This is a genomic window from Chitinophaga sp. CF418 (assembly GCF_900142925.1).
Lineage (GTDB): Bacteria > Bacteroidota > Bacteroidia > Chitinophagales > Chitinophagaceae > Chitinophaga.
In genome coordinates this window covers 57,672-280,026 of sequence record NZ_FRCN01000012.1, presented here as the reverse complement: position 1 = coordinate 280,026, position 222,355 = coordinate 57,672, and the positions used below count along the sequence as shown (strand labels likewise).

The window sequence follows — 222,355 nt, the reverse complement described above, 5'->3', positions numbered from 1 at the left end:
CCGGGGTTGCACCCCGGGCTACAAACACATGGCTCCTGCCGGAGCCTATTGTCGCGAATGATCCCGTTGCGTGGGGTTCCCGGGGTTTCACCCCGGGCTACAAACACATGGCTCCTGCCGTAGCCTATTGTCGCGAATGATCCCGTTGCGCGGGGTCCCGGGGTTGCACCCCGGGCTACAAATATACAACCCGCCGCGGCGGGTTGTATATTTGTAGTCAATATGCTTTTGTTATCTCAGTTTGCAGGAAATGAAATGCCTGTCATCTCTTCGCTCAGCGTCCACAATCTTTGTGCATTGGCGGCATCGACAGCATATGGTTTCACTCCCCGCAAAGAGGAAGGATCGTCATAGTTATGTACAATGTTCCCTTCATCCAATTGCGCTACATCGGCATCTTCGCAGTACACACCGCCAATACCATTTAATTGTGGGCTGGTGGCACACCATACCGAAGTAGCAGCTCCCTGCGCCACATTTTTAAGTCTGGCCGCCACTTCAGGATAGATATCCCCGTTCTCATCATGCGTGCCCATTTGCTGGAATAAGGCCATCGGTGCAACACGTCCGAGATCGGTACCCAGCACTGATCCCGGATGTAAGGAGAAGGCCCGTACACCGGCACTTTTGCCACGATGGTCCAGTTCTACCGAGAAAAGGTTATTAGCTGTTTTAGATTGTCCGTAGCCTTGTAATGTTTCGTACTCCCTGTTGATAAAATTAGGGTCCTCAAAGTTGAAGGGAGCCATCTGGTGTCCAAAGGAAGATACATTCACCACACGGGCGCCGTTTGCTTTCTTTAAGGCTGGCCAGAGCTTTGCTGTTAGTTGAAAGTGTCCCAGGTGATTGGTAGCCAGCTGTGATTCATATCCGCGTTTATCACGTTGTAATGGCACCCACATGATGCCGGCATTGTTGATGAGGATATCGAGCTGCTTATGAGTAGAAAGGAAGTTTTCTGCAAAGGCATTGATAGATGCCGGGTCCATAAGATCCATTGCCGCTACTGTTATATTGCTTACCCCTTTTAAGTTGTTGGTAGCCTTCTGTACATCGCGTGCTGGTACAACCACACTGGCGCCTGCAGCGACCAGTGTGCTAACAGTTTTTAGTCCTATACCTGCATAACCGCCGGTAACGATCACCGTTTTACCAGTAAGATCAATTCCTTTTATAACATCATGCGTGGTTGATGTAGCGTTAAATCCGGAGTGAAGCGCTTGCTGTAATGCTCCGTTGTAGTTGTCTTTCATTTTTTAAATTTTTATAAGACAAAACTAAAGACAAGTACCCGAAGCTGCTTTGTTTAAAACGTCAAACTACTTTGTTTAATGCGTCAATTTATGAAGAAGAAAAAGCGTTGTGAGAGTGAATGATCCCGGGGTTAATAATAAAAGGCCAGGTAAGCACTATTTTTTATCGGCTGATCTGAATAAAAGGCTTCTGAAGATTGTATAACCGATCCTGTTAACGAGATTAGTCTGTTAATGATATATTATTATATAGTGTCCGAATGACACCATAGGATAAAATACTATTCGAAAAAGTTAAAATATGGAGATCCCTGTATCGGGGACTATACTATTTTTACAACGTGCAAAAGTATAGTGTACTGAGCATCAAAAACCATATTATTAAAACTCAAAAGAACCATTCGCGGTATAGAAAAAATGATACGACCCAGCTATGGCGTTCTATTCGGCCATAGTTTATTTTCAATCAGATGACTAATGCGAGAACCTATGAAGCAGTGACCTGAAGCGCGCTTTAGGGACAATTATGACTTTGAAAAACCCGTCGATGGTGGAGTGAACAACTATCCAGGCTATCCTTTTTTTATCACCATTTTAAAAGAACACACGATGCTAAAATTTACATGGACATCGCTCCTGTTGTTATTTGGCAGCTTCGTCGCGCACGCACAAACGAATATTGCGCCACAGGCCACTTCAACAACTTCCTACGTTTCTCCCTGGGAAACAATTACGGCGTTAAATGATAACTACACGCCGGCCAATTCAAACGACAAAAGTCATGGCGCCTATGGTAACTGGGATAACCCGAATTCCATCCAATGGGTACAGTATGACTGGTCACAGACTTACGCTGTTACCTCCGTACAGGTGTACTGGTTTGATGATGCCGGTGGTGTACTGACGCCTACCACGGCTTATCTTGAATACTGGAACGGCTCTGCATGGACACAGCTGGCAAATGTACCGCTACAGAAAAATGCATTCAACACCGTATCTTTCACATCAGTAAATGTAACCAGGCTGCGCCTGTCTATGCGTAATACTTCGCAGTCAACAGGTATCCTGGAATGGCAGGTATATGGTACTGCTGTAACAACACCTCCACCTACTGGCGGCGACAGCAGCAATTATACCTGGCCAAATTACTCGCCTACTATCAGTTATGACTTCAGGAGTGAATATCCTAATCTGGCTGAACCTGCACAGGTCCTGAATGACTGTCCGCAGGTGGTGGGTACACAGTCTTCCGGCTGGTGGACATTCCGCTGGGGACCAAAGAAACGTGCTATGATCACTTCCGCTGCTATCACACCGATGCTGGCCCGCTTAAACAGCGAGTTCAAATACTTCCGTGATACGATGGGCTGGCCTGCCGATCTGAGAGCCAGAAGCGGCTATAAGAGCGCTGTATACCTGTACGGTTCCGGTCTTTGCACCGACCAGGCAGATAGCACAGAGCAGGGTGGATGGCAGAGCGGGATCTACTACAATGGCAAGAACTGGCCAATGATACTGGCTTCTTATTACCCTGTATATGCATTTGATCCGGCATATAAAGGCAGCGATGCCGAATACCAGAGAAGCGCGATGGTGCATGAAGGTATTCATGCTACGTTGGCCGACCTGCCAGGTGTAAAGAACTCTGCATGGTTCCATGAAGGAGGTAACGTGTGGTTCCAGCAAACAGCTGACGCCCGCAGATCCAATAATTACAGCTCAATGGGCTTCCTGAACGGTACCGATTTCATTGCGCCGTTTATGCCGATTGAATGTTATTCAGGCTGGCTGCAGGATGGTAGCTTCGGCGGACCATCAGCAGAAGGTGTGAACATGTACAACAGTGCAGGTCAGCAGCTCTGTACATGGCGCAGATTCCTGGGCGGACACCAGTACAGTTCTTCATTCCCTACTTTCCTGGGCAATACACTGGGCGACAATGCTGTTCCATGGATATGGAGATATGCATCTTCAAGAGTACTGGAAGGTATCGCAAGCGGAATCGGCGCTGCCCAGATGCGCAGACTGATTACAGAATACAGGGCTAAACAGGCGATGGTTGATTTTGGTAAATGGAAGAGAGCCGTTGTTCAATTGCTCAATGATAACTTCGGTAGCTCTATCGGCGCTGAGTGGCAGCCTTCCTGGTTGAATCCTGCTCCGTGGACCGCAACGCCTTATGCGAAAACAACCAATACCAATGGTGTGCTGAGACCTGATACTACTACACTGCCAGGTTGGTCAGGCGCTAACCAGATTCCTTTAACAGTGACCGGCAATACCGTTACTGTCAACTTCCAGCCTATCGGTGCAAACATGACCTGTCAGCTGGCTTACTGGACTGCCAATGGTACACCTGTATACAGCCAGTATGTTTCCAGCGGTAACGTTACGCTGAAACTTGCTGCTGCTCCGGCTAACAATGTAGTGATCGCTATCATTACAAACACTGACTATATCTATTCAGGAGAAGCTACCCGGAAAGCAAAATACGACTACCGTCTGCAGCTGGTTACCGGTGTAACAGGTGCTGCAAGCGTGAACACAAAATGGTACGCTGCTGCCCTGCTTTCAAGCGCAAGGACCAGCGAAGCTGTTGCTGAGGCAAAATCAGGTATCGATTGGTCTTTATATTGTAACCAGCCATTCAACGGCCAGGCAAGACCGGAAGAATACAAAGTAGCTTTCAGCAATCCGGAGTTCCAGGTATATCCTAACCCGGCTGTTGCCAACAACGGCGTACAGGTTCGTTTCTCCAATGCTAAAGCAGAAAGAAGCATTATCACTGTCTATAGCCTGACAGGTGAACTGATAATGCAGAAAGTGACTACAGGAGCTAATTATACAATAGAACCTAAAGCGCTTAAACCAGGCGTATACCTGGTGAAGATCGCGAATACTTCTCTCAATTCCACACAGAAGGTCGTTGTACTTTAAGTGAATTGAGGTGCTGTGGTAAATGATAAGGGCCGCCTTGTGCGGCCTTTGTCTTTTATATACGGGATAACTTACACGCCTAATTCCAACTGATTCTTCACCAGCTCAAAATACTTGCCCCGGTTCTTTGTCAGCCCCGCATGAGATCCTACTTCCACTATCTCGCCTTTTTCCAGTACCACTATCTGTGCAGCATTCTTGACGGTACTGAGCCGGTGTGCAATAACCACTACCGTCTTCCCTTCAAAGAAACGTTCCAGGTTGTCCATGATAGCCCTTTCATTGTTGGAATCAAGCGCATTGGTGGCTTCGTCAAAAAAGATGATCCGGGGATTGTTATATACTGCCCGCGCAATGAATAAGCGTTGCTTTTGCCCGCCGCTCAGTTCTACGCCAATACTGCCAAGTAATGTATTATACTTTTGCGGCAGGGAGTCTACAAATTCATCAAGACAGGCAATCTGCAGTGCCCTTCTTACCTGCGCCACATCAATATCCCTGTCTGTCATCGCGATATTCTGTGCAATGGAAGCGCTGTAAATATATCCGTCCTGCATTACCACTCCACATTGTCTTCTGAGGTCGTCTGTGTTTATCTTTTGCAGGTTGATATCATCGACCAGTATATCCCCATGCTGAGGAGCATAAAAGCCCAACAGGAGCTTCATTAGAGTAGTCTTCCCACTGCCGCTGGTGCCCACTATAGCAGTGATCTTGCCTTTGGGTATAGAGAGATTGATATTGCGGAGCACATAGTTGTTATGGACGCCTGCATATTTAAATGAAAGATCAGCAATCTCAAACCCTTCACTGAAACCGCTGGGGAAAGCAAGCTTCTCTCCATCGTTTTCATTTGCCTTTAACTGTATCTCATTCAGTCTTTCAAAGGAGGTCCTGGCATCCTGGTAGTCGTGGAAGAAGTTCATTGCTTCCTGCAGGGGAACGGTTAACTGGCCGATGATGTAACTGATACTCAGCATCACGCCGAAAGATATTTTATCGTTAATCACCCAATAGGCACATAGGAAGGTAATGAAGATGTTCTTTAGCTGATTGATAGTGTTGATCCCATTCTGCTGCAGGTGTGACAACTTAAGATTGCCGAGTTTGAAGTCATACAGTTTCTGTTGTAATTCCTGCCATTGCGTTACCCTGACAGCCTGCGCATTATTCAGTTTGATTTCTGTCATTCCTGAAATAAGATCGTTGAGATAATGCCGCTCTTCAATGGCAAGCCCGAAGCGGCGATAGTCCAGTTCCTTCCGCTTCCCCAGGAACAGGAAGAACCAGATAAAGGAAAGGACAGTGAACGCGACAAAACTGAACACAATGTATTTATCGAAGAATAACATCTGTACTACGTACGACACCAGTAGCGCCGCGGAGAAAATAAACGTTACGAGCTTTGTTGACAGGAAAGTGTCCACCCGCTCGTGATCATCTATACGTTGATAAATATCCGCATGGTTCTTTGTGTCAAAAAAGGAGACAGGCAGTTGTAACAGTTTGACAAGAAATTCTGAGATAATGCTGATACTCAGTTTCGTGCTGAGCCTTGCCTGGATCAGGTTCCTGATATAGTTGGTAAATGTGAGGCTGCCGAATAACATAAACTGGAATAACAGCATCTTCCAGATGATATGGATGTTCTTCTCCTGTACGCCATGATCTGTCATATACTGGATCGTTCTGGGGATCAGTAACGATATCAGGCTGGCCACCAGGATGATCAGGAATAGTATACCCGTTTTACCCGCATGGGGCTTCATGAATTGCAGGAACTGCCGGGATATGTTCCTTGCGTGAGCCGGGGTATTGACCGTATTGTTCTTCCTTTCAGGATCCGGTTCCACAAATAGTGCAATGCCTTTTTCTCCTCTGCCCAGCCATGACTGCATAAACTCTTCCCGGGAGAGTGTAGTAACGCCATATCCGGGATCGGCCACAGTATACTTCCCGTCTTTGATGTTATAAAGCACCACATAGTGGTTCTCTCTCCAGTGCAGTATGCAGGGGAAGGGTTGATGGGCAGTGAGATACTCGTCTGTGGTTTTCAGCACCAGCGCTTTCAAACCGGTTTGTTCTGCAGCATAAACAATATCGCCGATATTGGTCCCGAGCCTGGAAGTGTTGCACCATTCTCTCAGGACGAATATATTCGTCTCAATACGATAGTATTCAGCGATCATTTTTAAACAGGCCGGTCCGCAATCCATCGAGTCCAGCTGTTTCTGAAAGGGGTAATGTTTAAAGTTCAGCATCTGAAAGTTCCAAAGTAAACCATGTTGATGTCTAAGGCCGTATTTCCTAAAGTAGATCCGTCATGAAAACAGTTGTCAGTCGGCGCAATGTAAAACTGGTAAGGCTGTTGAATGAATTTAATGACAGGATAGTCCGGGAAATGTTTAAAGAAGTGAGCAGACACGTTATAGATATTTACTTCCTGCTCTTTTACGTCGATCTTCTTTGCCAGCATATTCAACGCCTGGATCATGGTCAGGTTCACAAAGTAGAATATCCTCGATTGTTTGCCCAGGTTGATGGTGATGCGGTTGCCTGCTTTATGGGTAGTGTGCAGGGTCATAAACTGCGTACCATCATTATGTAATCCTATGTACCTTTTCTCGGGAACGGTAAAGTTCTCCCGCAGCCGCGTAATATCACAAGCCACCATTTCCAGGTTGGGCAGATTGGCTGCTATGCAATGGAAATGGAATGGCTTATTATCTGCAACGGTTGTCAGGAACTGCTGCATTTTTGAATTGAGCTGTTGAATAGTATCCGGATTATCCCTGAACTTATGCATCACCTCCTCCCTGCTTCCTGAATGCTCCAGCCCAAGCTGGTCAATGATATCCTGTAGTTCTGCCGGGATATAACCGGTGAATATTGTATTATGATCCTTACGATCGGTTTTAGAGCGAATGATAGCTTCCTCCTGCACATTCATCTTTCGCCAGTCTTTCTTTGGCAGATAGGCATCGTCTTCAAAGAGAGGCGTAAAATGCCAGTCCTGGAAGTCTATCTTCGCCAGGTCCTGTTCTTTATACGGTGAGGTACCTGAGTTGATGAAAACAGCATCATATCCTTCGGGTAAGAGGCTGTGTAATCTTATACCTTGTTTCAGATGCATACATTAATATTGAAAGTTGCCAAAATAAACCATGGTGACGTCCAGGGTAGTGCTACCCAGTGTCGATCCGTCGTGGAAGCAGTTATCTGTTGGAGCGATATAGTACTGGTAGGGCTGCTGACAGATCTTTATAACCGGATAATCCGGGTAATGCTGAAAGAAGAAGCGTCCGATATTGGCGATGTTGACATTGTGCTCCACGATATCTATTTTCTTCTTCAGCATATTGATGGCCTGTACCATAGAGAGATTCACAAAGAGGAAGGATCTGCTTTCCTCACCGATATTGATGGAGATCCTGTTGCCGGCTTTATTGGCAGTATAAATGGTCATATCCTTTGTGCCATCATTATGCATGCCCATATACCTTATATCCTGTGGTTTGTAGCCCGCTGGCAGTTTGGTCGTGTTACAGGCCACCAGCTCAATATTAGGGAAGTTAATGCCGATACAATGGAATTTGAATGGCTGTTTATTGGCCAGTGGTTGTAGGAATGCATTGAGTTGTTCACTGAGCGCTTTCGTCTTATCCGCGCTTGCGGCCAGTTTTCCCATTACTTCATCCCTGTTCGCCGCGCCGGTTAAAGAGAGCGAATGGAACTGGTCTTTCAGCTTTTCAGGAATATCTCCCAGGTAAATGGTATTATAATCATTACGGTGCCCGTTGGCCTGCAGGCATCTGATCTCCGCGTTATTCAATGCCCTCCAGTCTCTTTTTATGACATAGGCGTCATCATTATATTGCGGGACATAGTTAAATCCCTGGAAGCTGACAGGCGGCGCTACCTGTTCTGCATGGTGAACAGTACCTGAGTTGATGCTGATCGCATCATAGCTTTCAGGGAGCTGATTATGAATGGTGATCCCTTTTTTTAATTGCGTCATACATAAAAGGTTTGAATTTTGTATTACATCCGGCAGCTGAACATGCCGAAATATACCAGGATGATGTCCAGCGACTTCATGCCCAGTGTTGATCCGTCATGGAAGCAATTATCTGTCGGGGCGATGTAGTACTGGTATGGATGTTGTGTGATCTTTACTACAGGATAATCAGGAAAGTATTTAAAGAAGTATTCTGAAATATTGATGATGTCTATCTTATGCTTGTCTACATCCATTACCTGCTTCAGTTTATTAAGCGCCTGTACCATGGTGAGGTTGAGGAACAGGAAGGAGCGGGGTTCTGCACCAAGATTGATCGTCAGTCTGTTCCCGAGTTTATGCAACTGATAAGGAGATACATACTCGGTACCGTCATTGTGAATTCCCATATACTTTTTGTCCTGCTCTTTGTAACCAGTGGGCATTACAGTAGTGTCGCAGGCTGTTACTTCGAGATCAGGGAGATTGGTGCCGAGATAATGGAACTTGTAGGGGTACCCGTTGGATTTGCTTTGGAGGAATTGATCTGTCAATGTATTGATGGCTGTAGTCAGTTCCGGGTTGTCCCTGAACTTTGCAAAGACGTCCTCCCTGCTCCTGCATTGGTCCAGGTGCAGCTGTTCGAACAAGGATCTCAGATCATCAGGAATATCTCCCAAACAGATCGTTTTGCCAATAGTATGTTTACCCACGGGCTTTAGTATATTTAATTCTGTACTGTCCAGCGGCCGCCAGTTCCTCTTCGGCAGGAATGCTCCTTCTTCGAAGTCAGGTACAAAGGAAAGTCCTTCGTAGTTAACGGCCTGTTTCTCCTGACCGGCATGATGCAATACGCCTGTGTTAATGGAAACAGCATTATATCCATCAGCAGTCTGGTTGTGTAGCCGGATGCCTTTGATCATTTTCATACACTAGTTATTTAAACTGACCTTGTCAAAAACGCCTGTGTAAACGATCGTTACATCTATCTCCTTATTGCCCAGCGTGGTGGCATCATGGAAGAAATTGTCTGTAGGAGCGATGTAGTATTGATAAGGTTTGATCTCAATTTTAATCGTTGGATAATCGGGGTAGTGCTTAAAGAAATAATAAGCGATATTGTCGGGGTTCACCTCAGACACGTCCATCTTTTCTCTCAGCATATTTACTACCTGCCGCATGGAAAGATTAATGAATGCCAGCCAGCGATTCTCTTTGCTCAGGTTGATGGAAATGCGGTTGCCGGACTTGTAGGCGGTTTGTGCTGTAAAACGTTTGCTCTGATCGATATGTAAACCGATATAGACAAACTGCTCCTCTATATAATGACAGGTAATCGTTTCACGGTTAGGCATTGCCCTTGTGATGCGGTGAAACTTATAATTCCTGCTGCCGGACATTGGACGCAGAAACGTTTCCAGTTCTTCTGTTATCTGCTTTACGATGCTTTCATTCTCTTTCAGCGTCGGGTAAACTTTATCCAGTTCTTTCACCTGGTCCAGACCCAGTGTTGCGAAAGATGTCTTTAGATTTTCCGGGATCTCTCCCACGTAGATGCTTTTGCTAAAATCTGTTTCAGTAGCGGTATCGCTTACTAATAGCTTTGATTCGGCAGGCTGTAAATGTCTCCATTCATGCCGGGGGATATATGAACCGGGATGGTAATAAAGCCCGGTATCTGCCGTGGCAGGGATCGTTCCCTCATTAATGTACAACTGTTCATTAATACAGGGCAGCTTGCTATATAAGCCGATTCCTTTTTTTAGTTCCATCATGATACTTGTTTAAATGAGATTAATTTTTGCTTTACGCTCTTATCTATTCTGGTGTTAGCAGGTCTTTTCAGTTCTTCCATCACTTCTTCGTAAGACATCTTCTCAACGCCGATCTGTTCAACAGTAGCAGCAGGAAGGCTTTCCAGGATATCGTTCTGCAGGAAACTGACCAGGCGGATAATATCTTTACAGTAGATAGTAGGATTATCAAACCCATTGGCTTCAGAGAACCGGTTGCCAAGGAAACCACCGCCGCAGATGTCGTAAACGGGACAGTTCAGGCATTGCTCACATACCATTTCGTGGGAGTTGTAGAATAGTTCAAAAACATCATCCCCAAAAAGATCTTCTATTTTCCCGGTATGTACATTGAAATTGTTTCTCGTGATGCCCTCATAACAAGCTCTTAATGAGTCAACCACCTCTATTCCGCCATTCGTTTCTATGACAGCAACGCCATTGGTTTTCCTTCCTATAGCCTGGTTGCCGATATGCTCATTGCCCATCAGCAGGGCAATCAGGTTCTCAAAAAGCCGGATGGTGGGCCTGCTCTTATCCTGTTTCCATAGTACGAACAATGCGATCAGCCAATCCGCATAAGGAGTATATCCTTCTTCAGAAAGTCTTTCAATATCAAATCCGCCAGGTAGTTTACTATGATGGCCATCGGGGAATAGGAGGTTCAGATTTCTGACGCCCAGCTGTTTGATCTCCTGGTAAAACGCTGCTGGTGGTATATCAACATTAAGTACCATCAGTATGCCGGTGAGACCATTATCTTTTCCCAGCCTCACTGCCTTGGCTACATCCTCATAAGAGCCTTTCCCGTTATGGAATACCCTGTAGCGATCATGTTGTTCCCGCGGACCATCAAAGCTGATTCCTATCTTCACCTGGTATTCATTAAAGAAATGATACCAGTCGCTGTCCAGTTGTACACCATTGGTCTGAATAGTATAAGAGAATTCAATATCGGGACAGGTGCTTGTAAAGATCTCAATGCTTTCCCGGAAAAATTCTTTACTGAGCAGCAGGGGTTCTCCTCCATGGAAGACGATCTGGACAAAGCGTATATCTGCCGCGCTGCAGTACGAGCGTAGCCTTTCTGCTAATGCACTGATCGTATCGATAGACATGAACTTGGGCTGGTTCATGTAGGTCTTGTCGCCCAGGTTGTACATGTAACAGTACGAACAGTTGAGGTTACACCGGCTGGCAATTTTGAGCACGAATGAGCTTATCTTTTTCATAGTAGAAACGGGGTTGAGTATAGATAGCCAATCTATCAACAGATAGATTGGCTATACATCTGGTTAATTAACCAATTGCCTGCAGGAAAGTATCGTGCTTGTCGTAAGCAGATGCTCTTGAACGCAGGTTGCTAACGGCAACAACAGGACAGTCAGCGCCCACGCCACCGAAAATAGCTTTGTAGAGGTCAAGCTGCTCGTTTTGTGAAGACTTCAGTGCTTCATCAATGATGCTTTTCTGTTCGGGTTGTGATGCGATCTTGGTTTTTTTCTTCATAAAATCTGAGGTTTAAAGAATAAAAAAATGTGCCATCAGTAAGGACATGGCGATTGCCCTTTCATTTATTGGGATTGAAATGAAACTAAAGAAGCACCAGTAAAGCAGATGGATTCGGGGGCTTGGTTAACTACATAATTCTTCCTTTTACGTCATCGTTTCCGGTGTCCCGGTCTCTTTTACTCTTTACAGTAGATTTGCCAAAATTATAGCTTACCGAAAGCGCTACACTGCGCGTATCGTGATAATTTTTGTCGATGATCCGCAGGCCGTCCAGCATAATATTATATCTGTCCATATTACTTTTGAACAGGTCCTGTGCAGATAGAACAATGTTGAAATGCTGTATGGATTTTCTCAGCCTGATCTCTGTTTCAAGTCTATTGGAGATTCTTGTATTGACGATGGTAACCGGGAAAGTGTTCTTCGCGATCACCGTACAGGAAAGCCCTTTCTTCTTTGAAATAGTAAAGGTCTGATTGGCGGAGAGACTCAATACGAAAGATTCATTGTTAATATCGACGCTGTCTGCATATTTTCCTCTGGAGATGACATAGCCTGTCAGTACAGAGCCTGATAAGGTCCACCAGGGACGCAGTTTATTGTAATACACCATCGCGCCGGAATAGCTGTATTTATTACCATAGTTTGTTTTTTTGTTGGCAATAATATTTCCTGAGGGATTGTATGGTAGTGCATAGAACTCGTCCAATAGCTGGCTGGCAGCTACCTGGAAGGTGTAGGTACCTGTTTTACCTTCCAGTGTATGGCTCAGTTCCTGCCTGTAATATTTTGATGGCATCAGAAAGGGATTGCCTTCAAAGTAGGTCTGGTCGGTAGTATAGGTCCGGAAGGGGTTTACGTCCCAGAAGCCTGGCCTGGTGATCCTGCTGGATACTGCCAGCACATATGTTCTTTCTTTGGCGGTCGTGTATTTAAGAAATGCTGTCGGAAATACATTTGTGTAATTCCTGTCTACCACTCTTAATCCGTTCAACCATCCCTTCGCGATGGTATTCTCTACTCTCATGCCCAGCTGGTAGCTCCAGTGCGTGTTTATTTCACTATTCCATATCGCATACAGAGCGCTGATGTTCTCATCATATTTGAACAGGTTACTTCTTGTCAGGTCTGGCTCCCATTTATAGTCCGGTGTCCAGTTTTCGAACACGAGGTTATTGTGGATGGAAGATAATGACACCTTCGCGCCAAGGTCGAGAGATGAATTTTTGCCGATAGGCCATTCCAGATCTGCTTTGACAGATTTGTTGCTGATGTCTTGCGGAGAAGAGCTCCTGAACCAGTCTTTAGTGACCAGGGGTTTATCGGTATTTATATCAAGCGTTTGTGTTTTACTAAGTGATTTATTGTCTGATCTGTATTCCAGTACATCCACATCCACACTGAGTGTTGTGCCTGTAGAATCGAGTTTGCCCTGGTAGTTGATGTTCAGCGAATATGTTTGCGAATTCAGATCGTCGTTGTTGTTGGTGAACCGCAGAGAGTCTGTATGCAGGAAATGGTCGCGGGTGTAGGCCTCGCGTGTTTCCTTATGCCAGTCGCCGGAATAGTCGAACAATACGCCTATAACGTGGTTGCGATTGAGTTGATAATCCACGCCCAGATTGGCGCCGGGATATAATACACGGAACTCATTGGAAGAGTGAATGTTTCGTTGTATCAGGTCATCACTGCCACCGGGAGGATAGTATATATTTTTATTGAAGTCGGGCTTCCTTTTCCTGTTGCCCGCATAGAGATCTGTATAAATATTCCAATTCCCTTTGCGGTGATTGAGATATACGCTGGCCGCCTGGGAATTGACAGCACTTTGCCTTGCGCTCAGCACGGCATTCCCGTTCAGGCCTTCTTCTTTATTCTTTTTGATGATGATGTTGATGATACCTGCACCACCTTCCGCATCATATTTGCTGGGAGGAGTGGTCATCACTTCGATCGCTTCAAGATTGTCGGAAGGAATACTGCTCAGGTAATTTTTGAGCGCATTTCCTGTAAGTATTTTCTTTTTATTGTTGATGTATACAATTGCCCCCGAGGTTCCGCTGATCTCCAATGTGCCATCAGCAGAAGCGTTGACCAGTGGCGTTTTTTCTACGACATCCCATACGTTGTTACCGAACACCAGATCTGTACCTGCCACGTTAAACCGCAGCCGGTCGATGGTGCGTTCGAAGACTGGTCTTTTAGACCGCACTACTACTTCTGATAATGTTTGTATTTTATCGTAAAGTATATGCAGCGTTGTATCTGTATGGATGGCGAATGGTATAATCGTATCCCTGAAGGTTCCCGGGCGGATCAGGAGTTTATATTCCCCTGGTTTTATATTGGAGAGTAAATAATGCCCTGTACTATCTGTAAGTGTATTGTAAACAACAATCTTTCCCTGTTGCATGCTTACGGTAGCAAATGCCAGCGGGCTTCGGTTATTGTCAGTCACTTTGCCCTGAACTGAAACCTGTGCATAAGTGGAATAAAGTATAAGGGAGAAAAATATTGTTGCAGCGATTTTTAACATATTACAATAGTTATTTCAAAGGGAATCAGCGCATTCCTGCTATCGGGGTAAAACCAAACTTAAATACCAAATTTCGAATGATTATTTAATTCGGGTATATAGAGCTAATCACAAACAAAGCGGGTTAAAAAAAATGCGTTATTTGTAGCAGTAAGTTAATAGAAAATTAATAATAAAAAAAATTTTTAGGAGAATCCCGGAAGAAAAATAAAAACTTAAACCCTACGACATGAGAAAAGTGATCTTAAATCTTGCGGTTACACTGGACGGCTTTATAGAGGGCCCGAACGGGGAAATAGACTGGTGCATCACCGATGACGGACCAGCGTCTGAAGAGGGCATTACATCGCATTTTGAAGAGTTTCTGGCACGGATCGACACTATCTTTTACGGCAGGGTGAGTTATGATCTCTGGGGGCAATATCAGCCTGCTGCTGATGCCTCTTTACCTGAAAGGAAACTTTGGGATAGTGTACACAGTAAAAGCAAGTACGTTTTTTCAACGCAATCGAAAGAAAGTAACGACGCTGTATATATCACAGCCGATATTGCTGAGCGGGTGAATGAGATGAAGGCCCAACCCGGCAAAGACATCTGGCTTTATGGTGGAGCGAGGCTGATCACCACGTTTGTTAACCTGGGGCTTGTCGACAATTATCTGCTGGCCGTGCATCCGGTAATCCTGGGAGGAGGGAAGCCACTCTTTTCGGATCTGAAAGACCGGACCAACCTGCAACTCAACCGGGCTGTTACGTCGAAATCGGGTGTGATCCTGCTGGATTATGAAAAATTGTAAAGTAAAGGTTGTTAAGAAGAGGTTTTGATCAGGGGATGTGACCAGGATGTAGCCAGGGAATCCTAATTCCGTTCCCCGGGGGCATCCCGGGCTACAAACATAAGGCGGAGCCTATTGCCGCAGATGACCTTCATACAACCTGGATATGACTTGCATTATCCTTTGTTAATCCTTCGTTCCGAACGAAGGATTAACAAAGGATAATGCAAGTCATATCCAGGTCATTTCCTGGATTGAACCAGTATTAAACTAGCATACAACTAGCATACAACTAGCATACAACTAGCATATTCCTCCGTCTTTCCTCCGTTATTCCTCCGTTTTTATCGGAAGAAAGACGGAAGAAGATCCTGGTCATATGCTAGTTTAATGCAGGTCAAATGGAGAGGCGGACGCTGCCATAGCATCCACGAAGGGCTCTTATAACGGGATTAATGGGTCTTATATCGGGATAAAGGGCTTTCGTATACATAGTTTGAAACTGCATTGGAGTCTTTCCTAACATTGCATTAACGACTACGGGAAAGTGCCACCTTCAAGGCCGCACTTTCCCGCAGTGAAAGGAAAGCTCTTTGACATATTGGATCAAAAAACTAAACTGAAATAAAGGGATCTCAGTAGGACATCAGGATTTGGTTTCTTCCCGTACCCAGTAACGGACCTTGCTGATATGTCCGGACATGAGGTCCCATACATAACAGCAGGCATCTAATGCCCCGACGTTCCATACTTCCCACTCGTTATCGTTGAGACGGCGCGCATAACTGTTTAACCCGAATATGGCGTTATGTTGTACCCGTCTTGCATAATCTTTCGTATTCAGCTGAAAATAGGAGAGTGCCGCCATTTGTATGGCAGCGGCCCACTGACGCGGATAAAGGAAAGTAGCAGCGTTGTAAACGCTGTCCCTGTAAGGGGTGATATCGTCCTCTGCTGTAGTCAGTTCCTTAAAGCCGCTAAGTGTAGCAGGTGCAGGTGGCTGTGCCAGTGAGTGCAGTTCGTGTTCTCTTGCTGCTCTGTAACGACTACGATTGTCGTTGAGAAAGGCTGCCAGTTTTACAGTCTGTAATTGTCTGTAATGAAAGTAGCTATCCTCATTCTCGTATCCGGTGGCTGGATAGCTGTCCCAAATCGATTGCGCAAGATCGTCCGTCAGGCGGACAGTTTCATCGGCCGGTTTGGCGATGGAGTGAGGCCATTGGAGCTTCGTATATGCCGGGTCTTCGAGTTTTGTCCGGCTGGGAGCTGTGATAATCCCCAGTCGCACATCATACCGGAACGATACTGCCAGTATATGGTCAGCGGCCCATACCTGCCATAGGTCGCCGGAGAGGTGCCGGGTGTACACCAGCGTACCATACAGCCCTTTCGTACGATAGTAACGAAGTGCATTATGTTGTAATGTGGAGTCGGAAAATATGGCCATGGTAAACATGGATCCTGCGATCTGTGCAGTCATCGTCGGATCAAATGTCCGGAGGAGGACCAACGAGAACAGGTCAATATTGGCAGTCAGACTGCCGGGTGTACGGAGACTGGTGGTGTCCCAATCGAGGGCCAGTAATGCAGGAGGAGGAGGAGCATATTGTGCAAATTTCGCCGAACGCACCGCTGCATATTTGTCGCCGTTTGTCTGACTGAATATGTTGAAAGCTTTGATGAAAGCAGCATTGCGGAATTTTTCCGTGCGCTGTACAATTTCGCTGTCCGGAAGACTGTTCATCAGTTTCTCAAGATCATACCAGTGTTGATGGTTAGCATTAGTGAAGACGTCAATAGCTTTCAGCAGTTCTTTTTCTTCTGTTGCATCTTGGGCAGTCTGGGAATATACCACGCCTGTGATGATACACCATATGAATGTCAGATAGACGATTTTTTTCATAGTGCAGCAAAGGGTTTCAGTTAATAATATTTGCCGTGTAAAGGCTGCACAAGATAGTAAACAGTCGCTAAATTCATTGATGAGTTCCAGTTACTGAATATATTTTTGTATAGTACGGAACATATTTTCGCTTCTCATTTTGGATAATAATAATTATTTTGCGTTCGCATTAAGGGGGCAAATTGTCATTTTACTTTTATCATCATGGAATGTTCGGCATCGGTTAACGTGAACGATGCATGCCAATGAAGACCAACAGGGGAGCTGAAGACCCATTGGAAGACACAATGGAATAGAAGGGAATACACTGCAACGAGTCATTTAATTTATACATCTACTTAAATCTGATTAATCACAACATTAATGGGGCGGTTTCGAGTCACCGTGCCTAAAATTTTAACTGTATCCTACTGCAACATGAAAAATCGCAATTACATTGTCCAATCAATGATTGGAGCAGCTATGCTTTTTCTGGCTGCCAGCTGCAAAAAAGAAGATGTTTTACAAGAAAAACTAAATTCAGACAACGGTCTGTCTGTCACCACAACAACTACAGGAAGACAATTTACACTGGTTCCTGACGCTTATGGCCGTCTGCTTATTGACAATTCTGCCAAGACCTACTTACCCGGAGACATCATCAATCTGAAAGGCACATTTAAGGCAGTCCAGGTTGTGAATCTGAGTGGAAGCGCTTCAGCGCCCATTACAATTCGCAACCTGGCCGGTACTACGGTAACAATGGGGAATCCTGCCTGGAATGGTGGCGCCTACGGGGTGGCATGTGTTTTCTGGAATTGTCATTACATACGTTTCGGCGGACAATCAGGACAGTCCCAGATTGTTATCAGTGGTTCTACCCAGGCGGCAAAAGCGTCCTACTACGACCTGCAACTGGGTAACAAGACTGATAACATCGAAGTCTCCAATCTGACCATTCAGTACGGTGGTAACGGTATCGTAGCGAAAACCGATCCTGTGAGCGGAGACGCCACTACGGTATATCCGAACACCACTATGATGAATCTGAAGATCCATGATGTGCTGATCAGATACACCACAAATGAGGCGATGTATATCGGCCATACTGCTACCTACTGGGATCTGACGGCTAACGCTCCTTATTACGGCGCTACATCTGCAATGACTACAGGTCATCAGTATGTACAGCCCATCATCTGGCGGAACGTGAAAATTTATAACAATAAGGCAGTAGATATCGGACTGGATGGTATTCAGACCGCTGCCATTGATCAGCTGGAGATCTACAACAATGAAGTGAGCAACTGGGCGATGCAGAAGAATTCCTCACATAACGGTGGTATCCTGATCGGGGGACGTACCACAAATACGAATACGCATGACAACTATGTACACGACGGCTGGGGTGAACTGTGTCAGTTCTATGGTTCCGGTGGAAGCGGGGTTACCCATATCATCCACAATAACCTGTTCAGGAATGGAGCGCTCGATGGGGTGAGCATGAGAGGTTATTCAAACGCGATTGTGCAGTTCACCAACAATACCATCGCTTATACAATGGGGAACAGCCTGCGCATCAACGGCAGCACTGGCCAGACAGGAGTGCAGATCATCAATGCGAATGCCTTTATCAGGCCGCACAACGCAGTAACTCCTATCTATGATAAGTATTACATTTACCTGGAACAAGGCGCTCAGGCGAAAGAAGGTACCGGTACACTGGTGAATGCGAAATTCCCGACCTGGTTATCTGCAAAGGTAGACGCCTCCAATTACTATCTTCCACTTCCAGGCTCACCAATGGGAAGTGCAGGTTACAGGAAGCTGTATTAATAGCGCTATTAAATTATTGATTCGTTGCAATGAGGCCCGGACAATTTGTCCGGGCTTTGTTATACCTTTATATGCCCGGTCCCCTGTAATCAATAAAAAGTAAAAATCATGAAACATAAAGCTGTATCTATCCGGCCATTCATCGGAGCTAAAGACTTTGAGCTGTCCCGTAGTTTTTACAGGGACCTCGGCTTTGGGGAGCGTGTTTTGTCTCCCGATATGTCCGTTTTCAAAACCGGAGAATTGGCATTTTACCTTCAGCGGGCGTATGTGCCGGACTGGATAGACAATTCTATGATCTTCCTCGAAGTGGAAGATGTAGAACGCTTCTGGGATGAACTGGAGACCCTCGACTTACCCGGAAAATATGAGGGTGTAAGGCTGACACCCATACGAACATATGATTGGGGGAAGGAGTGTTTTGTACATGATCCATCAGGGATACTTTGGCACTTTGGAGAGTTTTCCAGTTAAGAACATACGGAATCATTCGCGGCATTTAGCCCACCTACGGCGCGGCGCTGTGTTTGGAGCCCGGGGTGCAACCCCGGGTGGCAATAATCCAGTGAATAAAACACAACGGGAACATTTTAACGCTCAGCGTGAAGCCCGATCCTGTTTCCCTCAGTATCTTCAATAACCGCAATCAAACCCGCCCCGATCCGCATTTTGGGAACGACAATTTTTCCGCCGGCATTTTCAACCCTGTTCAATACCAGATCGATCTTGGGGTACGCGTTGATATAAACTTTTGTACCCTCAGCCGATGGCTTTGCATTTTTTGATTTTGTTAAAGCACCGCTAACCCGTCCTGAGGTTGCCTGAACAACAGCAGGATCAGATGGAAAGAAGGTTAAATCTTCATTTGTTTCATCCAGTTGCAGCGTCTGCATTTTGATATCCAGGATAGTTTCGTAAAATGTTTTTGCCCTGGCCGTATCCAGTACGGGAATTTCAAACCAGGTAATGACATTCGTTTCAGCGTCGATTTTTCTAAGTTTAGACATATGTTTTACTTTTTTGCGATGAGCACAAAGTTCTATACATCTCCACTTTCAGCGCTGTGACGATCGTCACAAAATATCAGGATACAGCGCGGCGTTTCCTGATCCTGCTTAAAGTTTCCCTGGCTACACCCAGGAACGAAGAGAGTTGGGTCAACGAAACCCTTTGCAGCATGTGGGGATGATGTTTTTCAACATATTCCAGCCGTTCGCTGGCAGAGTAAAGCTTGAATAGGGTCGAGAACTCTTCCTGTTTTGATGCAAATAAGCGGATGCATAAACGTCCCAGCGTTTCTATTTCGGGGGCCTGAGCGGCGGCCCGGAATAATTGGTCCCTATCGATAATAACGGCCGTTAAAGGCTCACAGGCAATGATATTTAATTCAGATCTTTTCCCGCTGCCAAAACTGTTGATATTGGTAGCGATATCATTCTCAAAAAAGAAGCCGGTATTTTTTTCGATGCCATCAATAACATGATAACTTCTGCAATAGCCATTATCGATATAAAACAGGGAATGACACACCTGGCCTTCCTGCAGCAGGTATTCATTTTTTCTGAATGCCTGCCTGGTCAGCGCCGGCATTAGTGCTGCCACACTTTCGTCTGACAGTGGCATGAGTGTATTGAGATATCTCAGAAGATTTTCCATTCGTACATTTATTTCTCTACAGCTGGAACGATATAATCCATCATGATGGCCGTGCTGTTTTTCCTGATGTTCCATTTATTGTAATTGCCCGCAGTAATAACCACCACGAGGTCATGCTCCTTGTTAAAAATGATCCGCTGATCGCCATTACCGACACAGTTCACTAAGCTTACGGGCTTGTTATTCACGGTATCATTCCATATCCAGAACTGGTAGCCATAGGCACCTTCAGCGCGTTTTACATGCGGCTGAAAGGACTCTTTTGTCCATTGGGAAGGAACGATCTGTTTGCCCTGCCAGGTACCGTTGTTGCTGTACAGCAGCCCGAACTTCAGGAGGTCCCTGGAACGCAGGCGTAGTCCTGAAGCGGCCGCCGGAATAGTGGTGCCCGGATATTTTAACCATTCGAAGGTGGTGATGCCTAATGGCTTAAACAGATATTCGCGGGCAAACTGGTCTATAGGCTTGCCGGTAGTACGTTCGATGATCGCTGCCAGCAGCTGGGTGGTACCGCCATTGTATTTCCAGACCTGTCCGGGAGGCGCTTCCATCGGCTGACGGAGCACATATCCCACCGGATCGGGGCTCATGATCATCCTTATTTCGCTGTTCTCCGGGTTGTCATAGGGAACATCTTCATTCCATACCAGGCCGGAGCTCATAGTGAGCAGATGTTTGATGGTGAGCGCAGATTTCAGGCCGGTATCCTGTGCTGCGTAGGCAGGAAAGAAACTGAAGACCTTCTGATCAACGCTTTTGATCTTTCCCTGTTGGATAGCGATCCCAATACAGGCGGACACAATACTTTTGGAGATGCTTCTGATATCGTGCAGGCTATCCCTATCGTGTGGTACTACGCCCATGGAATTGCCCCAGTGTTGATCTTCGCCCTGCCAATACTGCTCATATACCAGCTTGTTATGACGGCTGATCAGCAGACTGTGAATATTGGGGTAGGTGTTTTGGGCGATCTCTTCAGCCAGCATATTTATCTTGCCGGCGTTTATATCTACATCTTTTGGCGCCGCAATAGAGATACCGTCCGCCATTTTTTCAGGACTACCGTTGTTTGCTCGCTGCTGGGCAAAAGCCGGGTAAATGATCCATATCAGGAATAAGGTTGTGATGAGATTTTTCATTGGATTAACAGATTGATGTTAAAGTGGAATATATGGCTTTTTACCGGATTATGGTACGCGCTAATAAACAGATGCGTGAGGCACCTCATCCGCTGTTGCAAAGGCTTGTTTGAATGCCGCCTGGTATTTGCCTGCTTCTTTTAACTTACGCTGCATGAGGAGGCTTTGATGTAGGCCGAGTAGAGCCCATCCGTTGCCGGGATTATGAATGAGGTCCTGACGGTATACCTGTTCTGCTCTGGCAGCCTTTTTAAGAAGTAATAAGCGCGCGCCGAGGAAATGACGTGCAGGTATAGGCCATTCCTTTGGTTCACGATAGATCAGGTTATCTTCATTGGTAACGGCCGCTTCGAGTGAGCGTATTGCCGCATCACGTTTTCCTTCTGCAAAGAGCAGTTCGCCTTTAAGTATAGCTTCCGCAATGGTTGCCGGTTGTATGGCGCTATTGAAAGGCATGTTCCTGATACGCAGGGCGCTGTCTTTCATTAGCGCCTGCAATTGTTGTAGCTTTTGACGGGCGGCTGCCGTATCAGCCTGTCTCACTAATGCCAACCCTTTTCCAAAATTGTCCAGTAGCCTTGCGTAGTGAAGCTCCGCAGCTGGTTCCGGCATAGCGATGATCTCATTCCACTTGCCGGCTCTTATTGCATTAAACATCGGCATCATGGACAGGTATTGAAAGAAAGTACTGGATAGATTTTTCTGATAGTTGGTGGTTAAAATATGATGAAGATGACCGGACATTTCTTTACCCTTTTCATACATATTCGCATTCATGGCGCAATAGGTTCCAACGGCATCGTAATGCGTCAGGGCAAATACGCCTAGTTTGAGATTGGAGGCGAGTGTATCATACTGCACAATGAGTGAAGAGGCGGTCTTGTTCACATCAACACCTTTCGTATAAAGGCCATTCCGCTGATACATATGGCTGGACATGTGTACCATATGAGGTACGCCGGGCAGGACATCTTTCAGTAAATCTGCACTGTGTAATGCTTTTTCCGGGTGCAGGGAAGCCTCCACCAGATGTATCTGGTAATGCAAAGCCGCAGGGTGACGCGGATGTGTTTTCAGTATCTCATCGCAATAAGCCACCAGTTGAGGCGTCCACGCTTTTGGAGTACCATCGGTTTTCCAGAAGTCCCAGACATGTTCAAGCATCACAGCATCAATGTAAAGTGCTTTTATATCAGCATCGGCGGGATATTTTTTTATCAGTGCAGCCAGCGCTATTGCATATGCACGGTTCAATTCACTACGTTTAGCATCGGAGATATCATCGGAATATCTTTTGTTCATCGTGTTGGCAAGGTCCTTCTCCTTTTGCGTTCCATTTGCTGCTGCCTCGTTCATTTGTTGCAGCACGGGTAGTACACCGGGCGACATCTTGTAAAAGTAACCGTTATAATACGGGCCCATTGCCAATGCCTGTCCCCAGTAAGCCATCGTACTGGAAGAATCATGCCGGGTAGCTTCCTTAAAGGAGGCGAGGGCTTCTGTAAGGTGATAGCTATAGTACATATTCAGTCCCTGGTCAAAGAAGAATTGTGCACTGTCGTTGCTGGTCGGAATAGGGTAGTGATAATGGCCCCAGCCAGGAAATACCGGCGCATATCTTCCACTGGCATCCGGCAGAATGTCGCTGTGGGGAGGTGGTGCACAGGCGATGGATACCCGTTCCTCCAATATGTCGTTGCTGGAACCTGTTTTGTTTTTATCGGTGATGAACCGGAATGAGAAAAGTGTTAAAAGAGTACAGGCTGGTATCACCAGTAAAAGATGCTTTCTCATGGTGACCAAATTTTAGATACTGAAGTTACGAAATCCTGGGGACAAGTGCCTGGATGTTGCCTGTCAGATAGGGCGCATGTAGACGGATGTTAGATGATCTTCAAAGCCGGGATATTCGTGATAGCGTAAATCAAAGCTAATCTACATCGCAGATCAGCAGTGGCTAAATGATATAAGGGAGCGCCTGTTACTGGCGCTCCCTCTTTACTGCAGCCCGCGAAAGTGAGCAGGGGAGTCATAGTAATTTATTCTAAAAAAAATCCGCTGCATTACAGCGGATTTTCTATTACTGATCTGTATTTATCATATAACCTGCGTGCGGTCTGAATGCTGTTACCCTGTGCAGTAACAGGGAATGCCTTCTGTCGGTTGACCCACTGCCATTCCCAGGCGCGTATCTGTTTGTCGAAGGCCGGCAGGTCAGGTGCTGTACCTGTTTGCAATGCCTGTTGCAGCATATCGAAGAACTGTCCCCAGCGAGGTTTATAGAAGTCGTTCAGCAGGCCGCTCCACTGGCGGTTGGCATATTCGTGCAGAGGGCTATCGGCGTCACCCCATAAAGTGATCAGGTCACGGGCATTGCGTTCATATAAAGCCTTTTCAGCACTGTTATTGCCCCAGCTGCGGGCGCTAGCCAGCCATGGGCCGAGCATGAAGTCTTTGCGGGTAGCCAGGAGTGCATCCATATCGCTGATCAGTGTCAGGTACCGGCTGCTGTACAAGCGGAAGGCTGCACTGTCCTTTTCCCTGAAGGCGCGTACCCATCGCTGTTGCAGTGGCAAGGCATAGTTTGCCAATACCTGCCTGCTAATATCTACGAGGTCATAACGGAAACCGTCAGTATTGACTCCCGCTGTAGCTGCCTTGATGAAAAGGTCCCACGCCGGCAGTAGTTCGTGCGGCGGATAATTGAGACGGGTACGTGTCCATTCGGCAGCGGAATCAAAGGTTGGACGGCCGGTAATGATGGATTCGGCGCCATCCCTGATAGCCTGTCCGTTATAGACTGTGTGTTTGAGGATATCCCAGGCTTTGAACAGGTCTGTATGTTCACTGCGATAGCGGTTACGGATGTATTTATGCAGCCATTCATCCAGCTGTATGGGCTGGGATTGCCAGGTATGTTCCATCATCAGTTCATATAACACGGGATTCTGTTCAATCGCTTCCATGGTAAGGCCAATGCCGGCCATGTTGCCAGCGCTGGTATCATTCAACGCCAGTGCAGGGCCTGAAGCGGCACCCTCCATTCTTCCGAACAGGTTGACATTTCCGCCGAAGTTGTTCAACATATTCCATATCCAGGGTTTGCCATAGAAGGCATCCGTTCTTTTCCATACCGGTTCAATTTCGGCAGCGAGGTCCAGCAGGATCATTTTATCGTTTGGTACGGCTTTCAGTAATGCTTCCACCTGCGGTGCTTTCCAGAACTTGCGGTCACTATAGAACAGCCATCCCTGCATCACCCATACAGCGGCAGTATCTGCCTGTTTCATGCCTTCATAGATCCGGGCGCTCAATCCGGAGAGGAAGGCAGGATCATCGGAGGGCGGTTCGTTTTCGTTGAAAGTATCCGCAGAGTACAAATGATCCGTGCCAAACAACTGTGTTTGTTTTTCCAGGAATTTCTTACCCAGTATAGCAAACAGCGGATCAGAAGCATCGAGGATCTGGGTATCGGCGAAGCCATTCTTCCAGTTGGTAGTGACCAGTTTTGCAGCGGGAAATTTCTTTTTGAATGCCGAAGGCACATGACCGGTAAAGGCGGGCAATACGGGCTTCATACCCAGCGCCCTTTCCCTTTGTATGATCTTTACCTGCAAGTCATGGTGACTCTTCATCCAGCTGAGCGGCAGAGGACCGCCCCAGCCATCCAGGTTACCCATCCAAAACCAGGCGAAATAGGCAGGGCCGCTGAAGAAGTCCTGTAATTCCGCATCGCTGAATCCCATGTCTTTATAGACCAGGTACCAGGTATATTCTTCACCGGTGATGGCCAGCGGCATATTAATGCCATGCACTGCCATCCAGTCTATTTCCTTTTCCCAACGTTCCCAGTTCCACCAGCTCATGGAATAGTTGAACGTACAGTAGTTGAGGTAGTAGCGATACTGATAGGGCGATTTCCGCTGCACTTTCTCCGGCACAGCAGGCAAACGGTCAGGAATATGCAGGTTAGTGCCATTCCAGGTGATCTGGCAATGGGCATATTCAGCCAGGTAATGGTACAAGGCTGCCGCTATTGCCACGCCGTTATTTCCTCTTAAAATGATCTTTCCCCTGCTGCTCTCTATTTCAAAAGCATCTTTGTCCGCTTGTGCCGGCAGTCCTTCCACAGTAAATGCGGCTGCCTTTTCCGGCAGTATCCTGCTGATCAGCGCAATAGCTTCCGCTTTGTTAAGCTGCGCAGCAGCGTGGGTATAAAGGCAAACGGAAAAGAACAGGGTGAAAAAATACCGGTATTGGCGCGCTTGGGCTGGGAAAAAGAGCTTCATTATCTGATGTGAAATGATATTGAAAAATTGGTTGCAGAAGCACGGGACAGTAATATGTCCTGTGAATCCTGTCGTGAAATTAAAAACTTGCGATAAATTTTACACCCGGCTTTATTGTGCCGGGTGTAAAATTTATGTTGTACAATGATATTATTGCGGATACCCCGGATTCTGGGTAAGCGCAGGGTTAAGCTGAAAGGCCGTAGTTGGAATTGGGAATATGCGGTGATTCGGATCTGCATCGGTTTTGAATCCCCATTTTCCTTCATACTTGCCAAAGCGGATCATATCGTTCCTGTGCCAGGATTCCCAGGCAAATTCACGGGCTCTTTCTGCATAGATATCTTCGAGCGTTACAGCCGCCCATGCCGGTGAACTGCTACGCTCTGCTCTCAGCTGGTTGACCAGCGACAGCGCTGTATGGCCCAGCGTAGAAGTTCCTCCGCGTATTATGGCTTCCGCTTTCATCAGGATGACGTCTGAGTAGCGGAAGAAGGGAATATCATTTTTCTGGTTCCTGTTCAGTGAAGTGGCGTCCGGGTAGATCTTGGTGTTGCGGTAACCCATATTCCAGGCAATCTCGTCGTTGCCAACATCAAAGGAAGCTACATCCTGGCGCAGGGTCACTTCCGGTTTCAGATCGATCTGGTAGGTAAAAGGAGCAGAGCCATCCGCACCGGTATAGAACTGATCATACCCCTTCTTGGTAGTGGTAACAGTAGCGGGTGTTACGCCATCGTCCAGGTACTGCAGACCAGTGAGCCATTGTTTGTTCCTGATGTCGCCGGGATCATTGAAATTGGCATAGTATTCAGGCAGGGTACAGATAGCACCATCCGGTGTAAAGGGAAGATGATACTTCTGTTGCGCCAGTCCTCTCGGAATATCATAGCGGGCATGCAGGTTCTGGCATCTGAAAGGAAACGAGCTCGCCCATGAAGGGTCGAAAGGTATGGCGAAGATAAACTCCTTCATTTGAGGCCCGTTATTGGGATAGAACATCTGCAGGTAGGTGTTCTTTGGTTCCAGCGCATATTGGTTGGATTGTATAACATTATCGCATGCTGCGATGCAGTCATTGTTCCTTTCAGTACCTGTGTAAATTTCAGCATTCAGGTACATTTTTGCCAGTAAGGTATAAGCCATCCATTTATTGGCCCTGCCATACGTGGCTACAGGATCAGTGCCGAGGTAGGGAATGCAGGCTTTTATTTCCTGCTCTACGAAGTTGAACACCTGGGCGCGGGGGACATTAGGTTTTGGTGTAAAGTCGCCGTTCACCGTATCAAGCGGTACATTGCCATAGTTGTCCATCATCATGAAATAAGCCAGGGCCCGGAGCATCCTCAGTTCTGCAAGATTAGTCTGTTTAAAAGTTCCTTCCGGTACATTTTTAGACAGGATCGACATTGTCTGGTTCACCGTTCCGATGATAGTAGAAAGCCAGGTCCAGTTTCCGTTTACTTGCCCATTGTCTTTTGTCCAGGTGTGATAATGTAGTTGCTGGAATTCCGCGCCGTTATACCAGTTGCCTCCTTTGGCAGGGAAGATGGCTTCATCGGTGGACAATGTCTGCAGGAAGAAATATTCCACCGAAGTATTACCTCTTAAAGCCACATAGGCTGGCCCTGATGCTGCAACAAACTGTGCACTGTCCCGTGGGAATACATCCGGCGTCAATTCAGTTGTAATTGGCACATCCAGTTTATAACAGGCTCCCAATACGCTCATCAGCAAAGGAATGCTTATATATTGAAGTAGTTTTTTCATAATGAAGATTTTAACTTGTTCACTTACAGGGATATGTTTGCACCAAATAAGAAGGTGCGTGTCTTGGGGTAGAAGTTATTGTAATCTACTCCCGGTGCTATACCACCCTGGTTCACTTCAGGGTCTACGCCTTTAAATCCTGTAATGATAAAAAGATTATTAGCAGTTACATATAATCTGAGCCCTTTGATGTATGGCCCCAGGTTTTTGAAATTGTAAGCAAGACTGGCATTGTCAAATCTCAGGTAGCTGCCGCTTTCCACAAAACGGTCAGAATAGAGATACGCGTTGAAGTCTGCCGCGCTTTCATTGGCGGCATCTTTCAGGATATTGGTATATTGAGCGGTAGCAGGTCTGAACAGATCAGCTCTGGTCGCATTGAATATTTTGTTGCCGAATACCCCTCTTAAGAAGATGCTCAGGTCCCATTGACGGTAATGGAAATTGTTGGCCCATCCCATCAGTAATTTAGGTTGTGCATTGCCGATGTAGTGATAGTCTGTTCCGATCACAGGTGTGGTAGTCAGTTTACCATCGCCACCTACGAACTGGGAAACGCCATTAGCGTCTTTGCCCGCATAGACCAGAGAAAAGAATTGTCCCAGCGGTTTACCTTCTTTCAGTATCTGCAGCGAGTGACTGGACTGGCCGGCGCCTTCAGGGAATGCCAGCAGTACGGAGTCGCCACCTGCAAAAAGCGGATTAGTCAGACTGGTGATCCTGTTCTGGTTATGTGCAAGATTCAGGCTGCTGGTCCAGCTGAAGTTTTTGTTCCGTACCGGTGTGGCGTTGAAGCTTACTTCGATCCCTTTGTTGCGCATACTACCGCCATTGGCAACGATAGTGCCTGTAGGAACAAGTATGGGGTCTACCCTGTAGGAATAGATCATACCGGTTGTCTTCTTGTCATAAACATCTACTGAAACATTAAGCTTATTCTTCAGTATGGCAAAGTCTACTCCGACATTGGTAGTAGCGGTCTTTTCCCATTTCAGGTCCGGATTGGCTGCCTGTACGGGACCACTGGCAGCTATGGCCATTCCGTTATAGTAATACATACCCAGGTTGCCGGAGATGAAGCGGGAAGTATAAGCGTTAAAACCGGAAGCATTACCCGTTACACCATAGCTGGCTCTCAGTTTTACATCGCTGAGGGCGGTGATACCCTTCATGAAGTTTTCTTCGCTCATGCGCCAGGCAAGACCTACAGATGGGAAATAACCCCATTGATTGTTGGCGCCGAACACGGAGCTGCCATCTCTTCTTACAGATCCCTGCAGGAGGTATTTGTCGCCGTAGTTATAGTTCAAACGGGCAAAATTGGAGATCAGCCTGTTCTCCTGGTATACGCCATCAGGGCCAAATCCTACCTGGAAGCCGGATACGGAATACGGATTACTCAGGGCCAGGTTATTATAACCGATATTATCTACCGGGAAATTGCTGGTGGTGACCTGGAAGCCGTCTCCTATTTTATTGTTCTGCCAGGAATATCCCAGTACCATGTTGATGATATGGCGTCCGAAGGTTTTATCCCATGTCAGGAAGGTTTCCAGCACCTTTGTGGTGTTCTGGTAAGAGTTCCTGGTAGCCTGTCCGTTCTGGCCGAAGGTCTGCGGTGTATGATAGCCCAATCCGGGATTGGGGTTGTCATACATGCTGTTATAATTGGACGTGAAATATTTGTTATAGTATTCACCGTGTGAAGAAGTGAAGCCGATATAGGAAAGATTGAGATCGTACGTAAGTCCGAATGGCAGTTTCACCTGTGTGGTAAAGCTTCCTACCAGATTGTTGTATTTGGTGTTCATCTGGCTATTATTCATCATGGCAACAGGATTATAATAGCCCTGTGTAGCGAAGTTCTCAAACCAGGAACCGTCTGCATTTTTAATGGGTGAAACAGGCAGGTGCAAGGCAGATTGCAGCAGCACTACGTTGCGGTAAGGGATATCATCGGCACTACTGTTGGAGTTCATCACGTTCACACCGAATTTGACCCTGTCATTCAGCGCATACTGTTCCAGTTGCAGGCGGGCAATGACACGTTCCAGATCGCTATTCAGCAGGATACCTTCTTTCTTGGTATAGTTCAGACTTGCAGCATAGGAGCTATGGTCGGTGCCACCGCTCAGGGAGAGGTTGTGGTTGTGCGATACAGCGGTGCTTCTCTGTATAGCGTCCTGCCAGTCGGTGTTGGCGCTTTTATCATCTGCAGGGGCGAAGGACTGGCCGTTCTTCGCAAGGAAACTGCGTAATTCTTCCGCATTCATCATCTTCAGGTTGTTGGATACTTTTTCCATACCTGCGTATCCGCTGTAGGACACCTGTAATTGTCCTTTTTTACCTCTTTTGGTGGTCACCATGATCACCCCGTTGGCAGCACGGTTGCCATAGATAGCAGTAGCGGCAGCATCTTTCAGTACGTCTATAGAGGCAATATCATCGGGCGCAATAACGGAGATATCAGCACCCGGAATACCATCAATAACATAGAATGGCCCCTGGGAAGCGTTCAATGTAGAAGCACCACGCAATACCACGGCTGCAACAGCATTCGGGTCGCCGCTGGCGGAAACGTTCAATCCTGGTACTTTACCCTGCAACAGTTGTCCCACATCTGTAATGGCGCCTTTGTTCAAATCGTCGGCTTTCACGGTATTGACAGCGCTGATCAGATTTTTGCGGGATTGTTTACCGTAACCCACTACCACCACATCTCCCAGGCCAAGCGCGCCTGAGGAGAGGGTTACGGCAATGCTGTTACGTCCGTTTACGGGTATTTCCTGAGGCTGGAAGCCGATATAACGGAATACCAGCACGGCATTGTCCGCCAGTCCTGATAACTGGTATTCCCCATTAGCATTGGTCTGCGTGCCTTTGGAGGTACCTTTTACCTGTACAGACACGCCGGGCAGAGGATTCCCCTTTTCGTCTGTCACCCGGCCGGAAATGTTACCGGCGGGCGCTTCTTCGGGCACTACCATCAGAAGGTCTATCTGCCGTGGTTTTACCACCACTGTTTTATTCACGATCTCGTAGGTGAAGGGCTGTTTTTTGAAGATCAGATCAAGCACATACTTCAGGTCACTGTTTTCTACCTGTATATTGACCTTTTGGGCATCTTTCAGCATACCTATTTTGTAAAAGAACAGGTAGCCGGTTTTCTCTTTAATTTCCCGGAACACTTCCTCCAGCGGACGATCTTTTGCGGATAAGCTCAGCTTTTGTGCATAGCCGGCGGCGCTTACCTGCAAACAGGCGATTGTCATTAAAACGATGAGCATCTTCATAACAAGGAGCATTTTGCGCATAGGGAATAGCCTCAGTTTTTCTGCTATGCTGCGATGTTCAATTTTGGTTGGTGAAAGCCGGGACATACCTATGGCTTTCACATAATCATACAATTGCATAGATTTGCAGTGTTTGGGTGTGAGTGATAATTGATCTTCAGCGGATTATTTTATTGCCTGCATAGCTCAAACGTTGCAGGGGCGGGCTCAATCGCCCCTGTTTTATTACAGGTATACAGGCAGGCGGATTCATGGTGCATTATCCATACCTGCAATTCAATTTTGGTTGATAAAAACGTTGTCTTTACGGTGTCAGGATCTTACCAGTATTTTATGTCCCTGTACGGTGAATTTTACCCCGCTAGCTTCCAATATTTTCAGTACGGCCGTTATATCTGAGTTTCTGTCTATTTCTCCCTGGAAGCGATCCTGTGGGATGCCATCCGGGTATACTATTTCTGCGTCGAACCAGCGTGCTACCTGTCGCATCACTTCTTCTATAGATGCATTGTTGAAGCTGAACAGGCCGTTCTTCCAGGCAATGACAGCGTCGATGTCAGCATGTACGACCTTTACGCTGCCTGTGTGGTCCATTTTAGCCTGTTGTCCTGGTTTCAGCAGCGCTTCACCTGCAGCACCCTGTACTTTCACTGCTCCCTGTAATAGTGTGGTGTTGACAGACTGTTCATCATTGTAGGCCATGATATTAAAATGCGTCCCCAATACCCTTACCTGCATGTCGCCCACTTTTACAGTAAATGGACGTGCGGCATCAGTGGCTACTTCGAAATATGCTTCACCATTTAAAGTGACCTGGCGTTCTTTGCCTGTAAAGGCAGCAGGGAAAGTGATGCTGCTGGCTGCATTTAACCATACCACCGTACCATCGGCAAGTGTAATATTGTATTTGCCGCCACGGGGCACGGAAAGGGTATTGAGGATGGCAGGAGCATTGCCTGCTTTTCCCTGTTCGCTGTTATAGACGAGTTGACCGTTACTGAGCTTAATGATTTTGGTATTGTTTTGTTGTCCGAGCTTGCCGTTCTGTTCATCTTCAAGCGCTATGACGTCGCCATTGGCCAGTGTGAGGGTGGCTTTATTGCCACCCGGCTTCAGCTGATTGGTGCCTATATTATTGCCGACAGCAAGTTGTGTTGGTTCCTGCTTTTTGACGGTATACCGGTAAATGCCCGCCGCCATAAGCAGGAGGGCCACCGCTGCTGCTGCCCGCAAATACCTGGCAGGCACCCGGCGGTATAAAGAAAGAGGCCTTTTCTCTTCCATGCGGTCCCTGATCTGTTGTAGCAGATGGTCACGGAGCTCCAGCGTGGAATGCGCCGTTTCATCATCCCATTCAACAGCATTTTCAGGTACATTATTATACCATGCTTCAAACAAAGCCTTTTCTTCCTGGCTGATAGTTCCTTTCAGCCATTTATCGGCAAGCCGGGATATCTGTTCTGATGTCAGATCACTCATTGTAGGGCCTCTTTTATATATAGTCTTGGGATAAAAGCGGTTTCCCTTAGTGCCTTAAAAAAAATATTTTACCAGAGGAAAAAGGTGTGAAGATGCTGGAGGGAGGTACGTAGCGTTTTCAATGCCTTGGAGATATGAGCTTCCACGGTTTTAATAGAGATATTGAGGGTCTTGGCTATCTGTTTTTCACTCATGCCTTTTTCCCGGCTCAGGCGGAATACCAGGCGGCATTTTTCAGGAAGAGCCTGTACGGTTTGTTCCAATTCATGGCGTAACTGCTGGTAGCTAAGCCATTGTTCTGTGCTGGCATCGGCTTCATCCCGGACAAGGAGGGTGCTTCTGGCCTGTTCCGTTTTACGTTTGGCTAAGAGCGTCAGTATTTTATATTTGAGTGCGGCGGATATATATGTATGAAAAGAATGTTCCAGGGAGATATTACCGGCTCTTTTCCAGATGTCGAGGAAAACTTCCTGTACTACTTCCTGGGCATCTGCAGATGATTGAAGGCGGAGATAGGCAATTGTAAGCAGCTTTTCCCAGTAGCGCTCATATAGCGTCGTAAAAGCGGCAGCATCCCTGTGTAGTTGGATCTGTTCCAGTAGTTCTTCATCATTGTGGGAATTCTTACGCATGACAATCTAAGATACGTAGTGGGTATAAATATACAAAAAGCTGGGATATTTGTCATATGTACAATAAAGAGGGATTAGGAGAGAAATATATATATGGGATGGGAGGATGGGTTTGTAGCGATATTGAAATAGAAAAGCCATCTGAAGTGAACCAGATGGCTAAATAATTTTTAGTACGAAAATTTTATCGTGGCAGTTTTGCGCCTTTTAAAGCTTCATTAGCTCTTGCTAATTTTTCAGGAGCGACCTTTTTGAGGTCGATTCCTGAGCTTTTCTCATTGAGAATGAGTCTAACCTCCTGGTTAAAAAGACTGCTTTTATATTTTACGATTTTCTTACTCATAATGCAATTTATAATTTTCTTTTTATTAAAAACCCGTTCGTAGATATATTTTTCTTGAATGGAATAAAGCCATCATCAGTTTGACAGTATATTATCCATTTGGTGGAAAGATGCTCCACATTTAGCCCAATTACTATTCTATATAGCCTGGTTCTTTCCCTAGTACTACCTGTAAAATAAATATACCTGTCAGGATATTCATTTAGATAAATGTCGATAGCATAGGCTACGGTTGCCAGCACCTTATTTCTATCCCCATTGTTACTAATAATAGAATAATCATCTATTTCCCCATTAATATTTATATCTCCAAAGGAAAGACTATAAACATCAGGGTACTCAGTCGGAGAAAATATTATCCTTTTAAGGATCGTTCCCCTATTGCCAATACTAAAAAATTCGAATACATTATACCGATCCCTAATATAGAGATCGCTGTAAACATCATATTGCATATGATCGATTAAATGGTTAACAAAAGAATGTGACGTGAATTGATATGCTGTTCTAGTTACGCCCATACCGACTTTAGAGAATTATACTGCAAGAACCAGTTTGGTTGTTGGGTTAACATTGCATTTTAAATCTCCGTTACAGAATGGAATATATTCACTGATTGAGTTGGAAATGTATCGATGCAAGAACTTTTATTGGCTCCTATGAAAAGAGCATCTAATTACTGAGATTAATACTGCATCCTCTGCACTGGAGAATATTTCACGCTTATAAGTATTCTCCGCGTACAATAGTATTCTGTATATTACCCAATCAAAGCAATGGAATATTGGCTTCAAAATTAGAGACATGTATTGATACAACTTACTTCTGCTGATAAAATGAACAAAATGGTTTTTCTAAAGATTGTATTTCAAAAATGAACTCCGAGTTTTGTATCCCTTTTGGGATATTTTGAGATATTATGAAATATAAAAAGCAGATCTGGCCGGATCTGCTTATAATGATATAGGAGCAGGTTAGCAAGCCCCGTATCCGGGTGATAGGGACTGTGGCAAGAGAGGGTACTGATCATGGTGTTAATGGTGTTCTACTTAATAGATCGCAGATGTCGGCACCACCTCCACAACTGAAGGGCAATAGGGTAAGACGATCAAAACTAGAAGATATCGATAAAGTAAAAACTTCTGTATATGAGACGCATTAGTGTATTTGGATCTGTTATAATTGTTTTTTTTATAAATTTTCTATCTTGTTCTAGGGTGCGGAGCCAATCCGTGAGAAGAATCGATTCTGCATATGTCATAAGTAATGATTCAGCTAGACTGGCATTCGTTTACAAAAGAAATGAAGAATTCTTTTTGAATGGTTTCAAAATGCTGAGAATTCCTGGCAATAGGGAAGTGTTTTTATTTACTCAGCATTATTATTTGAAAACTGGCTATGTTATATGGAGGAAAAGAAGTCATTATCGGGCTGCGTTTTATTCAATAAATCACAAATTGATTACGGAGCTTAAGAATCATAATGAACGGGAGATAATTGTTGAAAATTACTTTAAAATCTATAATAATATGGACGCGATCAATAGCGAATTATCCGTACCTGAAGTTACAAGTATTCCCAAATTGACGATAGATCTAGTTCGACTTAGCGTAAACGCAAATACTATATATTCGATTAATCTAGATGAAGTATCGCGAAATGGCATTAATAGTCAACCATTGTTAAGGTTAGACTCGTTGGCGCGTAATAGTTCAATGTCGCTTCCTGAAGTTTGGAGTCATTGATTATATCCTAGATACTCCGCGGGGAAGCGCCAAAACAAAGCTTAATGCAAGTTATCCGGGGATGACCGATTTCATATTTGACAATAAATAAACGGAAAGAATAAAAGATGATAAATATTTCGGTTATCCGCTTCCTAAGAAGAATCCTTAATAATAAGATTTATCTTACTTGCCTGAGTTGCCTATTCTTTTTATTTCACAAGGCCGCAGCGCTGGAAAATGGACCTTTTTATGATTTGGAATTATTAGATACATATGTAGTACGAATGGACCTGGGAGAAGTTGTGTTAACGGGATATGCAGGCTAACAAGATCCCAATTTTTAAGAGTCCTAATGATTTATTAGAGTATATTAAACCCAGCTTAACAACGATGCCGAAGCCATCTTTACAGCCTAAAAAATGAGACTGGTAATAAGAATATGTAGGATATATGAAAGCTAATGATGATTTTGAAATAGTTGATGGAAATTTGAATATAATCATTACGAAAATATGAGAGACGCGATTTTGATAACAGATAGTACGGTTGAATTATTAAATCTGAAATTTTATGCAAAGGGAGTTTTGCAATTCGACGAGATAAGTGAAACCGAGATAATGCACCAGATCATCAACGATGGTGATACCTACATTTCGGTCTCAAAGAATAATGGACTTTGGGTTTAAATCTTTTACTGCATTATTCATCCCTAAAGTTCTCGACAACGAAAAGATCTACTTCAGGAAAGTCAGCCGCAGCTGTATCAATCACTGCTTTGACATCATCCCAGTTCAAACCACCCAAACCAGCTCCTATTTTGGGCAATGCGATTTTATCTATTTTGAGTGTTGATGCAATAGACAGCATCTTTTCAATTGCCTGCCCGACAGCCTCTATATTGGCTCTTGTCGTCCAGCTAACCTGTGTACCAAGGTTAAAGACATATCCGTCTCCGTAATTATATTCATAAACGCTGCCGAGCGTGAATTTACCAGTCCTGCATAGCATCTTATACTCCTGATACATTTTAGGATACCTTTCCTTGAATGCGACAGCAATTCCTTTTCCCATGGCGCCAGCACAATTACATCCATGCGCATAGTTCTGAACCCCTTCTATTTTAAATATGTTGCCAAATTCGATATATGTGACCATTTGAGGCGTTTTTTGTTCTGGAGCGCAAAGATACTGTTAGTCGGGAGTATTACAAACCATTTACCTCTGTCAAAAACTTTTTGTTTGAAGAATTCTGCGTTGGGCAAGTTGCCCTTTATTTGTCGTTCTGGCAATACACGAAGGAGGAGTAACAAGCCCTGTACCCGGAATTTCTAATATTATATCATTTAAATTGATTAGTCGCCGACAGGATAGTATTTTTATGGACCAAATACTATCATGAAGAAAAAGACATTCGCCGATCACATCATTGAGTTCAATACTAACCTTCATTACACCGGCTCCTTACCTCCGGGCATCCGGATCATGAATCCATTCCGCGAACAGCCGCAGGTAATGGATATCATGCAGCAGTTTTACCGCAAGTACTATAATGATCATCATCAGCGCCGTATGATCATGGGTATTAACCCCGGCCGGCTGGGATCCGGTGCAACCGGTATTCCTTTTACTGATACTAAAAGGCTGGCAGAAGTGGTGGGGATCAGTATTGAAGGATTGAAGACGCATGAGCCTTCGTCGGTGTTCGTTTATGATGTGATCAGCGCATATGGAGGCGCTACCGCTTTTTACCGCGATTTCTATTTCGCCTCAGTTTCTCCGCTGGGATTTACATCCTTGAAGCCGGATGGATCAGAGATCAATTATAACTACTACGATAGCAAAGCGCTGACCAATGCTGTTTATGACTTTATGGTAAAAAGCATCCGCCAGCAGCTGGAATTTGGTATAGATACCCGTGTCTGTTATTGTTTTGGTACCGGGAAGAATGCCGCTTTCCTGAAACAGCTGAATGAGAAGGAACGCTTCTTTGAAACGATCGTTCCCCTGGAACATCCCCGCTTTATTATGCAATATCGTTTGAAGCGAAAAGAAGAATATATCAGCAAGTATTTGGAAGCTTTTGCTGCTTATAGCGAGTAAGAGCATTAGTTTCCCAAACTAATGCTCTGCCAACTGAGCTATTCCACCCTTGTGTAATTACTCTGATGCCCAATTTTGAACCATGTATCATGGAAATTGTAAGCGGATAACCTTAATCTTTTCAGGCTAAGCCAATACTTTGGTTTGATAATGGTTCAGATATGGAGAAATTTCTTTTGAAAATTGGAAGTGAAGATTGCAATTCTGTCGCTTTGCCACTTGCGCTCCATTCAAATACCGGATTCGCTATTCTCAGTATCGAATCAGAAGATATGAAGGTAATATCTTCTTTTTCAAATAACCGCTTAAAATCCAGGGAAATTGGAATCCAGAACTTGTCCAGCGCATCGTTATTGTAATATTCCGTTTCTGGAGTTAGCTCAACGATATGGGTATTAATTGCATAATTATATGCATACTTTATTGTAATTGTTTTGAAAGCATTTGCTAAAAGTTCCAGTTTTTCTTTAATAAATTCAATGGAAGCGTTATTTGATTTGTTGAACATAAAATTAAATTTTATTAACCAGTGAAATAATACTATTAGCTTTGTTTAAGGCGTCATGCACCTCTTCCTGTATGATAAATTCATCCGAATAATCTGCCTTTTCTCTTAGGTGCTTTAGTTCCGGATACTGTTTTTGAAACCATTTGTAATCCTTAAAATCACTATTGGCTATTTCGTTGCCAATTAATTTGAATGCCTGAATATGTGAGCTAATGCCACTCTGCTTGCCCTTTGCAATAAACTCATTTATGGCAATCTTTTTCTTAATAAACAAAAAGTGAAACATTGTTTGCAAACAGGAATAAAATGAACAATGTACACTACTGCAATAGATCCTTTTTTTAATCAGATATCTCGCAGAAAGGAGATTTTGATTGGATTTTTCTTTAAAGGAAAGTGTATTACTCATAGATATATTATATTTCAATAGATAAGAGATATGGTGGAATTGTTTTGGATCCAAATGGCATCAAAAAGAAACAAAAATGAATCTGGCCACAATACTACAGCTTGTTATTCGTACAAATAGCATTTCCCCATGGAATGAACAAAATGACTTTTGAAACTTTGTACTATTGAAAATGAACAGTGAAGATTTCCGGCTTACGACAAGAAATAAGGAGAATGATTGACGGGAGCAAAACTATACACACAGCTTCCGGAGGGCAATAAACAAGTACGTTAAGTGGACCGATTCTGCCGCGAACAGGTCATATGTTACCTCGAATAAGCAAACGTCATATAGCATATATTAACGCCCTACTTACATAAGCAGTGAACAGGGTAAGGAGAATAGCTGTATAAATTTATTAGTACATTAATTTGGTGGACTAATAATTACTTTCTATTTTTGAGTTGAAAAAATAGCGTACTTCCCTGTAATATATTGCCAAATGACACAGAAGGGATCAACCAAATATCAAACAATAGACATCTGCGACAGTAAGACTGATTGCTGCTGTTGTTGTTGCTGAAGTACAACAAAACGCTAATCCTGGCCATATTTTCGCCCGAACTTCCACCCAAATTCACATCAGTGGTCTATTCCCTGCATAAGGGGAGTGATGTATTTATAAACTAAAAAATATGCTGTTGAACAATGTTATGTATGGTAAATAATCGGGGTGCACCTTGTTGTATGCCTGTAATCGTATAAAAAAGTTGGCCGGAACTGCGGGAACAGTGCCGGCCTGACTAAACAAATCTCTGGATGTACTACTCTGCGAATGATCGCGGGGCGGTATCGTATTGTCTAATCACTAATCGCAAATTTAATGAAAAAAGTTCTCTTGCTTATTTCCTGGTTAACAGGGATAGCACCTGTAACGTTATATGCTCAATCTGCTTCCGATCCTGTAATTAATTCTACACTCACCGGTACTGTACTTGACAGTAAAACATCCAGCCCCGTTATTGGTGCTTTGGTCAGAATTAAAGGCACCACCAACCAGGTTTTGACTGATGCAAAAGGAAACTTCCAGTTCAGGACAGGTCAGAAACTACCATACATTATTGAAGCCGTTTTCATAGGGTACAAAAAACAAGAAATACAGGCTGACGGTTCTCCATTAAAAATCCTGCTACAGGAGAATGAAAGTCAGTTGAACGAAGTCGTTGTAGTAGGTTATGGTACACAACGTAAAAGTGATATCACCGGTTCTGTAGCCAGTGTCTCCAAGGTATTACTGGCGCAGCCTGCCGCCGCATTTGATAATCTCCTGCAGGGAAGTGTGCCGGGCGTTGCTGTGACGCAGAGCTCCGGGCAGCCGGGAAGTACTGCCACCATCCGGGTACGCGGTGGGAACTCTATCAGCTTCGGGAATGCTCCCTTATATGTGATAGACGGGTTTATCATCTACAATAACAATGATTATGCTAATACAGGCGCGTCCAACGGCACAGGCGTGAATGCACTGTCAACCATCAATCCCAGTGATATCGCTTCCATAGAAGTGCTGAAAGACGCTTCTGCGACCGCTATCTATGGCTCCCGTGGGGCAAATGGCGTGATCATTATCACCACTAAAAGAGGTCGCCGGGGGCATGACGAAGTGAGCTACAACACATACGTCGGTACCCAGCAGGTAAGGAAAAAGCTGGACCTGCTGAATGCCAGGCAATGGGGTGAACTGGTAAATGATATCAACGTGAGCACAGGAAGCGCTAAAACATACAATGAGGCTGACCTTGCCGCACTGGGTGAAGGCTCCGACTGGCAGAGTGCGGCTCTTCGTAAAAAGGCGCTGCAGAACCATGAGCTGTCCTTTTCGGGGGGAGATGAGAAATCCAGGTACCTTATTTCCGCTAACTACTTCGACCAGGGAGGTATTATCATTAATACGGGGTTTAAACGTTACTCCGGCCGGATAAACTACGAACGTACGGTGAGTGATAGGTTGAAGATCGCTACCAACATCTTCGGCAGTCAGTCTATAGAAGATAAATTATTCGGCAACAACTACAACAGCCTTAATTTCCAGAGCACAGCCTTTGCTAATCTGCTACAGGTATCGCCCGTAGCGAAGATCTGGAACGAAGACGGAAGCTACAATACGAGCAGTCCCTATTCCGCTAACCCTACCAACCCGATCCAGGATCTTCAGTCTACAATCAATAAAACATACCTGAGAAGGATATTGGCAAACACTTCACTGGAATATAAACTGCTGAAAGAACTGACCTTGAAAGTGACAGGTGGCGCAGACCTTATCAATACTAAACAGAACTATTATTCTCCCGGTTATGCGGGTTCACCGGGAGGTAGCGCTACCGGTTATGCCGCCGGAGGATACGCTTCCGTAGGTGATCTGAGTGCTACCACATGGATCAATGAGAACACGCTGACCTACGACCATGCTTTCGGGGAAGCGCATTTTCTGAATGTGCTGGCAGGTTATACCATGCAGCATCAGAAGGATGAATCTGCCGTAGCCAGTGCGCAGAAGTTCCCTAACGATCTTACTTCCTTTAACAACCTGAACTACGCCAGTACACCGGTATTATCTGTTTCCGACGGACATGAATCTTCTCTTAATTCCTACCTGGCCAGGGTGAATTATTCCTATCAGCATAAATACAATTTTACGCTGTCATTGCGCGCTGATGGCTCTTCCAGACTGGGAAAAAATAACCGCTGGGGATATTTCCCGTCTATCGGTTTTTCCTGGAATGCAGGAAAGGAGGTTTTTGCTGAACAATGGGGAAGTACTGTCAGCGATCTGAAGCTTAGGTTGTCTGCTGGTAGAACAGGTAATTCTGAAGTACCCCCGTATAGCTCACTGGCTGCATTGTCGCCAACAAACTATTATTTCAACGGGACATTGGTAACAGGTATTGCACCTGTGCAGGTCGCCAACCCGGATCTCAAGTGGGAAACCACTACACAGTATAATGCCGGTGTTGATTTCGGTCTGGTTAATAAACGTATTAATGTGTCATTTGACGCCTATTACAAGAAGACAACAGACCTGCTGCTGAATGTGCCATTCCCATTATATACTGGCTATTCCAGTGTTTTGCAGAATGTGGGAAGTGTTGAGAACAAAGGGCTGGAACTGAGCATCACTTCAGACAATATCAAGGGAAGGGACTTTAGCTGGAAATCTACATTAGTATTGGCCGCCAATAGGAATAAGATCCTCAACCTGGGTGACGGTACAAACTATTATTTCCCGCTGGCGCCTACAGGATACGTCTCTCCGGTGATCGTAAAAGTGGGATCGCCGGTGGGTACTTTCTGGGGGTATAATACCAACGGTCTGATCACGAAAGAGGATGTTCAGAAAGGCATTCCAGTATTGGCCGGAGTATCGCAACAGGTAGGAGATACGAAGTATGTGGATACCAATGGGGATGGGGTGATTTCAACTGCCGACAAGCATAGCCTGGGCAGCGCACAGCCTAAGCTGACCTTTGGTTTCACCAATACCCTCAATTATAAAGCATTTGATCTGTCGTTCGTTTTCCAGGGTAGTTATGGCAATAAGATATTCAACTTCCTCCAGCAGAAACTGGAAATACCTACGCTGTCGCTGAATGCTTCTGCCGTATTACTCGACAGGTATAGCGACAGTAATCCCGATGGTAAGGTGGCCAGGGCAACAAATGCGCCGGTGGCACAGGTGACGGACCGTTACGTGGAAAATGGATCTTTTGTAAAGCTGAAGAATCTCTCATTGGGCTATAGCCTTCCCGGGGGAGTATTGGAGAGAATTCACGCGAAACAACTACGGATCTATGTGACTGCACAGAATATCCTGACATGGACAAACTATTCCGGTCTGGATCCTGAAGTGAACTTCTACGATAATGATAATACGAAGCAGGGGATTGATTATGGTGCTTATCCAAGCTCAAAAAGTTTCCTCGCCGGCTTAAGTGTTACATTCTGATAAATGCGCCAGTATATCGCAGTCCTTTCTTTTAATATTTAATACAATGACAAGATTATATACGATACTATTAATTGCCGGCGTGCTTGTCGCATCCTGCAATAAACTAGACGAATCACCATCCTCGCTTATCACAGCTTCACAATTTTACAAAACGCAGGCGGATGCAGTTGCTGCAGTATCAGCAGTGTATAGTGCATTGAATACGGATGCCGCGGGAGACTTTCCCATGTACGGCAGGAACCTGAACCTGTTAACAGGGAATGCCAGCGACGACCAGGTGTTTAGTCCTTCGAATACCAACACAGACGTACGCGCATTAGGTACTGCTACCTATGTGGCGGCCAATGACAGGGTAAAGAAGAACTGGCAGCAGCATTATTTCGCAATCAGCCGCGCAAACATAGCGATTGACAATATCCCGTCAATTGATTTTGATACTACAGCGAGGGCGCGCCTGGTAAGAGAAGCAAAATTCCTGCGCGGATTGCTGTATTTCAATATCGTGCGTTTCTGGGGCGATGCGCCACTGATCCTGCATGATCCTTCTTCTATTGATGTAAGCGCGCAAAAGGTAAAACGGGTGCCGAAAGACAGTGTGTACGCGCAGGTCATTGCAGATCTGACAGCCGCTACACTATTGCCCAAAACATATACAGGCGGGAATATAGGGCGTGCTACCAGTGGCGCTGCTCATGCACTGCTGGCGAAGGTGTATGTGACCCGCAGGGAATGGAGTAAGGCCCTGACCGAGATCAATGAAGTGATCAACGGCGGATACGGATATGCCTTATTTGAAAATTACCTGGATGCCTTTCAGCAGAAAACGAAGAATGGGAAAGAACATATTTTCTCCGTACAGTTCGGAACTAATCTCGGTGCTAAGAACAGTACACAGTCATTAAGCAGTGGCAATTTCTCTTCTTTTAATGCCGCTGTTTATCCGGGTGATCTTCCTGCCGACAGTACCCTGTTCCAATTGTTTGCAGCCACTGATACCCGCAGGGATGTGACATTCCTGACCCGCATTTACAACGCGGCCACAGGCAACTACGTCACTTTCAGTCCTGCCCGTTTTGCCAAGTTTATAGATTATTCGCTGACGCCCCTGACCAATCAGGCACAGAGCGGTATCAACTTCCCCGTGATCAGGTATGCGGATATACTGTTACTGAAAGCGGAAGTGCTCAATGAGCTCAATAGTGGTCCTACCGCAGATGCTTACGCTGCCATCAATCAGGTGAGAAGCCGTGCCAATGTAGCAGAACTGACCACTGGATTGAGCCAGGCTGATTTCCGTGATGCTGTTTTCCTGGAAAGAAGAAAGGAGTTCATACAGGAAGGTATGCGCTGGTTTGACCTCTCAAGAAGAGGAGGCAGTTATCTCTACGATGCGCTGAAGAAAATACCTGCAAAAACAGGAGCGGCATTAAAAGATACCCTTTTCCCTATTCCACAGTCGGAGATCGACATCAACGGGGAGCTGACGAATAATCCGGGCTGGTAATCACATCACCATAAAAATTAATTACGCAACATGAAATTTCTCGTTTTAAGTGCATTTACATTAATGACTGGCCTTGCGTTAAAGGCACAGCAACCTTACCAGGGCACAGTGGGCCGTACGCTGGCAGAATCAAAAGAGTGGTGGCCTGCACAGGTAAAACCTCCCGCGGGTTCTCCCAACGTTATATGGATATTGCTGGATGATGTGGGCTTCGGCGCCACCAGTACTTTCGGAGGTGTGATCAGTACTCCGACCTTTGACAGCCTGGCTAACAATGGCCTGCGTTACACCAATTTTCATACTGCTGCTATCTGTGCGCCGACACGGGCAGCATTGATGACGGGAAGGAATCACCATGCAGTGCATATGGGCGGATTTGCGCATTACTTTTCTTCTGCCGGTTTCCCGGGATATGATGGGCGTATACCTTCCAGCTCAGGAACGATCGCAGAGATCCTGAAGGAGAATGGATACAATACCTTTGCTGTAGGTAAATACGGCCTCACGCCAGATGAAGATACTTCTGATGCCGGCCCATTTGACCGCTGGCCTTCGGGTAAAGGCTTTGAACATTTCTTCGGCTTCCTCGGCTCTGCAACAGACCAGTATAAACCGGCATTAGTAGAAGATAATGTGAACATCAAACCGGATGGCAGGCACCTCAGTGAGCAGATCACAGATAAGGCGATCAGTTACATTGCGAGGCAGAAGGCTGCTGCGCCTGATAAGCCTTTCTTCCTGTACTACGCGCCTGCTGCTACGCATTCTCCCCACCAGGTGGCTACAGAGTGGAGCGACCGGTATAAGGGGCAGTTTGATGATGGCTGGGATGCGTTTAGGGAAAAGGTTTTCGCTAATCAGAAGAAGCTGGGCATCATTCCTGCCAATGCAAAGCTACCCGAAAGGAACTCGTATATACAGGCATGGAATGAGCTGAAACCCGACCAGAAAAAGCTGTACGCACGCTTTATGGAAGTTTATGCCGGTTACCTGACTTATACAGATTACCAGGTAAGCCGGGTGATTAATTACCTGAGATCCATTCAGCAGCTGGATAATACACTGATCTTCGTTGTAGTTGGCGACAATGGCGCGAGTAAGGAAGGTACTCTGGAAGGAGTGGTGACAAATGGTCATTCTCCGAGAAGGAACAAAACACTGCCACGCGACTCCGCCAGGTTATTCAATGAGCAGCACATCGCCCAGATAGGTACGCCGGAATCTGACGCCAACTATCCTTTAGGTTGGGCGCAGGCGGCCAACACACCGTTTAAATACTGGAAACAGGATGCCAATTCAGAAGGAGGGACCCGTAATCCGCTGATCGTATTTTATCCGAAAGGAATCAAAGCCAAAGGAGAAATACGCACACAGTACGGATATGTAACAGACCTCCTGCCTACGACAATTGAATTTTTGGGCATTCCTTTCCCTCAACAGATCAGGGGCATTAAACAGGACAGCCTGCACGGTACTTCTCTCGTGTATTCTTTTGCGAATGCCAATGCACCTTCCCGTCATACGGAACAGTACTATTATATTTTCGGTTCCAGGGCTATCTATAAAGATGGATGGAAAGCCGGGGCTGCACATCATCCCAACTATGAAGACCTCAATGGTTTCTCAGATGCAGGCCAGGCAGTTACAAAAGACTTTGACAAGGATGTATGGGAACTATACAACCTGAATGAAGATTTTAATGAGCGGGTGAACCTGGCGGATAAATATCCGGAGAAACTGGCAGAATTGAAACGCCTCTTCGAACAGGATGCGAAGAAGTACAATATTTATCCATATATCGACTGGGATGATGTGTTCAAGGCAAGGCTGATCAACTCAAGGAAATTACTCACCGCTGCTCCTAAATGATTACCCGTATGATAGTACAGGATATTTTACTACTGATCAGAAAGATCATTGTAGGCATTATCATTTTTTTGATACCCTTGTTTATTATCGCTGGCGCCCTGTGGCTGATCCAGCATTGGCTCTTAACATGAAAATATGATCATCATGAAAACGGATAAGATCACACAGCAGAGGATTATAAGGGACGCCCTGATAAGCATCGTGCTGTATGCATTGCCTGTATTGCTGATGTTGTTGTCGTTCAGGATAAGCGGTGAAAGACCGTGGAAGCAGCATCCACAGGCAACTGTAAAAGCGTCGAGATAACATTTTAATACCCGTACCGGCGTTAGCCGGTACTTAAAACTTTATCTAATGGTACATTATATAGAACTGATCTTCACCAACCTGAATGGGTGGGGACTACCGGTGATCATGCTGATCATCGGTATCATAGAATTCTCCTTCGGGTTGTATGAGAACCACTGGACCAATAATGAACGGATATTGGACATTGTGTGTTTCGTGGTGCCCAGAATTGTAGTGCGGCCACTTATTGCCTACCTGGGGGTATTGTTACTGCCCACACTGCTGCCCAATGCAAAAAATATATTTGCCTGGGTGCCGTTCTGGTGGGGATTTGCAATTATTGCCGTAGGCGATGATCTGACCCAATACTGGTACCACCGCCTGCATCATCAGTTGCCTTGGCTATGGCGCTTCCATCGTACGCATCATTCCGCGCCTTATATGGGCATGGCGATGGCCAGCAGGCAGAATATCATTTATACCATCTTTTTTTCACAGATCTACCTTACCACAACCCTGGTGTATCTTGGACTGGGATACCCGGTGTTGTTTGTGACAGGTATTAAAGCATTGATCACAACGGGAGCGCATTCCAGCATCAAATGGGATAAGCCTTTTTATACTATCCGCTGGTTGCAACCTATCGGTTGGGTGATGGAAAGGCTGATCTCTACACCTGCTACCCATCATGCGCATCATGCTGATAGTAGTGATGATGGTGTAGGAAATTATAAAGGGAATTTTGGAAATATGTTCTTTATCTGGGATATCATATTCGGGACAGGGATCATCACCAGGCAGTATCCCAGCGGATACGGTATTAAACACTACAAACAGGAAGAATGGTATGCTCAGTTCCTCTGGCCCTTGTTTAAATCCAGACGGAAGGGTAGTGAGCTATCAGCTGGCGGACCAATGGTAGGAGATAGCGTACCGGCTGTCCCTGCTGTTGTTGCGGAAGCATAAAATATAAGGCCGAATAAAATGAAAGCTCCCGGGGGTAATATCCACCGGGAGTTTTTTATTAAAATAAAATCGCTATTTTGACCGCAAATTAGCGCTTACAGAATGCGGTGGACAATGTTGATATGGATGACCATTTCCATAAATGGTCTCTTTGCTGCTGAGCAACCTTTACGGTATCTAAGTATAGAAAATGGGCTTTCCAATAATGCAGTCGTAAATGTTTACCAGGATTATAAAGGGTTCATGTGGTTCGGGACTTACGATGGACTGAACCGGTATGATGGTTACAAATTCAGAATTTACAGGAATAGGATAGGCGACAGTACATCTCTCATAGATAATGGTATTTATACAATAGACGGTGATACCGATCACCGGTTATGGATAGGAGGGCGGAAGGGCGTCAGTATTTTTGATCCGGTGAATGAACACTTCTCCGTAGCCAGGAACGCAGCAACCGGCAAACCCATAGAAGGGAATATTCACGTCATCAAGGCGGGAAATGGGGGCATGGTGCTCGTAGGTTCCGAGAGCAGAGGGTTATTACTGTTCAACAGGCATGCAGCCGCGGGACGGCAGATCCCGGTGGACAATAACCTGAATTATGAAGTAACTGCTATTGACTTTAATGCAGATAAAACTACAGCTTATATTTTCGTCCAGGACGTCGGACTATGTAAATATGATTGCAGCAAAGCTGTTGTCACAGTTATCAACCGGGAGTTAAAACAGGCCAACTGCCTGAAGGTGGATAAAAACGGAGACCTCTGGATAGGGACAGATAAAGGGCTTTTCAGATATAATGGTACCTACTCTGACAATTACCTGAAAGAAAAAAGCAAGATCGTTAACCTTTGTGCGGATAAACAGGGAGTACTGTGGGCCGCCTCCGATGGTCATGGGATATTTGTGGTCAGGGATGGAGAGGCCAGGCACAGTGATTATGCATTGAGCAGTAATGCTGTTTATTCGATCTGCGAGGACAGGGAAGGCCGTAAGTGGATCGGCACCCTGCGCGGAGGCGTTAATATTATAGACAACCGCCGGAATTTGTTTGAACAGCATTCCTTCAAGGGAAGTACGGTTGACAATTTCATTCTTTCCTTTTGTGAGGCAGATGGAAAAAATATATGGATAGGTACGGATGGAGGCGGACTGAAATACTGGAACCGCGAGAACAATACCGTTAAAAACTATAATTACGACCCGGGCAACAAGCAGGCTGTCAGCAGCAATTTTATTACAGGTATGTTGCAGGACTCCCACAGCGATCTGTGGATTGCTACCTGGTTTGGAGGCCTCAACAGGTATGATAAGAGACGGGACGCATTTGATCATTATGTTTGTTTTAATCCCTTTACCAAAGCTGCGGAGAATAACGTCTGGGCAATCTATGAAGATGCGCAGAAACGGCTATGGGCCAGTACAACTAATAATGGTACATTATACATTTTCAACCGTCAGACAGACACTTTTGAGCTTTTTGACAGGTCGCTGGTGAATATCCAGTGCCTGGCAGAAGATCATAAGGGAAACATGTGGGGCGGGAACTATTCCTCACTGATAAAGATCGACCGCGATCATAAACAGCACCATACGTATCCGGTTGGTTATACCGTCCGGACCATCCATGAAGACCGTCGGGGGAATATGTGGATAGGCACGGAGGGGGGCGGATTGCTGCTCTTCAATACAGTGACCGGTAAGTTCAGGCGTTTCTCAGAGGCCGAGGGCCTGCCTGGTAATACAGTGCTCCGGTTATTGGAAGACGACAAGGGCGATCTCTGGATAAGCACCTTCAACGGCTTGGCAAAGTTTGACCCTGTACAGTATACCTGCCGTAACTTCTCACAAACGGATGGGCTGCAGAGTAACCAGTTTTCTTATAACGCTGCTTTAAAACTGAGATCGGGGGAATTTCTTTTCGGGGGTATTAAGGGGTTCAATATTTTCCATCCTGACAGTATTTATGAACGAAGCAACTTTTCGCCCGTTTTCCTGACGGCCATCCGCCTGAACAATGTCCCCGCCGCGCAGAATAGTGATTACATCTCGAAGAGATCCCTGGAGAATATAGAAGAGATAACCGTTCCTTACGACAAGGCGGCCGTTTCGCTTGACTTTGTGGCCCTGGAATATACTTCCCCCGATAAGATCGGGTATAGTTACCAGATGGAAGGCTGGGATAAAGGTTGGAATGATGCCAGGGAATCCCGCACCGCCAATTATACCCACCTTCCCGAGGGGAATTACAGCTTCCTTGTCAAAGTGACGAATGCCGACGGGAAATGGGGGGAAGAGAAGCAGTTATTAAGGATCATCGTGTTGCCACCCTGGTATCGCACTCCCTGGGCCTATTCCATTTATCTGGCGCTTATCCTTGGGGTCATTTACCTCTTTATACAATATAAGTCCCGTCAGGAAAGGCTGAGATACGAGATCCGGCTGGCGCACCTGGAAAGTGAAAAGGAGAAAGAGATCAATGAGAAGAAATTGTCCTTCTTCACGAATATTTCCCATGAATTCCGTACCCCGCTCACATTGATCATCAACCCGCTGAAGGAGCTGAAAGACAATGAGAAACTGGGGGTGGTATACAGGAACGCCAGGCGTTTACTAAGTCTGGTGGACCAGTTATTATTATTCCGGAGGGCTGATAATGAGGAACTTAAGGTTACTAAGTTTGATATTACTTTATTATGCGAGGAGGTATTCCTCTGTTTTACCCAGCAGGCCGAAACGAGGAATATCAGGTACCAGTTCCTGGCAGATAATAATGGTCCCCTGGAGATATATGCCAATTACGAACAGATAGAGATAGCGCTCTTCAATCTGCTGTCAAACGCATTTAAGTTTACCCCGGATGGGGGAGAGATCTCTTTCCATATCCAGCTCACAGAAGGTGGAGTTGATATTATCCTGAAGGATTCGGGAGCCGGTATCCCGGAGAATATGGGCGACAAGATATTTGATAAATTCCAGCACGGGGATAGTCACAGCTCAGGATTCGGGATTGGGCTTTACCTGGTGAAGAAATTCATTGAAAATCATAAGGGTAAAGTCTCCTATACGAGTAAGGTGAAAGAGGGGACGACCTTCTGCGTCCACCTGAGGACTGGAACGGAGCATTTCGACGCGAAGGCGCTAAAGGAGGAACCGGTGAAGAAATCGGCGATCCTGGATGAACTGATAGACGATGTATACCGGAAACCGGAACCGGAGAAACTGGTATCCCCGGAGGACATGATCACGGAAAAGAGGACGGTACTGCTGATCGACGACAATGCCGAGATCAGGGAATACCTGCACCGGCTTTTCGCGGATAAATATATTGTCTATCAGGCGGAAAATGGTATTGAAGGATTTGCCGCGGTGGAAAAATACATGCCCGACCTGGTGATCAGTGATGTCCATATGGAGGGAATGAATGGTATTGAATTGTGCAGGAAGATTAAGGAAACGGATATTACCAGCCATATCCCGGTCATTCTGCTGACATCTTCGTCCGAGGCGAGAATGGAAGGGATCGAAGGCGGCGCAGATGATTATATCACAAAACCGTTTGACAGTGCCCTGCTGCTGGTAAAGGTCCAGACCATTATAAAGAACCGTAACCTGTTGCAGCAATATTTCCAGGAAAACATTACACTAAGAACCAGTTATGTGAAAGTTCCTGCTGAATACCAGGACTTTTTAAAAAGATGTATAGAAATAGTCGAAGCCAACCTGGGGAATGAGGATTTTACTATTAAGACCTTCACGCAGGCCATCGGTATGAGCCATTCCAGCCTCTATAAGAAAGTAAAATCGATCTCGGGACAGACCATCAATGCCTTTATCCGTTCCATCCGGCTCAGAAAAGCAGCCGTTTTAATGCTAAAAGAGAATTATACCGTCAATCAGGCCGCCTTTCAGGCGGGAATCTCGGACATTAAATATTTCAGGGAGCAGTTTCACAAATTATTTGGGATGAATCCATCGGCTTACGTAAAAAAGTACCGGCATTCTTTCAACCAGGATCTGAATGTGGTAAAATCGGACAATTCGGCATCTGAAAGATGAAAATGCCCCCTTTTTTAAGCGATTTACCCCCTCTGCGGGTCCTTTTTATCCACCTAATTTAGTCATGTAATTACCACGTAATCATAGTGCAACCAACTATCAATCAATTTTAAAGGAATGTACGTTATGAAAAAAAGTCTATCGACGGTAGTGAATTTAGTGTCACTACGACAGTTGCTGCTAGTCCTTCTCCTCTCCCTGTCCCTGATACCAGAATTAAGGGCGCAAAAACAAAATATTACGGGGAAAGTGTCTGAGGCGGGTGGCGCCGTTCCCGGTGTAAGTGTCCGGATAAAAGGAACTAACCAGGGAACACTGACAAATGAACAGGGGAAATTTACCCTGTCGGCCAATGTAGGGGATACCTTAATCTTTAATCACGTTTCATACGTCGCCCAGGAAATTGCGGTAAAGAGTACCGCACCGGTAAATGTAACACTTACCACCGTGAGCCAGAATGTAAATGAAGTGGTGGTGGTAGGTTATGGTACCCAGAAAAAAGCTACCCTTACCGGGTCCATTTCTGTGGTAAAGGGAGCTGACATCGTAAAAAGCCCGCAGCCCAACGTGTCTAACGCGCTGGCTGGCCGTTTCTCCGGTGTTATTGCCAACAACAGATCAGGTGAGCCTGGTTATGATGGTTCAACTGTGAGCATCCGCGGACAGGCTACTACCGGTAATAATGATGTACTCGTTGTAGTAGATGGGGTGCCTGGACAGATCGGCGGTCTGGAAAGGCTGGATCCCAATGACATAGAAAGCATCAGTGTACTGAAAGATGCATCTGCAGCGGTATATGGTAGCCGTGCGGCAAATGGGGTGATCCTGGTAACCACCAAAAGAGGTAAAACAGGCAAACCTGTGATCTCCTACAGCTTTAACCAGGGATTTTCTTCTCCAACCCGTCTGCCAAAAATGGCTGATGCGGCAACCTATGCCACCATCAGGAACGAGATCCAGTATTATGCGCTGCCGGCAAATGGCATGAACCAGGTGTATAGCGCTGATCAGATACAGAAGTTCAGAGATGGTTCTGATCCCCTGCACTATCCAAATACTGACTGGCAGAAAGAAACGCTGAAGAATACAGCGCTGCAGAGCCAGCATAGCCTGTCAGTGAACGGAGGAAGTGACAATGTAAGATATTATGTGTCTCTGGGTATGATCAAACAGGACGGTATCTATAAACATGGTGTAACAGACTACAATCAGTATAACTTCAGGTCAAACATTGATGCAGATGTAACCAAAAGATTGAAAGTAAGCCTCTATCTATCAGGCCGCGAAGAAGACCGTATGTACCCGGTAACCGGTGCGGGAGATATCTTCCGTTCTATCTACCGTGCTTATCCTACAGTAGCAGCCCGTTATCCAAATGGCCTGCCAACTTCCGGTATTGAGAACAATAACCCGATACTGCAGGCGACCGATATAGGCGGTACCAACAGGAACCCTACTCAGGTGTTCAATGGTATCCTGAAAGGTAGCTACGCAATTCCGGGTGTAGATGGTCTTTCCCTGGACGGATTCGTCTCTCTCGACAAATCATGGAGCTTCTCCAAAGCGTTTGCCAAACCTTACGCAGTGTATGACTTTGTGGAAGCAACCAATACTTATAAGAAAACTGTAATAGGTGGGTCCAACCAGATGGCTACGCTGTCTGAAGGACAACTGAACAAAGCGCTGATTACCTCCAATATCAAACTGAACTATGCACGCAGGTTTGGTAAACATGATGTAAGCGCCTTTATCGCATACGAACAGAGTAAAACAACCCTGGATAGCCTCGGCGCCTACAGGATGAATTTCCCGACTACGCTGACACCTGAATTGTCCCAGGGCGGAGCTGCTGCAACAGATAAAGACAATTCCGGTAAGAGCTACAATTTTACCAGGAAGAGTTATTTCGGCCGGCTGGCTTATAACTACGAGGAAAAATACCTCCTGGAAGCACAGGCCCGTATTGACGGTTCTTCTACGTTCCCTAAAGGCCAACGCTATGGTTTCTTCCCTTCAGTATCTGCCGGATGGCGCGTATCACAGGAAGAATGGTTTAAGTCCTCAGTGGGCTTTATCAACGACCTGAAACTGCGTGGTTCTTATGGTACACTGGGTAATGATAATGTGGGACTGTTCCAGTACTTCGACAACTATTCCCTGAATAACCAGTATGTGATCGGTTCTGCTATTCACTCTGGTATCGATCTTACCAAGCTCGGTAATCCAAACATTACCTGGGAAGTAGCAAAGAAAATGGACATTGGTTTCGATGCACGGTTCCTGAAGCATCTGTCACTGGAATTCATCTATTTCCAGCAGAAACGTAGTGACATTCTCACGCCAAGAAATGCCTCTATTCCACAGATATCAGGTATCGTAAATCCATACAATGCTGATGCGCTGGTGCCTTCTGAGAATATCGGAAAGGTGAACAGCAGTGGTATTGAAGCTACAGTGGGATATGACAACCGCACCACCAGTGGTATCGGTTATCATATCAACGCAAACCTTACCTATGCAAAAAACAAAGTGATCTTCATCGATGAAGCTGCGGGAACACTGGATTATCAGCGGAAAACCGGCAGACCACTGTCTACAGAGCTGCTGTATAATGCGATAGGTATTTTCAGATCACAGGCAGACCTGGATAAATATCCGCACGTGAAAGGTGCGCAGCTCGGAGACCTGATCTATGAAGATTACAACAAGGATGGTCAGATCACTGCAGACGACCAGACAAGAATGCCGTACAGCAATATTCCTCAGATCACTTACGGTGCTGTATTGGGTGCCGATTACAAAGGCTTTGATGTATCCGTGGTATTTGCAGGACAGGCACGTGTAAGCCAGTATGTATTACCGGAGTCGGGTACTATCGGTAACTTCTACAGCAGTTGGGCCGATAACCGCTGGAGCCCGTCAAACCCTAACGGATCTTATCCTAAAGTAGATGAGAGGGCTTCTTCTTCTAATAATGGTGGTCTGTATAAAAACTCCTTCTGGCTGAATAATGCGTCTTTCCTCCGTCTGAAGAACGTGGAACTTGGCTACAATGTGAATGCAGGTATTCTGTCCCGTATGAACATCTCCGGCCTGAGAATATATGCCAGCGCCTTCAACCTGTTCACTTTCACCAAAGTGAAAGACTATGATCCGGAAGGCTATAGCTCTAGCGGACAGTTCTATCCGCAGCAGCGTATCGTGAATGTGGGTGCGAATGTTAAGTTTTAATCGTAAAAATTCCATCAATGAAAACTAGTAAGAATATATTATACACAATGCTTCTTGCCGGAGGAATATTCACCTCCTGTAAAAAGAATTACCTGGATATCGTCCCTTCTGATAAGATTGCTGATGTGGCTGTATTGGCCGACTCCTCTTTGTTTGAGAACTATGTCATTAACCGTTACATGGGCGTAAGACTACAAGAGAAGGAGGCAGAGGGAACTCCTCCGGGCTTTGGAAGGGGCTTTGAATATGCGATGTGGAGCTCTCTGTCAGACGAATCCATATACAATAACGATGATAATACCTGGCTGATACAAAGAGGCCTGCTGGCGCCTGAAAATACCGGTATTGCCGGTACCATCTGGGGTCGCAGCTACCGCAGCATCCGCGAATGTAACTATGGCCTGAACAATATTATGCAGGTGGGAATGAGCGAGCAGTTAAGAGCGAAACTGAGAGGTGAACTACATTTTATCAGGGCTTTCCGTTACCAGGATCTCATCAGGAACTATGGCGGCGTTATTTTAATGGGCGATAAAGTATATAATCTTGGCGACGATATGACCGACGCCTCCCTCTATACCAAGTCCTCTTTGAAACAATGTATGGACTATGCGGTGGCCGAGCTGGATTCTGCTGCACAGTACCTGCCTGTTGCGAATGACAATAGCTGGCAGGCGGGCCGCGCTACCAAAGGTGCAGCCCTGGCATTAAAAGCACGCTTGTTATTATATGCGGCTAGTCCCCTGTATAATGTAGGTAGCTGGGAAGCTGCCGCTGCTGCTGCAAAAGCGGTGATGGATATGAACCAGTACTCAATTGCATCGGATTATGCTAAATTGTTCCTGACTGCCGGCAGCAACGAGATTATCTTCGCGAGACAATATGCAATAGGTGCACGTCACGTCTGCCTGGAAATATCAAACGGTCCAAACGGTTATAACGGCTGGGGTGGAAATATACCGCTGCAAAACCTGGTGGATGCTTATGAAATGAAGAATGGTAAACCGATCACAGATGCCACTTCCGGATATGATGCGACCAATCCTTATGCAAACCGTGACGCCCGTTTTTATGCTACTGTGCTTTATAATGGTGCTATTTACAGGAAAGATACAGTGAAAGTGTTTACTCCCGGTGGAAAAGACAGTAAGGACGGACCTTCCAACTGGAATACTTCTAAAACCGGTTATTATCTGCGTAAATTCATGGATGACAACAATCCTATAGACAACCCATGGAACGTAGCCGGCTTACAGCCATGGATCTATCTCCGCTACGCAGAAGTGCTGCTGAACTATGCAGAAGCACAGAATGAAGCAGTAGGTCCCGATGGAACAGTATACGCTGCGGTGAACCAGGTAAGACAACGTGCAAGCGTTGCTCAACCTGCACTGGTAGCAGGGCTGTCCAAAGACCAGATGAGAGATGCGATCAGAAGGGAAAGACAGGTGGAACTGGCTTTTGAAGAGCACCGCTTTTATGATGTGCGCCGCTGGAAGATTGCCATGGAGACAGACAACGTTCCGGCTTATGGTATAACAGTGGAGTTGGATAGCAACAAAAAGCCTGTATATACCAGGAAAGTAGCATTGAGCAACCGCTCTTTCGCGGAAAAGAACTACTGGCTGCCTATTCCAAGAACAGAGATCCAGGCTTCAAATAATAAGCTGGAACAAACAAGTGGTTATTAGTATGAAAGAGATCATTGTATCGGCATTGCTGCTTTATACATGTATGCACACCGCGGCGGGACAGACCGCCGCGGTGCATATAAGCATCGATCCCGAAGTGACTTATCAGACGATTGACAATTTCGGCGCTTCAGATGCCTGGTCGGCACAATTCGTAGGTAACTGGCCGGCTGAAAAGAAGAACAGAATGGCAGACTGGCTGTTTAGCACGGACACGACTTCCAACGGGCAGCCTAAAGGTATCGGATTGTCCCTGTGGCGCTATAATATAGGCGCAGGCAGTGCCGAACAGGGAGACAGCAGTGGTATTAAAGATGAATGGCACAGGGCTTCCAGATGGCAGGCTCAATCCGGACAGCTTTGGTTCCTGCAGGCAGCGAAGGAAAGAAAGGTGAAACAATTCCTGGCCTTCCTGAATAGTCCGCCCGTTAATCTGACCCTTACCGGGAGAGCATTTGCCAACAAGGGAAATACTAACATCAGTCCTGATAAATACGATGCTTTTGCCACTTATATAGCAGATGCGATTGAGGGGATCCATAAAACCACCGGTACCCGTTTTGACTTCGTCAGTCCTGTGAATGAACCACAATGGGACTGGAGTGATAATAAACAGGAGGGATGCCCTTACAACAATGATCAGATCAGCGCGTTGACGAGAAGTCTGAGTAAAACGCTCACAGCACGCAAGCTGTCCACAAAAATAGTGATCGGGGAAGCCGGTCAGCTGACCTACCTGTTTGACGGAAAAGATAAACCTGCAAAAGGACAACAGATCGCCGCCTTTTTTGACAGCACTTCTCCGGATTATCTTGGGAACCTGCCAAACCTGTATCACAACATATTAGGGCACAGCTATTTTACTACCTCACCTGGTAATATTGCGGTGCTGGTAAGAGAGGAAGTAGCCAAACATGTGAAGAAAGTGAAGGGCCTCGGATTCTGGCAATCAGAATACTGCATACTCGGCGATAATGCCGGCGAGATCAATGGAGAAAAAAGAGATTATGGTATGGACGCGGCATTGTACCTGGCCCGTGTCATCCATTACGACCTGACCATTGCTAATGCAGCGGCATGGCAATACTGGCTGGCAATATCTCCTTATGATTATAAAGATGGATTGATCTATATAGATAAGAATAAACAGGACGGTCAGTTCCGCGACAGTAAAATGCTGTGGACACTGGGCAACTATAGCCGCTTTGTAAGACCCGGAGCAAAAAGGATCAGAGCCGACATAGCCGGAGACAGTACATTGCTGGTCTCTGCATATAAAAATACAGATCGTACGATCAGTGTAGTAATTGTAAATAGCGCGAACGATAACAAAACTATTTCACTGAACCGTAAGAAGGGACAGTTTCGGAGACTTCGCTCCTATGTGACCTCCGAAGCAGATAACCTACACCCTCTTGCTGTAAATAATAGTCTCACGATACCCGCCCGGGCTGTTGTTACGGTGACGGAAAGTATTAATTAATAAAAGACCAAGGATGAAAAGGACTGGCTTAATTGCTTTGCTGATAGCACTGCTCAGCATGACTGCAGGTGCACAGCAAACAGGGAAACATACGTTCGAACTGGGAGATACGGCATTCCTGCTGGATGGTAAACCCCTGTTGATGATCTCGGGTGAAATGCATTATCCCCGGGTACCACGCGAATGCTGGAGGGAGAGAATGAAAATGGCGAAAGCCATGGGCTTAAATACCATCGGCACGTATGTGTTCTGGAATGTACACGAACCGGAGAAAGGACAGTATGATTTTTCGGGCAACAATGATATTGCTGCCTTCGTTAAAATAGCACAGGAAGAAGGATTGTGGGTGGTGTTGAGGCCCAGTCCCTACGTATGTGCAGAGTGGGAGTTTGGCGGATATCCGTACTGGTTGCAGCAGATAAAAGGGCTGACTGTGCGTGGTAAAGAACCGCAATACCTGGAAGCTTACAGGAACTATATTAAGGCCGTGGGTAAGCAGCTGTCGCCATTACTGGTGAACCATGGTGGTAATATACTGATGGTGCAGATAGAGAACGAGTACGGTTCTTATTCAAACGATAAAGACTATCTCGACATTAACCGCAAGATGTTCATAGAAGCCGGCTTTGATGGTCTGCTCTATACCTGCGATCCTGAGCCGGCTATTAAAGACGGGCACCTGCCGGGCCTTTTACCGGCTATCAACGGTGTAGATGATCCTGCGAAAGTGAAAAGACTGATAAATGAGAATCATAACGGCAAAGGGCCTTATTATATAGCAGAATGGTATCCTGCCTGGTTCGACTGGTGGGGAACGAAACATCATACCGTTCCTTATGAGAAGTACCTGGGGAAACTGGACAGTGTGTTGGCTGCAGGCATATCCATCAATATGTATATGTTCCATGGGGGAACCACAAGGGATTTCATGAATGGCGCAAACGCCAATGACCACGCGCCATATGAACCACAGATCAGTAGTTATGATTATGATGCACCGCTGGACGAAGCAGGGAATGCTACGGAGAAGTTCAGGCAGTTCCGCAACGTGATTGCCAAACATTTGCCTGCCGGAACAGTGCTGCCGGAAATACCTGCTGCAAGGCCTGTGATTGCAATACCTGATATCAGTTTCACACATTCAACACCTGTATTTAACCTGTTGTCTGCGCCGGTAAGCAGTGCTACACCGCTCACTTTTGAAGATCTCGGACAAGCGTATGGATGGGTATTGTATAGCACAACGCTGGATGGGAATAAGAAGGCCTTGTTAAAGCTGAAGGAGCTGAGAGATTATTGTATCGTAATGGTGAATGGTAAGAAAGTGGGAGTGCTGGACAGAAGATCCGGACTGGATAGCATACAGTTGCAGCTGCCTGCGGGAAAAGTGAAACTGGACCTGCTGGTAGAAAACCTGGGACGCATCAACTTCGGACCGTACCTGCTGGCAAATAAAAAGGGAATAACAGAACAAGTGTTATGGGCAGGCAAAGAAGTCAGGAACTGGAAGATGTATAAACTGCCATTTAACAAGCTGCCTGCTGTGAAGGCAAAAAAGAACATTGCGGGTGTAACTGTCCCTGCACTGAAAGAGGGTACATTTGTATTGGATAAGCCGGGAGATACTTACCTGGATATGAGCAACTGGGGTAAAGGCGCTGTATGGATCAACGGACATAACCTCGGCAGATACTGGGAAGCAGGTCCTCAGCAGACAATATATGTTCCGGCTGAATGGCTCCGTAAAGGCACAAACAATATTGCCGTGATGGAATTGATCAAACCGGAAATGAAGAAGTTATCGGGGATTACGCATCCAATATTGGATGTACTGAAATAAATTGATGGGGGACAAAAAACGATATTCAATGAATAGAGGAAATTATGGAGATATAGTATAGAACAGTGAACCTATCATTTTAAGTGTGCGGATGATACTTATTGTAGTATATTTTATTTTTTAATTTATTGTACTTTTACGTCTATACGATGAGGCTTCTTTATGAAGCCTTTCGTATTTTATAGCAGAGAAAGAGCACTGGATAGATATTGCCCGGTAACCCGCATGCAGGCTATCCATAGACATTAAGAGCACGACCAATGAGCATAACCACCTGCAACATGTAACAGTGAGATAGTGGGCCTGTCCGTGAACAGCAGGCTATATGAACGACCTTGTATTTATTCAGTGAACAATAGAAAAACCGCACCAAACCTATTCTATGGAGAAAAACTTTACGCTGGTAAAGCTGTTCCTATTGCTTTTTGTAATCGGTATTACTTCTGCAACAAAAGCACAGCCATTCGTCCATCCGGGGCTTCCGTTTAACAAGGAAGACCTTGCATTACTGAAAGAAAACATCCAAAAGGAACCCTGGTTATCTGCTTATAACAGGTTTAAAAGTGACTACAGGTCGCTGCTGACCTATGGAATGCGGGGGCCTTTTGTTGAAGTAGGGCGTTCGCCCGATATCAACAGGAATGCCTGGCAGATCGACATGATGGCTATCCATCACCTGGCATTGATGTGGATCTTTACCGGAGATACAGCTTATGCGAGAAAGGCAACGGATATGCTGGATGCATGGGCAGTTACCAATACTATTTGGGGTGGTTCTGAGAATATGCTTGATATGGGCGACTATGCCCCTTATTACATTACCGGTGCGGATATTCTCAGGGGCACCTATCCGGGATGGACAGCAGAAAACACTGCACACGTGAAGAAATACTTTGCGAACGTATACTGGCCCGCTTCGTGGGTGCCCGGTCCTTTAAGAGATCATAACAAAGGCGCTTTACAGCTGGCCGTAGCACTGGGCGTAGCCGCATTCTGTGATGATACGCTGAAGTGGAACCAGGCACTGGATGTATACAGAATGGATGGCGGTGGAGGCTTGCGTAATAGCCTGGCCAACGGGGAAGTGGCAGATGCGGGGCGTGATGACCATTGGTATGTACAGGCAGGTGCATTGATGTGGGGGGCTGAGATTGCGTGGAAGCAAGGCGTTGATCTCTTTGCAGAAATGGATAACCGCTTACTGGCGGTCGGTGAATTGTATAACCACTACGCTATTAACAATACAGGCCTGGAATATATTCCGCTGGGAGGATATTCTACCTATTATACCAACTGGGGAATTCCTACAGGTGCCCGGCACCAGGACGCATTTAATAATATCATACAGGCAGCATACTCTCTCCGTAAAGGTATCCCGACGCCTTATACTGATTCTATGCGTACATTGGTGGGAGAGGGTATCACCTCCTTTCTCTATTTGAAATCAGAAGATCATTCTACAGCTACTCCCTTGCCTCCTGTGCCATATGCGGTTACGGAACCTGCAACATCACTTACGAATATTGATATCGGAAGTACAGGCATCAGCGGTAATGCGGTATATAAAGATGGTGTATGGACCATTACGGCTGCTGGTGCCGGCGGCGCAGCCAATTATACCTTTAAGCCGGTAAAAGGAAACGCTACCATGATCGTGAAACTGGACAGCAACTCCATCAAAACCGCTGTAACAGGTATCATGATGCGGGAGCAGCTGACTCCGGGGGGTAATTATGTGGCTGTGAACCTGAATGGGACAAATACTGTTACTGCGGGCGGAAGTGGATATACTGCCTCACGGATATCTACTCATGATATCAGCAGCGTCAATAAAACAGGATCATGGTGGCTGAAGCTGGAGCGGGTGGGGCAGCGTGTTTTCACCTGGCATTCACACGATGGTATCAATTGGTCAAACAATGGTTTGTACATCACCAACATGGGCGAAGATACCTATATGGGATTCTTTTGTTCGTCCGGTAGTTCATCTGAAAAGAACATTGCTGTCTGCAGTAATGTCCGGATCTCTAACGGCATCCCTGCCGGAGCACCCATCATCAATAGTCCGCTGAATGTTGATGGCCTGGCAGATACTACCTTTTCCTATACCATTACCGCCAGCAACAGCCCTGTTATGTTTCAGGCAAGCGGTCTGCCTGCAGGGCTGAAGATTGACTCACTGACTGGTATTATTTCAGGAACAGCTACTGCGGTAGGCACCAGTATAGTGACATTAAAAGCGACGAATGCAAAAGGTTCTGGAACAGCGGTACTCGTTATCAAAATGTTCAGTAAAGTGCCTCCGGGTGTGCCTACCCGTTTAGGTGCAAAGGTAACCAGTGGTGTAAATATCACGATTTCATGGAGAGGTGCAGCCAATGCCACCAGTTATAAAGTATACCGTTCCCGTTCCTACGACGGGCCATTTATAGCCCTGGATTCCGGCCTTACCAACCTTTCTTATACTGATAACGATCCTTACCCCGGCGTGAATAGTTACTATGTCGTAACGGCTACTTCAGGGCCACTGGAAAGTGCAAGATCTAATGTCGCCTGGATATCCGTTCCTCCGGATGTGCCAGCACAACCTGTTGTTACCAATAAAAACGCACAACTGATCCTTAACTGGCAACCAGCAGTTGGCGCCATAAAATATACGGTTAAACGGGCTGCAACAACAGGTGGGCCATACGTCACAATAGATACCGTTACTGCTGTCGCCTACACCGACAACAATGTCGTAAATGGCATTGCCTATTATTATGTTATTGCCGCCATGAATGAAACGCAGGAAAGCGCTAATTCCGCCGCGGTATTTGGTATGCCTGGAGGAAGTGGTGCAACCTGGAGCGGAGCGCCAGTAGCTGACAACTGGAGCAATGCTGGCGACTGGGTGGAGAATGGAGTACCGGGAAGCCCTGCTATCCTGACATTTAAAGCGAGTTCGAAATCCACCATCAACAACGATATCACTGGCCTGAAAGTGGCAAGGATCCTTTTTGATGCGGATGCCAGTCAGTATACGATCGGCGGTAACAGTATTGCCTGGAAGAAAGAACTGGTCAACAATTCGGCCTGGTTACAGACATTGAATATACCGATGGTGCTCGACAGCCAGCTGAATATCATCACCAATACACAACCCATCACAATTACGGGCGCCATCAGCGGGAGCCAGGGACTTGTAAAAGCAGGCTGGTCCGTGTTATACCTGAACGGCGATAATACCTATGCTGGTAATACCACCATCAGCGGATGGGGTAGTAACTGGCCACCGGTAAATGGTATTGGCATACAGGGTATTGGTACAGGTACACCTGGCAAACCAACTTCAGGTCCGCTTGGAACAGGGAAAATTATCATGGACGGAGGTTCATTGTTCAGTACTGCGGATGCAACACTCTGGAATGATATCGTGGTGACGGAGGGGAAAACAAGCGACTTCTTTCAGACAGGTGGTGCACTGAATCTGATGGGGAACATTACAGGGAATGGCACCCTGGAAGAAGACGGTAATAACTACGGAGGACTGAACCTCTGGGGCGACAACAGTAATTTCACCGGATCATTTATCTGTAGAAATCGTAGCGGTTATACGAGGTTCCAGTTCTGGGTACCGGAATCCGGTAGTCCTAAGGCGCATTTTACATTGTTGAATACATCTGTAGACGCAGCAAGCATCCGGTTCTCTTCAGGCACCCTGCATTTTGGTGCGCTCTGGGGGCCGGGTTCTTTCAAAAACAGGGCAGGTGGTGCTCCTATAGTAAGTATAGGCGCCCTGAACGTAAACAGTGTGTACGACGGCAGTATGCAGAACACATTGTGCGTGGAGAAAGTGGGTACCGGCATATTGGTTTTCAGAGGAAGCAGTACCTATACAGGTACTACCACCGTGCGTAGTGGAACCTTCCTGTTGAATAATAATCCGGTAACCGGTAGCTTTTACAGTGATATTACAGCCGTTGGCGGTGTATTTGGCGGTACCGGTAAAAGTACAGGCAATGTAACTATTGGTACGGGTTCAGGTACCGGCGCTTCCCTGGAGCCGGGAGATCAGGGGATTGGTACTTTCATTGCTGACTCGCTGAAGATAAATGCTGATGGAACTTATAAAGTAGAGTTAAGTGCGGTTGACAAGACGGCTGATAAAATAGTAGTTACTGCTGTGACCTTGAACAATGCTTCCCTGGCCCTTACTAACCTGAATGCGGACTCCATGTCTATAGGGAACACTTTCACTATTGTCGACAACACAGGCACAGCTGCGGTAAAAGGAACCTTTAAGGGATTGCAGGAAGGGGCACAGCTTACAGCGGGTAAGGATAACTTCAATATCACCTATAAAGGAGGTACCGGTAACGATATCGTACTAACAGTGACTAAACCCGTGGAAGTAGTCGATACAACGGTAGTGGATACTACAGTAACCGATACAGTAATTGTAGCCAGGAAAGATCAGTATGTCACCTTTGCCCATATCGGGGATAGAATAGTCGGTCAGGAGGATCTGCTGCTGGATGCAGTGGCTTCTTCGGGACTGCCGCTTGCTTTCAGTAGCAGTGATAATAATGTCGTAATCGTGGTCAACGATTCCTTACGGACCCTGAGAGCTGGCATGGTCACTATTACAGCTATCCAGGCAGGGAACGCTGACTATAAGCCGGCAATGGCGCAGCAATCTTTCAGCGTAACGGTAAAGAAAGACAGTGCAGCAATATTGGCGTCGATTCGTATATATCCTAACCCTGCCGATGATCATTTCATCATACATCTCAGCAGTGTTCTGCCCGGCGCCTTATTGCTTATACATAATAACAGGGGAGAACTGATACACACCCAGCGACTGACAGATACCAATACGTCTGTTAATATTAAAAGCTGGGCGGCGGGTATGTATTACATAAGAATAAAAAATGGCTATCTGTTTGACGACAAGTTGATCAAGCGGTAGCTGATTTGAGAGTTAGATTTATTTTGCTATGTTTGAGCAGATAAAGGCTACGTTCAGATTTGACTACTTCCCGCTATACCGACCATACACTACTTCTCCGGATGGCAGCCGGAGAGGAGGAGGCATTTAACCAGCTTTTTAATAAGTATTGGGATAAGGTATATTCTACAGCTTTAGTACTGACAAAGTCAAACCAGATAGCTGAGGACATTGCCCAGGAGGTATTTCTCCGTATGTGGCAAAACCGTCATAAAACAGATATTATTGATAACCTGGAAGGCTTCTTATTTATTACAGCCCGTAACCTGATCTATAATAAGCTGAGTCGGTTAAAGCTGGAAGTGGCTTATACGAACTATATACAGCATCACTTTACCTTGTCCGGACCAGATACGGAAACACAGGCAGAGTTCCGGCAGTTGAAGACTATCCTGGAGGAAGGGATGCGGCAGCTTCCCCCGCAACAGCAGAAAGCGTTCCGCTTAAGCCGGGAAAACGGCCTCAATCATGAAGAGATCAGCCTTCAGATGGGGGTAAGCCGCGCAACTGTCAAAGATTATATCGTAAGGGCCATCGCCTTTTTAAGGAAATACCTCCAGGACCATGCCCTGGAGGTATTTCTATTGATTCTCTCCAATTTTAAATAATTTTTTTCTTCCGGCACTTCCTTTTGCACCCTTCGGCTGTCTTTAACAGTAGAAGGGTAAACTTATTCATTGCATGACACAGGAAGAATTAAGAGGACTGATAGAGAAATATCTGACGGAAGACCTGTCACAGCAGGAATTTCAGCTGTTATGGTCGGCGTTGGAGGAGCCAGCGAATAAAGAAGTATGGATGGAAATGACCAGGAGTGTATGGGAGAATCCCATGTACCATGGCCTTTCCGACGATCATATTAAAGAAAAAGCACTGGACAGGCTGCGGCCATTATTGACACAAGAGGCACTTTCCCCAACGATTCCAGACAAAAAAGCCCTTGTTGTGAGATGGTTGGCGCGTGGAGGCGCCTGGTGGGCCGCAGCGGTCTTTGTGGTTATGTGTAGTGCAGGTGCTTATCTGCTCTTTTTTAATCAGAAACAGCAGCAACCGTCAACTAATACGGGTAGTATCGCTACTAAAAGTGATGTGGCTCCGGGTAGCAACAAAGCGCTTTTAACCTTAAGTGACGGTTCAACAGTGGCATTGGACAGCGCCGGTAATCAGCTGATCCGGCAGGGAGCAACTACCATCCGGCAGCGTAACGGCCTGTTGCAGTATAAGACGCAGGGCGCGGAATCGGGGACTACATATAATACATTGACAACACCCAGGGGAGGACAATTTAGGATCGTATTACCCGATGGTACCAAAGTCTGGCTGAATGCGGCATCTTCTATCAGATATCCCATCGCCTTTACACAAAACGAAAGGAGGGTGAAGATAACGGGAGAGGTCTATTTTGAAGTAGCCCCCAACGTTGCAAAACCATTCATGGTCGATGTGAACAGCTCAACAGAAATAGAAGTACTGGGCACTCATTTTAATGTTAACGCCTATAAAGATGAAGCAGCCATCAATACCACCCTACTGGAAGGCAAGGTAAGAGTGAATACAAACCAGCAGCCGGGCGTCATATTAAAACCAGGTCAGCAGGCCAGTTTGAGCACAAATGGGACATTACAGGTGTTTAAAGATATAGATACTGCACAGGTCATTGCCTGGAAAGAAGGCTGGTTCCAGTTCCATCTGGCCAATCTGCCGGAAGTAATGCGCCAGGTTTCACGCTGGTATGATGTAGAAGTAAATTACAAAGGGAATATTACTGATGCCGTATTTGAGGGAAGGATACAAAGGGACCTCACTTTAGCGCAGATGCTTAAGATTCTTGAAAAGTATCATGTGCGTTTCCACGTTGAAGGAAAAACAATCACCGTATTACCTGGTTGAACGATCCCTTAAACGTATTCATCGTTGCCGTTATACCCACTCATTATGAAAAAGGCAAGGAGGTTGCACCAGACTGTCATATGTCATTGTGCCCATATTGTTTAACAACACTAAAAACGTAATTATCGATAAGTAACAACTAGCCAAAATCAATGTCCGTCTGTTAAAGCCGGAACCCGATCGCCATCGGGCCCGGCAAAGGGCAAAAACTGTTCTGTAAACCAATTTTATCACCCAATTCCAAGTTATGAATTTAACAGCTCTATGCCAAAATAGTGTTGGCGTGCCGGGACTATTAACTAAATTTTTCAGAGTTATGAAAATAACCACATTCTTGCTGCTGGCAAGTTTCATGTGTGTAAGCGGGGAGGGGATTTCACAAACGATCACCATTTCAGCCAGGAATGTACCGCTCATAAAGATCTTTAAGATGATTGAGCAACAGGCAGGATATGGTGTTTTCTACGATGTACACATTTTAAAAGATGCCAAACCGGTGTCCATTGATATGAAGAACGCACCTGTTGAGAAAGTGCTGCAGGAGGCGTTGAAAAGCCAGCCTTTTGATTATTCCATAGAGGATAAAACAATTATCATCAGCCGTAAATTTCCTCCACAGCAATCCCTGCCATCATCGGCAGCTCCACCTGATACTGTTATCGCCAGTCTTACGGGAGTAGTGACCGACACTGCGGGTACTCCATTGCCTGGGGCTACAGTAATGGTAAAAGGTACCAAACAGGGGGCCGTTACCAATAACGAAGGGGAATTTAACATCAAATCTGTCAGCAGGGATGCCGTGCTTATTATCAATTTCGTTGGCTACAGGTCCCGTGAAATACCCGCGGAAGGCCGTTCCAGGCTCAGCGTACGGCTGGAAACAGACCTTCAGGCACTAAGTGATGTGGTGGTGGTGGGATATGGTTCCCAGAAGAAGGAAAACCTCACCGGGGCGATAGCTACCGTAAGTGCCAAAGAACTGGAAAGCCGTCCTCTGGTGAATCTGGCCCAGGGTCTTCAGGGTTTGATCCCCAACCTGAACATCAACCTGAACAATGGCAAGCCCGGCACCGGCGCCAATTTCAATATCAGGGGTATTACGTCCATCAATTCAGGTAACGAGAACCTGGGCGGTCCCCTGGTAATGGTAGATGGTGTGCAGATGGACCCAAACCTGATCAACCCAGGAGATGTAGAGACAGTTACCGTACTAAAAGACGCTGCCTCCGCGGCAATTTATGGTAGCCGGGGCGCTTATGGCGTGATACTGATCACAACAAAAAGCGGGAAAAAGAACGGCGCGCTTAGTCTGACCTATTCCGGAGCTTATACGCTGACCCGTCCTACCCGTTTACCAAAATATCTCAACTCAGTAGACTATATCAGCATGCACCGTGAAGCAGACAGGAATGGTCAGATCTCAGGTGGTTCCACCGCTTCTTTTCCCTTCACTGAAACGGATTCTATTATGGCGGCGAAGTATTTTGCAGATCCTGTAAACAATCCGTCCGGATATCCTGATCCGGGAAATCCTTCCAAATACCGCTACGTGGGCAATACTGACTGGGTAAATGTATTATACCCCGACTGGACGGGACAACAGCAACATAATCTGTCCGTTTCCGGCGGCTCGGAGAAAAGTTCATTCATTGGGTCAATGGGATACTTTGATCAGAAAGGGTTATTGAAAGGAAGTAATGAAGATTATCAGCGTATCAATCCAAGTTTGAGGGTTACTACGGAAGCTACTCCATGGTTGAACCTAAGCCTGAAAACAACCCTGAACCATGTTTCCAGCGATGCGCCTAATGCGCCTACTAACGGTAATTCCAATAGCTATATCCAGGGCGATTCGAGGCCTAATATGCCCGTTTTCAATCCGGGTGGTCAGGACTATGCCGGACAGGGTAGCTGGACGAATCCTGTTGCGGTAATGGCGCAGAACGGCCGGGATAAGCTGAGTGCAAATGATCTCTGGCTCACCGGAGGCGCTGTGCTCACACCTGTGAAGAATGTAACGCTGAACGCCGACTACACCTACAACAGCTATTCCGGTTTCGAACAAAAAGTTCAAAAGCAGTTCCCTGAATATGGCGTCAATCACGTCTTCCTGAATTATTATCCATGGACATATCCGGATGCCACAACAGAGATCAGCTACAATAACAACTATAATGTATTGAACCTGTTTGCCAACTATGAGAATACGTTTAACAAGTCACATTATTTTAAACTTATCGTTGGTTACAACCAGGAACACAGGCATATCAAAACCGTTAATGTCAGAGCGCAGAACCTGATAGATCCCGGTACGCCGTCTGTCGGGTTAAATGACGATCCTAAACCAGGTGTCGGCAGCGATGAATTCGAATGGGCATTGAACGGGCTATTGTACAGGATGAACTATATCTTCAAAAACAAATACCTGCTGGAAGTAGATGGCCGTTATGATGGTAGCTCCTCTTTCCCACGCGGTAAAAGATTTGTATGGTCCCCTTCTGTTTCTGTAGGCTGGCGCATTTCTGAAGAAGGGTTCTTCCTGCCGGCGAAATCAGTGATCAGTGACCTGAAACTGAGGGCTTCCTACGGACAGCTTCCTAACCAGCTGTTCAATCCTGCAAGTCCTACAGATGCCAGCGTATATCCTTATATCGCTTTGTCGCCTACCGGCAAGTCCAACTACATTTTTGGCTCTCAGCAGAGTATTTATGTAGGTACGCCAGGACTGGTGAGTGGAAGTTTCACCTGGGAAAAAGTGACTACTAAAGATATCGGCATCGATTATTCACTGCTCAATGAACGGCTGAATGGTAGTTTTGACTGGTATATCAGGGATACAAAAGATATGCTGGTAGGTGGCCAGCCATTACCGGCAGTATTGGGTGTAACCCCACCTTTAAAGAACGCAGCTAACCTGCGGACGAAAGGCTGGGAATTAAGCCTGACCTGGAGGGATAAGATCGGTAAAGAGTTTAAATACTCCGTAAGAGTAGGGGTGTCTGATTATACGTCTACAATCACCAAATATGATCTGAACCCTAATAAATTGTTCAACAATTTGTACGTAGGCCAGAAATTCGGTGAAATATGGGGTTTTGAGACAGAAGGGTTTTTTAAAACAGATGCTGAAGGGCAAGCGGCTGATCAGTCCCAGTTGAGTACAGTAACACAGCTGGCGGGCGACATAAAGTATAAAGACCTGAATAAGGATGGCAAAATAAGTTATGGCGACAATACAGTCTCCAATCCCGGCGATCAGAAAGTGATCGGTAACCGTACGCCCCGTTACCAGTATGGAGTAACCCTGACAGCACAATACAAACACTTTGACCTGACCATATTTGCACAAGGCGTGGCAAAGCGTGACATCATGCCAAATGATAATGCATTCTTTGGTTTCTATTCCGAGTGGAGCGTACCATTCGTATACATGAAAGATCACTGGACGCCTGAGAATACCAATGCTTATTTTCCTCGTCTGAGATTTGGCGGCGGCAGTAACTTTCAGACACAGACCAAATACCTGCAGAGTGCTGCTTATTGCCGGTTAAAGAATCTTTCTATCGGGTATACGATCCCTGAAGATGTCATCAGGGTAACTAAGATAAGGAACCTGCGGGTGTACGTAACCGGGCAGAACTTGTTTGAAATTACAAGCCTGTTCAAAGCTTACGATCCTGAGATAATCGGATTCGGAACCTATCCATTGAGCCGTGCGGTTTCATTTGGTATACAGGTAGGCTTATAACACAGGGATCTCTAAGTACTAAATGCATTATTATGAAAAACAAACGCTTCTCTAATTATATCATCGTCGTTACTGTGCTACTTCTGGCAGCCTGTAACAAACAGCTTGATCTTTATCCGAAGGATGCATTGAGCGAACCGACGTTCTTCAAGAATGCCAATGATCTTAAACTGTATTGCAACCAGTTTTATCAGAACTTACCCGTTCAAAACTCTTTCTGGTCAGAAAAGAACTCTGATAACCAGGTGCCGCTTGATGCAGATGATTTTCTGTATGGTTCATACGTAGTACCTGTCAGCGGTGGTGGATGGGATTGGTCGCAGATAAGGGGCTGTAACTATTTCCTGCAGCGCTATCAGCGGGCTAACGCTGATGAAGCTACAAAGAATAAATATGTTGCCGAGATCCGTTTTTTCAGGGCCTTATTCTACTGGCAGAAGGTGAAAGCTTTTGGTGATGTGCCCTGGTTGAATACCGATCTGACGGACACATCTACCGCCTCGTTATACGGATCCAGGATGCCGCATAAACAGGTGATGGATGCTGTATTGGCCGATCTGAATTTTGCGGTAACAAATCTCCCCGACCTGAATGCCGTGGATGCCGGACGATTACATAAATATGCAGCCTATTCCCTGATGTCGCGTATTTGTTTATGGGAAGGTACTTTCAGGAAGTACCACGGACTCGGTGATGAAACAGCTTATCTGAATGCAGCAGTAACAGCTTCTGAGGCGGTTATGAACTCAGGTAACTATGATATCTATTCAACCGGCAACCCGGCCACAGACTACTATAATCTATTCATTCAGGAAGATCTCAGTAAGAATAGAGAAGCTATCCTGCCGGCCATATACATCCAGAATGTGTTGACCCAAAACCTGACAAGGGAGCTTGGGGAAAGCTCCACAGGATTCAGTAAGAATTTTGTCCGCTCTTTCCTTTGTAAAGATGGTTTGCCAACTGCATTAAGTCCATTGTACAAAGGAGATGATTCGTTGGAAGCGGAGGCAACTAATAGAGATCCCCGTTTCAGGCAGCTGATTGCCACAAGAGGATTTGTATTGCTGAACAATGCAGATGGTACCAAAAACATATTTAAACTGCCACAAATAGGTACTGCAACAGCGCCAACGGGTTATATGATCATTAAAGCACTGTCGCCCGACCCTGCGCAATGGAACGCCGGACAGTCCACCCTGGATCTGTTTATTTTCCGATATGCAGAGATATTGCTGAATGAAGCAGAGGCGAAAGCCGAGCTGGGGCAGTGTACGCAAACTGTGCTGGATAATACCATCAACAAAATACGAGACAGGGTTGGCATGGCGCATATGGCTATTGCCAGCCTGGTAAAAGACCCGGCATCTGACTTCCCAGCCCTGCCGGTGCTGATAGATGAGATTCGCCGGGAAAGAAGGATAGAGCTGGCAGCGGATGGTTTCCGTTTTGATGATATCATACGCTGGAAAGCAGGTGAGCTCATTCAGAACCCTGAAACTATCCTGGGGATGAAACTGACGCCTGCTGTAAGGGCGCAATATCCGGCCAGCCAGGTAAGCGGGGTACAGGTAGATGCCAACAATTATATAAGGTTGTATACAAGTATCACTTCCCGTGTATGGAAAGATAAAATGTATTTGTATCCTATCCCTACGCAGGAGTTGACGCTGAATCAGAACTTATTGCCACAAAACCCCGGCTGGTAGTAAATTATACCAGTTCCTGCGGGCGGGGTAGGTAGGAGGTACCATTCCGCCCGCAGGTACCTTTGAGAAAAGATTTCATGCCATATAATTATTAAAAAGGTGATGCAGTAACTTATGCCAGAGAGCTGGTACAATAGGTCTCAATTATTCATGCAAATTAAAATGAACGTTATCGATGAAAAAAGTCTTTCTATTGCTGGTGCTATTAGGTGTACAGGGACATGCGTTAGGACAATCCGCTCCTAAACCCTATGGCGCGCTGCCAACAGATGCCCAGTTAAAATGGCACGAAATGGAGATGTACTGCCTGATCCATTTCGGTGTCAATACCTACCTGGATCATGAATGGGGATATGGGGATGAAGATCCCGGGCTGGTCAATCCTACACAGTTTGATGCAAAACAGATCGTAGGTGCTGCCAAAGCCGGCGGTTTTAAAGGTATTATCGTAGTGGCCAAACACCACGATGGTTTATGCCTTTGGCCTACGAAAACAACGCCCCACAACATATCCAAAAGCAAGTGGAAAAATGGCAAAGGAGACATCCTGAAAGAGTATCAGCTGGCCTGCGAACAGCTCGGACTAAAGTATGGACTCTATTGCTCACCCTGGGACAGGAATAATCCAGGATATGGCAAACCCGAATACCTGGAGATCTATCGTAACCAGTTGAGAGAATTATACAGCAATTATGGACCATTGTTCACCTCCTGGCATGACGGCGCCAATGGCGGCAGCGGCTATTATGGAGGTGCGAATGAAACGAGGAATATTGACCGTACTACCTACTACGATTGGGACGGTACCTGGGCCATTACCAGGAAAATGCAGCCGGACGCAGTATTGTTTGGCGATGTAGGACCTGACGTACGTTGGGTCGGCAACGAAGAAGGACATGCCGGTAAAACCTGCTGGGCCACTTATACACCACAGGCGCCCGACCCGGGAAGAAAGCCTGCTAATGGTTACGCCAAAACAGAACTGGCAACTGAAGGTACACGCAATGGCCTGTATTGGATGCCGGCGGAATGTGATGTGCCCTTAAGGCCGGGATGGTTCTATCACGCTTCTCAGAACCCACAGGTGAAAACCCCATCAGAGTTACTGGACCTCTATTATGAAAGTGTGGGCCGTGGCGCGGGTCTGGATCTGGGACTTTCCCCCGATCAGCGGGGCCTTTTGAATTCCACTGACGTAGTTTCCCTGAAAGGATTCGGTCAGCTGCTGCGCCAGACCTTTGCAGTAAATCTGGCAAAAGGCGCACAATTAAAAGCCAGTAATATTCGCGGGAATAATAAGGCCAGCTTTGGTCCGCAGTTCCTGTTGGACAACGATCGGTATTCATACTGGGCTACGGATGATAGCGTAACAACTCCCACACTGGAGTTCAACCTGGGCACGCTGAAAACATTCAATGTGATCCGCCTCCGTGAGAATATTAAACTGGGTCAGCGTATAGATGCAGTTGCCATAGATGTTTTTGAAAAAGGGGAATGGCAGGAAATTGCCACTGCCACCAGTATCGGGGCCAACAGGCTGATACGCCTGGAAAAAAATATCACGACAGATAAAGTAAGGTTACGTATAACAGGTGCGCCGGTATGTGTTGCATTGAGCGATTTCGGTCTTTATAGAGAACCCGTGCACATCAAAGCACCTGTTATCAGCAGAGATAAGTCCGGCATGGTGACTATTGCGTCAGATACATCCCAACTGCCTGTTTATTATACACTGGATGGAACAGAACCCTCTGCTAAGTCTCCTGTATACAAGGGGCCGTTTTTATTTGCTGATGGAGGAACCATCAAAGCAAGGATCCTGGGTAAACAAATAGCAGGAGATGTCAGCACCAGGATATTCGGCATTGGTAAAAAGGGATGGAAAGTAGTGGAAGCGCCGGAAGGCAGCCATGCAGATAATGTTATTGATGAAGATGAAAGCACGAACTGGAGTACGCTGACTCCGGAACTGTCCGGTAAACTGCCGGTTGATGTGACAATAGATATGGGTGCGCAAAGATCTATCAAAGCTTTCACCTACCTCCCCAGACAGGATAAAAAGAATGAAGGATTGATAGGCCATTATGCTTTCTACATCAGCAACAATGGTAAAGACTGGGGAAAGGCCAGGGAAGGAGATTTTCATAACATTGAAGCTAACCCCGTTCAGCAGTTAGTTTTACTACCCAAAGCGCTGCATGCACGGTATTTCAGATTTTCAGCTTTGCATATTAATACAGGAAAAGGTGTTTCTGTAGCTGAATTAGGTATCATTTCAAAATGATCTTGTCTTTCAATAAAAATAGGGACCGGATATAACGGTCCCTATTTTTATTTTATTTTAACTTTTTAAATCTATATATTTGATCGTCCTATAAACTGACTACAATTCCCCCGACAGGAAATACTGATAGAGAGAGCTAAGAAAATAAGAAAAGCTGTAATAAGGCCATTAACCCCCAAAAGCAATGCCATGACATTTAATTTGTTTTCTGACAAACATATCTATGACCCTTAAGAGGTAGATCCATAGATAGGGCTATCCATTTCCAATCTTTGCTAGTAATTCTCGCAGACGAAAATCCAGTATCCTGAAGTGACAATTTCAGGTATAGGGAAAGCTATTCTCTCTTCATAAACCTTTAAACATTATGCCAGTACAAACCAGTTATCCGGGCGTTTATGTACAGGAAGTACCCAGTGGCGTGCGTACCATCGTAGGCGTCAGTACGGCCGTTGCCGTATTTATAGGCCGTACAAAAAAAGGCCCCTTGAAGACGCCTGTGTTATGTTTAAGTTTCAGTGACTTTGAACGTACGTTTTCATCCGATTACGCGGGCAGCGAGTTGTCGCGGGCAGTACGCCTCTTCTTCCTGAACGGCGGCAGCCAATGTTATGTCATGCGTATAGCTGATGGTGCAGCCCAGTCAGATGCTGATCTTAATAACTCAGGCGGTACGCCGGTACTCCGGCTGACGGCAAAATCAGCGGGCCTGATAGGCGATACTATCCGTGCGGAAGTATCCTATAATACTCCTTTTCCTGAATCTACCTTCAACCTCACTGTTTTCCGCTGGGTGACTAACAGTGGTGGTCAAACGGTAAAAGCAGATCAGGAAGTTCTGCAGAACCTGAGCATGAACCCCAGCGATCCGCGTTATGTACAAACTTATGTGAGCCAGAATTCCGCACTTGTAGATGCTGCCATCATAGGTGGAGCGCCAACAGCAGGTTATTCGCAATCAGGCAGGCCAATAAGAGCTGCAGATGCGGATTACCGGACTGCTATGATCGGTATACTCGCTACTGGTAAAGCATTCCGTATAAATGTTAATAATACAGGTTTTGTCAATGTAAACCTGTCAGGTGTAGATCTTGGCGCCGGTGTTACTGCTGCAAATATTATCGGAGACATAGAACAGATTATCAATGACACGCTGCCATTGGGAGCATCCGTTACAGTGAGCAATGTGGATGGTCCTGGTACAGGCCTCAATAATACTTTCCTGATCCGCATCACCGGCGCCGGTAATACCGATGTACGTATTGAACCCGCCGCCAACAATGATGTGGCACGCACCCTGATGTTAGGTACTGCACAGGGCGGACTGGAAGTGTCTGCCTATGCAGCTGCCCGTCCGGCGCCCAATGGGCTTGTGTTCGATCTTGCAGACCTGGTCACCTTCTCTGAAAAAGAGCAAACAGCTTTTAATACTATTACTGTCAGCGGCACAGCTATCAGTCTGGGTACCAGCCTGAGAACAGTACTCGTTGCAGGATCACTGATGCATCAGGATAACTTCCCGGCCAGTGTTACAGGTCATCATGATGGCGTACGCGAAAAATGGGCTATCATAGCTAATGCGGTGAATGAACAACAGATCACCAACCCTGCTTTCCGCTGGACTGCCCAGGTATGGGGTAGCCGCCTGGCCCTTATAGCAGGAGATGGCAGTGATAGCAGTATTGGCACCGTTGCATCTTCCGGTGCCGACGGCTTTGACATCAGCCCTTTGTTCCAGACGCCTAATGTTCGTTATTACAATCTTAGTGGCGGTGCTGATGGTAATGCGCCTACCTTATTACAATATAGTGAGGCCTTCCTGAAACTGGATAAAGAAGTAGATCTTTTCAACCTTATGATCCTGCCCCGTGACGCTGATCACAGTGTCAGCATGGTAGAAAGCCTCTGGGGACCTGCCAGCGTATTCTGTCAGCAACGCCGCGCTTTCCTGATCATGGATGCGCCGGAACAATGGGGCACCGTACAGCAGGCTACCGATCCCGCCAACGGAGTGAATAAGCTGCGTATCGGACTGGTAAAAGATCATAGTGCGATCTTCCATCCCCGCCTGACCATCCGTGAGAATGGCCTGAATGTACAAACAGGGCCCAGTGGCGCTATTGCAGGCCTGATGGCCCGGACAGACGGAAGCCGCGGCGTATGGAAAGCGCCTGCAGGAACAGAAGCAGATATCCGTGGTATCACAGGACTGGAGCAGCGCTTCAACGATAATGAGAATGGCGTGCTCAATAAACGCGCTATCAACACGATTCGCATATTCCCCAATGGTATTGTTAACTGGGGCGCCCGTACTATGGATGGTGATGATGATTTCGGCAGCGAATGGAAATACATCCCTGTACGCCGTACTGCGCTTTTCATTGAAGAAAGCCTCTACCGTGGCCTGAAATGGGTGGTGTTTGAACCCAATGATGAGCCACTCTGGGGACAAATCCGCCTGAACGCAGGTGCTTTTATGCACGGACTGTTCCGCCAGGGGGCTTTCCAGGGACAGAAGCGCGACGACGCCTACTTTGTAAAGTGCGACCGTGAAACAACTACACAGAATGATATCAATCTGGGTATTGTCAATATATGGGTAGGATTTGCGCCGTTAAAACCCGCAGAGTTTGTAGTCCTTTATCTCCAGCAGATGGCTGGTCAAATTCAAGTTTAAAAACTATTTATCATGGCAGGTAATCAATTTGTGGTAAACTCCTATCGCTTTGATCCATATAAGAATTTCAAATTCCGCGTTCGCTGGGATGGTAAGGTTGTAGCAGGCATCAGTAAGGTAAGCGCGTTAAAGCAATCTACAGAACCAGTATCCCACCGCGAAGGGGGAGATCCCAGTACGCCCAGGGTAACCCCTGCTGTCTGGAAGTTTGAGCCGATCACACTCGAACGGGGTGTTACACACGATCCCGAATTCGAGAACTGGGCTAAACTGGTGTGGAATGTAGAAGGAGATGTAGCCATCTCACTGAAGAACTTCCGTAAAGACATTACGATAGAATTGCTGAACGAGCAGGGGCAGGTAGCCAAGGCGTATAAGATATACCGTTGCTGGGTATCTTCCTACCAGGCACTTCCTGAACTGGATGCCAACGCCAATGCGGTGGCTATTGAAAGCATGGTGCTGCAGAATGAAGGTTGGGAACGTGACATGGAAGTACCGGAACCTACACAAACCTGATGTATACGCTTAAAGCATAACGGATGTTGATGTATCCTTTTGAATTGCAGTTTACGCCGGGACACCGGCAGGTGCTACTGGTTGAACTTTGCGGCCAGGACGAACTGAAAGTAGTTGGCTACGGCACCGCTGATGCAATACACCTGCTCAATGGAATGATCGGCCGGGAGCAATCCCTACAGGCAGGTGCAATTGCCACGGCAGACAGGGACCGTTTGCTGGCCGCTGTTTACAGGCAGACCTATGGGGCCAGGATCGAGAGTACGATACATTGCCGTTACTGCAATGCGCTTTTTGATGTTGTTTTTTCGCTGGATGATCTGTTGCTGCATACACAGCCTGAAACGGATAAAAGCACATTGATACAAACAGCGGAAGGATGGTATCAGACGGCAGAAGGACATAGCTTTCGCCTGCCGACCGGCGATGATGAGCTGGCGGTGTCAGGGCTTCCGGTTGACGAAGCTGTGCAGATGTTGTTAGCCCGCTGTACAGCAACAGGCACTATCTCTGGCAATACAACAGGTGTACAGCATGCGATGGAAAAAGTCGCTCCCTTGCTCCAGAAAGAAATGTTGGCGCACTGCCCGGAATGCAGTAAGGAACAGCAGGTCTCTTTTGATATGCAGTCCTTCCTGCTGGCAAGGTTGAAGCATGATCAGCGAATGGTAACGCTGGAAGTGCATCAACTGGCGATGGCATACCATTGGTCGCACCAGGAAATACTGCGTTTACCCCGGAGTTTGCGCCGTACCTATGCTGCTTTTATTGAGGCAGCAACAGATACTCAACCCGTATTCAAATGAACAATTATTTGTCACAGATTGCCGTAAGAGCCAGTGGAGGAACACAGCCCCATTCACTTACGCCTGTACAAAGGCCGCAGGGTCTGTTCACACCCCGGCAGATGGATACAGGCAATGATATGGCTGGGCCATTAGTGCCATCGGTAGCTGCATCTCCCGTAAAGCCGGAGATGGGAGAACGGCTGCTACCTGAGCAACCATTGCCTTTACAACAGCAGATACAGAGAGATGTACCTGAACAGCAGGAGAAAACACACAACCGGATGCTTTATCTGGAGCGGTTCCTGGAAAGGTCAACAGCGAATGTGCAGACAAACAGCAACTACACTGTTATTGCCAATACTCCTTTAGTTGCTAAACCGCCGGTGATGAATAGCATGCCTGCAACGATTGGAGAAACAACAGGGAATACCGGGAGGAGGAGCGACATAATTCAACCTGTGGTAATGCCACAACAGCTGCCCGGTCCTGAGGTAATGCCAAAACAACAGCCGGGGCCTGAAAAGCCTTCGCAGATCTTTGCTGTGCGGCCGGGCACTCCGGAGAAAGAGGTGAAGCAACATATACAGCCGGCAACACAGCAAACGGATACGGCTGTGACCGTGCAACCTCCGGCTTTTGTAACGGCACTGCGGCAGCCTATTACGGCACTGGCGCCCCGTGGCAATGCGGAAACTCCCGTGCCCCAGGCAAAGAAGGCCGCACTGCCGAAAGTAACAATCGGCCGTATTACAGTAGAAGTTGTGCCACCTCCGGCCGTACCTGTGCAAACAGTACCACGTAACAGACAACGCAGTCCAGGCAGCCCCATACCGGCGCCCGGCAGCGATGAAATACATAAACTCAGTTTTGGATTTGGTCAATTATAATTATGGCTGTATTCGATTTAGGATATGTAACACAACAGGTGATAAAAGTGATCAGGGCCGCCTTTGTGCCCCCGGTATGGACTGCAGGGCTGCCGCCTGAAGTGCGGCCCGATCCTCCGGCTAAAGTGACCAGTGAAGGCCTGAGCTTTTACCTGTATCATCTACAGGAAAACACACACTACAAGAACCTGCCGGCGCCGGGCAAAGATCAGCCTGCAGTAAAGTATGTGCCTATGGCCCTGAGTCTCTTTTATCAGCTCAGTGCCAACAGTATATTGGAAGATGGTACTGCTGCCTATAATGAACAACTGATGATGAGCATTGCAATAAAAGCACTACATGATCATCCTGAAATAAATGATGGAAATGGGAATAGGTTCAGGATCACATTACAACCTGTAAAAGAAACAGAGTCAGTGCACTACTGGACCGCCGGTTCTGCTCCACTGAAACTGTCCGCCTATTATGAAGTATCTGTGATACTGCTGGAACCGGAAGAGACTACTTCTTATACCGGCAGGGTACTGACTTATGGCACCTATCTGTTTACGGAACGCACACCCCGTATTACGGCTTGTCAGAACACGATCTCGTTTACTATTCCCGGCGAGATCACGCCCCGCCAGGTAACAGTGCAACCTGCACAAGCTGCACCAGGTATGCAGATCGAATTAACAGGTACCGGCTTTAACGGGGATGGTATTGAACTTGTACTGGTGAATACCCGCTGGAAGGAACGCGTCATAGCAGATGCTCCCTGGAATGTTCTGCTGGAAGCCGGAGGCAGCCGTATCACCGCGACAGTACAGGAGACCGCCGTCTTACAACAGACTGCCGTAATAGTTCCCGTACTCCCGGGTATTTATGCTGCCGGTGTAACAGTCATCCGCAAACGTAGTGTTCCCACAGGGGGCATACGTGAGTTCAGAGATACATCTAACCAGTTCCCTTTTACAGTTTCGCCACGTATAGACACCGTTACAGGGCCTGTGGCGAATGTGGTGACGGTGACTGGTTATCTCTTTCAGCACGCAGAGCTGCCTGAGGAAGATGTGGCTGTCTACATAGGAGAGCAGCGCCTGAACAGGGATACGGGAGGTGGATTTAACGCCGGTGAATTCCGGGTAATAGCTCCGGGGACAATGGAGCTGAATCTGCCCGCTGGTCTTACAGCGGGTACCCACCCGCTGAGGATACTGGTGGCCGGCGCAGAATCGCCACCGCGATGGATCACCGTTCTTTAATTATAAACTGAATAATCAGCATATAAAGTGAAAGATCTGACAGGATATATAATGAGCCGCGAACAGCTGCCGGAAAATGGAATAACAGTCAGGGATCCCATGCCCGAACTGGTATTGCAACGGGTACGGCTGTATGCAAGAAAACGCATTGGCTGGCTCCGTAAGATCTGGCAGGAGACCGCTGATAATAGCAGCAACAACGCTGAGTTTACTTATCACACGGAAGTGGACGGATACCTGAGCAATGCTGATACGCCGGCAGCAGAATCTGCATGGCAGGCTTCAGAACCGCTGGTGCAGGTATGGGAACAGGCATTGACAGATGTGGAAGTAGCTATGGCTACCCAACCATCCTCCCGTTTAAATATGCTGGCTGATATATGCTGCCTCACAACCGCTGAAATGGATGTGTTGCAGGCCTGCCTGGCCATTGCTATTGAGCCGAATCTGGGTAGGGTATACGCCTACCTGCAGGACCATAGCGCAAGAGGCTATGTTACCATGGAGCTGGTGGCCCGCCTGTTTGGTCATGGCCGCTGTCTGCCACTCAGTGCTGCATCTCCGCTGAAGGTCTGGGGACTGATAATTGAGCGGGAAACAGGAAGGGGAGAACCGCCCTTACTGGAATGTGATGCCTTCATTAAAAACTGGCTGCTGGGACTGGATGCGCTGGATGAAACGCTGACAGGCATTGCGCGCCTGCAGCCTTATCAGGCACCGTTGTCTGCCTGGCCGGTAAAAGAAACGATCCAATTCATTGACAATATAACAGGTACCGCCCAGCCGGTACGTATCATCATCGCAGGTGCAGAAGGCAGTGGCCGGCGAAGTTTTGCTGCCTGTGTATGCCGGCAGCTGGGCCTGGAGCTTTTAACGATAGACGCCGGCAGGATCCCGGAAAGCAGCTGGCAACAGGTGTTTATGTATGCCCAAAGACAGGCGTTCCTGGACGGTTATGCATTGGCCTGGTACGGGAGTGTGATGCAGGAACGTTATTGGCCTCCGCATATACCCGTGTGCAGCATACAGTTTGTGATCGCTGAGGTAGACGAGTTTTTGCAGCCGGCAGAAAATATGGTAGATCACAGGATCGAGCTGCCGCCGGTTTTACCGGACGAATGCAAACTGCTGTGGTTACGCCTGATCCCTGCTGCGGCAACATGGCCACAACAGGAACTGACAGATATGATACACCGCAGGCGGAGCACCATCGGACAAATAGTAACAGTTGCCGCTAAAAATGTGAACAGTGTTGCCGCCGCTTCAGAAGAACTAAACGCCAGTTTCCGTGGCCGCCTGGGTAACCTGGCGCAGCATGTCAGTGGTTCCTTTGACTGGAATGACCTGGTAGTACCTCCATGGTTGCAACATAATCTGGAAGACTTCACTTTCGAGGCTGGAGAACGGGTATTGTTATGGGAACGACCCGAGGTACAGCGACTTTTTCCAAGAGGAAAAGGGTTGGTGGCCTTGTTCACCGGCTCACCGGGCACCGGCAAGACCATGGCGGCGCAGGTTGTAGCGACAGCATTACAGCTGGACCTTTTCCGTATAGACCTTTCTTCCATTGTCAGCAAATATATCGGCGAAACATCGAAGAATATAGAACGCATTCTGAACCGTGCAGAACGTATGGATGTAGTGCTGTTGTTTGACGAGGCGGATGCCCTGTTTGGCAAACGAACAGATATAAAAGATGCACATGACCGCTTTGCAAATACAGATACCAATTATCTGTTGCAGGCCATAGAACAGTATCCCGGTATAGCCATTCTGGCCACTAACAAAAAGGCGAATATAGATACCGGTTTTACCCGCCGTCTGCGTTATGTGCTGGAATTCCCAAAGCCAGATGTTCAGATGCGCTTGCAGTTATGGCGTAAGCTCATAGCCGCACTAGCAGGAACAGCACACGCTGCCCTCCTGGACAAAGACCTGGAGAATCTGGCGGAAGCACTGGAGATCACTGGTGCGCAGATCAAGTCTGCTATTCTTTCTGCGATGTTCATTGCACGGAGAGAGAATACACCCGTCACAATGCAACATTTGCTGCGTGGCATTGAAAGGGAATTGATAAAAGAAGGACGGGGATTAGGTAAACAGGTAAATGATTTTCTTAAACGTTAAAAAATGATACAGATCGATGAACTGCTCATACGTATGCCAGGCTTGAATGAAGAAGAAGGCAGGCGCCTGGCTGAAATGGTCGCCGAATACCTGGGCGCTCATCTGCCGGAAGGTATCAGTGAGCAGCACATCAGTACACTCAATGTGCAGATGCAGCTGCACAGTAAAATGGAACGTGATGCAATGTCAGTCGCCATTGCTGAACAGATCCTGCAACAACTGAAAGTAACTATACGCTAAGATATTATAAGAAGTATAATGACAACAGCCACCTTTAAAGCAGGATATAAAACACTGGTCACCCGCAGCCCTGTTATACAGCCCAAGTTGGCGGTTAACCGCCCGGGAGATCCGTATGAACAGGAAGCTGATGCTATGGCCGACCGTGTAATGAGGATGCCCGGTAAGTCTTCCTGTGGCATGCTCTCAAAAGGATTGATAGGCTCTTCTCTTCAAAGGAAATGTGAGCATTGTGAAGAGGAAGAGAAGAAGAAAAAATCATTGATGCGCAAAACAGAAGGCAGTGGCGGAGGTTTTGCCGCTTCACCGCAGCTGGCATCCCGGTTGGAAAACTCCAAAGGTGGCGGAGCTCCTTTGCCCGCTAATACCAGGAGTTTCATGGAGAATGCTTTCAGCCGTGATTTCTCACAGGTAAGGATACATGCAGGTAATGAAGCGCATGATATGAGCCATAGTATACAGGCAAGGGCATTCACACACGGGAATGATCTTTATTTCAACAGCGGGCAGTATCAGCCGAATACATCCGAGGGACAACGACTGCTGGCCCATGAATTAACGCATGTGGTACAACAGGAAGGTGACCGTACTTCACAGCTACAGCGTGAAATAGAACTGAGGCCTCCCGGGAAGGGGGAATTCTCTGCATTTGACCGTGCAGGTGAACTGATCAACAGGTTGAATACAGTACATCCTGAGGCGATCACGTATTCATTGGATGGTAATAAAATACGTTGCACGGTTGTGGAGGGCGCGGCGTTGACAACCTTTGATTCGGAAATGAAGAACTTCATTGAGAACACGGAGACGCTGATACCATTGAGACTGATCAGCAAGCATGGTCTTGCAAGACCTGGTGGTGATCCCAGTGCCGGATTTGAGCCGGTAGTTATTGATGATTATGAATCCGGCTATGTTGATCTGGATGATCTTTTGGCCTCAGAGGGAATTACGTTCCAGTTAAATCTGATACATTTTTTAAAGGAACGTTTTGTTACCAAAAATTACAAGGATAGATTGGGAAGCCAGATCCCGAAAGCTGAATTTGATAAAGCACACGCTGCCGGTCAGCAGGAGGAAGTAGATGTGCTCAGGAATATTTTCGATGATCCAAGCATACGGCTTGCCACCAAGGAGCCGGACAAGCTTAATGATACAGATTTTCAGTTCGTTTACTTCAGCAATGCGGAGAAGTATACCATATTCGTGTTTTTGAAGTCTCCGACCAAACTACTTACGAAGAGTACTATAAGAGTGCGTCCGGCCGGCAAAAAGAAGTTGGTTACAGTTGATGAATTCCTGGAGGAACGGAGTAAAGCAAAGGCTGCCGCCCCTGCGGTACAACCCAGGTTATATGTTAACAACCCGGGAGATCGTTATGAACAGGAGGCAGATGCAATGGCCGACCGGGTAATGCGTATGTCCGCTGTTCAGGCCCCTGCACAGCACACACAGGCACTAATCGGGCCTTCTGTACAAAGGAAATGCGCGCAGTGTGAAGAAGCAGAAAAGGAAGAAGGCATTATGCGGAAAGCTGAGGGTGGAGGTGGTTTGCAGGCTTCTCCTGCACTGGCGTCTAAACTCATTGCTACCAAAGGCAATGGAGCGCCTTTGCCGGATGGTACCAGGCACTTTATGGAGAATGCTTTCAGTGCTGACTTCTCCCGTGTATCCATACACAATAACAGTGAGGCTGCAGACATGAACCAGAGTATACGTGCGCACGCATTCACACATGGCAATGATATTTACTTCAATAGCGGGCGTTATAGTCCGCATACACAACAAGGGCAACACCTGCTCGCGCATGAACTGACACATACGCTGCAACAGACAGGCGGCATTCACAGGTCAACCGGTAGTGAAGCTGGTTCCGGTGGCACAGCCCCAACTTCCGGTGCTCCTGGCACTACAGGAACAGGTGCCGGCGCTACGGGAGGTATATCAGTAGATGTATTGGCGGCGGCAAATCCCGAAGATTTTCTCGTAAGGGCTGCCGCTCAGGAACTGGGTACGGATATAAGGGTCAGCTCGATGGATAATATGATCGATCAGTTGGAATCACTGGTGCCAGCGAATGGCTGTCTTGCCAGTCTGAATATCTACAATCATGGTAATCCAAGTATACAAGTTGTGGGTGGCGGTAATAAAGTAAAGAATGCAGATGGTACTACTTCCGAAACCGCTATGAGCGGTTTTTCACTTATCTGGTTGAGCACAGTGGCAAACCAGGGAGCATTGAACAGGCTGCGTCATCTTTTCTGTTGCAATGGTATGATTAACTGGTATGGTTGTAGTACGATCGGCGTGTGGGCAGAGGGTGGTACCCGGACTGAAACAGAGAGAACATCAGATTCTCATCGTTATACTGGTACGTTTGGCAACTGGTATCAATCTGTACCGGAAGCACTTGCAAGGGGCGCATTTGACAGCTTCCGGTATATAGGTGCTGTAAATGCCCAGATGTGGGCGGATAGCACCTGTACTAACTTAACAGCTGCTACTGATTTCACCAACTGGACAACACGGGATGGTAGGGTAACACGTACCACCGCTCATGGAGGAACAAGATATCGTTATCAACCACGAACGGCGGCTGCCTGTAGCTGTGAGGCTGCTACCAATAGAGTGGCCGGTGCCGCGGCCTCTGCCACGGAACTGGAAACAAGAGCTACGCAACTCAGGGAGGATTGGTTACGTCCTCATTATGAACGATACAGGTCTGTACTTGGCCGCACGCCCACGCCTCCGGCGGAAACACCTGTACAGGTACAGGAAAGGGAGCGACGGGCAACAGAAATGCAGGCACTGGGACAAACCATCCGCACGGCTGTATTGGATCGTGCAGGTATAACAGGTGGAGCATCCCCGACAACCTCCGCAGAAGCCTTGCAAGTAGCAGGCCGATGGGGATTAACAGTAACGGATATTGTTTCCCGGCTTGGACCATTGGCAGCGGCCACAGGAACCGCTGTATCAGGCACTACCTCTGGTGGCAGCCTGGATACTCAGCAGCGCACTCTCGAAGCAGCGCTGACGCCAAGAGGCCGCGATACATTTATGGCAATGATGGCCCAGGTGCAGCAGGAACGTTTCTGGGCCGATCACTTTGCGAGCAATGCGATATATGTATTTCCAGACCTTCCTCCTACAGCCCGTTACAGAGCTTACAAACAGGAAGGCACCCGAGCGTTGGCTGGTGGTGGTACCGCACCGGTATATATTATCCACATGAAAAAAGATATGATCGATGGCGGACAATCTGAACTCGCAACAGCATTACTTGTCCATGAACTAAGCCATACGCTTTTCCATGGCATGACAGGAGAGGCAATGAGCGGCTTCCTGGACGAACTGGCCAATCTGATCGTAGATGATCCACAGATCGTGGTGCTCAGACCCAGCAGCGCTACGCCGGCCGATCGTGACAGACAGGCAAGACAGATAAGGCAATTGTTATACGATGCCTCGGCATATGCGGAAGAAGAGATCTTTGTGCATCTTCAGCAGCTCACACATATGCCTAATATCGATGAAGGAGGTAGAGCGCTGAGTGGCCCGACCTATATCAGGGAAAGAGTGACAGACTTTATGCACCAGTTGTTCCAGATCGGCTTACCAGCGCCGGCACTCCGGCAGGTAATAACAAACCTGGCAGCTCAGACGCGCGGCCTCTACCAACGAAGGATAGATTCAATGCCTGAGGGCTCGGAGGACAGAAGGTTGCTGGAAATAAACAGACGCCTGGCTATGTCTACACTCCAACTGGCATACGATGAAGCAAGGCATCCAACACCGGCAACACCTTAGCAGACAGTTATTATTTCAACACATTGCCAGATACATAAAACACCCCGAATAAAACAACATACATGTCCACCGGTTACTCCCGCAGCCCCAAACTCCTCAAAGGCGCTCTCATTGAATTCTCAGAGCGCTTTATAGGCCCCATTCCCAACATCATCATTTTCCAGTACAACCCGGAAACGATGACGCGCAGCCTGGAGGTATGGAACCCCGCTCCCCGCAGCCAGTCGGGAGACGGGCAGGGACAGCCCCCCACTGCAGAGGAAACTGCGGCCACTGCTCAACCGCACGACCCGCCAGAAACATTCACACTGGGCCTCGAGCTGGACGCAGCAGATGCACTGGAGAAACCGGAGAGTCACCCGGTAGCTTTTGTCTCTGGTGTGGCCGATCGCATCGCTGCCATGGAAATGCTGTTGTACCCGCAGGGCGAAAGCCTGCTGGGAGGGCTGATGGGTGGTATCAGTGCTTCGCTGTCTGGTGGTGGTGCAAGTATAGGCGGAAGCGCAGCCGCTGCAACGCCTGTGCCCCGTGGTACGGTGCCGGTGTTACTGTTTGCCTGGGGCCCAGGCCGTATAGTGCCTGTGCGATTGACCAGCTTTTCAGTAGAAGAACAGGCCTATTCACCATTGTTGTACCCCATCCGTGCAAAGGTGAATATCGGGTTGAAGATACTGACCCCGGAAAAGGACTTTCCTGCGCCCCGCACATTCACCCAGGACCTTGCAGTGGCGGCCTTCAATTTCACCCGCAAGCAGAAAGAAGTGCTGGCTGCAGCCAATCTGGCTAATAGTGTAGAATCTATCCTGGGCATGTTGCCTTTTTAATACACCGCAGTAAACTGACACGATATGTTTGACGAAAAAAGCCGCTATTACAAAACAACGCAATACCAGGTCACAGACAGCCGTGGACGTAGTGTGCCGGTTGTTGTCATCCCGCCTGCACCGCTGCAGACGCTGCAGGGGTATCACCTGTTGAAACAGGGACAAAGGCTGGACCACCTGGCTGCCCAGTATTTAAAAGATCCTGCCGGTTTCTGGCGCATCTGTGAAGCGAATGACGTAATGCTGCCCGAGGCATTAAGTGAGCAGATGGAAATTGCTATTCCTCAAAAAAGTCGTTAAATGGGCTTAGGTATAATCATAACAGTTAATGGCGCGCCAGATGCAGAACTGGCGCAGGCTTCACGGGTGGAGGTATACGAAAAGCTGGGAGAAACCACGCATTTCAATATCTATTACCCGGAAGATATCAGTGATGGTGATCTGAACCGGTTGAAGGATAATCGCCTCGGCCCCGGCGCTGTTATTTCCATACTCGCAGACGTCAATGATACCCAGGAATGCCTGGTAAAAGGACCCATATATAGTCAGCAGATACACCTGGAACACGGAGGTGAAGGATCTTCTGTACTGGTGAAAGGGGCCGATACTTCTATTACCATGGACCGTGTATTCCAGTCCGTTGTATGGACTGATGTAACAGATAGTGATGCCGTCACCAGTATATTCGGCAATTATGGTCTTGCAGCGGACGTATTCACCACCAGCGCGAGACATCTCGAAAACAAACATAGCCTCGTGCAGCGGGAATCGGACCTCCGTTTCATCCGGCGACTGGCAAGACGGAATGGTTGTTACTGCTGGATCACCAGTGATGCGGCAGGTATGGAAACAGCGCATTTTAAACAACCGCAACTGGAAGGAGAACCTGTAGCAGAACTGTCGATCAACTTTCAAAGCCCCAATATTCAGTCATTTGATATTAACTGGAATACAGAACGGCCCACCAGTGTGGAAGGATTACAGCTTGATCTGAATACCAAGAACGACCTGGACGGACAGCTGGCGCAGACGCCACAGTCTTTGCTGGGGACCTTATCTCTGCAGGCCATTACAGGTGATGTGCGCACCATGCAGGTCTCCGCTCCCGCAGATGATGCCGGTAATCTGCAGGCACGCAGCCAGGGAGCGCTGATGGAAGCTGACTGGTTCATACAGGCATCCTGCCGTACCAGTCTTCACCAGTTTGGCAAACTGCTGCATGCGCACACTATTGTAAATGTGAAAGGGGCCGGCAGCCGTCATAGTGGCAAATACCTGGTAGCGGCAGTAAGGCATATCATCGATCCCTCAGCACATGTAATGGAAGTGAAGCTGGTGCGCAACGGCTGGGAAGAAGCTGCTGCGGGCGGTATTGGTGGAGGAATATTTTAACGTATAAAAACAACAGCATGGATGCCCAGTTACTTGAACAACTAATGGAATGGACCCGCAACCGGTACTTCGGCAAATACCGTGGTACTGTAATAGACAATACTGATCCCACTAACCGGGGAAGAGTCAAGGTAAGGGTACCTTCCGTTTTGAAAGAACTCAACGTCTGGGCCATGCCTTGTCTGCCATACGCTGGTAAGAACGTAGGGGTATTCATGGTGCCCGAACCCGGCGCAGGCGTTTGGGTGGAGTTTGAAGCAGGAGATCTTTCCTATCCCATCTGGACCGGTGGTTTCTGGGCGGATGATGAAGTGCCCAAAAATGAAAAAGGCGCTGAAGCTACCCCCTCACTACGCATTATACGCAGTGAAAAAGGACTGCTGGTAAGCTTTGACGACGAAGCCCAGGTGCTCACGCTCAGCGATGAGAATGGCAGCAATATCATGACCATCGAAGTGCAGCAGGGAAAGATAAAGATCAAAGGCAACTTAAAAGTAGTGGTAGAGGCACCCCAGATAGAACTGGTGGAGAATGCCACCCACCCGGTGGTTTTCGGCGATGAGCTGATGACTTACCTGAACCAGATCGTACAGATATATCAATCACATACACATCCGGGCGAACTGGCGCTGGGCGTGTTGCCGGTAACTCCCGCGCCACCCGTACCACCGCTTCCGCCTCCAACACCAAGCCTGCTTTCTTTAAAAGTAAAGGCAGGATAAAAATTAAAGCATATGGGATTTAAAGCAGGCATACAGGCAGATTATGTAAACAGCATGGCAGAAGCCATGGAAAAGGCTTTTATGGCAGAATGGCCAAAGGCAATGAACGATCAGCCACCACCGCAGGCCAATGACCAGATGCGGTTGCTGTTCATTGCTATTGCACAGGGCGTAGTGCGGCATCTGGTAGATCATCCGGAAGCAATAGCAGTGACAATATCCGAGAACAATCTGCATACTCACAATGCCACTGTGCAAGTGATCAGTACAGAAACTCTTTATTGATAAAAAAGCGATGTTATGAAAGAGCACATTTCCAGCATACGCTATCCGTTTGCGATAGATCAGGGGCTGGGCACGCTGATGGAAGAACAGAACTATGATCAGCACGTAAAACAGCTGATGCTGCAGGTGTTATTTACCAATCCCGGAGAACGGATCAACCGCCCCGATTTTGGATGCGGTATACGCCGTATGGTATTTGCGCCCAACAGCGAGGTAAGTGCTAACCTGACCAAAGTAGCTGTGACACAAGCCCTGGAAAAATGGATGGCAGACCTGGTCAGCGTGGTGGACGTGAAAGTGACCTCCGTCAATGAAAAACTGGAAGTAGGCATCGTATACATACTCAATGCAAGGCAGGAACGTCATTATCTAAATCTTGAAGTAACGTTATGATAACCGCTCCCGATCGTATACAGGCTTTACTTGCACAGTCCCGTGTAACAGGGATAGACTTTGTCTATATACATACCAGCCAGCTGATACTGGACGTATATTTCCTGCGGTCTCCATCTACATTGGATGTTCCTGTTACAGGTACGCTGACGCCCGATCAGATACGTATCTATAACCCTGCCGGAACTGTGCCGGATATGCCGGTAAGTACCCTGAACTGGATTACGGTGGATGCTCAGGACGTGTTGCGTCTTACAGTGCCTCATCCGGGCGATTTCACGCTGTACCGGTTGTATATTGACGACGCCAGGGTAGACCTCTTCTACAACGACATTACCTTCAGTTTTAAGGCGAACTGTCCTTCGGATCTGGACTGTAAGCCAGTGGAACATGAATGTCCGCCGGAAGCGCCGGTCGACTTTCCTGTCAATTACCTGGCCCGCGACTTCTGGAGTTTCCGGCAGTCCCTGCTGGACTTTGCCTCACAACGTTACCCCGACTGGCCGGACCGCCTGGAAGCAGATGCGGGTGTCATGCTCACAGAAGTGATGAGTGCCCTGGGAGACGAAATGGCCTATTACCAGGATAAAGTCAGCCGGGAAGCCTACCTGGAAACTGCCACACAGCGAAGGTCCCTGCGCAGGCATGCCCTGTTGGTGGATTATAACATCCATGATGGCCTGGGGGCCACGGCCTGGCTCGATGTAACGGTGGCTGAAGGCGAGAGTGGTTTGATCCCTGCCGGAACAGATGTGTGGGCCTCAGGAGAAAATGGTACCCGTATCGACTTTGAAGTGGGACGGGGACTAAAAGAAGTATTCGCCGGTAAGAAATATGCTGTGGATGCTGACCGGAATGATCTGTTGCCTCACTTGATCGATGAGGACCAGGTTTGTTTGCCCGTAGGCGCTACAGCGTTATACATACAAGGCCATCATGCCGCTCATCTCACCCCCTTTGATGACCTGCCCGAAAATCAGGCGCCCGGCAAATGGGTATTGCTGCAAACAAATCCCACCAATCCCGGGCAGCGGGCACGTGCCCACCTGGTACGGCTGATAGCTGTTACAGATACGAAAGACCTTGTACTGAACGAGGATATAACCCATCTGGTATGGGAATCGGCCCAGGCCCTGCCTTTTGAAATGGACTTAACGGTACTGCACATACGTGGCAATATACTGCCGGTCACGGCAGGTAAAACCTACACTTTATACTTCATCACTGGCGCTGAAGCAACAACGCTTTCATCCTCAGAACAGGATGCTCTGAAGGAAGCTGCTCAGCAGGCGGTGGTGCCTGAAGCAGACCGTGCGATAGAGCGTAATGGGAAAGACGGTGACGTAACCTATCTCTGCTGGCTTCCTTTATCAGCAGACGAACCGCTGGTATGGCTGGGAGATGATCCGCATGATGCCCGCCCGGAAATAAGACTGACATCAGTTGAATTTAATAGTACCTGCTGGGTGCCCGATGAAGAATGGACCTGGCGGAGGTCCCTGCTGGGAGAACATTCCTCCCAGAGTCAGGACCGGGATTATACACTGGATGATGGCACCTGGAAACGGGTGGTTGGCTATCAGCGTATAGGTGAGGAAGTGATACACCGTGACTATGCCTCAGGCGGTGGTGTCACCATCCGCTTCGGAGATGGTGAATTTGGCCTGATACCCGCCAGGGGAACGGTGTTCCGTGTTGATTACAGGCTGGGTGGAGGCCGCAGGGGAAATGTACCGGCGGCATCCCTGAAATATATAAAAGACGATCGTCAGCCCGGGGATTGTGATCCGCCATTGGCTGATCTTGGTTTTATTAAAAGTGTTGCTAATCCCTTGCAGGGTATAAATGGTATGGACCCGGAGAAACCGGATGAAGTGCGCCAATCTGCCCCCGAAGCTTTTCGTGCTGTTACCTACCGGGCAGTACGTTCGGAAGACTATGCAGAAGCGGCGGAACGTTTGCCCTGGGTACAAAGGGCTGGCGCTGTTTTCCGCTGGACAGGCAGCTGGCTCTCTGCTTTTGTAACGCCCGATCCATTGGGTACCGTAGGACTGGAACCTGCGCATCGCAATAACCTGCAGCAGCAACTGGACCGTTTCCGGCAGGCCGGCAGGGAAGCCCTGATACAGGATCCCGTATATGCCGATATGGATATTGAGATTGAGATCTGTGCTGCACCGCATGCTTATGCCGGCGAGGTAAAAGCGCTTGTGCTGGAAGCGCTATTGGGAAAAGGCGGCATCAATCCCAGCCCCGGATATTTCTCTCCTGATCATTTCACATTTGGTACGCCCCTGGAACGTTCTTCCCTGGAAGCCTGCATACAGCAGGTACCCGGTGTGCAGGCCATTGAATATATCCGTTTCAGACGGAGAGGATGGTTCGGCTGGAAGATGTTTACCGGTTTGTCCTACGATCCTGGTCAGCAGACCATCATCCGCGTGGAGAATGATACATTATTTCCCGAAAGAGGTTCTCTTAAAATTTATATACACGGTGGAGCATGAGTTGTAATTGCAATAATACCAATACTGCAGACGGCGCATTTGCCTGTCCCTGCGACCGGGTAGAACATCCGCAGGCGCTGCGTATCAATGCGGGCCTGAGCGAACTGCCCCGGCAGCTGGCCGCTTTCCCGGAATTCCGGCAGGCCATGCTTTTTGCCATTCGCAGCAAGTTGCCGCTGGCTTCCTGGCAGGCCCGGAAACAGGATGATACCGGTGTGATGCTGTTGGAAATGTGGGCCTACGTTTGTGATGTGCTAAGCTTTTATGATAAGGTAATTGCCCAGGAGACCTACCTGCGCACTGCTAGTCAGCGGGCTGCCTTACGCAGGCTGGTGGCATTGCTGGGCTATCTGCCCCGTCCTGCTGTAGGCGCTACCGTTCAACTGGCAGCCCTGGCAGATGGCAGGCAACCGGTGTTGCTGCCGGCAGGCACCGCTTTCAGGTCTGCCGCTTTTAATGGACAGCCGCCACAGGTATTTGAACTGGATCAGGATACACTGATCCATCCGCTGACCAATCGCTGGAATATCCGTGCGCCACGCCCCGGTAAAATACTGAGCGCCAACCCGCTTTCCCTGCTCGTAACACCACGTACAGAGATCCGGGAAGGTGATGTATTGCTGCTGACAGACAGTGGCAATACGGCGCAGAATCAGGCCTTGCAGGTAGCGGAGGTATCGCCCTATACCGCTGCCGACGGGGTAACCTATACGAAAATTGCTTTCAGTCAGCCGGCAAAACTAGCGGTAAACACACCGCTGTCACGGCTGAGCTTATATGCTCCCTTACATGAAGCCTCTCTTTGGACAAGTCCCGGTGATGACGTTTCACCGAACATCATTGCAAGCGCTGTTTTCATTTCAGCTCCAGGTAGTATTTCCAATATAGTGGCATCCATCTTTGATGATGAAAATGCATCTGTTACCTCGGATAGTGTTGTGCTGGACGGATTGTATCGCCAGATAAAAGCAGGCGACTATATTCTGCTGCGAAGGGGACAGGAAGTACGCTGGTTTAAAGTGAACAGTACCTCCGAAGATACCAGGCAGCCTACGCCCCCCGGCAAGATCAAGATCAACGGCAGCAGTTTCGATATGCCCGGCATATCTGTTCCCGTTACCCGGCTTACGCTGGATGCAGGTATCAACGCTGCGGGTCGTAAAGCATCCGGAGCTGCGAACTGGGGAAATGCCAGCAAGGCTACATTGGTGGTGCACTATGGTATGCAGTTCGCCGGACGTATTGGCGACGAACCTAATAGTATCTTAATGCCGGATGATGCCCTTGTTTTTACGGGTCAGACAGAAACGCCTGTGGAAGAAAGGAACCCCGCTGCATTCCTGCTGAGCGATAAAAACAATCGTGGTGTTGCCATCAACGGCAGTGTGGATTTTCCCCATGCAGCACTGATACCTGATCAGGGACAGGATTGGCAGCCGGGTCTCGTACTACCGGTAACAGCGTTTGGTAATGTGATCAGCGCCAGCAGAGGCGAACAGGTCAACGCGGAAGTGCTGGGCTGTGGCAATGCATCACAGGTAAACCAGTTTTTTAAACTGAAGAAAAAACCGCTCACCTACCTCTCTTCCCCCACAGCAGATAATGACCAGGGGGTGAAAAGTACGCTGCACATTTATGTAAACGGTGTGCGCTGGACAGAAGTTCCGGGGTTTTATGGGAGGCGTCCGGACGACTATGTATTTATCGTACGGCAGAATGACGAAGGTGACGCTATCATCACTTTTGGGGATGGCATACGTGGACAGCGCCTGCCTACGGGTGCTAATAATGTGGTGGCCTGGTACCGTTATGGCGCCGGAGAGGCAGCCCCTCCAGCTGGAGCAGTGAACCAGATCGCTAAACCATTTAAAGGGCTGCAGAGCGTGAATAATCCCTTGTCAGCCGCAGGAGGCGCCGATCCTGAACCTGCAGATGGCATGCGCACTTATGCGCCCAAATCAGCGCTTATACTAGGCAGGGCGGTGTCGATACAGGATATGGAAGCAGTGGCGCTCTCCATGCCGGGTGTAAAAGGGGTACAGGCCGCCTGGCGCTGGCATGGTACGCGTCAGTGTGCGCTGGTACATATCTGGTACCTGGGAGAAGCAGGCCTGGAAACCGCGCTCTCACAACGTTTACGCAATGTGTCAGACCCTGCTGTCATCATACAGGTGGAACAGGCCACTACCGCAAAAGCAAAGTTGTCCATTGCGGTGAAGTTCGACCCACGCTACCTCGAAGCAGATGTATTAGCGGCAGTACGCGAAAACCTCACCAATATCAAAAGCGGGTTACTGGCCCGGGAAAACATCGGCATCGGCCGTCCGCTGTTCCGTAGCCGCATTTTCGCGGCCGTACTGGCGGTACCGGGTGCTACGGCTGTCAGTGGTCTTTTCTGGAATGGAAAGCCCTTTAATGACTTTGCCAAAACACCGGGCGCAGGTAAGTATTTCAATTTCGAACAAGAGAACGCATTACAGCTAAACAATAATTCCCTGGTATGAAAACAATAGCAGAAGATCGCTTTGAGCGCTATTATGCGGAAAAACTCTGGGAAATGATCCCGGCCATTTACCGTCATGAAGACGGTATAGCCGAACGTCCCGGCGTATTGCGCGGCCTGGTGGAAGTAATAGCAGAACAGGCGGCAATTGTGCGACGCAGCGAAGACCGCCTATGGGAAGATCAGTTCATCGAATGGTGCAGTGACTGGGCCGTGCCCTATATAGCCGACCTGCTGGGCACCCGCCTTATCAGCGCATTAAACAAACGTGGCCGCCGCGTAGATGTTGCGAAAACCATCTACTACCGCCGCCGCAAAGGCACTCCCCGCATACTGGAAGAATTGATCAGCGATATTACCGGCTGGGATGGACGCCTGGTGGAAAGTTTTCAGCGCCTGGCAAGAGCAAGGCATGGACTGGATACCGTTCCTGGATTACTGTTAGGACCTTTTACAGGTACAGGCCCGGGTGGCTGGGCTGACCTCCGCCGGCAACGGGGTAGTGAGCTGAATGGAGGCCCTTTCGACGAATATTTCCATACGGCGGACTTCCGCAGGCAGCAGGGTAAAGATGGACGTTACGGTATTCCCAGGCTCAATTTCCATATTTACCGGCTGGTAGCTTATAAGGTCGCCAATGTTACTCCTTTCTCTTTAGGAGATGATATGGGCTTCTGCTTTGACCCCTCCGGCCGGGATATCCAGCTGTTTAACAGGCGCAGAAGGCCCGAAGACTGGGAGGAATGGCATGCCGCGCTGGAATGGGAACTGCCCGCGCCTATGCGTTGCCGTTTGCTGGCGCATGCCGAATACCTGATCAGCGAAGCAGTGGTACAACGCCTGGTGAACGATCATGGCCTGCTGCCGGGGGCTGCAGCAGATCTTCGCAGTCTGCGGGGCTGGCAGTTCAGGGAAGAAGGCCGTTTGCTGGCAACGCTAGCCACTTTGCCCACACAGGCAGACTTGCTGGCCCCGGGTATTTATGTTCCGCTCTTACGTTATGCTATTATAGCCGCTTGTGGAAAACAGGCGCTCTTACCCAATGCGCTGGCTGTGGAAGGAGGTGGCATCACGCCGGATACCGGTTCTCTGGCTGTTACACTTGGTGCACCACCCGCAGGTATCATCACTGCAGAATTTATCACTGCGGCTAACTTGAGCAACTGGGCTATCGGACCAGGTAATAAAAGACTGGCCATTGATCCGGAGAGAGGCCGCCTCCTCTGGCTGGATGGCGCAGTGGATACTGATGAACTGACAGTCAGTTATCATTACGGGTTTGCCGCTCCGCTGGGTGCAGGCACCTATGATCGTCCTGCAGTGGAAGAGCAGGCCCCGGACCTGGTAAAACAGGGTGGAGGTGTATTAGCCGCAACAGATATACTGAATAACGGTATTACACAGATAAGCGACAGTAAAACCTACGGGCCAGTATCCGACAAGCTGAGTGTACAGCATCTCGAATTTCGTGCTGCCAACCTCCAACGACCTTTCCTGCGACTGGAAGCTAACTGGATACTGAATACAGGCACAAATGAAGAATCTACACTCACGATAGACGGCTGGTGGATAGGGGCCAGCCAGAACAATACACTGGAAGTAATACTACGCGGTGATTATGAAACTGTCCACATCAGAAACTGCACTTTTGACCCCGGAGGAGATACGAATATTCTGGGAGGAACACTGCATCCTGTAACGCTGGTCATCGAAGGATTCGTAGAGCAGTTATGCATTGAGGACAGCATCATGGGACCTGTTATTGCCCGTAATGACGGCACGGTGGAAACCATTACCATCTGCGATTCCATTATACAATCTGTGAATGCAGGCAGTCCGGCTATTGCTGTTAATACCGGCATGGTTATTTTACAACGCACCACCGTCTTTGGAAATGTGAACGTACACCGTCTGCAGGCAACAGAGACCATCATTACCGGTCCCTCTACGGTAACGGATACACAGAATGGCTGTTTCCGCTTTAGTGCGGCGCCAGCCTTCAGCCGCTTGCCACGTCCTTATGAATCTTTTCTTTTTACCGTCGATACCAATCACTGGTTCAGTTCGCGGCGTTTCGGGCATTACAGTTATGCCCAGCTGAGTGAAACAGCGCCGGAACCCTTGCGCACAGGAGCGGAGAATGGCAGCGAAATGGGCGCCTTTAACAGTTTGCTGAACCCCGTAAAGCTGGACGGCTTACGGGCCAAAATAGACGAATACATGCCCTTCGGGCTAATTCCAGCTTTTATTCATGAAACATAACTAAAGCCATGGCTACATTTGATATCTCCAGGGTGGCATTTGATCCACGCAAACATTACGCCAGCGTTCGTATGCAACAGGGACGCGTACTGACGGACGACGACTGGAATGAGAACGAGCGTATAGAGAATGAAGAAAAACGCCGTTCACGTGTGGATATTATCGGCCCCTTCGGCAGCCCGGATAAAGGATTCCGGGTAGAAAACCTGCGTATTACCGACGGACATACTGATTTTGACATCAGGGAAGGAACCTTACACCTCGGTGGCCTCCGGTTGGAAATGGATGCTCCCGAAACCTACCGCCTGCAGAAAGACTGGCTGCAGCAACCTGCTGATATCAATCCTGCGCCCCTGCCGGCAGAACTGCCAGCTGAAGGACAGGAACGTTTTGACCTGATATACCTGGAGACCTGGCAGCAACCCGTGAGTGCCGTGGAAGACGATGCCTTGTTCGAAGCTGCGCTGGCAGGTCCGGATACCACTACCCGGGTAAGGAATACCCGTCGCGTACAGATCCAGGAAAATCTTACCGCCAGCGAATGTGCTGATGCCTGGACCCTCCTCAAAGAAAAATGGGCTACAGACCATCTGGGTACTGTGAATGCTAAGTATGAACGTATACCGGCCGTTACCCTCACCGCAGACTTTACAGAGACTGGTCCTGCCGACGACCTTTGTACGCCTGCTATAGCGGGTGCTTATCTGGGTGCGGAAAACCAGGCCATCAGAGTGGAATTGATAGATGCCGGTCACTTGACGTGGGGATTTGACAATGCCGCCCCGCTGTATCGTGTGACTGTGGCCGCCAACGGCCGCGTGAAGATGCTGACAGCTCCCAAGGACCAATACCACTGGCCATTATCTGGCCAGGTGGTGGAAATACTGCCATGGTCGGCCGTACTTTCCAACGGAGAGAAAATGGCCGGGCTGCAAGGGCATATTACCAAAGTAGCTGCTTCTTATAATCCGGATGAAGCGGAGTTTACACTGGTAGATGTACTGCCCGCCAATTTTGGCAGTGCCTGGAAAGAAAGAGAGGATGCGGACGATCTGGTCGGAGATGAGCAGTATTTCTTCCTGAGGGTATGGAACCGCGGAACCGATATCGACTCGCTGGCAGCTATTCCTTTTGCTACCGGGATGCCCGTTTCTTTGGGGAAGACCGGGCTGGAAGTGATCATTAATGGTCCCGACCGTGTAGCTACAGACTACTGGGTCATTGCTGTAAGGCCGGAAACGCCCGAAATTATCGTTCCCTGGGAATTGAAAGCAGGAATGCCTCCTTTTGGCCTTCGGCGCTTTTTTGCCCCTCTGGGCGTGATCCGTTGGGTAAATACCAGCGGGCAGGTATACGGAGAGATCATTACGGATTGCCGTAAAACTTTCCGCCCGCTCACCGACCAGGAATGCTGTTGCACATTTACGGTGGGAGATGGCATACGCAGTCACGGCGATTTTGACTCTATCGAAGAAGCACTGCAGAACCTGCCCGATGCAGGTGGAAAGATATGCGTATTGCCAGGCATTCACAATGCCAATGTTGAGATCATTGGCCGTAGCCAGGTCAGGATCAGTGGCTGTGGCGAACAAAGCATTGTACGCCCGCATCAGAACAGTGATTACCGCGGATTTCCCATTTTCAGGATCTCTGCTTCCGACAGGATACAGATCGATCACCTGACGATGGTAGCACTGGAAGGCATCGCTGTATTGGTGGAGGATAGCGCCAGGGAGAACGACTTTACCCGGCGCATCACTATCAACCATAACTCTATAGTAGCGCTTGTGCACGCCATCAGGGTACATCTGCCGGAAAGCAAACAGGGAGACAACGGCATACACATCTGCCATAACAACATCGGCATGCTGGATGATGCAAAAGGACTGGCAGCCATCTTTACCCTGGCGGATGAAGTATTAATAGAACGTAACCGCCTTGTAGTGGTGCCCGCCCCTAATCGCGATCCCAATGATCCGCGGCCGGAAGATCCCGGTGGTGGCATATTTGATCCATGCCGTAACCTGGCGAAATTCTACAACAACTATGCGTTCTTTAAAGCGCAGCTCAAAAAGATATTCCAGTATGTATTTGCCTATGTGCCTGCAGGGTCATTATTGAACTACGAGGCAATGGGCGGTATACAGATAGGCAGTACCTCCGAGAAGGTATTTGTACTGGAGAACGAGATTACTGGCGGCCGGGGTAACGGTATTACGTTGGGACATGAACAGCAGGGAGCCGGCGCCTTATATGAAATTGTGATAGAAGAGAACCGTATCCGCCAAATGGGGGCTTCCGGGATCGGGGTACTCAACGCCGCTGATGCCGCAGGCGCCCTGATGCGGGTACGGGTGGAAGATATCATGATATGCCGCAACAGCATCCGTTACTGCGCATTACAGACACCGGAAGAAGCGCCCAATAATATCGCTTTCGGAGGTATTGTACTGGCATATTGCGAACTGGGTATCATCCAGGAGAACCGCATAGAAGACAATGGTGTCAGCCACGAACGCCCCATTTGTGGTATCTTTATACTGTACGGGGAACAGATCGATATCTTCAAAAACCGGATTACGAACAACGGACCACGTACCAAAGACGATAACAGCAATGCCCTCAAAGGACTACGTGGAGGTATTGTGATCAGGATGGCATTTAAAGCGGAGAATTCCACCGCTATGTTAAAAACAAAGGTGCCTTCTTTCGACAGCACGCCGGCTATCAGGGTACATGAGAACATCGTTACACAACCACTCGGACATTCACTTTTTATCACGGCTTTCGGACCAGTATCGGTGTCTGGCAATCAGCTTACTTCTGAAGGAATAGACCGGAAAAATATTTACTCTTTACTGGCAGGTAATGTGTTCATTTTCAACCTGGGCCTGTCTAAAGATCTGCTGGCAATTGCGTTGGGCGCTGCGCTGAAGAACATGGCGAACATAGACCCCGCTACAGGGCAAAGCAATGTCAATAATGCCGCATTACGCGCTGCGCTCAAGGCTTATGAATATCTGCCTAACGGAAAGGTGATGTTCTCTGACAACGAGACCACGCTCGACCTGCGTAGCACTGCCAATGAACTGGCGGCCAGTGCGAACATGATCGTTTCCCTGGATGATGTAGGCTTTACCAGTAACCAGTCAGAATGTGCAGCATTCCTGATGACAGAACCGGTATCGTTTGATATTGTAGTGCTGAATACCTTCCTGATCGGGTTTACCATACGTTCCAATGATAATAGGTTTGCAGATGGCTTTACGCTGACGGCATATTCCTTATTATCATACGGCAATATGAACACCTGCAGCGGCAACCAGGCCACACACTGTCTGCACGTACTGGGCAACAAACGGATCTTTCAGGGCAATCTCATTTTAGTGAACACCAATTGCCAGGATACTACCAAAGCAATAGGAACCAGTCTTGCCGTTCCCCTTACCAGTTATGATGCATGATAAACCCAATTTATTAAAACGTGAATAACATGACAAGCACAAAACTCAGAGAACAGGATAACCTGAAAAAGATCAATGAAACTTTTGATGAATTGGAACGCAGGCGTGCCGAAGAGCTGAATAATGCCGCCGGGCTGCAGGAATCTCATGATCAGATCCTGGCGGAAGAACGGGACCGCTTAGCGAAAAAATATGGACAGGATCATCCCAGGGTACAGAAACTGGAAGCCAGGTTATCATACAACAGGATCATGACGGAAGGAATGCAGGCGGAAGTCAGCCGGGCAAAAAACAAAACGGAGCAATTCGCATCCACATGGTGGAGAGTGAACGGAAGAGTGTTCGACAGCAAGGGCAAACCGCTTTCCAAACTGACTATATCGCTTTCCGATGCCAGCGGCAATGGACTGGAACCATTAGGCTACAGTTGCACCGATGAAAGAGGCTACTATATCATCACAGCAAAAGATGACCTGGTAGCAAAATTCCAGAAGCAGTCTCTTTACCTCACGGTCACGGATCCCAACAAAAAAAGATTACATGTTGAAAGAGAACCGGTTATTGTAGCCGGAGGGAAGATAGATTACCGCGATATTTTCATTGGTACAGACAAGAGTACTGCCTGTACGCCACCTTTCGGGGAAACTGTAATAAGGTAATTTGTTACTTTATTCTTCCTAATTTGAGTAAAATAAACTTTATTCTATGCGGAAGCTTATTTATGGCATTAACATTAGTTTGGATGGTTGCTGCGATCATACCAAATTCAGTGGTGGAGATGATATTCTCGATTATTTCAGGGAACTGCTGGAAGACGTCGATCTGATCATTTACGGTCGGAAAACTTATGAACTGATGGTCCCCTTCTGGCCGGAGGTTGCTCAAACGCAATCAATGAATAAGGCTGCCAATGCATTTGCCAGGGTATTTGCTAATCTTAAGCGTGTCGTCGTTTCGCAATCCATAGACAGTGTAGATGACGAACAAACAATGATAATCCGCGATAACTTAAAGGAAGAGGTCCTCAAGCTAAAACAGCAACCCGGTAACGCAATATCCACTGGTGGCGTGGAGTTACCAGCCCGATTAATCGAATGGGGTTTGATAGATGAGTTCCATATGGTCGTTCACCCGGTGATCGTCGGCCAGGGACGGCGCTTGTTTACCGAAATGTCCTTACAGGAAAATCTGGGTTTAAAACTTGCGGCGTCGAAAACGCTCAGTAGCGGGTGCGTGGCACTGCGGTATGAAAGGATTTAAAAGTAAGGGATGGCCCCGACCAATAACGGGCAGGGTGTATAAATAGTAATATCTCGTTTTTTAATAATAATATAAACCCTTCCCAAAATTATATAACAGATTGTCCGGGATTACGGCTATTTTTGTCCCGGATGAAGAAGCTATTTACACTCATACTGGCCATTCTTTACATGGGGTCCTCTACCGGCGCCACCTTCCACATGCATTACTGCATGGGAAAGCTGATAGAAGTGAAACTGTGGCATAAAGAAGACCAGAAGTGCAGTAAATGCGGCGCTGAACCGAAATCAGCATGCGCTAAGAAATGCTGTAAGGATGAGCATAAAACAGTAAAGCTGGAGAAAGACCAGAAGGCTGTTGAAAATATCTTCTCTTTTATACAGGGCCCAGCTATTACTATCCCTGTTACTTATCCCGAACAGCCGGAAATACATGTCGTTTCCCTGCTGGAAGAATTCCCGGTCAGCAACGCTCCGCCTCGAAGCAGCAAAGTACATACACATATATTGAACTGCACATTCCGTATCTGATAACCCATCAGGCGTACATCTATTACTTCTCACTATTGTTACGCCATCATCTCCACTATATAATTATCTGATATCAGGCTAATGCTATGTGATTATAACGCCTTGCATTAAGGCCTGCCGGATAAACATCCTTATTACACGCTGCATATACAGGCATCCTATGTCATATGCTTGAAAAACACCTGTATGGTACATAGAATAATAGAATGGTCTTTACGCAACCGGTTCATCGTGTTGCTGATGGCAGCAGGCATATTTGCCTGGGGGATCTTCGCTGTAAAGAAGAACCCGATAGATGCCATTCCCGATCTCTCAGAAAACCAGGTGATTGTATTTACTGAATGGATGGGCCGCGGTCCGCAGCTCATAGAAGACCAGGTTACTTATCCGCTTGTAACAAATCTGCAGGGATTGCCGCGTATCAAATACGTCCGCGGTACTTCCATGTTCGGCATGAGTTTCATCTACGTGATATTCAATGACGACGTCGATATCTACTGGGCAAGGGAAAGGGTGCTGGAAAGATTAAGCACCGTTACCCGCACTTTACCCGCAGGTGTAACACCCCAGCTGGGGCCTGATGGCACCGGTGTAGGACATATACTCTGGTATACGCTCGATGCCCCTGATATGGACCTGGGAGAACAACGCGCATTACAGGACTGGTATGTGAAATTTGCCTTGCAGAATGTGGAAGGCGTCAGTGAAATAGCCTCCTTCGGTGGCTTTCAGAAACAGTACCAGATCACGGTAGATCCTAATAAACTGCTTTACTACCGCTTGTCGGTAGCGGAGGTGATCAACGCTGTGCGCACAAATAACAATGAATCCGGTGGCCGTAAGTTTGAGCTAAGCGATATCGGTTATATCATTAAAACATCCGGCTACTTAAAGTCTGTAGCTGAAATAGAGAATATTCCTGTCAAAACCCAGAACAGCATTCCCATCAGAATAGCAGATGTGGCCACTGTACAAATGACGGGCGAAACACGCCTGGGCATATTCGATCAGAATGGTCAGGGAGAACGTGTCGGGGGCATTGTCGTGATGCGCTATGGTGAGAATGCAGACGCCGTTATTGACAAGGTCAAAGAGAAGATGAAAGAAGTAGCCAAGGGCTTTCCCCAGGGCGTAAAGTTCGATATCGTATATGACAGGGGCGCGCTGATCAAAGAATCAGTAGACTCTATCAAACACACATTGATCGAAGAGATGATCGTCGTATCGGTGGTGGTGATCATCTTCCTTTTCCACTGGCGTAGCGCACTAAGCATTATCATACAGATACCCATCACACTGGCTGCCAGTTTCATCCTGCTGAATGCTTTCGGTATATCCTCTAATATCATGTCCCTGACAGGCATTGCCCTGGCCATCGGTGTGATAGTCGACAATGGGATCATTATGAGTGAGAACGCCTACAAACACCTGGCAGAAAGATATGCAGGGTGGCAGGAACAACAAAAAAGTAAATAACATGAACTGGCTCAAAAATAAATTTAAAAAATCGCCTGAATGGATCACGGAGGAAGAGCGCTTAAAGGTGATAGAACAGTCCAGCAAACAGGTATCCCGCGGGGTATTCTTTGCGACGATCATCATTATCACGTCCTTCTTACCTGTCTTTATGCTGACAGGACAGGAAGGTAAACTCTTCCATCCGCTGGCGTATACAAAGACATTTATCATGATCGTGGATGCCCTGCTGGTCATCACGCTGGCGCCGGTACTCATCTCTTTTTTCATGAAGGGGAAGTTCAGGCCGGACCATGATAATCCGGTGAACAGGGTATTGGAACGGGTATATGAACCCATCATAAATGGGGTGCTGAAATGGCGCAAAACAACGATCGCAATCAATGTAATCGCGCTCGTGATCACCATCCCTTTACTGAAAAGTCTGGGAAGCGAATTTATGCCTCCGCTGGATGAGCAGAGCATTCTCTTCATGCCGGTTACACTGCCTGACATCTCCAATGCGGAAGCAAAACGCATTCTACAGGTGCAGGATAAGATCATCAAGTCAGTACCGGAAGTAGACAAGGTACTGGGTAAAGCAGGACGCGCCAGCACCGCTACGGATAATTCTCCTATCAGTATGATAGAAACCATCATCATGCTGAAACCGAAATCACAATGGCGCGAGGGGAAGACGAAGAAAGACATTATTAATGAACTGGATGCCAAACTGCAGATACCCGGTGTTGTGAACGGCTGGACACAGCCAATCATTAACCGTATTAACATGCTGGCCACCGGCATCCGGACAGATGTAGGGGTGAAAATATACGGACAGCAGCTCGACTCTATCGCGTTGGTATCAGAGCGTGTAAAGAAAGCGCTGGAAGGAACACCGGGTGTTATGGACCTCTATGTAGAACCGGTTACCGGCGGAAAATACCTTAGTATAGACGTGCGTAGAGCTGACCTGGCCCGTTATGGCCTGAGCGTGGACGACGTAAACCAGACCGTAGAAACGGCCCTGGGAGGCGCTCCTGTTGGCAACACAATAGAAGGCCGTCAGCGGTTTTCTATCAGTGTACGACTGGCGCAGGATTACCGTAACAGCGTGGAGCGTATAAAACGTATTCCCCTGATGTCTGCTGCTATGGGCGAAGTACCCTTGTCATCTGTTGCGGATATAAAGTTTACCGATGGTCCTCCCATGATCACTTCAGAAAATGCGATGCTGCGCGGTGCGGTATTGTTTAATGTACGTGGCCGTGACCTGGGCAGCACCGTAAAGGAAGCCATTCATAAAATGAGCCAGACCAAAGGCATATTGCCTGCCGGTTATTACCTGGAATGGAGTGGGCAATATGAGAACCTGATCCGTGGTCAGCAAACACTGATGTGGATCGCACCTATTGTACTGCTCATCATTTTCTTCTCGCTCTATTTTGCTTTTAAGTCTATCAGGGAAGCTTTTCTGAGCCTGATCACCGTGCCTTTTGCACTGATCGGCGGTGCTTATATGATCTACTTCTGGGGTGTGAACCTTTCTGTGGCGGTAGCCGTGGGCTTTATCGCATTGTTTGGTATAGCGGTGGAAACGGGTATCGTCATGGTGATCTATCTCAATGATGCCATGCAGCAACTAGTGAAAGCGAAAGGCAATTCTTCACAAACCATCACGAAAGAAGATCTCCGGCAACACGTGATATATGGTGCAGCCAAACGTTTGCGCCCTAAGCTGATGACGGTATGTGTATCGCTGTTTGGCCTGGTTCCAGTGTTGTGGGCTACAGGGGTAGGTACTGATGTGATGAAACCGATAGTACTGCCGATGATCGGCGGCGTGCTTACCTCCTCCACGCATATACTGCTGGTAACACCGCTGATCTTTTTAATGTCGAAGGAATATGAATTACGCAAGTACGGAAAATTAGAGATCCATGAAGTACATCACTAAATATATCGTATGGCTACTGTTATGCTTCCCCGCCGGCTTATCTGCACAGCAGGCGCCGGTGCTGCCGCTGGACAGTATTATACAAAGGGTTGACAGGAATAATATATTGCTGCAATCTTACGGACTGAAGGCTGAAAGTTATAAGTACAGTGCAGATGCAGCCACTGCCTGGATGGCACCCATGGTAGGTGTGGGCACATTCATGACGCCTTATCCCGGTCAGAAGGTGATGGACGAAAGGGATAAAGGAAATCTCATGCTGCAACTGGAGCAGGATATTCCCAATCCGTCGAAATTAAGCGCTAAGAAACGCTACATCGCTTCACAAGGCAATATTGAACTCGCTACGAGGGACATCACCCTGAATGACTTTAAAGCCAGGGCAAAGCTGCTTTATTTCAGTTGGCTGGTAGCCAGGCAGCGCATCACAGTGTTGCAGGAAACAGAGAAGATCATGCTGACGATGAAGAAGATAGAAGAGGTCAGGTATCCATACAATCAATCTCAGCTAAGCGGCGTGTACCGGGCTAACGCGAAAATTGAAGACAACCGGAATATGATCCGCATGCAGGAAGGCACGATTGCCAAAGCCAGGTCATGGCTCAATAGTCTCATGAATGCACCGGGTAATCAGGAGTTTGAGATAGATACTGCTTACCAGCCACGCTTTATGCCGGCAGCCTCTTATGATACGAGTGCCTTATCTACCGTGAGAAAAGACATTGTAAGGATGGATGCAAGTATCCATTCCATGCAGCTGAATATTGAAAGCATGAAGCGGGAAAAGAAGCCTGACTTCAGGATACGTTTTGATCATATGTCCCCCCTGGGAGACATGATGCCGAAGGCTTACAGCGCCATGGGTATGGTGAGTATACCTATTGTTCCCTGGGCTTCAAAAATGTATAAGTCCGGCATAAAGGCCATGCAATACAATGTGCAGGCAATGGAGAAAGAAAGATCGGCTATGCTGCAGGAAACGCAAGGCATGTTGTACGGTATGCAGTACGAGATACAGACTATGCAGAAACGTATTGCCGCTATGGAAGAAAAAGTGATCCCTGCCTTGCAGCAAACGCTGGACGCCAATTTTCTGAACTACCAGGAGAATAAGCTGGCACTGAGCAATGTGATCGATTCCTGGGAAGCGCTTACTATGATGCAGTCCGGCGTACTGGACGAAAAATTAAAACTCTACGAAATGATTGTCGATTATGAGAAACAGCTATATCGTTAGTATCATACTGGGAATATCTTTCCTGGCGGGTATGATGGCCTGTAAAAGCAGGCCTGCTAAAGAGATGCATGCAGGACATGCGCAGCATCAGTTGTACACCTGCCCCATGCATCCGCAGATCGTGAAAGATCAGCCCGGACAATGCCCTATATGCGGAATGGACCTGGTACTGAAAGACGCCAACAAAGAACTGGTGGTGGACAGCAGTATTGCCGGACTGACCCAACCTGTGAATGAACGCGTGATTGCCAGTATTCCTGCCATCACAGCCGAAAGCGGGACCCGAATTTATTCGTCTGAAGTGAACGGTATCATTACTTATGATACGCGTCATCAGACAAGTATTTCCAGCAGGGTCGGCGGACGTGTGGAAAGGTTATTGATAAAGTATAATTATCAGCCGGTTAGAAAAGGGCAATTGATCATGGAGATCTATTCACCCGATCTGGCTGCAGCACAAAGGGAACTGTTGTATGTAGCCAGGAATAGTCCGGAGATGCTTCCTGCCGCGAAACAACGTTTACAGTTACTTGGTATGCAACCTGCACAGATCGCACAGGTGCTGCAATCGAGCAATGTGTTATATCGTGTGCCGGTATATAGTAACAGTGATGGATATATCCTGGAGAAATCTGCTCAGGCACAAGCACTTACTCCAGCGGCGATAACGCCCGCTGCAACCTCCGGTGATGGTATGGGTGGTATGCAGGGCGGTGGCACAACACAGACTGCTGCCAGTTCTGTGGCGGTGGCTTCGCCTGTATTGCTTCGTGAAGGGCAGTATGTAAACGCCGGTCAGTCTTTGTTCACTATCTATCAGGCTACCGGTCTGGTGGCGGAGTTTGCTTTTCCGCCTCAACTGGCTGCCCGGATAAGAAAAGGCCAGCAACTGCTGTTCTACCCGGGTAATAATAGGAAGGCAATGCAGACGGGCAATATTGGTCTGATAGAGCCTGTGTTCCGTAACGGGCAGAATTTCACGCTGGCCAGGGTCTATCTGCAGGACAATCATTTCCAGGTAGGAGCGTTGCTGACTGCGAATATTCCCCTGATATATACAAATGGCTGGTGGTTGCCAAAGAAAGCAGTATGGCGATTGGGGAACAGGTCTGTTGTCTTTAAACAGGAGCATAGTACTTATGTGCCTGTTGAAATAACACCAGGTGCAGAGACGAAAGACATGATACAGATAACTACCGACATCAGTACCTGGAAAGTGGCTGCGAATGCATCTTACCTCGTAGACAGCGAGAGTTTTATCGAAATAAAAAAGAACATGCAACAATAGCGATATATGGAAAGAAAGAGATTTATCAAAACAGTTGCGGTCTTTGCTGTAATGCCTGCATTATTAATGACGGCCTGTAAGGAAGCCGCTCAAAAGAAGACGGCTGCAATGCAGCAGCAGACCTATACCTGTCCCATGCATCCGCAGATAGTGCAGAATAAACCCGGTACTTGTCCCATCTGTGGCATGGACCTGGTGCCTTTTGATAAGAGTAACAAAGAGGCGTCTCTGACATTGGGAGAAAGCCAGATACAGCTGGCCAATATCACGACCATGACTGTTGGCAGTGCTGCTTTGTCTGACTATAAACAATTGAACGGGCGACTGGTAACAGACCCTGAACAAACAGCAGTGATCTCCAGCAGGGTACAGGGCCGTATAGAAACACTGTTCATAAAGGAGACCGGTGTGAAAGTAAACAAAGGTCAGCCCTTATACCGGATCTACTCCGAACAACTGGCTTCCCTGCAACAGGAGTACCTGCTGGCATCCGCCCAGGTAAAGCATTTCCCGGATGATGCCCGCTTTCAGCAGATCGAAAAGGCTGCCCGGCAAAAGCTGGTATTGTATGATCAGTCAGACCGCCAGATCAGTCAGTTGCTGCAATCCGGTAAAACCGATCCTTATGTAACCTACCCGGCTACTGTAAGCGGGGTGGTAGCGGAACTGTCCGTATCAGAGGGCCAGTATGTATCAGAAGGTAGTGCAGTAATGCGATTGGAAGGATATAATCAGTTGTGGGTGGAAGCCGATGTCTATCCCGCAGAAGCTGCTGCTGTTCGTGTTGGGCAATCCGTGAAAGTAGTGGTGGCTGGCTGGGAAAACGATCCTCAAACCATGACTATCGCATTTATCAACCCGGTATTGCAGAGTGGCAGTCAGCTGATGCAGATCCGTGGAACCGTGTCTAATCGGGATAATCGCTGGCAACCCGGATTACAGGCGAATATTTTTCTCCCGATGAAAACCAGTGCGGATGTATTAAGCCTGCCTGTAGATGCCGTGATCAGGGATGGTAAAGGCGCACATGTCTGGATTGAAACAGCCCGGGGGAAATTTGAGCCCCGTAAGGTGACAACAGGCATGGAGAACTTTGATGTGGTGGAAATCACTGACGGACTGGAAGATGGCGATAAGGTAGTGATCTCGGGTGCTTACCTCCTGTATTCAGAGTTTGTGCTGAAGAAAGGTGCAAATCCTCTGGCCGGCCTGTAGTATGCATGATATCAAATAGTCTATTCAATAAATCAACACTAATGAAACATTTAATCAAAGTAGCAATCCCTGTATTGGCAGTTATTTTATTCGCAGCGTGCAATAGTCAGGAAGCCGGAAAGAGCGAAACTACAACAGATACTGTGGCGCATGAGGGCCATGATCACAGCAGCATGAGTGAAAGCAGCGCACCAGCTGCCGCTGCGGTACAGCTCAAAGATGATAGGCTGAACGCTGTGTACCAGCACTATGTACATCTCACCACGGCGCTCATCAATGGCGATGAAGCCGAAGCGAAAATGGCCAGCAATGCTATTGAAGCAGGTGCTGCCGCAGTGTCAGATGGTAAGGCACTGGGAGCATCAGCAGCTAAGATCACTGCGGCTGCAGATATCGAAGCACAAAGAACTGCATACGCAGATCTCAGTAGTAATTTCATCTCACTGGTGAAGAAGTCCGGCATGAATAGTGGTGCATTGTATATCGATTTCTGTCCGATGGCTATGAACGATAAAGGCGCTTATTGGATAAGTGCAAACAAAGAAGTAAAGAACCCTTATTTCGGAGAAAAGATGATGACTTGCGGGGAAGTAAAAGAGACGATCGAGTAAGTATAGTATCTATCATTGAATTCATGTCATTTTAAAAACCCATAGTATGGAACACAAGCATGAACATCACGAACACCGGCAAGAGCCGCAGCATAACGCACCGGCTCATCAACATGATCATAGTAATGAGCATACGTCTATGTCTGCGGAAGGGCATGAACATCATAAGGAGCATGACAGCAGGGGAGGGCATGATGAGCATGCGGGACACCATACTATGGACTTCCTTAAACGTTTCTGGCTATGTATCATCTTAACTGTTCCGGTGCTGTTATTGTCCCATATGGTACAGATGTGGCTCGGTATCGAAATGTCTTTTCCCGGGGATAAATATTTACTACTGGCTTTGAGCACCTTTATTTATTTCTACGGCGGATGGCCTTTCCTGGTAGGTATGATACGGGAACTGAAATGGAAGAATCCCGGTATGATGACACTGGTGGCTGTAGCTATCAGTACTGCTTACATCTATAGTGTGGCTGTTGTGTTTGGACTCCGTGGTATGGACTTCTTCTGGGAACTGGCTACGCTGATCGATATTATGCTGCTGGGACACTGGCTGGAAATGAAATCGCAGATGGCTGCTTCCAGGGCACTGGAGTCACTGGTGGAACTGTTGCCCGCTATCGTGCATGTGGAGCGTGATGGGCAGGTATCAGATATTCCATTGAAAGACCTGCAGCCGCATGATATCATTCTCATCAAACCCGGAGAGAAAATACCTGCGGATGGATTGATCCTGGATGGGACCTCCAACGTAAACGAGAGCATGCTCACAGGAGAGAGTGTTCCTGTTAGAAAAAGCAAAGACGCCAAAGTGATCGGCGGAGCTGTAAACGGAGATGGCGCGTTAAAGGTGCAGGTAACAGGTACTGGTGGTGACAGCTACCTGAATAAGGTGATCAACCTGGTACAGTCGGCACAGGGCGCTAAATCCAATACGCAGAACCTGGCAAATAAAGTAGCGAAGTGGCTGACCATCATATCCATCAGCGTAGGTATCATCACATTCATTGTATGGCTGGCGAAAGGCAATGAATTGTCCTTTGCACTGGAACGCATGGTGACCGTGATGGTGACCTCCTGTCCGCATGCACTGGGTGTAGCCATTCCACTGGTAGTAGCTATTTCCACTTCACTGTCTGCTATGCATGGGCTGCTGATCCGTAACCGGACTGCATTTGAGAATGCACGTAAACTGACCACTATCATCTTTGATAAAACGGGTACGCTTACCAAAGGTGCGCATGAAGTACAGCAGATCATTCCCTTAAACAATCAGTTTTCTGCGGATGATATTCTGCGCTACGCCGCCGCTGTACAACAGAATTCAGAGCATCATATTGCGCATGGCGTAATGAAGGCACTGAAAGCACGTAAGCTGGAATTATGGTCATCCACAGATTTCAGGTACATGCAGGGAATAGGCGTAAACGGTAGCGTAAATGGTAAAAAGGTAATAGCGGCGGGCCCTAATTATTTCAGGCAGGAAAACAGGCAAATGCCTGCTATTCCTGCTGAAATTGATCAGTCCACCGATACGGTGAATTTTATATTGATTGACGATGCCCCTGCGGGTATCATCACCCTGGCCGACAGCATCCGAGAGACTGCGGCCGAAGCTATTACTGATCTGAAGGCAATGAACATCCGCTCATTCCTGTTGACCGGCGACAACGAGCAGGTAGCCGCCGCCGTGGCAGGAAAACTGAAAATGGATGGTTATCTCGCTAACGTGCTGCCTCATGAAAAGCAAAGCAAGGTGAAAGAATTCCAGGACAAAGGAGAGATCGTTGCCATGACCGGAGATGGTGTAAACGATGCTCCGGCGCTCGCCCAGGCCGATGTCGGCATCGCTATCGGTTCCGGGACCGATGTAGCGGCCGAAACGGCGGATATTATCCTGGTAAATTCCGATCCTAAAGACGTGGTGCAGATGATCGCCTTTGGAAGGGCTACCTACCGGAAAATGGTCCAGAACCTGGTATGGGCTGTCGGTTACAACGTTGTTGCCATTCCGCTGGCCGCGGGAATCCTCTATCCTGCGTTTATGCTTAGCCCGGCAATGGGCGCCGTGCTGATGAGCCTGAGCACAATTGTCGTTGCCATTAACGCAAAGCTGCTAAGGGTAAAATGATCCGTTCATTTCAGCTGGAATGTAAAAGCATCACCTGTAAAGTCAATCCTGAACCTCACTATAAAAACTGTAAAGTTTTTCTGTACTAAGAGATATCTCGCTTTTATCTCGCTTAGATAACGCTTAGATAACGCTAATCCTACGTTAATGCTACGTTCATGAACGTAAGATTAACGTAGGATTAGCGTTATCTAAGCGTTATCTAAGCGAAGCAGAATCGAATATTTCCAGAATATTGAATACAAGCCGTACTTTCCGCAGTAACTTCACAAAGACATATCAAAACGGATTTAAGTTTCAATAAAGGACAACGAAGTAGATCACCTCGTACCAACGTCAATAGCTAGTTCCAAAAGGTAACTGTCCAGTACTGTTATTATCCCATATGGTACAGATGATGCTCGTTATTTAAATATCATTTCCCGGGGATAAATACTTACAGAATAAGATGATCTTTGATACAGGTTTGAATCACTCATATTGTAAACTGTGGACATGAAGTATTTAACACGCACTGTTTGGATACTCTCTTTTATCAGCTTGCTGACTGATGTTGCGAGTGAAATGCTTTATCCTATCATGCCCATTTATCTAAAAAGCATTGGCTTTTCCGTATTACTGATCGGCATACTGGAAGGGATTGCGGAAGCTACTGCCGGGTTAAGCAAGGGCTATTTTGGGAAATTGTCTGACCATAAGGGCAGGCGCACGCCATTCGTTCGGCTGGGCTATACGTTAAGTGCTTTTTCGAAGCCAATGATGGCTGTAATGGTGTACCCGATATGGATATTTGTTGCCCGTGCCGTTGACCGTTTAGGCAAAGGCATCCGGACCGGGGCACGGGATGCCCTGCTTTCTGATGAAGCGACCCTTGCAACCAAGGGCCGCGTGTTTGGTTTCCACCGTTCGATGGACACAATGGGGGCCGTAGTCGGCCCGGCATTGGCATTGTTGTACTTGTATTTTTATCCCGCCAGTTACCGCTCGCTGTTCCTGCTGGCATTTATTCCGGGAATGCTGGCGATAGGCTTGTCTTTTTATCTGAAAGACGGGGAATTACAACCTCGGGAAAATAAGACAGCGGTTTCTTTCTTTTCATTCTTACATTACTGGAACAATAGCCCTGTTATCTACCGTAAACTGGTAGGAGGATTATTGGTATTTACCTTGTGCAACAGTTCTGACGTATTCCTGCTCTTAAAGGTAAAACAGGCAGGTTTAAGTGATGCCGCCACTATAGGTGTATATATTTTTTATAACATGGTGTACGCCATAGCAGCCTTTCCGCTTGGTGTGCTGGCAGATCAGATGGGGCTGAAGAAGGTATTTATTGTCGGGTTGCTGCTCTTTGCAATGGTGTATGGGGGTATGACAGTAACCGGTAGCTGGTATTGGTACGGTTTGTTGTTTTTCCTATATGGGTTGTATGCAGCGGCTACTGAAGGCATATCAAAAGCATGGATAAGCAATATTACCCGAAAAGAAGATACAGGCACTGCCATCGGAACCTATACAGGGTTTCAAAGTATCTGCACCATGCTGGCAAGCACACTTACAGGCTGGCTATGGTTCCGGTTTGGACCAGGAATTGCATTTTCGATCACAACATTAATGACGCTCGCAGTGGCTCTTTATCTTTCATGGGCCGCTCCTGAGCCAAGGAACGCTGTCCAGTGAGAACAATGGGGTATGAAATGAACAGCCAGTACATTCTCCGGTCTGGTCCCTGGATAAGTGCCTTTGATCTGAGCCAGAAATACGCCAATTTTTTAAAAATTCTTATCAGCAATGGCAAGTACCTTGTTGAACCGGAAGCGGATTATTCTTTGCTTTACTCATGCGGTTTCTGAGTTTATAGTCATTTGATTAATTTCTGCATTGCTCGAATTATATTATGACAACGATTTTCCTGCTGGCAAATGCTCAGGTTCTTTCAGGAAATTTTATTTCACAATAATATACATATTTATTATTATTGTCTAAGTTACTTCCTATCAGTCCAACACGTTATATAAACTATCTTTTCATTTAACGGTGAGCACTTACCAATGAGCATCAATTACACACAGCACAATTTGGAAGATGTACCTCCTGACAATCTATGGTTTGACAAAGCTGCCTTTAAGGAGTTATTTAAAAAAGACTATCCCGCTCTTTGTATTTACTGCAGGTTGAAGTATGGCTTCGACATTCATTTGGCCGAGGAGGTTGTTCATTCAAGCTTTATAAAACTTTGGGAAACCCGCCAAACGCTCGTCCCCGGTATATCTCCAATATCTTATTTATATAAAATTGTTGACAATCGTAGTTTAAATACTTTAAGGCATGAAAAAGTAAAGCAGCAACATGCAGCCCATCTGTTGAAAACGAGCTCCGAAGATATTTCAGAAACGACTTTTAATAGTATCGATTTAAAGGAGTTAAGTTCAGCTATTGATGTTGCTATTGCTGAATTGCCGGAACAGATGCGTATCATATTTGAACTCAGAAAATTTGAAGGATTGAAATACGCTGAAATAGCCAGGCGATTAAATATCTCAGTGAAAACTGTGGATACACAAATAAGCAGGGCTATGATAAAGCTGAAGGAGAAACTGGCCAGGTTTCTTATTCTTTTTATTATATTGATTTTCAACTTTTTATTAAAAAAGTAAAAAATATTTTTTTCAGTTGTAGGGAAAAATTCATCGTTAAGTGTATGAATAATACAGAGCACATGGAAGACAACAATCAATATGATGAGCTTTTGGTCAGGTACTTGTTTAATGAAGAAACAGGAGAGGAGAGAGCATTTGTTGAAAACTGGCTCAATACCAGTGAAGAGAACCAACGCTACTTTAATCGTTTGAAAAAGGTCTGGCAACTAACAGAGATAAAGAAAGACCTGGCATATATAACAGATGAGGCGAATCTGGAGGAGAAATGGAATAGTCTTGAACAAAGTATAACAGAAGAGGATACCAGCGTAAAACATAAACCGGTCAGAATGCTGGTTGCCATAGCTATTGCAGCTTCGGTTCTTTTAGTTATTGGTTTGGGTTGGAAGTTCTTCATCAACAATAAACGGGATGTACCTGTTGCACAGCATACAGAGAAAAAGACAGATAGCCTGGCGTTTGTTGTACGGCATGAAGTCAATACAACTGGTAGAGAGAAAAGAATTCAGTTAGCAGACGGTTCTTTGATCATTTTGGCAAACAACAGTGAAATAGCTTATCGGGAACCGTTTACAGAAAAAAGGGACATAACGCTGATCGGTAAGGCGTATTTCAAGGTAGCGCATGACAAGAGGAGACCTTTTACCGTAATCAGTGGAGATATTTCGACAACTGCAGTGGGTACGGAATTTACCGTTACTGCTTTTGGAAGCTCTAAAAAGGTTGTTGTTCGTTTATATGAGGGTAAAGTGGTAGTGAAGCCGGTAGATAAGTTGAACAAAAAAATGAAAGGGGATGTGTACCTGCTGCCAGGTCAGCTATTTGTTTATGACAGTCAGGCAGCTGGTAAAGTGAAGTCGTTTAAATTGAACAGGAACGTGGCTCCTGAGCAAATCATTAATGAAGAGTTATCACATGATGAACCATCCCTGCCCGAAAATACAGGCGGTTCGTGGTATCAGTTCAACAATCAATTGCTGGCAGAAGTGTTTGATCAGCTTTCACAAATATTCAATGTACCAATAGTCTATGATAAGAAGGATATTCAAAATATATATTTCACGGCCAAATACAATAGAACAGATTCTTTGGAGAATATTTTAAAAGAAATCGCAATCCTTCACAACCTATCGGTTACCAAAAAAGATAATGCCTTCATCATAAGCAAGTAAAATCGCAACATATATACATTTGCATCCTGTAGGGGGATGGACTTTCAGTCATACTGAAAGAGAGGCTTTTATTTTTCATTAAAAAGAATTCCACATGAAATTCGAACCGCTTAAAAGGGCTGTTCTTGTAGCTCTGCTATTGCTCACACAAATCCTTCCGCCATTTGATGCAAAGGCACAGGAATCCACTAGTTTAGTAAAAGGTATTGTGCATGGTGCTGATAACGAATCGCTTGCCGGCGTGTCGGTTATTATTCGCAACAACAAAACAAACTTTACATCGGGCACCCAAAGTGATACGGCTGGTGTTTTTACCTTTTCCGGTGTACCTGCCGGCGGTCCATACAGTTTCTCTGTCAAAATGGTGGGTTATGAGCCACAAAACTTATCGGGTTATACACTTAAGGGAGGCACCACTTTCTCCTTGGTTATTGATATGAAGTCATCTGCTACGGGCCTGGGAGAAGTTGTCGTTACCGGCGTGTTCGACAAGCGAAAAAAGATGGAAGCATCAGTAGCTATCAGTACTATTTCTGCCAACCAGGTGTCCAAATTGGCGCCGGTAAGTGCAGCCGATATCCTTAAAAATGTGCCGGGTGTTTATGTGAATTCTTCCCTCGGAGAGGTTCGTAATACCGTTTATTCCCGTGGCGTATCGGTTGGCTCCAATGATGGCGCTTCTGGTTATTATTATGTGAGTATGCAGGAAGATGGTTTGCCGGTAACCAATGTAACGTGTAGTAATTACGGCCCCGATTACTTCCTTCGTGCTGATGCCACCGTGGGACGCTTAGAAGCAGTTCGGGGCGGGACTGCATCTATTCTGGGTGCCAATGCGCCGGGTGGCATCTTCAATTATATAACAAAAGAAGGCGGTGACAAAACGCAGGGAGAGGTAGTCGCTAAATATGGCCTGGAAGGAAACGGGAAAAATAGTTTTTACCGTACCGATATTAATGTTGGCGGGCCCCTGGGTAAAGACTGGTTTTGGAATGCCGGCGGGTTTTACCGGTATGCAGAAGGTGCAAGATACCCCGGCTATCCGATGAACAATGGTGGACAATTCCGGGGCAATCTGGTGAAAAAATACAATACAGGTTCACTGAAGTTTTACGCCAAATACTTAAATGACCATAACGGATGGTTTGAATTTACGCCAACGCTTAGCTTTACAAATCCTAAGCCGGCGCCTGGGTTTTCAGGAAGTTCGAATGTGCTGATGCCTTCCATTCAGCAAAATTTCAGCATAAACCAAACAGGCGAAAGAGCCATTTACAATAACAAGGATTTAATTCATTCAATAGATAAATCAGCCGGATTTAACTGGGAACAGCGGTTTGGCGATGGCTGGTCATTTAATAACGCGATGCGTTACTCCGATAAGAGCACTACCTGGAATACCAACGGATCTGTTTATCCAATTGCATTGACTGACCTGGCTATCTATACCCGTATGAATACAGTTGGACAGCCTGGCACTTATCATTTCCGCGATTTGAAAAGCGGCCAGGATCTGGCAACTGTAGCTACTTTGAACGGTCGTGACTTTACCGTAACCAATAGTACGTTGCCAGGTGGCCAGGTAGCTCCTAACTCATTGTTCTACGAACCTCTCCTGTTTATCAGCAATAAAACAAAGGAATATCTTGACCAGTTTTCTTTAACCAAAAGACTGGATAAGATGAGCTTCACTTTCGGCGGATTTTTTGGGTCTACGAAACTGGACAGACTTAACGGGCGCATAGGCTTTGCACTCGGTACAGTAGAACCTCAGCCACAGATAGTGGCTATTACACGTACCAATCCTGACGGTACCACAGCATTGGTTACAAATTCAAATGGTGTTATGACTGTAAACAGGGTTGGCCAGACTGTTAATCATGCCACCCAAAACCAATTGGCCTTCTTCTTTGGCCATAACTGGCAAATCACTCCTGCATTAAATCTTGATTGGGGTGTGCGCTACGAAACGGCGCGGGTAAAAGGATATAACAGCCCTTCAGTTGCTAACCAGGATACGGCAGGCGGGATAGATAAAAACCCGCTCACTTTATACGACAATGCCAATGCGACTACTCCGGTAACCTTTAACTTTAATAGACGCATAAACACTTTTTCTTATTCAGCCGGACTGAATTATAAAATTAATAATCACCTCTCTGTCTATGGGCGTTTTTCGCAGGGTAACAAAGCGCCTGACTTTGATTTGTATATTAATGCTACTACTGATTTTCTTGTGAAAACATTAGACCCTCAGGCACAGAAAGTAAAGCAATTTGAATTTGGGATAAAAGCAAGAACAGAGAACCTGAATTTATTTATAACACCCTTTTACAGTTTGCTGAGCCATGTGCCTAATCTGCAAACATTTCAGAATGTTGATCAGACCAATTATAACCCATCCCCGGTTTACAATAAATACAGGACTTATGGGGTAGAAGTAGAGGCGGATTATAGCTTTGCAAAACATTTTAATATTCATGGTGTGCTTACCTTACAAAGATCAAAAGCTTTGGAGTTCAAAACATGGCTGGCAAATAATCCTGGACCGCAGGATGATTCACTCGTTACTACTTTTTCCGGTAATGAAACGGATAATATCGCAAGGAGTATTATAAATATTACTCCTTCGTACAATCTGGATAAATTCTTCGCGCAGTTCACGTGGTCATTTATGGGGAAGCGCCAGGCAAATGTGGCTAATGCATTTTTGTTGCCGTCATTCAGCCAGTTCAATTTTAGCACCGGTTATGATGTGTCTAAAAAATTCCGGCTGAGTTTTGTAATCAACAATATTTTTAATACTTACGGTGTGATGAGTTGGAGTCGGCCGGGTGCATTCAATAATGCGCTTGACAGACAAGGATTCACAAAACAGATGTACCAGGAGGCTGTTAAAAATAATCAGCCTTACTCAACCGTTGCTATTGCGCCAAGAGCATATTTCATGACTGCGACATTTAAGTTTTAATCTTTAATAATTACAAATGCACGAATGGGTTTATTGGAATGAGTTGCTGAATATTCGTGCATTTGTAACATCAGTTAAATTTTAATTTCAATTGCGTGCACAGGACAGGTGTATTTTTTGTGCTTATTTTCTTTTTTATCAGGGGAAATGCACAACAGGTAAACGACGATATCCTCTATGAAAATTTTATCAGTCCGCCCCACGAGGCAAAGCCCCGCGTGTGGTGGCACTGGATGAATGGCAACATCACCAAAGACGGTATCAGGAAAGATCTGGAATGGATGCATCGGGTTGGCATCGGCGGCTTTCATAATTTTGAGGTGGAACTTGGCCGCTCGGATAAGTCACAGATAGTTGATAGGCCGCTTGTCTATATGACACCTGAATGGGTTGACGTGTTCAAATTTGCCACTAAGTTGGCCGATTCCCTGAAATTGGAAATGGCTATTGCCGCTTCGCCGGGGTTTAGCGAAACCGGTGGTTCCTGGGTAAAGCCGGAGGATGGGATGAAAAAACTTGTGTGGACAGAAATTCGTGTAAAAGGCGGGACTTCCAATATTAAGATAGCGGCTGCACCCGGTACTACAGGTCCTTTCCAAAATATCCCCATTCAGCCTTTTGGCGAACGAAAGGTTGATATTTCTAAAAATATCTTATTTTATAGAGATGTAGCAGTACTCGCGTACAAGCTGCCGCAAGCTGATAGATCATTAAGTGACTTAGGTGTTGTGGTAACATCAAGTAGTAACAATTTTACTTTATCTCAACTTACCGATGGTGATTTAAGTACAGGTGTTCTTTTACCGAAAGACACTGTAAAAGGATATGCATGGATACAATTTGCCTTTCCGCAACCGCAAACCGTTAAAGCGGTAAGCATGGTTGGTGGCGGCAACCCCGGAATGTTCGGTATGGGCGCAGACCCGGCAGATGGTCGTGCGTTGGAAGCCAGTGACGACGGAGTGAATTACCGGTTGATCACTCACATTCCGCCAGGAGCTATTTTACAGCAAACTATTCCTGTTCCTGAAACGACGGCAAGATATTTCCGTATTACAGTTAAAAACCCACCGGACCCTTTTAACAGAGCGTCCACCATGGGACTAGCCGATAAGAGCAAAAAGAATTTAAATGGAACTGAAATCGCGGAGATCGTTTTGCATACTGCCGACCGGATAAACAGGTTTGAAGAAAAATCGGCCTTTGCACCGGCAGGTAATTTATTAGATACAAAAACAACTGCTGCAAGTAACGATGTTATAAATGTAAACGATGTTATTAATATTACGGACAAGCTGAATGCAGATGGAACAATAGATTGGATAGCCCCGGAAAGAGGGGAGTGGAAAATTATCCGTTTAGGGTACTCACTGCTTGGTACTATTAACCATCCTGCCTCTTATCCGGCAACAGGACTGGAAGTGGATAAGCTTGACCCGGTTGCAGTTAAAAATTATTTCACCAATTATTTGGAGCGATATAAAAATGCTACCGGTAGTATGATGGGTAGTAAAGGCGCTTTGCAATATCTTATAACCGACAGTTGGGAAGCCGGCGCACAAAATTGGACTACTGATCTTCCAGCGGAATTTCAAAAGCGCCGTGGCTACAGCATTATTCCCTGGTTGCCTGTATTGACGGGTGCAATAGTTAAAAGCGCTGATGCAAGCGAGGCATTCCTGTTTGATTTCAGGAAAACACTGGGTGAAATGGTGGCAGCATATCATTACGATGCACTGACCGATATTCTTGCACGATACGGGATGAAGCGCTATTCGGAATCGCATGAAGATGGCCGTGCATTTATTGGAGACGGCATGGAAGTAAAAAGGACGGCAGCCATCCCCATGTCTGCATTATGGACGCCCAGTCCTGTTATTAATCAGAACGACCAAACAAGATATACTATTGATATTCGGGAATCTGCATCGGTAGCACATCTGTATGGACAAAACTTAGTAGCTGCAGAATCGTTAACAGCCCTGGGTATGGGCGGATCTGCGTGGGCGTATTATCCCGGGAATTTAAAACCAAGCGCGGATCTGGAACTTGCAAGCGGAGTGAATCGTTTTGTTATTCATTGTTCGCCCCACCAGCCGGTAGATAATAAAATTCCCGGGCTTGGCCTTGGACCTTTTGGCCAGTGGTATACACGCCACGAAACATGGGCTGAACAGGCAAAGGTATGGAATGACTATTTAGCCCGCAGTAGCTATTTATTGCAACAGGGCAGGTTTGCAGCTGATATTGTTTATTACTATGGAGAAGACAATAATATTACCAACCTGTTTGGTAAAAGACCGCCTGCCATTCCCGATGGATATAATTATGATTTCATCAATACAGATGCACTCATCAACATATTGTCAGTAAAAGACGGTAAATTAATTACGCCGGGTGGTATGAGTTATAGCCTGCTGGTATTAGACAGCAGCGCCGTGAAGATGGCATTGCCTGCATTGCGTAAACTAAGGGAATTGGTAAGATCAGGCGCAACTGTTACCGGTATAAAGCCAATAGCTACGCCAAGCCTGACTGATGACCCAAATGAATTCAATAAATTGGTAAACGAAATATGGGCCTCATCAAATTCAAAAGTTACAGTGGCTAAACCTTTGAGTGAAGTCCTTTCTTCTTTAAATATTCTACCTGATTTTGAGTATACCAAACCACAGGATAATACGCAGTTGATGTATGTGCATCGCCGGTTATCAAACGGTGATATCTATTGGGTAAATAACCGAAACGACCGGAATGAAACAGTGGAAGCCATTTTCCGGGTTAGTGGAAAGGTGCCACAGATCTGGCATCCTGAAACAGGGAGAATAGAAGCTGCTTCTTACAAAATAGAAAACGGCCGGACAACAGTGTTGTTGAACCTGACACCGAATGATGCAGTGTTTGTAGTATTCCGGTCACATGCCACAAAAAATGTGCTTACCCTCCCTGCCAAAACAGAAAGAGAAATAATGACGGTAGAAGGTTCGTGGAAGGTGATGTTTCAACCCAACCGGGAGGCGCCGGCTAGTGCCACTTTTGATAGGTTGGTCTCTTATACAGAGAACAGCGATGCAGGTATCAGATACTTTTCTGGTACAGCTACCTATACAAAGAATATCAATCTCCGTTCAGACGCCCTCGTGGAAGGAGCGCAACTGTGGTTGGATCTGGGTGACGTAAAGAATCTGGGAGAAGTATTAGTGAATGGAAAGTTACTGGGTATTGTGTGGAAGAAGCCTTTTCGTGTAGATGTAACCAATGCCTTGAAAGCAGGAGAAAATAAGCTGGAAATAAAGGTGACTAATCTTTGGGTGAACCGCTTGATTGGTGATGCGCAACCCGGCGTTACAAACAGGATTACTTATACAACGCTGCCTTTTTACAAAGCCGATTCACCCCTGCAGCCATCAGGGTTATTGGGGCCTGTGAAAATAATTTCAATCAGAGATATCCGCTATAACAATTGGCTAATTCCGTTATAGCGGAATTAGCCATGTTCATTTTTTAAATTGATACACTGATAAATCAGGGCACGGTTCAGGAAACAGACCTCATGGGAACGCTCATTGGTATTACACATAATTGTATGTGGTCTGCTTATATGCAAAAGCACATGCAACCAATTGAAAAAAACAGCCGGCGTACCAGTTATTAATACAATATGCGATATATGATGTTTTAACTATACAGAGAAGCGAATGGACAATCACCCATTAATGGTAATAAATTTTAAATAACTCGGTCTTGGTTTTGATATCCAGCTTAAGAAAGATATTCTTCATATGATATTGGATGGTATTTAAGCTCAGATGGAGTGTCGCAGCGACCTCTTTATAAGACATGCCCTCCAGCACCATTTCTATGATCTCCTGTTCTTTTCTGGTCAGCTGATCTCTCTTGACCGGTTTGTCATTCCGGTTACGGAAAAGCATGTACCGGAAGATCTGCTGGCTCATGGCTGGTTGTCCGTACTCAAGCATATAGATCATTTTATGTTCCATGCTGTTGAAATTATCGGTCTTCATGAGGTAACCGTCTGCCCCCTGATCAAACGCCTGTTGAATGATATGTTTGTTCTCTTCTTTTGTAAGCAATACCACCTGCATTTCCGGCTTCAGCTCCTTAAACTCTTTTATTTCATCCAATCCTTCTGCGTCAACGGCCTGCGGACTGAGTAAGAGAAGATCAGGGGTAAGGGTCGGTTGATTATATAAAATCCTGAAGGCATTGGAGGTGCTGTTGGTGTTGAAGCACGCGGAAAAATGGCTGTTTTGAGAGATGTGAAAAATAAGGTCGTCACTGAACTGGGCATCTTCTTCGATGATGCCGATCTGGTACTTGCGATTCAGATGAATTGATAACATTGTTTTTTTTTGATTTTGGATCATTGGGAGTTAAGTAAAATGCATTTAATCTACTGGTGAAGAGATTAGAAACAATAGAACATTCACATAATTTGTACTTAAAAAATAGGGAGCAAGGTAAGATAGCCTGACCTTTCTCAAGAATGATGAAACTAAAATTATAGACTTTTCACTGAATGAGGTGTATTCAAATCGGAGTGGTTGTAAAATAAGTACTATCCTAATAAGATATTCATAGACTACACTTTTATGTGGTAAATAATAGCAATAATAGCACGAATTTTAGTTAAACGAATATCAGTAAAATTTAGCTAAAACAAAGAAATGAAATATCACTACTCATGTTCTAACCACAATTTACCTGTTGAGTATGATAGATCCTTATTCCCCTAAAGAACAGCCGCTTTGGCTGTATTTATTGTTTGGGAACATTAAAAGATATCTTTTGGAGCATCGCGGTGTGCGCCGTGGTGGCCTTTTGCTATGCGTGTGTATGTATGTGTCGGGAAACTAAATCATAAAGCGTATTGATAATATGATAAAACCCATTAATGATAATAAATGAAAACATCTATTTGGTCCCTTCACTTTCCGTCAGTCATTTACATGTATTTCATTGGCTAACCAGTTTAAATAGTCTTGCAGAGGGCAGGTTATGAAAAGATTTTTTACCCGAAAAGAGCGGAATGAAATTTTAAGAAGAGCGGCTATTGTAACATTGGTGCTCCTTTTTTTTATTGTGTTTTTTCATAAACGGATCTTTATAGTGATCAAATCTGGCGAAGCAGGTGTTTTATATAGCGTGACGGATGGTACCGACATAAAAAATACATATGGTGAAGGCCTGCACATTATTAGTCCGTTTAACACAATGACCATTTACGATGTCAGGACACAAAAGCTCACTTTCACTCAGTCTATTATAAGTAAGAACGGTCTTAAGATCGATTTGAACTACGCTGTGCTGTTCAAACCAGACCGCAATTTCCTTCCCCTGCTGCATCAGCAGGTGGGCGCAGATTATAAGAACACGCTGATTGCGCCGTGTATACAATCCAAGATCAGGAAGGATATAGGATCACTTAGCCCGGAGGATATCTATATGACAGAAAGAAGCGTAATGGAGAAAAATGAAATAGATAGCCTGAGAAAGATCCTGGTCAATAATAAAGTCATTTTAGAGGGATATTTTATTTCAAGCGTTGCGCTGCCGGACTCGGTGAACAAAGCTATCACGTCCGTATACATCAGGCACCAGCAGAGCGAAGAGTATAATTACAGGTTGGTCGTAGAGCGGAAAGAACGTCAGCGTAAGATCATAGAGGCCCAGGGTATAAGAGATTTTAGCACCATCCTGAATGTATCGCCTGCACAGTGGAGGGCACTCGACGTAACACAAAAACTGGCGATGTCGCCAAACTCGAAGATGATCATTATGGGTAACAATGCGAGCGGGCTTCCGATCATTATGGGAGATCAGTTTACAACGGTGCCAAGTGCCACCCAAAGTAACGCCACTCAAAATGCTAACCCGCCTCAAAGAAGGAGGTTACAACGATAAAGTAATTTTTCATCAAGTAAAATAAAATTAACATGGTAGAAAATCAACAAGTTGAAGTTGCTACTGCTGAGAAAGCGGATGCGAAGGCAATTATCAAAAAGCACGTACTTATTTCCATGGGTGTAGGCGCCGTTCCTATTCCATTAGTAGATGTGGCCGCTGTTACAGGCGTACAACTTTCTATGATCAGCAAACTGGCTAAAGCACATGGTGTACAGTTTGCAGAAGATCTGGGTAAATCCCTGCTGGCATCACTGGTAGGTGGTGTAGGTAGCAAAGCGCTGGTGACAGGCTTCATCGGAAGTGCGATCAAGGCTATTCCGGTTGTAGGATCAGCCATTGGAGCCGTTACATTCCCTGCATTTGCCGGTGCTACTACCTACGCTGTAGGAAAGGTGTTTGACAAACATTTTGCTGAAGGAGGTACCATGCTTGATTTCAAACCTGCGGCTGTAAAAGATTATTTTTCAGAAGAGCTGGACAAAGGAAAAGAAGTTGTGGGCAATATCACCAAAACAGTCAAGAAACCCTTTACAAGAGGAAAATCTGGCAAAGATGTGGAGCCGGAGACTGAAATTGATAACTAACCGAACCGATTATGTTCAGCATCTTATTTAGCCCCTTATTTATCGGCTGGATAGTTCTTTCAGTGGTCTGCGGAATTGTCGGCGCCTCTTCGCGTACCGGCTTCTGGGGATCCTTTTGTCTGGCCATCATCCTGACCCCTATTGTAGTACTCATAGTGCTTTACTTATTCCAGCCGGTAAATAAGGGTAAATAAATTTCACATACCACAAACAACATTGAAGCGATGCGTATTAGCGGCGTACAGCTTTTTATTTTCCCCCACGCGGGCGGAAGCGAGATTTCCTATGTTTCTATAGAGAAGGAACTGCTGCCTGAAACGGTGACGTCCACGATCTGCTATGCAGGTAGAGGAAGGAGGATACATGAGCCGTTTCAAAAAGATATGGACGCTATGGCAATGGATTGTATGAAAATAGTCCAGCAGAAAAGAAAAGAGGAGCTGCCGCTGGTATTCCTCGGCCATAGCCTCGGAGCGCTCATTGCTTTCGAAACAGTCAACTGTATGCGGCGTTATGGCGTAAATCTGCCGGAACTGGTGTTCTTTTCCGGCAGAAAAGGGCCTGCCGCTACAGAAAAAAGCAACAGGTCTTTATTGCCTGATGAAGAGCTGTTAGCCTGTCTTTCCCGGATGGGCGGTATTCCGGAGTCTTTCCTGCAGCATCCCGACTTCCTCTCTTTCTATCTTCCGATCATCCGGAACGATCTCCGTCTGAATGATACTTATTGTTATCAGGAGCGGAAGTCGTTCGATATACCCTTTGTTGTTATGAATGGAACAGAAGATGAGCATGTTGGCCCTGAGCCTGCGCTGTCCTGGAAAGAACATACCACCGCCGCCTGTTACCAGGAGTGGCTGGACGGTAACCATTTCTATTTTTCGGATGCCGCAGCTTTCAGCCGGACATTGTCCAAGTATTTCAGTATGCATTTCCCGCATCTGCATCTGTCCCACTCCAGGGAATGTATTTAACCCATCCATCAACCAATTTAACTATTGTGAAAACAGCAGCCCAGTCTACATCCTCAGATACGCTTAGCAGTCTCCAGAAGTCGTTTCTGATTATCCGGAACCTTGAAAGAAAACTGCAGGAAGAAAAAAGCCGTGATCCGTTATCAGAAGAAATCGCGGTGGTGGGCATGGCCTGCCATCTGCCCGGTGGTATCCGTTCTGCACAGGACTTCTGGGATGCATTGCTGACAGGGGAAGATCTGATTGCTGACAATGGACTAACGGCCCGCTGGCAGGATATGGGCCAGCCCGAAGAGTCGCTCCACCGTGCGATGCCGCACGCGGGCCTGCTGGACGACATCACATTGTTTGATAACGAATATTTTCACATTTCACCCGCTGAAGCAAGATACATTGATCCGCAGCAGCGACAGTTACTGATGACAACGGGCAATGCCCTTGCTGATGCAGGCATATCTCCTGAGTCGCTTAAAGGATCTGACACTGGTGTGTTTACTGGTATCAGTGCTTTTGATTACAGCCTGCATATCATGCAGCAGGATGATAAGTATAGAGTGGATCCCTACCTGGGCAGCGGTAATTCGCTTAGTGGCGCCAGTGGCCGTATCTCTTACTGTTACGGTTTTCATGGTCCCTGCCTGAGTATCGATACTGCCTGTTCTTCTTCACTGGTGGCTTTGCACCAGGGGGCTGAAAGCCTGAAGAGGAATGAATGCAGGGTAGCCATTGTGAGTGGCGTGAACCTTGTATTATCCCCGTACCTGCAGGCAAGCCTTACAGATGCTGGTATGTTATCGCCTGATGGCCGTTGCAAGGCCTTTGATGATAGTGCGAATGGTTATGTACGTTCTGAAGGTTGTCTGACTGTTATATTAAAGAGATTATCTGATGCGGTAAAAGACGGCGACCGCATCTATGCATGTATCAAAGGTTCTGCCGTTGCACAGGACGGCGCCAGTGGCGGACTTACCGTACCCGATCCTGTGAGCCAGGCGAAGGTGATCCGTAATGCATTACGTGCAGCAGACATGCAGCCGGAAGAGATCAGCTTTATTGAAGGTCATGGTACGGGCACCTCACTGGGCGATCCTGTAGAGGCGGAAGGACTAAAACAGGTATTTGGTAGTCGCAGGGATGGGGAAAAACTGTTGCTGGGCTCTGTGAAGAGCAATGTCGGTCACCTGGAGGCCGCCGCCGGACTGGCCGGTTTTATGAAGGCATGCCTGAGCATTTACCATAAACAATTGCCGCCTCATTTACATTTTCAACAACCTAATCATCATATAGACTGGGAGCATATGCCCTTCCATATCAATAAGGATGCATACGGATTCAAAGATAAAGATACACGTATAACTGGCGGAGTTAGTTCCTTCGGTTTTACAGGTACCATCGCTCATTGTATAGTGGCCGCGTGTGAGACAACACCTGTAAACAGCGGAAAACAATTGCCCGCTCCTCATTTTCAGCTGAAGTCGCACTGGCTTGGAAAACTGCCGGGGAAATCAGCTGCGGGTTGTTTTAATATACAATGGAAACCACTGGCTGCGCTGGAAGAAAAAGAAGCGTTACAACAATACATATATATCGGAACAGGCGCAGGAACAGCTACCGTTATGGAACAGTTCCTGCAAAATAAAGAGAGCAGCACATTAGCGCCTGCGCTTTTGTCCAGGCTGGATAACATTATACCCTCTCCCCGTCAGTACCCGCTTTGCCTGGTATACGATATCAGTGCATTGCTGGAAACGGATGTGGCAGGAATGAAGCATGTTTATCAGCAATTATTGACCTTTTTGCAAACAGTACAACAGCTTGATCATACACCGGAAACCATTCTTTTTATTACCCATCATGCATTCCATGCACCGGGTACTGATGACGTAGCTGCATTGCAATACAGCCTGACAGCTTTCATCAGATCAGCTTCCCTGGAAATGCGTGGTCCTGCCATGCTGGTCCTGGATATTGATAAGCAACTACCTGATCAGGCTTTTATTAACAACTATGTGCAGCAGTCCTATTACAGGGAAATAGCCAGCAGGCATGGACAGGTATGGTACCCTGCTATCGGGGTAACAGGGCTTTCTCCTGCAGCAGAAATTACCTGCGACCCGGATGGAACCTACCTCATTACTGGTGGTAAAGGTTCTTTGGGAGCGCACCTTGCGGAGTGGATGCTGCATAAAGGCGCTGGTACGGTGATCATCACCGGAAGAAGCGCCGGCAGCCGTACTGATAATGATCGTATCGTGTACAGGCAGCTGGATGTAACGGATGAAAATGCAGTGCGTGACCTCGCTGAGTGGTTGCGTATGGAAAAGAAAATACTGAAAGGCATTGTACATGCAGCAGGTACTAACAGCCGTTGTCTGCATAATAATATGTCTGCTGATGATATCATGTACGTTGCGGGGCCTAAGATCATGGGGCTGCAGCATATAACTGCTTATCTCCCTATGGAAGGACTGGATTTCCTGCTGACCTATTCTTCCATTGCAGCCGTGTGGGGATCGGGTATGTTGTCTCATTACGCTGCCGCGAATGCCTATATGGATGCTTTTGTGCTCCAGCTCAGGAAACGGGGTATTCCGGCTAAGACGATCAACTGGGGGCCCTGGAAAGACAGTAATATGATGCTTGAAGCAGAGAACAGCGTTGACCTGCTGAAACAGTCCGGCGTTCCACCCTTTAATGCCGGAGCGGTACGCAGGGTATATGCTTCCCTGCTGGTAGCAGATGCTCCCCAGCTGGTGTACGTCTGCCTTGATAATGCGCGCTTTGTCGCGATGATGGAAATGCAGGGGACCATGGCATTCTGGGAAAACCTGCGGCCAACAGAAGATGCAGTAGAAGCACCGGCGACAAGTAAAACAGATCTTTCATTGATTGCAGATGATGTGGAAAGAGAAGACCTGATAAAACGGGAGTTACTCAGGCTGGTGAAACAGGTGCTGGCTATCGGGGATGATGAACAGGTAGACCTTACAAGGAGTTTCAGTGACATGGGCATGGACTCTATCTTGCTGGTGAAATATGTGCAGTACATCAATTCCCAGCTGGGCCTGAATGTGACTACCAATATGCTGTTCAATTATCCAACGATCAGTGGCTTATCTGTGTATGTGAACAGTCGTTTCAAAAAGGCAGTGACAGCACCGGTAAAAACGGCGGTAAGCAGCCTCTATGATATGAGTGATGAAGAAGTATTAAAAATGGTTAGTGAAGAAATGCAAAAATATTAATCGCCTATGGAAAATATAGCGCTGGTAAAAAAGTTATACGAAAGACTGAAGATAGCGGAAGAACGTATCGTGACGCTGGAAAAAAAGGGGGACATGCCTGTTGCCATTGTTGGCATGTCCTGCCGCTTTCCCGGCGCGGACAATACAGCGGCATTCTGGGATAATCTGTGCAAGGAAAAGGATACCGTTATAGAAGTACCGGAGACTCGCTGGAATGCGGCGCGCTTTTATGATAAAAACCCTGATGCACCCGGTAAATCCTATTGTACCAAAGGCGCTTTCATTGATGATGTAAAAGGTTTTGATGCTGCTTTCTTCAGGATCAATCCTGCTGAGGCCAGGCAGATGTCGCCCCAGCAACGCATATTGTTGGAAACTACCTGGCAGGCGCTGGAAGCAGCGAATATCCCGCCGGGAAGCCTGAACGGTACGAATACTGCCGTATTCCTGAGTATATCAGACGACCAGTACAGGCATCTGGCAGCAGGAGGGAATGTGAATGGTATCTCACACTTCTCTGTAACAGGTAATGCTATTTCTACCGCCGGTGGAAGGATCGCTTATCAGCTGGGACTGACAGGTACCAATATGATAGTCGATACTGCCTGTTCTTCTTCCCTGGTAGCGGTGGATCTTGCTGTGCGCGAGCTCCGTTCCGGTAAGACCAATGTTGCTATTGCGGGAGGCGTGAATCTTTTCCTGACTCCCTTCGGACATATATCACTTTCCAAAACAAGAGCGCTGGCAGCAGATGGCCGTTGTAAAGCATTTGATGCCGCTGCAGATGGATATGGCCGTGGTGAAGGCTGTGGTATTGTTGTGCTGAAAAGATATGATGATGCAGTGAAGGATGGAGATCATATCATCGCGGTGATCAAAGGAACTGCGGTGAACCAGGATGGAGCCAGCAACGGTATGACGGCGCCTAACGGCCTTGCGCAGGAAAGACTTTTAAAGTCTGTGCTCAGTAATGCAAATGTGGACCCCAATGATGTATTGTACCTGGAAACACATGGTACAGGCACCAAACTGGGCGACCCTATCGAAGCAGAGGCATTACAACAGGCGTACATCACGGAGAATAAACGGAAACATCCGCTCTATATAGGTAGTGTGAAGACAAATATTGGTCACCTGGAATCGGCTGCCGGTATTGCGGCACTGATCAAAACGGCCTTATGCCTGTATCATAAGAAGATACCGGCCAGCCTGCATTATCACAACTCTAATCCAGTTATCAGCTGGAATGAGCAGGTAAAAGTTGCTACAGGTCTCACTGATATGCCACAACAGGAAAACCGTCTGGCGGCAGTAAGCTCTTTCGGATTCAGTGGCACGAATGTGCACATGATATTGCAATCAGTAGAACAGGAATACAACAATCCGTATCCTGATGAATGTACTGTCTTGTTGCTATCAGCCCGTTCTACAGAAGCGCTGAAGAAACTGGCTGCAGCATATATTGCCTATCTCGGGAATACGGCTGCGGCTTTACCTGATATCGCTTATACTGCGCTGCATTGCAGGGATCATTTTGAAGAACGTGTGGCAGTGATCGCTGAGGATAAAACAGCCGCTGTACGATTGTTGGAATCGCTGATAGCGGGCGCTAAAGAAAGATTACTGGTATCTCCCGGAATGATCCGCAGTCACTGTCCGCTGCTGCAGGAAGATGCGCTGCGGTTTCTGCAGAAAAAAAAAGGACATACCTGGTCGCTGCGCGGTACGCAGGTGCCGATCCCTGTTTACCAGTTCGATCATGAAGAGTTCTGGGTGGAGGATAGTCTGTACCGCTCAGCTGAAGAACCGGCAGTAGAAGCTGTACAAACTATACCTGCGGTGGTAATGGAAGATGTGTCAGTGGCTTTATATGTGGACAGGATCGTTGGAGAGATCACAGAAATGAAAACAGGCACATTCGGAGATGAGGATGATTTCTTTGGCATGGGCATGGACTCTATTATGGTTATGCACCTGCGGGAACGTATCCTCGAAGATAAGAAGGTGAATATCGAAATATCCCTGTTCTATGACAAACTAAATACCCCGGGCAAATTAAAGGAATACCTGCAGGCAGCTGCTCCCGGCGCTTTGCCGGTAAAGAAAACAGCGGAAGCCGCTTTCGTTCCCTATAAGGTGCCGGAAATAACAGTTGATCAGACGGCCGATGTTAAGGATGCAGCCTTACAGGCGTTGGTGAATGATGTGGTAAAAAACAGCAACAGTTCCAAACAGCTGACGCAGGATTACCGCCAGTATCTGGCCAATAACCGGAACATAGCAGGCTTCAAACCCCGCTGGAAAGAGATGGTATACCAGCCGGTGGCTGCGAAAGCAGGAGGTGCTTATATATGGGATATGGAAGGCAATCGCTACCTGGATTTCACCATGGGATTCGGCGTGCATCTGTTTGGTTATAACCCGGCATTTGTCAATCAACACTTACAGGAAGTACTGGAAAATAAATTATTCCTGGGGGCATTAAGTCCGCGGGCCGGTGAACTGGCCATGCGTATCTGTAACATAACAGGCAATGAGCGGGCAGCTTTTTATAATACCGGAACAGAAGCCGTGATGGTAGCAATCAGGCTGGCAAGGGCCGTGACGCAGAAGAACAGGATCGTTATTTTCTCGGGTTCCTATCATGGTACATACGACGGTATACTGGCGCGGCAGGGTAAGGATATTTATGGTGAACCACTGGCGCCGGGTGTGAGTACATCTGTAAGTCAGGATGTACTGGTATTACGTTATGGTAATGAAGAAGACCTGGAAGTGATTGCAGGCATGGCCGGAGAAATTGCAGCCGTACTGGTGGAGCCGGTACAGAGCCGCAGACCGGACTTCTTTCCTGAGCAATTCCTGCAACAGTTATCGGGGATTACCACACAGCACAATATCGCGCTGATATTTGATGAGGTCATATCCGGGTTCAGGTTTGCGATCAATGGTATCCGCGCCTTTACAACAGTAAAGCCTGATATCTCGGTATATGGTAAGATCATTGGCGGTGGAGTGCCTATTGGTGTAGTAGCCGGCAGCAGGCGTTTCCTGGATGCTGTGGATGGCGGCTTCTGGTCTTACGGCGATCAGTCACATCCCACTGTGATGAATACGTTTGTGGCGGGCACCTTCTGTCATCATCCTCTGGCAATGGAAGCAGGTATCCATGTATTGGATCACCTGGAAGCGAACCCCGGCATTTACCGGCAACTGGAACAAACGACGAGCGGTATCTGCGATGAACTGAATTCATTCTTCAAAAGCCGGCATCTTCCTCTCAGCATGGTGCATTTCGGATCACTGTTTCGCTTTGTGCTGAAAGGCAATTATGAGCTGTTGTTCTATAAGCTGCTGGCCAAAGGGATCTATATATGGGAAGGCAGGAACTGTTATGTTTCCACGGCGCATACTGCAGCTGACATCCGTCACCTGATCGATGCGGTAAAGGATAGCTGTACGGAGCTCTTGCAGGAAGAACTGATCACTGCCGCCGAAGAAGAAGCGCTGCCTGAATTCAAACTCTCTGCTGCTCAGCAGAACATCTGGTGGGCATGGCAACTGCAACCTGAATCAGCATTATTTAATCTATCGGAAACCATGCTGATTGAAGGAGGCTTCCTCCCCGATAAATTCGAAGCTGCCTGTAATCTGTTGACGCAGCGGCATGAAATATTACGCACGGTGTTCTATGAAAAAGACGGTGTGCCCTGGCAACGGACCTTACAGGACGGGAAGTTTACTTTAACCTGGATGGATCTGCCGGAAGACGACAACGCAGCGGAACGGCTGTTGCTGCAAAAGAACCAGGAGCCGTTCAGCCCCGGTGATGAATGGTTATGGCGGATAGCGGTTTGTGAAAGAAAGAACGGAGCCTACCTGGTGGCTATCACGGTGCATCATATCATTTGTGACGGATGGTCTATGGAAGTGCTCTTCAATGACCTCATTGACCTGTATAATGGACTTGTAAACGGGCAGACAATTAAAGGAACTTCAACACTGCAATACCGGCACTATGTGCAGGAAGAGCAGGAAAGTGTACAGAACGAAGCGCTACGCACGTTCTGGCATGAGCAGGTAAAAGACGTGAGCCCGCTGCATATTCCGGGAACAACCACCGGGGGGGAAACGGGAAATGGAGCGTTTTCATTACTGATCATGGGCCAGCATTATGCCGCTATCAGGCAGCTGGCCACTGATTTTAACCTGAGTGTGTTTACCGTCATTACAACAGTGACCCAGTTACTGTTGCACAGTTATACGGGTGCAACAGATATTACCACCGGAACGCCTGTTACCGGCAGGAGCAAAGCGAAGTGGCATAAAATGATAGGGCACTTCCTTAATATACTGGTACTGCGTATGCAGCTGAAAAAAGAAGAAACCTTCACTCAACTCCTGCAAAGGCTGAAGGTACATCTGATGGAGATGTTTGAGAAACAGGATTACTCTTTTGAAACATTGAAGAACGAGTGTTGGAACCGGCGCGACGGTGAACTGCACCCCTTCTTCGACATAGAGATATCGCTGCAGAATTTCAGACTAAAGCGGCACCATACTTCCCGGGAGTTTAATGGCCTGTTTGTAAGCACTTTCAAGGGATTGTCCATTGATCCCAGAAAATATCCCATGGAGTTCCGCTTTGATGAAGGGCACGACGATATTGCGCTGCAGATACATTATGATACCGGGCGCTATCCTGCATCGCTGGTGAAAGAAATGCTGGATGACTGGCAGTTATTGCTGGAGCTGGCGGCTGCAGGTAGAGATGAGTCCCTGGCTGTATTGACAGGAAAGCTGAAGGAATTGCGTCAAGGCAAGACCAAGCAGGCATTACATTCCCGCCGTAGTGAGAACTTTTTGAAATTAACCACAACAAAATAAACGCCAATGCAGTTTCAGAGACAGCAGTTTTCATTAAAAGACGTGAGGCCAAAAGCCATTGATCCTGAAGGTGATCTTATTGAGAAAACACCCGGCTTCCCGACGATCTATAGACCCGTTATGGATGGTATCTCGTTAAAGTTGTGGTTAGCTGGTCATCAGGAAGAAGTGGAGGAAGATCTGAAAGTCTATGGCGCTATCTTATTCAGAGGTTTTGATGTACCTGACAGGAACGCCTTTCAGGATGTAATGCTCGCGTTTAATGAGGAATTTCTCTCTTATAAAGACCGCTCTTCCCCACGCACAGAAGTGAAGGAGAATCTGTATACTTCTACAGAACATCCGGCAGATCAGGTTATTAACATGCACAATGAATTGTCTTACTCTCATACATGGCCGCTGAGGATCGCTTTTTATTGTTCTAAAGAACCTGCTGAAAAAGGTGAAACACCTATAGCGGATGTACGCAAAGTACTGCAACGCCTGCCTGAAAAGTTGGTAAACGTGTTCAAAGAAAAGGGGATACTATACCGCAGATTGTTGCAGAAGGGGGTGGGCTTGTCCTGGCAGGAAGTGTTCCAGACAGAAGACCAGGCAGTAGTAGAACAGCATTGTAAAACGTATGGACAGGAGTTCTCCTGGACAGGCAATGACCGCCTGGAGATCAGGTGGCACAGGCCGGCAGTCAGGACACATCCGGTAACCGGGGAAGAAGTGTGGTTCAACCATGGATACTTCTTCAATTTCTTGGCGCTGGCGCCTGAAATAAGGGCTGCCTTCTCCAGTAGTGATGAACTACCTTTTAATACATACTACGGAGACGGTTCACCTATTGAAGCGGAATACCTCGAGCTTATTCATGCCGCCTACGAGCAGGAATGTGTCTATTTCCCCTGGAAAAGAAAGGATATCCTGTTGATGGACAATATGCTGGCGGCACATGGGCGTAATTCTTTCAAAGGTACGCGGGAGATCAATGTAATCATGATGAAACCTATCAAGCAATAATGGAGAATTTATCGGGTGATGTGATCCTGCCTGTTACTGAAAAGCAGAAAGGATATTTTCAACAATACGTATCTCAACTGCCAGTTACTTTTTCCTGGCAGATCTATTGCGAGGCGGTGCAGGATGTAAAGGCGCTTAGCCGGGAGCTACTGGGCCTCTTTCATAAACAGGAAGCTCTTCTGACACGCTTTGCATACCAGCCTGATATGGTGTATCCATTACAACGCATCGCAATAGCAGGCGAACATATACATATTTTCCTGGAAGAGGAGGGGAAGAATGTCGTCTCATTTTCAGACGATTGTAAACAGCATTTACAGCAGTTAAGTGAGCTGGTTGTCTTTGCCGCCTCGCACGATAGGGAAGGTACTTGTTACCATGCATACCTTCAGCTTCCTTTCGGCATTGCGGATTTTCACAGCATAGGTAAACTGTGTAGTGCCATACAGCATATCTTTTGCAGTAAACAACTACCTGATCCGGCTATATCCTATTCCCAGTATGTTAGCTGGCAGACGGAAACACTAAAACAGCAGCCGGAGGAGATAGCTGACTGGTTCAAACAGCAACTGGTTGACCGTGTAAGAGTAACACCGTTTTTATTTGAGGCAGCAGATGCCACTGATAAGCCTTTATATGAAAGTACTGCCATCAAGCGTAGAGGAACTGCTTTACAGCTTGTCGCTGAAAGGGCAGGCGTGTCAGTAAGGGATTGTTGTTATGGCATCTTCAGTGTATTGTTAAGTTATTTCACCAGTAGAGACCATGTGATGCCGGGAGTATTGCTGAATGGACGAGTGTATGACGAACTGGATAATACGGTGGGCCAGATCGACCAGCTGATTCCTTTGCCGCTGATGTGGGAGGATAACTTTAACACATTGGTGAACAGGATCTCTGAGTTAATGGGAGAAAGACAATCCGTGGCCGAATATTTTAGTCAGGAATTTGTACAGGAAGTTTTCGGCAATGCATTGCCTTATGCGGTGCAGTACGTAAAAATGCCGGACGATGTAAGGCACTATAATGACTGGCGGGTGATGCTTCCCGGCGTTTCATTGCAGCTGGATATTCTGGATACAAAGGATGGATTAGCCACACGCTGGAGTTTCGATAACACACGGTTCAGTCGTAGTGCAGTTGAACAGATAGATCGCGTATTACAGCGGCTGTTTGACCTCGCAGAGATCAATCCCGAACAGGTAACAGATATTAATTTACTGGCAGATGATCTGGTCGCTGATATAACGTTTCCTATAACTGCACACCAGGATTTTATCGCCTTGTTTCAGGCAAACTGTCAGCAGTATCCTAATGCAACCGCTATTGTAGCCGGAGATACGGAATATACTTATAGCGCATTGGAGCACTCAGCTGATAGATTGGCAGCTGTGTTGATAAAAGAAAAGGGCATACAGCCCGGGGATATTGTGGCGATTAGTGCAGGCAGAAGCGCAGAGGTGATCTTTGCACTCATTGCCATAATGAGGGCTGGAGCGGCGTTCCTGCCGCTGGACAGGTCCCAGCCGGCTGCGAGGATACAGTCCATCCTGGATGATGCAGCCCCGGTGCTGGTACTGACTGAAAATGATGATGACAATATTGGTTGTTCGATAACTGCTTTGCTGGAGATGGCGGATAGCGCAGATGGTGAGGTAATATATCCACAGCTGCAAGGTGAGGCGCTTTCTTATGTAATCTATACCTCAGGTACAACGGGGAAGCCTAAGGGTTGTATGCTGTCGGTAAATAACCTGTCACATTATCTTCACTGGTGCGCCAACATCTACACGAAAGACAATACCTGCGGTAATTACCCCTGGTTTACGCCATTATCATTTGATCTTACCATTACGGGCATCTTCCTCCCATTAACAACGGGGAAAAAGGTGGTGGTATTTCCGGAGGAAGAACAGACAGACCTGGTACTGCAGCAATGTTTTTCCGGAAAGTATGGTATTGACAGCATTAAGCTGACTCCTTCGCATATCAGTTTGTTAAAACACCTTGAACTGGAGGATACACCCATACAGGTGGTGATCACTGGTGGAGAGCAATTGCTGGCTTCACAGGCCGCGACCCTGTTTAAGCTGAATAAAGATATTTTACTGTTCAATGAATACGGCCCTACGGAAGCCACTGTGGGATGTATTGTGAAACGTATCAACCCCGAGGATCAGTTGATCACAATAGGCCGTCCGATAGAGGGCATGGAAGCCTTTATCCTCAATAATGCGGGCCAGCTATTAATGCCCGGATTGGCCGGTGAATTGTTCCTGGCAGGAAATGGTATTGCGAAGGGGTACCTGAACAACCAGGAATTGACTGATGAGAAATTTGCGCTGTCAGGTAATAATCGGGTGCTCTATAAAACCGGCGACCTTGCCAGGCAGTTACCCGATGGAGAGTTTGTGTTCCTGGGCAGGATAGACCAGCAATTAAAGATCCGCGGATACCGTATAGAAACGGAAGAAATCATACACCAATTACAAAATATTCAGGGCATTAAGGCGGCACAGGTGCTGGCAGAACTGCACGGAGACGACCCTGAGCTGGCGCTGTTCTTTGAAGGCGATGCCGCCATTGCGGCTGTGATAGCGTCGCTTAAATTGCAGTTGCCTGCGTACATGGTGCCGCAACATTTTTATAGGGTGAAGCAAATACCACTTACCGTAAACGGGAAAGTGCATACCAAAAGGCTGTTATCCCATAGCTTAACCATTAAAGAAGACACAAAACCTTATGAAGCGCCTGTTAACGAAACGGAAAAGCAAATTGCAGCTATCTGGAAGGAATTGCTGCAGGCAGACCAGGTAGGAAGACACGACCATTTTTTTGCTTCCGGCGGACAAAGCATTAAGGCTTCTGCATTAGTAGCCCGCTTAAATAAGCATTTTAAGGCCGGATTTTCGCTGAAAGACATTTTTGACTATCCAGTATTGTCTGAGCAGGCAATACGAGCTGTAAAGGCTAAAAAATCCCTGTTTAAAGATCCTGTTGCGCTGCCCCTGGGTGAGTCGTATGAATTGTCGGGGCAGCAGCTCAGGATCTGGACAGAACACAATGGCGTCCGTCTCTCTACGGCCTATAACATGCCGGTAGCTTACCGGATACATGGGCCGTTTTCGGTACAGCGTTTTGTGGCTGCCTTTGAAACGGTGATCGGCCGCTTTGAATCCTTACGCACCACCTTCGTTTGCGGGGAGGATGGGATACCCAGGCAGATAATCCACCCGGATGCGGCCTTTGTCTATCAGTATGAAGAAGGCCCTGTTGATATTGAAGCCATGTGCAGGCAGCATGCGCAGCTGCATATTCCGCTGGATAAACTCCCCCTGTACCGGGTAGCCCTGTACAAACTGGCACAGGAGGAATGGCTATTGCTGATCAACCTGCATCATATCATTGCAGATGGATTATCGGAGGAGATACTGTTTGACCAACTGCTGAGAGAGTACGATCAGCCGAATGGGGAGGTAGCTTCTGCCGGTTTACAATATAAAGAGTATGCTGCCTGGCAGAACAGCCTGCAGCAGAATACGGCAGGCCGAGATTACTGGTTGCAACAATTCAGAGATCCTCTGCCGGTGACAGCATTAACAGCTCCTGTGAATGCCACCCGCCAGCAACATGATATAGCCGGTAGTTACAGCATGGCAATAGGAAAGGAGTTGTCAGGGAAGATATTGTCATTCTCAAAAGAACGGAAGATCACCGTCTTCCCGCCGTTATTGGCTATAACTGATATGCTGCTATACCGCTATGGCGGTGGCAATGACAGGGTCATGGCTGTACCGGTGGACAACCGCCTGCATGAAGCCTTTATGCAACAGGTAGGATTCTTCCTTAATACGCTCCTGCTGAGGAATGAACTTGATCCAAAGGCCTCTTTTCATGAACTGACTAACCGCTGGAGCCGTCGCCTGGCAGAAGGCCTGCAATATCAGCAATACCCTTATGAATTACTGGCGAAAGAACTGACAGCCCTGCATGGTGTAGCCGGCGACAGCCTGTTCCATGTACTGGTCAATTTCCAGGAAAGACAACAGGGGAATATCATTGAAACGAATGATCTGAGGTTGGAGAAACTACCCTATGATGGGCATACACAGGCTAAAGTGGTACTGGCTTTCAATTTCTCTCAACATAATGATGAACTGAGCCTGACTGTTGACTACGACCGGAACATCTACACGGAATCTTTCATCCGCCAGATGCTAAAGCATGGCCTCTTCCTGGCCGGGCAGCTGATAGATCAGCCGGGAAGCGCTGTGGGAACAGTGAGTATGCTTTCGCCCGATGAAGTGGTGCAATGGAGGAATTGTGGAACAGGACCTGTTAAATATATTGCTCCTGCAGAGACCATCATTTCCCGCTTCCGCCAGGTGGCAGAACAATATCCGGACCGTACGGCTATTGTTGATCAGGACAAGGGGGTGAGTTATCGTGCATTGCTGAAAAGGATGCTTACCATGGGCATGGGCGGGATTTTGCCCGGACAGATCGTGCCTGTACTGGCCGCCCGCAATGAACTGACTATTACGGCTATGTTGGCCATCATGCACCGTGGCGCGGTATACCTGCCTATCGATGTGAAACTGCCGGAAGAAAGGGTCCTTTCTATCGTTAGGGAATGCGGTGCGCAGGTGGTGTTGAATACCTCCGGAGAGTCCTATGAGCTGAAAGATATAGCGGTGCTTACTCCAACGTTTACAAGCCGGGAGAGTCAGCCGGTAAATATTACAGGAGAAGTACCTGCTTACATGATCTTCACTTCGGGTTCTACTGGTAAGCCCAAAGGGCTCAGCATATCACATACCGGATTGTTAAATACGATCACTGCCCAGATCGCAGGATTTGGCGTGACCCGGGAAGATCATTGTATGTGGTTCTCATCACCAGGTTTTGATGCGTCCTTGTCAGAAATGTTTCTGGCACTATTGTCCGGGGCTGCCTTATATACAGCGAATCCCGATCTGATCAATAACCAATATGTATTTCTCGACTGGGTTGCAAAGAGAGGTATCTCTGTAGCTACCATTCCGCCAGCATACCTGTCGGCGTTGCCTGCAGAGTTGCCTCATACGTTACGTGTGCTCATTTCTGCGGGAGAAGCATTACCCGAAAGAACAGGACTTGCACTGGCCGGCAGGCATATGTTGTTCAATGCGTATGGTCCTTCGGAAAATGCCATCTGCACCACCTTTACGAGGATCTATCCCACAGATCACCTGATACCGGTGGGTATGCCGATAGCAAACGTAAAGATAAAAGTGCTGGACGCTGATCAGCAACCAGTGCCTGCGGGTGTAACGGGAGAACTGCATATCACAGGCGTAGGACTTACGAAAGGATACTACAACAATGAAACAGAAACCGCATTACGTTTTTATAAAGCTGGAGAGGAGACATGGTACCGTACGGGGGACTTTGTACGTTGGCTCGATGATGGAAGGTTGGCCTTTGGGGGAAGGAAGGACGAGCAGGTAAAGATCAATGGCAACCGGGTGGAATTGGAAGATATCCGGCATTGCCTCACAGCACATCACCTGGTGAAAGATGCCCTGGTAGTATACAAGGTATTTGAAGGGACTGCAGATCCCGTACTGGTGGCGTATGTTGTACCGGAAGATGCTACCTGCGAGGAGGATATGCTGATGGCGTATGCCAGGACGGTATTACCGGTTTACATGGTGCCGTCTTTCTTTATCGCGGTGCCGCTTATACCGCTTACCAATAATGGCAAGAAGGACAGTACAAACCTGCCTTCGCCATTCTGTCGTGACCAGCAGCATGTAGTCGTGCCTGCATCTGAAAATGAGCATATGATTGCGATGCTGTACTCAGGACTGCTGAGTACAACCGCCGACCGGCTTACACATTTCTTTGCTGCCGGTGGAAACAGTCTTCGCGCTATTCAGCTTATTTCAGCTATCTATAAGATATCCGAAAAGGCTGTCACACTGGGAGAGCTTTACAGGAATCCACAGGTGAAGGACCTGGCTTTCCTGCTTGACCAGAAAGCGGCGGAAATTCCTTACGAAAAATATGTGGAAGAGAATGAATGGCACGAGGCCACACCCATGCAACAGCGAATATGGGCGGATATGGAGGTGACTGGCGGAGGGAAGTATCTGATGAAAGGATCTTTTGAATTGACCGGTCCACTGGATGAGACACGTTTCAGGCAATCGCTTCACCGTGTGCTGGAAGTACATGGTATGTTAAGATGCCGTTTCAGGATATCAGGACAGGGCCTGCAGTATAAGCTGTTCCCCGTGGATGAGCGTCAGATACAATATGGTGATGGCGCTGGTGTGGAGATGAACCCTGAGAAAGATCCTGTATGCCGGCTCTTTCTGCAGCAGCAGGAGCAGCAGCGCTACGTGTTTACATTTGTTTTACATCACCTTATTGCAGATGCCTGGAGTATCAAGGTACTCATAACGGCAATCCTGGATCACTACAGGGAACCGGATCAGTATAAAGAAATTACACCCTATAGTAAATATGCACAGCGTACCAGTCAATTGAAGCCTGTTAAAACAGACAGGGCTGCACTGGCCCGACATTGCCTCCTGAAAGAGCGACAGGAAGAGAACGCCGGAGACAAGGGCGCGGGATATTTCAGACAGATATTTCATAAGTACTCAGGCGATACTATTGCGGAATTGTCTGCGGCATATAAGGTGTCTCCTTTTGCACTGATAACCGGCTTACAGGCGCTGGCTTTTACGGATGATGCTTCACAACCGGTATTAACGGTATTTGCACCGCTTCATGGACGCTTTGATCCTGCCTGGTATAATACGGTGGGCTTATTTATGAATGTAGTTCCCTTCACTGTCTACAAGCAGTTATATACACATATATCAGACCTGATCGAGCATGTGCAGGCCCAGTGCACCGCCTATCTTGAACAGCCTGAAAGGTATGTGGCGCAATGGGTGCCTGCCGGTGGAGAGGAAGTGGCCGGACGGGGCGTACTGGAAATTCATATAGATGACTTCGAAGGGCATTACAGGGAGGCTGTTGTGACGCCTCCGGATATTACTGTCCGTCCACTCCATACTGCGATAAGCAGGAAGTTCAGTATGGAAATACATTTTACCTCAAACAGCCAGGGACTTTCTGCTGAGTGCCTGTATGATCAGGATGCTTACAGCGGAAGGTTTGTACAAAGGGGCATAGCGAGATTTGAGCAGATGCTGGCAACACTCAGTAGTAAACCTTCACAAACGATGATGGCCCTGGAACATCAATTACATAACACTGAAAAAGATATGATGCAGGCCGCACAGCAAGCCAGCATCCGTAGCTTCCTAAAAAAGAATTAAGCGTTTTAATATGAGTATCCATTGTATATCTCCTGTGCAGAAAAAGTATTTCAGTCTCAAGTGGGAGCAGGCATTGTTACACAGGGCTTTATTCAGGATCACTACACCTGTTACACATGATGTCGTAAGCCGCTGGCAACAGCTGGTAAGCAGGCATGGTATACTGAGAACGGTCAGTACTTATACCAATAATGTCAGCATACCTTTCCAGGAAGTGACGGAAGAAGACCAAACAGATTTGATAGTTATTGCAGATAAGGGTAATGACGAAGCAGCTGTTATTAGCGAATGGCTGCGTGTATCAGCGCCTGATGATGCCAGGATCAGGCTGGTCATATTTAATGACAATAAAGGAGTGCCGGCTTATCTGGGTATAATAGCTCCTACGGTATGGCTTGATAGCTGGTCCCTACGTTTTCTTGTACAACAGTTAATTACTACGAATGCAGGGGAGGAAGATCCATTGCAGTTCATTCAGTACGTAGAATGGCTGGAAAGCACAGCAGGGGAGAATACAGCACTTCCTCAGGACCAGGAGCAGGAACTTATACAGACCAACGGAACGCTTACACTACAGGAAGGGCCGGGTAAAGCGCTACATGCTTCCTATATCACCACAGACCTGAAAGCAGATAATGCACTGCTGCATCAACTGGAACAGGTAGCCATACAACAAAACATTACACCTGCTGATATCTGGTATTGGGCATGGACAAACGTGACCGCTCTTTACCTGAAGCAAGGTACAGGCGCAGCCGCTTATATATCATCCGGTCGTCTGTTTGACGAGTTTAAACAGATCCCCGGTCCTTTTGCGAAAGGAATCTACGGTAGTTTCCGTAAGGAAGAAGCTGCAGATGTTGTACGACTGAAGGAAAAGCGGGAACGTTTTGATCTGTACCGGGAACAATTTGAAACTGATACTACCCATAGTAATTGTACCTGTAGTTTTGAATACCTGGAACGGGATCATTTCGCGGCAGGAGTACTGGCAGAGATGCCGGTTTGCGTAGAGAGTCTTTCCTGTCATGAGCCGTTTATACTGTCTTTTTTTGCAGAAGATACCGCTGCTTCGACCAGGATAGTATTACAGGCAGATCAAAACGCTATCACTGCGGTTTCATTGGAATGGGTCCGGCAGACCTTACTGGATCATGTTACCTGTTTCATATCAGGAAAGACAACAGGCAGGGCGGATATACCGCCACTGTTCGGTGCACAGATCCCTTTTGAGTTTGTACCTGTTACAGACGTTTTTATGGCGACTGCCGGTCGTTATCCTGATCATATTGCACTGGAATGGGATGGAGGGAGTATGAGTTACCAGGAGCTACTCGGGCAATCAAGACAAGTGGCGGAAGTATTGATTGTGCAACACGGCATACAGCCGGGCGACAGGGTATTGATCAATATGGCCCGTACTGAGCAATTATTGCCTGTTATCTGGGGCGTGATGTTTAGCGGAGCGACTTATATACCGGCGGATAAACAGTATCCTGAGGCCAGGATTAAATATATCATGCAACAGTCTGAAGCTAAACTGGCTATCACAGATGATGCTGGTACAGACAGGAGTATCACTCCGGAAAAACTGTTCAAAGCGGCCTCCCTTATTGAAATCAACAGGCAGCTTCCCCGCTGGCAGCCGGAGATGCCGGTTTATATACTGTATACATCGGGCACAACGGGGCAGCCCAAAGGTTGTGTTATTACTATGAGTAACCTGCAGCACTATACCCGTTGGGCTGGATACTACTATTTCTCCAATCATCCCTCCGGTACAATGCCATTGTTTACGCCAATTGCATTTGACCTGACTGTTACATCTGTGTTTTGCACGCTGTTAAGAGGAGCGATACTTTATATATGTGCCGGGGACGCAGACGTAAGTACACATCTGCGGAATGCCTTCAGTACCATGACTGCCATCAAGCTGACGCCCTCGCATATTCGTATGCTGCCGCATCTCGGCATTATACATACCACTACAGATACCTGTATAGTGGGAGGAGAGGCATTGCTGGAAAGTGACATTGCCATTCTGCGTGCTTTGAACCCTGCAATGAGAATCTGCAATGAATACGGTCCTACAGAGTGCACGGTGGGATGTATTGTATGGGACGTGCCTGCATCATTTAACGATATATTGATAGGAAAGCCTATCAGCAATACAAGTGCCTGTATACTGGATGCGCAGATGGAGCCATGTACGCCTGGTATAGAAGGAGAGATATGGATTGGCGGCAGCACGGTGGGCGCAGGATATTTTCATGATGACGCAAAAACTGCCGCACGTTTTGTAAACGGCTTATACAAGACGGGTGATAAGGGGTACTGGCTGCCTGATGGCAATATATGTTGCATGGGACGTAATGACGACATGATCAAACTACGGGGCTACCGTATAGAGCGGGGTGAAATAACAGCCGTAATGCGCATTGTGGCCGGTGTAAATGATGCTTTTGTTATAATACGGAAGGAGGAACTGGTGGGCTATTATGCGGGTGCTCCGGAACTGGCTGCCACCATCAGGAAAGAGATGGAACAGCAGTTGCCGGCATATATGATACCTGTCAGCCTTATCGCGTTGGAGCGTTTCCCTGTGAATGTCAACGGCAAACTGGATATTGCTGCATTACCTTCTCCGGAGGAAATGCGCAGCAGAGAAGAGATCGTACTGCCCCGTACACCACAGGAAAAGATGCTGGCGGAGGTATGGGAGACACTATTGCAAAAGTCGCCGGTGGGTATTCATGATCACTTCCTTGGCATCGGTGGCGATTCCATAAAAGCCATTCAGGTAGTGGCGAAGATGAGAGAGAAAGGCTGGATGTTGCAGGTGGGAGATATACTCAGGTTCCCTACTATTTCACAACTCGTAAAATATCTGAAAGAAGCAGAGAATATGGCCGTGGATGAACTGGCAGAGGGTGGCGAGATACCGCTTACACCTTTACAGATCAAATTTTTCAGGGACAATACAACAGACCTGCATTATTATAACCAGTCTCTTTTACTGCAGGCGGCCGGTAAGGTAAATGTTGAAGATCTTAAAGCCGCGGTTGTCCGTTTATGGCAATGCCATGCAGCCCTGCGCACTGTTTTCCCTTTGTCGGGGGATGAGCGTATACAGCAGGTGCTACCTGCCGCTGTTTATATGGACGGGATCTTTACCGAACAGGAAGCCTTCGATCTGAGGGGACAGACACAATACTGGCAGCAACAGTTTGATCTGGAAGCCGGGCCACTGTTCCGTTGCATATTATTTCACGGAGAGGAACAGGATGAAGTGTTCCTGCTGGCGCATCACCTCATCGTTGATGGCGTATCATGGCGCATCATCCTGGAACAGTTATCCGGTAAAGGGATACAACAGGAGAACACATCAGGGTCTTATCTGAAATGGTCGCAGGCCTTGAGGAAAAGGACTGACAGTCTTACTGTACAGGAAATGTCCTATTGGATGGACATGGAAGCAAGGGCTGCAGAGGACTGGAATGGTCTGAAGCCAGTAGAGAAAACCTTCCGGCATTTTGATCACCTGCATGAGGAATTGGGCCTGGATACCACCCGGCAATTGCTGTCACTGCCTTTACATACCATGAACGTGACCATACAGGAAGTGCAGCTGGCCGCGCTGACCAGCGCCATACATGCATGGAGCGGCCGGTCAGCCGTTACCTTATACCTCGAGTCGCACGGCAGGAACAGTACGGAAGATGCTGCTTCCTTTGCTGAAACAGTGGGTTGGTTCACAATGAAATACCCGGTAGCATTGTCTTGTATTCCTGCAGAACATATGCGCAGTGGGATCCAGCAAACTATTGCTGCCCTGGAAAAGGTGCCTGGCAATGGAGAAGGGTATCTCTGTCAGCGCTACCTGGGTGAACTGCATGCAGGCAGTCAGGGCGCCGAACCTTTTATCACCTTCAACTACCTGGGACAACATGATACGGGTGAAGCGCCGGCTTTCACTATTCACCCGTTGTCGCCCCAGCAACAGAATGTAGGGCCTGACATTTACATGCCTTCAGCGCTCTACTTTACGCTGATCATTTCGGGAGGTACTCTGCAGATAAGTCTTTCTTATCACCGGTCATTATTTGCAAAAGATTCAGCTACACAGCTGCTTCGCAGGTATATCACATGTCTTGAAGAGTTCATTCCTGCATTAAGTGAATGGGGTGGCATTTTCAAAAAGAGGATAGCCGGGGCGGAAGCACTTGGACTGAATGAACAGGAATTGGAAGAGATCTTTAATTCACTTTAAATATGGGCAATTTAAAAAGTATACAGATATTGACTCCCCTGCAGGAGGGATTATTATTTCATGCCCTTGCTAATACAGACAGGCAGGCTTATTTTGAACAATACAGCTTTACGATGCCGGGCAGCATGGATGTAGAACGTTTCCGCAATAGCCTGGCAACCGTAATACAGCGTCATGATGCCCTACGGCTACGTTTTGTAGCCGACAAAGGGGTAAGGCCTGTACAGGTGATCATGGATGAAGTAAGGCCGGAACTGACATGTCAATCGCTGGAACAGGAAGAGCAGGTAAGGGCTTTCCTGCAGGCTGACAGGGAACGCGCTTTTGATATACTGGCAGATACCTTGTTCAGAGCCGCCATATTACATATAGGAGACAGCTCCCGCCTGGTGATCTCTTTCCACCATATTATACTGGATGGCTGGAGCTTTGCTATCGTGATGAACGAACTGATTGCCCTGTACCAGGGAAAGACGATAGTAAAAGACCCGGTATCATTTACAGGGGTGACAGATTATCTGTCCAGGCAACAACAGGATAAGGTAACACAATACTGGCTGGACCACCTTAATATAGAATCGGATTTTCTGCCCGGCACATTGACAGAATCCTTCATGCAGCCTTCTCTTAACATGGAGCAGGTATCGCTGCAGACAACATTCAGCGAAGCGTTGAGCGCTCAGCTGAAGCAGGCGGCAGCAACATTACAGGTGAGCATTAATTCCATCCTGTACGGCATCTGGGGCATACTCTTGTCGCGCTATTGCCGGCAGAAAAAGGTGATTGCCGGTCTTACTGTTTCAGGCAGGGAGATAGACATTAGGAATGCCAGCGATATCGTGGGCATGTGTATCAACACGGTACCATTTGCTTTCAATACAGATGATGATACGGGTATAGACGACTATTTCAGCAGCATTTCCAGCCGTTTTATCAGCAGTCTGCCATACCAGTATTGCTCTGTTCCCGACATCAGGCGTAAGGCCGGTGTGGATGTAGAATTGTTTGATCATGTGGTGGCCGTAGAAGACTATCCATATGATGAAACCGGACTGGCAGAGGGAAAGATTTTCGGATCGGAGGTATTTGACCGTACCAACTATCCTTTGTCGGTGCATATCTCTGCCGGTAAACAACTCTTGTGGCGTATCTCTTTCAACGTGGATAGATATCCGCAGGCCCTTATCCAACAAGTGCTGGATCACCTGCTTGTTATAGGTGAACAGATGGCGCAGGGTATCAATAAGGGTAAAAAGCTATCTGACATAAAAATATGGGGAGATAAAGGTACCAATGACCTGATCCATAGTTTCAATAATACTGACGGATATTTCCCGGCAGATAAGACATTGTTGTCATTCTACTATGAACTGCTGGAGAAGCATTCCCCGGTGAGGATTGAGGATGAAGAGCATCGCCTGTCCATTGATGACCTGGAGGCTTATAGTAATGCAGTACAGCATGCCCTGGCTCAGGCAGGCGTAGGAAGAGGTGATACGGTAGCGATATGCTGTAAGCGTTCTGTATGGCTGGAAGTAGCCATCATGTCTATATTGAAGCGGGCAGGTACTTATGTACCTATTGATCTGAGAATGCCGGAAGACCGTATAGGTTTTGTACTACAGGATGCCCATGTAAAGATCGTGTTGGGTTGGGGCGATCCGCTGATAACAACAACCGTTCCCTACATTGATATGGAAACGGTGATACAGGCGCCGGTGACGGACTACAGTCCGGTAATCATGCCGCTGGTAACCGATCCCGTTTATATTATCTATACCTCCGGTTCTACCGGCATGCCTAAGGGGGTGGTCGTAGAACATAGTGCTGTAGTGAACAGGATGTACTGGATGCAGCAGGACTTTCCTTTGTCGAAAGATGACTGCATCCTTCAGAAGACAAGTATTGGTTTCGATGTGTCTGTATGGGAATTGTTTCACTGGTTATTCTCTGGTTGTACCACCTTCTTTCTGGCGCCAGGTAAGGAAATCGAACCCTATGAGATCGTGCGTACTATCAAAGACCATCATGTAACGGTGACACACTTCGTGCCTTCCATGCTGGCCCTGTTTATGGAGACGGTTATCCACGAAAAGCTGGTGGACGACTGTGCTAAGCTGCGCCTCGTATTTGCCAGCGGAGAAGCGCTGTTGTACGCAGCTATGCAACAATTCAATGAGCATATCTATAAGCATACAGGCACCATCCTGGTAAACCTGTATGGGCCTACAGAAGCCACGGTTGACTGTACAGGCTTTACCTGTTCTCCCTGGAAGGAAGCATACAGGTATGTACCCATAGGGAAACCGCTGCTGAATACAAGGGCTTATATTCTTGATGAGCACCAGGCTTTATTGCCGCCATGGATAAGTGGGGAGCTGTGTATTGCCGGGACAGGGGTAGCCAGGGGATATATCGGCAGGGAACAACTAACTGCGGAAAAATTCGTGGCAGATCCATTTGTAGAAAATGCCCGCATGTATAAAACAGGCGACCTGGCCATGTGGAATGATGATGGTGAGCTCGTGTACCTCGGCAGGATAGACCAGCAGGTAAAACTGAACGGACAACGTATAGAACCCGGTGATATAGAAGCTAAACTGCTGTTGGTGGAGGGCATCAGGGAAGGCGTGGTATTGTTGATGAAAAGGGAAGATGGCGCATCCTTCCTGTATGCATTCTATACGGGAGAAGAAGTACCTGCTGCTGTTATCAGGGCAACAATGACGAAGCAGCTGCCGGTTTATATGATCCCCTCAGGTTTCAAACGCATAGACGAGATACCCCGCCTGAACAGCGGAAAGATCAATCGTAAGCAATTGACTGCTTTGCTGAAGGAACAGGAGGAACACGAACCAGTGAGCAGGAGATCAGGGTACGACGAGACAGCTACAAAACTGTTGCAGGTATGGGCGCAGGTGATTGGTCATGAGGTAGACCCTGAAAAGGACTTTTTCGCCAATGGCGCACATAGTCTGACAGCAGTCAGGATGATGTCTGCCATTAAGCGGAACTTCGGCATACAGATCTCCCTGCCGGATATTCTGCAACATGCTACGTTGGATAAGCTGTCGGCTTATATTAAAGCTGCGAGCCCTTTGAAGGCAGCCGCCATCACAAGTGCTGCGGCTCCGGACACACTGCCCCTGATGCCTTCACAGGAAAGTGTCTATGTATTGGACAGTCTGCCGGATATTGGCTTCAGCTATTATGTACCTGCCCTGATAAAACTGGGGCAGAAACCGGAAGAGCAGCGCTTACTGCTGGCAATAGCGCAGTTGCTGGCAAGGTATTCCGTGCTTCGTACCAGGTTCATTGAAAAGGACGAGCAGGTATTGCAGCAGATACTATCGGTGGAGGAAGTATATGATGCCTTTATACGCTCAGGCAGTATCAGGGCCATTGCATTGCCCCGCCTGTCTCCCGTACAGGCATTCAATGAACAAAGAGTGGTGATAGACATCAGCGAGGCGCCATTGTTCAGGTTGTACCTCTTACAGCACAATAATGCGTTTTATCTCCTGCTGGATGCGCACCATCTCATCACTGACGAGTTATCAAATACCATATTCGTAGCAGACCTGATGCGGCTGTATAGACAGGAGCCGGTGCAGGCTCCGGTGCTGCAGTATCATGATGTGGCCATGTGGTATCATAATACTTATCTGAAAGGTGAACTGTATCAGAAAGACAAAACATGGTGGAGTAAGTACCTGGAGGTTATACCTCCAATGCCATCCCTGCCTGCAGCGAAAGCCCATGATGGTTCTCCTTTTGAAGGAACGGTATTTCGCCCGGTATTGCCACCTGGCGTTGTACAGCGGATCAGGTCTTTGTCTGCAAAACTGGGGGTGACGGATTTCACGCTGATCTTCTCTGCTTTTCATATCACATTGTCTGGCTATACAGCAGATAACCGCCTGCTTTGCGGACTGCCGTTCTCCAACAGGATGACGGATGAAATGCAGGACGTGACCGGTTTTATGGTAAGCACACTGCCCTTTTATGCAAAGATGGACCCGGCAGCCTCATTCGGCGAATATGTACATGCGACAGGTATAGGCCTGGCACAGGTAATGGAACATTCCTGGTATCCGCCGGCGCATATATTGCGTGATAAACAGCTGTCAAGATATGGTAGTAAACACCCTTTAATCAATATCCTCTTTAACTATGTGGTAGCTGCAGAAGGAACATCCGCCCGGGAAGGGCTGGACCCTGCGGCTGAATCAGGCGCACGTTTTGACCTGAGCATTGAAATAACAGAGGTGGATAATACGTTCACACTTTCCTTTATTCATGCTACTCACCTGGTGGATGCGGCATTGGCTGTACACCTGTATAATGCTTTCTGTGCCTTATTGCAGTCTTCTCCTGTGTTGCAGGATTTGACTATTGCGGACCTGCAGGCCCTGACGCCTCCAATTGGCGCAGGTACAGGACCTGTGAGCCATGCAGCGCCGGCAATCGTACAGGTACCGGCAGATGTGGAGGAGAGAGTGGCGGATATATTCAAAGAGGTGCTGAAACTAAAAGCAGTATCACCGGAAGACGATTTCTTCCTGTCCGGCGGACAAAGCCTGCTGGCTATTAAGCTGGTGAGCAGGATAAGGGAGCAGTTCAATATACCCATCAGCTTATTTGATGTGTTCAGGCATCCCCGTCTGTATGATTTGGCTATGTATGTTGCTTCACAGCAGCACAGGGCTACGTACATCATTCCGCATGCAGGAGAACAGGCTTTCTATAGCGTATCGCCTTTGCAGCGTAGGTTATGGTTCCTGCAGCAGCGGGAGCCGGATAATATCTCCTACAATATGACCACCGCTTTCAAAGTATCAACGTCTTTGAAAAGAGATATACTGGAAGCTGCATTTGAAACCCTTGTACAGCGGCATGACCAGTTAAGGGCGGCTTTTGTATTACAGGAGAACGGTCCGGTAGTGAAGTTAGCAGAACTGCCTGAACCTTCAGTATACCTCACGTTCCTTAGCGGAGAGAGGTCTGTTGAAGAGATTATGGATCTGGCAAAAGTGTTCAGTAATACGCCTTTCAAAACGGATCAGGCGCCATTGTTCCGGGTGCTGATCATGGAAAAAGACAGTCAGCATTTCTATATGGTCATCAACCTGCATCACATCATCGCTGACGGCTGGTCTATAGGTGTATTGCTGTCAGACCTGTTGAACATTTATGAGGCTAAACTGGCAGGAACGGCCGCTTCGCTGGCGCCAATGCCATTACGCTATGTAGATATCGCACAATGGATGTCCGGTCAGTCGCAGGCTGCAATGGAAAGCGCGGCGGCCTACTGGCTGAAGAAGATCTCTTCAGGTATAGAACATGCTGTATTCCCTTATAAGACCTCTGATGATGAGATAGAGGGCATTACCATGCACCATATTCTGCCGGAACAGCTTGTGGAGAAAGTGTTACAGCTGGCGAGAAAATGGCAGGTTACAGATTTTCAGCTACTGTTATTTAGTTTTTCCTTGTTACAGGCAAGACTGTCGGGCAGCAATCATTTTGTAATAGGTAGCTCTGTTTCCGGAAGAACCAATATCAGCATGGAACCTGTGGTGGGATTCTTCGTGAATATGCTGCCGGTGGTGGTAAACGTCGACAGGCAGTCGGGTATCAGGAAAGCCTTGCAGGACTTCGCGACAGGTATAAGACAGGATATGCATCATATGGAGATCTCCTTCGATGAACTGTCTGCGCTGGTAAAAAAGGAAAGTGGTATACAGCTATCCGAGTACATCAATACCCGCTTTGTATATAATGACTTCGGTACAAAGGAGCGTAAGCAGAACAGTATTGAAGCAGAAGAGATAGAGGTGGTGATGGAAGGCAGCAAGTTTGACCTCAGTTTTACTGTACAGCCATACAGGAATACCTTGTCGCTCAATGTGGAATATAAAGCAGGGAAGTATACCAAAGCCGTGATTATCTCCTTTGTAAAGCAATGGGAACAGCTGCTGGAACGACTCTGTGAACAGGAAGAGGCGCAGATAGAAACGCTGCTTACCCATCACTGGGACGATACAGCGGTGAAGCTTAAATCGAAGTCGCACGAATTATTAAAAAGCATGAAAAAGTAATTATGAAGAGCCCTGATATTTTACAGTCATTGAAGCGTGCGGTAGCCCGTCCTGTTCAGCAGGAAAGGCCGGTTCGCCAGGAGATTGTACGCGGTAATGAACGCGGCACCCCGTATGTGATGCTAAACGCCGGTAATGAGGGCTTGCAACTGAAAGAATGGTTGCAGGCTAATAAGGCGCAGCTGGATAAGCTATATAAGGAATATGGCGCCATTCTTTTCCGGGGATTTACCATTGGTAATGAAGATGATTTCCAGCAGATCTGCCAGTTATACGCCACCCGTATGCTGGACTATGCGGAGCCTTCCACTCCCCGTACCAAGGTGGGAGATAAAGTGTATACATCTACGGAATATCCCAGGGAGAGATCTATTCCCTTCCATAATGAGCATTCTTATACAAGTACCTGGCCGGGGAAGATATGGTTTTACTGTAAGGAAAATGCGGCTACAGGCGGAGAGACGCCTATTGCCGATGCTGCCCTGGTGTACAAGCTGATGCCTGCGCCTGTAAGAGAAAGGTTCGAACGTTCCGGTGTGCGTTATGTACGCACTTTTCATAAAGATATAGACCTGAGCTGGCAGAAGGTATTTGGCACCGAAGACAGGGAGGAAGTAAAACAATACTGTGAAAAGAGAGGCATGAGCTTCCATTGGAAAGACAGTGATGTATTACAAACCAGTTATACCGCACAGGCAATAGCCGTACACCCGGTAACGGGAGAAAAGGTCTGGTTTAACCAGGCGCACCTGTTCAACCTGATGAACCTCGATGAGGACACACGTTCTTCCCTGGTAAGCTTATTAGGTGAAGAGAATGTGCCCAGGAACAGCTTTCTTGGAGATGGCACCGCCCTGACGGGGAATGATTTTGACAGCATTATGGCTGCATATGAACAGGCGGCCATTGTATTCCCCTGGGAAAGTGGGGATGTGCTCTTGTTGGATAATATGCGTTTTGCGCATAGCAGAAAGCCTTTTACCGGTAACCGTAAGGTGCTGGTAGCAATGTCTGATCCTATTGAAGGTACAGCGAATGTGGTGGGGAATACCCGCCGTAATACCGCTGCTTTCTTCAGTAAGAAGGAACGTCCGCAGACGATCCCATGGTTGCGTTACCGGCTGGCGGTGCTGTATCGTATACTGGCCATGGAGAAACTGGATGAAGGCATCAGCGGACACATTTCCATGAAAGTACCGGGCCGGGAAAATGCTTTCTGGGTGAACCCGTTCGGGCTTTTCTTTGAAGAGGTTACGCCCGATAACCTGATCACGGTAGATGGAAAGGGGAATGTACTGGAAGGAGATTATCCGGTGAATGTGGCTGGTTTCTGTATCCATGCAGCCCTGCACCAGGGACGGCCAGATACGCATTGTATCGTACATACGCACTCGCCGCATGCCACCTTGTATGCCTCCCTCGGCAGGCATATACACCCTGTGAACCAGACGAGCTGTATGTTCTTTGAAGACCATGCATTATACGATGAATATAACGGCCCGGTGTTGTCTCTCGAAGAAGGACGGAAACTCGTAGACGCTGCTGGCAATAATCATACGTTGTTGCTGCGCAATCATGGTACCCTTACCATGGCGGCGGAACTAGAGACAGCAGCCATCCTCATGATCGCAGCAGAACAGTCATGCGAGGCCAACCTGATGGCTATGCATGCCGGCACTGTCAAACTGGTAGATCCGGAGGTAGCCAGGCTTACCAGGCAATGGATCGCTAATCCGCTGGGGCTGCAGATAGAATTTGATGCTTATATGCGAAAGGCAGAACGTTTTTACCCCGACCTGATCCAATATAAACCGCTTTAATAAACTGAAGATACAATGAACACCACGTTTGCATACAGGTTATCCTCCCAGCAACAATCTCTGCTTCGTTCAAAGAATGATCTTTTTTATAATAAACTGGTTTTCTCATTGCCGGGGCGTTTTACGCTGAAAGATGTGGAGCTTTCTATTATTCAATTGCTGGACTGTTATGAAGCGTTCAAACTGTCTGTTTATGAAAGTGAGCAGGGAGAATGGTTACAGTCCGCAGGACAGGATGTGACCATCTCATTTTCCGGAGGAAAATCGCTGCCAGGTGAAGTGGAGCGGGTTAGTATAGGAGACCCGGTTGTGCGTGTCTTTCTCCAGCAGGGGGAGAGTGAAATAAATGTGGGAATGCTTGTAAATCCACTGGTGGCAGACATCAGCAGCTTGTATGTTGTACAGCAGCAACTCATTGAGCTGCTGGAAAAGGGCACTATACCCGAAGAAGAAATTGGCTACCTGCAATATGCGGAATGGCAACATCAGTTGCAGGATAGTGAAGACCTGACCGAAGCCTCCGCTTTTTGGAATGCACAGTATAAAGGCGCGCAGCCCATTTTGCATAACGAATTAAAAAATAGCGGTCATCAGCAGGATATTGCAACAAACACTATTGTATTACCTGCTGAACTAAGTGATCATATAGGCGATGAGGAAAGCATCTTTTTCGCCAGATTCCTCGATATGTTGCAATTGCTGACAGATAGTGAGTCCTATGTCGTCGGAGTGGAATGTCATGGAAGGGAATTTGACGAACTGGAAAGTACTGTGGGATTATTGAGTAAGGTACTGCCCTGTACTTACAGCCGGTTAGGGGTAGCCGGGGATATCCTTCACAACATGAAGGCTTTTCAGTTCTACCATGCGGCTGAGCAGGTGTTTGACTATCAGTTTAGCTACTTATCGCTGAATACTACAGCAGAAGGATTGCAATGGCTGCAGGGCAGAAAGCTGAAGTGTCAGGTTATCAACGATGATGCGGGGATAAGGGTGATATTCCTTTATCATCCGGATTATTTCAGGATAGAAGATATCCGGCAGATGCAGGAGCTATACATCGCCCTTTTAAATGACCGTGGGGCAGGAGGAAGCCAACTGGATCTCTTACGTACTTCATTTGCGGAGAAAGTATGCAGGGCTTCCGTCAAAGTAGAAAGCAGGTTCCTGCATATCGTGGAGGCATGTAAGGACATTGCCTTACAGTTTCCGGAGCATACCGCTGTACGTAGTCTTTCGGGAAGTCTTAGCTACAAAGAACTGGATGACTATTCGGATAAAGCGGCGGCAGTACTGATTGACCATTACGGGGTTTCAGCAGGCGATTTTGTCGGCGTGATGATGCCGGAAGATCACTGGTTACCGGTAGCCCTATTGGCCATCATGAAAGCCGGTGCGGCATATGTGCCGATAGATGCGGGAAATCCTCCTGCCAGAATTCAACAGATACTGTCAGATTCCTCACTGCAATGGCTGCTTATCAATGAAGAGCAAGCTGATTACCATATAAGGGCGATCCGTTTTAAGCAGTTATGGAAACAGCAGGAGCTGGTGCATGTGCCTTTTCAGTTTACCGGCGAGGAAACTGCCTGCATGATCTATACCTCCGGCACTACCGGTGTACCGAAAGGCGTGATGGTCAGCGGTAATAACCTGTTGAATTACACGGACTGGCTGCAGCAGGCATTTCATCTGACGCAGAATGATCAGAGTATCCTGCAGGCTTCTTATGCCTATGACCTGGGCTATACGAGCCTCTGGGGATGCCTGACCACTGGTGCAGCGGTGCACATCATTCCTGCAGAGAAAAGACAGGATGCTGACTGGATAATCGCATATATCAGGGAGCAAAAGATCACCTTCCTGAAACTGACACCTTCTATTTGTTATTTACTCCTGCAGGCAGAAAATGTAGCGTCATTGAGCGATTCCTCCCTGCGCCTGGTATTTTCAGGCGGTGAGAAAATAGATATAGCAGGCATACAGCGTTTTGCAGCAATAAAACCGGATATACAGTTTGTTAATCATTATGGTCCTACGGAAACCACTATTGGTACTTTATATCAGCCTGTCAGTCTGCCTGATTTTGCGGCCAGGCCAGTGATAGGGAAACCTGTTGGCGGCAATGAAGTATTTATTATGAATGATGCCGGAGAGTTCTGTGTGCCCGGTGAAAAGGGAGAGATACTGATAGCCGGTAAGGGCCTGACAAAAGGATATTACAACCGGGATGCGCTGAACAGCGAAAAGTTCGGGGAGATTGTACTGAATGGCAGAACGGTGCGGGTATATCATTCCGGCGACATGGGTTGCTGGATGGCAGACGGCACTGTTTGCCTCGAAGGACGAAAAGACAACCAGGTAAAGATCCACGGGCACAGGGTAGAGCTGGGAGAGATCAGGAAGGCATTGCAGTTCCCGGGAGTGAACGAAGTCTTCCTCCGTCTGATGCCATCGCACTCATTCGGAGAAGAACTGGTATGTTATTACCTGTCTGATACAGCGGTAGATCAACCAGCCTGGCGTAAGGAGCTGCTGAAAGTACTGCCTGAATATATGATACCCGCCTTCTTTATCAGGCTGGACAAGCTGCCACTTACGGCAAACGGCAAGGTAGATGAGAACAGGTTCCCTGATCCTTACCAGTACCTGGATAAGAAACCATTCGACGATAGTCAGCTGAATGCAACGGAAAGTATTATTGCGGGGATATGGTCTGAAGTATTGGGGCTACATATCCATGCAGACAGCGATTTCTTTGCCTCAGGCGGAGATTCTATCAAGGCCATTCAGATAGTGGCGAAATTGAACAGGAAGGGGCTGAATTGCCAGCTGCCCGATATATTCAACTATACCACCGTAAGCGCATTGGCAACCCACTTACGGCCGGGAAAGCCTGTTGCCGGCCATTACCGTCTTCTACCCATGCAGGACGCCATGTATTACCACTACAAGGTATTCCCTGAATCTGCCGCCAATTATATCATCAGGCATTTCCACATCACAGGAGAATTGCAGCCGGCATTGATGAAGAAGGCTATCGACAGTGCCATACAGCAGTTTGATATCTTACGTCTCCGTTTCTTTACAGGCGAAGACCATTATTTCTACTGCACTATCAGCGATGATGATACTTCACCTGTAGAGATCACAGCAGGTGATGATGTTGCCGGTACTAAAAAGAAATGGCTGGAAGAAGGGCTTGACCTGTCGGCAGGGCCTGTACTGAAAGTGAAAATATTCCTGCAGCCGGAGGGGGCGCAGCTGTTGCTGGCATACCATCATATCATCATGGACGGATGGTGCTTCCAGCTGATCATACTGCAGATAATGGCCTCTTATGAGGCTTTGTGTATGGGTAGGGAACACACCTGGAGAAAGTCCACTTCATTTACGAAATACCTTGACTGGATACAGGCGAAAGACCTTGGAGCTTCCCGTACATTCTGGAGCGGTTATCTGCGAGGGTATGATACGCTGGCTACCATCCCTGCAACAAGTGCACATCATGCTGCCTATGATGCAGGAGAACAGGCTATTACCCTGCCGGAGACCCTGACTGCGCAGATCGGTGCGTTGTGCACAAAATTCAAGCTCACAGCCAGCACTTTTATGCAGGTGGCCTGGGGAATTTTGTTGGGTAATTACAACAATACCAATGATGTCGTATTTGGCATAACTGTGGCGGGCAGACCATATGAAATGGAAGGCTTTGAAGACTTACTGGGGCTTTTTATCAATACACTCCCCGTACGTATCCGCTGGGATGAGCATACCATTGCTTCATTGCTGGCTGCAGCAAGGCAATACCTGTTCGACATCCAGGAACATCAATACCTTTCACTGGCAGAAATACAGGCCTGCTCTGCACTTAAAAAAGAACTGCTGGACCATGTGCTGATCTTTGAAAATTACCCGTTGAGTAACATGGAGAAATCCATAGCCAATACCAATATCTCGATTACTTCAGAATACGGGGCGGCACAGGTAGGATATCCGCTGGCTGTAGTGGTATACCCCGGTACTTCCTGTATTGTCAATTTCATGTACAACAGGAATAAATATACAGATGAAGCCATTGCGAAAATAGCGGACTGTCTTGTACAGGTATTGCAAAATATGGTGGATGATCCTGAAGGAAAGGTAACTGATCTGGATATCGTACCAGAGGAGGAAAGACTGGCATTACTGAAGGCTGGAGAACCCTATGGCAGTTATGAGCCTGCTGTGAACATTGTTACTGCTATTGAAGCAGTTACGATGGTCTGTCCTCAAAAGATTGCGCTGGAAGATCAACACCAGGCAGTTTCTTACGCCGATATACAATTGCATGTACAGCGACTGGCGGGCTGGTTGATAAGTAAGCATAATATCCGCAAGGGTGATCATGTACTGATCTGTCTTCCTCCCTCTGTAGAATTGGTTATCGCCATGCTGGCGGTACTTAAGGCAGGTGCAACATACGTGCCCGTAGACGTTGAGTATCCGGAAGACAGAAAAATGTATATCGCTGTTGATAGTGATGCCAAAGCGATGATCAGCAACCGGGCATTTTCAACTGCATTGAGTGGCGTACCACTTATTCTGATGGAAGATGTGCCGCCAGTTATACTGGCTGTAAAGATGCCGGTCATCAGCGGTGATGATATAGCCTATATTATCTATACCTCGGGTTCAACTGGCAAACCTAAAGGCTGCCAGGTAAAGCATAGCAACCTGCAACACCTGTTCCTGCAGCAGGAACCCTGGTTAGACATTTCTTCTACAGACAAATGGATCATGGCGCATTCCGCTGCATTTGACTTTTCCGTATGGGAGATGTATGGTGCATTGGTGAACGGCGGATCGCTCTATATCCCTGACCGCGACCAGGTACGGGATACAGGTCTGTTCTGCCGCCTGCTGGAAGAGAAAGGGATCACTATTTTGAACCAGACACCATCTTCATTTTACGGATTGCTGGATGTTATCAGGATCCGTGACCTACGTATGGTGATATTTGGTGGAGACGTGCTGGATTTTACGAAGTTGCGCAAATGGCTGAGCGTTCCGGAACATGAGCAGGTGGCTTTGTATAACCTTTACGGTATAACGGAAACAACAGTACATGTTACCTGGCACCGCGTGACAGATGAGGAGATATTACATGCCGATGGAAGCTCCTATATTGGTACGCCATTGCCGGGAGCAGCTGTATACATCATGAATAAGCAGCTGCAGCTTTGCCCGGAGGGTGTTTTTGGAGAGATCTGTGTAGGGGGGGACGGTGTGTCTGCCGGGTATTATAATAATCGTGAACTGACAGCTGCAAAATTTATTACCCATCCCCTGAACGATGAAGGGAAACTCTACCGGAGCGGGGATACTGGTCGCTGGTTACCTGCCGGTATACTGGAGTTTGGGGGAAGGATAGACGACCAGGTAAAAGTACGGGGTTACCGTATAGAACCGGGAGAGATAGTCTGCCGCTTACAGGAACATCCTGCCATCAGGCAGGCCTGCGTGATCCCTGTTGATGTGACGGGCACTACTTCTCTTGCTGCCTATATTATATTTAAGGGAGAGCCCCTGCCAGTAAAAGAGCTTCGCTCATTCCTGGGATTGACGCTTCCCGCTCATTTTATTCCACAATACTTCATTCCGCTTACCACATTGCCATTGACAGCAAACGGTAAAGTGGACAAGCGAAAGCTGCCGCCGCCTGGCGCCAGTGTTGCTGTTACAGAAAGCGATGATGAAATAGAACAATACCTCATCGTTTTATGGAGCAGGGAATTGGGACAGCCTGTTTCCCCGCAGGATAACTTCTTTGAATGCGGTGGTCACAGCCTGATGTCTTTCCGTATCATCAGTGCTGTACAGGCGAAATTCAATGTGAAACTGCCGGTGATACAGTTGTACCAGGACCCTGTGCTGAAAGATTTTGCAGCTTGCATCAGACAATATATGGCTGGCATGAAGCAACAGGTGGAGGCAGACTATGTAGTATTGAAAGATGGGCCTGCGAATAAAACAATATTCTTCTTCCCGCCTGCCGTCGGTTACGCAATAGGCTTCGGAAAACTGGCGGAACAGCTGGAAGGCTTCCGGGTGATCGGCATTAACTTCATCGAAGAAGATACGCTGGCAAAAATGGCGGCAATAGTGCAGGAGCTGCAGCCCCTGGGGCCGCTTGTGTTCTGTGGATTCTCTGCCGGAGGAAGCCTGGGTTATCATGTGGCACAGGTGCTGGAGAAAGCCGGAAGAAGGGTCAGCGCACTGGTATTCCTGGATTCAAGACGATTCCTGGCAGCGGAGCCGCTGGAAGAGTCCATGATCAGGCAGATCGCTACAGATTACCTGGACGATCCAAGGGCGAAAGCGGTGATCAGTTCTCCCGAAATGGCAGCCGTTATGCGTCGGCGTATTGAAGCTTCTACCAGGTTTATCCATCAGCTGGAAGATAAGGGCATGGTACATGCCGATATATTTTACATCAGCTCAGAGGAAAACAGTAATAAGCCAGAGCGTTGGTCTGCCTGGAAAGAGGTGACTAAAGGCAGGGTAATGGTGCATAAAGGAAAAGGTCCCCATATATCCATGCTTGACCGCGAACATCTGGCGCAGAACTTACAGGTATATATGGAGATCCTTCATGAAATATTCTCTTAGCTTTGTTTCTCTATCATATAATCATTCACTACCAACACATCCAGGCCTGTAGTATAGAACATCCCGATGGCGTCTTCCAGTGAATGCAGTATAGGTTTCCCCATTATATTTAAACTGGTGTTGAGTACAATGGGGATGCCTGTGATGTCATAGAACGATTTGATCAGTTTATAGTAAGAGGCATTCCATTCCTTTTTCACTGTCTGTAGTCTGCCGGTATGATTAGCGTGGACTACTGCAGGCACTTTGCTCTTCACGTCTTTCCTGAAAATGAGCGTCCGCTCCATATACGGTGTCTCTTCGTAATTCTCAAAGTAAGTATCTCCGAATTCATGTAAGATAGATGGCGCAAAGGGGCGGAATTCTTCCCTGAACTTTACCATTGAGTTGATCTTATTCTTCATATCTTCCGGTCTGGGGTCGGCCAGGATGCTGCGATTGCCAAGGGAGCGCGGACCGAATTCTGCCCTTCCCTGTACCCAGGCCACCAGTTTGCCCTCTGCCAGTTTTGCGGCGGTCTCTTTATGTATGCTGAGTGGCAGGTGACGGATATTGCTGACTTTTCCCAACTGTAACATCCGTTTGATGGCGTCTTCCTGGATGGCAGAACCCAGGTATGGCGTGAAGAAAGATTTGCTACCCAGTTTAAGGGCGGGATTATCCTCTTTCAGGGCAAGCATGGCCGCGCCTATGGAGTTGCCATCATCCGCAGGGGCGGAAGGAACGAATAGTTTGCTGAAGCCTGTGGTGCTGGTAACCGTCCCGTTAAAGGAGGAATTTAGTCCGCAGCCACCACCAATAACGAGGTTGGGCGAGAGCTTCAGTGATTCCACGTCTTTCAGCATAGCCGTGGTTAATTCCGCGAAACAAGTCTGGCCTGTAAACGCCAGGTCTGCTGCCGTCCATGGATCGCTGTCGGGCGCCCGTTTAAATGCTTCCAGCTCTCTTAATATAGTGATGATCCTTTCTACAGGAGGATAGTGTAGTCGCAGGTTTTCATACCAGCATAATTCTTTTATGAGTTGATATGCCTCCGGGATGATCTTGCCGTAAGGCGCAAGTCCCATCACTTTCCATTCCTCACCGGTGAACCAGTCAAATCCGCACAGGGTGGTGATCATTTCATACAGCCAGCCCAGACTTTGCGGCCCTTTATGCAACCTGACTTCCTTCAGTTTGTCATGTTCATAATGGTAAATGGAAATGGAACCACCTTCCCCGTAGCCGTCTATGACTGCGCAGGCTGCATTTTCATAGGGACTGGTATAACAGGCATAAGCAGCGTGCGCCAGGTGGTGGGAATAACTGCGGAAGCTCACCCTGCTTTCCGGGAAGTGCTGCTGTAAAGCCAATAGTATCCCCGTGCCCGCATTTTTCTGGTACTGATGCTGCAGCTTGAGGATGGTGTAAATGGAAGCCTTGGAAAAGATGTACCTGGAGGGCAGCTGTAGGAGGGGATTCGTCAGGCTCTTTTCAGAGAAGAATCCGAGTCCTTCCAGTCTGTCCAGAAATTGCAGGTAGTCCTGGCTCCATGAAGTGGCTACCACGAACGAGGCGCCTCGTTTACAATACTTTTTAAGGGTACGGCCAATGTCGAAATTATCGGCAGGACAACTCAGGCCCCGTTTGTATTGCAGTTTCCTTTCTGTCGCTTCTGCGAATAAGACCTCTCCCTGATTGTTCATAATAGCAATAGAGGAGTCGTGGAATGTATTTGAAAGACCGATGTAATATGTTTCCATTACACTTTATATTCATTTAGGATGTTTGCGATTTCGTCATCAGAGATCATGCTGATCTCAGCAATCAGGAGGTCTTCATGATCAGGGACGGTTTTGTTTATTGTTGAGAAAAGACAGCCTGACAATGCCGCGATGGTCGGATACTGGAAAAAATGGGATATGGGAATGCCAATACCAGTGACAGCCACCAGCTTATTTTTGAGGGTACTGAGCATGATGGAGTCAAACCCTGTTTCAAAATAAGGCCTGTCTGTAATCAGTGTTTCATCCGGCGCAAGCCCTAATACCTCTTTCGCCAGCCCCTTTACCAGTTCCAGCATACCATCCTCGTCCCGGGGCAATACAGCCTTTTTTAAGGCCATATCTTCCTCCTTTAGCGTATACCATCCGGTAGGGAGATAAGGCTGTAACCAGTCTGGAAATGCCTGTCCGGGGGTAATATTTAAAGCAGCATATACGGCGCCGTTTGTATTGATCAGTGATTCCATCAGCGTGATCCCTTCTTTGCTTTCAAAAGGCCGTACGCCCAACTGTTCAAAATGGGAGGCTAGTGATGCCGCCATGGCGGAATGTTTCCATGGCCCCCAACAGATGCTGACACAGGGCTGTTGCTGTGCTTTGCGTAGCTGCGCCAGGGTATTCAGGAGATAGTTGGCCGCGCCATAATTTGTTTGTCCGGCGTTGCCGGTCAGTGACACGGTGGATGAGAACAATACAAAGAAGTCCGGTTGCCATTGCAGGCTTAACTGATGCAGTTCCCACGCATGCTGCACTTTACCCTCAAATATGGAGGCAAAGCTTTCCGCAGTATGTGATATCAGTAGTTTATCATTGATAGCCCCCGCGGTATGAATGATGCCCTTGATGCTTGTAATACCGGCAGTCAGCAGGTGTTGTTGCAATGACTCGCCTGGCTTCATCCTGATATAGGTGATGCGGCAACCACGCTGTTCCCATTGAGAAGACAGTATCTCCTTCAAAGGCCCTCTGCCGGTGAGCACGATATGCCGGGCGCCTTTCTGTATCAGCCATTGTACAACCAGCGCGCCCAGGCTGCCAAAGCCGCCCGTGACCAGATAGGTGTTGTCTTTCTGAACAGACAGGGTCTTTGTCTTTTGAACAATAGGTTGTTCTTCCAGGGTTGGTATAAGCCACTGCCCATTCCTGATCACAAATTGTAATCCGGAAGAAGGCAACTGCCGGCTGATCAGCGCCAGAGAGGGATCATATTCGCTGGCGCTGATATCTATGATGTGCAACTGTACATGTTCAAGTTCGTGTTTCAGGGAAATGAAGAATCCCCATAGCATACTGCTTTGAAGGTTGGCCGTTGTATGATGCTGGTGTACATTGTTTGTAATAATGATAAACCTTTCACAGGAAGCCAGCCGGATCTTTTCTGTCAGGGTAACAATTTGTAAGAGCTCCTGCTGGTCAATAACGTCTATCGTTGCATCAAACAGGTTAGAGATATAACATACCGTCATGTCCCGGGTTATTTCGGGCGCGGCTGTGATATGGGCAGTGACTGCATCCATACCTTCAGCCCGCAGCTGTTGCTGCCAGCGTTCCGCTATTTCCTGCTGCTGATCGTAGAAGATCATGTGAATATTGAGACGGGAGGTCTCCTCAGGCTGGATCTTCTTATATGCCAGCTCTGGTATAGTATTTTCAGCTGTATTTGCCGGGGCGATCAGTTTCCCCTGTCCGGCCACAAACAGTGGCATCCAGTATTTCCTGCGTTGGAACGGATAGGGTGCCATAGACAGATGCTGTAGCTGGTAACCGTTCTCTCCCTGTTTCCAGTCTACCGGTATACCATTCCTTTGCAGGCAGGCCAGGCTTTCCAGGAACTGCGTAAGGGCAGACTTGCCTCTTCTTAATGAAGGAATGGCTTCCATAGATGGCAACTGCAGGTCTCTGACCATGTTGGTCAACACCGGTTGAGGGCCCAGCTCCAGGCATATTGTACATCCTGACTGCTGTAAGGAATGGATGGAGTCATTATACCTCACGGCCTGCAACATATGTTTTGACCAGTAAGCAGGATCCTGTTGCTGTGCCTCACTCAATACAAGCCCGGTAATATTGGATATGACGGGAATAGCTGCCTTTCCCCGGCGAACCTTTGCGCTTGTCTGCATCAGGGCTTCTGCTGCGGGATCCATCAAGGGAGAGTGGAAAGCATGTGATACATTCAGTAGTGAACCCGTAATATCTTTCAGGCTATTCTTCAACTGTTGCAGCTGGTCGGCCTTTCCAGATACGACCGTTTGCTGCGGTGCATTCACACAGGCAATGTAGAGGTCAAGCCGGTGCGCTGTTATCAGTTCCCTGGCCTTTGATTCTGAGACGTTGAGCGACATCATACCGGTACCTGCAGGTAATTCCTGCATTAATCTGGCCCTGTCGCTGATCAGCATGACGGCATCTTCCAATGCCAATAATCCAGCTACCACTGATGCCGCGAATTCTCCTATGCTATGCCCCATTACTATTGCAGGGCTGATGCCAAAACTCTTATACAATGCAGACAGTGCATAAGACAAACAGAAGAGCGCTGGTTGCGTAAAGCGTGTCTGATCGATCTTCTTGTCAGGGTCTTCTTTGAAGATGATATCTGAGAGGGAAATACCCTCATTATATTTCGTATACAGCTGACTGCATTCATCTATTGCCTGGCGGAAAACAGGATAGTATTCATAGAGCTCTTTCCCCATGCCCGTGTATTGTGAACCCTGTCCGGTGAACTGAAAGCCGATGGTATGTTTTACATGTTTACAGTATACCGCCTGGTCTTCGGAGAACTTTGCCAGTGATGCAGCCAGGCTTTCCTTAGTGTTCGTTATACAATGCCAGTGATAAGGCAGGAGATTATTTCTTCTGTTGATGTTGTAAGTGATATCTCCGATGGCGTCAGTTGTACCTGCCAGGTATTGCTGCAGATCCTGCACCATTTCCTTCAGGGCGGCGATGGAATGGGCAGACAAGGTACATACATAACTGCCTTTGTCGGGTGGTGTGTATCGTGTGGCGATGGGCGCCTCTATAATAGCGTGTGCGTTGGTACCGCTGAAGCCAAATGAACTGATACCGGCCAGCCTTTTTTTATCCGCGGGCCAGCTGACAGGTTTGTCAACTACCTTTATCTGTGATGTTTCCCAGGGTATCAGCGGATTGGGATTGTGAAAGTGAAGATTACCGGGGATCTGTTGGTGGCGGAATGACAAGAGTATCTTCGTCAGCCCTGCGATACCGGCGGCAGATTCCAGGTGCCCGATATTGGATTTAAGGCTGCCGGTCAGCAGCGGATGCTGCCGGTTGCCGGTACGATAAGCCTGCTGTAATGCTTCCAGTTCGAGCGGGTCGCCGAGGGAGGTGCCCGTTCCGTGTGCTTCCACATAATCCACTTCTTCCGGCGCGATGCCTGCCATCTGGATTGCCTTGCTCACCAGCCGTTGTTGTGCCAGTCCGTTAGGCGCTGTGAGCCCGTTACTTTTCCCATCCTGGTTGATGGCTGAGCTGCGGATAATGCCCAGTATGGCATCCCCGTTCTCTATGGCACTGGCCAGTGGCTTTAGTACAATGAGGGCGCAACCTTCTCCGCGGCCATAACCATCTGCGGCACTATCAAAGGTCTTACACCTGCCATCGGGGGCCAATGCCTGTATCCTGGTCAGGGCTACTGTTGGTTCGGGTGCCAGCATCAGGTTCACCCCACCGGCAATAGCCATGGAGCAGTCGCCAGATTGTAGACTCTTACAGGCATAATGGATCGCCACCAGGGAGGAAGAGCAGGCGGTATTGATCACCATGGCTGGTCCGCTCAGATCAAAGAAGTAAGACAGCCTGCCTGCTGCTGTGCTGGTAAGCGTTCCCGTTAGTGAATAAGGGTCTATAGCCTCCATATCGTCAGAACAGATATGCGCCCGCATGTAATCGCTGTGACTGAGGCCAAGAAACACACCCGTATCTGTATGCTGAATGGCAGGAAGAGGATAACCTGCATCCTGGAGCGCCAGGAAAGCGGTCTCCAATAGCAAGCGTTGTTGCGGGTCCAGCGCGGCAGCTTCTTTAGGTGAAATGCCAAAGAAACCTGCATCAAACAGCTCCGGGTGATCCACAAAACTGCCGGCAGCAAATGCCTTATTGCTGTCCGGCATCTGCCACCTCTCTACCGGTATGGCTGTCACCGGGTCGATACCTTTGATCAGCAGTTCCCATAACTTTTCCGGATCATTAGCACCGCCCGGGAACTTGCCAGCCATACCAATAATGGCTACCGGCTCAAATGCAGCCTGCCGGGTTACAATATGCCTTTCCTGTTTTACCGTAGCCAGATGTTCTGCCAGCCGGTGAATGGTCGGATATTCAAATACGACCGTAGGACTTAAACTCAGTTGTGTGATATGATTGATCCTGTTGATCAGCTCTGTGCCTTTCAGGGAGTCAAATCCCAGGTCGGTGAGCGGGACATCGGTCTGGATATCTGCAATGCCAAATAAGGCAGCAATTTCCTGTTGTATCAGTTGTATGTAGGTGCTGTATTGCGATATTTTGTTTTCAGCAGGAGCGCTCTTCGAAAGATATTCTTCCGCCAGTTTTCTCCTTTGTAGTTTGCCACTGGTTGTTTTCGGGATACGGCTTACGGGCACTACGGCCTTTACTACCAGACCGAAGTGTTTCATGATGGCCTTCCTGACTTGTTCTGCAACAGCTCCAAACTGTTGTTCCGACCCTCTGTATTGTACAAAGATGATCAGCTCTTCTCCCTTATTGTTATCCGGCACGGAGGCTGCCGCTGTCTTGGTAAGTCCGAAAAGTTTTCCGTCTTCTGCTTCCAGCACTCTTTCGAGGTCGTAAGGGTAATAGTTTAACCCATTGATGATGATCATCTCTTTCTCACGGCCCGCGATATACAAATTGCCTTCATGAATAAAACCGGTATCTCCGGTCTTCAGCCATCCATCCGCAGAGAATGTATCGGCGTCTTCCAGCTGATAATAACCGGAAGTAATGCTCATACCTTTCAGCTGTATATTACCTGTGCTGCCGTCTGCCAGGGGCCTGTCACGTTTATCTGCGATCCTGATCTGCAGATATTCCGATGCCTGCCCGCAGGATACCAGGGTGATGGCCTGGGGTGATCCTTCCGGTACAAATTCAACGGTTCCTTCATGCTGCAGGCTTAACCTGTTCACGGTGACGGTGATGACAGGCGTGCAGGAAGGATGGAAGGATGCCATCAGCGTCGCTTCCGCCATACCATACGCAGGCAGTATTACCTCACTGCTTATATTATAGGGTTTAAGCGTAGTAACGAATTGTTCAATCAATGGATAGGAGATGCTTTCGGCTCCATTGTAGATGGATCTCAGGCAGCTGAGGTCCCACTGTAGCTCCTGCTTTTTACTTTCAAAATCCTGCAGGAAGTATTTGTAACCGAAATTCGGAGAGTAGGAGATATTGCCCCTGTGTTGATCCATTTTATGCATCCATATCATGGGATGCCGGATGAACAAGGCGGTGGGAATCAGTACGAGATTGAACCCGACCAGTAAGGACTTAAGCAGGCAACCCACCAGGCCCATATCATGCGTGAGCGGCAGCCAGGATACTGCCGTTTCCCCAGCCTTCATATCCGCGCTTTTTGCAATAGCGGCTACATTGCTCAGCACATTCATATGAGAGATCATGATGCCTTTTGGTTGTCCTGTAGAGCCGGAGGAAAACTGCAGATAGGCAATGTCATGGGGCGAAGCGGCATAACTGATATGGGCAGGTTTAATATCTGCTGTCCACTGTACTATATAAGGCTGAATGTCCTGCCACCATTGCGCATCACTGGCTGCAAAGAATTGTTCCAATCTTGACAGGCTTTCTTTATCTGCAAACAGAAAAGGACGTTTCATGATACGCCAGGCATTCCGGATCTTCTGCTTATGTTCATCCTGTGTTCCGGTAGCCAGCGGTACTGCGATGATTCCTCCCAGTATACAGGCCAGGAAGGCTGTGACAAACTTCTTATTATCATCGGTCTGTATCAGTAATTCGTCTCCCTTTTTTACACCATGCCCGGTAAAATGTCCCAGTAGTCCTTTGGCGGCATGAAACAACTGCTCGTGGGTCAGTGTATCTTCTTCTGCGATTCCCTTTACGAAAATGATCTTTCTTTCTGTCAGATCGGGGCGGTGGAGGAGGGCGGTATGTATGTCCGGGAATTGAATAAAGTGCTCGTGCATAGTAAATTATTCGTTATTGAGAGATGATCTTACCATATTCCATTTCTATTACTCTGTCAAACTGCTCGGTATATTTGTCATCATGGGAAACCATGATGATAGTTTTCCCTTTCAGGCGGAATGAGGGTAATATTTCAGTATAGAAGAATTTCTTAAAACCCGGGTCCTGGTCGGCGGTCACTTCATCAAGTATCATGATCGGCTTATCTTCCAGCAGGGTGCATATCAACGCCAGCCTTTTACGCTGACCGGTAGACAATCTCACATTACTGAAATTCTGTCCGTTAAAATGTGTCTTATGGGATAATCCCATCAGTTTGATATACTCGTTCACCTTATCGGCATCGAGATGGGGAATGCCGTATATTTTAGGGAACAGGTGAAAATCGGTAAAGATGGTAGAGAACCAGAACCGGTAATCATCCTTATCGAAATTCCTGAGCTCTTTTCCGTTCACCAGGATACGCCCGGAACCGGGATGGTAAAGACTGGTCAGCACTTTCAGGAAGGTGGATTTACCACTTCCGTTACCCCCGATGATACAGTTAAGTGATCCCTTCTTCAGTGTGAAGTCTATCGGACCTAATGTGAATGAAGATTGCTTATCCTCATCCATATAGTCATATACCACATTCTCCAGTTTTATCTCTTCAAACGGTGGCAGGGGAGGATAGGCCCTGGGGGTATCGTTTTCGTTTTCAGAGAAAGCGGAGATCTTCCGTTCCAGGTGATCGATGTTTTGTGTAGCCTGGATGGCTTTGGCAAACAGGGGGATGGTAGTGACAATATTCTCAAGCGGACCTATCACAAACAGGATAGATGCTGTAAGACGGGTAAGTGTACCGGTATAGAGTGTCTGAAATTGCGGCAGCAGGAAAATGATAGAGGCAAGGAGCAGGTAAAAGACCATCTCGGAGAACATAAATCCAACGGCAAAACGGAGTCCGCTGCTGGTCTTGACCTCCTTTCCATAGTCTGCCGTTTTTGTGATGTCGGCATACAGCTGTTCATTTTTTACGTGGTTGATCTTTATTTCCTTAAAACCTTCTATGAGATTTTCTATATGGTCATAAAAAGCAGATTCATTTTGATTGGCGGCTCTCAGCTCACGGTTGATGTCAGTCTGCCGCCTGAGGAAATAAGAGATAGCAATTGCCAGGATTATAATAGTAGCGGCAAAGGCGGTGAATGAGAGGAACCCTATATAGATCAGCGCAAAAGTCACGAGTACCAGCGCCTGGAAAGCATTGATGATAACGGCGGCTGACTGTGAAATGAAATTCGTGTCGTTGGATACACGTGTGAATATCTCATCTTTCCCGATTGATTCCATGGGAGACAGTTCACAGCGTCTTAATTTCTCGAGTATCCTGAGGCGCAGGCTGTAGACGGCGTTTTCTACTATCATGACAGATTTCCTGAGGATATATCTTTTGGTAATATAAAATACGGTTAATGCGATGGCAAACAGCAGGAGATATTTTACCTGCACTTCTCCTTCGCCGGCCGAATTGGCGGCGGCATTCAGAACGGATAGTAATACTGCGTTGACAATGCCGGATAGTACTGTATAAAAGATAATGGTTCTTTTGGGTATATCTGAATGTTGAAGAACCATTTTGAGGTATAGCTTATATCCAACTGGCCGGGCTGTGTCTTTATTATTCTGATCGGGCATGTGTTTTTTGAATAAGAGCTAATTTACAATCAGCGTAAAGAAACCTTGCCACATATTCCTGTAGTCTTTAGCGGGTGACAGCCTGTCCGGTATCAGAATTTTTATTTAGCTTCGTTCCAATCAACAGGACATATCAGTTACGGTCATTCATATTAAATAAAATACTATGACTTTAGATAAACTGAACAATATATTAGGTGATGAAGCCCAGGATTTGCTGGAGCATAAATGTACTAAGGTCCCCAAAGAGCAATTGCATCTTCCGTCCCCGGCTTTCCTCGACGATCACTTTACTTTTTCCAACAGAAATGCGCAGACCCTGCGAAGCCTGGCGCAGTTATACAATAACGGACGGCTTGCCGGCACCGGCTATGTATCTATCCTGCCCATAGACCAGGGTATTGAACATAGTGCAGGTGCTTCTTTTGCACCCAATTCCATGTATTTTGATCCGGAGAATATAGTCCGGCTTGCTATTGAAGGCGGGTGTAATGCGGTAGCTACTACCTTTGGCGGACTGGCCTTAATGTCCCGCCGGTATGCCCATAAGATACCCTTCATCGTTAAGATCAATCACAATGAGCTGCTTTCTTACCCGAACAGTTATGATCAAACGATGTTTGGTTCAGTAAGAGACGCCTGGAACCTTGGCGCCGTGGCAGTAGGGGCTACTATCTACTTCGGTTCGGCAGAATCAAGAAGGCAGATCGTGGAAGTGTCAAAAGCTTTTGAGGAGGCACACGAACTGGGGATGGCGGCGATCTTGTGGTGTTACCTGCGTAATGACGCTTTTAAAGCAGGTGGAAAGGACTATCATGTAGCGGCTGATCTGACGGGGCAGGCTAACCACCTTGGAGTAACGTTGCAGGCAGATATTATCAAACAGAAGCTGCCGGAGATCAATGGTGGCTATAAGGTGTTAAATATGGGCAGCAGCTCTTATGGCAAACTGGATGAACGCATGTATACCGGGCTAACCACCGAACATCCCATTGACTGGTGCCGGTACCAGGTATTGAACTGTTATAGCGACCGTATCGGGTTGATCAATTCGGGCGGTGCATCTTCAGGCGCCAGTGACCTGAAAGAAGCAGTACGCACTGCGGTGATCAATAAACGGGCTGGTGGTATGGGGCTCATCTCCGGAAGGAAAGCCTTTCAACGACCTTTTGAGGAAGGCGTGCAGCTGTTGCAGGCTATCCAGGATGTCTATCTTTCATCGCAGATAGATATCGCATAAACGCAGCACTTCAGCATTTCAATAGCGTTTCATAGTGCAGTGCTTTAAAGGAGCATTGTGTTTGTTGCGCCCGGTGCTGACGCAGGAGACGGGGATGGACAGACGTACCGGCGTACGTGTACAAAATACCATTATAACATTGGTAACGGATATAAATCATCACCTGCAGGACAAAAGATGACCTGTAGTATGTAGGATCAATACGGATAATATCGGACAGCACCCTTTATTCCGCAGAAGTAGGATCAATGATTGCGGAAACTGCGTTCACTGAGTTGGCAGGAAAACCTCCCTTTTTCGCATGTTCACGGATCATGTCCTCATTCGGTGCAATGTAAACACAATAGATTTTGTCGTTGGTTACATAACTGTGTACCCATTGGATTTCCGGCCCCATATTACGCAGCACATCACATGAGGTTTGTGATACCCCCTTTAGTTGTTCGGCAGTTAACTTTCCTGCCCCGGGGATCTCCCGTTCGATTACATACTTTGGCATGACGCAGAGATTTAGTTGATAACAATCCAGTACGATCTTTAGTTCTTCGGTGCCCCGGATAATATCAATGAAGGGTATTGTTCTGCCTGGTATTTAACATCTGACTTACATGATGGTATATTGGCTGATTCGTACTATATTTATAACAACAGTAAAGTTCGAGATAAACTTATAAAACCGAATGGCTCCTGACTGTCTTCGCGCATATGTTTTCCCCCTGTGTCTCTTTCTTCTCCTTTTTTGCAACTGCAATAAAGCTGCGGATCCTTTCAGGAAAGTATGGGTAGCCCGGGAGAACGGTAAATTTATATTGTACCGGAATGGCGTCCCGTTTGTAGTAAGGGGAGGATCCGGTTATACATATATGGCCAGGCTGAAAGCAATAGGTGGAAATACGATACGTACATGGGATACCGTAGGGCTGGGCGCTATTCTTGACGAAGCCGCAGCCAACAACCTGGCTGTAATAGCCGGTATCTATGTTCCGGAAAGCAAATACCTGGATTATTTTTATAGCAATCAGCAGAAAGTGGACAGCCAGTACGCCGCTTTACGTCAGTTAGTGCGCCGTTACCGTTCGCATCCGGCGTTGCTGATGTGGTGTCTGGGGAATGAGGTTGATTTTCCTTTTAAAGCCAGGTATAATAAGTTCTATGATGTATATAACGGATTGCTGGATATGATACACACCGAAGATCCCGATCATCCGGTCACGACCACTATGGTCAATTACCAGTTCAGGAATGTGATGAATATCCGCCTGAAAGTACCGGGGCTGGATATACTCTCTTTTAATGTTTTTGGTGATCTGAAACATCTGCAACGTAATCTTACCTCATTCAGCTGGTTATGGAACGGTCCTTTCCTGGTAATGGAATGGGGTATATTTTCACCACAGGAATCAAAATGTACGGCATGGGGTGTACCCATAGAGCCTACCAGTACGATAAAGGCATGGCTTTACCGCGATTTTCATAAAAACTACCTTCCTGTTAACAATCCCCGTTTTATTGGTGCACTCACATTTTACTGGGGAAGCAAGGAAGAGGTAACGCCTACCTGGTATAGTATCCTGGATGAAAATGGCGCGGCAACGGAGATGGTGGGCGATATGCAGGCTTTGTGGACAGATTCAGTGCCACAGCATAAGGCACCAGCGCTGGAGGACATGCTGGTGAACGGCAAGAAGGCGGCTGATAATATTTTAATGCAGCCGGGCGCGTTACAAACTGCCGAGATCAGGTTTAAAACGCCTGTAATAAAAGGACTGCGGATCATGTGGAAAGTGCTGGATGAAGATTTTGATCCTAAAAGTATCCGGCGACCTTTGGAACGCAAGGTAAATATTATTCCGCTTGACAGTTTCAGGGTTAATTTCCGGGCACCGGAAAAAGAAGGTCCGTACAGGATCTATTCATGGATTTATGACGATTATGGAAATGTGGCGACAGCCAATACACCTTTTTACGTAGTAGGAACATAATATGGTAACACGGGCGCGCGTTTTTCCGCCTTCAAAGAAAGAATTATTTATTCTCCGGTTAATGATCACTACCGGGGTGGTCAGTATGCTGATACTCCTGTACTGTCTTTTCAGTTTTGCCAATTTAGGGAACCGCCCACTATACTGGCTGCTGATGATAGCTGTTATCTTCTCCTGTCTGAAAATACTGCATGAGTGGTACCATTACCTTTATATCACTATTCCTGACAGACCTGCGTCCACATCACAACCTACCGTGGATATTCTTACAACATTCTGCGCCGGGGAGCCTTATGAAATGGTCATTAAGACGCTTACGGCCATGCAGGCAATTACCTATCCGCATACCACTTATCTCTGTGATGAGGCGAACGATCCTTTCCTGAAAGAGGTATGCCAGCGTTTAGGGGTATGTCACGTTACAAGGAATAACCGCAAAGACGCCAAAGCCGGTAATATCAATAACGCTTTACAGTATGCCCGCGGGGAGCTTTGTGTGGTCATGGACCCCGACCATGTGCCAACGCCCGATTTTCTGGACAGGGTAATACCTTATTTTGATGATCCCCAAATAGGGTTTGTACAGATCGTGCAGGCATACAGCAATATCGGTGACAATATCATCGCCAAAGGGGCTGCACAGCAGACCTTTCAGTTCTACGGCCCGATGATGATGACCATGCAGCGATATGGTACTGTACAGGCTATTGGCGCTAACTGCACCTTCCGCAGGAGTGCCCTGGATAGTATCGGTGGTCATGCGGCCGGACTTGCAGAGGATATGCATACCGCGATGCAGCTCCATGCAAAAGGCTGGAAGTCAGTGTATGTACCCGAGGTGCTGACCCTTGGGCTAGTGCCTTCCTCACTTTCTGCCTATTATAAACAACAGCTGAAATGGTCTCGGGGAACGTTTGAACTGCTGGTCACCAGCTATCCGAAACTGTTCAGGAAATTTACGTGGCGGCAGAAACTGCATTACGGCATACTGCCGTTTCACTATTTCGCAGGTATTATCTTCCTGATCAACTTCCTGGTGCCGGTATTATCGCTGTGTCTTGGAGTAATACCTTTTCAACTGGATCTGCTTTCATTCGGTATACTCGGATTTCCTTTTGTCTGCGTGACCCTGCTTATCCGGCTTTTTGTACAGCGATGGGTCATGGCGGAGGATGAGAGTGGATTTCATATGGTGGGGGGATTGTTGCTGATAGGTACCTGGTGGATCTACATATTGGGACTGACATATACTGTGATCCGTAAAAAGGTGCCGTATATCCCTACTCCTAAAGACGATAAAGAGAACACCAACTGGAAGCTGTTCATTCCCAATGCAACCGTTTTATTGATCTCGGCAGGTGCGATCGTTTATGGGCTATGGAGAGACTGGAATCCTTTTTCAGGAGTAATGGCAGGCATCGCTTTTTTGAACTGCCTGATCATGCTGTTCAATATACTGGCGGGTATCTGGAAAGGACGTATGCCTAAAGCCTTACCTGTTACTTTTAAGGAGTTTGTATACCACTACTATTATGATGGTAAGATAAGGTTATGGAAGTTACGCCATAGTGGATATGTGATAATGAGAAAGCTGGCGCTTCCTCTGACGCTGATCGTTTGCGGAATCACTGTCTGGCTCGTTTATGAGGATTGGAAACCTCCCGCCAGTTATGCGGGCAAACCCGTAACCCGGGAGGCGGTCTTCCTGACAGGTATTTTCAGCCCGGTCAATGCTTCCGGCCTGACATCCATGCAGGACGTGTACCGCTATAACAATATGGCGAACACCCGCTTTGATATCGTGTCCTGTTACATTCCATGGGGAGATGCCCGCCGCTGCTTCCTGCAGGACTCCCTGATGAATGCAATATATAAGACAGACGCTGTTCCAATGATCACCTGGGAGCCCTGGGCAGGTTTGTTCCATGTCTCCCGTGAGGATACATCGCTGATGAAGGAACGGAAGATGATGCTTCACATCAGCCAGGGATATTTTGATGATTACCTGCAAAAATTTGCGGAGCAGGTAAGGGCCCTGGAACGGCCTGTTTTCATCAGGTTTGGCCATGAGCCCGATAATCCTGCTTATCCGTGGTCTGGTACCGGGTTGAATACAGCGGAAGAATATGTGCAGGCATGGAGATATGTGCATGATTACTTTGACCGTGCGGGCGCCCACAATGCGATATGGGTATGGAGTCCGTGGAAGCCGGAGGCGGTGGGGCGATACTTTCCGGGTAATGCCTACGTGGACTGGCTGGGTGTAACCATCCTGAATTATGGCAGTAAACAGCCGGACGGACAATGGTATACTTTCAACCAGCTTTATTCACCTTATCATCATCAGCAACTCTTTCGTGCCGGTTTGCCTGTTATGGTAGCGGAACTGGGATCCTTAAAGAAGGAAGGTAATCAGCAAGGCTGGCTGCAGGATGCTTTTGCAGACATGGGTAAGCGTTTCCCTGAGATAAAAGCCGCTGTGCTTTTTAACAGCGGTTATGATGCGAATGTCGTTGATAAAAAAGACGGTGGGGTGCTGGATTGGAGATTATCAGAGCCCGTGGCTTCATTGCAGGCCATGCATAAGTTACAGAAGAATGATAACGATATTGCTCGTCCGCTGCCGGCGCTTGCCAGTGTTCCCATCAGCCATAATAATGAGCGGTTGATGGATACCGTCAGGGGAGTTATCTACGCAAAAGCTATTCCCTGGTTCAGGAGCCTGCATACCCTCACCCGCAGGGAGGTAGAGAGAGACCTGAAAGATATGCAGCGGCTGGGTATCAACACGCTCAGGAGATATGGTCCCGGTGTGTATGATCATAATATTCTTGCCGTGGCAAAGGAGACAGGTATGAAGGTACAGTATGCTTTCTGGATGCCTGACGAGGATCGTGATATTTCACAGGAACAGCGCCGCCAGGATTTCATGGAATCGGTGATCGCTACTGTGAAGAAAAGAAAGGATGACGAGAGTATTATCGGCTGGCATCTTTCCAATAATGCCTGGCGCCGACTGCAGCAGATGTATGTAAAACCTTCATTATTACGCCACCAGGAAGAGTACCTTCACTGGGTGAAGGAACTGGTACTGCAGATCAGGGCAGTGGATCCGGAGAGACCCGTAACGTTGGATGTACCCCTGGACAGTCAGGTTACCGGTACATTACAGACGTTCGCCTCGGCCATACCGGAAATATCCTGCCTGGGGCTGGCAGCGCCGGATGATACTACAAAGATCACCCTCCCGGAAACAAGTATTCCCTGGTTTGCCAGTGAGATAGGCGTGGATCAATATATCGCTTCCGGTACCAGGAAGCCTGTATTTATCAATTCCTGGCAGGATCTTCAAACCAGGAATACTGTCAGCTTCAATGGACTGCTGGACCACGAGCGGCATTACAAACCTGATTATTTGCGACTGGCCAGCTACTGGCATGTAAAAACAAGCAATCCCCGGCTGCCGGCTGTGAAGATCCTGCGTCCTGCCCGGGTAACCCTGCCGGGAACTGTTTTGTCCTATCATGCATTGGTCTATAATAATGGTCGGTGGAGCCTGAAAGATCCTGTCAACCGCAAACTGCACTTTGAATGGTTCCTTTGCAAAACGGATGGCTGGGGGCATGCCATTTATATGCGCCGCCTGGGTACAGGAACGGGCGTCGAGGTAAGGATGCCTGATTCCCCCGAACTTTACAGGCTATACCTGATGGTTAGCAAAGGCGGTTATGCCGTGAATGCCAGCTCGCCCCTTAATACACCGTTTAAAATGGAGTAGTTATACAGCTTATCCTTCGCATGATATTTTTTAAACATTTATAGATTCTCTATCTTTGCGCCGCTAGTGGAATGCAAATAAACGATCCTATACCTTATGCTTGGTGCAACTATGAAGAGAACTGCATGGCGGACATTGAAAATTGTTTCAATAACTGCCGGGGGAATGTTACTATTACTTTTTCTGCTGCCGCTCCTGTTTCCCGCGGCCGTGTCAAACAGAATAAAAACCTGGGCTAACCATAATATCACTGGCGAGATCAATTTTTCAAAAGCGAGATTATCCTTTTTCAATCATTTTCCCACACTGACCTTAACACTGTACGATTTCAGCCTGAAGGGATCTGCTCCCTTCGAGCAGGATACACTGGTTTCTGCAGATGAGGTAGCGCTGGGTGTAAACCTGGGCAGTATCTTTTCAAAGGCTACCAGGGTTGACAAGATCTACCTCACAAAGGGGAATATACATGTGCTGGTAGATACCGAGGGCCGCCCCAACTATAACGTATATCAACCTGCAGCACCTTCGCGTAAGCCGGCCGACAGTGGCAGTGTGTCGCTGAAGATTGAACGGATACAGCTGGAACACTGTAAGATCATCTACAATGATAAATCCCTGACCCTGCAGATACGGGCAAAGGAAGTGAATTATACCGGCAAGGGAGACCTGAATAAGTCGCAGTTTGACCTTTATTCGCATGTCAGCATTGCCTCCTTTGACCTGGCGTATGGCGGAGTGCCCTATATCCAATCCAAGAAACTGGACGGTAACCTGATCACCAGGATCAATACAAAGTCGCTGAACTTCATTTTTGAACGGAATGACCTGAAAATTAACCAGCTGCCAATGAAGCTGAACGGGGCATTCAGTTTCCTGAAGAACGGCTATAAAATGGATTTTAAGCTCAGTTCGGGTGAATCCACCCTGGAGGCGCTTTTCAGTGCATTGCCAGCGAAATATACTTCCTGGATGGAGCATACCGATATTAAGGGCGCTGCAGAGGTAAACGCCTCATTAACAGGTAAGTATATCGCCAGGACTAACAAGATGCCTGACCTTACATTTAGTATGAAGGTGAGAGATGGAGAAATTGCCAGTTCAGGGGCGTCTTATGCTATTGAAGGCCTGCGCCTGGATTTCCAAACCAGGTTGCCGGAAATGAACCCGGACAAGTTTACAATAAACATTGATTCGGCCTTTTTTAAGCTGGACAAAGGATATTTCAGCTCGGATATTAAAGTGACGGGGCTGACTAAACCGGATATTCATGCAAAGATGAGCGCTGACCTGGATATGGAGAAATGGGGAAAGGCGATGGGATGGGATGCATTCGATCTGAAAGGGCGTTTTCAGGCTAATCTGCAGGCGGATGGCAGGTACATACAATATAGGGTGAACAATGGCCCCGGGCATGAATCGGACCTGGTAATCGGCAGTATACCTGTATTTGATTTCAAATCAACCCTCAGTGATGGCTCTCTGAAATTCAAAGATGTGCGGGAGCCTATCAGGCATATTGGATTTGATATGCAGGCTTTCTGTCCGGATAATAACTATGCCAACGTGCAGGTGAACGTGAGTAAGATCAATGCTGAGGTACTGGGCAACTATCTCAAAGGCTATTTTCATCTGACCAATGCCCAGGAACCTCTTGTGGATGCCAGCCTGAAAGGATTGCTGCATATGGCTGATGTCGAAAAGTTCTATCCGATGGATGGAGTGGACATGAGCGGTGAGCTGAATATCAATATCTTAAGTAAAGGAGTTTATCAACCGGCGAGGAACTTATTCCCGGTAACAACCGCTTCCCTCAATATGGACAACGGAGCGGTACATACAAAGTATTACAAACATCCGGTTGAAAAGATCAATGTCAACGCCGTGCTGACAGATACCGCCGGTAGTCTGCAGGCATTGAAGATCGACATCAGGCCGGTGTCTTTCGAATTTGAGGGGCAGACCTTTACCCTCAAAGCAGCACTGAATAACTTCGACGATCTGCATTATAATATCCTGGCCAATGGTATCATCGATCTTGGAAAGATCTACCAGGTATTGGGTCGGGAAGGATATGACGCCAAAGGCTACATAAAAGCAGATCTGACCTTGCAGGGTTCGAAGAGTGAGGCGATGAACAGCCAGTATGACAAACTATTGAACAAAGGAACGCTGACGCTGAGGGATGTATCGCTGAAGGCTGCCAGGTTCCCGCTGCCTTTCTATATCAACAACGGGGTCTTCCGTTTTGAGGAAGACAAGATGTGGTTTGACAAATTCGAAGCGCATTACGGCAAATCTGATCTCCGCCTGGACGGTCATTTGTATAACCTGATCGGCTATGTCACACAGAAAGGGCAGCGCCTCCAGGGGGCTTTTAACCTGAAGAGTAGTTATATCCTGGTGGATGAGCTGATGTCGTACAACAGCGATCCCCAATCTGTAGAAGAACCGGGATCTTCCGGTGTGGTGGTGATACCGGATAACCTGTCCCTGACGCTGAATGCCGGTGCAGATAAAGCTAGTTTCCGGGGGATAGATATACAGCGTTTCCATGGTCAGCTACAGGTGGACAACGGCAGTCTGCAAATGAGTAATACCGGTTTTAATATCATTGGGGCGCCTGTTACAATGGAAGCGCAGTATAACAGCCTGAGTAACGAAAGCGCGGCCTTTGATTATCATATCAATGCCCGGGAGTTCGACATCAAACGTGCTTATAATGAGATCAGGCTGTTTCATGATATGGTGTCTTCTGCCTCTTCCGCAAGCGGTATTGTAGGCCTGGATTATCATGTCAGTGGCAGGTTCAGGGAAAATATGCAGCTGGTGTATCCATCTCTGAAGGGAGAGGGGGTGCTGTCATTGAAGAAGATAAAGCTGAAAGGGTTCAAATTATTCAATGCAGTAAGCAATACGACGAAAAGAGATATAAAAGACCCGAACCTGTCAGAAGTGGAGATCAAATCCAATATCGGGAATAATATTATCACCATAGAGCGGACGAAGATGCGTATTGCAGGCTTCCGCCCCCGTTTTGAAGGGCAGGTGAGCTTTAATGGAAGGCTGAATCTGAAGGGACGTATAGGCTTGCCTCCTTTGGGCATCTGGGGAATACCTTTCAGCGTTACCGGAACGCAGACCAATCCACACGTAAAACTGAAGAGAGGAAGTGATAAGGACTCGCTGGATAAGGAAATGGGGGAATGATTAGGGGTTTCCACCTGTATTTGACCGGGCGGGTATCTCATATTTTAGGATATTGTTATATTTATGAGATAATCCCTACCGATGAAGTCCCGAAGTTTATCCTTATGTAGCCTCCTTATCTGTCTGTCTTGTTCTATCGTTCACGCGCAGGAGATGCTTTCCGCTGATAGTTTGTCAAAAGCATTAAGCAAAATAGATGTGGAAGAGGAACTTATCCGGGAGAATGAGCAACTGCGAGAGGCAGTGGATTCCCTCGGCAGACAGTTGTACAGCTACCAGCATAATGTATTGCCGGTAATAGATGACCCCTGGTATGAAATAAAGTTGTATCAGTTGCTGCATGTGATCGAAACGGCTAAGGATGTGAAGGATGCCCGGATCTATAGAAGGTTTGAGGGAATGCTGACTATAGATTCTACAACAAATGGAGAACTGAACGGACTGCATATCCGGAATGATCCCTACTACCTGAATACCAGTTATGCAGATAAAAAGTCTTTGAAATATAGGCTGTTCAAGGCTATTGAAAGAAAGGGAATAGTGTCTTCATACCCGGCTACTTCCCTGCTTATCATCCGGCAGAAATTGCTGTTGGAAGATACGGTCAGGATTATTCATGAGGTGAACCCGGTGGGTATAAGGAGAATAGAGTTCCCTCAGCTGGGCAGCAAGATGATGCCGCTGGCAGAGAAGCAAAAGAAGGCGGAACAGCTGCTGGATTTTATTATGACGATATCTGACAAGGAGCCTTTTGAGAGGTATTCTTTTCTCACATACAGATCACTGGAAAAGAAAGAGGTGCCGAACAATGATGTCAACAAGTTGCTTAAGATCCGATATTCCTATATTCTGTATTTAAAGAAACAATATGAAAAAAAGTAAGATCATTGGCATGTTCGTAGTCTTGATCATGTCAATGACAAATGTATTTGCGCAGAATCAGCTGAAGGACGAAGACGAAACCAAAAGAGCTTTTGATAGTGTAATAGCAAAGATGTCAGTGGCTATAGCAGTCAATGACCCGGAAGTAAGCGAAGATTCATCAGCCATCACCTATTTTAAACTGGAACAGGCGAAATTAAGCCTGCAGCAATATCAGTTTGACCTGCAACACCAGAAAAGAGCCTTCACCTGGCAGTTTTATAGTGGTATCGTTATCTTTTTTCTGGTGATCATTATTGTGGGGGCAGGGCTGGTCTTATCGTACCGGCAGTTCTTGTTGCAGGAGAAGATCGTACAGAAATGGGTGAGATCGAAAACACCTGAGAATGCCGCACCTCAGGCAGGAATGACTGATTCAGAGTTTTCATTGAGTAAGGATGGGATTAAGTTTAATTCGGCGGTGATTGGGTTGTCTATATTGTTTTTGTCAGTGGTGTTTTTGATAGCGTATCTTACTTATGTGTATCCGATTACGTTGATAAAGTGAGCGGGGATTAATAAAAATGAAGCAATGGTTGACAAAATAGATGCTGCTTTATGGCAACGGTATAAACAGGCTGTCGCCTCCGGGAAGGAGTTATCCGCTAAGTTTGAGAGGGGAGAAATAACATCTGATGAATTCTTTGTTCAGCTACAGGCAGATACGTCACACGAATTGTGTGAATTGTGTGCAAAGTCATATTGTGAGAAACTTACACAAATACCTGAACATGAGAGGGTGACATTGTATTTCAATGATATCAAAATTGCCGCAGGAGCGGATGACCTGGAAATGTTGCTGGTACTGGATGAAGTTCCGGCTGAGAGTGGAATAATCGTTCCTGTGAAAATTGACGAGTTTTTGCTTTCCTACTATACAGGTTTCTTTAAAAGGGCGACAAACAAACAAGAAATCTTTACTGCGCAGATGTTGTTTGAGCGGGTACTTGACACTTCAGACGATGATCTGGATATATATACCCGGGTGATGGATGAAATATTTTCAATGGGTAAAGGCGAGGAGTGGTTTGCTGAATTTTACCGTGGCGTGGAAAAATTATTGCTTAGGGCGCCAGTCAATCAGGAGACGCTGCAGGCCATGCAGAAGGGGGTAACCGGAACGGGGCCGTTAATAAAAGAAAAGATCGAAAGTATTATTGCCTATGCGTATGAAAACCGCAGAAAGATCCTGGTACTGCGAGTACAGCAGGATGAAGGAGATACTATAGCATTAATGCAGTTTCATAGTGATATAGAACCTGAGATTGGTCTGGAGCTTAGTAGTGATGATGTGATATGCAGGATTGAGAATTTCGAAAGGAGTTATGAATTTGGTCAGCTATATAACTGTCTGGTTACTGTAATAAAAGGAGTACTTACCGAAGAGAGCAGCTTTGAGGTTCAGATATAGAGGGAAAGTGTATTTCAATCCGCCAATAATACTTCTGTATTTATTCCATGTTGGGACAGTATTCCAGACAGCTGCTTTAGTCTTGTTTGAGCTCCTTTGTCAAGGACGGCTTCCTCTTTAGCTTTTAAAACCGCCAGCTCGTTTTGAGATAGATTAAGGAGTCGCTTGAGGGTCAGTAGCTTGCTGATTTCTGAGTAGATATTAATAGTTAGCTTCAAGTGCCAGCTTTTACGCTGTTCCTCATATACATCAATCATGCCTTCCATGCTGAGATATGATGGGAACCTTGAAATGGTGCCGTCATGTCTATCGACGAAGACAGGTGAATTGCCGCCCAACGCGTATAGAATATCGCCTTCGATGGCCCCCTTTGTATTATAAGGGAAGATCCAGGCGTAAGGTCTTTCAATGATATATTTTTCGATAATTATTATATCGTATTTATCCCCGGAATTACGGGGTATATCAAGATGTTTTTCGGCAATATCTCTTGCCTGTTCAAAGGATAGCATATTTTTTTTCTTGAGAACGGCGAAGTTAACTTTTCTTTCGGAGAAAGAATGCACCGGAATGTGTAACTTAGATAGATCAACGTATACGCTAGTCATTCAGATATCCCAATTATTATGACGCCAAATGCAGCAGGAAAACACGTATGTAAGATAACATTGTATGCAGTGATTGTCCTGGAGTTGTTTTGGATGTTTGTGGAAACAAGAGGAGACTTTGCCAACGGTATACTTTTCTATTTACAAGCCCAGATGAACATCTATGTATGGGCCTTTTTTACATTGTTGTTTCTTTCATCCTATCTCCTTGGAAAAAAAATGGGAGCCGGTCTTATTAAAGGGCATAACTACGTGAAAGCGGCCATTATCTATGGGTTGCTGGAAAGTGTAATTTTAGTGACTTACGTTGTTATGATGCTCATCTCACAGAGGCAGTGGGGCAATATGTTACATACCGTGCCAGAACTTGCTTTGATCATAATAGTACCTGTATTACTTCTCTGGCTGGTAGCTGCCAGTTCTCTAAAGCAAAAAATGAAATAGATGGCAGGAAGTTTATCCATTATACTCACTAACAATCAAAAATATCTGCCCCGGGTCGTTGTCGTTGATATCGCCTATAACGAACAAGCCGGCTGGTTTTTGTTGGAGTTTAATGCCTGCTGGGGAGCTGGGCTCAATAATTGTAGCGCTGAAAAGGTGATTGACTGTATTGTCAATGCGACCATAAATTGAGCTTAATAATATTTATATCGTTTTTGGTTCATCATTCGCTGTGATCAGCTCCGTTAGGAGCGCCCGTGTTTGTAGCGCGAGGCAACCCCGGGCGTATGATGTTTGAATCCGTACGTTTTGCATTCCGTTTTATATCCCATGTTTTGAATGTTTGAATTCGCACGTCGGCGTTACCGGGGATTTCGGGCTTCGGTGACCCGCGCCACCACCCGGGGTTGCACCCCGGGCTACAAACACGGGCGCTCCTGACGGAGCTAAATGCAGCGAATGATGTTACCGACGTTTGCGCCGTATTCCCGGGGTTGCACCCGGGGCTACAAACACGACGCCTCGCCTGAGGCGAGCTAAATGCAGCGGATATCTACACGGCTTCCTTTGCCTGTAGCAAGGCCCTGTACCCCAGCTCTGCGCCTCCGCTGACATGCATCACATGCCCTGTAATAAAACGTGCTTTATCAGAAGCAAGAAAAACACAGGCATCTGCAATCACATCTCCTTCAGGACAATAACCCAAAGGATGGATGGCATTCATATATTGTTCAATACCCTGCCCGTTATTCTGATGCTGACCCCATTCCCGCAACATAGGCGTCCATACTCCTGCAGGCGCTACGGCATTCACCCGTATCTGAAGGGGCGCATAGTCCAGCGCCATTGACTTTGTCAGTGAATTCACCGCTCCCTTACTAGCCGTATAGGCAGCATGATTTTCCTGGCCGATTTCTCCAACAAGGCTACTTGTGTTAATGATGCATCCTTTGCTTTGTTTCAGGGCCTCAATGCCATACCGGGTGGTCAGGAATATACTTTTCAGGTTGACATTCATTACCTCGTCCCATTCTGTCTCACTGGTTTCGTGCAGGGGACTTGAAGGATGTGCAATGCCAGCATTGTTATGGATCACATCGAGTCTGCCATATTTTTCCAATGTCTGCTGAATAGCGCGTTCTACATCGGCTGGTACGGAAATATCAGCCAGAATAGCGGAATGTGATGCTCCTAATTCAGCAATGGCGGATGCCAGTGAAACGGGGTCATTGGACAGGATCACTACCGTGGCCCCGGCCTCTGCATATTTTAAAGCACATTCAAATCCAATACCCCTGGATCCTCCAGTCAGCAATATTATTTTACCGGTCAAAAGTTGCATGTGTAGTTATTTTGTTCTTGAGTGGTCTCTATTTAAAAATGAAATACAGTACGGTCATTACCAGCAGTAACAGTGCTGATAACATTTTGTAGTTCCCCAATCCTTTCCAGCCCTTATCCTGCAATGGCTCTCCGGGCGATTTCCAGTACAGCGTTCCGCTTACTGCTGTATGCTGCATAGGATACAACAGGGAGAATGATACCTGGATGATGCAACAGGCTACAAAAAGATAAAATGCCATCATCAGAAAGGGGATCTCTTTCAGGAAAGTATATGGGTATAATTTGTTGACGGTATACACCAGTGCGCCCAGAGAAGATCCTGCCAACAGCGTGATCTGTGCTGCCTTTGCGGAAGCTTTCTTCCAGAAAATGCCTAACAGGAACACGCAGGTGATCGGTGGTGCGATATGTGAGATGATATCGTTCACACCATTGAAAAGGCTGCTATAGTTGTTCAGCAAGGGCAGGAGCAGGATGGAAAGCACCAGGGCAATACCGGCAGATATACGTCCCATACGCACCAGTTCCTGCTCATTGGCTGATGGTTTGAAGCGCTTGTACAGATCAAAACTCACCAGTGTGGAAATGGAGTTTAAGGCGCCTGATACCTGACTCATTAATCCCGACAGCAATGCAGCTACTATGATACCCACCAGCCCTGTTGGTACCAGCTGGGTGATCATCAGTGTATAGATCCCCTTACTGTTCACCGCTGGTTTGCCAAAGACATCGACATACTGAAGGGCGCTGATGTCCAGTAATCCCTTCTGTGCCAGTGTACTGGCCAGCAATCCTGGTAATATGAAGATGAATACCGGCAGTATTTTGATAAAGCCGCAGAACAGCGCTCCTGTCCTGGCATGGTTCTCGTCCTTTGCACCCAGTATTCGCTGTACGATTGTCTGATCGGCGCACCAGTACCAGATGCCCAGTACCGGGTAACCCAGGAATACGGCATACCAGGGCAGCTGACTGCCATCGCCAGAGGGACGCAACATCTTCAGCTTTTGTAATTCCTGATGCTCCTGCAGGGTAGCCGTCATCGCGTTCCAACCACCCATTTTATTTAAGCAGATCACCGTGATGATCACAGCGCCGGCTACCAGTACTACCGTCTGAATACTTTCGGTCACTACTACCGCACGCAGTCCGCCGATAATAGTGTAGACGGCCGTGATAACTGCAATGACGGTCACACTGGTATACATGTCAAAGCCTAAAAGCGTCTCCAGCACAATCCCGCCTGTAAGCAACGAGAATGCAATATGAACGGTAATGGCAGAGATGATCGAGATGAATGTGAGCCAGTCCCTGCATGCACGGTTGTAACGCCTCTCCAGGAAATCAGGTAAGGTGCTTACACCACTGCGTATATAAAATGGAGCAAAGAATAAGGCCAGCAGGATGAGTGTAAAGGCGGCCATCCATTCGAAATTGCCACTGAGCAGTCCTTCGTCAAATCCGCTTTGCGCCAGGCTTACCAGGTGCAGGCAGGAAATATTGGTGGCAAATAAGGCCATGCCGATCATCGGCCAGCGTAATGATTTGCCTGCCAGGAAATAATCGTTGGAGGCGCTGGTATCCTTCTTCTTTTTCAAACCTGCCCAGAGCCCTATACTTACAATGATCAGGATGTACAGTATACTGATGATGATGTCAGGCGTTTTTATCATAGGAAAGTTTATTAGATGATAAGATCACAGCTGCTGCCTGCCTCCCGGGGCGTCTGGTAAACACCTTCCCGGATATTGACAGGATGCCTGAAATGTTGCTGCAGATGCGGTATATGCTCCAGGAACAGCGCCTCATGTCCTAAGGTAATGTGATTGAAGAGCACAAGATGCTGATGGAGCTGTCCCATATCGCCCACATGAGGCACTACAGGAACGCCGAATTTCCGGCATAAGAGACTGATGGTGATGAATTCACTTACGCCGCCTACACGTACTGCATCTACCTGCATGAAGCCTGCACATTTCGTTTGCAGGTAGTTTTTGAAGATGATACGGTTCGGTACATGTTCTCCTAATGCCAGTTTCACGGGTGCAATAGCGGTGGCCAGTTTCTGATGGGCCAGCACATCATCAGGATGAGTAGGCTCTTCTATCCAGTATGGGTTCATCTGCTGTAGCCTGCTGCAGATCTGTAAGGCCTGTGGCAATGTCCACTGCTGATTGGCATCCAGCATGATCTTTACCTTGTCTCCCGCAGCTTCCCTGACCAGGTTCGCGCGGCGGATGTCACGTTCCGGGTCTGTGGATCCTACTTTTAATTTCATCGCAGTAAAACCTTCGGCCACGGCTTTTTTTACATTCTCTTTTACTTTATCGTCAGAATAATTGAACCAGCCAATAGATGTATCATAACCCGGATAGCCCGTTGCTGTAATCTGCTGACGCAAATCTTTTCCGGCACTGTTGGCTTTGATCAACGCCAGTGCCTCTTCTCTTGTCAGTTCATCTTCAAGATAGGAGAGATCCAGTGTATTCAGCAAGGCTTCCGGAGAAAGATCGATCAGCAGTTTCCAGAGTGGTACGCCTCTTTTTTTTGCCCAGAGGTCATAACAGGCATTTGTAACAGATGCCAATCCAAGGTGTACCACGCCTTTGTGTGGCCCCAGCCAGCGGAATTGCTGTTCGTTGGAGAATTGATAAAAGAGGCTTCCGAAATTAGCCATCACCTCTTCTATGTCTTTCCCTCTTAGCTGTGCAGCGTAGAAATCTGCCGCTTTGCAAACCAGGTCATTCCCTTCTCCAAGCGTGAAAGCAAGGCCGGTGCCTACAAGACCGCTGTCGTCGTGTAATTGCGTTACGGCATAGGAATAAACAGGATCACGGTGAATAGCATCGCTGCCCGCTCCCTGTCCTAAAGGATAGCGGACGTCCTTCGTAGATGTATGTTGTATCATGCAGATCAGATTTTAGTGGCAGTGAGGGTTTTCATCACGCCGTTGATTTTTACTTTCACTTTACGTGGTATAGGAGAAGTAACCTTGTAACTGATCACCTTACCATCTTTCCACACAAAGTCCACGGTGAAATTCCCGCGTGCTTTTAGTCCCTTTACAGCGCCTTCCGCCTTCCACTGGTCGGGAACAGATGGCAGCAGATTGATAAATCCTGCATGGCTCTGTAACAGCATTTCAGCGATACCCGCAGTAGCGCCGAAGTTGCCATCTATCTGGAAGGGTGGGCCTGCGGATAACATGTTCTGGTATACGCCCCCACCTGCGCCATAGTTGATATCAGTTCTGGCGGTGGGTTTCAGCAGTTCCCGTAATAGTTTGAATGAGCGGTTGCCGTCCTGCAGTCTTGCCCAGAACAACAGCTTGTAAGCGATGGTCCAGCTGGGACCATCATCACCTCGCACTTCCAGCGTTTTCTTTGCTGCCGCTGCCAGATCAGGTGTGTTTTCGGCCGTGATCAGTGATGCAGGATACAGTCCCCAGAGATGGGAGATATGCCGGTGCTGCGGATCGGTTTCTTTGTAGTCTTCCAGCCATTCCATGATCCTGCCGTCTTTGGAGATCACACCGGGGGGAGGAAGCATGGCTATCTTCTGCTGTAGCTCTTTTCTGAATGCACTGTCCTTACCCAATGTAACTGATGCTGTAATAACGTTGTTGAACAGGTCACGTACGATCTGGTTATCAATAGTAGCCCCGATACAGATACTGGCATGTTTACCATTCGGTAAATAGAATGCATTCTCAGGAGAAGAAGAGGGAGACATGACCAGCCAGCCCGTCTTTTCATCTTTGATCAGCAGGCTGTTATAGAACAGGGCAGATTCTTTTATCACAGGATAGATATCCGCCAGGTAACGCTTATCGTTGGTGAATGCATAGTGCTCCCACAGGTTATTGCACAACCATCCTGAGCCTGACTTGGTAGCTCCCCAGGAAGCGCTTTCCCCGGGTTCTGTAAAACCCCATACATTGGTGATGACATGCGCTACCCAACCCGGTGCATTGTAATAGGCACGGGCGCTTCTTTTGCCGGGTTCCACCAATCCCTTTACCAGGTCAGCCAGTGGCAGGTTCAGTTCTGAAAGATTAGACACTTCCACCGGCCAGTGGTTCATCTGTACATTCACGTCGAGGTGATAGTCGCCATTCCATGGCGTTTGTACCTGGTTGGCCCAGAGTCCCTGTAAATTCGGTGGCAGCAGCCCTGGCCTGGTACTGGATATCAGCAGGTAACGGCCAAACTGGTAAAAGAGTACCGGCAGTTCTTTGTCAGCTGCTGAATTGTTGTAAAAGGCCGCCAGACGTTTGTCTGTTGGTAATGCACTGGCGGCGCCTTTTCCGAGGCTTAGCTGTACTCTGTTAAACAGTTTACCGTAGTTATTGATATGCTGTTTCCGTTGGATGGCATAGCTTTTCTTTATAGCAGCTGCCAGTGTCTGATCGATCTTCTTTTTGAAGTCGGGATTCCTGAAATCCGTACCGGCAGCCACATACAAAATAATCTCCGTAGCGTTCCTGATCACCAGTGCGTTTCCTTCCGTACTGATAGCGCCATCTTTAATGCTGGCTTTAACAGTAGCCTGGTATTGCATGCCTTTACCGTCAGTGCCATTATCCAGCTGACCATACAGTTCCAGTGCATTGCCACTAATACGGCTGGATGATCTCTCCGGCCTGCTCATCGTCACACGACAATTGAGCTTCCCCGGCTGATCTGCTGTTAACCGGATCATCCCCAGGTCATCCCCATAGCTGGTAAAGTATTCGCGTTTGTAAGTAACGCCATCTGCTTTATAGCTACAGGTAGCGATGGCCTGTTCCAGCGACAGTGTTCTTTCATACTGTTCCGGCGTACCACTGGCAGCACCTTCAAACTGTACCTGCAATTCGCCCAATACCTGGTAACAGCCAAAAGGCGCGCTGCCCGAACCTTTGCCGGTGCAGATGAAGTCCTTGTCCATCAACGCCTGAGCCTCATCATTCCTGCCTTCTTTCAGCAACTGCCTGATACGCGGCAGTTGCTTATAAGCTTCATAATTGTTGGCATCCTGCGGTGCGCCTGACCAGAGCGTGATATCGTTCAGTACGATCTTCTCGGTAGTTATACCGCCATCGGGCATCATACCTAAACGGCCATTACCAAGGGGCAGCGTTTCCTCCCATTCCTTTGCCGGTTTGTCATACTTTAGTTCCAACGCATGGCTTTGTGCGGTGCAGTATGCTACCGGCAAGGCTGCGACGATAATTGTGATAATACTTTTGCTGAAAAACATCATTAGACCTGTAACTTTTGATAACTATTCTTTATTCCAGAACGTGAGTTCCGACATGTTTACATAATTGTTTTCTCCATTGGCATTGTGCAATACTCTGATACGGATATAACGCACCGGTGGCGGATTGCTGATCAGCGTTGTTTTATAAGGCGCATTGCCATTGTCTGTCCTGATCACTTCTTTCAGCAATGTCCATCCTTTTGCCTGCATGGCTGCTTTCCAGCCTCCATCGCGGGAGTCCAGTTCAGGTACCGCATTGGTAATGTCTGCAATGCCCCATACTTCAAACTGATCAGGATTATTACAACAATCCCTGCCCGTTTCTTCTATTGCGCCCAGGTTGCTGTATACTTTGCCCATGTCAAAGCTGAGCACTCTTGGCACTGAACTATTCCCATCACTGTGGAATATATTCGGATAACCCTGCGGACCTACAGATCCATCCCACAACTTACTCACCCGGGTATCAGACTGGAAAATTCCCATATCTCCATAAAGGCTCAACTCACTGAACAGACTTTTGTCACAGACTACCTGTCTGAAAATAGTAGGGAAAGTGTCATTCTGCAAGGTGTAGAAAGTATCCAATGCGCCTGTTACAGGAATATAAGAAGACTTATAGACTACAGGCGTACCGAATTTATAGTCTGTCAGTGTGAGCGAGTCTACATCCGGAGATAAAGACAGCTGTGCCAGTTCTCCGGTCTTTTTGGTGTATTGCAGCGCAGTATTAATGTTGATCGTATCTGGTGTGGCAAACCGGATGATGACCGAGCTGTCTTCCTGAATAGTATAAGGATTTTCCGGGTTGTTTAGCCTGTTATTGAGCGTGGCTGTGTATACGGTGCCATAGACTCTTGCATTACTGATCTCTGTGGCGACAGACCTGTTGCCTTTGGCGTCATAGGAGTATATCACGAAGGAATATACATATTCCGACAGGCCAGATATGATACACCTCACAGTATCACTGGTATTGTGCGTAGTGGAAGTGATCTCGAGTGAATCTGCTTTGTTATTCCAGTACACCATGTACTTAACAACACTGGGATCGGGGCTGGGTTGCCAGATCAGTTGCAGCCGGTTATTGCCGGGCAATGCTTTTGCATTGGCGATTGCTCCCGGATAGACCAGTTCTTCGCCTCCCAGGAAATCGCGGTAGTCAGTTGGTTTTTTACTACAGGCCAGCAATATGAGTAAGCAGGCCAGCACATATATTTTGTTTGTATGATAGCGTTTCATTTTTCTGCCGTTTAAGGTGTTATTATCTCGGATCTCCCCAGAAGGTCAGCTCTGCCACATTGAAAAAGTTGTTTGTCTGTGCCATATTGGAAATGCATTCGAAGCGCATGTACCTTACCTTGGGTAAGTTAAGCGGGAAATTGTAGCTGAAGCCTGCATTCCAGAACGTGAGGTCCGCATTGGTGTATTGCGGATTAGGCAATCTGGACGGCTTCCCTGGTGCATCGAACACACCCAGGTTGATCCAGCCTTTAGGCGTCTGACCACCTACAGGAGGCAGGTTGTTCTCATCAGGCATAGTCTCATCCACAGGCTGATCTTCCCTTCCCCATAACACCCATCGCTGTGGGGCTCCTGCCTGCCATAACCAGTTGCCACTGCCATCAATTCCCCTGTTCCAGATTGTATACCGGCTTAACCTGGCAGCTTTGCCCATATCAAATGTGATCACTGCAGGCCATACCAATGGCTGGATAGGCTGTTCTGTATGGTAGCCGGGCGATTGTGCGGTGCCATTCCATAGATACTGGATCACCCATCCAAACCCGGTCCTGGCATCTGTTCCCAGCGGATAGCCCTGAAACAGGGACTTGTCCATCTGGGCTTCAAACACAGGTGTAATAGTAGAGAACAGGGTATCAGAGATGTTACCCCACTGGTCTGTAACATATACCCCGAATTGATGTGGGATCGTATCATAGCCTCTGAGACTGAAGGAAATGGTATCCTCGTTGGTATAATTCTGTGCGATGATCTGGTACTTGTTTGTCTCGTCGGGGGCAACAGTAATGATACCCAGGGCGGCTTGGGTCTTATTGAGACAAGTGATATTCACTCCGCCGAAATCCTGTTGCATCGTCACTGTAGGGCGGGTGAGCAGATAAGGAGGCGTATCCGGATGTACCGTCACCGTAACCGGCTCAGAAGACACCTGCGCACGGCTTACAGTACGTAACACCACTTCATAGTCCTGGCTTTTTGCAAAACCGCTTACCGTGATGCTATCGGAGTAATAGGAAGACTTTGCCTGTCTGCTGGTTTTATCATTGATCTTATACTCTGCCTGCACATACAGGATGTTGGGTGAATTAGGCAATTTATAAGTGATATACGCTCCTCCGTTGAAATTCACCACCTTCACATCTGTAACCACTCCGGGTTTCGTCATATCGGTGGAGACTATTTCATTGTAACCGTCCAGCCTTTTGCAGGACAGTGGTACTGCGGCCATAACGATCAGCAGTAACAAAAGTTGATGTATATGATGTTTACTGTATTTCATACGTGATAATTAAGAAGTAGATGGATAAGCTGTCTTACCAGTAGAGCGTTTGTACCAGGTTAGGGTTGGTTAAGAGATCATAATCCTGTATCGGGTACAGGTAGTTCTTCAGACCAAAAGCTGTTTGCTGCGCGATCCTTATCTGGTAGTAACCCGCTGTTGTTCTGTTAAATACATTCCAGCCCAGGAAGGGAGTGCTTAACACATTCTGCAGCTCTTTCCATCTGCGGAGGTCCCAGCCAGCCTGTCCTTCGAATGCTGTTTCAATCCTTCTTTCCTGATGGATGATGGTCCGTAACCCGTCTTTGGAATTGCATTTATTGGGATTGTTGGAATACTGTGACCAGGAAGCTACTACACCCTGCAAACCAGCTCTGGCCCTTACTTTGTCAATCCATTGATAAACTTCGGCCCCAGGGCCATTCACTTCATTCAGGCATTCTGCATAGAGCAACCAGAGACTGGTCAGGCGCATGAAGGGCCAGGAGTAATTCTGTTGTACACTGTTTTGTCCGAAGGTGGTTTGATAAGGTACCAGCTTCTTTGCCCAGTAACCTGTTGCATTATAGCGCAGCTGATCTGGAGGGGCAGCGAAGCCGTTCACCGCATTCACGTAATTGGGGTTGTTGTCGTCCAGGTTACCCGATCCGAACCATACGCTGCCATCAAAAGCAACATCGGCATAATAACGTGGTTCCCTGTCGAAGTTGCCCTTCACAGTAGTATATCCTTTCTTAATGTAATAGGCATGTGTATCGTCGCCCGCCTGTAGTTTATAACGGTTCTTATAGTCCCAGAACCTGTCTTCGTTGATAGGTACACCATTGCTGCTATAGAACAATTCTGACTGTCCGATAGGCACAGAGAAATTGGAATATACGGCAAATACATTGGCCGCTGCTTCTGCTGTCACACGCGGAGAGGCCATATACTGCCATCCGAACTGCGGATTGAGTGTCCACACCTGTTCCGTATTCCAGCTATCTACAAAGGCGCCCTGTATAGTAAGCAGTCTGCGTGTAATGTCTGACATATGTACTACACCTCCGGATATCCTCAGCTGATAGAGGTCAGCGCCTGCAGTGGCGGCAGCATCAATGGCCTCCTTACAGGCGATCATGGCACGTTGCCATTTTGCGTCGTCATATTCTGAAGGAAAAAGTCTTGTACCATCACCCCGCTTCATGGAAGCATAGTCAGGATTGCCGTTAAACAAAGGACTGGCCTGCGTCACGAGTACTTCCGCCTTCACAGCCTTTGCGATAGTACCGCTGATGCGACCCTGTTCTGCAGCCAGGTTCTGGATAACAGGCGGCAGGTCAACGATGGCTTCGTCCAGCAGTCGTACTACATAGTTAAAGCAGGAATCAACTGGTTGCTGTTTGATCCTTACCTGATCAATAGAAGCATTTACCGGAAGATTTACATCCACGATAGGAATAGGACCATACATTCTAATGAGCCAGTAGTGGAAATAGGCTTTCAGGAATTTAGCTTCCGCATTCCATCTTTTACGCTGGAACTCCGGCAGATCGGGCGCTATGTGAGAGTTCTCCAGGAAGATGTTACACTTTCTGATGGCCTGCCACATATTCAGGCCCATGTTATAACCATCCCAGTAGTTCAGCAGTGGGTTGGCGCTGTTTTGCAAACCGCGTATGATACTGAAGCCGGCATCGCCGCCTCCGCCACCAAGTGTAGTCTGATCCTGCAGAGGATAAGGAAACATCACTTCGCCTGATGTAGTGAATCCGGCATTCCTGCGTATGTCTGTCAGGGCCTGCAGGGTGGCGTAACAGCCAAATAAATAGGCCTGCGTTTCATTGGCATTGGCAAAAGCGCTTTCCAGTGTCGCAACATCGTCGGGTACAACGTCAAGATATTTCTTACAGGAAGGTTGTATTAATATAGACAGGCAGGTGACTGCACAGAGTAGTTGTTTTGTAATGGATCTCATAAGTAATCGTTTACGTTACTTTCGTTAAAAATTGACGTTAGCTCCGAAATTGAGCACCTTCTGAATAGGATAGCTGAACCCCTGGCCGGCCTGTTCAGGATCCCAGAGCTTGAAGTGGCTAAAGGTGAACAGGTTCAGTCCACTGAAATACACGCGCATACTGGAGATGTACATGTGTCTTGCAAGAGACTTCGGCAGCGTGTAACCTATCTCAACTGATTTCAAACGCATAAAACTGCCGTCTCTCAGCCACCAGGTACTTTGTTGTTGGTTGTTCAGGATATCACTGGTTGCTAAGCGTGGCCATAATGCATATAGGTGTTGGTTCTCTTCGGACCAGTGATCGTCAGCATAAGCCTGTAATATCTGTGCCTTGTTCACGAAAGGAGCAGTACCATATTTACCATGATACCTGTCATCTTCGGAAGTAGCGTTAATGAAGAATGATTCCCTGGCCAATCCCTGGAAGAACGCATTCAGGTCGAAATTTTTATATCCCATTGAAAAGCCGAATCCATAGATGATCTGTGGCGTGGTTGGCAGACCAATAGGCACCTGATCATCCTGATTGATGATACCATCTTTGTTGACGTCCCTATATTTGATATCACCACCGATCGGTAATGGTGAAGAGCCGAACAACTGAGTAGGAGAGTTGGCAGCTTCCTTATCATCTACAAACAATCTTTCCGCGATGTAACCAAAAGGCTGATTGATAGGTCTGCCTTTCTGGAAACGGTAGCTGTATTTATATTCCGGTTCTTCATAACGGCCATAGTGGTTGGACGTAACTGTAAGGTTACCCAGCACAGAGGCCCACATGGTTTTTGAGATGTTCTGTTTATAATTGATATTCAGATCAAGTCCTTTGGCATAGGCAGTACCCACGTTGGATTTAACAACAGCTTCGAGACCGTTTGTAACAGGAATGTATCCGCGTTGCTGCAGGATGTTGTACCTGTATTCATGGTAGATCTCTGCTGTGATGTTCAGCTGGTGCAGTATGGTGATCTCCGCCGCCAGGTTGGTCTTACGGGCAGTCTCCCATGTTACGCCGGGGTTAGGATAGTTCTGGATGGTGGTACCGTACATCTTCACACTGTTGTTGGTGCCAAAGACGGCGGAGGGACCATTCACATCATCTGGCGTTACGTTGGACAAATAGTAGAAGCGGGTATTGTCGATATTGTCATTCCCCACAATACCATAGCTGCCTCTCAGTTTCAGCCTTGTAACAATTTCGGATATATCGCCTTTCCAGAATTTCTCGTTGGATATCACCCAGCCTGCACCAATGGTAGGAAAGAAGCCCCAGCGGTATTGGGTGGAGAAACGTTCGGAACCATTGTATCCGAAGTTGAATTCGAGAAAGTATTTGCTGGCGAATGAATAGGTAGCTCTACCTGCCAGTCCGAGGTTACGGTAAGGCAATGAATACTGTAAGGATGGCTGGTTTGTATTCGGATCATTTGCATCAGCGTTCAGCTTTTGCTGGCGTGTACCAATGAGCGCCGCGCTGATATTGTGCTTGCCGAAAGTTCTGGCATAGTCCAGGCTTCCCTGCAGGTAAAGGAATGTATTCACATTCTTATTGCCCGGGTAGTAGCTGAGGAATTCCTGCGCACTTCCCGGCTGGTTATTAAGCCAGTTAAGGGTATAGGTGTTGTTAGCCTGATCATAACTTCCCACATCATAATAGAAAGGGCTGTATGCTCTTTTAAGATCGAAATAAGCGTATCTGTTCGTGCTGAACAAACCATGAAAAGCCAATCCTTCGGTAACGAAGTTGAGGTTCTGGTTCACTTCGAACTGGGCAGATAACTTTGATTCTGAAAATGATTTATATCCATACATCAGGGATGCATATGGATTGCTTTGCAGTCCGCCTGTAGTACTGAGCGAATTACCGAAAAGAATATGTTTTGTCAGCAGGTTCGCACTATCCGCAGGGAAATAGGCGGGGAAGGCTACTGGGCTGGTATGCAGCGCCCTGTCGTACATATCACTGGCAAAACCCGACTGGTCGTCGGTGATAGGCCCTGTATAGTCATTGAAATTTCCCCAGAGGCGAACGACTGCTTCTGTGGTTTTGGTCAGTTTAACGTTGACGTTTGAACGTAACTGGTAGTTTTCAAACTTCATGGAGGAGTTGAAGTTGTTGACAGGGTTTACCTGTAAGATACCATTATCCCTGTCGTAAGACCCTGCAATATAATACCTTGCAGCTTCTGTACCTCCCTGTACGCTGAAGTTGGCGCGTTGTGTGGTAGTCTGGTCTTTAAACAGCGTAGACATCCAGTCAACCGCAGGATACACATAGGGATTGCTGCCGGGGGCTTTATTCATGGTAGCCTGTGTGTTGATGATCTGGTTGGGCGTGTACTGCGGTGTTGCCAGCGGATTACGCGTGGTCAGCGCTTCATTGTACAGTTTCATGTAGGTAACAGGATCGGCTAGTTTCACCGTTTGTGTAGGTTTGGAGATAGAGCGTTCGTAACGGAAGCTCATACGGGCTTTCCCCGTTTTGCCTTCCTTGGTGGTGACCAGTATAACGCCGTTAGCACCCCTGGCGCCATAGAGCGCGGCAGCGCTGGCATCTTTCAGGATAGAGAAGCTGGCGATATCATCAACCTGCAGGCGGGCCAGATCGTTGGAGCTTAGCTCAACGTTGTCAACCAGTATCAGCGGACTGGCGCTGTAACCGAATGTGGTGACACCCCGGATGAAGAAGGATGAATTGTCCAGTCCCGGCTGACCGCCACGCTGGAATGACACCATACCGGCAATCTGTCCGGCCATAGCGTTGGTAAGGTTGCTGGAAGGAATCTTCAGGGCAGCGGGATCGATGCTTGTTACTGATCCTACTACGGCTTCTTTCCTTTGTTTTCTTCCATAGGCCACTACCACCACTTCTTCCGCGCTGAAGGTGGCTGGCCGCAACACGAGGTTGATCACCTTCGTGTTGGGCGTTATGGAAATGAATTGTTGCTCGAAACCTACAAACGAAAACCTGAGCATGGCGCCCGGCTCTACATCGAGAACGAACTTTCCGTTTGCGTTGGTGGATGTTGCGACGTTCTTTTTGTTTTCAGCTACAATGTTTACACCTTCAAGTTTTGCCCCTGAAGTATCTGTCACTGTTCCTGTGACGGTTATTTTTTCAGCCTGTTGTGCAACGGCATTGTAGGTAAGGAACGTGGATAATAAAAAAAGCAGGCACGCGGATTTTAAGGCCCTGAGCCGGTACGTGGAGAGGAATTCTGGCATAAACCAAGATTTAGGAAGATAGTGTGAATAAAACTATTTCAACATGGAATTGCGGGCAAAAGTATCTTATGAGAGATGTAAGGGAAATGGAAGATTCATTTATTTTGATGGATTATTCTACGATTTTGGACAAAATAGTATTTTTGCCATCAGGCCGGATTTTGATAAGTCAAGATAGTATTGGGCTGAGTTAATTTAATATGAATCACGTTATTGGTCCCGTAAAATAGTCCAACCTCCATTACATTAAGATAGTATTGGGCTGAGTTAATTTAATATATATCACGTTATGAGAACGGTCAAACGAAAAGACGGTTTCGAAGGGGAACGAATGATCAGCCTTCCCGAAACAGTCTGGAAAAACGCCATTAAAGCCAACCCGGTAATTGGTCAATTGTACATCACACACATCGGTTATTTTCCGAGAGCGGCTTATCACTACCGCGAAAGAAAGAATGGATGCCCTGACAATATCCTGTTGTACTGTGTAAAAGGAAAGGGATGGTATGCTGTGGATGACAGGCATTTTGAGATGGGAGTAAACCAGTTTGTGATCGTGCCTGCTACGAAGGCCCGTTTGCGTTATGGGTCGGACGATGAAAATCCATGGACCATTTACTGGGTACATTTTAGCGGAAAGGATATAGACAGCTTCAACCGCGGCTTTAATATAGGTTTGCTGGATGGTCCGCGGCATATACATTCCAATGAAACAGGTATTCAGTTATGGGATGTCATGTACCAGAGCCTGAAGATGGGATTTGGTAAAGACAACCTGGGGAAGGCGAATTTATGCCTGTATCATTTCGTTTCTTCGTTCCTGTACCCGGAAAAGGAACGCAGGGAGGAAAGTGAGGCGAAGAACAGGATTGACGGTACGATAAAATATATGCAACAGCATTTGTCTGCTATCCTGACTGTGGAAGATCTTGCGCAGCAATGTGAGCTGTCTCCCTCTCATTTCTCCAATCTGTTCAAGAAAGCAACGGGCATGTCGCCGTTGAATTACTTTATTCATCTGAAGCTGCAGAAGGCCTGCCTGTTGTTGTATACTACTGATATGAAGATCAAAGATGTGGCAACGGTCATTGGTTATGAGGATCCCTATCATTTTTCCCGTTTGTTTAAAAAGACGATGCATATTTCACCGGAGCAATACCGTGGGTTGAGAAGGAAGGAGCACCCGGCGGGGTAGGTATGTGTGCCGGGCTTTCCAGGATGTAACCAGGATATGACCAGGATATGACTAGCATTATCCTTCGTTAATCTTTCGTTCGGAACGAAGGATTAACGAAGGATAATGCTAGTCATATTCTGGTTTCATCCTGGTCATTTCCTGGATTGAACCTGTATTAAACTAGCATACAACTAGCATATTCCTCGGTTATTCCTCCGTCTTTCCTCCGTTATTCCTCCGTTTTTAACGGAAGAAAGACGGAGGAAGATCCTGGTCATATGCTAGTTACATGCTGGTTAAATGAAGGTGCGGGTTTTGTCATGGCAGGGACGAACCGCTTTTATCAGGCATTTAAGGCTGAATTTAAGCCGCAATAGGGACGAAGTGTCCTGATACCTCATAGAGGCCCTTAGACCCAAATGAAGCCTCTTATGGCCTTTTTTTACAGGTGCCCAATTCCAGGCAAGCTGATGCGGTATATTTCGTTATTTTTGCATTCAAATTTTTAACAAGATGAATAAATACGAAAGACTAAAAAGTGAGCTGCAGACAGTAGGGGCAGGAAGAATGAAAGCCTTTGGAAGCTCTATGTTACCCATTTTAAAAAGCGGAAGCCTGCTTACGTTCACAAAAGCAGAAGAATATGAGATCGGTGATATTGTGTTCTGTAAAGTAAGGGGGCGTTACATTGATGCGCATAAGATCGTGAAGAAAGATGCGAACAAAGGATTTCTGATAGCTAATAATCACGGCTTTGAGAATGGATGGACTAAGAGCATTTACGGCCGTGTAGTTACCGGAGAATTTGAGAACAGGATCATTTATCAGAGAGGTTGATTGCAGTACACCCCAATTACCCCGGGCCATCCGCGTTGTTTACACGGAGAAATAACAAGGCCCCGGGTTCCAAAAAAAAACACGTCGTAACCATCATTGAAGCCTACACTTAAACCTGCTACAACCGCCTTACACCTACCTTATCAGTTGATCGCAGAAATATCCTTCCAATAAAAGCCAGACCTATTTAACATGCGATTAACTAAGTTGTAATGAAAAAAAATTACCTTGGTTTCATCTGTTGAAAGTCCCGTAAAACGGGAGGGGGTACTAAAAAAATGTTTATGCAAATGGGACGCATAAAAGCCAGGGATACTATTCTCCTGATCTGTTACTTTTTGTTCACAAGTATGTTTATCTATGCAGCTGCATCCAAACTGATGAATTACCGGATATTTATTATTCAGATGGATCGTCAGCCATTTCCGGATAAGTACACGCACTTACTGGTGTGGAGTGTTCTTTCATCCGAGATCCTGTCGGCTGTGATGATGATGACCTTTTCCCTGAGAAGGATAGGGTTGTTCTTTGCTACGACATTGATGATATGTTTTACTGCCTACATCATCCTTGTCAAACTGAACTACTATGGCGTAATTCCCTGTAGCTGTGGCGGTGTGATTGCGAGCTTTACATGGACGCAACACCTGATCTTCAACCTCTTTTTTATTGTTATCGGCATTGTTGGTATTTACCTGGAACAGCAATTCAGCAAGAAGATGGCATAGTTACTATCACACACGAAACATTTTTTACATTACTGACGTTTACACATAACATATAATAAACAGCAATCGCTTATGTAACGGGGACAATAGCACGAAATCTACCTGAACGGGGGATATTAGGGGATAGTTTATTGCATTGAAAGTAAAAACGCTTACTGCCTGGAAAGGAGACTGACACAGCATTCTCCTGATCTTAATGTATTAAGAACAATATTGCCTATAAATCTATGTGCCGCAGGCATGAGGGGGGATTCATGTCTTAAAGGGAGAAGCATGCCTTAAAGAGGATGAGAAGGAAGTATAATCTTAATGTATTAAGAATAATACTGGTTATAAATGAACGTGCCGCAGGCATGCGGGGGGATTCATGTCTTAAAAGGCGAATTATGCCTTAAAAGGGGGAGTCATGCCTTAAAGAGGATGAGAAGGCAGTATACTTCACGAAGTGGGGTCAAGATCGTGTACCTATAATTTCAAAATAACGTACCAATCAAATCAATCACCTCAATTATTAATTAGCATTCGTATGAAAAAGATCAAACTACTATTCGCAGTCCTCGCCGCTGTAGCAGGAACAAGCGGCGCTATCGCATCCAATCTTCCTTCTTCCTCTTCTGCAGACGTTTTACATAACTGGATAAACTGGGACGATGAATTGGTGCTTGTGAATGCGACACAGACACAGGCTCAAACACTTTGTTCAGGAACTTTCGGCATCTGTCTTCGTGCCCAGGATAATACAACCATCTATACAGTTGGAGACTTTACGTTCTGAAACAGTAAAAACAAAACAGCACCAGGCCTATATGTCCTGGTGCTGTCTTATACCGCAATTTGTCCTGATACTACGATTATGGTTCTCCGTTAGTATCCGTCATTTTGTGTGAGTGCCGGATTCAAAGTTCTCTGTGCTTGTGGTATCGGCCACAGTTCCCTTGTTGCTTTCCAGTCTGATTTGATCGCCTGCAAAGTTTCTGATGCTTTACCCGTTCGCCTGAGATCCAACCATCTGTGCCCGCATTCCATGAAGAGTTCAATTCTTCTTTCCCGTTCTATCTTTTCATATAGTTCGGCTGCAGATATGCCGGGGTTGGTGGTTTGTACCAATGGAAGGCCCGCACGCAGCCGGATGGCATCCAGGTCTGCGATGGCCCCGGGCAATGCGTTCAGATGTACGCGACTCTCCGCACGGATCAACAGTATCTCGGCAAGACGGAATATCATATTGTACTCCAGCGGTTTTGAATTGAGGATGAAGTCAGCTTTTCTTTTATACTTAAATGGATAATAGTAGGTGATACCGTTAATTACCTTACTTGCGACCCACGATTTCCAGCGCTTATCATTTGCCTCAAATGCGCTGGTGAGGTATGTTGTCAATGCAAAAGCCGGTCGGGCGGCGTCTGTTGGAATAAATGTATTGCCTTCCATGGTGTTATAACCTACAAGAACGGGCTGTATCTGGAATATGGCTTCGGCACTGTTAGCGAGAAATACGTCATCGGGGGCAGTTAATTGGTAACGGCCTGTATTGATAATTTCGGTGGCTTCTTTCTCTGCCGCCTGCCATTGCTGTTGGTGCAGGTAAAATCTGGCCAGGAGAGCAGCAGCTGCATATTTATTTGCTCTGACCTTTTCGTTCGTAGGATAGGCCTCTGAGAGTAATTCTTTTGCACTAAGCAGATCTGTAAGAATGCTCTTCCGTATGGCGTCCGTTTCAGTTCTCGGCATATTTTCATTGACCCTGTAGTCTGTTACGGTAATGAGCGGCACTTTGCCGAATAGCTGGAGCATTTGAAAGTAAATAAAAGCCCTTAAAAGCTTGCACTCTCCGCTTAGTTGGTTTTTGGTGGCCTCGGAAATGCCTTTGCTATTGCTTAGTTTTTCCAGACATGTATTGATCTGGTAGGCAAAGCGATAAGAATTATTCCAAAAGTTGCCTTCGATGACCGTATTGATGGTTGAAATGGCACTGTTGTTAAATTCCTGAATTGGGATTGTCTGTCCTGTATAGAATGCTTCATCTGCATATATTGCGGAGTAGCTGGTGATAGCCGCCATGAATATATTGGATGTGCCGGCGATGAGGGAGTAGATGCCCAGGACGGCCGTTTCGGCTGTTTCTTTATTCTTGAACAGGTCATCGCCTACAGCTTTGTTAGCCGGATTATCGACATTCAATAAGTTACAACTGAACGAAAAGCAGCAGATAATTGCTGTTAATAAAAACTGTCTTCTCATTTTGTGGTTAATAAACGTATTACGCATATAGTATTATTTCATTTACATTTATTGTAGGGAAAACCGGATACCTCCTGCAATGGTCCTAAGCGTAGGTAGGAAAAGGATATTAGCCGTTTCTGGATCGCCTTCCTTATACCTGCTAATCGTAAAAAGGTTCTGTGCATTGCAGAAGATGGTGAGCTGCACAGGCCTTTTATCTTTACGCTTGTGCATATCTAATGTGTAGGAAACGGCAACATTCCTGCATTTCAGGAAGCTGCCATCAGAGTACGCTTCTTCAGAGTTAACGATTTCTTTCCTTGAGCCATAAACTGTTCCCGTCGGTTTCGTTGAATATTTCGGATATCGGGCATTGTCTCCCTTTTGGCGCCAGTGATTAAGGACGATGTCAGACTGATTGACCATCGTTCCAGGAAAGAAATTATTGACGTAAGTGCCGTATAGATAATTAGGTACCAGTTGCTTTCTGAATTCACCGGCTAAGGAGAAACTGAAACGCTTATATTGTACATTCAGCTGGACACCGCCATGATATACAGGATCAAGACTGCCTATCACTTTATAATCGGCGGAAGTATAGTGACCGTTGCCGTCTGCATCTGCCAGTCTGAAAACGCCGCTGTCGGAAGAAACGCCCTTAGACTGCAGTTTATAAAGCACATTCAGCGATTCTCCTATCACATAGGTGCCGGCATAGGAGGAGTTGGCCAGGTTGTTAAAACGGAGCAGTTTGTTCCTGGGTATACTGATATTGAACGCTGCATTGAATATAAAGGACTTACTTTTTATAATATCACCGTTAATAGCGAATTCCCAGCCGCTACTCTGTACCAGTGCGTCGAAGTTTTTCAATATACCGGTAAAACCTGTTTGTATAGGCAATGCATAGTTTAATAACTGGTTGTCGCTTCTGTTCTGGAAGTAAGCAAATGAGGTGAGCAGCCGGTCTTTGAAAAATCCCAGTTCCAGCGCTGCTTCAATTTTTCGGGTCCTTTCCCAGGTGTAGGCCGGGTTATAAAGCGCATCCGGCGTCATGGTCGTCGTATTCTGATAAGGATTGCCAAAGGAAAGCGACCAGGTATCCAGGTATTTGTAATCCGCTATCTGATCATTGCCTGTAACGCCGATGCTTGACCGGAGTTTTCCAAAGCTGAGGAAGGGTAGCACTCCCTTTACAAAAGGCTCCTCTGAAAAGATCCAGGCCGCGCCTACGGAACCGAAGTTGCTGAACCGGTGCTCCGGGCTGAATTTGGAACTTCCGTCCCTTCGTCCTGAAAGATTGACGATATACCTGTTCCTGAGTTTATAGGTGATCCTGCCGAAGACGGCGCCATATTTATACTCAAGACGGTTGGTGAGTTTGCTGGATATAATGGGAGCTCCGTCAATCGAGGAGAGCAGGGCATCACTGGTATAACCTGTTCCTGTTATAGTGAAAGTATAATTACTGGTATACTGAAAGGAGGCTCCGCCTAATATGGTCAGTTCTCCATTGTTGATGCGGCGGTTGTATTCCGCTTGGGGCTCCACAAGATAGCTTTTAAAGTTATTGTTCCCGAAAGAGGAAGTACCGGTGATGTTATCAGTAAGATAAGGGTTCTGGGATTTTATGGGAATCCTTAAATTTTCATTCGCCATTAGGCTGTTGTATCCCAGGTTGAACTTTACCTTAAGGTCTTGCAGTATTGCATATTCTGCATTGAGGTTGACAATCTGGTTTTCTGTTTCATGCACATAAGTTTTCAGCAATTCCGCTGCAGGGTTCTTAAACGGCTCGTTTCCCTCAATCCAGTTGAACTGATTGTCATCATTGTATAGTTTGGGTGCATTGGGAGGTAGCAATATCGACAGGGAGTTATTGAACATATCATTCCTGTCTTTCCCATAATTGGCGTATACCCCTAGCCTGAACTTATCGTCTGCAGACCTGTGGTTGAGCGAAAAACTGGCCGTTCCCCTGAGATAGGCCATATCGGAGGGAAGTACGGTGCCCTCCCGGTAGAAGCCAAGAGAGGTCATTAGCTGGGTGGTTGCATTGCCGCCTGACAGGAACAGGTTTGCACGGCTGGTAGGCGCGTTGCCTCCTATCTGCCATTTCTGCCAGTCGGTATACCGTGTAGTGTCCCATGACAGGATATCGGGTGCATAGCCGGGGGCACCGGGAGTATTGCTCAGCGCAAGTTTGTCATTCCTGAAGGCCTCATGCCGGAGGCTTAGGTACTGTGGTGTATTCAGTAAACTGAGTTTACTGCTTACCTGGCTGACACCCATTGTATAATCGGCCGTGAGTTTTAGTTTACCGGCAGTTCCTCTTTTGGTGGTAATATGAATTACCCCGTTCCCACCACGACTGCCATAGATGGCGGTAGCATCGGCATCCTTCAGTACTTCAATGCTTGCAATGTCTATACCATTAAGAATTGAAAATATTCCTACGTTGCTATTGGGATGGGCGGTGAGCAGGTTGATATTCTGATTGCCGGTGGGCAGTGGAATGCCGTCAACAACAATCAGGGGGCTATTGTTGCTAAGAAAGGAGTTCTGTACCCTAAGCCGGATATCCAGCGGAGTGCCGGGCGCACCACTGGCCTGGTAGATAGTCAGACCGGGTACACGGCCCTGAAGTGCCAGGAGTGGATTGCTTGTGGGATATTTTTCTATATCATTGGAAGCCACCTTTGCAACATTCCCTGTATTCAGTCTTTTTGAAGTGGTGCCATAGGCAATGATCACTGTTTCATCAAGAGGACTGGTATGCTGGTGGAGCACCACGCTGATATCCTTTTCAGGATCAGTAACGGGATATTCCTCTGTATCAAACCCGGTATAGCTGATCTTCAGGACAAGGTGGGGAGTGGTGGCCGGGATGAAGAACTGTCCGTCTTCTTTAGTACTGTATCTGTTATTGGTGCCTTTTATTAAGATGGTTGCCCCCGGTAGAGGCGTGCCCGTACTGTCCAGCACCTGCCCACGGAGACGGTATGTCTTTGGATCAGCAGCTGCAGCGGGGGGATCTTCCTGTGTCTGAGCGCCGGCGGCTGGCGATCTGAATATTACAACGTTCTCTCCCTCTATTTTACAGGAGAACCCTTTTTTATTGACTAAACGGTTGACGACTGTGAGTACATGTTCATTGATGGCACGGAAGGTATATTTCTCCTGGTCGTCAAGATCGTTGTGAGAGTAAAAGAAATGCAGTTGTGTCTGCGCACTGATGGTATCAAATATATCGTGTAAAGTAGTGTTATGCACGGAGAAAGTCACCTTCATGGCTATGGGAGATGATCTATCCTGCGCAATCACCGCAGTGGATAAGTATAGTGAGAACTGGAATAACAGCATGGGATATAACGCGCTGGCATGCCTCCTGGAAAGTTGCATATCTCTGGTATGAGTTTTTGTAAGACTATTCAGTATTGTTCCCGTCGGGTAGACAATTTTTATGAGCCAAACAGATGAACGATAGTTGTGTTTTTTTGGGTATTACTTATGCCGAAAAAAAGATAAACTATTCCAAAGTAGTTGTGGTAAAGCCTTTCATAACATATAGACCGGGCGCTAGAAACCGGATAATTTTATTATCATAATGATATTGGCTAATTTAGTATACTTTCTCCTGACTCGACTCTTTCGGAGCAATCTTATGATAATCCCAAGACAATTTGACTCATGACCAGATTACGCAGTAATTGCGTTGTCAGCCTTTTGTAATGCAAATATCAGTCCACGAAGATGACGAAAAACAGAAATTCAACATATATGCAAGTATCAGAAAATGTCATGCTGATCAGGCAGCTTAATGAAGGCAATGAACGTGCCTTTAACCGGCTCTTTGAGCTATACGCCAGCGATGTCAAAGCATGCGCACTTTATTATCTCAGAAATCCTGAAGATGCGGAGGATGTTGTGCAGGAACTGTTTCTTGAATTATGGAAAAGGAAAGGTACGCTGAGGATCCGGGGTGACCTGAGGGCTTATCTTATGTCCGCTGCCCATAATAAAAGTATAACCAAATCCGGGAGGAACAGGAAATATGAGGCAAGGAAGCAGCGGTATTCGGAGGATGTGGATCCGGACGCTGTGGAACTGCTGCCATTTGACAGGGAGAGTGAAAGAATGGATCAGGTAAGGGAAGCGCTGAAAAGGGTGCCTAAGAAGAGCCGGGAGGCCTTTGAAATGATCTATTTTTTACAAATGAGCTATAAAGAGGCTGCAGCAAAGGCCGGGGTAACGGAGGCGACCTTAAAAAGTCATGTACAGAATGCCTCGAATCATATCCGGAAAGAGCTCGGTGGAAGAAAAACCAGCGGGGGCTCAAAAAAAATTTTAATTCTTTTCATCTATTTCTTATCCCAATCATGTCTATAATAATATAACCATGAAAAATAAAGACTTGAAAACTGAAGCCCTCATAATTGCCGAAATAACCGGATCTATCACGAATGAAGAGCGTGCGGAGTTGCAGGAGTTGATGAAAGCTTCTTCCGAAGTGAGAGCAATGTCAGCGCATATGCATAAGGTCCTGGACCCGCAGATCAGTGAGATCCGCCAGATAAGGACCACTTCTGCCGGGAAGATCATTGAAATGGGGAATGCCCAGCTGCATAAAAGAGGCAGGATACGCAGGATGGCGTACGTTTCACTGGCTGCGGCCTGCATGGTAGGGACGCTTTTTATGGTGTTCCGCTATTCCGGACAAAAAAACAGACCAGATGTATTGTTCGGTAAGGGTCAGAGTGTATGGTTAGATCTTAACAGGGAAGTGATAGCGTTGAACGGTCAGGGTGGTGAGATAGACGCCGCCGGATCATTTAATTATAATGAAAATGAAATATTAGCACTGGCTGAGGTTGTTGGTAGCAATGACAGCCTTAAGCTGATCGTACCCTGGGGAAGGGAATATAAAATAAAACTGAATGATGGTACGCTTGTGCACATGAACTCAGGTTCGGTACTCAGCTGGCCGGCTGGTTTCGGAAAAGAGAAAAGAGAGGTTACACTACGCGGAGAGGCATTCCTGACAGTAGCAGAGAATGAGCGGATGCCATTCATCGTACATCTGCAGAATGAGGATGTGGTGGAGGTACTGGGTACCAGTTTTAACGTGAAGGCATATAATGAGAAGGGCTTACAGGTATCCCTTTTCACCGGCAATATCCATGTGAAAGGAAGAGGTGGTAGTGTAAATCTTAAACCCGGGCAGGAAGTTGTATATAAAGGAGAGCAGCTGGAAGTACAGCCAGCAGATACACTAAAGGTACAGGCATGGCGGCAACGTGTGATCGACCTGCCGGATGCAGGGATAGCGGATATAGAAAAGGAGGTGATAAGGATCTATGGAGAAAAAGTTGAATTTGATCCCGCCATCACTGAGAAACGGACAAGGGTTTCCATTGATCGTGAGATGCCTGTTGAAGTCTTTTTAAAGCAGTATGCGCTGGTAAATGCTCTCAGGTATTCCAAGGAGGAGGGTGTACATCGGCTATCGTTACCAGACGGTAAGTGATCTGAAGTATTATAAACGATCCTATATGCGATAGTTAAGGTGCTATATAATATTAAAGTTGGTTAGTTTTTATTTATCGTCCTATGAACCCCAGATACTAATGAGTCAAGAGTTACCCTCAAAATGACTATTGGTATGTTCCCAGATAGACAATCATTTGCACCATCCAGAATTGTTAACCTTTTTAGCTAGTCAAGTAGTAAGCCGGTAATTTCTTACCGGCTTTTTTTTGTTTAGCTCTAATTTTCTGGTTTAAGCCCGCGCTACATACACAACGCCGCCGGAGCTCAATGCCGCGGGTATATACCGTTCTCCGGGGGCTAATTTCTCAGGAATTTTTCTATCATCGCCACTACAAGATCCGGTATTTTACTGTCCCTGTCCGGAGCACAGATCTCCCCGATATAATCGCCATGCCCACCAGGCAATATTGCCAGCTGCGCGTGTGGTAATGTGCGTGATAGACTGAAGGCATGTTCTGCCTTTATTACCTCTGCATCGCCATTGATTACCAATGCAGGCACCTGGATTTTTTTGATCAACTCATCACTGATATCTTTAAAGGCAACCATTCTGGCCACATCCCGGTGGAAACTGGCATCCAGTCCTTTGGGGTCAGGATTGGCTTTCAGGAAGGCCTCCTTCAGTGGTTGTGGCATCTGATCGAAGGTGGCATGTTCCATGCCTTCAAAGAAACCGGGCTGCATGCCTTCCCTTTTGTAAAGGGTGGAGGCGAGTATAATTTTATTCACCAGCCCGGGATAACGGATAGCGATCTGCAGCGTCGTGGTGGCTCCGTTGCTGAAGCCCATGATATCCGCTTTTTCAACATGCAGCTGTTTCAGTAATGCGGCCACATCGTCTGCATCCTGTTCAAAACTTAAGGGACGGTCGATGTCCTTCGTATGTCCATGTGCCTGTAACTCTACAGCAATGACCTGATGGGTTTTGGCCAGATCGGGCAGAATACGGCCATAGTTGGATGCTATGGTAGAGCCTCCGCCATGAATTAATACCAGGGGCATACCCTTGCCATGGATCTCATAGTACATATTCAGGCCGTTTACTGCGGCATAGTGTCCTGTCTGTTCGTGTTGTGCATTCATGTGTAAGTGCGTTACAATAAGGAAGAATATTATGATCAGTGACTTTAGTCGCATTGATGAAATTATTTGCCGCAAACTTACGGCGCGGTATTTAATAGCAGGGGTGGCAAACAGGCCAATTCTGAGGGGAAGACAGGTCAAACTGAGCTGTTCAAAACGGGCGCTGCTGTACCGGTTACAGGAGGTATGCCAACTATTTAAACGGGGAGTGTATACTTCTACAGGAGTGTATACCACGGATATATCCACACGGCGTTTTAACAACAGGACTTTCCTGTCCGGATACCGGGATATATGGCAATAACAAAATGCAGCAAATGGCAGATGTGAGCACAACGCTTATGGCGGCGGAGAAGATCATAACGGAATGATGATTGAGTGCGCCAGGATAAGGATTTGAGCCGACATCTTTTTTTGTAGGTTTTCATCCGAAAGTTGTGGCAGGAAGCATTTGCATTTTTTTTATCCGTAGTAATAATAAATGCTTCATTCCTGCGTACTGAATAGAGGCGTTTGTACGTAGATGTGACATAAAATATTATGACAGGCGAAACAGTCAGGGATATGTATGTTGCAGCCGGTTTGAAGTAAGGGCGCTTTCCCGGCCGGCCGCTGCAGCCTTATACAAAACCAGGGATAATTTTTAGTCGCCCGAACTGATTGTAACATAATTACTTATGGATCCCGAAAGGAGGGAAGGACCGGATTAATAATTATTATAAAAGCATTTCAATATTTTTGCTGCAATCGATTGCCTTTTTATTACATTTGTATTGACGAACTATATTTCTGTAGAAGAGTTATTCCCTTTTGAACCAAATCTAAATCGGACATTTAAAATCTTTCCACGTATGACAAATTCACTTAACAAAACCGTTATCAGCAGCTCCTAGAATGCAAACGTTTGCATTCCTGATGCGCACTATTGTGATGACATGCCGGTAAAGCACGGCAAAGGCCTTTTTTTGTCTTATATGCCGGTAGAATACGGCGCAATCCCTTTATTGTCTTATCGGACGTTTAAAATCTTTCCACGTATGACAAATTCACTCGACAAAATTGTTATCAGCAGCTCTTAGGATGTAAACGTTTGTATTCCGGAAACGGACAACTGTGATGACATGCCGGTAAAACACGGCAGGGGCCTTTTATTGTCTTATATGCCGTAGCACACGGCACAAGCCTTTTATTGTCTTTAAATACCAACGTTATGACTAATCATTTACTCCCAACGGGACTGGGGGGACGATGGCTTCATGCCAGAACTATTCTGCCTGTTCTCCTCCTTTCAGCAGGATCATTTACAAATGCTGCAGCAACCAATTTATCAACGCCTATTGCGAGCTGTTTTCAGGACACCACACAGCAAAGAATCATCAACGGGCGGGTTACAGATGCAAATCAACAACCATTACCCGGCGTCAGTGTATCACTGCAGGGTACTTCTTCCGGTGCTGTCACCAATGAAGGCGGTTACTATACCCTGCGCGTAACTACCAGTAAGGGTACACTTGTCTTTTCCTCCATGGGATTTCAGAAAAAAGAAATTCCGTTTTCAGGTCAGGCTAAATTCAACATTGTACTTGAACCTGATCAGAAAGCTTTGGGTGAAGTGGTGGTAGTGGGATATGGCACCCAAAAGAAAGTGAACCTTGTAGGCTCCGTTTCTGTCGTGAAGATGGATGAGAAAATCACCAGCAGAGCATTGCCCAATACTTCTTCCGCCTTGTCTGGCCTTGCGCCGGGGCTGGCAGTGACGCAATCTTCCGGGATGGCGGGCAACAATGCCGCGAGCCTGATCATCCGTGGATTGGGTACCGTTAATAATGCGAGTCCGCTGGTAGTGGTGGACGGTATGCCCGATGTGGACATCAACCGCATTAACATGACCGATATTGAGACCATCTCTATACTGAAAGATGCTACTTCTGCTTCTGTTTATGGCTCCAGGGCGGCGAACGGGGTAATCCTCATCACCACGAAGTCGGGGAAAGGACAAAGGAAAACTGTGATCAGTCTCTCTGGTGGCTATAGTGTTGAAGTGCCTACCCGCTCATATGATTTTATGGCTGACTACGCGCGGGCGCTGACCTTACATCAGCGTGCGGCGGCGGTGAACACCCTCAGGGAGTATTATACTTTTAAAGATGGTACTATAGATCAGTGGATGGCGATGAGCATGGTAGACCCGCTACGCTATCCCAATACAGACTGGTGGGACGTTATCATGCGTAACGGTAGTCTCCGGAACTATAATCTTTCTGCATCGGGTGGAACAGAGAACTCCAACTTCTTCATTTCCGCAGGTGTTATGAATGAAAAGGGCCTGCAAATCAACAACGACTACAAACGATACAATGCACGCTTCAACTATGATAATAAACTGCGTAAGAACGTAAATGCCGGTTTGCGTTTCAACGGCAACTGGTCCAAGTATACCTATGCCCTGGCAGATGGTTATACCGATGATGACGCCACTAATACTGCCGGTTTTGACCTGCAATATGCCATCGCAGGTATTACGCCTTACGATCCGCTGACGGGATACTATGGGGGCGTAATGGCTTATAATGAAGATCCGCAGGCATATAATCCCTATACCGTCTACCAGAATATGCTGAACCGCCAGAACAGGCAGGAGGCGAATGCAATGGCATATCTGGATTGGGAACCTATAAAAGGGCTTACAGGACGGGTGGATTATACGCTGAACTACTACAACCAGTTCCGCTGGAACGCCAGTATTCCCAACCGCTCTTTCAACTTCCAGACAGGTACCTTCGGCAGCCGTGTATATGTCGGTGAAAATGCCGGAGTGGGTAACTATACCAATACCGGTTATAAGACAATGCTGAACGGTCGCCTGACCTATCAGCACAGCTTTGGTTCCAATCATGAACTCAACCTCCTGGGCGTATATAGTGAGGAATTCTGGTACGACCGTTACCAGGGTACTTCACGCAATGACAGGTTGTACCCCACCTTACATGAAGTAGATGCAGCACTGACGGATATACAGTCTACCGGAGGAAACTCCAGTACAGAAGGCCTTCGCTCTTATATTGGTCGTGTGAACTATACCGCCTTTGGCAGGTACCTGTTTGAAGCGAACTTCCGTTATGACGGCTCTTCCCGTTTCCTGCCGGGACATCAATATGGCTTTTTCCCCTCAGCTGCTTTAGGCTGGCGCTTTACGGAAGAGCAATTCATCAGTGCTTTCACGAAGCGTTTTCTCAGTAATGGTAAACTCCGCGTTTCTTATGGCGGCTTAGGTAATAACAGTGGTGTGGGCCGTTATGAACAACAGGGTACACTGGCGGCAAGTAATTATATGATAGACGGCACGATCGTGAAAGGTTTTGTTAACCAGAAGATGGTGAATACGGACCTGTCATGGGAATCTACCAAAGTGCTGAATATTGGTTTGGACCTGGGCTTCTTTGACAATCGCCTGACGACAGAGCTGGATTACTACAATCGTCTGACTACAGGTATGAACCGTCCGTCGGAAATGTCTATCCTGCTGACAGGCGCATATAATGCGCCGCGTAAGAACATCGGTGATCTGCGTAACCGGGGTGTTGAGCTCAATCTCGGCTGGTCGGATAAGATTGGAGAGCTGAAGTATGGTCTGAATTTTAATGCTTCCTACAATACCACTACACTCGAGAAATGGAATGAGTTCTTAGGCAGGGGATGGGTATTCCTGGACATGCCTTATCATTTCCTGTACTCATACGAGGATGTGGGTATTGCGCAGACCTGGCAGGATGTATATAGTCACACGCCACAAGGTGCATCACCCGGAGACATTATCCGCAAGGACCTGAATGGCGATGGTCGTATTGATGGTAATGATATGAAGGCGTATCCGAATGTGCAGCGTGACAGGCCTACCACTATGGCGGCGCTGAATACCAGCTTTTCATGGAAAGGAATTGACCTGTCTTTCCTGATAACAGGTGCAACCGGACGTAAAGATTTCTGGATCAACAACTACAACAATATCAACTTCGGTTTACAGCGTTATGCTTCGAGCTGGAATCACTGGAATAACCCATGGTCGGTGGAAAACCGCGACGGTGAATGGCCCCGTCTGGGTGGTAGTAACAACAGAGCGGAGACCAGTTTCTGGCTGGATGATCTCAGTTATATCCGCTTTAAGAATATTATGCTGAGCTACAGCTTCCCTAAGAAGTTGCTGGAGAGGATAGGCATTGGCAGCTTCCGCATTTATTGTGCGACTGAGAATGTTGCCACTATCACCTCTTTCCGCGGACTTGATCCTGAGCTGACGGGAAACAGAAGTAATGCCTATCCGCTGAACAGATCTTATGCGGTGGGTCTAAACATGAGTTTATAAATGTAATGATCATGAAACAAGCAACTGTTAAAATATATTTCGCCGGTATGTTGTGTCTTTGGGCTTTCTTTAGCAGCAGCTGTATGAAAGACCTGCTGAACAGGGAGCCGACCACTGAGTTGGGAACTGCTTCTTTCTGGAAAACAGAGGCCGATGCAACCTATGCCCTGATGGGCGCCTATGCTGATATCAGGCCACTCTTTGACCGTGATTACTATTTCGACGGACAGGGAGAATATATCAGGACCCGCGGCACCAGTACTACAAGCGGCAACCTGCAAAAAGGGGATGCCTATAATGGAGGTGATTATAGTCCTTCGGGTTATGGCGACAACTTTGATAAAATGTATGAGCGTCTCTACGGTGGTGTACACCGTGCCAACTATGTGATTGAGAATGTCAGGAAGATGCTGCCGACAGCCAGTGAAACTTCAGTGCCTCAACTGGAAAGAATAGTGGGAGAAGCCCGTCTGCTCAGGGCAATGGTCTACTTCCGCCTGATCTCCATGTGGGGGGACGTACCTTATATTGACCACGTGATATATAACAATGCGGAAGTGGCCAACCAAACCCGCACGCCGCTGGCGCAGGTGAAAGATTCTATTATTGCAGACCTTACCTATGCTTTTGATAAACTGCCGGCAAAGGCGCAGGAGTATGGCCGTGCCTCGAAACCGGCAGCACTGGCTTTTCGTGGTAAAGTACAATTGTACTGGGCCTGCTGGAACAAATTCGGCTGGCCTGAGCTGGATACCTTCACACCGGATGAAGGTGCAGGAAACCTCGCTTATAAGGCCGCCGCGGATGATTTTAGTAAAGTCGTTAATGAATACGGCCTTACACTCTTCAGGGGCGGTGAACCGGGTGAATGTGATGAACTGGGGAAAGCTGATAAACTGCCGAACTATTATTACCTGTTTACGGCAGTAGCCAACGGTGATGCTGAAATGATCATGGCCTTTACGCATGGCGGTACAGGCACCAACCAGGGAGAAGAACTGATGCGTGACGTAGCCGGCCGTTCCCATGAAGGTTCCCAGTGTTGGGTGTCACCCCGTTATGAGATTGCAGACAGGTATCAATCGACCATTACAGGCGATTTTGCAGACAAACTGATTCCCATGAGCCCAACTGCTCCCGGTGCAAGAACTGCCCTTAATTCGGCTATAAATCCCCAAAGCTATGCTAACCGCGATTACAGGATGAAGTCGTCCATTATGTGGGATTATGAAGTGAGTGTAGGAATGATCTCCCTGAAATCGACCGGATGGGTACCATTCATTTACAAGACCTGGAATCAGCCTGTTACCATCAATGGCGTTCAGTACACCAGCTACAATACTGACGGCTGTAATTCCGGTTATGTGCTGCGTAAGTTTCTCCGTAATACCGCAGGCCTGGGCCGCAGCGATGGTACTTATAGCTATCCTGTAATGCGCCTGGCGGATGTTTACCTGATGTATGCGGAAGCCACGAATGCCATAAATGGCCCGCAGGCAGATGCCATAGCACTGGTCAACAGGGTTCGCCACCGTGGGAACCTCCCGCCGCTGACAGCAGATAAAACAGCCAGTAAAGAGGCATTTTTCAGCGCTATTGAACAGGAGCGCATTGTAGAGCTGTTCGGAGAGGGGCAACGTTCATTTGACCTCCGCAGGTGGAGAGCGATCGAAAGGGTATGGAATCCTCCTTATGGTAATGGCGTATGGCGCATTGATACGTATGGCGGACAGATGTCCCGTTATTTCCAGAATACGTCTGAGCGGGAATACCAGCAATGTTACATTTTCAGGATCCCGCCGGGAGAGCGTAACAGGAACCCTAATCTGACGCAGAATACGCCCTGGCTGTAATTACCTAACCTATTAAAATCAACGCGATGAAAAGATATTCCACTATAACCTTATTACTGCTCCTCAGCGCTTTGGGCTGGATGGGCTGCAGGAAAGATGATCCTATTGATGAAGACGGCCTGCTGATCACTTCCCGGGCGGAATGTTATGTCAGCAATTTTGAACTGCTGGGCTCCGATTTCCAGACGGTGCGCACCAAGAATGCCGTGATAGATACGGTAGCCTGTACTGTCAATGTCACAGTGTTTTTTGGTACAGACCTGAAGAATCTGTACCCGCAGTTTACGCTGGTTACAGACGCCAAACTGGATCCGAAGATCACCGGCTTCACTGATTTTTCTGACCTGGCAAATCCCAGGACATATACAGTAATTTCCGGCAACAGGAAGGTAAGGAAGACCTATAAGGTGATCGTAGCTGTACAGCCAAGGTAGTATTTACATTTAAACATGCTTTTTATGAACGCTAAATATTTGGGATATACTTTATGGTTCTTCCTGCTCTGCTTTTCAATGGCAGCGTGCAAGGATGACAAATACACTGTTCCGGTACCTAAGAATGAGTTGCAGAACGATTGTATCAAAAGAACGCTGGGACCTAATGTGGCAGGTCTGAAGATCGAGTTTGCCTATGCGATAGCACTTCCTGCCACAAGAGGTAAGATTGTATCTGCGCAGGTGGAAGCTTCAATTGCAGGAGATGCCGCTACTTACCTGGAGAATAAGTCTTATTATACAAATGGCAGTGGGGAGGATGTAGGCATTCCTATCGGCGATCCTTCTGTGAATGAGGGACCTCTTACTAAGGTCGCATTTACGAAAGACACCAATGCGGTAACGCTGAGGTACTATTATGTGATACCCAAAGCTGCGCAGGGGAAACAGGTGAAGTTCACATTCTCGGCTAAGAGTAGTAACGGGGAGACGGTTTCTTATGTGATGGGGCCATATACCATTTCCAATATGGATATGGTACTCGATCTGCCGGTGAAGAATGGAGACGCCTGTTACATCTCTATTGCAGATATGGCAGTCTATAATGCAACGGATGCTGCTACGAATGCAGGCAAAATAGATCTTGTTTACCTGTACAGGGCTATCTCCGGTATTTCATTTAATCATGCATTGGTATCACCGGCGGCGGATACGGCCTATCTTCCCGGTGTGGTATTGCCTGCCGGTGTGAACAGGGATACGAAGATCCGTAAAACATGGAACCTGAGGGACCAGCACCTTGCACGTCTGCAGTATGGTATTTATATTGACGACGTGGATTTTCAGCAACTGGATATGAAGGGGGCGCCTGATTATGCGATCAATCTTAAATCAGAAGCCGGCGCCTGGATTGAGACAGCGGATGGAAAATACCGGGCTTATATCTATATGAATAAGGTGGACGATGGGAAGAAAAGCGCCACCATCAGTATGAAACGTTACACGCTTAAATAAATTGATGTTTTTATGAGAACCCCTGCATTAGAGGTTTGTATTATGTTGATCCTGGCCCTGCTGGTATGTATACATACATTGAAGGCGCAATCGCCGCCGGAGACTTTCCTGATCAAACCGGGGAAGCTGCTGGAGGGAACGCGAAGGATCGCCCGGCATGACCCGGCTATGCAGCGGGCGCTGGCTGAACTGCTTTCCATAGCTGACCGGTCACTGAAGAACGGACCTTATTCTGTGGTATACAAGGATAAGATGCCGCCCAGTGGTGACAAGCATGATTATATGAGCGTCGGGCCATATTGGTGGCCCGACTCCAGCAAGGCGAACGGGTTGCCCTACATCCGCAAGGATGGACAGGTGAACCCGGAGCGTTATGCTATCAAAGACGATGAGTACCAGAATGCCATATCCCGGGATGTATATTTCCTGGGATTGGCCTGGTTTTACACCGGTGATGAAAAGTATGCTGCACATGCCACTGGCCTGCTGCGTACCTGGTTTCTCGATGCCGCTACCAGGATGAACCCGAACCTGAATTACGGACAGGCAATTCCCGGTATTACGGAAGGCCGGGGGATTGGGCTTATTGATACCCACAATGTGACCATGCTGATAGATGGCGTGCAATTGCTGAAACATTCAAAGTCTTTATCTGCTAAGGAGTACAAGGGTATCCAGGACTGGTACAGGGAGTTCCTGCAATGGATGCGTACCAGTTCCATAGGGTTGGATGAGGCAGATGAAATGAATAATCATGGCACCTGGTATGACGTACAGCAGGTAGTGATAGCATTGTTCACCGGCCAGCGGGAACTGGCCAGACAAATGCTGGAAGAGCAGACCAGGAAGCGGATAGACGTTCAGCTGGAGGCAGATGGGAGTCAGCCGAAAGAGCTGGCCAGAACACTTTCCTGGAACTATTCCCTGTTTAATCTGCGTGCGTTCTTTGAACTGGCTTTACTGGCCGAGAACGTGGATGTTGATCTCTGGCATTATGAAAGTCCGGACAAGAAAAGCCTGAAGAAAGCGTATACCTGGTTGCTGCCATATGCCACAGGAAAGAAAGACTGGCAATATCAGCAGATCAAACCAAAGCATGATGAGGAATTTCTGGAACTGTCGGAGGTGGCCGCTAAAAAGTATAATGATATAGACCTGGCAGCGCTCAAGGAGTTGCACAAGGACTTCAGGAATGATTTATTGCTGCTCACGGATTGGGCATATTAAAAAGCAGTACACATGGGCAGGTCTCACTCCGCCGAGGGCGGGGTGAGACGATTGTCGTCGGGAACTTACAGGGAATCTGTTTTGCGGGATATAAAATCTGTATATTAAGGTGTTTTTCTTCAGAAAGGCGCCAACATTGTATCAATGCATACCTATTCCAACAGTAGTCCACAGCAGAAAGCTGCAGCTGGTCAGCCGGCGCAGCTCCAGAACGAATCTGACACATCGTTCACACATGCCTCCGTGAACAGTAATGCCACTATTCTACAGCAACTGGCTGATAACAGTGAGCAGGTAAGGAAAGCTGCACAGTTAAAGGCAATTGCTGACAGACGGGCTTTCCCGGTACAAAGGCAGGCAGTCACTGCCGGAAAGGTGGTACAGTTGATGCCGTTCAGTATGTTACAAACGGGGAAGTGGTATAAGGTGTTAGTGGATGGCGAACCCAGGATACTCTATCTCAAAAGCCGGAGAGGTGCTTTTGATGGAAAGCCCGCCAGTTGTTTATTCGGAGAAAAAGAGAGAGGTGGCGATACAATTACGATCGGGAATGAAGATGATATACTGGCGTTATCAGGCCCTCCTCCGGAACCAGAACCGATAGAAGAAGAACTGCAGCCTGAGAAGAACGATGCTCCGCAGGAAGACAAGCCAAAGATGGAAACTGTCTATTTCAGCTCGCATGCCAAGGCGTCTCAGTTGGGAGTGGTGAGCTGGAATGTGAATCACTTCAGCAATAAAGATTTCGGTAATATGCTGAGTGCTTTAAGAAAGGAGTTTGCTAATTTCTCTCAGGATGAATGGGACCTGGCTTTTGAAGTCTTAGATATGATATTGAAAGATGTACGTGAAGAGAAGTATCTCAAGTTATATAAACAAGACGAAAAGGGATTTAAAAGGAAATATGAAAATAAGCCGGCCTTTAAGGACAAGTTTAAACGACTTCAGAACAAGCCGGAAAGTATAGCAAGCATTTCTAACCTGGTGGATAGATTTTTTAGCCTGGGTTTTGATCATAAGGCGTTTTCGGCCAAACTTCAAAGCCTCATTGACATCGACTGGGAAGGTAAGTATAAGTTAGCACTGCAATCTACTGTAGAAAGACCGGCTTTTACGCTACTGGTGAAAAGGCTGGTTGATTTTGCCGATGATGTAAAGAGTGTTGGTAGGGTGACCAGTATTATTCAGCAGCTAAAAGACAATCACAATACATTCCTGACCAAATTCGATAAGATGGACACGAATACAGTAGCGGGGTTGTTCGATGCTCTTGGTATAATCAATGCCAGTCTGATGACGATCGGCAGTCTGGAAGATATGTTGTCGGCATTGCATACACAAAATATACAAAAGCATGTAGATGAAATGTTCCAGCGGAATAGTGATTGGCTGGATGTGGTGGCATTGCATGAGGTGAATGATCCGTCGAAGTTAAAAGAATCTGTAGAGTATGATATGCATGTAGGGCCTCATCTTATGTCTGCTCAGGGGAAGGGGCAAAATGAGTATTATCCTTTATTGATAAGAAAAGGTGCACATGTGACAGTGAAACAGATTTACCTGGTCACTACCGATGGCAGGTTACAGCCTACGGAAAATGGGAAGCAGGAAAAATGGAATAAGAATTTTGCGAAACAGGAAGATAAAATATTCAGGCCAATTGTAGTATACGAATTGGAGAAGATGGGAAATAAAGGAAAGAAGCAGATCTATTGGTTAGGAATAGTACATACTACACCCGAAAGTGATACAGGAATATCTGAGTTTAACAGGGAAAAGATATATGATGAAGTGGAGGAGGGACTGAAAACGTTGCGGGGCGAGGCAGATAAAAGGAGGATACCGTTGGTGATCGGAGGCGATTATTACCTGACGGCAGAGGCGGTGACCCGTGATATGAGCGAAAAAGAGAAGAAAGACTTTAACGAGGATGATTGGGAACTGGAAGACTATAGTGAGACATATGCCTCGATCGAAAAACTCGAACTGGAGCTAAATGAAAGATTGAGTGAGCTCTTGGATAAGCTGCAGGAATTAAAGGAGGGAGAAGAAGAGGATGAAGCCAATAAAGCGGAAAGGGAATATCTTGGGGAAAGGCTGAAGTTCCTTGCAGAGGCAAAACGTGATAATCAGATACTAAGGAATATATACGGATTGACAGTAGCCGCCAGGGTTGAGGACCTGGGGCTTTATCTTACACAACCTGTTACAGGCACCAATCCTAAAAAGAAACCCCTTTTAAGGTGGTTTGATCTGCAGATAGCCGACTTCTTTATACATGGCCAGGGAATCAAGAGCGCACAGGCGGGGATTCTGAGGCCGCAGGGACAGATAGCGAAGGTGGATACGGAGGACATGTACAATTCTAGGTACTGGCAGCATTTCAGCGATCATTTTCCGGTAGGGGGTATTTTCTCGACAAAGAATAAGGACCTGTCTGCTCATCGTGCCCTTGCCGGTGTAAATACCGCAAAGGCGAAGGAGTTGGCAAATATTTCCAACCGTCGTCGTTTCGCGAGGTTACAGCTGATCGAAATGGAAGAAAAGCCGGATCTCACATTGAAAGACCTGGGAGATGAAGAGATAGACAAACTGGCTTTGAGTTATTTGCATGGTTATCTGAAGTTGAATTATCTGGTTGAGGATAAACCGCCGACTATAGCGGATTGCATCGGTCTGATCCAGATGCTGGATGATATAAATGGCGCAGAGGATGATGAGCGGCTGTTTGTGACCTTGCCGGGAGACTTTGAGCCGGATACCGCTGCAATGGCGGCGGTGCCGGTACCTATGCCGGGAAAAACCGGGAAGTCTTCGCGGGAAAAGGCAGATAAAAACCAACGTTTCCTGCTGAATCAGCAGCAGGAATTGCAGCAGGGGTGGAACTGCGGAGACCTTGCTATCGGATTATCGCGCGATGAACTAGTACAATGGC

The 222,355-nt window shown here is 47.1% G+C and carries 127 protein-coding genes (1 of these 127 running past the window's edge); 86 read left to right on the top strand and 41 right to left on the bottom strand.

Going from position 1 to position 222,355, the window contains the following annotated elements; genetic code table 11:
- Positions 1-236: 236 nt before the first annotated feature.
- Positions 237-1,253, bottom strand: coding sequence for an SDR family NAD(P)-dependent oxidoreductase (locus F3I09_RS24900; RefSeq protein ID WP_149697768.1), 1,017 nt, complete (start codon positions 1,251-1,253; stop codon positions 237-239).
- A gap of 609 nt (positions 1,254-1,862) precedes the next feature.
- Here F3I09_RS24900 and F3I09_RS24895 point away from each other — a divergent pair.
- A complete protein-coding gene (locus tag F3I09_RS24895; RefSeq protein ID WP_149697767.1) occupies positions 1,863-4,190 on the top strand; it encodes a T9SS type A sorting domain-containing protein in 2,328 nt (775 codons plus the stop codon).
- A 71-nt stretch (positions 4,191-4,261) separates the two neighbouring features.
- Here F3I09_RS24895 and F3I09_RS24890 read toward each other — a convergent pair whose 3' ends face one another.
- The 8 genes from F3I09_RS24890 to F3I09_RS24855 all read right to left on the bottom strand — a co-directional run bounded on the left by F3I09_RS24890 (position 4,262) and on the right by F3I09_RS24855 (position 14,028).
- Positions 4,262-6,451: a peptidase domain-containing ABC transporter gene (locus F3I09_RS24890; protein ID WP_149697766.1), complete on the bottom strand. Its 2,190-nt coding sequence runs from the start codon at positions 6,449-6,451 to the stop codon at positions 4,262-4,264.
- Positions 6,445-7,323 (bottom strand): hypothetical protein, encoded by an 879-nt coding sequence (locus F3I09_RS24885; RefSeq protein ID WP_149697765.1) that lies wholly within the window; start codon positions 7,321-7,323, stop codon positions 6,445-6,447. Before F3I09_RS24885 ends, F3I09_RS24890 begins: the two co-directional genes overlap by 7 nt.
- Positions 7,324-7,326: 3 nt before the next feature.
- A complete protein-coding gene (locus F3I09_RS24880) occupies positions 7,327-8,208 on the bottom strand; it encodes a hypothetical protein (protein WP_149697764.1) in 882 nt (293 codons plus the stop codon).
- A 23-nt stretch (positions 8,209-8,231) separates the two neighbouring features.
- The gene (locus F3I09_RS24875; protein WP_149697763.1) at positions 8,232-9,116 is read right to left on the bottom strand and encodes a hypothetical protein; all 885 of its coding nucleotides are present in this window, start codon (positions 9,114-9,116) and stop codon (positions 8,232-8,234) included.
- A gap of 3 nt (positions 9,117-9,119) precedes the next feature.
- Positions 9,120-9,962, bottom strand: coding sequence for a hypothetical protein (locus F3I09_RS24870; protein WP_149697762.1), 843 nt, complete (start codon positions 9,960-9,962; stop codon positions 9,120-9,122).
- Positions 9,959-11,212, bottom strand: coding sequence for a radical SAM protein (locus tag F3I09_RS24865; RefSeq protein WP_149697761.1), 1,254 nt, complete (start codon positions 11,210-11,212; stop codon positions 9,959-9,961). Before F3I09_RS24865 ends, F3I09_RS24870 begins: the two co-directional genes overlap by 4 nt.
- 67 nt (positions 11,213-11,279) lie before the next feature.
- A complete protein-coding gene (locus F3I09_RS24860) occupies positions 11,280-11,489 on the bottom strand; it encodes a hypothetical protein (RefSeq protein ID WP_149697760.1) in 210 nt (69 codons plus the stop codon).
- 130 nt (positions 11,490-11,619) lie between these two features.
- Complete coding sequence (locus F3I09_RS24855; RefSeq protein WP_149697759.1) at positions 11,620-14,028, bottom strand: outer membrane beta-barrel family protein; 2,409 nt, start codon at positions 14,026-14,028, stop codon at positions 11,620-11,622.
- Between the two features lie 229 nt (positions 14,029-14,257).
- On the opposite strand from F3I09_RS24855, the gene F3I09_RS24850 reads away from it, so the two are divergent.
- The gene (locus F3I09_RS24850) at positions 14,258-14,824 is read left to right on the top strand and encodes a dihydrofolate reductase family protein (RefSeq protein WP_149697758.1); all 567 of its coding nucleotides are present in this window, start codon (positions 14,258-14,260) and stop codon (positions 14,822-14,824) included.
- A 625-nt stretch (positions 14,825-15,449) separates the two neighbouring features.
- On the opposite strand, the gene F3I09_RS24845 is transcribed toward F3I09_RS24850, so the two are convergent.
- On the bottom strand, positions 15,450-16,706 hold the full coding sequence (locus F3I09_RS24845) for a hypothetical protein (RefSeq protein ID WP_149697757.1): 1,257 nt from the start codon (positions 16,704-16,706) through the stop codon (positions 15,450-15,452).
- A gap of 417 nt (positions 16,707-17,123) precedes the next feature.
- Here F3I09_RS24845 and F3I09_RS24840 point away from each other — a divergent pair, with 417 nt between their 5' ends.
- Positions 17,124-18,521, top strand: coding sequence for a right-handed parallel beta-helix repeat-containing protein (locus F3I09_RS24840; RefSeq protein ID WP_223233377.1), 1,398 nt, complete (start codon positions 17,124-17,126; stop codon positions 18,519-18,521).
- 108 nt (positions 18,522-18,629) lie between these two features.
- Positions 18,630-18,995, top strand: a complete 366-nt coding sequence (locus F3I09_RS24835) for a VOC family protein (protein WP_149697756.1) — start codon at positions 18,630-18,632, stop codon at positions 18,993-18,995.
- Positions 18,996-19,111: 116 nt separating this feature from the next.
- Here F3I09_RS24835 and F3I09_RS24830 read toward each other — a convergent pair whose 3' ends face one another.
- From F3I09_RS24830 to F3I09_RS24780, 12 genes are all read right to left on the bottom strand, one after another.
- Positions 19,112-19,528: a VOC family protein gene (locus F3I09_RS24830; RefSeq protein ID WP_149697755.1), complete on the bottom strand. Its 417-nt coding sequence runs from the start codon at positions 19,526-19,528 to the stop codon at positions 19,112-19,114.
- Between the two features lie 76 nt (positions 19,529-19,604).
- Positions 19,605-20,177: a Crp/Fnr family transcriptional regulator gene (locus tag F3I09_RS24825; protein WP_149697754.1), complete on the bottom strand. Its 573-nt coding sequence runs from the start codon at positions 20,175-20,177 to the stop codon at positions 19,605-19,607.
- Between the two features lie 8 nt (positions 20,178-20,185).
- On the bottom strand, positions 20,186-21,316 hold the full coding sequence (locus F3I09_RS24820; protein WP_223233376.1) for a serine hydrolase: 1,131 nt from the start codon (positions 21,314-21,316) through the stop codon (positions 20,186-20,188).
- A gap of 60 nt (positions 21,317-21,376) precedes the next feature.
- Positions 21,377-23,110: a hypothetical protein gene (locus F3I09_RS24815; RefSeq protein WP_149697753.1), complete on the bottom strand. Its 1,734-nt coding sequence runs from the start codon at positions 23,108-23,110 to the stop codon at positions 21,377-21,379.
- 269 nt (positions 23,111-23,379) lie between these two features.
- Positions 23,380-25,605 (bottom strand): alpha-N-acetylglucosaminidase, encoded by a 2,226-nt coding sequence (locus tag F3I09_RS24810; protein WP_149697752.1) that lies wholly within the window; start codon positions 25,603-25,605, stop codon positions 23,380-23,382.
- A 150-nt stretch (positions 25,606-25,755) separates the two neighbouring features.
- A complete protein-coding gene (locus F3I09_RS24805) occupies positions 25,756-27,375 on the bottom strand; it encodes a RagB/SusD family nutrient uptake outer membrane protein (RefSeq protein WP_149697751.1) in 1,620 nt (539 codons plus the stop codon).
- A gap of 23 nt (positions 27,376-27,398) precedes the next feature.
- Positions 27,399-30,668 carry a TonB-dependent receptor gene (locus tag F3I09_RS24800; RefSeq protein ID WP_149697750.1) on the bottom strand — a complete coding sequence of 1,090 codons (3,270 nt, stop codon included), beginning with the start codon at positions 30,666-30,668 and terminating at the stop codon, positions 27,399-27,401.
- 312 nt (positions 30,669-30,980) lie between these two features.
- Entirely contained in the window at positions 30,981-32,147 is a 1,167-nt protein-coding gene (locus F3I09_RS24795) for a FecR family protein (RefSeq protein ID WP_149697749.1), read from the bottom strand.
- Between the two features lie 68 nt (positions 32,148-32,215).
- On the bottom strand, positions 32,216-32,779 hold the full coding sequence (locus F3I09_RS24790; protein WP_149697748.1) for an RNA polymerase sigma-70 factor: 564 nt from the start codon (positions 32,777-32,779) through the stop codon (positions 32,216-32,218).
- Positions 32,780-32,963: 184 nt separating this feature from the next.
- Complete coding sequence (locus F3I09_RS34200; RefSeq protein ID WP_188133948.1) at positions 32,964-33,122, bottom strand: hypothetical protein; 159 nt, start codon at positions 33,120-33,122, stop codon at positions 32,964-32,966.
- Positions 33,123-33,130: 8 nt separating this feature from the next.
- Positions 33,131-33,577 (bottom strand): hypothetical protein, encoded by a 447-nt coding sequence (locus tag F3I09_RS24785; RefSeq protein WP_149697747.1) that lies wholly within the window; start codon positions 33,575-33,577, stop codon positions 33,131-33,133.
- Between the two features lie 1,971 nt (positions 33,578-35,548).
- Positions 35,549-36,004 carry a macro domain-containing protein gene (locus F3I09_RS24780; RefSeq protein WP_149697746.1) on the bottom strand — a complete coding sequence of 152 codons (456 nt, stop codon included), beginning with the start codon at positions 36,002-36,004 and terminating at the stop codon, positions 35,549-35,551.
- Between the two features lie 240 nt (positions 36,005-36,244).
- On the opposite strand from F3I09_RS24780, the gene F3I09_RS24775 reads away from it, so the two are divergent.
- The gene (locus tag F3I09_RS24775) at positions 36,245-36,949 is read left to right on the top strand and encodes an SMUG2 DNA glycosylase family protein (RefSeq protein ID WP_149697745.1); all 705 of its coding nucleotides are present in this window, start codon (positions 36,245-36,247) and stop codon (positions 36,947-36,949) included.
- A 121-nt stretch (positions 36,950-37,070) separates the two neighbouring features.
- Here F3I09_RS24775 and F3I09_RS24770 read toward each other — a convergent pair whose 3' ends face one another.
- Together F3I09_RS24770 and F3I09_RS24765 are read right to left on the bottom strand one after the other, a co-directional pair.
- Positions 37,071-37,457, bottom strand: coding sequence for a hypothetical protein (locus F3I09_RS24770; protein WP_149697744.1), 387 nt, complete (start codon positions 37,455-37,457; stop codon positions 37,071-37,073).
- Between the two features lie 4 nt (positions 37,458-37,461).
- The gene (locus tag F3I09_RS24765; protein WP_149697743.1) at positions 37,462-37,866 is read right to left on the bottom strand and encodes a HEPN domain-containing protein; all 405 of its coding nucleotides are present in this window, start codon (positions 37,864-37,866) and stop codon (positions 37,462-37,464) included.
- Between the two features lie 865 nt (positions 37,867-38,731).
- Here F3I09_RS24765 and F3I09_RS24760 point away from each other — a divergent pair.
- From F3I09_RS24760 to F3I09_RS24525, 49 genes are all read left to right on the top strand, one after another.
- Positions 38,732-41,848: a TonB-dependent receptor gene (locus F3I09_RS24760; RefSeq protein WP_149697742.1), complete on the top strand. Its 3,117-nt coding sequence runs from the start codon at positions 38,732-38,734 to the stop codon at positions 41,846-41,848.
- A gap of 46 nt (positions 41,849-41,894) precedes the next feature.
- Positions 41,895-43,355 carry a RagB/SusD family nutrient uptake outer membrane protein gene (locus F3I09_RS24755; protein WP_149697741.1) on the top strand — a complete coding sequence of 487 codons (1,461 nt, stop codon included), beginning with the start codon at positions 41,895-41,897 and terminating at the stop codon, positions 43,353-43,355.
- A gap of 30 nt (positions 43,356-43,385) precedes the next feature.
- Positions 43,386-45,224: a sulfatase-like hydrolase/transferase gene (locus F3I09_RS24750; protein WP_149697740.1), complete on the top strand. Its 1,839-nt coding sequence runs from the start codon at positions 43,386-43,388 to the stop codon at positions 45,222-45,224.
- Between the two features lie 144 nt (positions 45,225-45,368).
- A complete protein-coding gene (locus F3I09_RS34195; RefSeq protein ID WP_188133947.1) occupies positions 45,369-45,530 on the top strand; it encodes a hypothetical protein in 162 nt (53 codons plus the stop codon).
- A gap of 48 nt (positions 45,531-45,578) precedes the next feature.
- On the top strand, positions 45,579-46,478 hold the full coding sequence (locus F3I09_RS24745; protein WP_149697739.1) for a sterol desaturase family protein: 900 nt from the start codon (positions 45,579-45,581) through the stop codon (positions 46,476-46,478).
- A 126-nt stretch (positions 46,479-46,604) separates the two neighbouring features.
- Positions 46,605-50,540 (top strand): two-component regulator propeller domain-containing protein, encoded by a 3,936-nt coding sequence (locus tag F3I09_RS24740; protein WP_223233375.1) that lies wholly within the window; start codon positions 46,605-46,607, stop codon positions 50,538-50,540.
- Between the two features lie 126 nt (positions 50,541-50,666).
- Positions 50,667-53,771 (top strand): TonB-dependent receptor, encoded by a 3,105-nt coding sequence (locus F3I09_RS24735; RefSeq protein ID WP_149697737.1) that lies wholly within the window; start codon positions 50,667-50,669, stop codon positions 53,769-53,771.
- A 17-nt stretch (positions 53,772-53,788) separates the two neighbouring features.
- The gene (locus tag F3I09_RS24730; protein WP_149697736.1) at positions 53,789-55,462 is read left to right on the top strand and encodes a RagB/SusD family nutrient uptake outer membrane protein; all 1,674 of its coding nucleotides are present in this window, start codon (positions 53,789-53,791) and stop codon (positions 55,460-55,462) included.
- A 1-nt stretch (position 55,463) separates the two neighbouring features.
- Positions 55,464-56,945: a glycoside hydrolase family 30 protein gene (locus F3I09_RS24725; protein WP_149697735.1), complete on the top strand. Its 1,482-nt coding sequence runs from the start codon at positions 55,464-55,466 to the stop codon at positions 56,943-56,945.
- A 13-nt stretch (positions 56,946-56,958) separates the two neighbouring features.
- The gene (locus F3I09_RS24720; protein ID WP_149697734.1) at positions 56,959-58,785 is read left to right on the top strand and encodes a beta-galactosidase family protein; all 1,827 of its coding nucleotides are present in this window, start codon (positions 56,959-56,961) and stop codon (positions 58,783-58,785) included.
- Positions 58,786-59,167: 382 nt separating this feature from the next.
- Positions 59,168-63,736 carry a putative Ig domain-containing protein gene (locus tag F3I09_RS24715; protein WP_149697733.1) on the top strand — a complete coding sequence of 1,523 codons (4,569 nt, stop codon included), beginning with the start codon at positions 59,168-59,170 and terminating at the stop codon, positions 63,734-63,736.
- A 101-nt stretch (positions 63,737-63,837) separates the two neighbouring features.
- Positions 63,838-64,383, top strand: a complete 546-nt coding sequence (locus tag F3I09_RS24710) for an RNA polymerase sigma factor (RefSeq protein ID WP_149697732.1) — start codon at positions 63,838-63,840, stop codon at positions 64,381-64,383.
- Between the two features lie 73 nt (positions 64,384-64,456).
- Positions 64,457-65,665, top strand: coding sequence for a FecR family protein (locus F3I09_RS24705; protein ID WP_149697731.1), 1,209 nt, complete (start codon positions 64,457-64,459; stop codon positions 65,663-65,665).
- A 316-nt stretch (positions 65,666-65,981) separates the two neighbouring features.
- Entirely contained in the window at positions 65,982-69,413 is a 3,432-nt protein-coding gene (locus F3I09_RS24700; RefSeq protein ID WP_223233374.1) for a TonB-dependent receptor, read from the top strand.
- 32 nt (positions 69,414-69,445) lie between these two features.
- Complete coding sequence (locus tag F3I09_RS24695) at positions 69,446-71,122, top strand: RagB/SusD family nutrient uptake outer membrane protein (protein ID WP_149697730.1); 1,677 nt, start codon at positions 69,446-69,448, stop codon at positions 71,120-71,122.
- 175 nt (positions 71,123-71,297) lie between these two features.
- Complete coding sequence (locus tag F3I09_RS24690) at positions 71,298-73,406, top strand: discoidin domain-containing protein (RefSeq protein WP_149697729.1); 2,109 nt, start codon at positions 71,298-71,300, stop codon at positions 73,404-73,406.
- A gap of 367 nt (positions 73,407-73,773) precedes the next feature.
- Entirely contained in the window at positions 73,774-76,083 is a 2,310-nt protein-coding gene (locus F3I09_RS34475; protein ID WP_149697728.1) for a phage tail sheath subtilisin-like domain-containing protein, read from the top strand.
- 12 nt (positions 76,084-76,095) lie between these two features.
- Positions 76,096-76,602, top strand: a complete 507-nt coding sequence (locus F3I09_RS24680) for a phage tail protein (protein ID WP_149697727.1) — start codon at positions 76,096-76,098, stop codon at positions 76,600-76,602.
- Positions 76,603-76,625: 23 nt separating this feature from the next.
- Positions 76,626-77,408, top strand: a complete 783-nt coding sequence (locus F3I09_RS24675) for a hypothetical protein (RefSeq protein ID WP_149697726.1) — start codon at positions 76,626-76,628, stop codon at positions 77,406-77,408.
- Entirely contained in the window at positions 77,405-78,277 is an 873-nt protein-coding gene (locus F3I09_RS24670) for a hypothetical protein (protein WP_149697725.1), read from the top strand. Before F3I09_RS24675 ends, F3I09_RS24670 begins: the two co-directional genes overlap by 4 nt.
- A 2-nt stretch (positions 78,278-78,279) precedes the next feature.
- Positions 78,280-79,521 (top strand): DUF4255 domain-containing protein, encoded by a 1,242-nt coding sequence (locus F3I09_RS24665; protein WP_149697724.1) that lies wholly within the window; start codon positions 78,280-78,282, stop codon positions 79,519-79,521.
- A gap of 27 nt (positions 79,522-79,548) precedes the next feature.
- Positions 79,549-81,648 carry an ATP-binding protein gene (locus tag F3I09_RS24660; RefSeq protein ID WP_149697723.1) on the top strand — a complete coding sequence of 700 codons (2,100 nt, stop codon included), beginning with the start codon at positions 79,549-79,551 and terminating at the stop codon, positions 81,646-81,648.
- Between the two features lie 3 nt (positions 81,649-81,651).
- Complete coding sequence (locus F3I09_RS24655; RefSeq protein ID WP_149697722.1) at positions 81,652-81,888, top strand: hypothetical protein; 237 nt, start codon at positions 81,652-81,654, stop codon at positions 81,886-81,888.
- A gap of 18 nt (positions 81,889-81,906) precedes the next feature.
- Complete coding sequence (locus F3I09_RS24650) at positions 81,907-85,698, top strand: DUF4157 domain-containing protein (RefSeq protein ID WP_149697721.1); 3,792 nt, start codon at positions 81,907-81,909, stop codon at positions 85,696-85,698.
- A gap of 62 nt (positions 85,699-85,760) precedes the next feature.
- On the top strand, positions 85,761-86,522 hold the full coding sequence (locus tag F3I09_RS24645; RefSeq protein WP_149697720.1) for a hypothetical protein: 762 nt from the start codon (positions 85,761-85,763) through the stop codon (positions 86,520-86,522).
- A gap of 24 nt (positions 86,523-86,546) precedes the next feature.
- On the top strand, positions 86,547-86,822 hold the full coding sequence (locus tag F3I09_RS24640; RefSeq protein WP_149697719.1) for a hypothetical protein: 276 nt from the start codon (positions 86,547-86,549) through the stop codon (positions 86,820-86,822).
- Positions 86,823-87,914, top strand: a complete 1,092-nt coding sequence (locus F3I09_RS24635; protein ID WP_149697718.1) for a phage late control D family protein — start codon at positions 86,823-86,825, stop codon at positions 87,912-87,914.
- A gap of 17 nt (positions 87,915-87,931) precedes the next feature.
- The gene (locus F3I09_RS24630) at positions 87,932-88,636 is read left to right on the top strand and encodes a phage baseplate assembly protein V (RefSeq protein ID WP_149697717.1); all 705 of its coding nucleotides are present in this window, start codon (positions 87,932-87,934) and stop codon (positions 88,634-88,636) included.
- Positions 88,637-88,648: 12 nt separating this feature from the next.
- A complete protein-coding gene (locus tag F3I09_RS24625; RefSeq protein ID WP_149697716.1) occupies positions 88,649-88,921 on the top strand; it encodes a hypothetical protein in 273 nt (90 codons plus the stop codon).
- A 15-nt stretch (positions 88,922-88,936) separates the two neighbouring features.
- A complete protein-coding gene (locus F3I09_RS24620; RefSeq protein ID WP_149697715.1) occupies positions 88,937-89,314 on the top strand; it encodes a GPW/gp25 family protein in 378 nt (125 codons plus the stop codon).
- On the top strand, positions 89,311-91,821 hold the full coding sequence (locus tag F3I09_RS24615) for a hypothetical protein (protein ID WP_149697714.1): 2,511 nt from the start codon (positions 89,311-89,313) through the stop codon (positions 91,819-91,821). The genes F3I09_RS24620 and F3I09_RS24615 overlap by 4 nt, the downstream gene beginning before the upstream one ends.
- Positions 91,818-94,325 carry a hypothetical protein gene (locus F3I09_RS24610; protein ID WP_149697713.1) on the top strand — a complete coding sequence of 836 codons (2,508 nt, stop codon included), beginning with the start codon at positions 91,818-91,820 and terminating at the stop codon, positions 94,323-94,325. The genes F3I09_RS24615 and F3I09_RS24610 overlap by 4 nt, the downstream gene beginning before the upstream one ends.
- Entirely contained in the window at positions 94,322-96,586 is a 2,265-nt protein-coding gene (locus F3I09_RS24605; protein WP_149697712.1) for a hypothetical protein, read from the top strand. The genes F3I09_RS24610 and F3I09_RS24605 overlap by 4 nt, the downstream gene beginning before the upstream one ends.
- An 8-nt stretch (positions 96,587-96,594) precedes the next feature.
- Complete coding sequence (locus F3I09_RS24600) at positions 96,595-100,050, top strand: DUF6519 domain-containing protein (RefSeq protein WP_149697711.1); 3,456 nt, start codon at positions 96,595-96,597, stop codon at positions 100,048-100,050.
- 29 nt (positions 100,051-100,079) lie between these two features.
- Positions 100,080-100,709: a hypothetical protein gene (locus F3I09_RS24595; protein ID WP_149697710.1), complete on the top strand. Its 630-nt coding sequence runs from the start codon at positions 100,080-100,082 to the stop codon at positions 100,707-100,709.
- A gap of 46 nt (positions 100,710-100,755) precedes the next feature.
- On the top strand, positions 100,756-101,310 hold the full coding sequence (locus F3I09_RS24590; protein WP_149697709.1) for a dihydrofolate reductase family protein: 555 nt from the start codon (positions 100,756-100,758) through the stop codon (positions 101,308-101,310).
- 131 nt (positions 101,311-101,441) lie between these two features.
- Positions 101,442-101,840, top strand: coding sequence for a hypothetical protein (locus F3I09_RS24585; protein ID WP_149697708.1), 399 nt, complete (start codon positions 101,442-101,444; stop codon positions 101,838-101,840).
- A gap of 186 nt (positions 101,841-102,026) precedes the next feature.
- Positions 102,027-103,316: an efflux RND transporter permease subunit gene (locus F3I09_RS34640; RefSeq protein WP_149697707.1), complete on the top strand. Its 1,290-nt coding sequence runs from the start codon at positions 102,027-102,029 to the stop codon at positions 103,314-103,316.
- A gap of 1 nt (position 103,317) precedes the next feature.
- Positions 103,318-105,252: an efflux RND transporter permease subunit gene (locus F3I09_RS34635; protein WP_149697706.1), complete on the top strand. Its 1,935-nt coding sequence runs from the start codon at positions 103,318-103,320 to the stop codon at positions 105,250-105,252.
- Positions 105,236-106,489, top strand: coding sequence for a TolC family protein (locus F3I09_RS24570; RefSeq protein WP_149697705.1), 1,254 nt, complete (start codon positions 105,236-105,238; stop codon positions 106,487-106,489). Before F3I09_RS34635 ends, F3I09_RS24570 begins: the two co-directional genes overlap by 17 nt.
- The gene (locus F3I09_RS24565) at positions 106,467-107,777 is read left to right on the top strand and encodes an efflux RND transporter periplasmic adaptor subunit (RefSeq protein WP_223233373.1); all 1,311 of its coding nucleotides are present in this window, start codon (positions 106,467-106,469) and stop codon (positions 107,775-107,777) included. The genes F3I09_RS24570 and F3I09_RS24565 overlap by 23 nt, the downstream gene beginning before the upstream one ends.
- Before the next feature lie 6 nt (positions 107,778-107,783).
- Positions 107,784-108,992 carry an efflux RND transporter periplasmic adaptor subunit gene (locus F3I09_RS24560; protein ID WP_149697704.1) on the top strand — a complete coding sequence of 403 codons (1,209 nt, stop codon included), beginning with the start codon at positions 107,784-107,786 and terminating at the stop codon, positions 108,990-108,992.
- Between the two features lie 41 nt (positions 108,993-109,033).
- The gene (locus F3I09_RS24555; RefSeq protein ID WP_149697703.1) at positions 109,034-109,603 is read left to right on the top strand and encodes a DUF3347 domain-containing protein; all 570 of its coding nucleotides are present in this window, start codon (positions 109,034-109,036) and stop codon (positions 109,601-109,603) included.
- A gap of 46 nt (positions 109,604-109,649) precedes the next feature.
- Positions 109,650-111,740: a copper-translocating P-type ATPase gene (locus tag F3I09_RS24550; protein WP_149697702.1), complete on the top strand. Its 2,091-nt coding sequence runs from the start codon at positions 109,650-109,652 to the stop codon at positions 111,738-111,740.
- A gap of 495 nt (positions 111,741-112,235) precedes the next feature.
- Positions 112,236-113,417, top strand: coding sequence for an MFS transporter (locus F3I09_RS24545; protein ID WP_149697701.1), 1,182 nt, complete (start codon positions 112,236-112,238; stop codon positions 113,415-113,417).
- Positions 113,418-113,788: 371 nt separating this feature from the next.
- Positions 113,789-114,394, top strand: a complete 606-nt coding sequence (locus F3I09_RS24540) for an RNA polymerase sigma-70 factor (RefSeq protein ID WP_149697700.1) — start codon at positions 113,789-113,791, stop codon at positions 114,392-114,394.
- A gap of 62 nt (positions 114,395-114,456) precedes the next feature.
- The gene (locus F3I09_RS24535; protein WP_188133946.1) at positions 114,457-115,569 is read left to right on the top strand and encodes a FecR domain-containing protein; all 1,113 of its coding nucleotides are present in this window, start codon (positions 114,457-114,459) and stop codon (positions 115,567-115,569) included.
- Positions 115,570-115,663: 94 nt separating this feature from the next.
- Positions 115,664-118,540 (top strand): TonB-dependent receptor, encoded by a 2,877-nt coding sequence (locus tag F3I09_RS24530; RefSeq protein ID WP_149697698.1) that lies wholly within the window; start codon positions 115,664-115,666, stop codon positions 118,538-118,540.
- Between the two features lie 95 nt (positions 118,541-118,635).
- Positions 118,636-122,022 carry a glycosyl hydrolase gene (locus tag F3I09_RS24525; protein ID WP_223233372.1) on the top strand — a complete coding sequence of 1,129 codons (3,387 nt, stop codon included), beginning with the start codon at positions 118,636-118,638 and terminating at the stop codon, positions 122,020-122,022.
- Between the two features lie 231 nt (positions 122,023-122,253).
- Here the strand turns inward: F3I09_RS24525 and F3I09_RS24520 are convergent, their stop codons facing one another.
- Positions 122,254-122,904 (bottom strand): response regulator transcription factor, encoded by a 651-nt coding sequence (locus F3I09_RS24520; RefSeq protein ID WP_188133945.1) that lies wholly within the window; start codon positions 122,902-122,904, stop codon positions 122,254-122,256.
- Positions 122,905-123,559: 655 nt separating this feature from the next.
- Here F3I09_RS24520 and F3I09_RS24515 point away from each other — a divergent pair.
- The 11 genes from F3I09_RS24515 (at position 123,560) to F3I09_RS24465 (ending at position 161,342) form a co-directional block, all read left to right on the top strand.
- Entirely contained in the window at positions 123,560-124,465 is a 906-nt protein-coding gene (locus tag F3I09_RS24515; protein ID WP_149697696.1) for a prohibitin family protein, read from the top strand.
- A gap of 32 nt (positions 124,466-124,497) precedes the next feature.
- Positions 124,498-125,052, top strand: coding sequence for a YcjF family protein (locus F3I09_RS24510; protein WP_149697695.1), 555 nt, complete (start codon positions 124,498-124,500; stop codon positions 125,050-125,052).
- A gap of 224 nt (positions 125,053-125,276) precedes the next feature.
- Positions 125,277-126,023, top strand: a complete 747-nt coding sequence (locus F3I09_RS24505; RefSeq protein WP_149697694.1) for a thioesterase II family protein — start codon at positions 125,277-125,279, stop codon at positions 126,021-126,023.
- 26 nt (positions 126,024-126,049) lie between these two features.
- A complete protein-coding gene (locus F3I09_RS24500; protein ID WP_188133944.1) occupies positions 126,050-129,268 on the top strand; it encodes a type I polyketide synthase in 3,219 nt (1,072 codons plus the stop codon).
- A gap of 6 nt (positions 129,269-129,274) precedes the next feature.
- Positions 129,275-134,155: an aminotransferase class III-fold pyridoxal phosphate-dependent enzyme gene (locus F3I09_RS24495; protein WP_149697692.1), complete on the top strand. Its 4,881-nt coding sequence runs from the start codon at positions 129,275-129,277 to the stop codon at positions 134,153-134,155.
- A gap of 6 nt (positions 134,156-134,161) precedes the next feature.
- Positions 134,162-135,163, top strand: a complete 1,002-nt coding sequence (locus F3I09_RS24490) for a TauD/TfdA family dioxygenase (protein WP_149697691.1) — start codon at positions 134,162-134,164, stop codon at positions 135,161-135,163.
- Positions 135,163-142,500 (top strand): non-ribosomal peptide synthetase, encoded by a 7,338-nt coding sequence (locus F3I09_RS24485; protein ID WP_149697690.1) that lies wholly within the window; start codon positions 135,163-135,165, stop codon positions 142,498-142,500. Before F3I09_RS24490 ends, F3I09_RS24485 begins: the two co-directional genes overlap by 1 nt.
- A 10-nt stretch (positions 142,501-142,510) precedes the next feature.
- On the top strand, positions 142,511-146,770 hold the full coding sequence (locus F3I09_RS24480; protein ID WP_149697689.1) for an AMP-binding protein: 4,260 nt from the start codon (positions 142,511-142,513) through the stop codon (positions 146,768-146,770).
- Positions 146,771-146,772: 2 nt separating this feature from the next.
- Positions 146,773-152,871, top strand: a complete 6,099-nt coding sequence (locus F3I09_RS24475; protein ID WP_149697688.1) for a non-ribosomal peptide synthetase — start codon at positions 146,773-146,775, stop codon at positions 152,869-152,871.
- A 2-nt stretch (positions 152,872-152,873) separates the two neighbouring features.
- The gene (locus tag F3I09_RS24470) at positions 152,874-154,691 is read left to right on the top strand and encodes a TauD/TfdA family dioxygenase (RefSeq protein WP_149697687.1); all 1,818 of its coding nucleotides are present in this window, start codon (positions 152,874-152,876) and stop codon (positions 154,689-154,691) included.
- Between the two features lie 15 nt (positions 154,692-154,706).
- Positions 154,707-161,342 carry a non-ribosomal peptide synthetase gene (locus tag F3I09_RS24465; protein WP_149697686.1) on the top strand — a complete coding sequence of 2,212 codons (6,636 nt, stop codon included), beginning with the start codon at positions 154,707-154,709 and terminating at the stop codon, positions 161,340-161,342.
- Here F3I09_RS24465 and F3I09_RS24460 read toward each other — a convergent pair.
- From F3I09_RS24460 to F3I09_RS24450, 3 genes are read right to left on the bottom strand one after another with little or no spacing between them, the layout of a single operon-like run.
- On the bottom strand, positions 161,339-163,084 hold the full coding sequence (locus F3I09_RS24460; protein ID WP_149697685.1) for a carbamoyltransferase C-terminal domain-containing protein: 1,746 nt from the start codon (positions 163,082-163,084) through the stop codon (positions 161,339-161,341). The genes F3I09_RS24465 and F3I09_RS24460 overlap by 4 nt on opposite strands.
- On the bottom strand, positions 163,084-169,326 hold the full coding sequence (locus F3I09_RS24455; RefSeq protein ID WP_149697684.1) for a type I polyketide synthase: 6,243 nt from the start codon (positions 169,324-169,326) through the stop codon (positions 163,084-163,086). Before F3I09_RS24455 ends, F3I09_RS24460 begins: the two co-directional genes overlap by 1 nt.
- Positions 169,327-169,339: 13 nt before the next feature.
- Positions 169,340-171,004 (bottom strand): cyclic peptide export ABC transporter, encoded by a 1,665-nt coding sequence (locus F3I09_RS24450; protein ID WP_149697683.1) that lies wholly within the window; start codon positions 171,002-171,004, stop codon positions 169,340-169,342.
- Between the two features lie 166 nt (positions 171,005-171,170).
- Here F3I09_RS24450 and F3I09_RS24445 point away from each other — a divergent pair, with 166 nt between their 5' ends.
- Positions 171,171-172,244, top strand: a complete 1,074-nt coding sequence (locus F3I09_RS24445; RefSeq protein WP_149697682.1) for a class I fructose-bisphosphate aldolase — start codon at positions 171,171-171,173, stop codon at positions 172,242-172,244.
- Positions 172,245-172,470: 226 nt separating this feature from the next.
- Here the strand turns inward: F3I09_RS24445 and F3I09_RS24440 are convergent, their stop codons facing one another.
- Entirely contained in the window at positions 172,471-172,743 is a 273-nt protein-coding gene (locus F3I09_RS24440) for a DUF4242 domain-containing protein (protein WP_149697681.1), read from the bottom strand.
- A gap of 181 nt (positions 172,744-172,924) precedes the next feature.
- Between F3I09_RS24440 and F3I09_RS24435 the strand changes: the two genes are divergently transcribed.
- From F3I09_RS24435 to F3I09_RS24410, 6 genes are all read left to right on the top strand, one after another.
- A complete protein-coding gene (locus F3I09_RS24435; protein WP_149697680.1) occupies positions 172,925-174,226 on the top strand; it encodes a glycoside hydrolase family 2 TIM barrel-domain containing protein in 1,302 nt (433 codons plus the stop codon).
- A 61-nt stretch (positions 174,227-174,287) separates the two neighbouring features.
- On the top strand, positions 174,288-178,004 hold the full coding sequence (locus tag F3I09_RS24430) for a glycosyltransferase (protein ID WP_223233371.1): 3,717 nt from the start codon (positions 174,288-174,290) through the stop codon (positions 178,002-178,004).
- 96 nt (positions 178,005-178,100) lie between these two features.
- A complete protein-coding gene (locus F3I09_RS24425; protein WP_149697678.1) occupies positions 178,101-181,211 on the top strand; it encodes an AsmA family protein in 3,111 nt (1,036 codons plus the stop codon).
- Positions 181,212-181,382: 171 nt separating this feature from the next.
- Positions 181,383-182,093 (top strand): hypothetical protein, encoded by a 711-nt coding sequence (locus tag F3I09_RS24420; RefSeq protein ID WP_149697677.1) that lies wholly within the window; start codon positions 181,383-181,385, stop codon positions 182,091-182,093.
- Complete coding sequence (locus F3I09_RS24415) at positions 182,080-182,640, top strand: hypothetical protein (RefSeq protein WP_149697676.1); 561 nt, start codon at positions 182,080-182,082, stop codon at positions 182,638-182,640. Before F3I09_RS24420 ends, F3I09_RS24415 begins: the two co-directional genes overlap by 14 nt.
- A 24-nt stretch (positions 182,641-182,664) precedes the next feature.
- Positions 182,665-183,543: a hypothetical protein gene (locus F3I09_RS24410; protein WP_149697675.1), complete on the top strand. Its 879-nt coding sequence runs from the start codon at positions 182,665-182,667 to the stop codon at positions 183,541-183,543.
- 14 nt (positions 183,544-183,557) lie between these two features.
- Here F3I09_RS24410 and F3I09_RS24405 read toward each other — a convergent pair whose 3' ends face one another.
- Positions 183,558-184,151: a YrhB domain-containing protein gene (locus F3I09_RS24405; RefSeq protein WP_149697674.1), complete on the bottom strand. Its 594-nt coding sequence runs from the start codon at positions 184,149-184,151 to the stop codon at positions 183,558-183,560.
- Positions 184,152-184,169: 18 nt separating this feature from the next.
- On the opposite strand from F3I09_RS24405, the gene F3I09_RS24400 reads away from it, so the two are divergent.
- Complete coding sequence (locus F3I09_RS24400) at positions 184,170-184,595, top strand: hypothetical protein (protein ID WP_149697673.1); 426 nt, start codon at positions 184,170-184,172, stop codon at positions 184,593-184,595.
- Positions 184,596-184,787: a DUF4343 domain-containing protein gene (locus F3I09_RS24395; RefSeq protein WP_149697672.1), complete on the top strand. Its 192-nt coding sequence runs from the start codon at positions 184,596-184,598 to the stop codon at positions 184,785-184,787.
- A gap of 361 nt (positions 184,788-185,148) precedes the next feature.
- Here the strand turns inward: F3I09_RS24395 and F3I09_RS24390 are convergent, their stop codons facing one another.
- The 8 genes from F3I09_RS24390 to F3I09_RS24355 are packed head-to-tail and all read right to left on the bottom strand — an operon-like array spanning position 185,149 to position 198,931.
- Positions 185,149-185,937, bottom strand: coding sequence for an SDR family NAD(P)-dependent oxidoreductase (locus F3I09_RS24390; RefSeq protein WP_149697671.1), 789 nt, complete (start codon positions 185,935-185,937; stop codon positions 185,149-185,151).
- Positions 185,938-185,965: 28 nt separating this feature from the next.
- Positions 185,966-187,612, bottom strand: coding sequence for a sodium:solute symporter (locus F3I09_RS24385; RefSeq protein ID WP_149697670.1), 1,647 nt, complete (start codon positions 187,610-187,612; stop codon positions 185,966-185,968).
- Positions 187,613-187,623: 11 nt separating this feature from the next.
- Positions 187,624-188,847: an enolase C-terminal domain-like protein gene (locus tag F3I09_RS24380; RefSeq protein ID WP_149697669.1), complete on the bottom strand. Its 1,224-nt coding sequence runs from the start codon at positions 188,845-188,847 to the stop codon at positions 187,624-187,626.
- A gap of 5 nt (positions 188,848-188,852) precedes the next feature.
- Positions 188,853-191,183, bottom strand: coding sequence for a glycoside hydrolase N-terminal domain-containing protein (locus F3I09_RS24375; RefSeq protein ID WP_223233369.1), 2,331 nt, complete (start codon positions 191,181-191,183; stop codon positions 188,853-188,855).
- A gap of 21 nt (positions 191,184-191,204) precedes the next feature.
- Positions 191,205-192,425, bottom strand: a complete 1,221-nt coding sequence (locus F3I09_RS24370; protein WP_149697668.1) for a DUF4998 domain-containing protein — start codon at positions 192,423-192,425, stop codon at positions 191,205-191,207.
- A 22-nt stretch (positions 192,426-192,447) separates the two neighbouring features.
- Positions 192,448-193,707, bottom strand: coding sequence for a DUF4959 domain-containing protein (locus F3I09_RS24365; RefSeq protein WP_149697667.1), 1,260 nt, complete (start codon positions 193,705-193,707; stop codon positions 192,448-192,450).
- 34 nt (positions 193,708-193,741) lie between these two features.
- A complete protein-coding gene (locus tag F3I09_RS24360) occupies positions 193,742-195,664 on the bottom strand; it encodes a RagB/SusD family nutrient uptake outer membrane protein (protein ID WP_149697666.1) in 1,923 nt (640 codons plus the stop codon).
- A gap of 24 nt (positions 195,665-195,688) precedes the next feature.
- Positions 195,689-198,931, bottom strand: coding sequence for a TonB-dependent receptor (locus tag F3I09_RS24355; protein ID WP_149697665.1), 3,243 nt, complete (start codon positions 198,929-198,931; stop codon positions 195,689-195,691).
- A 289-nt stretch (positions 198,932-199,220) separates the two neighbouring features.
- Between F3I09_RS24355 and F3I09_RS24350 the strand changes: the two genes are divergently transcribed.
- The 4 genes from F3I09_RS24350 to F3I09_RS24335 all read left to right on the top strand — a co-directional run bounded on the left by F3I09_RS24350 (position 199,221) and on the right by F3I09_RS24335 (position 202,448).
- A complete protein-coding gene (locus F3I09_RS24350; protein WP_149697664.1) occupies positions 199,221-200,126 on the top strand; it encodes an AraC family transcriptional regulator in 906 nt (301 codons plus the stop codon).
- A 495-nt stretch (positions 200,127-200,621) separates the two neighbouring features.
- Positions 200,622-200,945: a S24 family peptidase gene (locus tag F3I09_RS24345; RefSeq protein WP_149697663.1), complete on the top strand. Its 324-nt coding sequence runs from the start codon at positions 200,622-200,624 to the stop codon at positions 200,943-200,945.
- 290 nt (positions 200,946-201,235) lie between these two features.
- Complete coding sequence (locus tag F3I09_RS24340; RefSeq protein WP_149697662.1) at positions 201,236-201,673, top strand: MauE/DoxX family redox-associated membrane protein; 438 nt, start codon at positions 201,236-201,238, stop codon at positions 201,671-201,673.
- Positions 201,674-202,199: 526 nt separating this feature from the next.
- The gene (locus tag F3I09_RS24335) at positions 202,200-202,448 is read left to right on the top strand and encodes a hypothetical protein (protein WP_149697661.1); all 249 of its coding nucleotides are present in this window, start codon (positions 202,200-202,202) and stop codon (positions 202,446-202,448) included.
- A gap of 89 nt (positions 202,449-202,537) precedes the next feature.
- On the opposite strand, the gene F3I09_RS24330 is transcribed toward F3I09_RS24335, so the two are convergent.
- Both F3I09_RS24330 and F3I09_RS24325 read right to left on the bottom strand, forming a co-directional pair.
- Complete coding sequence (locus F3I09_RS24330) at positions 202,538-203,914, bottom strand: RagB/SusD family nutrient uptake outer membrane protein (protein ID WP_149697660.1); 1,377 nt, start codon at positions 203,912-203,914, stop codon at positions 202,538-202,540.
- Positions 203,915-203,962: 48 nt separating this feature from the next.
- Positions 203,963-207,298: a SusC/RagA family TonB-linked outer membrane protein gene (locus F3I09_RS24325; protein ID WP_149697659.1), complete on the bottom strand. Its 3,336-nt coding sequence runs from the start codon at positions 207,296-207,298 to the stop codon at positions 203,963-203,965.
- Positions 207,299-207,676: 378 nt separating this feature from the next.
- Here F3I09_RS24325 and F3I09_RS24320 point away from each other — a divergent pair, with 378 nt between their 5' ends.
- Both F3I09_RS24320 and F3I09_RS24315 read left to right on the top strand, forming a co-directional pair.
- The gene (locus F3I09_RS24320; protein WP_188133942.1) at positions 207,677-208,285 is read left to right on the top strand and encodes an RNA polymerase sigma factor; all 609 of its coding nucleotides are present in this window, start codon (positions 207,677-207,679) and stop codon (positions 208,283-208,285) included.
- Positions 208,286-208,295: 10 nt separating this feature from the next.
- The gene (locus F3I09_RS24315) at positions 208,296-209,423 is read left to right on the top strand and encodes a FecR family protein (RefSeq protein ID WP_149697657.1); all 1,128 of its coding nucleotides are present in this window, start codon (positions 208,296-208,298) and stop codon (positions 209,421-209,423) included.
- Positions 209,424-209,743: 320 nt separating this feature from the next.
- Here F3I09_RS24315 and F3I09_RS24310 read toward each other — a convergent pair whose 3' ends face one another.
- Positions 209,744-210,529, bottom strand: a complete 786-nt coding sequence (locus F3I09_RS24310; RefSeq protein WP_223233368.1) for an alpha/beta fold hydrolase — start codon at positions 210,527-210,529, stop codon at positions 209,744-209,746.
- A 1,210-nt stretch (positions 210,530-211,739) separates the two neighbouring features.
- Here F3I09_RS24310 and F3I09_RS24305 point away from each other — a divergent pair.
- From F3I09_RS24305 to F3I09_RS24280, 6 genes are all read left to right on the top strand, one after another.
- Entirely contained in the window at positions 211,740-214,892 is a 3,153-nt protein-coding gene (locus F3I09_RS24305) for a TonB-dependent receptor (protein ID WP_149697655.1), read from the top strand.
- Between the two features lie 11 nt (positions 214,893-214,903).
- Entirely contained in the window at positions 214,904-216,745 is a 1,842-nt protein-coding gene (locus F3I09_RS24300; RefSeq protein ID WP_149697654.1) for a RagB/SusD family nutrient uptake outer membrane protein, read from the top strand.
- Positions 216,746-216,771: 26 nt separating this feature from the next.
- Positions 216,772-217,179 (top strand): hypothetical protein, encoded by a 408-nt coding sequence (locus F3I09_RS24295; RefSeq protein WP_149697653.1) that lies wholly within the window; start codon positions 216,772-216,774, stop codon positions 217,177-217,179.
- A gap of 24 nt (positions 217,180-217,203) precedes the next feature.
- The gene (locus F3I09_RS24290) at positions 217,204-218,193 is read left to right on the top strand and encodes a DUF4466 family protein (RefSeq protein ID WP_223233367.1); all 990 of its coding nucleotides are present in this window, start codon (positions 217,204-217,206) and stop codon (positions 218,191-218,193) included.
- A gap of 12 nt (positions 218,194-218,205) precedes the next feature.
- Entirely contained in the window at positions 218,206-219,420 is a 1,215-nt protein-coding gene (locus F3I09_RS24285) for an alginate lyase family protein (RefSeq protein ID WP_223233366.1), read from the top strand.
- A gap of 144 nt (positions 219,421-219,564) precedes the next feature.
- Positions 219,565-222,355, top strand: partial view of a hypothetical protein gene (locus F3I09_RS24280; RefSeq protein WP_149697652.1) — the 5' portion only. It continues 872 nt past the right edge of the window; the window shows 2,791 of its 3,663 coding nt (coding positions 1-2,791); its start codon is at positions 219,565-219,567; its stop codon lies off the right edge, out of view.

Coding starts and splice junctions, on each gene's coding strand:
- F3I09_RS24900 (WP_149697768.1), bottom strand. CDS start 1,253: ATGAAAGACAACTACAACGGAGCATTACAGCAAGCGCTTCACTCCGGA.
- F3I09_RS24895 (WP_149697767.1), top strand. CDS start 1,863: ATGCTAAAATTTACATGGACATCGCTCCTGTTGTTATTTGGCAGCTTC.
- F3I09_RS24890 (WP_149697766.1), bottom strand. CDS start 6,451: ATGCTGAACTTTAAACATTACCCCTTTCAGAAACAGCTGGACTCGATG.
- F3I09_RS24885 (WP_149697765.1), bottom strand. CDS start 7,323: ATGCATCTGAAACAAGGTATAAGATTACACAGCCTCTTACCCGAAGGA.
- F3I09_RS24880 (WP_149697764.1), bottom strand. CDS start 8,208: ATGACGCAATTAAAAAAAGGGATCACCATTCATAATCAGCTCCCTGAA.
- F3I09_RS24875 (WP_149697763.1), bottom strand. CDS start 9,116: ATGAAAATGATCAAAGGCATCCGGCTACACAACCAGACTGCTGATGGA.
- F3I09_RS24870 (WP_149697762.1), bottom strand. CDS start 9,962: ATGATGGAACTAAAAAAAGGAATCGGCTTATATAGCAAGCTGCCCTGT.
- F3I09_RS24865 (WP_149697761.1), bottom strand. CDS start 11,212: ATGAAAAAGATAAGCTCATTCGTGCTCAAAATTGCCAGCCGGTGTAAC.
- F3I09_RS24860 (WP_149697760.1), bottom strand. CDS start 11,489: ATGAAGAAAAAAACCAAGATCGCATCACAACCCGAACAGAAAAGCATC.
- F3I09_RS24855 (WP_149697759.1), bottom strand. CDS start 14,028: ATGTTAAAAATCGCTGCAACAATATTTTTCTCCCTTATACTTTATTCC.
- F3I09_RS24850 (WP_149697758.1), top strand. CDS start 14,258: ATGAGAAAAGTGATCTTAAATCTTGCGGTTACACTGGACGGCTTTATA.
- F3I09_RS24845 (WP_149697757.1), bottom strand. CDS start 16,706: ATGAAAAAAATCGTCTATCTGACATTCATATGGTGTATCATCACAGGC.
- F3I09_RS24840 (WP_223233377.1), top strand. CDS start 17,124: ATGAAAAATCGCAATTACATTGTCCAATCAATGATTGGAGCAGCTATG.
- F3I09_RS24835 (WP_149697756.1), top strand. CDS start 18,630: ATGAAACATAAAGCTGTATCTATCCGGCCATTCATCGGAGCTAAAGAC.
- F3I09_RS24830 (WP_149697755.1), bottom strand. CDS start 19,528: ATGTCTAAACTTAGAAAAATCGACGCTGAAACGAATGTCATTACCTGG.
- F3I09_RS24825 (WP_149697754.1), bottom strand. CDS start 20,177: ATGGAAAATCTTCTGAGATATCTCAATACACTCATGCCACTGTCAGAC.
- F3I09_RS24820 (WP_223233376.1), bottom strand. CDS start 21,316: ATGAAAAATCTCATCACAACCTTATTCCTGATATGGATCATTTACCCG.
- F3I09_RS24815 (WP_149697753.1), bottom strand. CDS start 23,110: ATGAGAAAGCATCTTTTACTGGTGATACCAGCCTGTACTCTTTTAACA.
- F3I09_RS24810 (WP_149697752.1), bottom strand. CDS start 25,605: ATGAAGCTCTTTTTCCCAGCCCAAGCGCGCCAATACCGGTATTTTTTC.
- F3I09_RS24805 (WP_149697751.1), bottom strand. CDS start 27,375: ATGAAAAAACTACTTCAATATATAAGCATTCCTTTGCTGATGAGCGTA.
- F3I09_RS24800 (WP_149697750.1), bottom strand. CDS start 30,668: ATGAAGATGCTCATCGTTTTAATGACAATCGCCTGTTTGCAGGTAAGC.
- F3I09_RS24795 (WP_149697749.1), bottom strand. CDS start 32,147: ATGAGTGATCTGACATCAGAACAGATATCCCGGCTTGCCGATAAATGG.
- F3I09_RS24790 (WP_149697748.1), bottom strand. CDS start 32,779: ATGCGTAAGAATTCCCACAATGATGAAGAACTACTGGAACAGATCCAA.
- F3I09_RS34200 (WP_188133948.1), bottom strand. CDS start 33,122: ATGAGTAAGAAAATCGTAAAATATAAAAGCAGTCTTTTTAACCAGGAG.
- F3I09_RS24785 (WP_149697747.1), bottom strand. CDS start 33,577: ATGCAATATGATGTTTACAGCGATCTCTATATTAGGGATCGGTATAAT.
- F3I09_RS24780 (WP_149697746.1), bottom strand. CDS start 36,004: ATGGTCACATATATCGAATTTGGCAACATATTTAAAATAGAAGGGGTT.
- F3I09_RS24775 (WP_149697745.1), top strand. CDS start 36,245: ATGAAGAAAAAGACATTCGCCGATCACATCATTGAGTTCAATACTAAC.
- F3I09_RS24770 (WP_149697744.1), bottom strand. CDS start 37,457: ATGTTCAACAAATCAAATAACGCTTCCATTGAATTTATTAAAGAAAAA.
- F3I09_RS24765 (WP_149697743.1), bottom strand. CDS start 37,866: ATGAGTAATACACTTTCCTTTAAAGAAAAATCCAATCAAAATCTCCTT.
- F3I09_RS24760 (WP_149697742.1), top strand. CDS start 38,732: ATGAAAAAAGTTCTCTTGCTTATTTCCTGGTTAACAGGGATAGCACCT.
- F3I09_RS24755 (WP_149697741.1), top strand. CDS start 41,895: ATGACAAGATTATATACGATACTATTAATTGCCGGCGTGCTTGTCGCA.
- F3I09_RS24750 (WP_149697740.1), top strand. CDS start 43,386: ATGAAATTTCTCGTTTTAAGTGCATTTACATTAATGACTGGCCTTGCG.
- F3I09_RS34195 (WP_188133947.1), top strand. CDS start 45,369: ATGAAAACGGATAAGATCACACAGCAGAGGATTATAAGGGACGCCCTG.
- F3I09_RS24745 (WP_149697739.1), top strand. CDS start 45,579: ATGGTACATTATATAGAACTGATCTTCACCAACCTGAATGGGTGGGGA.
- F3I09_RS24740 (WP_223233375.1), top strand. CDS start 46,605: ATGACCATTTCCATAAATGGTCTCTTTGCTGCTGAGCAACCTTTACGG.
- F3I09_RS24735 (WP_149697737.1), top strand. CDS start 50,667: ATGAAAAAAAGTCTATCGACGGTAGTGAATTTAGTGTCACTACGACAG.
- F3I09_RS24730 (WP_149697736.1), top strand. CDS start 53,789: ATGAAAACTAGTAAGAATATATTATACACAATGCTTCTTGCCGGAGGA.
- F3I09_RS24725 (WP_149697735.1), top strand. CDS start 55,464: ATGAAAGAGATCATTGTATCGGCATTGCTGCTTTATACATGTATGCAC.
- F3I09_RS24720 (WP_149697734.1), top strand. CDS start 56,959: ATGAAAAGGACTGGCTTAATTGCTTTGCTGATAGCACTGCTCAGCATG.
- F3I09_RS24715 (WP_149697733.1), top strand. CDS start 59,168: ATGGAGAAAAACTTTACGCTGGTAAAGCTGTTCCTATTGCTTTTTGTA.
- F3I09_RS24710 (WP_149697732.1), top strand. CDS start 63,838: ATGGCAGCCGGAGAGGAGGAGGCATTTAACCAGCTTTTTAATAAGTAT.
- F3I09_RS24705 (WP_149697731.1), top strand. CDS start 64,457: ATGACACAGGAAGAATTAAGAGGACTGATAGAGAAATATCTGACGGAA.
- F3I09_RS24700 (WP_223233374.1), top strand. CDS start 65,982: ATGAAAATAACCACATTCTTGCTGCTGGCAAGTTTCATGTGTGTAAGC.
- F3I09_RS24695 (WP_149697730.1), top strand. CDS start 69,446: ATGAAAAACAAACGCTTCTCTAATTATATCATCGTCGTTACTGTGCTA.
- F3I09_RS24690 (WP_149697729.1), top strand. CDS start 71,298: ATGAAAAAAGTCTTTCTATTGCTGGTGCTATTAGGTGTACAGGGACAT.
- F3I09_RS34475 (WP_149697728.1), top strand. CDS start 73,774: ATGCCAGTACAAACCAGTTATCCGGGCGTTTATGTACAGGAAGTACCC.
- F3I09_RS24680 (WP_149697727.1), top strand. CDS start 76,096: ATGGCAGGTAATCAATTTGTGGTAAACTCCTATCGCTTTGATCCATAT.
- F3I09_RS24675 (WP_149697726.1), top strand. CDS start 76,626: ATGTTGATGTATCCTTTTGAATTGCAGTTTACGCCGGGACACCGGCAG.
- F3I09_RS24670 (WP_149697725.1), top strand. CDS start 77,405: ATGAACAATTATTTGTCACAGATTGCCGTAAGAGCCAGTGGAGGAACA.
- F3I09_RS24665 (WP_149697724.1), top strand. CDS start 78,280: ATGGCTGTATTCGATTTAGGATATGTAACACAACAGGTGATAAAAGTG.
- F3I09_RS24655 (WP_149697722.1), top strand. CDS start 81,652: ATGATACAGATCGATGAACTGCTCATACGTATGCCAGGCTTGAATGAA.
- F3I09_RS24650 (WP_149697721.1), top strand. CDS start 81,907: ATGACAACAGCCACCTTTAAAGCAGGATATAAAACACTGGTCACCCGC.
- F3I09_RS24645 (WP_149697720.1), top strand. CDS start 85,761: ATGTCCACCGGTTACTCCCGCAGCCCCAAACTCCTCAAAGGCGCTCTC.
- F3I09_RS24640 (WP_149697719.1), top strand. CDS start 86,547: ATGTTTGACGAAAAAAGCCGCTATTACAAAACAACGCAATACCAGGTC.
- F3I09_RS24635 (WP_149697718.1), top strand. CDS start 86,823: ATGGGCTTAGGTATAATCATAACAGTTAATGGCGCGCCAGATGCAGAA.
- F3I09_RS24630 (WP_149697717.1), top strand. CDS start 87,932: ATGGATGCCCAGTTACTTGAACAACTAATGGAATGGACCCGCAACCGG.
- F3I09_RS24625 (WP_149697716.1), top strand. CDS start 88,649: ATGGGATTTAAAGCAGGCATACAGGCAGATTATGTAAACAGCATGGCA.
- F3I09_RS24620 (WP_149697715.1), top strand. CDS start 88,937: ATGAAAGAGCACATTTCCAGCATACGCTATCCGTTTGCGATAGATCAG.
- F3I09_RS24615 (WP_149697714.1), top strand. CDS start 89,311: ATGATAACCGCTCCCGATCGTATACAGGCTTTACTTGCACAGTCCCGT.
- F3I09_RS24610 (WP_149697713.1), top strand. CDS start 91,818: ATGAGTTGTAATTGCAATAATACCAATACTGCAGACGGCGCATTTGCC.
- F3I09_RS24605 (WP_149697712.1), top strand. CDS start 94,322: ATGAAAACAATAGCAGAAGATCGCTTTGAGCGCTATTATGCGGAAAAA.
- F3I09_RS24600 (WP_149697711.1), top strand. CDS start 96,595: ATGGCTACATTTGATATCTCCAGGGTGGCATTTGATCCACGCAAACAT.
- F3I09_RS24595 (WP_149697710.1), top strand. CDS start 100,080: ATGACAAGCACAAAACTCAGAGAACAGGATAACCTGAAAAAGATCAAT.
- F3I09_RS24590 (WP_149697709.1), top strand. CDS start 100,756: ATGCGGAAGCTTATTTATGGCATTAACATTAGTTTGGATGGTTGCTGC.
- F3I09_RS24585 (WP_149697708.1), top strand. CDS start 101,442: ATGAAGAAGCTATTTACACTCATACTGGCCATTCTTTACATGGGGTCC.
- F3I09_RS34640 (WP_149697707.1), top strand. CDS start 102,027: ATGGTACATAGAATAATAGAATGGTCTTTACGCAACCGGTTCATCGTG.
- F3I09_RS34635 (WP_149697706.1), top strand. CDS start 103,318: ATGAACTGGCTCAAAAATAAATTTAAAAAATCGCCTGAATGGATCACG.
- F3I09_RS24570 (WP_149697705.1), top strand. CDS start 105,236: ATGAAGTACATCACTAAATATATCGTATGGCTACTGTTATGCTTCCCC.
- F3I09_RS24565 (WP_223233373.1), top strand. CDS start 106,467: ATGAGAAACAGCTATATCGTTAGTATCATACTGGGAATATCTTTCCTG.
- F3I09_RS24560 (WP_149697704.1), top strand. CDS start 107,784: ATGGAAAGAAAGAGATTTATCAAAACAGTTGCGGTCTTTGCTGTAATG.
- F3I09_RS24555 (WP_149697703.1), top strand. CDS start 109,034: ATGAAACATTTAATCAAAGTAGCAATCCCTGTATTGGCAGTTATTTTA.
- F3I09_RS24550 (WP_149697702.1), top strand. CDS start 109,650: ATGGAACACAAGCATGAACATCACGAACACCGGCAAGAGCCGCAGCAT.
- F3I09_RS24545 (WP_149697701.1), top strand. CDS start 112,236: ATGAAGTATTTAACACGCACTGTTTGGATACTCTCTTTTATCAGCTTG.
- F3I09_RS24540 (WP_149697700.1), top strand. CDS start 113,789: ATGAGCATCAATTACACACAGCACAATTTGGAAGATGTACCTCCTGAC.
- F3I09_RS24535 (WP_188133946.1), top strand. CDS start 114,457: ATGGAAGACAACAATCAATATGATGAGCTTTTGGTCAGGTACTTGTTT.
- F3I09_RS24530 (WP_149697698.1), top strand. CDS start 115,664: ATGAAATTCGAACCGCTTAAAAGGGCTGTTCTTGTAGCTCTGCTATTG.
- F3I09_RS24520 (WP_188133945.1), bottom strand. CDS start 122,904: ATGTTATCAATTCATCTGAATCGCAAGTACCAGATCGGCATCATCGAA.
- F3I09_RS24515 (WP_149697696.1), top strand. CDS start 123,560: ATGAAAAGATTTTTTACCCGAAAAGAGCGGAATGAAATTTTAAGAAGA.
- F3I09_RS24510 (WP_149697695.1), top strand. CDS start 124,498: ATGGTAGAAAATCAACAAGTTGAAGTTGCTACTGCTGAGAAAGCGGAT.
- F3I09_RS24505 (WP_149697694.1), top strand. CDS start 125,277: ATGCGTATTAGCGGCGTACAGCTTTTTATTTTCCCCCACGCGGGCGGA.
- F3I09_RS24495 (WP_149697692.1), top strand. CDS start 129,275: ATGGAAAATATAGCGCTGGTAAAAAAGTTATACGAAAGACTGAAGATA.
- F3I09_RS24490 (WP_149697691.1), top strand. CDS start 134,162: ATGCAGTTTCAGAGACAGCAGTTTTCATTAAAAGACGTGAGGCCAAAA.
- F3I09_RS24485 (WP_149697690.1), top strand. CDS start 135,163: ATGGAGAATTTATCGGGTGATGTGATCCTGCCTGTTACTGAAAAGCAG.
- F3I09_RS24480 (WP_149697689.1), top strand. CDS start 142,511: ATGAGTATCCATTGTATATCTCCTGTGCAGAAAAAGTATTTCAGTCTC.
- F3I09_RS24475 (WP_149697688.1), top strand. CDS start 146,773: ATGGGCAATTTAAAAAGTATACAGATATTGACTCCCCTGCAGGAGGGA.
- F3I09_RS24470 (WP_149697687.1), top strand. CDS start 152,874: ATGAAGAGCCCTGATATTTTACAGTCATTGAAGCGTGCGGTAGCCCGT.
- F3I09_RS24465 (WP_149697686.1), top strand. CDS start 154,707: ATGAACACCACGTTTGCATACAGGTTATCCTCCCAGCAACAATCTCTG.
- F3I09_RS24460 (WP_149697685.1), bottom strand. CDS start 163,084: ATGGAAACATATTACATCGGTCTTTCAAATACATTCCACGACTCCTCT.
- F3I09_RS24455 (WP_149697684.1), bottom strand. CDS start 169,326: ATGCACGAGCACTTTATTCAATTCCCGGACATACATACCGCCCTCCTC.
- F3I09_RS24450 (WP_149697683.1), bottom strand. CDS start 171,004: ATGCCCGATCAGAATAATAAAGACACAGCCCGGCCAGTTGGATATAAG.
- F3I09_RS24445 (WP_149697682.1), top strand. CDS start 171,171: ATGACTTTAGATAAACTGAACAATATATTAGGTGATGAAGCCCAGGAT.
- F3I09_RS24440 (WP_149697681.1), bottom strand. CDS start 172,743: ATGCCAAAGTATGTAATCGAACGGGAGATCCCCGGGGCAGGAAAGTTA.
- F3I09_RS24435 (WP_149697680.1), top strand. CDS start 172,925: ATGGCTCCTGACTGTCTTCGCGCATATGTTTTCCCCCTGTGTCTCTTT.
- F3I09_RS24430 (WP_223233371.1), top strand. CDS start 174,288: ATGATCACTACCGGGGTGGTCAGTATGCTGATACTCCTGTACTGTCTT.
- F3I09_RS24425 (WP_149697678.1), top strand. CDS start 178,101: ATGCTTGGTGCAACTATGAAGAGAACTGCATGGCGGACATTGAAAATT.
- F3I09_RS24415 (WP_149697676.1), top strand. CDS start 182,080: ATGAAAAAAAGTAAGATCATTGGCATGTTCGTAGTCTTGATCATGTCA.
- F3I09_RS24410 (WP_149697675.1), top strand. CDS start 182,665: ATGGTTGACAAAATAGATGCTGCTTTATGGCAACGGTATAAACAGGCT.
- F3I09_RS24405 (WP_149697674.1), bottom strand. CDS start 184,151: ATGACTAGCGTATACGTTGATCTATCTAAGTTACACATTCCGGTGCAT.
- F3I09_RS24400 (WP_149697673.1), top strand. CDS start 184,170: ATGACGCCAAATGCAGCAGGAAAACACGTATGTAAGATAACATTGTAT.
- F3I09_RS24395 (WP_149697672.1), top strand. CDS start 184,596: ATGGCAGGAAGTTTATCCATTATACTCACTAACAATCAAAAATATCTG.
- F3I09_RS24390 (WP_149697671.1), bottom strand. CDS start 185,937: ATGCAACTTTTGACCGGTAAAATAATATTGCTGACTGGAGGATCCAGG.
- F3I09_RS24385 (WP_149697670.1), bottom strand. CDS start 187,612: ATGATAAAAACGCCTGACATCATCATCAGTATACTGTACATCCTGATC.
- F3I09_RS24380 (WP_149697669.1), bottom strand. CDS start 188,847: ATGATACAACATACATCTACGAAGGACGTCCGCTATCCTTTAGGACAG.
- F3I09_RS24375 (WP_223233369.1), bottom strand. CDS start 191,183: ATGATGTTTTTCAGCAAAAGTATTATCACAATTATCGTCGCAGCCTTG.
- F3I09_RS24370 (WP_149697668.1), bottom strand. CDS start 192,425: ATGAAACGCTATCATACAAACAAAATATATGTGCTGGCCTGCTTACTC.
- F3I09_RS24365 (WP_149697667.1), bottom strand. CDS start 193,707: ATGAAATACAGTAAACATCATATACATCAACTTTTGTTACTGCTGATC.
- F3I09_RS24360 (WP_149697666.1), bottom strand. CDS start 195,664: ATGAGATCCATTACAAAACAACTACTCTGTGCAGTCACCTGCCTGTCT.
- F3I09_RS24355 (WP_149697665.1), bottom strand. CDS start 198,931: ATGCCAGAATTCCTCTCCACGTACCGGCTCAGGGCCTTAAAATCCGCG.
- F3I09_RS24350 (WP_149697664.1), top strand. CDS start 199,221: ATGAGAACGGTCAAACGAAAAGACGGTTTCGAAGGGGAACGAATGATC.
- F3I09_RS24345 (WP_149697663.1), top strand. CDS start 200,622: ATGAATAAATACGAAAGACTAAAAAGTGAGCTGCAGACAGTAGGGGCA.
- F3I09_RS24340 (WP_149697662.1), top strand. CDS start 201,236: ATGGGACGCATAAAAGCCAGGGATACTATTCTCCTGATCTGTTACTTT.
- F3I09_RS24335 (WP_149697661.1), top strand. CDS start 202,200: ATGAAAAAGATCAAACTACTATTCGCAGTCCTCGCCGCTGTAGCAGGA.
- F3I09_RS24330 (WP_149697660.1), bottom strand. CDS start 203,914: ATGAGAAGACAGTTTTTATTAACAGCAATTATCTGCTGCTTTTCGTTC.
- F3I09_RS24325 (WP_149697659.1), bottom strand. CDS start 207,298: ATGCAACTTTCCAGGAGGCATGCCAGCGCGTTATATCCCATGCTGTTA.
- F3I09_RS24320 (WP_188133942.1), top strand. CDS start 207,677: ATGCAAGTATCAGAAAATGTCATGCTGATCAGGCAGCTTAATGAAGGC.
- F3I09_RS24315 (WP_149697657.1), top strand. CDS start 208,296: ATGAAAAATAAAGACTTGAAAACTGAAGCCCTCATAATTGCCGAAATA.
- F3I09_RS24310 (WP_223233368.1), bottom strand. CDS start 210,529: ATGAATGCACAACACGAACAGACAGGACACTATGCCGCAGTAAACGGC.
- F3I09_RS24305 (WP_149697655.1), top strand. CDS start 211,740: ATGACTAATCATTTACTCCCAACGGGACTGGGGGGACGATGGCTTCAT.
- F3I09_RS24300 (WP_149697654.1), top strand. CDS start 214,904: ATGAAACAAGCAACTGTTAAAATATATTTCGCCGGTATGTTGTGTCTT.
- F3I09_RS24295 (WP_149697653.1), top strand. CDS start 216,772: ATGAAAAGATATTCCACTATAACCTTATTACTGCTCCTCAGCGCTTTG.
- F3I09_RS24290 (WP_223233367.1), top strand. CDS start 217,204: ATGAACGCTAAATATTTGGGATATACTTTATGGTTCTTCCTGCTCTGC.
- F3I09_RS24285 (WP_223233366.1), top strand. CDS start 218,206: ATGAGAACCCCTGCATTAGAGGTTTGTATTATGTTGATCCTGGCCCTG.